Here is a 230686-nt window from a genome sequence, read left to right as displayed (position 1 = left end):
GCTGCAGGCTCTACGTTTCAACGATCCAGACCTTCCAGGAGATTTACAACCAGAAAGACAGAAACGGTAGGTACAGGATTTCTCCAGGTTCTTTTGACCTTATCTTTTCGGACGAAGCCCACAGGTCGATTTACTCGAAGTGGAAAGGGATTTTTACCTACCTTGACGCAATCCAGATCGGGCTTACGGCTACGCCTGCCGATATGGTGGACAGGGACACCTTCAGGTTCTTCGAGTGCCATGACGATATTCCGACTGCCCTTTATTCTTACGAAGACGCGGTGAGGGACGGCGTGCTCTGCGATTTTCGGAAGAACATTTCGGGGGCAAGGACATATTTCCAGGTAGAGGGTATCAAGCCGGCTGACCTGACCGAAGGCGAACGGGAAGAACTGATAAAGAAAGGCATTGACCCTGATGAAATCGACTTTGAAGGCACGGAGCTTGAGAAGAAAGTCGCAGTCAAGGGCACGTCCGAGGCGATTGTCCGGGAGTTCATGGAAAACTGCATTACGGACCGGTCCGGGACACTCCCTGCAAAGACGATCTTTTTTGCGATCTCAAAACTGCACGCAAGGAGGCTCTGGGAGGCTTTCGAGAAGCTCTATCCCGAATATAAGGGGACGCTTGCAAGGATTATTGTCTCGGAGGACTCAAGAGCCCAGCATTTAATAGACGACTTCAAGGAAAAGCCCTTCCCGAGGGTTGCAATATCGGTTGACATGATGGACACCGGGATAGATGTCCCCGAGGTCTGCAACCTGGTCTTTGCAAAACCGGTATTTTCAAAAATCAAATTCTGGCAGATGCTTGGCAGGGGCACGCGGGCTGATGGCGCCTGCGAACACAGGGACTGGCTGCCGGACGGGAAAAAGGAATACTTCAAGGTCTTTGATTTCTGGAACAATTTCGAGTACTGGGACATGAACCCCGAAGGTGTGAAAAACGAGTCCCCGGATGCCATCACAAGCCGGATTTTCCTGACCCGGCTCAAGCAGCTTGACGAACTGATGCAGCGCGGGGACCCCGAATCGAAACGCACTGCCGAAGAGGTAAAGGAAAAGATCCTCGGGGACATCAGGGCTCTTCCCATGGATTCGGTAAGCGTCCGGGAACAGCTCCAGGACGTTGAAAAAGCCCTTTCCCCGAAACTCTGGGACAACATCGCAGTTGACCCGATCGATTTCCTGCAAAAGAAAATCACGCCCCTGATGAAGTACAGGCCCGGCGTGGATCTAAAGGAGGCAACCTTCACCCTGCGCTGCGAAAGGCTGGCTTATGCCCTCCTCCAGAACGACCGAAACGAAATCGAGCGCCTGAAAAAGCCAATTGCCGAAATGGTTGACCGCCTCCCCCGCACCCTCGACAAAGTCAGGGAAAAAGAAGCCCTGCTGGACCGCGTCCTTTCCCGCTCCTTCTGGGAAACCGTGAGTTTTGAGGATGTCCAGGCCCTCCTTTCCGAAATCGCCCCCCTGATGCCATACATGGCAAAAGAGCCCCGGGAAACGATCGTAATCGACATGGGAGACCACATTGCCGAACGCAAAGAATGGGAAATCTTCGAAGGAAAAGAACCCGAATACGTGGAATCCTACAAAGAAGAAGTCGAAGCCTGGATCCAAAACCTTGCCGAAACCCACCCCGTCGTCCAAAGAATCATAAACGACGAAACCCTGACCGAATCCGACCTCCAGCTCCTCGAAGAAACCCTCCAGAACTCCGCCCTCTCCCTCAACGAGTCAAAACTGAACCAGCTCTACCGGCACCGGGAAACCCCCCTGGTCGAATTCATCCGCCTGATCCTCAACCTCTACTCCTCCCCCTCCCCCGAAGAAAAAATAAAAGACGCCTTCCAGACCTACATAATTGAAAGCAACAAACAATACTCCGCCGACCAGCTAAACTTCATCCGCACCCTCCAGACCGTCTTCCTCCAGAAAAAGCACATCGATTTCCACACTCTCTGGAACCCACCTTTCACCAACTTCGGCATAAACGCCCCAATGCCCATGTTCAGTCAGGAAGAAATAAATGCCTTCATCGACATCTGCAACGGAGTCGAAAAAGAGATCTTTGCATGAAGGGTTGAAAAATGGAAAAAGAACTGCCGGATGGATGGAAGATAACGAATCTTGAATATATTTGTAATCTTGTCACCGATGGGACACATGATAAAACACCACTTGTAGATAAAAAAATAGGTGTTCCTTTAATTACTTCTAAAGATCTCACTGAAGATGGGATTTCTTTTGAAAATGTAATTTATATAACAAAAGAACAACACCAACAAATAATAAGAAGATCCAAACCGGAAAAGGGAGACATATTATACTCAAAAATAGGAACAATTGGTAAGCCGACCATTGTTGACGTAGACATCGAATTTAGCATAAAAAATGTAGCCTTATTCAAATTAAAGGAAGACATTATCTTCAGTAAATATCTTAGATATTATCTGAAATGGGAACATGTACATAACTCTTTGCTAAAAAGAGCAGACGGTGGGAACCAGAAATTTATACCAATTAATGCACTCAAAAAAATTGAAATAATTTTACCTCCCCTCGAAACCCAACAAAAAATAGTCGCCGTCCTCGAAAAGGCTGAAGAGACGAAAAAGCTCCGGGCACAGGCGGATGAGTTGACACAGCAGCTTCTTCAGAGTGTGTTTTTGGAGATGTTTGACGGCTCACATGCTAATGACTGGCCGGTTACAATTGTAGAAGAAGTAGTGCATCCAAATAAAGGATCAATGCGTACAGGTCCTTTTGGAAGTCAACTTTTGCATAGTGAATTTGTTGAAGAGGGAATTGCAGTACTTGGAATAGATAATGCCGTTAAAAACAATTTTGAATGGGGTAAAAGACGGTTTATTAGCGAATCTAAATATGAAGAACTAAAAAGATATACAGTTTATCCAGGTGATGTTGTTATTACTATTATGGGTACATGTGGTCGTTGTGCCATAGTACCTGATGATATCCCATTATCTATTAACACTAAGCATCTCTGCTGCATTACTCTCAATCAAGAAAAGTGTCTACCAATTTATTTGCATGGTTACTTCTTGCAGCACCCAATTTCAAGGCAGTATCTCTTGTCGAAAGCAAACGGAGCCATCATGGATGGCCTAAACATGAAAATAATTAAAGATATGCCAATAATCATACCACCTATAGAGCTTCAAAAAAAATATGGTGCAATTGTTCAGAAAATTAAAGAAACAAAACAAGCCCAACAACAATCTTCCCTTGAAATAAATACTCTTTTCGACGCCCTCATGCAGAAAGCCTTTAATGGAAATTTATATTCATTTTAATGCAATAATTCAAAAAGTATTTACAGGATATTCCCATACATTCAGTAATAAAATTATAAAGGGGATATTATTGGCAATACCTGAAAATCAATTGGAAGTTTGGGCAAATCCAGCATCACAAGCTAAGTTTAAAGATGCTCATGAATCAATTAGAGAAACCTTGAAAAAATATAATTGGCCTTCTGGAAAACCGACTTATGATGTTTACCTCCAAGGCTCATACAAAAATTCGACCACCACTCGTAAAAACAGTGATGTCGATTTGGTTGTACAGTTAAATTCTTCTTTTGACCGAGATTTAAGTAGCTTATCAGAATATGAAAAAATTTTGTATTTGATGAATCATTCCAAAGCAACGTATCTATGGGAAGATTTTAGATCTGATATACTAAAAGCTCTTAACCAAAAGTATAGTAAGGTCGAAACTGGGAATAATTCTATAAAAGTTGAAACTCCTTATCTAAGTGCTGATGTTGTTGTTTGTATGCAATACAGATTATACAAGAGTTACAGAAGTCCTCAAAATGAATCTTACATAGAAGGAATGACTTTTAAGTCACAGGAAAATGGATGGGTTGTCAATTATCCAAAGCTGCATGTTGAGAATGGAGAACAGAAAAGTGAAAAGACTAATGGTTGGTATAAGAAAACAGTAAGAATGTTTAAGAATGCAAGATTGTACCTTGTTGAACATGGCTTAATTTCTAAGGATTTGGCATCCTCTTATTTTGTCGAATGTTTGCTCTATAATGTTCCTAATTCAAAATTTGGAACCAATCATTATACTACATTCTATAATGTACTGGATTATCTGAACAGTGCAGAAATTGGGGCTTTCAAGTGTCAAAATGGAATTATTGATATTTTTGGAAATTCTCCTGAACAATGGTCAACAAGAAACGCGAGGAACTTTATTGATAAAACCGTGGATCTCTGGAACAACTGGGGAAGATAATGCATTCTTATTCAACAGATGTGAGCAGGTTAAAAATCATAAGCAAAATTGGAACTGCTTCCTTTTTGGCATCCATACTGCTCATAAATTTTTTTGATACAATAATTCAAAAAATAATAATGTGGATTCCGTATCTGGATAAAACTCCCTATATTTCATCCCTGGCAATTTTTGGGTGTATATTTGCACTTTTTTATTTCCTTTTTGATAAAGTTTTGTGGAACGTTACCGTAAAAGGAATAAGCGTATCTAAAACTCCAGATTTAACTGGAGAATGGAAAGGGTATGTCGTTTCTAAATGTGAAGGTAAAACAACAAAAACAGATGTAACTGTCGAAATAGAACAGACCTGGACTTCAATATCCATAACACTCAAAACTACCGCCTCGAGATCAAGAAGTGCAGCTGCTTCAATATTTACTTCTGAATCTCAACTTGTGTATTATTACTTCAATGTACCTCGTTCAACCACCGTAGAAAGCATGCATAAACACTACGGTGTAACTACGCTAAATATAATAGGTAATAGTAAACTTGAAGGAGAATACTTCAACTGTCCCGACAGAGGGACGTATGGTGACATCTTCATTGAAAAAGTGCAGAAAGTTCACTAAAAGGCAACTCCAAAACAATTAAAAACAATTGGTATTTTTAAGTGATCTTATGAGACTCCCACCCGAAAAAAAGTCGAAAATAGACGCCCTCTGGGACCGGTTCTGGAGCGGCGGGCTTTCCAACCCTTTGCAGTCCATTGAACAGATGTCCTACCTTATTTTCATGAAGAGGCTTGAGGACATGGACGTGCTGGAACAGAGACGGGCGAACGCCATGGGGAAGGAATACACGTCCGTCTTCGAAGGGCATGAGGACTGCAGGTGGTCGGCGTGGAAGCATAAGACTGCAGAGGATATGCTCAAGCACGTCCGGGATGTTGTGTTTCCGTTTATCAAGAATATTCATGATGGGGAGAAGACGCTTTTTTCCCAGCATATGAAAGATGCCATGTTCATTATCCCGAAACCTTCTCTTGTACAGGAAGCTGTAGGGATCATTGACGAACTCGACATTTCGGGGCAGACTTCAGATGTGCAGGGAGACATTTACGAGTACCTCTTAAACCAGCTTGCTACTGCAGGGAAGAATGGACAGTTCAGGACACCGAGACATATAATCAGGATGATAGTAGAGCTTGTAGACCCTGATGTTAATGACAGGATCTGCGACCCTGCTTGTGGGACGGCAGGTTTCCTGTTTACGGCTTACAGGTACATCCTCAAAAAGTACACAAGCCCCGATATGGTGACGAAAGACGAGGAAGGGGACTGGCACGGCCTTATAGGAGACCACATAACCGAGCAGAACGCATGGGATAAGCTGCATCAGGACACTTTCTACGGCTTTGATTTTGAATCCACGATGGTCAGGATCGCGCTCATGAACATGGTCTTGCACGGGATCAAAGCCCCTCATATCGAATATACTGACACGCTCTCAAACCAGTACAGCGGAGAAGAAGAGTTCACAGTCATCCTTGCAAACCCTCCCTTCAAGGGGAGCATCGACAAAAACGACATAAACGACAAACTGACCCTCGGCACAACAAAGACTGAACTCCTCTTCGTGGAAAAAATGATCCGCCTGCTGGAAATCGGCGGAAAGTGCGGCGTAATCGTACCTGATGGAGTCCTCTTCGGAAGCTCGACTGCCCACAAAAACCTGCGGAAAATTCTGCTTGAGACCTGCCAGCTCGAAGGAATCGTCTCAATGCCTTCCGGGGTCTTCAAGCCCTATGCGGGAGTTTCCACGGCGGTCCTGGTCTTCACCAGAGGCGGGAGCACGGAAAAGGTCTGGTTCTACGACATGGAAGCCGATGGGTATTCCCTGGACGATAAGCGGACTCCGACAGACATGAAAGGGGATATTCCGGATATAATCGAGAGGTTCCGGAAGAGGAGAGAAGAGAATCCCGGGGACAGGAAGGGGAAGTGTTTCTATGTGCCTGCGGAGGAGATAAAGGCGAATAATTACGATCTATCAATCTCCAGATACAAAGAGATCGAGTATGAGGAAGTGGAGTATGAGAAGCCGGAAGTGATTATTCGGAAGATCGAGGAGATTGAAGGGCGGATTCTGGAGAATGTTGGGGAGTTGAAGGGGATGTTAGGGAAGGGGATGTGATGGATTGCTTATTCATCATTCTCCCCAATCACATCCTGAACTGCCAGCCTGTAGGGTTCGGGGTTTTTGAAATAGCCTTTTGCACGGTCAACGACCTTCTTGAATAAAATAAGGTCCTCTTTTGAAAGGTCCTCAACAGAAAGATACTCCCGAATGAAATTTTCCGAAAATTTCCCGTATAACTGTCCGATAGCTGCGTTAAGGAAGGCAGCGGTAAGGTCAGTTACTTCTGAGAATGAGAGTTTCACTTTTTTATTTATGTGGAAAGCTCCAACAATCGCCTCGTGTATTCTTTGTCCGTCCCCGGAAGCAACACAAAAACCACTTCCTACAGAATCTGCTACACGGATTTTCACGGTATCAATCATGATATTTCCCTTGAAAAGCTAACCTGCATTAGAGTTATTCTGGTTTTTGAGAGATAATTATACCATCTTCATAATAAAACCATATACCCTTCTTTGTATCTGTTCTGGAATAAAAAAGGAGATAGGGTTTCTGATAGCTTTGAAGTATAACTCCGGCAATTCCGGGAAAGTGCACGCGGTGGGCCGTCACAGCCAAAAAATAAAAAATAAGATTTTAAAATCAGACGCCGAACTATTAGAAAAATCACCGGAGTCTAATCGTAGAATTAAAGGTATCAAGGCCAGGTATTTTGATCCGCTTTTATCGAGTACCGGAGTACTCACCGGCCGAAGGCCGGCCTTTCCCTGACTGAAATTAAAAAGAAGTTGAAATAGAAAGCACATGTAAGTTTTTTGAATTGAGAGCTGACACATAAAGATGTAATCATGTACAGTGATATTTTCTTCATTAATTTACGCTGGCGTTTTTTACTTTGCATTCTATTTTTCAATTTATTCTTGGAAAAGCCGGCCGCCTTCGGCGCCCGGTGAGAGTCCCGGTACCCACCAGTCATTCATGAAAACCCAGTTTCGGATTTTCAAAAAACGCCCCATTGAAAGGAAGAAGGCTTATTTCGATTTATTCTAGAAATTAAGGTTGTTTAGGGAAAGTTCATTCAGCTGCCCCAGCACTGGCAAAAAATAAAAAATAAGATTTAAAACTTTGTTTTCAGTCCGCTTGAGCGCAGCGAAACAGACTCCGTGCTCCCGAAGAGGAACTCGGGTAATAAAAAGCAAAACTTAAAAATGTGGTATCAACGCTTTTCTTCAGTACCTTATTCAATATCCTCTTCAGTCATCGCTGCCCCTTTCTCCCAGTTTCCTGAATATTTCCTCCGATTTTGCAGTAAACTCCTCTGCTTCTTTATCCCGGCCCAGGTCTGAGAGAGTTTTTGCATACTCCATGGAGATCCCGGCAACTTCTTCCACATAACCGGAGTCTTCCAGCTCCTCTTCACCTTCTCCAAGGAAAACATAAGCCAGCTCTCTGGATTCTTTTTCAATTTCTTCCAGTTCTTCTTTGTCTACACCTTCAATGAAATCAAGGGCCAGGTCCATGGATTCTTTTGCACTTCCGTATTTCTTTGAAAGGAGGAGGTCCTTTCCACGTTCCATGATTTCGTCAGCCAGTATCATTTTATCAGAAAGGGACCAGAGTTCATCATCGAAAATCATCCCGTAGTACTCAAGGGCTTCCGAATACTGCTCCTCTGCAAGCTCCTCTTTTCCGATTTTCGAATAGAGGAAACCCAGTTTATCATAGGCATTTCCTTTGGCCTTTAATTCTTTCCAGTTTGCCAGGTCATCAATCATTTCTTCAAAGGCTTCAACAACACGCTCTTGCAGCTGAATTGCAGTCTCATAATCCTGCTGCGATAAATAGAGGTCCGTAAGCTTTCCAAGGACCCTGACAAGCTTGCTTCTGTAGAGATCACTTTCATCAAGCAGCTCAAATGCTTTTTCCCTCAGGTCCAGGACTTTTTCGTAATACCGCCTTTCAGTTTCTGGGTCCATATCCTCTGGTCCAGAACCCTCATAGAGATCCCCGATGGAATCGAAAGTTTTGGCAATATCGATTTTGGGGTCCTCATCATCAGGATATTTCTTCAGAAGAATCTCATGGACCTTTATTTCGTTCAGGTAACACTTTTCTGCATTTTCGACACTGCCTGCCTTTTTAAAATGTCTTGCAAGCTCCTGGAAGGTATTTGAAAGGGTGAATTGAAGAACCGAATTCTCATGCTCATCTAAATCGGAAGTCCTGAAAATCTCCAGGGCTTTATCATACAGTACCTGGCCCTCATCCGGTTTATCCATGGAAACCATGGCTGCTCCCCTTTGCAGCAGGACACGGCACACTAGATCCAGTCTCTTTGCTTTTTCCGCAAGTTTTTCGGCTTTATCAAGTTTTTCAAGGGCTTTTTTGTACTTCTTTTTTTCAATGAGGGAAAAGGCATCCTTTAAATTCCTATTTAGCAAATCTTCGGCTTGTCTGGACATAAAGGGAATTTAGACCTCGAGATATTAGAATTAACCGCCTCTTTCGGAAGTTTCCCACAAAAAAACAGCAAACATCACAACCTTCCAGCTAAAGTAACTGAATGTAAGTTGATATCTATCGACCATCTTCTGTTAAGCGATATTTTTGCATACTGCTGCGTGGCTTCTCGGGAATAGTCATCTCTATTAGATTGGCTTCCATGAGTGGATTAAGAATCATCTCACGGAATTTAGGCAGGTTGGTCCTTTCCACCTATTCCGTCAGGTCTGTAATAGAATGAGTGTCTTCAAAGTTCACCAATAGCTTCATCTGATCCACACTTAGTCCCAACTTGGTCCCAACTTGGTCCCTAATAAGTTAACTTGCGGAGTAACTCGCAGAGCTATGATTCCGGCCAGAACCTTACTTGAACCTTCCTGTTACAATTCTTCCTTTAGGAGACGATTTCAGTTATACAGGGAAAGTTCACGCAGCTGTCCCAGCACTGTAAAAATATAAAAAATGAGATATTAAACTCTGCATTTATTTCAGGCAAATACTTGCCATCTACATCGGTAACTTTGCCCCAATACTTACCATCTATATCGGTAATTTTGCCCCAATACTTTCCACCCATATCGGTAACTTTTGAGATTCATAACGAACCCAGCATATCGCTGCTAAGCACAACCGACCTGAACCACCTTACGGCTTCCCCGTAAATTTCCGATATTTTTTGATAGTCACCGATATATCTCTGTGTTTTTCTTTTTCAAGCCGTTTCAGGCCGATTTCGGACTTTTTTGATTGGAATACGAGTTCTTCGGTTAGCCTGTGGTAGCTTTCCAGCCGCTCCTCTGAAATGAGCCCTTCCTCTACCGCCTGCAGGACAGCACAGCCCGGTTCGTCACGGTGGGTGCAGTCTTTGAACCGGCAGTTTTGGGCTGCGTTAATGATATCTGAAAAGGCTTTTTCAAGGCCTTCGGAAGAGTCCCCGAGCTGGATTTCCCTGATTCCGGGGTTGTCTATGACAATTGCGCCGTTGGGGAGCAGGAAGAGCTGGCGGACTGTGGTTGTGTGCCTTCCTTTCTCATCGTCTTTTCGGACGTCTGAGGTTTTCTGGACGGTTTCGTCAAAAAAGGAGTTGATGAGCGTGGATTTCCCGACACCTGAGGAACCGATAAGGGCCACTGTTTCCCCGGGCTTGAGATAAGGGCTGAGGGCATCGAGCCCGGTTTTTGAAAGGGCGCTCAGGAGGATGACCGGCACTGCCCCTGCAATGGACCGTATTTTTTCGACCAGGCGGGCAGAGTCTTCCGCAAGGTCGGACTTGTTCAGTAGAATCACCGGGTTTGCCCCGGAGGAATACACAACGGTAAGGTAGCGTTCGAGCCTTCGCAGGTTGAGGTCTTTTCCTGCTGCAGTTACAATAAAGATGGTATCGATATTTGCAGCAAGCACCTGCTCCCCGCCCCCTTCTCCCGGAGCCCCTCTTGAAAGGCAGGTCCTTCTGGGCAGGATATTTACGACCAGGCGTGAGCCCGTTTCCGGCTGGTCCAGCAAAACGACGAAATCCCCCACCACCGGCTGCTTGCCGATCCGCAGGAGTGCTCCGGAAATTCCCGCCTGCACGGAAGCTCCGGGAATAAGAATGTCGCAGACCGTTTTATGCCGGGACATGACTCTTCCGGCAAGGTAGGGGCCTTCGTAGGCAGAAAAAGCCGATTCAAGTTCTTCATTCCACCCGGGAACGGCCTTCATTCGGTCATGCCCCGGACTTTCCGCTTCAGAATGGTCATTCATTGATTAGAAACTATCAATTTTAAATGGATAAGTCTTTTGATTCATTATTTATCATCAGCCCGATTACACAGCTCACCGGGACTATAAAAATATAAAAAATAAGATTTGGAAAATCCTCACCCAGATAGGCATCCAACCAGATAGGCATCCAACCAGATAGGCATCCAACCAGATAGGCATCTCAACTCGACAGTCACTCCGCTTCAAACTCTATTTATACTAAAGTGGCAAATTCAGAATGATGGATAATACGGCTTTTCCTCAGATTGTTATAATTTTAATTGTCGCTGCTATAACTCTTTCTCTCATTTTCTACCACCAGGGAAAAAAGGTCAATAAGACCGGCAAGTACACAATAAGCTTCGGGGAAGAGAACAGGAAAGAGGATGCAATGGGAACCGGGCTTGCCATTGGCATGTCACTGGGTTTGCTAATTGGCCTCATGACAGATAACATTGCTCTTGGAGTTGCTCTCGGGCCTGCCCTGGGACTGGCAATTGGATCGGCGTTAGGGGCAGACGACAAGGAAAATAAAAAATAGTGTTTGAGGGTGACCGTCTACTGTTAAGCCTGTTTCTAAGAATCAAGGATGGGGTTTGAGAGCCGTTAAAAAATACAATGGATTGTGTATATTTGAAGATATGAAAAGATTTTAACATAATGAAATGTTCAAGATCATACAATCATTCAAGTATTTTGAAAAAATGACTGAATTCATTATATATAGAATTCAAGCTTACAAATCATTGCATTTAATGGAAGTGTGAGCAAGTATAAAACAGAGAAAGTGCCAGAAATATTAAAGGATTATTTAAGTGGGGATTATTTAAGCGGGTATTCTTAAAGAGGGGATTATTTAAGTGGGGAGAGATTAAATGGATCAGGAAACAACCCGTAACCAGAACAGGGGAGAGGAAGAAAATTACACTGGTGAGTATCTGGACCTTCCGGATATTCCCCATCCAGACACTGACAACGTGTTGTATTCAATTTTAAGCTCATTAAATCAGAATATAGCAGACTTTTATACATATTTAAAATTCAAGAACTACCTGTCTGAAGATCAATTAAATTTTGAACTGCTAAAAAGAAGTATGTCCATTCACAGAGATTTTGCAGCTCTATTTCTACACACTAAAGAAGAATTAGTATTAATTTATCCGGAGTTTATAGAGGTAACGGAAAAGCTGTTATTCAAAGGAGAGGTGGGCAAAGATTGCATCAAGTTCACACACAAAATATGTAAAGCAATAAATGACTACAAAATAGCCTTACATAGAGAAGGGTATTTACCGGATTTTAAGAGGCAGCTACCACTAACTGAGATATGATCATTCAGCAGCTTTCTGCAAATTCCGAAGATATAAGGGAGAAAAGTGAACAAACAGACAGCCACTAGTCCCGGGTTTTGCTTCGACCCCTGGTACGGCACTGGGAATGGTATTGTCCTGAAAAATATCGGGTAAAAAAATATCGGTAAAAAAATATCGGTAAAAAAGTTATTGAATAAAAAAATATTGGGTAAAAGTTATTGAGTAATCCTTCTGGCCTCAACATAATATCTTTTTTCGTTTTCTTCTCCGAGTGAAAAGGACTTCTTTGGAAGGACGCCTTTCTTTTCTATAAGAGAGAAGAATTCGCTCTTTTTAAAGGAAGGAAGGAAGAAACCAATAGTATCCGGCTCTTTTCCGAGTTTTTCTACAATTTCGGGGTCGTGTTCATACTCAACCGGATAATCATCAATGATCTCGTCCAGGGTTTCAACCTCCAGGTCATGCCCGGGTTTGTCAAAGACAAGGGTACCACGCCTGTCTTTTGTAATGAATCCGATTGAATGAACGGATGGGGATTCCGCAACTGAAGGTTCCGAAACCGGAGATTCCGAAACCGGAGACTCCACGATCCTTGCGTTGAATCTTTTGAGTAATTTCCCGGGGTCAACGCCTTTTACGACCCTGTGGATCGGTTCAAAGGTCAGGCCGGGGTCATGGATGTTTACGAGTTCGACCATTGCGTACCTTGCAGGATGCTTGTCCGGAACGCTTCCTTTGATGCTTTCCCAGAAACTCTTTGCTGCAGCAAGACTGTGGTTTCCGTCCCCGACAAGAAAGCCCCCGAGGGCCTGGATTTTATCGGAAATTTCTTTAATTGCATTTTCATCATTGACCCTGTACCCGGTGATGTGCCCGCCGTCTTCCATCAGATCGAAATCATAAACAGGATCGGCTGTAATTTTGGGGAGAACGGAAAAGTCCGGGTCCTCATATAAGACCAGGACATGGGAAAGTTCCAGTTCCGCATCCTCTCTTATCTTGACCCTTGTGGGAAGTCTTTCTTTGATTGTCTTTTCAGTTGGCCTGATAAAAGAATAGGACCCATCGAATTCATAGTCATCCAGGTCGACCGCGACAACCAGCCCGGTTCTTTCCTTACCTGAAACCGAGCGCTTTACAAGAATGAAACAGGGACCGTGATCAACAAGAATCTCTTTATAATCACGCATGGCCTGATGAATGTCTTGTACCCTTTTTTCATTTAATGGGAGATATATTTCCGGATAAATAAGCCTAAGAGCAGAAGGGGTATTTCCAACAAAGGCTTCAACCCTTTCCCAGTATTCGATATCCTGGGTGTGCTGGTCACAAGCGATTACTGCCCACTCTTCCCAATTACCCTTCGGAAGAAGAATGTGAGGAACATGCAGCGTCATAGTTAATGAAAAAAGAAGATATGATATAAAGATTTCTAAGATCATTATTTAAGAATAAATATAAAAAGTAAGGAATGAGGGATACACATCTCAGCTACCGCTTCTCAGCTACCGCTTCTCAACTATCACTTCTCAAATGCTTAATTCTCAGCTGTCACTATTCAAATGCCTAACTCTTAACTGCTACCAGATTCTCCTCCACATGATAAGTCCCGGCAAAATATTATTTTCTATGGCACCCATCCACTTAAAAATAGTTATATACTAATGAAGAAAATTCAAAATAATGATCACTCCGGCAGTTGCATTAACAGTTACAATTGTTTTAATCGTCACCACAATAGTTGTTTTCCTGGTCTACAAAAGGATGGAAAAAACGGCTAAGGAGACTGGCAAATACACGAAAGATTTCGCGAAGAAGAACCGAATGGGACTCGGGCTTGCCCTGGGAATGCAGCTGGGTATGCTAATTGGAATTATTATGGGCAACATCGGCCCGGGAATTGCTCTTGGAACTTTCTTTGGAATGGCGATAGGGGGAGCATTCAGTAAAGAGGATGAGGAATAATACGAAAAACTACCTTCCCCTAATGAGGAACACTCGCAAGAACCCACTCGTTTTCCTTAACGGTCTCAAAAGATGATAGGTTTTTCAGGAAAAGTAATGCAAAAAGAGGGTAAAATGTGGAATTAAGGGGTGATTCCACATCGTTAAGTCAATTCCATTAGTCAATTCCATTAGTCACTTTTTTGAAGAAGATTTATCAGGGACATATATAGGCACACATGAAGCTACGGCTCTCCAATCTCCATTATCGGCCCAGCCCGTTATAAGAAAGCTGTATACACCTGTTTCAAGGGGAGCTGCATCCCCGATATCACAGAGAACCACATAGCAGTCATTGATTCCATCATTTTTTTTGCCATTGTCAAAGAAATCGCCTCCTAAATAGAGCACGTCTTGATTAAAATATTGCTTTGCAGTTATGTTTTCCCAGTTCCCCCAATCTCCCCGGGATTCTCCGATATAAGGATAGACGATATCCGGCTCTCCCCTCTTTAAACAGACGGCATCTAAAGTGTCAATACCGTGTAAAAAGCCAAAATGCGGGACGCATATGGAAACAATTTTTTTGTTTGCGGGAATTATATACGCTCCCTGATCCGTTCTTTTGACACCCTCGAAGGAAAGCCCATGTACAACGGGAGCTTCTATCCACCACTTATTTGTTGCACAACTCGTTCTTGTAAGTTCAAGCGGTTTTCCATCCGCTGTCATTCCGAATTGAATCACCGAGTCAGCAGTTGCTGTCCCGGCACTCAGTAAAAGCAAAGCCATTACCAGACAAAATACCGTACACTCTTTTAGTTTCATATTTCCCCCATACCAAAAATCCATTAAAAATAATATATGGACTTCTTTATTCATGTGGGATATATTTTTTGAAACTGCGTTTAGAACAAATCATCCTGATATATTTCCCGTAGATTTCTTTGTGAACATAGAATTGTTGTCATTTTTACTCGCACAGATCCGGAACCACTCAATCCAGTTGCTTCAGGCATGTATTGATATCTAAGAAGCGAGGAATTGACTTAACGACCAGAAAATTTTCCACTTTACAAAAAAACAGATGATCAGAAAACAAAATATATAACTAGAGATATATATGAGTGTTTACTATATACATTATGTCACAGTGTACGCCCGAAAACCCTAATTAAAACGACTTTTAAAGATGATCAAAATTGCACTCCTCCGATAAGCCCAAAATCCTCATCGTTGATGACGAACCGGATCAGGTAGAATTACTGTGTTTGCAGCTTGAAGATGACTACCTCCCAATCCCTGCTAATAGTGGAAAGGAAGCCCTTGATCTCGTGAAAAACCTGAACCCGGACCTAATTTTACTGGACCTGATGCTGCCCGGAGTCGATGGGTTTGAAGTTTGCAGGAGAATCAAAAGCGATCCGGTTTCCAGGTTTATACCTGTGATTATCATTTCCGGATTTTTTGAAAAATCAAATAAGATAAAGGCAGTCGAATACGGGGCTGATGACTTTATCAGCAAGCCTATTGACAGGTTTGAGCTTAAAACAAGGATAAAGTCTCTGATCAGGATAAAAAAGAATTATGAAGCCCTTCAGGAAAGCGAAAACAGGTATAAGCATTTTTTCAATAACAGTCCTGCAGTAACGCTTCTGGTGGAACCTGGGAGAGGCCTCATTGTTGACGCTAATGATCCTGCATGTTCCTATTACGGGTATACGCGGGAAGAACTGACCGCAAAAAGTATTTTTGATATTCATCTAATGTCCGGCGAAAAAGTAGAGGACCTTCAGCAGCTAATCTTCCTTGAAAGAAAAGGCCACTTTCATTCCTCTCACAAACTTGCCAGCGGAGAAATCAGGGACGTAGAAGTGTATACTAACTTTATTAATGTAAAAGACAAGGAACTGCTTTTCACCAACGTTTACGACATCACTGCCAGCAAACAGACCGAAAAAGACCTGCTGGAATCCGAAGAAAAATTCAAAAATCTCGTAGAGATGGCAATTGACGGGATTTTTGTAGAAACCGACCGGGGAGAGATTCTCGACTGCAACAGTTCAGCCTGCAGGATGTTCGGGTATACCAAAGAAGAAATGCTCGGACTGACCATCGCAGACCTTGTCCCCGATGAATTTGCAAAAACCCTGCCCGAGAGAATAACAGCTGAAGAAACCACCGGGGATGTGGCGATCGAGAGGGTAAATAAAAAGAAAGATGGGACGCTATTTCCGACCGAAATCAGCACCAGACTCTTCAAATTGGCCGGGGAAGAGAGGCTGATCGCATATGTAAGAGACATCACGGAGCACAAAAAATCCGAAGAGGCTTTAAAAGCAAGTGAAGAGAAGTTCCGCGCCCTTTTTGAGCATACACCTGACGGCATATTGATCCTTGATTTCGAAGGCAATATCCTGTCCGCAAATGCAGCCGTCGGAAAAATGGTGGATGCTCCGCTGAACGAGGTAATCGGCTCAAACATCTATAAATTCCTGATTCCTGAATCAGGGGCAACCGCCCTGGAAGACCAGATAAACGTCTACAATGGCCGAGGCGGCTATTTGAGGACCTATAAAATTCGGTCCTCAAATGGGGAAACCCTCTGGATAGAGGGCCTGGGCACCCGAATAATGTACCGGAACATGCCGGCAAATATTGTGGTCGTAAGGGACGTAACCGTAAGAAAACAGGCTGAAAAGACCTTAATCGATGCAAAAATGGCTGCCGAAGAAGCAAACCGCACGAAAAGTGAGTTTCTGGCAAATATGAGCCACGAACTCAGGACACCCCTGAACTCGATTATCGGTTTTTCGGACCTGATTGCCGAGGGGACAGCCGGCCCCCTGACAGAAAAGCAGTCCAGGTACATTGGATTTATTTCCGTAAGCGGGAAAAACCTTCTCCGCATCATCAACGACATCCTTGACCTGTCAAAAGCAGAATCAGGAAAAATGGAACTCGAAAGGGAAGAGTTCTGCGTCGGCAAATCCGTTGATAAGGTAATTTCAACCATGCTTCCTCAAACAAAAGAAAAAAACATTATTCTAAGCCACAAACCCGGAACTCAGGCTTTAACCGTCTATGCGGATCTGAGCAAATTCGAGCAGATCATGTACAACCTTTTAAGCAATGCTACAAAGTTCACCCCCGAAGGAGGTTCGATTGATGTTTTCTCAAAGAGGGACGGGGAAATGATCCGGGTAGTTGTCAAGGACACAGGTATCGGTATCTCCGAAGAAGACCTAGACAAAATATTTAACCCTTTTATCCAGATTGACTCTTCTATGAAGCGCTCTTTTGAAGGTACCGGGCTCGGACTTGCCCTGGTAAAGAAGTTTGTCGAAATGCACGGTGGAAAAATCCGGGTGGAAAGCAAATTAGGCGAAGGAACGGCTTTTACCTTTGAATTACCGGCTTCTCCGTCGTCAGGAATGTGATGCAAAGCCAGGCAAAACCAGGCAAAACCAGGCAAAACCAGGCAAAACCAGGCAAAACCAGGCAAGCCTGCCCTTCAGCAGTATTCGACTTTAAGCAATATTCAATTTTCAGCAATATTCGACTTTAAGCAATATTCGACTTTAAGCAATATTCGACTTTAAGCAATATTCGACTTTAAGCAATATTCAATTTTCAGCAATATTCAATTTTCAGCAATATTCAATTTTCAGCAATATTCAATTTTCATCAGTATTCAATTTTATTCTCACATAGTTTCCAGGCTTTGAAAGCCTCAAGGGCTTCTTCCCGGAGAAGCTGGCGAGACTCAATGCTTCGATTCAGTAGAGGGAGTGAAATTTCCCCGTAAATAAAGGAATCATCAAATCCTACGGATCCGGCATCAGACCTGCTCCCGCCAAAAAAGATTTTGTCAAGCCTGGCCCAGTAGATAGCCCCCAAGCACATCGGACAGGGTTCACAGGAAGCGTATATCTCGCAGCCGCTCAGGTCAAAAGTGTTCAGTTTCCGGGCTGCGTCCCTGATGGCATTGACCTCGGCGTGGGCGGTGGGGTCGTTAAGCAAGGTGACCTGGTTATGGCTTTCCGCAATAATTTTCCCATTTCTGGTAATCACGGCGCCGAAAGGCCCTCCTCCTTTTTTCACACTTTCACGGGAAAGTTCGATAGCCCGTCTCATAAACAAAAAAGCATCGTTATCTGACATGTTTTTCTCTCATTTTTGCGTTTTCAAAAGGCCTTCTAAAATATAAAAAAAGTTTTCTGTTTCCTGTTTGAGTTTACATGTAAATAAATGTAATTTATTTTCATAGTAAGCGATCAGAGAATTAGAAACCAGAGAATTTCAATTTATATATCCAAACATCTCCACTATTTTATCAGGCAAATAATCCCGATTTCCCTCATCAACCGTCAAAACCTCAAACTCTTCCCGCACCTTCTGCGCCAGAGGATGTTTGCTGGACCTGTGCAGCACAGCCAGCACCTGCCTTTCCGACTCCAGAATATCTTCCACGGCCGAAATAAACTCTTCGGATTTAAGTTCCATCGGTCCGATTTCATCGATTACAACAAGGTCGCAGTCCAGAGCAGCCATGAGTGCACCCGCAGCTATCCCGGCAAGGTCTTCCAGGTTCACGTGATACTTTCCAACCCTCGGACCACTACCCTTGACATGACCCAGGATACCGGTCTTTCCGGTTGCCAGGTCTTCGATTGAAAAACCTTCCCTTTTCCCTTCCTTCCGGATTTCAGCAGTCCGGATGCCACCGATTTTGAGCCCCTGTTTCTCGGCCAGCTTCCCGGCTGCCTTTGCAACGACTGTTGATTTCCCTACACCCGGCTTCCCTGTTACTGCAATTCTCCGCATGAAAACACACCCTCTATCTGTCCTGCGTCAAAAAACGTTAACTAACTTGTTGTTTACCAGACAGCATTTATCAAATTGTTGTTTACCTGAGTTATAAATGACAAAAACAAGTATCTTCACGACGCTGCCTATAAAAACATTGATTTACATATAATTTACATATAGTATACTACAACTGAATTACTTTAAAATTTACCAAATACAACTGCATTCATGCAGATTAAACCCGGGGGAAATAATTTTGGCTACAGATCAGGAAATTCTGGCAAGAATTGAGGGAATAGAGAACCGGCTGGAAAAAATGGAAGCGACTCTTGAAAGCATAAACAAGACCCTGAAAAGGGTTGAAGATATCACAAACTTCGGATGTACGGTGGAAGGCGGGCAGTACGACTGAAAAACGTTAACTCTTCTCTTTTATTTTTGGTTTATATTGAACCAGTTTACGTTTAGGTGGTTTTTGGACATCAAATTCAGTTCAGGTTTGCTGCTACTTTTCATGCTCTATTTAATATTAACCTTTTAACGGTACGTTTTGAGATTTTACTACCAATATAAAGGTAAATATATCAGGCATTTTACTACCAATATAAAGGTAAATATATCAGGCATTTTACTACCAATATAAAGGTAGTATTCAGATTTTCATATTATATTTCAAGGAAAAGCCGGCCGCCTTCGGCGCCCGGTGAGAGCCCCGGGACATTGAAAGCAAGAAAAAAAGCGGATTCTGGGATTTTTAATGAAAGCAGAGGGTAACGAAAATAACGAAAAAGCCCTCTTCTAACTTATTCCCGTTCTTCGAACTTATTCTCGTTCTTTTAGTTTATTCTCGTTCTTCTAACTTATTCCCGGTTATGAATAATCTCGTAAGTGACCCTTCTTTTGTCGATACAATCCCTCACAAGCTTCTCCCTCCGGGAAAGGACAGCGGTCTTTCCGGACTTCACCTCTACGAAAACAACTTTGTTCATATCTCCCTCGGAAAGGCCGTCAAAAACTATGAAATCCACAGGTGTGCCCAGGAACCGTGCGTCCTTCGGGTTATATTCGAAGTCCGGGAAATAGGGGATAAGGTGTTCCGTGACTTTGCCACGGATGACGGCTTCACTTTTCTTTACGGCATCCTGGCGGATCTTTTTTTCTTCGTCTATTTTCCAGGACCTGAACATGTTGTCAGCTCTTTCGGAGACCTGCTTTTCCATCTCGCGGGTCTGCCAGGTCTCGAAGAGGTCGCGGGCCCGGGACTCCACCCGGCCTTTCATCTGGATGTATTTGAACAGGATATAAACTGCAAAGAGAGCAAGAAAGATGATCAGGGTTGGAATGAGCCAGTCGTTCATAACAAATTCTCCGATAAGGGTTGAATTTTTTAGATCTGTAAGGGTAAGTGACGCAAAGAGTACAGGATTTCCGCAAATGGTCATTGAATTAAAAATAATTGGTACAGCTATTTAAACATTCCAGTACAATTTCGGTGTTTACTGGCGCATTCTGCTGAGAAGGGAGGGGCATTGATTCATAATTTTTCGGACAAATTTGGCAAAACATAAATACGATAAATATAATTTCTGGTTTTCATTTCACCAAAAAACAATGAAAAGAGTTATCGAAGAAAGGAAAAAGGAAGAAAAGAAAAAGAGGCAACAAACAGAAGGGACAGGAGATGAGTGAACAGCATAAAAACCTTTTCATGAGCGCCTTAAAAACCACAATTCCCGTGTTTCTCGGCTACATCCCCCTGGGAATGGCTTTCGGGTTCCTGCTCGACGGGGCAGGTTATCACTGGGTCTATGCCCTTATAATGGCAATTTTCATCTATGCAGGCTCGGGGCAGTTCCTGGCAGTAGCCCTGCTGGCGGCAGGAGCCGGGATTACGGAATTTGTGATTGCCACGCTGCTCCTGAACCTCAGGCACTCCTTTTACGGCCTTTCCCTCCTTGACAGGTTCTCCGACGTCGGGAAGGTCAAGCCCTACCTGATCTTTGCGCTCACGGACGAGACCTATGCGCTCCTTACTTCAACAGAAGTCCCCGCCGGCGGCTCGAAGGCAAAGTTTTACCTCTACATAGCCGCCCTTGACCACCTCTACTGGATAGCAGGCTGCGTCCTCGGGGCAGTGCTCGGCTCCCTGCTCGACCTCAACCTGGAGGGCATGGCTTTCGTGCTGACAGCCCTTTTCGTAGTGCTTACCATCGAGCAGTATTTCAACTCAAGCTCGCGCTTCCCCTTCATGGCAGCCCTCGGGGCAGGGGTTGTCTCTCTGCTGCTTTTCAGCCCGGAAAATATGCTTCTGCTCTCGATCATCCTGGGGACTCTTGTCCTGATCGCACACGAGAAATTCGTGGGAGAGAAAACCGGGAATGTCCCGCAGCCTCCTGCACAGGTGGCTGAAAGCAAAGTGAAGGAGGAAAGCTCATGACGGAAACGCTGGGAACAATGCAAATGCTTGTGATCATCACAGCCACTGCCCTTGCGACCTTTGCCACAAGGGCGCTCCCCTTCATCTGTTTCAGCTGCAGGGCTCCCCCGGAAGGGCTCTCAGCGATCGAAAAGAACCTGCCTCCAATGATCCTGCTGCTCCTGGTCATCTATTGCCTGAAAGACGTTCAATGGTTTGCCGCACCCTACGGGTTTCCTGAACTCTTCACAATCGGGATGGTGGCAGGTCTGCACCTCTGGAAACGAAACGCCATGCTCAGCATCTTCGCAGGGACAGGGCTTTACATGCTGCTCGTGCAGTGCGACGTGTTTTCATTCCTTTAATACGTGAAGAATCCGCTAATGCACGGTGAAAGCACTGAAGCACAGTAAAAGCGATGATGAATGATGAAAACCTGATGCGTGATGCACAAACTAGTTCTGGATGCACGCACTGATGCAAGAGCCCTGCACAAGTTTTATATAGGTCACCCTCGATACATCCCGCTGAAGTGACCTTCATGAATGAAAAAAAAGTTGATTTACCTTCACTCAAAAGCAAAGGCTTCCTGCCCCAGAAGCAGGAAAACACTTTTTCCATGCGCCTGCACAGCACAGGCGGCCGCATCGAGACAGCACAGCTCCGGGCTATTGCCGACGCCGCCGAGAAATACGGAGACGGGCACATCCACATCACTTCAAGACAGGGAATCGAAATCCCCTTTGTCAAACTGGAAAACACGGACATCATCATCGAAGCAATGGAAAACGCCGACCTTTTCGGGGGAGCCTCCGGCAAAAAGGTCAGGGGAGTTGTGGCCTGCCAGGGAAACACCGTTTGCAACCACGGGCTGATCAACTGCCCGGAAATCGCAGAAAAAATCGACGCCATGTACTTCGGGACCTACGCTCCCAAGAAGTTCAAGATCGCAGTCACAGGCTGCCCCGCCGCCTGCATGAAACCCCAGGAAAACGACTTCGGGATAATGGGCATGGTCCTCCCGACCTGGGTGGAAGAAAACTGCGTGGACTGCGGACGCTGTGTAAAGACCTGCAAGGCAGGTGCCCTCAGCATCGAAGATGGAAAACTACAGATCGACAGGGAAAAGTGCATCCTCTGCGGGGAATGCATTGCAGCCTGCAGAAAAGGCGCACTTCGGGCAGAAAAAACCGGCTATACTATTTTTGTGGGCGGGAAAGTGGGCCGCTTCCCGAGAGCCTGCACGAAACTCCTCGAAATGGCAGATGAGGAACAGCTCTTCTCAGTCCTCGAAAAAACCCTGGAATATTACAGGGAACACGGGATGGAAGGAGAGAGATTCGGGGACCTGCTGGACAGGCTCGGGTTTGAGAAATACAGGGAAACAATTTTTTGATAAGCTAAAGAAGGGTCACAGGAATCTAAACTTGTGGATCCATTCCTAGATTTATTTCAGTCGAATACCCCGTAGCTTGCTGCGGGGATGGATACTTCCCCAGTAACCGTTAGTGACAATGCTAATGCTCAATTCCACTTTTTGTTTGTTAAGTTCTGCTCGAACTAAACCGTATTATGTCTAATGTCTTCTTTTACGGAATTTTCAGCGGTGGCGCGAACATACCCCGTTGCTTGCAGCGGGGTGCGCCAGCGCAACTTTGATTTTCAAGAGGAGAATTGTAGTCTCCATTCGGGAGAGCTTTTTTCCTCCCCTTGCTTACTTTTTTTGATTTTCACTTTAGGAAACTAATGTCATATCCAGGCTTTTTGAAGTTGAAATGTTCAGGAATTGTAAGGACTTCTGTTCAGGAAACATGATCTATACATATATAAATAAGATTAATTATATAAAAATATGAAATCTTAAAATTAAGCCGCTGGTGTACCATGGATTCTAAATATGCTAAGGATTAGTATATCATAGGTCTTTATTTTTTTAATATTGGAAAATATGAAGACGCGAGAGATAACTTTACAAAATCTCTGATAAAAAATAGAAATGATGACAATGCATGGTACTACAAGGGCCTAGTTGACCTCAAACTCGGAAAATATCAAAATGCTGCAGATGATTTCCAACAGGTCTTAAACCTTAAACCCCAGAATGATAAAGCTCGGTATAACAAAGTCTTTGCTCTCCGTAAACTTGGAAAGTTTTCTGAAGCAAAAAGTGCTTTTAATAAGGCTCTAGAAACTAACCCTTTTAACCCCGACACATGGTACCATAAAGGATTTGCCCATCGCGAAATTGGAGAACATGAAGAAGCTGAAAAAGCTTTTAAAGAAGCGCTGAAATTATATGAAAAATATATATCAGTGTTTTCTCAAGATATTAATGCCAATGCATTGTATAAAAAAGGACTTGTCCTGTATAATCTCAAAAAACATGAAGAAGCACTGGAAACATTTGAGAAAGTTATAAAAAATGCTCCTGAACACAAAAAAGCACATTACAAAAAAGGCATTGTTCTATATGAGCTTGGAAAATATGCTAAGGCTATAAAGGCTTTTGAAGAGGCTGTTGATTCGGATGACGCGGATACATGGAACCTTAAAGGTCTTGCTTATCGTGAACTTGGAGCATATACCAAAGCTAAAAAGGTTTTTGAAAACGCTTTGAGTTTATATGAAAAATCAAATGAATTTGATTCATTGTACAAGAAAGGCCTTGTTCTTTGTTCCCTTAACCAATACGATGAAGCTATAGCAGCTTTTGACAAAACCACAGAAATCAATCCCAAAGAAGTATGTGCCTGGATGCATAAAGGTTTTGCATATTTTGATCAACACAAATATGATGGAGCAAGGCTGGCATTTGAAAAAGCTGTAGAAATCAACCCCAAAGACTGCTGTGCATTGAATTATGTTGGGCTTACCTATTTTCATTTGGAAAAATACTATAAAGCCCTGGAAGCTTTTGATAAAGCCATAAAAATCGATAAAAATTCCTACGAATCCTGGTTCGGCAGAGGACTTATACACTTCCGTATTAAAAAATATGGGGAAGCAACCGGAGCCTTTAGAGAAGTTATTGATATTCTGGACAAGATTATTTCAGAAAATCCCCGTGATACCGTTGCCTTGTACAATAGAGGCCTTGCTCAATATTACCTTAAAAGCTACAAAGAAGCCAATGAATCACTTCATAAATTCATATTGATCAGACCGAAATCAAATAATGCCTGGTATATCAAAGGTCTTGTTCTTAACAAACTTGGAAAATACGAGGAAGCAATTGAAGCATTTAACAAATGTATAGCCCTCGATCCAAAGAACGCTTATGCATGGAGTAACATGGGTGTAGCTTATCGCTCTCTTAGTAAACATTTTCCTGACTATTACAAAAAAGCAATAGATTGTTTCAATGAAGCAATTAACATTAAATCTTGTAAAAGTGTCAAGGCAGAAGCGTTTAGCAACTAGGGCCTTACCCTTCGCGAGCAGAAAGAAAATAGCGGTTCACAAGATGCTCTTGAAAAGGCGGTAGAAATAAATGAAAAGGTTGCACTTGATACATTAAATAATAAAGCACTAAATTATTATGATGATGAAAAATACGAGGAAGCCCTGAAAGCCTTTGATGAAGCTATACATTTATATCCCAAAAACTACCAGGCATGGTATTGGAAAGGACTTATTTATCATTATCAGAATTGTCACAAAAAAGCAAGAAGGGCGTTTGAAAATGCAATAAATATAAAAAAAGACTACTATCAGGCATATTTCTTAAAAGGTCTTTCCATATATTATGAGACTGAGAATTACAAAAAGGCAAAGGAAGCTTTTGAAAAAACGATAGAATACAATCCAAACCACGCCGATGCCTGGAATAATTTGGGGATCGTGTTTTATGATCTTGAAAAGTATGAAGACGCAAAAAGGTCATTTGAAGAATCGATTGAATACTGCCCTACCAATGCCCTTTCATATATTTATCTGGGAAAAGTTCTTTTAAACTTTGGAGACAGGATGGGGGCTGCTGAAAAAGTAAAGGAAGCTTTTTCACAGAACACAAAAAATAAATTTGTACAGAGCCAGGCATGGTGCCTGGATGGGCTTGTAAAAATTAAAAAACTCGATTATGAAGGAGCCATAGATTCTTTCGAAAAAGCGATTTCTTTAGATCCGACTGAATGTAAATTCGGTGTTTGGAAAGCCTACGCTAAATACCTGAAAAGTGAATCTGTGTTTAAAAGTTCCGAAAAAACTAATTTTGAGTATCAAAAGCAAATTCAAGAAATTATAAGGGATTTAGAAGCCGCGTCCCAGTTGTATGAAAAATGTCATGATGGTAATTTAGAAAAACACAAGGAAATCCGGGCATATATTCTCTACTTTTTAGGGTGCTGTTATTATAAGATCAATGAATTCCATAGCGCTGTAGAAAAATTTAAAGCATGTAGAAAATTAATGCCTAAAACCCCCTTAAATGAATCTGCGAAGAATTTGCTTAAGGATATATGGTATTACCGGATCACCCCCCCTTCATGGGAGTGGTGGCTTTCATCTCCTATTCACAAATATTATAATTGGCTAATATTATTATTTTTGTTTATTCTTATTGTTGGGATTCTTCAACCCCTATTTCTCTTTAGTGAGAAAAATTACGATATCCCACATGTTAATTTTACAATCATCTGGAGAACATACGCTATACAGTATTCAATGATTATACTTCTTATAATATTCATACTGCTATTTCCAAACCTCAAACAAGTTTCCGGAAAGGGGTTTGAAGTCCATTTACGCCATCCTATCCCGATTATCGAGTTCAACCCACCGATTCCACCTTTCAGATTTGATAGGTCAGCAGATATCTCCGTAATTAGAAAGTGCTCGAGAATGCTTGTGGACCCGATGAGAAGAACAACTGATCGATGGCATGACCTGTATCCGGATATAGATCAAGACATGTGAACAGTACATCTCTTCGAAAGAAATATTAGAGAAGAGATATGCCTCTCAAATATCCAGATAATTTTCATACCTTTATTCTTTCTTTTTTCTCTTCAGGAAGCACTCAATATAATTATACGGTAGAACCCTCTATGTGAGATTAGAGCGAATGTTTTCCCTTTTCTTATATTCGGCAGATCGACATAATAATTTAGACATTTTTCCTGATGCCGTTTTTGAAATAACAATCTCTAACTGAAATCATTTGATAACGTTTACATATACTTGGAATCTTGGTCCATATATAAGTAAGAGCATGTGTATGGAATTTACAGATATTGAATGTAATTTCTGAGATAAGGCGAAAAACGGCATCGGAAAAAATTATTCAGAATATGAACGCCACCTGCCGAAAGCAAGCTTTTTATGGTTTTCCAAATTTACTGTAATCTTCAAACCAGATCCCTATAGCCCCGAACCCTATGAGCAGCACCACAAAGTGGACAAGCTCTCCAAGGTAGGGAATTTCGTAAACAATCGCAAAAATGACTGCGCCTATAAGGTAATACACCCACTCCTCATCTTCATTTTCAAAGACCAAGTTGTAGATGACTTTTCCTGCCACCAGTTTCACCGGAACAGTGGCAACCAGGAGGGCCAAGGCTGTTAGAAGAGCAAGCAGCATTAAGAGGCTCCACCCGAGAATCGTTATGAAGAGGCCAAGAGATAGGATGGAGATAAAGATAAGCATCCCCAGGCCCCAGAATCCAGCTTTCAGTTTGAATTTCCATACGGTTTTCTCAAGCTCGACCACGAAGTCTTGGAAGAGGAAGATAAGGACCAAGCCGAGGGCCAGCGAGGACAAGAGCCCGAGAATGAAGCCGAAAAAACCGATGCCTTCGGACGCTTTTTCTAATATCACATCAGTTATTTCCCATTCAGTAACGTTAGGAGAGCCGTCTACATTTTCTTTTAGGTCATGTGGGGTGTTTGTGGCATTGAGTTCAAGATCACCTTTAAGCTTGAAGTTCTTTCCAGTACGTAGCGTATAAGCGGAAATCGAGCTGTCCCCATTGATCACCCCTTCTAGGGCAACCATGCCTCCTGTCAGGAAGGCATCTCCTTCCACCGTGCTGTCCTCGGAGAGGAAGACCTCGCCTCCGACTGCCATCAGGTCTCCTCCGACGTTGCCTTTCACCCGGACTCTTGCTCCGGAGGCAAGTACGTTGCCCGAAACGTTACCGTTTACATAAATCAAACCACCGCCAGCTATTAAATCGTCCCCGATATTACTGTTTACCTCAAGTAGGGACCCACCCAGCACAAGGTCTCCCTCAATGTCCTCGTCGATTATCAGGATATCCTCACGACCGAAAGCGTTTCCTGAACTTGTAAACCTGAGGTAGGAGTCTTCGTTTGCAACCCCTGCCGAGAGAGCCAGCAGGGAAAAAAGAATGATAAACAAACCCAGACCAAATTCCAACTTACGCTTCATAAGCACTCCTCTTATCAGCTACCCCTGAATTGATCAAAATCCATGATTCGATAAATTCGTTAACATAAATTATTCCCCGATTGCATAATAAATATTACATAAAATAAATAAACAGGAAGAAAAAAAGCAGAAAAGAATAGATATCTACAAAGCCAAAATGTTAGAATTTATTATAAAAGTAATATATTTCACCCAGACTTTCCACATAATTCATCGGGTTTGAAAGGAATCTTAAAAGATTAGAGAATGCAAGGCTTCTCCTTTACGCCCAAATTTAAGATATTAAGAGTAAGCCACGCAATTTCTTCATTCACCTTAACCGAGGAAATCTTTTAGTCAACTAAGATTCCAATGGATAAGCCAGTCTATTAATTCCATTCAACTCCCAGAGTAAACGCGCATATAACCAGCAGCTACTGTGTCTCCTTTCACTTCACTATCCTCTATCACTTCAAAATGAAACTTTTCTGGATCTTCCAGCCTCCGCAAACCAGACCCCTATCGCCCCGAACCCCAGGAGCAGTGCCACAAATTGGACAAGTCCGCCAATGTAGGGAATTTCGTAAACAATTGCGAAAACAACTGCCCCTATGAGATAATACATCAGCTCCCCTGCTTCCTTTTTAAACACCCTCTCGTAGATAAGTTCTCCTGCCAGCAGTTTCACCGGGACCGTGGCAACCAAGAGGGCAAGGGTTGTTAGAAGAGTGAGCAGTATTGAGAGGCTCCACCCGAAAATCGTTATGAGGAGGACAATGGACAGGACAGGGATAAAGATGAGCATCACAAGCCCCAGAACCCCGGCTTTCAGTGCGGATTCCCGGACTGTTTCCGCAAGCTCGACCACGAAGTCCCTGAAGAGGTAGATCAGGACAAGGCCGAGGGCAAGCGAGGACAGGAGCCCGACGATGAAACCGAAAAACCCGAAACCTTCGGATGCGTCTGCTACAAACTCATCGGTTTCCGCCCTTTCGACAACCGTAAGAGAGCCTCCCACATTTTCTTCAAGGTCAGGCGGGACGTTTTCGGCATTGAGTTCAAGGTCCCCTTTAAGCTCGAAGTTCTCTCCGGTGCGAAGCGTGCCGGTGGAGATCGAACCGTCCCCGTTGATAACTCCGTCAAGGCTAACCTCGCCTCCGGTCAGGAGGGCGTCTCCTTCTACCGTGCTGCTCTCGGAAAGGGAGATATCGCCCCCGGCTGCCACGAGATCTCCTCCTACGTTGCCGTTCACCCTGATACTGCCGCCGAAAGCAAGGATATTGCCCGAAACGTCCCCGTTTACGATAATCATGCCCCCTGCTCCTGTAAAGTCGTCCCCTATATCTCCTTTTACATCCAGCCGGGAGCCGGCAAGCACAAGGTCCCCTTCGATATCCTCGTCGATTACCAGGTCATCCCCGCCACCAAAAGCGTTCCCCGAACTCGTAACCCTGAGATAGGACTCTTCGTTTTGAGCCCCTGCCGGAAGAGCCAGCAGAGAAAAAAGAATGATAAGCAAACCCAGACAGCATTCCATCTTCCTTTTCATGAGTATCCCTCTTTTAAGCTACCTCTAAATTGATCAAAACCCCTGAATCAATAAATTCGATAACATAAATTGTTCCCGGATTGCATAATAAATCTTACTTACAATAAATCAGCAGGAAGAAAAAGAAGAAAAGAGATGAAAAAAGAAGAGAAGGGTAAAATCATCGGGACTATTTTTTATCAACGAAGATATTTTTTGGGCACTGAAACACTATTTTTACTCATTTAAATGTCATTTATGGAAAAGCCGGTCGTCTTTGACGACCGGTGAGAGCGCCGGTACCTAAAAAGCAAATCAAAAAAAGGTTATCAGAAATAACTGAAAAGGGAAATTACAAATACCCTTTCCGGGTTGATTTAGATTGTTATCTACAAAGCCTAAAAATGTATAAAAAAGAATAGAAAAGTCGGACAGCAGAATTGGAAAATGGGAAGAAATAGAAAGGTAAGAGAAAACCCTTACCAGGTGTTTGAATGGATCCTCGAAGCGTCAAACCTCTCTTTGCTTTCTTTTTCTTCAGCAGGATGGCCGACAGATATGATTGAAAACGGGATAATGTTCGGTGGGATGTTCAGGAGTTCCCGGATTTCCCTGACCATCTTTTCGGCAGGGAAAACTCCGAGCCAGACGGCGCCTAGCCCCAGGGCATGGGCTGCAAGGAGCATATTTTCACTGGCTGCCGAACAGTCCTGAACCCAGAAATCCTTGAACTTCTGCATGTTCTCGTCCCCACATACGATTATAGCAGCCGGCGCATTTTTCAGCATCTTTGCATACGGATGGATGTCTGCGATCTTATCGAGTATGGGACGCCTGTCGACCGTGATAAAATGCCATGGCTGCTCGTTTCCGGCTGACGGCGCGTTCATGGCAGCTTTCAAAAGCTCCTCGATCTGGTCCCCTGAAACGGGTTTATCGGTATATCTTCGAATACTCCTTCTGGACAAAATAGCTTTCATGGTTTCCATAAATATTCCCCCTATTCACTAATGCCGTTTTATAACGGATAAAAGTATTGTCAGGATAAAAATAAATTAGGAAGTAAAAAATGTAAAGGGGGATTTTACATGAAACGCTCAAACCTTTCCTTTTTCGCCTTGCAGATAGGACAGACGGCAGCAGGCTCGTCCATAGCACAGAGATAGCCGCAGACCGGACACCTCCAGACCGGTTTGGAAAGTTTTCCCGTAAAAGTAAAACCTTCACTTTCCCTGGCTTTTGCGGCCTTGCGGGCTTCGGGGGAAGGGCGCCTTTCGGGAATGGATCCCAGTTCCTTTTCCCCTTTCAGGACCTCTTCGGAAACATAGAGGGCGCAGTAGCAGGCCCCGTACTCGCCCAGGTCCGGGCTCCTGTAGTTGCAGGGGCAGATGATGTCCAAGTCCTCTTCCTTTTCCCCGGAAGCCAGCCTGCAGGGACAGGCCCAGTACCCGTAGCGCTTTTCGTTTACCAGGATCCCGAGGACCAGTTCTTTCGTAAACTCGACATCAGGGTTCAGGTGATAACCGGCACGTTTGGCTTCCCTGTCCAGCCGGGCATGGAGTTTGTCCACGTCTTCCTCGGTTATCCCGTATCCCTCCGAAATATCTTCTCCCATCTTACTCCCCCTTCTGGAAACCAAGAGCTTCACGAATCTGTTTTTCCTTGAACCCTACAATTGCCTTTTCATCATTGAAAATCGTAGTCGGGAAAGAAAGCACCTCATTAAAGCGCCTTACTTCTTCAATGGCTTTACTTTCCTCATCTCCCTCAAGCCGGTCAACGTAGACATAGTCAAACTCCACCCCCAGCTCGGTAAGCAGTTTCTTCGTTCTCTTGCACCAGACACAGGTGCTGAGCCCGTACATTACAATCTTTCCCCTGTCAATTCCCTCTACATGCTTTCCCTTCTCTTTCTTCCAGCCAAAAAGGTCCATGATGCCCCCTCTTTAATTACATTAATTTTGCCTTAATCGTATGAGTACTTTTCTTGAAAAACAAATCATCCTTAATCGCAATCCTCGAAATCCCGGATATTCCTTAATCCCAAGCCTCAAAACCGTCCCCTACAAATTACCACAAATATTTATACAAGTTATTCCCATCATATCGCGTCCCTGAAATAACAATCAAGGTATGGAAAAACCAGCAAATAATACGAAAGATTCATCAGATCAACAGACACACAAGGTCAAGTTAGAATATCAAGTTAGAATATCAAGTTAGAATATCAAGTTAGAAAATCGAACTATAAGATCAAATTATAATAACCTAAAATATAATATATAAATCAGGTACAACAAACCTGAGCTTACAAAAACTAAGAAATTCGGGGTTACAGGCTTCAATGCACGTCATTTTTACCTGGATATTGATTGCACTCTGTCTTGTCCAGTCCGGGATATTTTCCGGACTGACGATAGGGCTTTTCGGATTGGGGCGGCTAAGGCTTGAAATCGAAGCCGAGGCAAACAACAAAGAAGCCCTGAAGATCCTGAAAATCAGGCGGGACTCTAACTTTTTGCTCACAACCCTGCTCTGGGGAAACGTCGGGGTTAACGTTCTCCTGACCCTGCTCACGGACTCGGTGATGGCAGGGACAGCAGCCTTCTTCTTCTCCACATTCGGGATTACCTGTTTCGGGGAGATCGCACCTCAGGCCTACTTTTCGAGAAACGCCCTGAAGCTCGGGTCCAGGCTGGTTCCCCTGGTCTACTTTTACCAGCTGCTCCTCTATCCCGTGGCAAAACCCTCGGCCCTGCTTCTGGACTGGTGGCTGGGCAGGGAAAAGCTGGAGCTTTTCAGGGAGCAAGCCATGAGGATTATGCTTGAAAAGCACATAAAATCTGCAAAATCCGATATAGGGATGTTTGAAGGTATAGGAGCCCTGAACTTCCTCTCAATCGACGATGTCTCCATCTCCGACGAAGGCTCGATAATAGACCCTCGCAGCATCGTAGCCCTTGAGGTCAAAAACAACCGGCCCATATTCCCTCCCTTCAACAGGGAACCTTCGGACCCATTCCTGCAAAAAATCGAAGCTTCGGGAAAAAAATGGGTTATAATCACCAACCCCGGAGGAGAACCCGTGATGGTGCTTGATGCCGACGGATTCCTCAGGGACGTAGTCTACAAGAAGGGGCCCTTCCTCCCCCTCTCATACTGCCACTTCCCGGTCGTTGTCAGGTCCCCTAAGACCCGGCTTGAAAAAGTCATCCGCCAGTTCAAGGTCTACCCCCAGCACCCGGAAGACGACGTGATAGACCAGGACCTGATCCTCTACTGGGGTGAAGAAAAGCGGATCGTGACCGGATCGGACATCCTGGGGCGTCTGCTCCGGGGAATCGTAGTGGAATGCGGAACAGGAAAGGAAGAAGCACGCCCAATTCACGCATCCACCCGGAAAAGGAGATACTGAAAGGGGACCTAACCTTACGTTTTTGACACACATTCAGATTATTTACCTCTATCATCCGGGTATGCGGGAAGGGACGAGACCCCTTTTTCAGGGAGGGGAACTCCCACCGCAAAGTGGTAGAGGTCCTGGTATTCGTGTCCTTCAAGCCCTAAGGTTTCGTGTAAGGGATTGTCAAAGAAGCAACCTATCCCGCAGCCCCTGAATCCCCGGGCTTCGGCTTCCAGGTAAAGCAGCTGCCCGAGGATTCCGCATTCCCAGAAGAGGTAGGGGTAGATCCAGGAGCCAAACTTTCTGAGGGGGGCTTCGAATTCCGAAATCATACAAACGGTAAAACAGGCATCTGCCGCCTTTCTCTGGGCACAGGAAAGCTGGGCGGCAAAATAGTAGAGAGACTCTTCCACAAGCATATAGAATTCAAGATCAGGAGGACAATTTTCCGGGCGCTCCCAGAGGAAGTCCCCGCGCATGGTAGCTTTAAGCTTTCCCTGTTCCCCGGGTTTTCGGAGGAAAATGTAGAGCCCTGGAAGCAAACCTTTAACCCGGTTCACAAAAATGAGCAGGTGGGCAAAGGGTCCGAAAGCCAGGGTATTGAACGGGGGAACCTTCGGGTCCCTAAGCGTTCTCCTGAGCATGCCGTAAAAGGTTTCTTTTTCCATATAGGCACTGTTGTTCATTTCCAGGGCGCTTCTTCTGGAACGGATAACCCTGCGCAGGGAAACTTCATCAGTCTCCTTTTCCATTTTTTTTTCCTTTTCAGCTTCTTTTTTCCCATACTTTTCAGCTTCTTCTCCAGTCCTGTTTTTTTCCCCGGATTCCGGTTCCAGCCCTTTCCCTCTTTCCCCGGATTCCGGTTCAGGTCCAAATTCCCATAGAAAATCAGTTTCCTCTTTCCGGCTTGCCAATGCGGCTCTTTCGATTTCCACCCATTTGACATGTTTCGGGCTCAGACGGCTAGGGTAGCCTTTCCAGGAAAGCTTTTCAAAGGCAGGGAGCGCTGCAGAATTAATTTTGCTTCTCCCCGGGCTTTTTCCGGAGGGAAAGATTGCGAGCAGGCATGCAGGTTCTTCTTTTTCCGGCCCCGTACTTCCGGAAATTCCCAGGAGGGAAGCGATCTCCTCCGAACCCATGTCTTCAAGGAGCTTTGCCTCCCAACCGAGCCCTGCAGCAGCAAAACCGAGGGTTCCCACAGCATGCCCTATATCATGATTGGAATACCTGAATGCCCGGATGCCGTATTTCCAGGCCACCCGCCAGTGAATGGAACTCAAACCTGCAAAAACAGTACCTTCCGGAAAGCCGGAACTCAGGAGTTCCCAGGTTTCGGGGGAGAATTCCGCCCTGAGCTCAAGGGCATGTTCCAGAGGAGAATAATGACAGACAGCCGGCTTTTTCAAAAGCCCCTCAACAGGGCCTGAGATCAGGTAGCCTTCAGTCGGGTGCAGGTTCCCGCTGGAAGGGTTGACCCGGAGCGGCCACTTTGCAAAGCCTGTCTTTTTCCAGACCGAAATCGCGAGGCTGTCGAAAAACAGCCTGGATATACCCTTCCTGTCCAGGGGTTCGGGCGGAATTTCCCCGGGAATGAAGACCTGTTCGTAAGCCGGGAAGCTTTCTTTTACTGCGCCCGCACTCCCCATATCCAGCTTCAGACGCGGAGATCCCACGTAGCGGAGAAAAAGGTCTGGCTTTGTCTCCATGTCCAGGCGGCGCGGACCCGGGGAATAGGCCCCGAAGTTGTGCTTGCTTGCCTCATGATAGGCCAGGATGGCTTCAAGTTCCTTTGACATATTGCACCAGTTTTCCACGCGGATATTTTTCGCATGATTTATCGATTTTACGGGTACGGGGAGTTTTGAGATATACTGTGAATTTTGAAAGGTACGGGAAGTTTTGAAGATATGGCGAATTTTGAAAGATACGGTGAATTTTGAAGGATATGGCGAATTTTGAAAGATACGGTGAATTTTGAAGGATTAAGGCAGGTTTTGAAGAGTTTCAGACCTGTTTAAGGGCTCCGAGCACGGCTTTTCCGAAAGCTTCCGCACTATTCGGGTCCCTGCCCGTTATTACCTTCCCCGAAACGATAACTTCCCTGTCCTCGTGAAGGGCACCGTGCTTCTTCAGTTCATGCAGGGTCTCAGAGCTCTTGAAAACCGTGCTTTTCTTACCTTCGAGGATGCCAGCCCTTGCCAGGACCACAGGCGAGATGCAAATTGCAGAAACCACTTTGCCTTTAGCATACGCAGCCTTAACCAGCTGTTGCAGTTTTTTGTTGTCCCAGAGGTAGGCCCTGGAACCCGGCCCCCCGGTAATTACGATTGCGTCATAGTCGTCCATGCTTGCCCCGGAGATCCTGATGTCGGGTTTAATCGTTCCCCCTAGCATTCCTTTCGCAGTTTCGATAAACTCGGCTGCAACCGTAACTTCTACCCCCGCAGCCTCAAAAAGCTGCTTCGGGACAAAACATTCCTCATCCCTGAACTGTTCCTGGGCGATCACAAGCAGGATTTTTTTCCCTTTATACTCGGATTCTGTCACCGGGTCACCTTCCTAGCTTTACTGGCTTTAGAGAATGTCTGTGCTCTGGAAAATGCGGGGGTTTCGAGTTCAGATAACTCTTTTGAACTCAGAGAACTGACCAATTACTTCATTTCCGACTACTCCTGATGCCATAGGCAAACTCAGAACCATCGGCAAAGCAAACTAGGGTAAGAAGTATTGCAAGAATAATTACCGCAGTAACCCACTAATGTCCCCAGCATAGTAACATTACCCCACATAGTACATTATTCTGCAGCTATAAATTAATACTTGCCCGAAAATGAGTGTACTCCGGAAAAATTCCAATTATGCAAGCCGGAAAGTAAAAAGAGTAAAAACCGCTATTAAAAACCTGAAACCAGCAGATAAACCCCGCCGGAAATCCCTGCCCCGGCAAAGGTCGCCAGGAAGTTGACCCCGCTGTTTGAAAGTTTACCCCATTTCTGAAAGGTAGCCCCGAGCAAGCTGTCAACGTTAGTTCCGAAAAAGCCCCCTGCCGTCGTTACCAGGACAGAAAGCAGGAGGTTATCCGAGACCCCGAGCAGGTATGCCAGCAGCCCTATTACCGCTGAGCCCAGGAGAGCAGCAAGTTCCCCGAGTCCCGAAACTGCCCCGTCTTCTCCGGGATTTGCGAGTTTGAGGGTGGTTATCATCCTGGGCCTTCCTTTTGCCGTTGTCCCGATTTCACTTGCCAGGGTATCCCCGGTTGCCGTGGCAACGGTTCCAAGGTAAGCATAAAGAATGGGCAGGCTGAGTTCCGGGAAGACCCCATGGGCTACGGCAAGGGCAAGGGCAGCCGTACTGTTCGAAAAAACGTTTTCATAACTCCGGATCCCGTCCTTGGCCTGGGCAATCCCGATGGACTCCTTGTACGCATACTTGTACCTTGTAAACCCGCCTCCCAGGATGAAAAACGCCAGAAGAAGGATGTACCAGGAAAGCCCGCTGAAAACTATGATCAGGACTCCGAGAAGTGCCGCACTCAGGAGGGCAGAAACATCGGCAATCTTTGCCCTATAAGCCAGGCAGCCCAGGAGAAGGGAAAAAGCAAGGGCTATGAGCATCCTTTCCGGGGGTACCCAGTACCTGAATTCTTCGAAAATCCACATTGTCATTCCCGCCCCCAGGGGCACGGAAATGTTGCTGTCGATCCTCGAGGGGATGGACTCAAAGAGCGAGCCGGTCACAGCTCCTATTACTGCTATGAAAAAGACCAGACTGGGAGACACAGGGAAACCCTGCCAGTAAATTACCCAGTACCCCGCAAGGAACGCCGCAAGGATCCTCAGCCCAAGGAAAACGGAACTCCAGAGCAGGGAAAAACCCTTCCGTTTCACCCGACCCCCCCCGGAACCGAAACCGCTGTTTTTACCTGATTCCGGAGAATACCAGTTATGGCTTCCTACCGCCGAAATTGCAAAAGCTCCAAGGACGATGTAAAGGGGAAGATGATAGGAGAAACTTTCGAAAACTGCCGAGACAAGGAACATAAGAGACATTGAAAAAGCAAGGCTGATCTCGCCTCTGTTATCAGATGTGGCCCTTCCAGAAAACCTCAGCCAGAAAAAAACTCCCAGGGAAAGAAGAAGCAGGACATGCACCCCTGCAAAAGGGGCAATCAGAATAAGTAAGAGATATGCAGCATGCATCACCGTAATCCCCGGACCTGAATTTCTTTTTTCAATATTGAGGCTGTTTCCATTCATAGTCCTGCATCTTCTGTTTTTTCTGGATCCTTTAAAGAAGTTACATAGAATAGGATTTCATTTATAAATAGCTAGTTGTTTTCCGTAGATAAAAAAGTTCACGTTCCTTTTTTAACCCGGAAAAGGCAGACCGCTTTTCTGCTTTACATCTCCCTCAAGAGCTTATAAATTACCACATAAACGATAAAACCGGCAACCATGAAGATAATGACAGTAGGAATATGGTCAGCGAGATATAAAAGTTGTTGTGGAACCTTTCCCTGAAGAAAACGCCCTTATGCTTTCGATTTTTCAATATAAAATATAGAGTAGATAATAGAATTTTGTTAAAGAGACAGACGATTGACCTGTAGTGAACTACCCCTGGGCTAAAAATTCCGGGATTTCCTGCTTAGGAATTATGAATTGGGGATTCATATAAAAAATTTTCCAATCAATAGGTATAACCGCCAATATACCCAATATTATTCAGGAAATACGTACGATACTATTTCGGGAACATACTCAATATTATTTAGGAATATGCCCGGTGTTATTCCGGTTATTCCGGTGAACTTTGTTGTGAGGGGGAAGAATGAAAAATTACGACCTGATTGTGATAGGTACCGGTTCTGCAATGAATTATATCGGCGCGCTAATCGAATCGAAACCCGAAATGAAAATAGCGGTCATCGACAAGGACGACCCTGGGGGGATCTGCCTGACCAGGGGATGCATTCCTTCAAAGCTCCTGCTCTACCCTGCCGAACTTTTAAGGGAACTTGAAACCGCACCGCTCTTCGGAATCGACCTGGAAATCAAAAACATTGACTTCCTCATGGTAATGGAGCGGATGAGGGGTAAAATCAGGGAAGACATCGAGATGATTAGGGAGGGGTTAACGGAGAGCCCGAACCTGGACTACTATCCCGATACCGCAGAGTTTACGGGTCCGTATACCCTGCAGGTGAGCGGGGAAACAATCTATTCCGAGCTGATCTTCCTCTGCACGGGTTCGAAACCGGCAATCCCGCCCGTGAAGGGGCTTTCGGAAGCAGGATACCTCACCAGTGATTCGGTACTTGAACTCAACGAATGCCCGAAGAGCCTTGCAATTCTCGGCGGAAGCTACATCGGTGCCGAATACGGACACTTTTTCTCGGCTATGGGGGCAGAGGTCACGATTATAGGGAGAAACCCGCAGTTTTTGCCGGAAGAAGAGCCCGAAGTTTCGGAACTTGCCAGGATAAAAATGTCGGAATACCTGGACCTCCTCACAAACCATGAAGCCGTTGAAGTGGTCAAAGAAGAAAACGGGCAAAAAACCGTTATTGCAAGAGAAAGGAGTTCAGGCACGGAAGTGGAAATTACCGCTGACGAGGTCCTTGTTGCGACAGGCAGAGCCCCGAACAGCGACATCCTCCATCCGGAAAAGGCAGGAATCAAAACGGACAAAAAAGGCTGGATCTCCGTAAGCCGGCACCTGGAAACTTCCCTGCCGAACGTCTGGGCTTTCGGGGACGCAACCGGGCAGTACCTGCTAAAACACGTGGGGAACTATGAATCCGGGATCGTTTACCGGAACGCTATCCTTAAAGAAAAAGTAGAAGTCGACTACCATGCAGTCCCACACGCAGTATTTTCTTACCCCGAAGTCGCAAGTGTGGGCATGAAAGAAGCCCGGGCGATCGAAGATTACGGGAGAGACAACGTGCTCATCGGCTACCACCGTTTTGAGGACACAGCAAAAGGCACGGCAATGGAAGCCGAAGACTATTTCGTAAAAGTCATCCTGGAAGGAAAAAGTGAAAAAATCCTGGGAGCCCACATAATCGGCCCCCATGCGTCCATCCTGATCCACCAGATAATCCCGCTCATGTACACGGAAACGGGAAGTGCAGCCCCCATAATGGACGGCATGGACATCCACCCTTCACTGAGCGAAGTCGTAAGCAGGGCATTTTATTCCAGAATGCCTCCGGAATATTATCACCATGTCCTGAAACACCTTGGGCTCGAGGTGTAAAAGGGGATTTCAGAAACCCTTTTCCTTTTATTGCTACCGTGATAATTGCCCCGATTAGTTCCCGGATTAGTTCCATGATTATTTCTGATTATTTCTGATTATTTCTGATTATCCCTGATTATCCCTGATTGATTTCTCGCATTATTTTTTGACAAGGTCGAATGCCCACCTGCTAATCCCGGGGGCTACATTTCCGCTGCGCCTGTAAAATTCGACCTTGAGCCCCATTTTTTCGTATTCTTCTATCAAACCGGGGAGCTGGTCTTCGGCTTTAAAGGTATAGAAATGAATTGAACCTCCTGTCTTTACCAGCCTTACGACTTCTCCGAGGGCTCGGTCCATGCCGTAGGGGGTCGGGACAATAGCCCTGTCGAATCCCTGTTCAGGCATGGAAATGCCAGGTTCAAGCTGTCGGAAGACTTCTTCGGCGTCTCCCTGGACAACGGTTATTTTCTCATCCAGCCTGTTCAGCCGGATATTTTCCCGCAGGCAGGCGCAAGCATCCGGGTTCAGTTCGATTGCAAGCACCTCTGCACCTTTTCCCGCAGCCGGGAGGACGAAAGGGCCAACCCCGCAAAAAGGGATCAGCACATTTTCGGAGGGGATAACTTTTGCCACCACCCTTCCTCTTTCCCAGTAGAGGCGGGGGTTAAAGAAAACCTTCCTTACATCCAGCCTGTAGGCATAGCCGTTTTCTCGATGGACGGTTTCCGTGGAGTCGCCCAGGAGGAGCTCGAATCCGGCTACCCTGTGCTCCCCTTCCAGCCTGCCCACCTTGTTGAGCACGGCCCGGGTATTGCCTCGCATCGAAACGAGTTTTTCGGCAATATCCCTCCTGTAAGCCTCAAGTTCGGGAGGAATCGAGATTACCGCCACATCCCCGATGTAATCAAAACGCTTTGGCACCCGGTCCAGCAAAGAGTCCTCCACTATACCTTTAAGCCCATCCTGCAAACTCATTCGACCGTACCTCTGCCCTGCTAATTATAAAGCCTTTCCACTTTTTACAGTAGCTCTACTTTTTCGGCAATTTCACTTTTCTCGGCAATTCCATCTTTTTATGGCAACTTTACTTTTTATGGCAACTCCCGTTCTGCGTTTCCCTACCTTATTTTAAGTTTTCGCTTATCATGCAGGAAAAATTAGTGAATAAGAGATAAGGATACATTGGGAAAAATTTAATTAATGTCAATAAATAGCCATGGCAGTATATATCGGGAGTGTGCCGGATAAAAAAGTCCAATGGAGCACTTGATTAGAAAAAAAAGCTTTTTTATGTCCGTAATCTTAAAAAAGCAAATCATAAATCTAAAGTACGACGCGTACAATAGAATATTCACATTTGTTAATTAAAATAAATGAACCTTATAAAAAATTATTTTTAAAAAAATGATTTTTACTCATAATATATTGAAAAACTAAAAAGGTAATTTTATGGACGCACAAACAACGTACGGGGCTCTTGCTCTGCTGCCTCCCCTGGTCGCCATCGTACTTTCGATCTGGAAGCGGCAGGTCATTGTGGCCCTCGTCTTAGGTATCTGGATTGGTGCAACGGTCATCAATGGATATAACCCCTTTATCGGGCTTCTACAAACCTTTTCACACTATATTGTGGAAAGCGCCATTGCCGATGCCTGGAACGCCGGGCTGCTCGTCTTCTGTCTTGCTATCGGTGGGATGATCGGGATCATGTCCAAGATGGGAGGCACAAAAGCCATCGCAAGCTCCCTTGTAAAGAAAGCAAAGGACAGCAGGTCCACCCAGCTTGCAGCTGCTTTCATGGGGATTGCAATCTTCTTCGATGACTACGCCAATTCCATGGTCGTAGGCAACACCATGAGGCCCATTACGGACGCACAGAAGATCTCGAGAGAAAAACTATCATACATCGTGGACGCAACTGCAGCATCCGTCTCTTCCATGGCCCCGGTTTCGACCTGGATTGCAATGGAACTCGGACTAATTGCAGGTACCCTCGGAACCCTCAACATCGAAGCCAACGCGATCATTGTCTTCTTCCAGTCCCTGCCATTCCGTTTCTACTCAATTTTCACCCTTGTCCTTATGTTCACCCTCATTATCCAGAAAAGGGACTTTGGCAAGATGCTTGACGCCGAAATCCGCGCCCGCAAGACCGGACAGGTCTATGCCGAAGGTTCGACCCCCCTCTTTGTGGAAGACAAGAACCTCATGCCCCCTGAAGGTGTAAAGGGTTCGGTCTGGGACGCCGCCATCCCGATCATCACTTTTGTCATCGTTGCAACCGTCGGGCTCTGGTACAGCGGATACGAACCCGGGATCAGCATCAGGGACGCATTCGGGAATGCCGACGCCTCCGTTGCCCTTACCTGGGCCGCCTTCCTCAGCTCCATAGTCGGGCTTTCAATGGGTCTTGCAAAGAAGAGCTTCACCCTGGACGAAGGGGTTACCGCCTGGGTCGACGGGCTCAAGTCCATGGTAATCGCGGTTATCATCCTTGCCCTGGCCTTTGCCCTGAAGTCCGTGATCTCCGAAATGCAGCTTGCAGAGTGGCTTGTAGCAGTTACCCAGGGTGTCCTTTCAAGTTCGGTCCTCCCTACCCTGACCTTCATAATTGCGATGTTCATTGCCTTTGCCACCGGGACTTCCTGGGGTACGAACTCCATCGTAATCCCAATTGTTGTCCCCATCGCAGCTGCAATTTCCGGGGCAACCGACGTTGTCACCCCCCTCATGGTAACAACCATCGGGGCAGTCCTTACCGGGGCCGTGCTTGGAGACCACTGTTCCCCTATCTCGGACACCACGATCCTCTCCTCCATGGCCTCAGGTTCGGACCACGTGGACCACGTAAATACCCAGCTCCCCTATGCAGTCGCAGCCGGAGCTTTCGCCGTGATCTTTGGCTTCATCCCTGCCGGGCTGGGAATCTCCCCCTGGATTTCCCTTATCGTGGGAAGCGTGGCCATTGTAGTCTTTGTGAAGTTCGTGGGCAAACGCATTGATGACAACGGAAACATCCTCAGCTGAGAAACAGAACTTCAACTGAAACAAAAAAAGAAAAAAAAGAAAAAAAAGAAAAAAAAGAAAAAAAAGTTCCGAGAAGCAGAAACTTTCTGCTTCCGGCTCTTACTATTTTTTTACTGTTTCGCTATTTTTGTAATTTTGTGATTTTACGATCTATTCCCCTTCCACAAAATTAAAGTTACTTTATGCACTATTTCTGCCAACCCGTTATGGCAGGACCCATTTTCATGAAAATCGTTATAGAAACCCCAAAATACAGCTTTTTCAAATACAATAAAACCGAAAAAGGGTACGAAATAGCCTTCTTTTCCCCTCTTCCCACCATTTTCAACTACGGCTTCATTGAGGGCACAAAAAGCCCTGACGGCATGGAAGAAGATGCAGTCGTGCTGGGCCCTCGACTACTTCAGGGAAGCATCCTTGAAAGGGAAAAATTTGACGGGGTGGTAAAATTCCTGGATGACTCCGTCCGGGACGATAAGAAAATAGTGTATATCAACGGTTTCCGTTCACCTTTCCTGCTTTCCCTTTACTTCAGGCTCTATGCGCTGTTCAAAGTCTTTCTCTACGCCTTCAAAAAAAGAAAAATAGCTAAGTGTAAATTCGAAGGAATAATATTTGAATAACGGATCAATTAAAAGAATCAGGTCACAGCTTCTGCTTCCTCTTCATGCTCTTCTTCAATTTCGACAATCCTGGCAATCGGGGCATTCGTCTTCACGGATTCAATCCCTTTCATGCAACCTTCTTTACTTTTGTACCCCTGGCTTACTGCGATGATCTGCCCGTTCCTGGCCCGAAGCCGGAAGCGGTATTCTCCAATCCTGTCCAGATACACTTCAAATTTTGGCATAATATTCCCCCACTTAATCAGAACTACCAATTCTAAACTACCAATTCTAAACTACCAATTCTAAACTACCAATTCTAAACTACCAATTCTAAACTACAAATCCAAGATGATATGGAAATCCAGGATTCCGGGTCTTCCCAAAAAAGGTAATTTCCCCATCCCTGTAACATAATTGATCCCATTCGTTAAAATAAATATCTATTTAAAATATATAAAAAAATAAACACAGCGGAGATACATGAAAATATCCGGAACCTGAACACCATGCCTGACTTGAGATTCAAGCCCTGTAGTTGATAATATCCGCGTGAAATATCGTAAAATTGCCATTATCATGGATGAGAAGTATATTGTGCAGAAGGTAAAAAGCACCGTAAAACACTTTGATTTGATGTTCACGCCGTTAAAAGCGGCTATTCGGCAGTAGCAATTTTTAGAAAACTATTAATAGTTTGGGCAGACTCAAATTTAGGGGTGCTTAAAAATGCCTTTCCATATAATGATAATTCCCACTTTAGGCTGTCCTGCGAACTGTAGTTATTGCTGGAGTTCCGAGGAAGGGTCTCCGAGAATGAGCATTGAGACCGTCAAAGAAATTGCCGAATGGCTTAAGGATTTCCGGAACGATTCGGTTACCTTTACCTTCCACGGTGGGGAGCCGCTCCTGGCAGGTGCGGATTTTTACAGGGAGGCTTTACCAATCCTTGTTGAGGGAGTAAGTCCCAGGAACGTGGCTTTTGCCATACAGACCAACCTCTGGAAGATGACAGATGAAATAGCCGAAATTTTTGCGGAGTATAACATTCCTGTCGGTTCCAGCCTGGACGGCCCGAAGGAGCTTAATGACTTCCAGAGAGGAGAGGGATACTTCGATAAGACCATACAGGGCTATAAGATAGCTAAAGAGCACGGGCTTAACGTGAGGTTCATCACCACTTTCACCTCCCATTCCGTAAATTACAAGGATGATATTTTCAACTTTTACCTGGAAAACGGCTGGACCCTTAAGTTCCACCCCGCACTTCCCTCTTTACGCGGCGACGAACCCGAGAAATGGGCCCTTGACCCGGAAGAGTACGGAAGGCTCTTAATTTACCTTCTGGACAAGTACCTGGAAAACATTGGCCAGATCGACGTCATGAACATCGACCACCTCTGTAAAGGCGTTTTCGGAGGTAGAGGAGCCGTCTGCACCTTTGTGGACTGCATGGGAGATACCTTTGCCGTAGGCCCTGACGGAGGCATATACCCCTGCTACCGCTTTGTAGGCATGCCAAAATACGTCATGGGCAACGTTTATGACCACCCCAGCATGGAAGACCTCGCAAAATCCGACGCCTGGAAGCTCATGTTCGCTTACAAAGAATATGTGGATAAGGAATGCAAAGACTGTCCCCATATCAATTACTGCAGAGGCGGTTGCCCCTACAATGCCATAACCCCAACCGACGGGGAAATAAAGGGAGTTGACCCCCACTGTATTTCCTATCAGATGATATTCAATGAAATAACCGAGAGGGTCAATAATGAGATGTTCGGGGGCTCTGGCATGGAAATGGGCCTCTTCCAGGACCCTATGACATCATCAAAGCCAGGAATAATGTCCTTAATGCTTAAGAAAATATGAATGGAATTGGAAAAGAAAAGAAAAGAAAAGAAAAGAAAAGAGGGTAGGAAGTCCTTTCTCATCCTCCCTTTTTAATTTTCCCATTCGATTCCCTTATTCAACACTTCTATTAGTTCTCTCATTCGAGATTCCCATTCAATTCTCTTTTTTAAGAAACAAATTCAAAATCAGAAAAAACTTATATAATTTCCTTTACAGATTCCTTTTGTTTCTGGAGATATTTTATATACATCCAATTTCAAAACCTAATCTTATGGAAGAGGGCAAGATCAAGAACACGATCACAAGAAGTTTCGAGCTCAAGGACTACAGTATAGAAGGTACCGAACTTTCCGGCTTCTGGGCGGATTTACTCAGCAAAGAAGAACTTACAGTTGACGTCAACTACAAGCCAGAAGACAAAAATGTTTTTACCCCCGAAAAAGTGAGAAAAATAAGCAAAGATATCTGCCGGAAATGTGACTGGTTTGAAGCCGAACTTCCGGAAAACATAAAGTGCGAAGTCACTTTCAAGGATTTTGAAGAAAATATTTACAACACTGAACAGCCAGACATTGAAATCGACCCCAGGGAACTGGAAGAAATCAAAGTAATGTACCGTTTCTTTGTGGCATACTACGTTTGATCCCTGAACCTGACTCGCGAGGCAGATCCCTGGGTCAGATTCGGAATAATGATGCGCGGAAAATGAAAAAAAAGGTAAATGAAAGAGCGCGGAACAAAAAACGAAGGAAATAAATCCCGATAAGGAAGTTTTGAAAAAAAAATATCCTTCATTTCAGAAGAAAAGTATAAAAAAGTCAAAATTAGTCCTTTTATTCTTTTCTCCTCCTCTCCGAAATAAGTACTATCCCTATTATCGCTGCAATAGGTAGGACTACTGAAGGAAATTCGGGTATTTCTGTACCGCATGCAAGATAAGTGCTACCTAAAAAACCTACATTCACTCCTGTTTCATTTATTTCATATATTTTGGAACCGTTAGCATAGTAAGCCTCGTCGAAAGCGAGATGAAGTGCAACCGATTTATACTGAGAATTCACTGGAATTTCTAATGGAAGTGAAGAGGCACTCAAACTAACTACAACTTTATCTGGTCGTACTTTTTTGTCACTTAAACGATATACTCGATCAAAAGTTCCAAATCCATCCATCCGACTATTAGTGTCCTTATTCCATGTTGTTCCTGTTAATGGAATTCCATTTTTAAAATCGGAAATAGCTCCATCGATAGAAAGATTATATCCAACCTCATCAATCCTGGGATCCCCTATGTAAGGTCTGGTCCCCCCATTAGAATCATGAGGGCTTTCATCCACATAGGTTATAATACCATTTATTTCATCATATGTTATTTTTATTTTTAATATCCCCTCAGGTAGAACAGGAGGAAAACCATTATTTAGAGCATCCCTATTTATATTTGTGTCATCCTCTGTTAAAATATATTCCTCTAATGCACTCGCAGAGCTTACAGTAAGTAGTAAAAATATAAGTATCCCGATAAAGTATATAGCTCTCATTTATCTGAACTCCATCATCAAATAAAATAACTGCATTATTTATAGAAGTGTAAGATGATAAACTTATTTAATTTGTATATATTTACAGTTTTAAAAAAACCAATTTATCGATTTCCGATCCTGTTTTTGTCAAATCAAATTATGTAGACAAGTGTGAGATACTTAACTTTACTGTTCCTGACCAACAGATCACATCCCCCATAATTTTTCACTGCAAAACAGGCAAATATAACCTCTAACTAACTACTCTATGGGAGGATTTATATGAGCGTTGCACCTGAAATTCCATACAGCGCCTACGAACCAATGCTGAACCTGATACTTATTTTCCTGTTTGCATCACTGGTAATCGTATTTTTTATTTTCACTCATGCGAGACACACTGCAAAAAAGAGGCTAAAAGAAGCTGAAGAGAAGAAAATTGAAAGAATGAAAGAAATGGAAGCAAAGGAAGAAATAAAGGGCGAAGAAGAAAACGAAGAAGAAAGCGAAGAAGAAAACGAAGATGAGGAAAACGGAGATGAGGAAAACGGAGATGAGGAAAGAGAAGAAGAAAAAGAAAATTAAGGAGAAAATTGAGGAGAATGTATTCACACTTGAATCCTGAAAAGCCTGCATAAAATAATACAAAATTCTAAATATGTATGAATCAAATATTACCCCGGTTATAATTCCCGTATGAAATTCCGAGGTAATGAAATGCAACTGAAACCCAGCAAAAGAGAACAGATTTTCCCTCTCCCGATCGCCCTGATTTCCACAATTTCAAAAGATGGAATCAGGAATGCAGCTCCCTGGTCCAATATAACCCCTATCCTCCGCCCCCTGGAAGAAGTCGTACTCGCTTCCTGGCTCAAGCGCAATACCCTAGCAAACATCCGGGAAACCGGGGAGTTCGTAATAAATATCCCACCTGTCAACATGATGGAAGCTGTCATGATCTGCTCCAGGAACTATCCACCTGAAGTAGACGAATTTGAAATGGCAGGGCTGAAGACCCACCCCTCTGGGAAAATCAAGGCACCAGGAATTGAAGGCTGCCTTGCCTGGGCAGAATGTACCCTTGTGGAAGAGATACTCAGGGAAAAGTTCTCCCTTATCATAGGGAAAGTCGTAAACCTGGAAGTGGATGAGCGTTTCTTTGATGAAGAAGGAAAAATGGATTTCGAAAAGGCAAAACCCCTAACATGCATCCTCGGGCCTAAAGGACTGACCTTCACATATCCGGCAAATGCCGGAAAATCAACAAGTTATGCCGAAATGTTCCTGGCAGGAAAAGACCCTATGAAATAAACCCTGAATTATTTCTTTTATTTCTTTTGAACAGGTCCTTTCAAGCAAACTGATAGGGTCTAATAACACCTTGATCGTAAAACGATTTCATTATCAATGCAAGTCATTTTTGAAAAAAAGAAAACACAAAATTAACACAGCAGAAGAATTAGAAAAAAGAGATCGCAGGAAAAGAAAATAACTCCTGAAAAAAAATATTTGAGAAAAGGAGGGAAATATCCTTTTTCTGTAAGAAAAACACCTGATACGAAAAGTCGAAAAAATTAAATATTCACTCCTTTTTTCTTCTCCCGATAATAAACATTATTCCCATAATTACGGCAACCGGCAGAGCAAGTGTAGGGAATTCAGGTATTTGCAAACCAGTGGTTAGCCAGCTGCTGCCTATATTCTCTCCTTCTGTAACTTCAATCTCTCCAGTACCGAATTGAAGATGGACAACCATGCTATTGTTTAATTCATTATTCGGAAGCTGGGCAAAATAACTATTTAACTCAATTATTATAGGTCCCCGAGTCTTCTGGTTCTTCTCTTTTTTATCATGTTGACACACCGTCACGAAATCTCCAAATTCGGATGTACTGGCCGCTGAATCGTAGCTGTGCGTCCACTGACTAGTCAAACCGCTGGCATCACTTACTGATTTGATATCGTCATCCTCAATACAAACCTTAATAGCCTGTAAATTTACATCGGATTCTCCTTCGAGGCGGGTGCTGACGTCTTCAACGCTTATATGCGTCCCGTTAAATTCCACTTTTACACATATACCTAGAATACTTTGACCATCAATTTTTTCGCTTGTGTTAGTTAAATAAAATGTTTCTGCACTCGCCGCACCAACCGTGAAAACCAGGAGTACAAGGATTCCAACTAAAACTGCAGACTTTGTCTTCAAAACACAACCCTCCTAAAATTAGTGTATATACCTTTTACAAAATTATTGTTTAAATATCTAATTATTTAAACCTTTAATATTATTTTAAAATTGGCGGACCCTAGGAAAATTTTGAGGCTCTATAACGTGTTTTTGAGGTTTTAGCTCATGCATGACCTTTATTTTGGAAAAGAAGAAGGTTGAAGTCAGAAAAATTTTTGGTATCAGGTCTTCAGGGATAGGAATCAAGCATATTTACGAAATCGATGGAAGCTTGATCTAAAAAACAGCAAGAGGATAAATACAGGCAATTTGTAGAAAAAAATGTATGAAGAATATGTAAAAAAGTGATAAAAGAATCGGACCCGGCAAAAAATGCAAAATTCCTCCCATATATAAAGCTTTCTAAAATATTTCAAGGAAAAATTCGTAAACAATTACTTCCTTAAAATCAAAAAATAGACCTTAAATGGCCAACACACCTGGTGTCCTTCTGAAAAAACAAGGGGACAACCCGAAGCCCAGGAGCACTGGCAGAGATTCAAAGAAATGTCGGGAAGGGCCGCTTGCTTATGCAAGAGTGGGGTCTCCTGTAACCTATAAAAAAGAGGAAACTCCCGAAATTGGAATCAGAATTAAACCTTATCATAAAAGCCAGAGCCGTTTCAAGTAACATACGGGATTTCTACAGAGCAAATATTCAAGCCACTTTTATCTCTTTTTCCAGCTTCTTGACCATGTCCCTTAGCCGGATCGCTTCTTCAAAGTCCAGCCTGTCCGCCGCTTCCCTCATCTCTGTTTCCAGCTCGATGATCACGTTCGGGATGTCGGACTTCGGGATATGCTTCGTAGCGGTGATGTCCACGACCTTTTCCTTGATGGGTTTCCTTATGGTTTTCGGGACTATGCCGTGCTTCTGGTTGTAGGCGATCTGCATGGCCCGGCGGCGCTCGGTCTCGCCCAAAGCTCTTTTGATGGAATCGGTCATGTTGTCGGCGTAGAGGACCACTGTCGAGCTGGCATTTCTTGCAGCCCTGCCGATGATCTGGATCAGGCTCTTTGTATCCCTGAGAAAGCCTTCCTTATCCGCGTCCAGGATGCCGATGAAGCCCACTTCGGGGATGTCGAGCCCTTCCCGCAACAGGTTGATCCCGACCAGGACGTCGAACTTGCCCAGACGGAGTTCCCGGATGATCTCGGTCCGCTCGATGGTCTTGATGTCCGAGTGGAGGTAGCGGGCTTTGATTTCGTTCCTGGCAAGGTAGTCAGTCAGCTCTTCGGCAAGCTTCTTGGTCAGGGTGGTAACCAGGGCGCGGTCGCCCCGTTCCACGATCTTCCTGATCTCTTCCATAACGTCTTTGACCTGGCCTTCCAGAGGACGGACTTCAACTTCGGGATCCACAAGACCCGTGGGACGGATGATCTGTTCCACGACCTGAGCCGAGCGTTCCCTTTCGTATTCCCCGGGAGTTGCCGAGACGAAGATCACGTTTTTCATGTACAGCTCGGTTTCCTCGAAGCGGAGCGGCCGGTTATCGAAAGCACTGGGGAGCCTGAACCCGTAATCTACAAGGCTCTTTTTCCGGGAGTAGTCCCCTTTGTACATCCCGTGAAGCTGGGGGAGGGTCTGGTGGCTCTCGTCGACAACCAGGAGAAAGTCGTCGGGGAAATAGTCCAGAAGACAAAAGGGTTTTTCCCCGGGTTTCCGGTGGTCGAAGTGCCGGGAATAGTTTTCAATGCCCTTGCAGCTCCCGGTCTCCTCGATCATCTCGATGTCATAAAGGGTACGCTGTTTCAGACGGTGGGACTCAAGGAGGTCCAGGGTAGGAAGGTGCTCTTCCAGCTCTTTGAGGATGTCTTTAATGGCGCTTTTCTGATCCTCTTCGGGAATGACGTAGTGCCGGGCGGGATAGATAAAGAAATATTCCATGTCTTCCTTTCGCTGGCCGGTCTGCTTGTCGATTTCGGAAATCCGGTCTACCTCGTCCCCGAAAAGTTCGATCCTTATGATGTTGTCAAAGTACCCGGGGATAATGTCAATGGTGTCTCCCTTTACCCGGAAGCGCCCGGGCATGAGTTCAAGGTCGTTTCGTTCGTACAGGATATCGACGAGCTTGCCCAGGACCTCTTTTCTCGAAACCCTGTCCCCTACCTTCAGCTCAAACCCCATTTTCTGAAAGTTTTCCGGGTTCCCGAGACCGTATATGCAGGACACGGAAGCAACCACAATCACGTCGGGCCGGGACATAAGGGAAGCTGTGGCTGCAAGCCTCATCTGCTCGATCTTGGGGTTGATGCTGGCGTCTTTTTCAATGTACTGGTCCTTTGCAGGCAGGTAGGACTCGGGCTGGTAGTAGTCGTAGTAGGAGACGAAATACTCCACCCGGTTTTCCGGGAAAAACTCCCTGAATTCGTTATAGAGCTGAGCCGCCAGCGTCTTGTTGTGGGCTACTACAAGGGTCGGTTTCCGGACCTGATTTATGACATTTGCCACGGTGTAAGTCTTACCTGAACCGGTAACCCCGAGAAGGGTCTGGAACCGGTCTCCTTTATTCAGCCCTTCAACAAGCTTTTCGATAGCCTCCGGCTGGGAGCCCTTTGGACTGAACTCGGATGTAAGCTTGAACTGCGGTTCGGGAGAGACTTTTGCGAGCTGGCTGGACGATGTCATTGTATCAGCGACCTGTCATGGAAATTAGAATCTGTATAACAACTTATTACGATATCAGTGCCTTCTGCCTGAGCAGGCGGTTATAGGTAATTGCAAACCTGTGAGCTTCGTCCCGGATTTCCTGGACAAAGAGGGAGGCTTTTTCGTCTTTTTTGATCGGGAGGGGAGACTTGAGCCCCGGCACGTAGATTTCCTCTTCCCTTTTGGCGATGGAAATAATGGGAACCCTGACCCTGAGTTTCCTGAGTTCCTGGAAAGCTGAGGAAAGCTGCCCTTTCCCCCCGTCGATAATGATCAGGTCGGGAAGCTCGTGTTTGTCCTCAAGCAGGCGGGTGTAGCGGCGACGCACGACCTCTGCAATTGAGGCGAAGTCGTCGATCCCCTCCACACTCTGGATCTTGAAACGGCGGTAGTTGTGCTTGTCAGGCCTGCCCCCCCGGAACTGCACCATGGAACCCACGGTCGAGGTGCCCGCAAGGTGGGAGATGTCAAAACACTCGATAACATTGGGAGCTTTCGGGAGGGAAAGTTTTTGCTGGAGGGCTTCGAGCTTTTTTCGGTCCCCGAAGAACCCGATCTCAACGTTTTTCCCGGCAAGGTCCAGGAGTTCCTTCTTCTCCCCCTGCTTCGGGACCGTGACCTTTACCTTTTTCCCCCTCACATGGGCCAGGAAGTCCGCCAGGGACTCGTCAAGGAGCTCGGGAACGATCAGTTCTCCCGGAGGTTCGTTTTCCGAGTAGTACTGCACAAGGAACTCCTCGAGGAAGGCTTCCCCATAGGCAAAGATGTAGTCCTGTTTGTCTTCCAGGGTGCCTTTGTAGACTTTGAAGAGCATGAGATAAACGGTGTTGTCCTTAACAAGATAGTTCAGGATATCCTCATCGTGCTTTTTCTGCCTTTCGACGTTTTGTTTTTCCTGGAGGAATTCAAGGGCTGCAATCTCGTCCCGCAGTTCCATTGCCAGTTCGAACTGCTGCTTTGCCGCAAGTTCCTTCATCTCGGTTTCCAGGGACTCCATGAGCTCCCTGATATTACCTTTCAAGACCGAAGCCGCCCTCTTCACTTTTTCCCTGTAATCCTCCTCCGGGATATTCCCTATACAGGGCCCGCTGCACACTCCCATATGATAGCGGAGGCAGGCACGTTTCGGCATCCTTTTACAGGTCCTGAGCTGGAAAGTCTTCCTGACGACCTCGTATATATAGTCCCTTTCCTTTGCCGAGACAAAGGGCCCAAAATAGTCCCCGCCCCCTACCTTTTTCCTGGCAAGCCTTATGCGCGGGAATTTCTCGTCCGTGAGGTGGATGCAGGCATAGCGCTTCGAGTCCTTGAGGGCAATGTTGTACCGCGGCCAGTGTTTCTTGATCAGGGTGTTCTCCAGCAGGAGAGCCTCTACTTCGGTATTCGTGACAATGAAATCCAGGCCCTTTGCCGCTCTGACCAGGTTTTCCGTCTTCGGGTCATGGTCCCGTTTCTGGAAATAGCTGCTCACACGCTTTCTGAGGTCCTTTGCCTTGCCCACATAGAGCACACACCCTTCCTCATCCTTGAAAAGATAGCATCCGGGCAGGTGGGGAAGGGCCTCCAGGTCGATCATGTTTTGCAAACCTCGGTTTTTTGAGTTATTTCAACATCTTACCCTATATCCTATTTCACTCAGGGTTTTAGAATAATTCCAGGGTTTTATCCCTAATTATTATTCAGAATCCTCTTCAAAAGCCTCTTCTTCGAAGACCGCCTCCACCATTTGCCCCCCGGCTGCATTGATGTAAGAAATCCCTTCTCCGAGAACTTTTGGGGCAAGGAATGTCCCTGTATAGCTTTCCGGTACCCTGGCAATCTCCTCGGGTGTGCCTGCAGCCACGATCTCCCCGCCTGCGTTCCCACCTTCGGGGCCCAGGTCGATGATATGGTCCGCAGACTTGATAACGTCCAGGTTGTGCTCAATCACGACCACGGTGTTGCCTTTTGCCACCAGGTCGTTCAGGACAGAGATCAGCTTATTCACGTCGTGGAAGTGCAGCCCGGTGGTGGGCTCGTCCAGGAGGTAGATGGTCTTTCCCGTGCCTTTCTTGGAAAGCTCCCGGGTCAGTTTGATCCGCTGGGCTTCCCCTCCGGAAAGGGTGGTTGAACTCTGCCCGAGTTTGATATAGCCCAGGCCCACCCTTGAGAGAGTGTCGAGCTTGTTCCTTATGGCGGGGATGTTTTCAAAGTGATCACGCGCCTCTTCAACGGTCATGTCCAGGACTTCGGAGATAGACTTGCCCTTATACTTGACATCCAGGGTCTCCCGGTTGTAACGGGTGCCCTTGCATTCTTCACACTCGATATAGACGTCAGGCAGGAAGTTCATCTCGATCTTGATCAGCCCGTCGCCCTGGCAGGCTTCACAGCGTCCGCCTTTCACGTTAAAGGAGAAACGCCCTGCCTTGTAGCCCCGGATTTTGGCTTCCTTTGTTTCGGCAAACGCCTGCCTGATGGCGTCAAAGACTTTCGTGTAGGTGGCAGGGTTCGAACGCGGAGTCCTGCCAATGGGGCTCTGGTCGATGACAATTACCTTGTCGATCTCGGAATCGAAAGTAAGCCTGTCGTAGTCCCCGGGACTCACGCTCGACTTATGAAGCGTTTTCATCAGGGCCTTGTAGAGGGTATCATAAATAAGCGTGGATTTCCCGGAACCCGAAACCCCTGTTATAAGGGTGAAAACCCCGATCGGGATTTTCACTTCAATGTCCTTAAGGTTGTTTTCCCGGCAGCCCTTCAGCCTTATGAAGGACTCGCTCCTTCTCCGGAAAGCCGGGGTATTGATGTGCTTCTCGCCTGAAAGGTACTGGCCTGTCAGGGACTCGGGGTTCATCTCTATCTCCAGGGGAGTGCCTTCGGCAACCACGTAGCCCCCGTGGATCCCGGCCCCGGGACCTATGTCCAGGACGTAATCCGCAGCCCGGATTGTGTCCTCGTCGTGTTCCACCACAAGCAGGGTGTTCCCCAGGTCCCGGAGGGTCTGAAGAGTCTTGATCAGGCGTTCATTGTCCCGCTGGTGCAGCCCTATGGAAGGCTCGTCAAGGACATAGAGCACGCCCATAAGGTTAGATCCAATCTGGGTGGCCAGGCGGATGCGCTGGGCTTCCCCTCCCGAGAGGGTACCTGCACCACGGGAGAGAGTCAGGTAGCCGAGCCCAACGTGTTCCAGGAAACCCAGGCGGGAACGGATTTCTTTTAGGACCTGTTTTGCGATTTCCTGTTCCTTTTCGGAGAACTCCAGGGTCTCGAAAAATTCGATACATTCGGTGATGGAAAGGTCCGTCACGTCCACGATGGACCTTTCCCCTATCTTCACAGCCAGTACTTTCCCTTTCAGGCGCTTTCCGTCACACTTCGGGCAGTGCCTTACCTGCATGAATTTCTCGAGTTCCTTTCTCCGGTATTCGGACTTTGTCTGGTGGTAGAGCCTTTCGGACTGCGGGAGAAGCCCTTCCCAGGAGCCTTTGTGGGACCAGTGGGCGTCCCCGTTCTTCATGCTCATGCTGAACTGGATGCGTTCGTCTGAACCGTGCATCAGGGCATCATACTGCTCTTTGCTCAGTTCCTCAATCGGGGTGAAGATGTCAAACCCGAAATGTTTTGCCACGGCTGCCAGGTGCTGGCTCCTGTACCCGTCCAGGAAGTTCCGGTAAAGCGCAACCGCCCCGTCTGCGATGCACAGGCTCTTATCCGGGATTACCAGCTCAGGATCGAACTCCATCTTGATCCCAAGCCCGTTGCAGGCCTCACAGGCCCCGAAGGGACTGTTGAAGGAAAACATCCGGGGCTGTAGTTCCTCAAAAGCTATGCCGCAGACCGGACAGGCCATGTTCGAAGAATAGAGCTGTTCCTTGCCTTCGGAGTCCACGGCGATCAGGAGCCCCTCAGCCTTTTTCAGGGCATTTTCGCAGGCCTCCACAAGCCTTGAACGGTCCTCGGCAGGGTCCAGGCGGTCGATAACCACTTCGATGTCGTGCTTCTTGTAACGGTCCAGGGTGATTTCGTCGTCCGTGCGGTGGATCTCCCCGTTGACCCGGACCCTGGCGAAACCTTCGCTGTCCAGGTCCCTGAAAAGCTGCTGGTAAGTCCCCTTTTTCTGCCGGATAATAGGGGCAAGGATAGTGGCCATCCCCTCGAATTCCGAGCTTATGCTGTCCGCAATCCTTTCCGGGGACTGGGACTCGATTTTGATGCCGTGCACCGGGCAGTAAGGCGTTCCTACCCGGGCAAAGAGCAGCCTCAGGTAGTCATAGATTTCCGTGACAGTCCCCACGGTACTCCGGGGGTTTTTCGAGGTGGTCTTCTGCTCGATGGAAATTGCCGGGGAGAGCCCCTCGATGCTATCCACGTCCGGCTTGTTCATAAGCCCCAGGAACTGCCGCGCATAGGCGGAGAGGGACTCCACGTAACGGCGCTGCCCTTCGGCATATACCGTGTCAAAAGCCAGGGTGGACTTCCCTGAACCTGAGACACCGGTAATAACAATAAATTTGTCCCGGGGAAGCTCAACGGTAATGTCCTTAAGGTTGTGTTCCCGAGCCCCTTTGATAATGATATTTTTCATTTTTTTACTCTCGGATTTTGTCTTGTCTCGTATTTGCCTGTCTCTGCTTGAAACAATTAAGGAGATGATAGGAATGATGATTTGAAAGATGATTTGAAAGATGATCGGAATGATAATCCAGGAGATGGTTTGAAGTAAGGAAAATAAACCACCCTGATAATATTTAAGGAAAATTTATAAATTGTGTGTTATAAATGTGGAATAACAGGATCCTGATCAGACAGCCCATATAACAAAACGTGAACCTTTTATTAATAAAGTTAGATAGCGGAGTGAAAGTATTAATCAAAAACCTTCACTTTCTTTTTAATTATTTTCTTAGTTCCTTTTTCTTTTCTTAGTTCCTTTTTCTTTTCTTAATTCCTTTTTCTTTTCTTAGTTCCTTTTTCTTTTCTTAATTCCTTTCAAACGATTTCCTGCTTTTCAAGCTTTCTTCTGCTTTTCAGGGGTTTTTTAATCCCCAGCAGCCTCTACCTTCCGCTCACTGGTCAGACAAACATATTAAAAAAATACATAATCATGAAGGTGGTTGATAAGCCGCCGGAAAAAATACAGATTTGTCAGTTTCAACCTGTTAACAGGAGTTAAATTATATTGATATTATATATAATTATTCACTTCGCAATATTTTATTACATATATTAGAAATACGGAAAAAAGTGACGAACGGAACGGATGAAAAAAACAGGATTTCGCCACTTCCTGCGAAGCTAAAGGGATAGAAAAAGAACTTAAAGGGATAGAAAAAGCCTGATGGGAAAAATCCGGAAGGGCAAAGCCCCAATTCCTCCAGATTTTTCCCGGTTACCCAACCTTTTGTTTTCTTGCAAAACCTGTTTTAGGTTTCACCCCATTTCATTCCAACGGATTCCCGCTAAGTTCGGGTTTCCCGCTTTTATCGTCATGTAAAGAATCTCTGGACCAGTGTCCTGCCAGGAAAGCCCCGGAAAGGTTGTGCCAGATGCTGAAGATTGCCCCGGGCAGTGCCGCAGCGGCTGTGAAGTGTTTGATCGCAAGGGCAACACTCAGGCCGGAGTTCTGCATCCCTACCTCGATTGCTATGGTCCTTGCCTCCGTTTCGCTGAGTTTAAGGGCTTTTGCGACCCCGTACCCTCCTGCGAGGCCAAGCCCATTGTGCAGGACCACGGCAAGCAGGACCAGCGGGCCCATGCTTTCAAGGCTGCCCCTGTTTACCCCTATGATCACCGCAATGATGATCACGATTGCCAGGGCCGAGATTGCGGGGAAAATGTCCCTGATCTTGCTGATCTTCTCTTCGAAGAAATAGTTGATTGAAAGCCCGAAGACCACCGGCACGAGCACGATCTTCACGACACTCACGAGCATGCCCATTACGTCCACATTCACGGTCTGCCCGATGTAGAGCCAGGTCAGGAAGGGAGTTGCGAGGAAGGCTATCATGGTGGACACGGAGGTGAGCACGATCGAGAGGGCAACGTCCCCTTTTGCGAGGTAGCAGATCACATTTGAAGCCGTACCTCCTGGACAGCAGCCCAGCAGGACAACTCCGGCCATGAGCTCAGTCGGAAGATTCAACATTATACAGATAATCCAGGCAAAAAAGGGCATCAGGGTATACTGCATAACGGTGCCCAGAACAACCACGGAGGGTTTTTTTAACACTGCCAGGAAGTCGTCCACGGAGAGGGTAACTCCCATCCCCAGCATGATCAGGCTCAAAAAGGGCACTATCAGCCCTTTATGGGGTGCAAAGTACTCCGGGTAAAAATATGCCACTACAGAGAGCAAAACAGCCCAGAGGGGAAATAATGAAGTGAACTTTTTAAGCATCTTGACACACCTTTCATCGAGTTTCCAGAACCGAAACTTACCAGTACTGAACTTTAAAGAATAAACTACTGCTTAAACAGCTATAATAGTGAAACATTATTGGAACATTATTGGAACATTGTTGGAGCTCGTTTAGCTGTATTAAACAGAGCCATTTAAATTAGCAAAGTTAAATATAAACTTTAAAGAGTTGAATCGGCCTGTAAACTACATCTACCACCTGTAATTACCCTAGCAGACCTTAAAATGATAAATAAATGATCGGCTAGCTTATCGAAACTAGGAAATGGCACTTTAAAAATATATCCATTTATTATCGATAAATTATATAGCTTTGAGTAAATTTCGAAATACTATATAAATCTCACTATTTTATTTTAATTAAAAAAATACTATAATGTTAATATTTTCCTGCCCAGGGCTCGTCCCCACTTGCTACCTATATATAGAGGCTCTGCCGATACTTCTGCCCTATGAGACTTGACGCATACCTTGTTGATATGGGCTACTTCAAATCCAGGGGGCGCGCCAAAACTGCCGTCCTTGCGGGCAGTGTAAAGGTAAACGGTGCCGTTGTAAAGAAAGTATCCAGGGATGTGGCCTCCGACGACGAAATCGAAGTTGCCGAAGGCCTGGACCAACCCCAGGGTTACTTTAAGCTCAAACGTATCCAGGAAGAAAGCGGGATTATCAAGCCCGGCGACAGGGTTCTGGACCTGGGTTCAAGTGCCGGCGGGTTCATCCTCTTTGCTTCGGAGATCGCAGGCCACATAAAGGGAATCGAGTTCAGCCGGGACTTCAGGAGTGAACTTGGGAAAATAGCCTTTGAGCAGAAAAATGTGGAAGTCATGTTCGGAGATGTTTTTACTGTGCCTCTGAACACCCTCTCGGAAGAACCGGTGGACGTGATCCTCTCGGATATGACCCTTGAGCCCAAGGACTCAATCAAAGCCCTTTCCCGGGTCCTGCCCCTCCTGAAGGAAAATGGAAAGCTCCTCCAGGTAATAAAGATGCCTAAAAAGAAAAACCCGAAGCCCTTCCTCAGTAAAATCGAAGACCTCGGGCTTGAAATCCTCCAGGCAATCAGTTCGGAAAAGCAGGAAATCTACGTGATAGCAAGAAAACCCGGAAGTGGAGAAAAAGAACCTGGAAGTGAGGAAAAAGAAGCTGAAAGTAGGGAAAAAGAACCAGAAAATCGGGGAAAAGAAGCTGAAGGTTTGGAAGTAGATCAAAACTAGTGGGAAGCGGATCAAAATTAATGGGAAGCAAATGAAAGCGGATGAAAAAAGAGAGGCCTTTTCCGACGGGAACCCGCCTGCAGCCATCCCTGCTAAAGTCGGGATAAGGATCTACGGCAGCGGAAGACCGGTACGCCTCTTAGTCGCGGGCCTGCATGGAGAGGAATGGAAGGACACGACCGGGATCCTGGAGAAACTCAAACCCCCGGAAACAGGCACATTAGCACTCATCCCCCTTGTAAGCAGGGAAAAATATGTCTCGACCCTAGATCCACGCTACTATCCGGGGATGGGAAAACCGATCATTGAAACCGTAGAAAAGCTTGAGCCTGAAATCTACATCGAGCTTCATTCATACGGCAGGGAAAACTTCGAAAAACTCGCAGGAAAAGACAGGATTGACAGAGCAGGAGTCCCAGCTTACAGCATCCTGAAAGCAGGGGTTCTTCTGGGCTCGGTTTCCCCGCACATCAGGAGAAAATACTTTCCAAAAGAAGCTCTCTGCCTCTCTTTCGAAATCGAAAAAGGTAACCTCGCATCCAGGGAGTTTGCTTCCTTGATGGTTGAAAAAATAAAGGAAATAGGTTCAAGGGACGAGTTTATCACATGTTTGCGAAAGGAATTCCCGGAGCAAGCGAAAAAAGCAGTAGAGGATTACAGGCGCTTTTATGGGGAGATCTGAGCCTGTAATCCAGCGGCCTAATCAGATGTGGCTTTAATCAGAAATTGACACCGAAGTTTTGAAACCAGCGTTTAATTCTTTTTTGTATTCCCTTTTAACTTCTAAGGTGGGAAGTCCCCTTCCTCGGCTCCGAAGGAGACAGGGAGAGGTAGTTCACCCATATTCCAGCAGGGCTTTCAGTTTGGCATCCGTTTGCAGGAAGACTTTTTCTTTTTCATGAAGGATATTTTCAGCGACTTCCACCCCGCTTTTCATAGCCTGCTGATCGAAATAACTTGCATTGTTGTATGTTTCTACAAGTCCATTATAGTACAGCCGCTGGTTCTCATAATCCAGGGACTGTACTTTCCAGTCAGCATAAAGATCAATAAAATTCCTATAGTTCCTCGGATTGCTAAACGTAAGTCCGCCGTAGTAGTTTTCGTTTTCGTCACTGTAAACAACGTAGCCCCCGGTACATTCGATGGCTAACCAGGAACCAGGAGATACTTCAGCCAGAACCCAGGCGTGGTTGAAGCTATCAATTACCCCGGAGTTCAGTAAGCCGGAATCCCCTGATACGGAATCACGTGTCTCGAACTCCCCTGGACTTTCAGAATCAAGATTTTCGCCTATAGGCCTACCGTCCCCTATCCTGCCGTTATCTTCAAAATCAAAATTACCAACTGCAATCCTTGCATTGATACCTTTTGCCTTCAACATGTTCCAGACGTCCTGGGCCATGTTGTCGCAGTCATAAACGTCATCTTCAGTATATGTATGGCTCTCGTAATAGTCGGCTGCAATCTGTTCACAGACCTGGACGTTTCTTTCCGCTTCATCTGTTCCGGGACCGGTAAGGTCCGGAAGATATGCATCGGAATCAAGGGCAAGGGTTGAGTACGCAGTTAAAAAGAACCCGGCCATGCAAACCAGAGTTATGACCCATATGCACTTCAAAAGAGACTTACAGATTGTTTTTTTATATTTACTAGTGACACAACTACCGGTTTTCAGGTTTCTTATTTCATCAGGGGCATGGCTATTTGATTCAATTTTTTCGGTTTCGAGTTTACCTCTTCTTTCCCTTCCGCAACTAGAGCAAAAACGATCCTTCGGATCCATTTTCGATCCACAATTACCACAGTACATTTTCCGCCACCGTTAAATTACAATGCCTGAATCCTGAAGATGCCTGAAATTCCGGGGAAAAACTTCAAAACATTCTAATTTAAAGCAAAGATTTGTTTATTTATATATATAATTGCTCTGAATTAATTATAGTCAAATCGTAAAAATCCTATCTAATCTTAAAACTTATAGTCTAATAATAGATTAATAACCCAATGATATAATTTGTAATCATGTCATAAAAATACCTGACATTGGCCAAGGTAAAAAACATAGCCAATAGATGACATATAAAATTTTGCACATCTAATTATAGAGATGTAAAGTTACAAAACAACAAAATTATTTGCGTATAAATGTTCTAAAAAAACGTTTTTAAAAAACCATTTGCGAAAAAGAAGACAAAGACATTAATTCAATGATATAAAAAAAAATCATTGAACTTATGAATATTGAGATGAAAAACGAAGAAAGAAAGCTGCATAAGGAAAAATAAAGAACAAAAACGAAGAAAACGAAGAAAAAGAAGAAAACGAAGAAGGAAAAACAAAGAAGGAAAAACAAAGAAGGAAAAACAAAGAAGGAAAAACAAAGAAGGAAAAACAAAGAAGGAAAAACAAAGAAGGAAAAACAAAGAAGGAAAAACAAAGAAGGAAAAACAAAGAAGGAAAAACAAAGAAGGAAAAACAAAGAAGGAAAAACGAAGAAGGAAAAACGAAGAAGGAAAAACAAAGAAGGAAAAACGAAGAAAGAAAGCTGCAGAACATAGCCTGCAACTTTTGCCTTTTTCATTTAGTTTGATTATCGTTTTTCCGTCTTAAGATCCTATCCTATCCGGACAGGCACGGTTCAGGCTTTTACCTGCGCATGTTCATTTGCGGGGCAGACATGCCTTCGTAAGTGGCTGCCATGTGTTCGGGCCTGACGTCCTGGATTTCGGAGCGCTGGGCGCGGAGGATATTGTCCACACGGAGGACCATTTCTGCGGCTTCGGAGCCGGCCTTGATGAAGTTTAGCTTGACCCTGAGGGGATCCACAACACCTTTTTCGAACATGTCCTCGATCTCACCGGAGAAAACGTTTATCCCGGCGTTTTTGTCCTCGGCATGTTTTGCCCGCAGGTTCAGGATGGTATCGATGGTATCCATACCCGCGTTCCGGGCAATTGTCCTCGGGATTTCCTCAAGGGCATCGGCAAAGGCCATAATAGCCATCTGTTCGCGGCCACCTATGCTTGAGGCGTAAGAGCGCAGACCAAGGGCGACCTCGACTTCGGGAGCTCCGCCTCCGGCCACAATCCTACCGTCTTCGACCACACATTTGACAACCCGCAGGCCATCGTCAATTGCACGTTCTACGTTGTCCACAACGTGTTCGGTCCCGCCGCGGATGACAATGGAGACGGTCTTTGCACCTTTGCAGTCCCTGAGATAGGTCTTGCCCTGATCGCCTTCACGGTCCTGTTCGAGCAGTCCGGCATGTCCAAGCTCGTTTTTGGTCAGTTCCTTGATGTTCCGGATAGCCCGGCCGCCGGTAGCTTCGGCGATGTGCTGAAGGTCCTCGTTTTTCACCCTACGGGTGGCGTAGATTCCGTGGCCCTGAAGGTAAGCGGATATCTTTTCGTCCATGCCCTTGGAACAGAAAACGGCATTGGCACCTGCCCTGATAATATAATCAGCCATTCCGAAAAGGGTAGCTTCCTCTTCTTTCACGAACTTTTCGAGGTCCTCTACGCTGGAGATCTGTAATTTTGCCTTGTTTGAGGTTTTTTCGATTTCCATCGGGGTATCGATGAGCGCAAGATTTGCATTTTCAATCCTGAGAGGAGCATTTCTGTCCATAGCCACCTTTTCGATCACAAGCCCTTCCACAAACTCGGAATCTTCAGTGAGACCCCCAATTTCTTTTAACATGGCAACGTGCTTCAGGTCCACCTTATCCCTATCGTAAACGGCAAGTACCGCATCCACAGCGATCTTTGCAAGCAGGGTGTTGTATGTTTCAGTAGCTTTGCCCGTAGCTGAAGTCCTGGCAACCCTGGCAAGAACCTCCCTGTCCCCAGAGCCCACGGGAACCGCGAGACCCTCAAGGATCTCTACAGCCTTTTCGGCCGCAAGCCTGAATCCCTTGACAACGAGAGTGGGATGCACCCCATTCTCAATAAGCTCATCGGCCTTTTCAAGCAGAGTGCCCGTAAACACAACTGAGCTGGTGGTCCCGTCCCCTGCTGAACTCTCGAGGGACTGGGCGACCTCCACAACCATCTTGGCTGCAGGATGTTCGATGGACATGTCGTGCAGGATGGTAGCACCGTCGTTAGTAATAGTAACGTCTCCCAGGACATTGACGAGCATTTTGTCCATGCCCCTCGGCCCGAGTGTACTCTTAACAATGCTTGCCACTGCTTTTGCAGCTGCAATGTTCATGCTGAGGGCTTCTTTACCCTTTGTCTGCTCTTTATTCGGATCTATTATGAAAATTGGCTGGCCACCGCTTGCCATCTGAACTTAAACCTCCTGAAAATATTTGATTATCGTGACATTTAAATTTGTAAACTTCAGATACCTGAATCCTTAAATACCCGATAACTTAAAGTATTTTTCCCGGCGATTAATCCTGTCTACCTGATTCCGGATAAATTGAGGTAGTTTTTCCAGTCAGAGCCTCTCTAGTATCTGGAAAGATATCTCATACCAGAGAAGATTTCTCCCAACAGAGAATATCTCTCAGCTCAGGGTATCTCTCATATGTATATCTCACATAAGAGTAACTCTCACAGATTATCCTGTTACTTCCACCTGCAAATAATTTAAGCGCATCGAAGAAGGATTTGATCACAAAAGTACTGATAATACTTCTATAAAAATATGCCGGTCTTCGGAAATGTAAATTCCATTCAACAACCCGGATAGCAGAAGAACAAAACGAGCATATACACCCGTTCCGTTTCCTTTTTTCAGGGATGCAAAACAGAAATTTTGTCCGGATTTAAATCCGGCCTTATTTCCGCAGCACTTTTCTATTTAATTGCCAGTGATCGTAATTCTAAATGACTTCTAAATGATCTTACTTATCAATAATTGTACATACCAATAACATCTATATTTAATTATCAATGATCGTACATCTCAATGACTTCTTAATGATCTTATTTTTTAATGATTTCCACGGACCCGTCCGTTTTCCCGATGTAGACCTCGTCAACATTGGAAAAAATCCCGTGCTCGACAACACCGGGAATTGCAGACAGCTGGAGGGAGAGGGCTGCGGGGTCTTCTATCACGCCAAAAGCCACATCGAGAACGAAATTCCCGTTGTCCGTAATCACGGGGCCGTCTTTCCGGGACGCCATTCTGAGTTCGGGTTTCCCCCCGAGTTCCCGGATTTTTTTCACGACGAGCTCCTTTGCAAAGGGCAGGACTTCCACGGGCACTTCCCGGTCAAGTTCCTCGCTCATTTTAGAGTCATCAGCAACCACAACAAAGCGTTTTGCAGAAACAGAGACGATCTTTTCCCGGGTGTGAGCGGCTCCCCCTCCCTTGATAGCATACATTTTTGCGTCTACCTGGTCTGCCCCGTCAATGGCAAGGTCGAGTTCCTGGTGTTGGGCAAGGGTGGTCAGGGGGATTCCGGATTCGATAGCGAGCATCTCGGACTGGTATGAGGTAACGACTCCCAGGATGTTAAGTCCCTCTTCCCGGACCTGCCTTCCGAGTTCTTTAATCGTGTATGCAACCGTTGAGCCGGTCCCGAGCCCTACAACCGTGCCGGAGCTGACAAGCCGGGCTGCGGCAATCCCTGCTGACCGTTTCTCCGGTTTTTCAGCGGATACGTTTCTGTCTGTCATACTATGACCAACCTTCCGTTCAAAGTTGAAAAAATAATCGCTTGAAATTCTGAAAATCAAAGAAGAACTTCAAAGAAGAACTTCAAAGAAGAACTTCAAAGAAGAACTTCAAAGAAGAACTTCAAAGAAGAAAATATTGAAAAATAAAGAAAATTGAGGGAAATCAGGGAGAAAGTCTTCTCCTGTCCCTGGGGAAGAGCACGGTATCTCTGATGTTATCGGTGCCGAGCATTGTCATGACAAAACGTTCGCAGCCCATACCCCAGCCTGCATGCGGGGGCATCCCGTAATCGAAGGCTTTCAGGTAGAACTCAAAACCGTCGGGGTTCAGGCCCTGGGACTCGATCCGGCTCTTGAGCAGGTCCGGGATGTGGATCCGCTGGGCTCCGGAGGAGAGTTCCATGGTGCGGTGCATCATGTCAAAGGACTTGGAGAATTCCGGCCTGTCCTCGTAGGGCATGGCATAGAAGGGCTTGATTTCCGTAGGCCAGTCGGTGATGAAGTAGTGGGACTCGCCGGTGGTTTCATATACATACTGGCCCACAGCATGTTCGCCCTGGGTGCCGAGGTCGTCTCCCCACTGTATTTTCTCTTCCGAGTGGGCATTTATGATCTCGATGACTTCGTCGTAGGTAAGCTTCTTGAAGGGGAGCTTCGGGACCTTCAGTTCGACCCCGAGAGTTTCAAGGGCATTGCCGCAGTTTTCAAGGACCTTTGTGTAGACGTAAGCCACCAGGTTTTCCAGGATTTCCATTACGTCAAAGTGGTCGGCAAAGCTGACCTCGACATCAATGGAGGTTGCTTCGTTCAGGTGCCTGCGGGTGTCGTGCTCCTCTGCCCTGAAGATGGGCCCGATTTCAAAGACCCTGTCAAAACCGCCGCTCATAAGGATCTGCTTGAAAAGCTGGGGGCTCTGGTTGAGGAATGCCTCCCTATCGAAGTAGGTGATCGGGAAAAGTGAGGTCCCGCCTTCCGTAGCCGTAGCCACGACCTTAGGGGTTGCGGTCTCAAGAAAACCGTTTTCCACAAAGAATTCCCGGACTGCCTGGAGCACCTGGTGTCTGACCTTGAAAACAGCCGTTGATTCGGCCCGTCTCAGATCGATAAAGCGGGAGTCCAGCCTTGTGTCCAGTTCAGCTTCCACTTTCCCGGTGGTGTCCATGGGCAGCGGAGAGTTTGCCTCGTTCAGGACAACGATTTCCTCGGGGATAAGTTCGTACCCGTTGGGAGCTTTTTCTTCGAGTTTAACAGAGCCTGTTACCGAGATCACGGACTCGCGCACAAGCTTCCTTGCGGCGTTGAAAAGGTCCCTGTCGATTTTCTTCTTAACAAGCGTGACCTGAGCCCTTCCTTCCCGGTCCCGGAGCACAACAAAACAGATCCCTCCGAGGTCCCTGACCTCGTGGACCCAGCCAGCAAGGGTTACCTTCTGACCGTCTTCAATTTTTTCAGGGTTTACGTCGGTTGTATAATGCGTTCTGAGATTTGCTAAAGACATAAATTCACACCTTGATTGAGGGTAAATATAATTTTTAATGTAAATGTGACATGCCGATTCAATATGGTAATATAATGTTTGAACGGCGCTGTAATGCAAATGAATTCTGAAATCTGAGTACATGCTGAAACGTACATGCATGCTAAAACGTAAATGCACGCTGAAACGTAGGTGAATAGTCATTTCCCTTTTATTAAAGTATTTGTCTTAGCCGGGTTTGTGATAGCCAGGTTGATTCGGCTGGATTGGGTCAGCCTAGCTGCGACAGCCGAGTTGTGGCTCGGCATCAGAAAAATCTTTGATTTTTCTTTTAGTTGCGATGAAATCGCAACAGTATGCGGTCTGTTTCGCTCGCTCCGCTCGCTCAAGCGGACTTATGAAAGGAGTTGAGTTACTAGTTGAGTTAATAATTAGTCGCTAATTGAGTTACTGGTTGAGTTACTATTGTTCCATTTTTGGACATGTTATGAACATTATAGAATGTCAATTAAATATTTTTAAATAAATAATATAAGTACTGAACTCAGTTTCACATACTGGTTTTAGGATTGAAAGTGAAAATTATGTCAAGGGCAAAAAAGTAAATGATTATAATGAGCGGGGAAATGAAAAGATGGAGAGTAGAATGAAAAAGGCAATAATAATTTTCCTGACGATTATCGGAATACTTCTCGCTGCAGGCTGTGCAGGTTACGGGGATTCGGAAGAAGCTGCTCCTGCAGCACAGGGGGAAGATGAAGCAGAAGAGGTTGAACCTGCAGATGAAGCGGGAAACGATGAAGAAACCGAGATGGAAGAAGAGGAAACCGAAACCGGAGCAGAAGTTGAAGAAGGAACTGGAGTAGAAACGGAAGCTCAGGAACCCGCCGAAAAAGCAGGGGAAGAAATAATCGATGTTGAGATCCGGGACTTCACGTACATACCCGACACCCTTACAGTTGAGGTAGGGCAGACCGTCAGGTGGACTAATTATGATACTGCTGTCCACAATGTGGTGGGTGAAGGAATTGAATCGGATACCCTGAATGAGGGCGATACCTTTACGTTCACCTTTGAAGAGGAAGGCACTTACGATTACATCTGCACGTTCCATCCCTGGATGGAAGGTATGGTGATCGTTGAAGCCTGAAAAGCACCATAAAAAGTCTGGAAAAAACAGGAAGGGCTGAGAAGGGTTATTTGATCATAGAAAATACGTGGGATACTTTTTTAATTTTTATTCTTTTGTTTTTCCTTGTGGACATGAGGGGAATTATTTTTCGTGGGGCACTTCTTCTTTTAAAGTATATTCCTACATCCTGGTATAGATGCGAAAGACAACTCCAAAAACTAAAACCCGGTGTCTAAACCTTTTATTATAAGTAGTTCAATCCCATCTTAAAAACAGCTATAAAATGAAAAAGTGAGAAAAATGATTGAAGCATCACAGTTGATATATTTTATCGCAGCATCTGCCGCGCTAACGTTCCTGCCTGGCCCGGATATTATATTTGTGCTCACCCAGAGCATTTCCCAGGGAAAAATAGCAGGGATTGCCACCGCATCGGGTCTGTGTACCGGAGTGCTGGTCCATACTACCGCAGCGGCCCTAGGGATTTCTGCTATCGTGTATCAGTCCGCCCTGGCTTTTACGGTTTTAAAATATCTGGGAGCAGCTTACTTACTCTATCTCGCATGGCAGGCCCTCAGAGAAGGCGACAGAGTCTTATCCTCCGGCCCGGCCCAGATAACGGACTTCCGGGCTCTATATAAGAAGGGAATTTTCATGAACGTTCTGAACCCTAAAGTCGCACTCTTCTTCCTGGCCTTCCTGCCCCAGTTTGTAAATCTGGAGGCTGGCGACGTGTCCACACAAATGATATTGCTGGGAATAATATTCATGGTCCAGGCCTTGCTAATCTTTTCAGTAATTTCCGTCTTTGCCGGAACAATCGGTAACAAAATCCTGGAAAGGCCAGGAATCGGGAAATATATTAACTGGGGAAAAGCAGGAATTTTTACTGCAATCGGGATCCAGCTGGCAGTATCTCATAAGTGACTGAATACCAATCATTCAATTCATTGAATAACCGTTCACTTTATTGAATGATCTTCTTTTTACTGACCTTCTTTTGCTGATCTTCTTTTTGCTGATGATATTATCATATCTTAGCTCACACAACCTCAAACTCTCCAGGTCCCCGCGCACCTGGCAACTATTTCTGAAAAAAAGAATAAAAAGAACCTGATTCCCCAAATCCGGCTCAAAACAGCTATTTTGTCATGAATTAAAATTTAGGATATGATGATCCATTCCATTATATCTGACGATACAAGTATGTATTTTTAATGATTTATAATTAGATTAAGACAAATGTTGAGCCATACAGGATAAATATATATAACATGGAAGGATTCAACCCCTCGAATAAAAGCAATATTATAATTTTATTAAAGAAGGAATGAGAAATTATACAAATCGTACATCTTTCAGACATACACTTTTCAGAAACGTACTTTGTGCCGAAAATTGCGGATTCAATGATTGAGAGCATAAACGGGCTTTCCCCTGATATCGTGGTGATCACGGGAGACCTGACGGAAAACGGGTTTTCCGCCGAATACGACGGGGTAAAACAGTTTATTGACAGGATAAAATGCAAAAATAAGGTCCTTGTCCCCGGAAACCACGACTCGAAAAATGCAGGATACCTCCATTTCGAGGACCTCTTTGACGACCGGTTCTCCACCCACAGGCTCGGGAACGTTACCATTGTAGGAGCTGACTCATCCCAGCCGGACCTTGATGAAGGGCATGTGGGAAGAGAAAATTACGGCTGGATCAAGGAAGCTTTTTCCGGAGACGAATTCAAGGTCTTTGCCCTGCACCACCACCTGGTCCCGATCCCCCTTGCGGGCAGGGAGAACACCGTCCTGGTGGACGCAGGAGACGTCCTCAACCTCTTAAACGGCTGTAAGGTGAACCTCGTCCTCTGCGGGCATTGCCACATCCCCTGGGTCTGGAACCTCAATAACATGCTCGTAGTAAACGCAGGTACCATCTGCTCCTCCAAAACCAGAGGCAAAACCTCCCAGTGCTACAACCTTATCCAGGCCGAAAGCAGCAGAAATGAAGACCTGGGAGAGAAAGATGGAAAAATGGAAAACGGAAACTGGAATGTCCGTGTCTCCAGGATCTTCCCGGAAGGAAACCAGGAGTTGGTTGCTGAAACAGTGATGTGAGGGGTTTTTAGAACCCTATTTTCCTCTCTCACTAATTTCCTCCATTTTTATTTTCCTCTTATTAATTTCCTCCATTTTTATTTTCCCCCCATTAATTTCCTCCTTTTTATTTTCCTCTTATTAATTTCCTCCATTTTTATTTTCCTCCCATTAATTACCTCCTTTTTCATTTTCCCACCCTCACAAACAAAATGAAAAATGGAAATAAAAAAAGCGTTTAGAAAATGAGAAGAGAAAATAATCAAAGAAAATTAAGAGTACGGTCATATTTGACCAAATTTTAACAGTACTTCCATATAATCAACTATATAATCATTATTTCCCCAGCCTTATATAATTTGCAATCGTTCTATTAATTGGGCATCTGAGAAATACTCTTTTCTGATTCAAAATCCCCAATCTCCTACCCCCTTCAACCACCCAACACACCCCAAAATCAGATGCCTCATCTCCATTTCATTTCCCTTCTCTTCGTTCCTGTTCATTTCGTTCCATTTTGATTTCCATATCTCATTTTGAAAGTTAATTATATCATCAATTCAGGAGAAATAACCTTATCAGTGAGGTACCTGAAATGAGTCTGATTTCTTTTGATCTGGAAAAGTGCACAGCCTGCGGAACATGTTCCGAGATCTGTCCTGTGCACATTATTATGCCCGGCGAGGATGGTTATCCGTCCCTCCCCGCTGAAAATGAGCCCTTTTGCTCCCGCTGCGGACACTGCGAAACCGCCTGCCCGGCAGATGCTATCCGGGGAAATTACGAGACCTTCCCTCCGGAAAACGATATATCGGACACCACGCAGCTAAGTCATGAAGTCTTTACGAAATATGTCCAGAGCAGGCGCTCAACAAGGGTTTTCAAGGACAAGCCGGTCGAAAAAGAAAAGATCGCCGGAATCCTGGAAGCGGTCCGCTTTGCCCCCTCGGGCATGAACGCCCAGCCCGTGAAGTGGCTTGTGATAAGCGACCCCGAAGAGGTCAGGAAGCTTGCAGGACTTACGATCGACTGGATGCGCATGATGGCAGAAAACGAAGACGCTGTGCACCCACTAAAGCCGGTCTTCCCTGCCCTTATCGGCCTCTGGGACGCAGGTCTCGACCCCATCTGCCGCAGTTCCCCCTGCCTGGTATACGCCTACGCCGAAAACACGCTTGCATATACCGACAGCATCATCGCCCTGAGCACCCTTGACCTGATGGCTCCTTCTTTTGGGCTTGGCACCTGCTGGGCCGGGCTCTTGCAGATCGGAGCGATGGAGTATCAGCCTTTGAAAGATGAACTGGGGATTCCCAAAGAGTATGTCCCGCAATACGCACTGATGGTAGGGTATCCGAAGTATAAATTCAAAAAGATTCCGGGAAGAAAGCAGGCGGACGTCATCTGGAGATGATTACTCTATCTGAATATGAATTCTCCGGATTACTCAAATTTACTTATGAACTGAATTTACTTTTTTTACCTTCTAATTTTTTTACCTTCGGAACTCATTCAAAAAATCTCCTGGCATCGTGCAGTTTACGGGGTTTCCCTAGCAGGATGCAGACATCATTTGCCTGAATAGGAGTACAGCCGTCGGGAGTGTGTATCATATCGGAGTCTCGCCGGATTGAAAGGACTGTAACTCCGTGTTTTTTTCTGAGTTCCATGTCTGTGAGGGTTTTTCCGGCAATTTCGGAACCCTCATGTACTCTGATTACAGTAACTTCCAGCCCGGGGAGGTCTTTTCTGATGTTGAATTTGACGGGTTTTCCGTCGGAGAGCTTTCGCAACATCCCATAGCCGTCAGCCCGAATTTCTCTGACTAATTTCTCAATGTCTTCTCCGGGAACAAGGTACTTTTCAAGGAGGCGGACAAAAACCTCAACTGAAGTCTCGTATTCTTCGGGAATGATTTCCTCCGCGCCCAGGGCATGCAGAGGTTCCATTTCGCGCAGGTAGCGGGTCCTTGCAATGATATGGATTTTAGGGTTCAGGTGTTTTACCATTTTCACGGCCTTCCGGGTAGCAGCAGGGTCTGAAATCCCAATAACAAGAATGCGTGCATCCCTTATTCCGGCATGTTCCATTACAGCTTCGTAAGTGGCGTCCCCATAGTAGATCCGTTCCCCTCTGGCTTTTTCCCGACGGACTATTTCAGGGTTTATTTCTATAATTATATAGGGAATACCCGCGGTTTTTGCTGCTTTTGAAACTGTCCTGCCGTTAAAACCATACCCGACAATTATAAGGTGGTCGTTAAGCTTGAGCTCTTCACCAACCTCAATTTTCCCGGGACCAGGGTGCGATTTATCGGAATGTGGCTTGTCAGGGTGCAACTTGCCGAAACACCGTTTGTCAGAGCGCAGTCTATTGGAATAGAGCCCATGCACCAGTTTCGTGTCGGAAACCTTCCTGAGGAAGAAGTCCACAACTCCGGGAGACCCGTTTATAACAAAGGGGGTGATGCCCATCGTGAGTATGGAAACGGCAAGGAAAGTCTGGTAAGTGTTTTGGTTCAGAAGATTGAATTCCAGGCCGAACTTCGAAAGGACGAAGGAGAACTCCCCTACCTGGGATAAGGCAAGCCCCGTGAGCAGGGTGGTGCGTAGAGGATAGCCGAGTAAAAAAGTTGCAATGGCTCCGGAAAATGCTTTCAGGAAGACGACGGCAAAAGCCATCAGGATGAAGACATGGGGATTTTGAAGGAAATACTGCACATCCAGCAGCATGCCAATGGACACGAAAAAAAAGCTCATGAAGACATCTTTAAAAGGAGTAATGTACCCTGCAGTCTGCTGGCTGTATTCGGACTCGGAAATGACCAGCCCGGCCAGGAAAGCCCCCAGGGCAAGGGACAGCCCGGCACTTGAAGTCAGGAGAGCCGTTGAAAGGCAGATGAAAATAACGCTCAGAAGGAACAATTCCCTGCTGCGGGTCGTGGCAACGTAATAGAGGAGCCTGGGAACAATATAGCGGGCACTCAGAATAACTAACAGGATGATCCCTACCCCTTTAAAGAGGAGGATTAAAAGCAAACCCGTAACTCCTTCCGAGCCCCCTGCCAGCAGAGGTGTGACAAGGATCATGGGCACGATAATGATGTCCTGGAAGATCAGAACTGCAAGCGAGGTTCGCCCGTGGGGGCTGTAGACCTCGGACTTTTCCTGAAGGATTTTGAGCACTATTGCAGTACTGCTCAGGGAAATGAGAAAACCTATGAACACCGAAGTTGCCCTGCTGAAGCCCAGTTGCGTGCATAGCAGGAAAACCAGTAAAATTGTCAGCAGGACTTGAAGGGTACCTCCTGCAAGCACTGTCTTCTTTATCTCCCAGAGTTCCTTAAGGGAAAGTTCAACCCCAATAATAAATAGCAGGAAGATGACCCCAAACTCCGCAAGGATTTCCACTCCCTGAGTCTCTCCAATCAGTCCCAGTCCATAAGGCCCCAAAAGCATGCCGGTTACAAGGAAACCCAGCACCGAAGGAACCGCAAATTTGTGGAATATGGAAAGAAGAAGAATAGAGACCCCAAGTATGATGTCGATGTTTCCTAACAATGATTCCATAATTGTTCTCCGGCGAAGCAGTGTAATTGAATCGCTTGATCAAACATTTTTTATTTATCTACTTCTATCAGGGATAAGCGAGAAAGTGATAAAGATAGGCTGACAGGTAATAAAAATCAGCACTAAAGAGATAAAAACGAAATATAAGCAGATGTCTGCATATTATGCTATATTAGCATATTAAAAGATTTTAAACATTGCGGAAAGTTTTCTTTATATCGAAATCCCTGAAAACCCATGGTGACACTTCTGACCCCGGCAAAAACCAGAGATAGATACGAAGACCGAACGAGAAGTGACCATAGAGTGACGCAAAACAAGAACTCTCTCATGGAAAACAAAATCATGGGGCTGGAAAATTGAAATTTATAGAGCTGAATATCATTGTAAGTTTTTGAAGATACCTATATATAAGAGACAATTCAACATTTAAGCATGGGAACGCCGGAGTTCGAGAAAAAGGTCATTGAAGAACTTAACTTCATCAAAAAACAGCTCTGGGAAATAAGGGAACATATGGTTGATGTAGATACCATACTTACCTGGGAAGAAAGTGACCTCTTAAAAGCAAGTTTTCAAAATGAATCGGAAGGGAAACTGAAAACTCTGAAAAAAATGGAAGAAGAAATGGGCTTAAAGAAAGACCATGAGTCCGACATATTTGAAATTTTTCTTGATGAAGACTCCCAATCTTTCCTGGAAAAATCCAACCTGTATACGGATTACCGGACAATGGAAATCATCAAAAAGCTAACAACCGACCCTATGCCCCCCGGAGCAAAGAGAATTATCGAGAGCAGGGAAGAACTCATCAGGTTGAGAGCCGGACACTACAGGTTCCTGTACAGGATAAATTTCGGGAAAAGTCAAATAATCGTTTTGAAGATCGAACACTTAAAATGTACCTACTGCTAATGAAATACACATATTTAAGAAAAATGACCGTAAAGTCCTGAAATGTTATCCTTTTTTGTCACTTACAAGTTATCTAGCTAAAACCCGCCACCCCGGCTTCTTTCCCTCAACCCTCTCAAATTCTCCTCCTTCAACCTTCTCAAGCTCTCCCCTCTCAACCAGGTCAGCCAGAATATCAAGAAGCTCTTCTTCCCCGATTTCTATCTCATACCTTTCCTTAAACCCGGCTACGATCCCGGAAAGGTCCCGGGTCCTGTCCCCAATGACTTTTACAGTAAATCCTGCCAGGTCTTCATAGAGGGCCCAGGGATAGATGATCCAGCGCCATTTGACGATTTTTTGCGAGTAAAAATCCGGGGTAAAGGCGGAACAGGTCTTGTGCTGGAGCACGGCAGTCCTGACCTCTGCGGGGTTCAGGCTCTGCACATAGTCCACAGCAAGGCAAAGGGTCTCCCCGGTGTCGGTCACATCGTCCACGATAAGCACTTTTTTTCCGCTTATATCCACGGAAATTGGAAATTTGATCCGGGCTTCTTCCTGCATGTCCGCAGCCCGGGTGTAGTGTTCGATCTTCATGGAGCAAAGGTCATTGAAAAGGAGAAAATCCGCGACCATCCTCGCCGGCACATAGCCGCCCCTCCCAATGGCTACGATCAGGTCAGGCTGGAAGCCGGAAGCCTTGATTTTCCGGGTGAGTAACCTGGAAAGCCTGCAGGCTTCCCTGAAACTGATCAGTTCGCACCTGAATGAGTCCTGCTCTACCGGAGAGCGCCGGAACTGCTTGCTCTTCTCCTGCATCTTGATAAATTTGCCGTTCACAGATTTGCCATATGCCGATCAACCACCAATCGATCAACCAATCAATCAATCAATCAATCAATCAATCAATCAATACCCGGAAGACCCTGAAGCCTCGCTTACCGAAATCTCGTACTCAGGGGAGAAGACTTCGGCATCATCAACCACAGCATATGCTCTGAAATAGATGTCACCGGAAAGTGGAGCCCTCAACCTGAACTCGAATTCTTTAGGAGTGGTGCCGCCCTGAGGAGAACTTTTTGTCGGATAGTCAGCCAGGCTTTCATTCCCACTTTCGGACCCGCTTATAAGTACAGTTTCACTTATTTCTCCGGGGGTTCCGCCCGTAACTTCCCAGCGGATGGTAAAGTATTCCCCGCCCTCAACGCTCGTGGGATAGTCAAGCACCTCGATCCCCTGAGATCCGCCTGAAGCTCCTTCGGATTCGTTTTCAATCTCCGGTTCAATTTCTGTCTCTGGTTCAAGCCCGGGTTCAAGCACTTCTATGATTTGTTCGTCAGACCAGTAACTGCTTTCGTCAACAATTGCATGGGCTCTGAAATACACTGTACCTGCCTCTTCAAGCACCAGCGTTTCTTCGAATTCGGCAGGAATCGTCCCGTTTTCCGGGACGGTCAGAAAGGGGTAGCTCTCCAGGGTCAATTCCCCACTCACAGGTTCGGGGCCGTAGTGGACTGCTGTATGCGGGATTTCCGTTTCAACTGTGCTATTTAAGTGCCAGCGGATCAGGAAACTCTGCCCCACTTCCACGGATTCGGGGGCTTCGAGCACCTCAACACTGATTTCTCCACCTTCAACACCTTCGGCACCTTCGACACTTTCGGCATCTTCAACACCTTCGACATCTTCAACACCTTCGACACCTTCTACGGATTCCTCAGCATTTTCAGCTCCCGGAGCCGGGATTTCTTCAGGAAGCGGAATGTCTTCAGGAACCGGCTCTATTCCTTCATCCCCTTCATCTTCTTCTTCCGCACAGCCTGATGCAAACAAAAGGACAGCAATGCAAATCAAGACATACAAAGTATGAACCACTCGCTTCATAGACACAAACCCTCCATTCAACTTACCTAACTCACTCAAATTACCTCACTCAAATTACCTCACTCAAATTACCTCACTCAGCCTCATACAGTTCGGTTTCGGGGTGGAACGCGTACCAGGCAAACCAGAAGTCTCTCTCCTTTACGATTTCATCTCCGGTTTCCAGGTTCGTGACGGTAACGATGCCTGCCTCGCCCCTTTCGACCTTAATCGGGACGCCGTTCACGGTGTCCTCAATAACCCCCTCTTCAATCAGGTCGGACTCACGGTAGGCCTTGAAAACCCCGTCAACTTCGATCCCGAAGATCACGGTTTTTGGGTGAACACTACTGTCGTCCTCATTTTCCACCGGGAAGAAGAGGAAACTGTCCTCATAGTAGTTCCCGTAGGGGTCCCGCCCGTAAGGCCGGTCAAAGCCCGTGTCCTGGCTCAGGACTTCGGAATCCGGGTGGGCTGCTTTCCAGTCCCTCCAGACCACTGTGTCAACAGAGATCGGCTTCAGCCTAGTGCCAGTCATTTCCCCGACAATCGCAAGCCCGTCGATCTGAGTCCAGTAAGAGTCGGTCTTCCGGTCGTACATGACCAGGTTTGAATTGTAGAGTTTTCCCGAGACTCCGAACTCAACGTCCTCTCCGTCCAACGTGCGCTCATAAGCAATTCCCGAGCCGCAGAGAGGGCAGTATGTGATCAGGATCGGATCTCCCGCAATTTTGTCATTTACGATCTCGTGCCAAACCATGATCTGAAGCGGATAAACCCTTTTTACATCCCTGTAGATGAGCGCAAGCACGAGTTCGTCATCCCGGATCCAGGCATCAGCCTCCTCCACGCCCACGTACTTCGGGGAATCAATTGACGGGATCCCGTCTTTCGGAGGCCCCCCGGAAACCAGCTTATCCGGTTCTATAATGAACTTCTCCCCGTCCGAACCAACCCTGATTTCCAGCCCCTCCGGAGTCGTACCGACCACTTCCTCCTCCCCGTTTTCGATACAGCAACTGCTCAGGATGCCTGCAAGGATAAGCACAAACATCAAGAACATCCCAAGCCGCCTGTCCCTTTGCATAAGCATTCATAATCCCCCCATCAATGAAAATAATTAATAATACAATGGATTTCCCGGACCTCTATTTTCTTTATACTACTTTGCCTGAGCCCACTTTGCCTGAGTCCACTTTGCCTGAGTCCTCTTCCCATGTCTCATTATGCCTGTCCAACCTTTCCTGAAAACACCTCACCCGAATATCCTGAACACGAAAACCAGATAGTAAACGGAAACCACCAGCATGACAACCCCGGTAACCAGGTTGATATTTCTCCTGTTTTTGACCAGGAACCCGATTATCTGCCTGCTCGACCGGGTGGAAACAGCCGAGAACAGCAGGAGGGGAAAGCCGATTCCCAGGCCGAAAAAGAGAAAGCGAAGCATATTTATACCAAAAGCCGGGCTGGAGACCGCAATTGCAAACAGGGTTGCGATAAATGCCGGCTGGCATGGGACCACTATCGCCCCGAAAAAGAAGCCGTAAAGAAAAGCAGTAACATAGGGATTCCCGACCCTGGGAGCCCGGCCCCTCGGAACGTACCTTGCCACGTCCACGTCGAAGATCAGGATGAGGCTGATAAAGATCAGGATTCCGAATGCGATAGGGGACACAACGCCGATGACTTTTGTAAGGGAAACCTGCAAAACCGTTGTGAACACGAATCCCAGGATGAGCATGAAGGTAATGATTCCTGCCGTGATGATCAGCCCGAATAAAACCAGCATTTTTCGGCTTCGTTCTTCTGCTTCCCCTCCGGGCCTCTTGCCCAGCTGGTTCGAAAGGTATGCTAAAAATCCCGGGTAGAGAGGGATAACGCAGACCGCTGTCAAAGGAGTTAGCAGCCCGAGCAAAAAAGCCCTGGATATCTCCAGCAAATAATTTATCGTTTAGTGCTCCCCCCTTCAACACAGGAAATTCTCCAACTTGCCTGGCAATACTCCCTTTTTGAAACTCTCCGGGCAATCCGAAGTTTACCGGTTATCTGGTTTTACAGCCCAGAAAACTTCAACATTTAATTTTCGAGCAATCAACGTCTACCGCAACCAAAATTATTGGCACTAAGACTTACAAGCAATCAAACCTGTCAGCAATCAAACCTGTCAGCAATCAAACCTGTCAGCAATCAAACCTGTCAGCAATCAAACCTGTCAGCAATCAAACCTGTCAGCAATCAAACCTGTCAGCAATCAAACCTGTCAGCAATCAAACCTGTCAGCAATCAAACCTGTCAGCAATCAAACCTGTCAGCAGCTAAACCCGTCAGCAGCCCTTCTCAATTTCTTCTTCCAGAAGGGCTACCGGTTTTACTCCCCTTTGCTCAAGCAAGCGGGCGGACTGGTCTTCGCAGACAAGTATCACAGGAGCCGCAGGAGCATTTACAACCGTTATCCCAAACTCATCTATGAGCTCCTGGGTCATTTCCGGGGGAGCCACTGCCGAATACCATTTAAAGCCGTTGCTTTCCATATGGTTCCTTACGATTTCCTCATCCTCATTAGGGTCCACATCCAGGGATATATGTATAACCCCGTTACCTAAGTTACCCACCATCTTCTTGACTTCCTGCTGCTGTTTCAGGCAGGTAGGGCACCAGACGGAAAAGGTTTCGAGCAGAACGGGCTTCCCCTTGAAATCGCTTACCCTGAATGTCTCCCCGGTCCGGGTATCCACAAGTTCGTAGTCCTTCCAGTCGGCAGGAAGAGAACTTTCCCCGGCTTCACCAACTTCACCTGTTTCCTCTCCTTCTTCAGCACCCTCTTCCACACACCCCGCAGCGAATAGAAGAAGTCCGATCAATATCAGGGAAATAAAACGTATACTCAAGAGATCTCTAGCTATGATTAATCCCCCATGGATTATCATGCTGGAATATATATAAAATTTCTTTTAGAAAATAAGTGATTAAGTAACTTTCCGGCTGATAAAGCTTCGTTCCTTTGGCCTCACTCCCTGAAAAATAACGTAAGAATTTAGCCCTTAAATGAAACCAAACATGAGAATTGCAGATCCTCTAAAAAACCCGGAAAAGGAAGCAATAGCGGCACAAAAACGGAATTTATATATACCTGCTCCTCACTACTATTTTTCACCTTACAAAACGGATTTTTCTTGATAGTTTCAAAAGGAGGATCACAATTATGGACTTCAAGGCAATCCTTGCGTTACTGGTATTCTGTATGCTTTACTATATCTACCACATTTCCGCCGGCGCCATAGCCTGAGAAACACTCCAGAAAAAAGGAGGATCACAATTATGGACTTCAAAGCAGTACTTGCAGTACTTGTGTTTGCAATTCTATATTACATATATCACTTTTCAGCCGGCGCCATAGCCTGAGAAAACTTCAGGAAAAGCCCGATAAGAGTAAACAGAAAAGAAGCCGTCCTGAAGGGATCAGGGTAAGTTCACTGCAGTTATTCGAATAACCCCTGTAATCCCTGTAGCTATTATTTATACCCGGATAGCTGGAGATGTCTGCACAGAGTTTCCCTTCACAGACTGCCTCCGTTACTACAGCCCCCTAACACGAAAATCCATATGCAAAAGTCTCACTAAGTAGAGCAGCCCGTTGCAAACTCGGCAAAACAGCTCGGTACAACGGCTTAGCTCGAAGGGTAGATTAAAGGTTCGAAAAGGGTGCTTTGCACCAGCATATTTGTTATTTTATGCTCCCGGGCACTTGAAAAATATATTAACATTATAATGTACCGGGAATTACTCCTGCAAAGGATTTTCCACCGGGAATACTTTTTCTCAGAATACTTTTTCTCAGAATACTTTTTCTCAGAATACTTTTTCTCAGAATGTTTTTTCCAGAATATTCCTGCCCGAAAATACATAACCTGAAAATATTTGAACAAAGGATGCCATAAAGTTATTAAGGGACATCTGGATAGTGCAAAATAGAGGAATATAACAGAATAGAGTAATATAACAGAAAATGCGGGGGGATTTGATAATTATGGATTTTTTGAAGAAAATAGATTTCAAAGCAGTGCTTACAATTCTTGTTTTCCTGATTCTTTATTATATATATCATTTCTCAGAAGGCCGCCTTGTAGATTGAGATTTGTAAATTGAGCCTTGTTGATATAGAAAGAACTGAAAACTGAAAAGAGAACAGAATTAGAAGACAATCGAAATAAAAAAGTGAAAGAAAATTAGGCATAACAGGTGCAAATCGAACGGGAAACCTGCTTTAATAAAAATAATTGGTGGTTGTAAAGGGGTTACAGGTCATGCTTTCAAAGGAAGAAAACAAGATGGTAGAGTTGGGGCTGGCTTCCGTCGAAGAGAATTTTGACGAAGGGGTGCGCCAGGCCCTCGATTTTTTGAGTGAAATCGGGACGGCTTATCTAAATGATAGGAAAGAGTATGAGGCAGAAAATGCGGTAGTTTCAATAAAGGCGATTGGAAAAGCCGCCACCATGCAGGGAATGGAAAATGCCGCTGTAAATTCCATCAGGGCTCTTGAAAGGATCTTACAGCGTTCCGTGGAACAGAAAACCGAAAGCACAACTATCAGTATCCTGCTCTCTTTCGGGACCATCGGAAAAGCTGCTGCGGAGCAGCAGATGGAAATGGTTGCCAAACTTGCCGCTTCGGTGCTTGGAAAAAGCGGAAATTCGGCGGCTCTCAGAAACGAGGAAAGGGAAACAGTTGCAGTTGCAGTCGGGCTTGGGGAAATAGGGAAATCAGTTGCCAGGCTGAGGTTTCCGGACTTTTCGGAAAACACCGCAAACTGCATTTCCTGTCTGGGAGATACGGGAAAGCTCGCAGCCCAGCAAAAACTTGAAGATGCCGCGGTTGGAATAGAGCTCATGCTGGAAGAGATGGCAGTTGCAGCAATGGCAGAGAACATGCAAAGTGCGGCAGGAAGCATTGCCGATTCCCTTGAGGAAATAGGAAAGAGTGCAAAGGAAGAAGAAATGGAAAACGCCGTTTTCCAGGCTACGTCCTCCCTCCAGACCATAATGGCCCATGCTGAAAACAGATACCTTAACGACGCCTCGATCGCAGCAAAGGTGGCCCTGGAATCTTTCAACGAACTTGACATAATCAACGATGAAGAAAACGTAAGGAAGATAGAAGAAATCAGGGAAACGATGAGGGAACTCTGGATAGGCTCCGCAGGCCTGAAAATTGAAGAGAGAAAATTGAAGAGAAAAAATTGAAGAGAAAAAATTGAAGAGAAAAAATGAAATACAAAGACCTTAAAACCTGCCTATAAACCGGTTTATAGCCTCATCCCCCACGATCCCGAGGAGCCTTCCCTCCCCGTCTACTACCGGCAGAGCCGAAATCCTGTGGGAATCCATTTTCCTGGCCGCAGTTTCAACAGGCTCCTCGGGGTTTGCTGTTATAACTTCTTTTGTCATAATCTCGTCGAGGGTCCGGCATTTTAACGCAAAGGCCCTGGTAATGTCCCAGGCAGTTACGATCCCCACAAGTTTTTCATCTTCTGGTTTTCCTGGTTTTTCCGAAACCACAGGCAAATGGGTAATCCCTTCCCTGAACATTGTGCAAGCAGCGTCTTCAATACTGCTTCCTTCCCCAATGGTAATTACATTTTCTGCCATGACTTCGGAAATGCAGAGCCGGGAGAGGAAATTGTGGAGAAGGTAATTCAGCTGCCCGGCTTCCAGCAAAAAGGCATCATGCCCGTAATGGGACTCGATTTCCCGGTAAGTAACCTCCACGTTAGCGGCACTCAGGGCAGAGACTATCGCCCTTGACTGGTAGGGGGGATAGAGCCAGTCCGAACTTACGGAAATCACCAGGAAAGCCGCCTTCACGCCCCCGAAGCCTTCGATCAGGGAACCGTTTCTAGAAAGGTCGAAGTAATCCACTGCCTTTGTGATGTAGAGATAGGAGTTTGCGTCAAAACGCTCGGTAAAGGAACTGCCCTGATGGTGCAGGTAGCTCTGCACCGCAAAGTCCCGGGAAAAATCAAAAGCATATTCCTCCTTGTCCTGCAGTTCCCTGCCAAACTTCCGGTGCATGGACTCGTCACTCAGGTAAGTAATATGCCCGATCATCCGGGCAATGGCCAGCCCGTGACCCGGAGGGGTTCCTGCCGGGTAGTTCCCGCCTTTCCAGTCCGGATCGGAGAGAATTGCAAGCCTTCCGACCTCGTTAAAGGCGATCTGCTGGGCAGAAGAGGAGGCAGTGGTCGCAATTGCAACGGCCTTTTCCACCATATCCGGATACGAAACCGACCACTGTAAAACCTGCATCCCTCCCATGGAACCTCCCACAACCGCAAAAAGCCGGGAGACCCCCAGGTGTTCGACCAGTTTTTTCTGGGCATGCACCATATCTCCGATGGTGATCACGGGAAAATCCATGCCGTAAGTCGTTCCTGTCTCCGGGTTGATTGAAGCCGGTCCAGTGGAACCTTTGCAGCCCCCGAGGACGTTGGAACAGACAATGAAATACTTCTCCGTATCCAAGGCTTTCCCGGGCCCGATGATGCTGTCCCACCACCCGGGCTTCTTATCCCCTTCATGCCAGCCCGCGGCATGGGCGTCCCCGGTCAGGGCGTGGCAGACCAGGATAGCATTGCTTTTCTCCCGGTTCAGGGCCCCGTAAGTTTCGTAGGCTAACGTTAGATCTTTGAGTCTGCCCCCGCCTTCAAGCAGCAACTCACCCTCAAACCGGCAACACCGGGTCTCAACGGTGCCCACAGATTCTCTTTTCACATTCGAACCTCCGTTTTACTTCATCCCTGAGCATCTTTTCCGAGCATCACGTACAAGCATAAAGTCCAAACATTAAGTCCAGTTCTTATGCCCGGTTTTTTCTGCTGCATCCTGCTGTTTTATTTCTCCTGAGACTTTGCCAGCGCCTGTTCAATATCCCGGATAATGTCCTCAACATCCTCAAGCCCCACGGACATCCGGATGAAATCGTCAGTTACCCCGGTGGCTGCCCTCTCTTCAGGAGTAAGCTGCTGATGGGTCGTGGAAGCAGGGTGGACAACAAGGCTCTTTGCGTCCCCGATGTTTGCGACATGGGAGAGCAGCTCCACATTCTCAATAAACTTCCTGCCGGCGTTCAGTCCACCCTTTATCCCGAAACCGAGCAGAGCCCCGTAGCCTCCTTTGAGATACCTGGAAGCCAGGGAATGGCTCGGATGCTCCGGAAGCCCCGGATAATTGACCCAGGAAACCGCAGGGTGCCCTTTGAGAAACTGCGCAACCTTCAGGGTGTTTTCACTGTGCCTGCTAACCCTTAAGGAGAGGGTCTCAAGCCCCTGCAGGAAGAGGAAGGCGTTAAAGGGGCTCAGGGCAGGTCCGAGGTCCCTCAGGAGTTCGACCCGGGCCTTTACAATAAAAGCAATGTTCCCGAGCTCCGGCACGTTCCCGAAAGCTTCCCAGTACTTCAGCCCGTGGTAGCTCGGGTCCGGTTCCGTGAAGCCCGGGAACTTTCCCGAATCCCAGCTAAACTTCCCCGAATCCACAATAACCCCTCCCAGGGAAGTCCCGTGCCCGCCAAGGAACTTGGTCGCGGACATGACAACGACATCCGCCCCGAAATCAAAGGGCCTGATAAGCCCGATTCCTGTCGTGTTGTCCACAATCAGGGGGATGCCAGCCTCATGGGCAATTTTCGCAATGGCTTCAAGGTCAGGCACATCAAGCTTGGGGTTGCCTATTGTCTCGGCATATATCACCTTTGTTTTTTCAGTGATCACTTTTTTGAACTCTTCAGGCTTTGTGGAATCAACAAAATTCACATTCCTCCCAAGTTTCGGGAGGGTGTGGTTGAAGAGCTGGTATGTCCCCCCATAGAGGTTGTCCGCCGCTACAATCTCATCCCCGAGTTCCGTTATGGTGAGCAGCGCAAGGGAGATTGCCGCCATCCCTGACGAAACGGCCAGAGCCCCTGTCCCGCCTTCAAAAGCTGCAACCCGCTTTTCCAGGACATCGGTGGTAGGGTTGGTCAGGCGGGTATAGATGTTGCCGAATTCCTTGAGCCCGAAAAGGTTCGAAGCGTGTTCGGTGTCCTCGAAGCGATAAGCTACTGTTTGATAGATCGGTACGGCATGAGCTCCTGTTGCAGGGTCAGACGTAAACCCCGCATGCAGGGCAAGTGTATCAGGTCCGTATGTTTTTCCTTCCATGATTCAGCCTCGTTAAATTGAATTGGTATTAAAGCCCGAATAAGTTCGGTGCTAGCAGAGAGAATTATTATTTCTTTCAGCCGATTATACATTAAAAAACATAATTCAAACCATTTAATATGCAAATTAAGCATATTTGTCCAAATATATATAGATTTCGCAATAAGAAAAAAACCAAATATAACTGAAATGCATAATTTCCGTATTTTACCGCTTCAATCCGCCAGGCACCTGCCATTCAGATGTCGGATGAGGTGAACCGCCTGGATGCCATCGGTTCCCCTTTACCATGATAAATACACACATTATTTGAAATAATATATAATTATATCCAAATAAATTTTTGGTGGGTTTTCCTGCAAAAAACCCGTTTGGCTGGCGATCTCACTGATGCTCAGGTTGATGCTAAGGTTTCGTGTAATTATTTATAAAAAGAATACAATAATTAACTGTTATTTTTTGGGGGATATAATGAAGAGTTCAGTACGGTTATTGCTTAATTAGTCCACCTTATAAACGGCAACGACGACTTTGTACAGCCTGGTAACCTCTACCGTAACGTCATGACCGAAGAGGCCCGGGAACACCTGGTAGGCAACATCGTAGCCCACCTTTCAGGCGCCCAGAAACGCATCCATCTCAGGCAGACTGCCCTCTTTTTCAAAGCTGACCCCGACTACGGGAGCAGGGTAGCGAAGGGCCTCGGACTTGACATAAAGGAAGTTGAGCGCCTTGCTAAGATGACAAAGGAGGAGCGTGCAAAGGCGACTGAAAAATAAAGACTGAAAAATAAAAATACCGAAATACAGAGATACAAAAAGTCAAAAAATCAAAAAATCAAAGATACAAAAAATCAAAAAATCAAAGATACAAAAAGTCAAAATGCCAAAAGTCAAAAAATCAAAATGTCAAAAATAAAAATGTTAAAAATAAAAATGCTAAAAGTAAAAATAGGGGAACTGTAAACATCTTTTCATTTCCCCTATCTATTTTCGAAATCGAATTTCAGTTCGTAAGCGACTGGATCGGAGCCGGGATCCTGCCGCCCCTTTTCACGAAGGTCTCGGAACTGAACTTGCTCACAGGCATGACGGGAGCCATACCCAGGAGCCCTCCGAATTCCACGGAATCCCCGACTTTTTTGCCAGGAGCGGGGATGATACGGACGGCTGTCGTCTTTTTGTTAATCATTCCGATTGCCATTTCGTCAGCGATGATCGCGGAGAGGGTGCAGGCAGGCGTGTCCCCTGGGACAGCGATCATGTCCAGGCCGACGGAACAGACGCAGGTCATGGCTTCAAGCTTTTCAAGGCTCAGGGCTCCGACGTTTACGGCCTCGATCATGCCTGCGTCCTCGCTGACAGGGATGAAAGCCCCGCTCAGGCCGCCTACGGATGAGGAAGCCATTGCTCCGCCTTTTTTTACGGCATCGTTCAGGAGGGCAAGGGCTGCGGTTGTCCCGTGGGTCCCGCAGCGTTCCAGGCCCATGGCTTCCAGGATGGCTGCAACACTATCCCCTATTTCGGGAGTGGGGGCAAGGGAGAGGTCAAGGATGCCGAATTCCACGCCCAGTCTCCTGGAAACTTCCCTGCCCACCATCTCGCCCATGCGGGTGATCTTGAAGGCGGTTTTCTTGATCGTTTCCGAGATATCCGTAAGGTTTGGGTTTTCAAGCTCCCTTAAGGCAGCATTGACAACACCGGGGCCGCTAACCCCGACGTTGATCACGCATTCGGGCTCGCCTATGCCGTGGAAAGCCCCTGCCATAAAGGGGTTGTCCTCGGGGGCGTTGGCAAAGACCACAAGTTTTGCGCAGCCGATTCCGTCCCGGTCCGCTGTCAGCCGGGCGGTCTTTTTGATGATATTTCCCATCATGCCGACTGCGTCCATATTGATTCCCGCCCTGGTGGTTGCCACGTTTACGGAAGAGCAGACCTTTTCCGTAGAAGCGAGAGCTTCGGGAATCGAATTGATTAATTTCAGGTCACCCTTCGTGACTCCTTTATGGACAAGAGCACTGAAACCCCCTATGAAGTCCACCCCGGCTTCCTTTGCGGCTTTATCCAGGGTCTTGGCAACGGAGACAAAATCAGGAGTTTCACAGCTTTCGGCTGCGATGGCTATGGGAGTTACGGAGATCCGCTTGTTAATGATGGGAATCCCATAAAGGTTCTGAATTTCTTCCGTTGTCCGGACCAGGTTCTTCGCATTGGCCGTGATCTTTTCGTAGATATTTTCATTGAATATATCGATGTCCGGGTGGCTGCAGTCCCGGAGGCTGATTCCCATGGTTACGGTCCGGATGTCCAGGTGCTCCATTTTCACCATCCGGATGGTTTCCAGAATTTCATTCGGGTTGATTAGCATGATATCCCTCCTTCCCATCCATACGATCAGATCCTGTGCATGAAGCGGAAAACGTCTTCTTGCTGCACCTTAACCTCGACTCCGAGCTCTTTCCCTTCGCTGCCCATAGTTTTCTGGAAAGCCGCAAGGTCGAAGTTCTCCTCCGGAGCTTCTGCCAGCATGATCATGGTAAAGATCCCATCCATGATGGTCTGGCTTATATCCACAATGTTTACGTTGAAATTCGCCATTACGGTGGTGATCCGGGCAACAATCCCTACCCGGTCACTCCCTATAACCGTGATTATGAAACGACTTGATGTCATGATATATCTCCTCTCTGCTTCAAAAACCCGGGCCGCAAAACCCGGAAAGTTCTGGAAAAGAATATTGGAAAGTATCTGCAGGAAATTTCTATCCAGCAAGAGGGCGGAGCCAATTATAAGCTTTCCCACAGGTTCCTGTCTTTAGCCCTGATTTTTTCATCCGGAGTTATTCTTCCGGAGTTATTCTTCCGGAGTTCCTCTACTTAGACTCGGTAGATATCAGCTTTTCGCACAATTCTAAATAGTTATCGATAGCCAGGCAAAATAATTTGATATAATCTCAAAATTTTATTATTAGTTATATGTATCAGTTATATGTAATACCTTAGAAGAGAGATTGAAGAAATTTTGGATTAGGAGAGAACGTGAATAGATTTTGGATTAGGAGAGAACATTAACAGATTTTGATTAGAAGAGAACATTAACAGATTTTGATTAGAAAAGAACATTAATAGATTTTGGATTAGAAAAGAACATTAATAGATTTTGGATTAGAAAAGAACATTAATAGATTTTGGATTAGAAAAGAACGTTAATAGATTTTGGTTCCTAAGGATTTTTGAAACCTTCAGCACCGGGAATCGGGCAAGCTCTCAAGCCCTTCAAGAATTTTTTCCACAACAACGGGAACGCGTTCGTGGCCCTTCACCTTTACTGTCATGTCAGCATATTTCCTGTACAGGACAAGCCTCTCCTCGAAAAGTTCCCTGAGGCTTCTTTCCTTGAAGCCGACAAGCCCCCTCTTAGCCGGGTTTCGGATCCTCCGCACTATATTTCTGAAGGAAGTGTCCAGGAAGATGATTGTTGATTTCTCTTTCAGGAAATTCATTGCTTTTTCGGAGTAAACTACGCTCCCTCCCGGAGAAATGATAGAGTCGCCCCTTAAATCAAGGCTGAGCACGGCTTCCTCCTCCAGCCTGACAAGAGCGGAATCCCCGCGCGTGTCAATAAGGGCCTGCAGAGACATACAGGTTTTTTCCTTAATTAACGAGTCAACGTCAATAAAAGTGCAGCTCAGGCGTTTTGCAAGCGCCTTTCCAATCGTGCTTTTTCCGACACCTGCCATACCTATCAAGGTTATATTCATGCGACTTTACCCCAAAACTTCCGGAAAACAGGGACCAAAGCTTCCAGCCCTGATAAACTCCCCGCCTATAAATTCTCCCTCAATGTATAAATTTTTGCCTGTGTAAATATATAAACTCTTGATATATAAATCCTTCAACATTATATTTTATCTCAAAGAGATTGAATTTTTCACCTGGAACCCTACAGAGTTTGCAAGGATCGTTCAGGGGCTTGATACAGAATCTCAAATTAAAAGAAAAAAGGGAAGGAGAAAGGGAAGGAGAAAGGGAAGGAGAAAAGAGCAAAAAGGATAGGAAAATCCGCAGGAAGCGGAAATGGAAATGGAATACAATGCACATATTTATACACAAATAACGCCAATATGAAAAATAAGGGAACAGGATTATGAAATAAGGGGTGGTCAAATACTTGATAAAACCATCAAGAAATACGGAAACATGAGCCCGGAAGAAATCGAGACTACCAGGAAGGAGGTCCAGGAACTCTGCATCTGCAGGGAATGCCCTACCTGGGACGAATGTGCAAAAGAAATCGGTTTTTGTTTTCCCGGGGTCGGGAAAAACAGGTGCATCAGGAAAGATCTGGGATGCATCTGCGGGAAGTGCCCGGTAAGCGAAAAGTTCGAGTTGAACCAGGAGTACTACTGCATAATCGGGCCGCAGAAAGAAAAGTGGGGATTGTAAAAACATTTTTAATTTTAGGAGTTATAAAAAGGCAAAAATTGCTACACATTACAAACATTTTACTCCATGCATTTACGCCTTATACGGGGTTTCATATTTATAAGAGACATTTTCATAAATCTCGATTCATATTTAATTAATATAATATGTATTTATATATGATTGGCACGATTTTTTAATTGGGATATTGCATACCGCTTCATACAAGCGGAAGGTCGTTTAAATTATCTTGCTTTTGGGATGCGACGAACTCAGGTTATCCTCTGGAATTTTGAGAGAGGAAACGAGAAAAATGATACTTCGGATGGAGGGAGAGGACTATCCGGGGAATCGGAGAAAATACCTGATTCCGGCGATAGCCGGAGACATTCGAGTCTGGTTACCTATGGCAGTGCCAGGCTGGAACCGGTTAACACAGGAAACAGGTGTTTGAACATCTTTGGAAATATACCTGAAAAATCCAAAGGAGAGCGCGAAGCAGTAAAAACGATAAAATGGAAAATCCCCGGAGCATGAATCCTTTAAGTGCATAGCGGCAGAAAAGGGACAAAAACTCCGGGGAAAAATCAAAGGAAGTGGGAAAATCATACGAGCCTGAAGTGGAACTTAACCTTCGCTGGCAGTTGAGGCTTCATTTCAGGCTCTTTACACTAAATCTAATTTACAAGTAAACTTACTTGCGAGAATTTGACTTCCGGAGGTCTTACTTCCTGAGACTTTAGTTCCGAAACGTTGCATCCGGAAACTTTAGTTCCAGAGACGTTACTTTCGGGGATGATTCTCTTTTCTCTTCGTGTGAGGAGTGAGAGGGTTAAGTTCCCCTATACATTTTTCAATCTCTTCGGAAGAATTGCCAAATGCTGACAGGCACTCCGAAAATACGACCCTGGTGCCTGATACATAATGCTTCAAGAAACCCTTTGTTGTCAGCTTATCCACATGTTCCAGGGAAACAATTGCGAGGTACATGAGAAGCCTTATGAAAAAAACGAGATGCAGCACGAGCATCTTGACCCAGGGGCTGTCCGAGCTTAGCGCCATTCCGCAAACCCAGTTGCAGAGTTTCAGGGAATGGGAAAGTAACCTGATCTTGTAAAAGTGGAAGAATACAAACGATAAAATAAGGAAAAAGGCACAACCTGCTGCCAAATGTATATCTTGCGACGCTAAATCCATATGATTCATAGACCCTTACTTTTCGCTATTATTTTAATGTATGCTTTTTTAGGATCTGGACTCTGATCAATTAAAGTTCCATTAAAGTTCCATTAAAGTTCCATTAAAGTTCCATTAAAGTTCCCGATACAGACAGAGTCCGGGGGCCGGACAGAGATTCAGGTTCGATTCCGGCTTAAGGTTCATTTTCAATTAGCTCCGGTTTAAACCCGGTACCCCTTTAAATTTGCTACTTTTGGGTTTTTACCGCCCGTTCACTTTCCTGCCCCCGGCCAGGATCGCAGCTGCCCTTGCCGCGCTTTCCGGAGTGACGAAGACCGGCAGGCCTTTTCTTTCGAACTCCCCGGACATCTTCCGGGTGAAATTCCCGCCCGGAGAGCAGATAAGTACCGGCTTGTCGTATTCATCTGCAACGGCTTTCAGCTTATCGACAATCCCTTCGCTCAGCAGGGGAGGTCCCCAGAGCACGGCCACTATGGCGATGTCGTATTCGGTCCCGAACCCTTCTTTAAGGGCATCGGCATAATGGTCGTCCCAGCCGTTTCCGGTAATGTCGATGGGGTTTCCCACGGCTGCAAAGGAAGGGAGTTTCGATTTCAGGTGATTTGTTCTTTCTCCGGAAAACTGAGGCACGGAAAGGCCCAGGCTTTCACAGGCATCGGCAATCCCGATCCCGATCCCGCCTCCGTTTGTGATGATAAGGATCCGCTTCCCACGGCCCGGACTGTAGGAGTTCAGAACCCTGCAGGCGTCTTTGAGTCCCTCATAGCCGTCCACCTCGATGATGCCGGCTTTCCGGAAGGCAGCTTCATAAGCCTCATACCTGCTTGCTGCAGCCCCGGTATGGGAAGCCGTGGCCTTGAGCCCTGTATCCCTCTTCCCCACCTTGACCGCAACTACTGGCTTCGTTTTAGTGCAGTGGGAAGCAACATCAAGGAAGCGTGCACCGTCTTCCACGGATTCCACGTAGAGCACCACATACTTCGTGGCCTCGTCTTCGGAGAGGAAAGCCAGGCAGTCGGTCTCGTCCACGTCCACCTTGTTCCCGTAGCTTACGATCCTTGCGATTCCTATACCTTCCGAAGCGATCTCGTCCACGATCATGGAAGCAAAAGAGCCGCTCTGGGTAAGGATGGAAAGCCCACCCCTGTCCGGGCGCTTAACCCGTTCCCGCGTTATGAAAAAAGTGTCCAGTTTTGAAATGGTGTCGTAGATGCCCAGGCAGTTCGGGCCTATAACCCTGATTCCTTTAGCCTCTGCCAGCCTTTTCAGTTCGGCTTCAAGCTTTTCCCCTTCTCCTTTGATTTCCTTGAAACCGGAACTAACCACTACAGCCCCCCTGACGTTTTCGAAATCTTCATTCATAACCTCGATTATGCCCGGAGCCGGGACCGAAAGGACGGCAATGTCAATTATGTCATCAATTTCCCCGAGGGATGCATAGCACCTGAGCCCTCCGATTTCTTCGTACTTGGGGTTTATCGGATAGATTTTTCCATCAAACCCGATTTTATCAAGGCTCTCGAGTATGGTATAGGAAAGGCTACTGGGTTTAGGGGAAGCCCCTACCAGAGCAATAGACCGGGGATTAAAAAAGAAGTCAATATCATTTGAACTCATGCTCTCTCCTGAAGGTCTGCTCATTTCACACTGCCGGAAAAGGATGTGGGAAATAAAAAGTTTGTTATTCTTACGACTGTAGGATTTCCCCCAAATTTAATAAGTATTTCTTTTTGTACTGATGCACGGAAAAGTCCCCTTAAGTCCGGAAAAAATATTGTAGTAGATATAAAATCGGGTCGAAACCAGATAAAAATGAATAGAAAACAGATGAAACGAGTCGAAAATAGGTAAAAAACAAGAAAGACCACATAAAAAATGGACCTATAAAAAAATAGAAAACCTTCAGGGGAATTGAAGGAGATGTCCGGGAAAACAGAGGTTTGAAAAGGAAACTTTCCTGACCCCTGCAACCTGGATTCCAGCTCATCTCCCCAGCCCGAAACCATTCCCGGTCCCCGCTTGCTTGCCCTGGCGAGCAGGAATGAAAACGGGAAAAATTCGGCTCTGTAGTTAATTTTGGAGGAATCTATCTGCCCCTGTAGACACTTTACAGTATGTCAAACATATATTTAACACTTTTCTTTTAATATGTAATAATAAATCCCATCAAAATTAAAGAATTTATTACCCTTGCCGAAAATTTCCTGCAGAAACAAATCGAAGACAAACACAAAATATACCCTGAAGGAAAACCGGTTTTCAGTAACAGGTTTTCAGTAACAGGTTTTCAGTAACAGGTCTTCAGTAACAGGTTTTCAGTCCCTGACGTTTTCAATTACCTTTTTACCGCATTCCATAGGTATGATGGTCAACTCCGCATCGGAGAATTCCTTTTCGAGCGGGTCCTCTTCCGCAATCCTGTCCAGGGTCAGGGCCAGGGCTGTTACCTCGGAATGGGGTTGGCTTCCCACTGCCACGTTCCAGTCAGCGAGCTGGTAGATCTCAGGAGGGACCTTTTCCGCGCCCACGACCAGCATCAGTTTCTCACACTGTTTAAGTTCGGCAGTGACGTCCGGGAGGTTGACCCCGTACATGGAGAGGTGGCAGACTTTCCCGCCTTCTTCTTTCCATTTCCGGATTTCCTGTTTGAAGTTCACATCATTTTTAACATAAAAATTCCCGCCCCAGCGCTCGACAACGCCATCAAGGCTTTTCACAATCCCCGGGTCATTTGAGGCCAGAAGCATCCCTTCGGCCCCCAGCAACCGGGCTGTGAGCCCTACGTGAGTGGTTATTCTTTTGTCCCTTTCAGGTCGATGTCCCAGGCGGAGCAGTACTATCCGTTTCATATCCGTGCTAAAACCCCTACAAGGTATTAAAATTTCACTGTAAGAAAGGAAAAAGAATTGAGATTAGAAAGGAAAAGAAAAAGAAAAAGAAAAAAGAAAAAGGAAAAGAAAAAATTTAGATTCGAAAGAAAAAAGAAAAGAAAAAAAGAAAGGAAAAAAGAAAGGAAAAAAGAAAGGAAAAAAGTAATTTCACCCGCCAAACCCAAAGGTTCCTCCGGGAACTCTCCTGAGCAGCATGCCCTCGACTACTATCGGGTTCGAGCGCTGGGCAGTGACCAGTGCAGTGTCGAGCTTGAATTCCTTTTCCGCATAGACGGTGAGGATAGGGTCACCTTTCTTTACGGCTTCCCCGAGTTTCTTGTGGATCCTGACGCCTGCACCCTTGTCGTTCGGGGCTCCGGCAAGCCTTGCAATCTCGACAATCCACTTGTTGTCAAACTCGATCACATAGCCGTCAGTGCTGGCACAGATGTCAGCGGTATACTCCCCGACAGGGATGTTATCAGGGTTGATGTTCGGGTCCCCGCCCTGGGCTTCGATGATTTCCTTCATCTTCTCAAAGGCTTTGCCGTTCCTGAGAGTCTCCATTGCAAGTTCCTTGCCATGGTCTCTCGGGGCAGCTCCTCCCATCTCGAGCAGGATGCCCGCAAGCGCCGCACTCTTTTCGATCAGGCTGTTCGGGCCTTCAAAGTTTTGGAGTGCTTTCAGAGCCTCAATGACCTCCAGCGCCGGGCCTACCGTCCTGCCTATGGGAGACGAGCCGTAGGTGATGGCACATTCCACGTTCATCCCGAGCCTGTGGCCGAGGTTTATCAGGTCCCTTGCGAACTTCTGTCCTTCCTGCACATTTGGGACCTTGGTCCCGGGCCCCGTGGGGATGTCTATTACCAGATTTTCCGCTCCAATTGCCCCTTTCTTTGCCATGATGGAAGCGAGCATCTGGCAGTAGGGGTCAATGGAAAGCGGGTATTCCGCCCTGATGAGCTTATCGTCCGCAGGGGCGATGTTCGTGGCTCCTCCCCAGACGAGGGCACCTCCTACCTTCTCGGAAATTTCCTTGACCTCCTGGGAAGTAAACGCGACCTCGGAGAGCACTTCCATAAGATCCGCGGTCCCTCCTGCCCCGGTAATAGCCCTGGAGCTTGTCTTGGGGATAAGGAGCCCGTTTGCGGCTACTATCGGGACTACAAGGAGGGAAATCTTGTTCCCGGGCACGCCTCCGATGGAGTGTTTGTCCATCACCGGGTGGGTATCAAACTCGATCGTATCCCCGGTATCGATCATAGCCCTTGTCAGCCATTCGATCTCGTCGTCACTCATACCGTGGATGTAAGAAGCAGTCATGAAGGCCGAAAGCTCGATATCGCTGAGGTTTTCCTCCACAACATCGTTTACGACCATGTAGATCTCCTCCCGGGTCAGGCGCTTCTTGTCCATCATCTTCTTGATCACCGCGCCCGACTTAGAGCGAAGCGCCGGGAAAACCTCCACCGGTTTATCCCAGCCAGGTTCCATGTGCTCATAGACCTCGGTGAAAACCCCGAGGGTACCCGGCTCCACCATATCTTCCGTGGTGTCCACGATGGCCGTGATGCTCTCATGACTCCTGAGACGCACCCTGTCTCCGGGATTTACCCCCAGTTCCTTTGCGTCGGCAGTATTGAACATCACTTTATGCTGCCCGATTTTTATGTCAAAATGCTGTAGTTTCAATTGCATGAGTAACCACTTTTTCAGTCCATTTTCTCCATTTCAATTAAATCAATATGATAACTCTATGAAACTTCAACCTCATAAAACTTCCAGCCGTGTTCCCCACATCTCGTATCCCCTGGTTCGGGATCTACTAGCCAGGCATCTGCAAGTTAAGCGCCTGTCAACCCGGTATATGCCAACCCAGTATATGCGAACTCAGTGCCTGTATCCGACCAAACCTGGTCTGTATATAAAAGAACAAACGGGCGATTAAAAAAACACAAGTTCTTTTTATACATCCTGTTAATTTTAATAATTTCCTGTCGGGCAAAAAATAAACGGTTCAAATACACGGAAACAGGTTTTTCTAGAAAAAACCTATTCAAATTATTTAAATATTTAAATATTTATTTTCTTTCCTGGATCAGCACCACAGCCACAAGCACGAGCAGGACCCCTGCAAGTTGCCAGGAGGAAAGCATTTCCCCGAAAAAAAAGACCCCTACCAGAGTCCCGACTACCGGTTCCACCGTAGCCACAATGGATGCCCGGCTGGACTCGACCTCCTCAAGGCCTTTTGTGTAAAGGATATAGGCAAAGACTGTGGGAAAGAGCCCCAGCCCCAGAAGGTAGAGCCAGAAACTGGCGGTTGAAAAGGCCCAGCCCATATTACCAAGGCCGCTCACCGGAAGCAGGGCCAGGCTTGCGAAAACAAATGTGTAGGTTGCAATGGTCATGGTATGGTACTTTTCAAGGGCGGCTTTCCCGAAGATGCTGTAAAGGGCATATCCCAGACCCGACCCTATGCCGGTAAGGAGTCCGAGCCCGGACAGGGAAAAAGAAGAGGAAGCCCCAAAGGAAGGAAAATACCCGGTAACGAAAGCACAGCCTGCAAAGGTCAGCCCCAGGGAAAAGACCTTTTTTGCTCCCAGCTTTTCCCCGAAAAAGATGCGGGAAAGGACCGCTACGAAAGCCGGGGCAGTGTAGAGCAAAATAACGGCAACTGCGATTGAAGTTTCCTTCATGGTGCTAAAGTAGCAGAAATTAAAAAACGCAAGACTGAAGATGCCTGTCCCCACAAAATAAAGCGAGTCCCGGAACCTGATCTTCAAGAGTTCGGGACGGGTGAAAAAAAGGTACACGATCATGATCAAGGCTGCGGCAAAGACCCGGAGAGACACCACCTGCAGGGGACTGAAACCAAAACCATAAAGCCCCCTGACAAAGAACCCTATAATTCCCCAGAGGGTTGCCCCTGCAATAATCAAAAGATAAGCCCTTTTTTCCATTTTTGATCGACCATCCCGAGAACCGTAAAGTTCCAGTAAAATATTTTCCCGGCACATGTTCTTCCAGGCAAAGCCCTTTTCGGTTTAACTGGAAAAAAGCCTGAATACGTATTGAATAATGTGATGAATACCTGTGGTGAACACTGTGATGAATAATGTAATACCAAAGCAAGAAACAAGCTCAGCCTCCACCTGCATGCAGACAAGATACATAAGTATTTCCCAGAAGTGAACCGAAAAAAAACTGAAAAGACTTCAAGGAAAAGTTTCCGGGCCAGGTCAGGCAGAAAAAATAATTGTAAAAGGGGAGAGGAAGTGGAGAGAAGGAGAGGAAGTGGAGAAAATGAAAGAGGAAAATAGGAAGAAAATAGGAAGAAAAGAAGAAGAAGAAGAAAATAGGAAGAAAAGAAGAGGGAGAAAAGAAGAAGAAGAAGAAAATAGGAAGAAAAGAAGAGGGAGAAAAGAAGAGGGAAAGAAGAGGAAGAAGTGGAAAAGGGAGAAAGTATTAGATTAACTGTCAGAGCCAAATGTTAAGAACAGGATAAGCCGGAATTTTCCATATTATATATTCAGAGGAACTCAAGGCAGAGGCAGACGTAATATTCCCTTGCTATCCTTCTGGTCCAGTCGGGCAGCAGGCAGTACCTGTCCACTACAAGCTCGTTCATGTAATACAGGGCTTCCTCAGTCCCGCATTTGCTGAGCCTCCTTATAGCTCTTCTCCTGCCAAAGAGGGAATTGTTATTGTCCAGGGCTGCAAGGTAAAATTCGTATTCTTTACTGTTGCCCATCACAGCATAAATATATGTAAACGAATATAAATATTTGTATTGAATGTAAATAAATAAGATATGTTAACAAAAATAATAAGTTCCCTCTATGATCTTCAAACAACACCAAAAGCCTGGCCTGAAGAAGAAAACAGGGAAGTGAAAAACCGACAAAAATGCTTCCGCAAACAAAATTCAAACAGAAAGAAAAAATGAGAATTCCCAATAGGTGATCAGCCGCAGGGAATCCCCCACTCAAAGTTCGCGCTATGCAACAAAGTAGCATGCCAATTTATCATAGGATACTATTTATAGTTTCCGAAATTCTTTTGAAATGACTGAAATATTTTTTAAAGCCAGGTTGACCCGGTTAAATAAAAACAAAATCAGGAAAATGATAAGGAACAAATATCCTTATGTTAACGCATTAGAATAGAGATATGAGAAATTCTCATCAGTGGTCAGTTGATGAGAATTCCTGCACAAGGTCCTTTTTGTTCGCTATGCTATAGGAAGTATGTGAACAAGGGTAAGAAAAAGATATATAATTACCGGGGATAAATTTTCAACCCGGTTGACTTATTTATCCACGTGGAACATTACAACGCCGGTAATATATTAAAAGTAGTTGAATTTTTTAAGGCGGTTTATTTTTTTAAGGAAAGATAAAAAGAAACCGGAGTTGGGGGGCCAAAACCCGATGTTCCGACAGAAGAGCACATTTCTGACAGAAGATCGCCTTTCCGGCAGAAGCTCACCTCGAACTGATAGCCTTCACAGGATCCAGTTTTGCAGCTTGCTGTGCAGGATAGATACCTGCAATAAGGTTCAAAAGAAAGACCGCGATAATGATTAAGATGATGTCCTCAGGGCGGATGACTACCGGGATAGAGCTGATACCCCCGAACTGTTCGGCGAACTCTACGCCTTCTGGATATTCGTATTCTCCGATCCAGAGAGAGATGACGATGCCGATAAGAGTCCCGAAGAAGGCCCCCAGGAAGCCCAGAATACCGCTCTGGAGAAGGAAAATCATTCTTATACTTGAGACAGAGGCACCCATGGCGCGGAGCATGCCTATCTGGCGGGTTGCGCCTATTACGGAGAGGTTCAGGGTGCTGACCACGCCAAAGGAAGCTATGATCACGATAAGGCCGAGGGTGATGCTGTTTGAGGTCCCCTCTATAGCAAGGGTGCGCAGGATCTCGGGGTTTGTCTCGGTCCAGCCTTTGGCTTCATAGCCAGTCTGTTCGATTTTGGCAGCGAGTTCCCTGTCTTTATTGAAGTCTTCGATCTGGACGGAGATCCCGCTTACCACGTCCGATACGTCGTAAAAGTTCCGGGCAGTCTCGAGAGAGCAGTAGGCAAGGGACTCGTCCAGAGGAGACCCTGTGTGGAAGATCCCGACAACCCTGAGGGACAGAGGATTTGCATCAGGGAAGGAAACGTCCACAAAATCCCCCAGTTTGACTTCGAGCCTGTCCGCGAGTTTCGAGCCAAGGACCACGGTGTTCCGCGAAAACTCGAGTTCCCGGAAGTCGCCCTCCACCATGTCGCTTTCTATTTCACTGATTTCGTTCTCCCGGGAGGGGATCACGCCCCTCAGTTCGACGTTCCGGGAATTTTCCTTGAAATTTAAGGAAGCCTTGCCTGTCAGAAAAGGTGAAACCGCTGTGACGCCTTCGATTGAATTTATTTCCTCCATCAGAGTCCTGTAAAGGTAGATGTATTCCTCGTCTTCTGTCGGGGAGACCGAGACATGAGGGAGTTTGTCCACCGTGGTGTCATAAAGTTCATCGGTAAACCCTACCATGAACGCCTGGGAAATGGTGAGTACCATCACAGCCAGGGCTATCGCTCCTACGGAAAGAAGGGTCTGGAATTTCCTGGCCCGGATCTGCCGGAGGGCGATAAACAGTTCGTAGCGCATGGGAATTCACGGTTTCCTTATTGATTATTCGTTTACTGATTTTTGTTTGACCTGCAAACTTAAATTATCAGTTTAACCTGCAAAATTGACCTGCAAACTTAAGCTGCTGAAATTAGGTATTTGGGCCGGCATTACATTTAGCTTCGTTTCCTGAAAAGAACCGCAGAAACACCAAGTACTGCCAGTACCGCAGCGGCAGAAAAGCCCGGGATACCTCCCGCACCGTCTTCTTCCGCAGCTCCGTCTCCCGTACCTGCAGAGTCTGAATCGCTTCCATCAGCTCCGTTCACATAGGAGTAGGACGACAGGTCAGACTCGATAATTGTCTCCCTGCGCTCTATCACGTCCCCGTCTTTGCCTGTAAGTTCTATCTCGAGCCTGTAAACACCCCTGGGAAGCCTCTCCTTCCAGGCGACTTCAACGGTCTCATCGTCGTCTGTCAACAGCACGGGCACCCTTTCCCGGGCTGAATCAAAAGGCCTGGCTGTTTCGGAAGCGGCATTCTCGCCCAGTTCGTAGACAGTAAATATCAGGTTCCCTTCGAAAGGCACCTGGGACCTGCCAAAGACAGTTGCACTTGCCCCGGTCTCGTCTTCGTAAATATCAGTAATTTCTGCGTCATCCTTCGCTGTGAAACTTTCCGTAGCTGCGATAAACTCCCGCCTCGGGGAATAAACCTGGATCTTCACCCTTCCCAGGTATTCCCTGTTGTTTTCAAGCAGGGTGCCCCAGGCTGCGGAGAAAGCTTCAGGGGAACCTGTCAGGGCAACTTTCTCGGACCTGGTCGTGTACACAACGTCCGAACCGTCAACAAGCATGTACTCGATATCGAAGAGCACCGGTTCATTGGGAGAGATTACCACACTGATCCCTTCGGAATTAGGGACCAGGTCATTGACCCTGACCCTGGGAATGGAACGGCGCCCGTAGACAAATTTGTACTCAGCCTCGGAAAGTAGCTCCTTATCCCGGAGCAGGCGAGCTTTAAGGAGGTATGAACCGTCTTCAGCTCCCTTTACATCCCAGAACCCCACCTTTATAACCCTGGTGTTTGCGGGGACTTCCTCAACAGAAAAAACTTTCTTTACGAGCACCTCCTCGGTGTTACTCTCAGTCCTGACAAGAGAGGTTTCAAGGGTCAGGTCTTCATTCGGCACCTCCGAATAAACAGTCACATCAAAAGATTCGAGGTCACTGTAGAGCTCGGATATGCGGGGCATGCCCGCGTCCCCTGCCTGAAGGGTTTCGGCTGCAAAGGCTGGCTGTACCGGCATGATAAGAAGCAAAATGAATAGGAAAAATACGGCTTTCATGGTCTTTTTTCCCCGGATTCGATACCAGAAAGATTGCTTTGATCTTATTTAAAAGAAGTGCAATCCCAATTGGCAACCCTGAATTGGCAACCCTGAATTGGCAACCCTGAATTGGCAACCCTGAATAAACTCAAGCACATCCAGGAAAGAGTGAGGAAGGGATTGGGTTCAGAAGAAATTGAGATCCGAAAAAACAGAAGGCTTTAAGGAAGCAAATCCCGAAAGAAACAAAGATTGAGAAAGGAAAAAATAATGTGTAAAAAGACGGCTTTTTTAAGGAGATCAAAAAACCTGCCAGGCGTCAGAAACTATATATCCTTGGGCAGAAGTATAAGAATGCAATTATTTAATTTAAACAAGTTTTCTTGATTTAATACCCACAGTACCCAAACATTTTATTATAACTGCGAGATCATAATAATATTCATTGATGTTATTTCGGGAATAATATTCACTAACAATACCCACAATCAGTGTTCGAGAAGACGGATATGGTAAAAATGGATACGAAAAGCGTCTTAATCCTGGGAACCGCTTCACATGTTGGGAAGAGTTCAGTTGTGACCGCCATTTGCAGGATCCTGTCCAGAAAGTACAGTGTTGCCCCCTTCAAGGCCCAGAACATGAGCCTGAATTCCTGGATTACAAAGGACGGGAAGGAAATCGGGATTGCACAGGCGATTCAGGCGAAAGCTGCCGGCACCGAACCCACTGCCGACATGAACCCGGTCCTCTTGAAACCGAAAGGTGACTGCGTTTCCCAGATTATTCTGCTTGGGGAACCTTACGCAGACAGGAGCGCAGGCCAGTACTACGATTCTATCGAGGAGATGAACGGAGTCCTGGAAGGGGCCCTGGAAAGGCTCGGGAACGAACACGACATCATTGTTATGGAAGGAGCAGGCGGGGCTGCTGAAATCAACCTCTATGAAAGGGACATCGTAAATGTAGGCACTGCAAGGCTTACCCAGGCCCCGATTATCCTTGTAGGAGACATCGAAAGAGGTGGCGTTTTTGCAAGCCTCTACGGGACCATAGCCCTCCTGCCCGAAGACGTGCGGAAAAACGTCAAAGGTTTCATCATCAATAAGTTCAGAGGCGACCTGGAAATCCTGAAGCCGGGCTTAAAGGAACTTGAGGAAAAAACCGGAATCCCGGTACTCGGCGTACTCCCATATTTCAAACTCCACATCCCCTCCGAAGACTCGGTCTCCCTGGGGGACAAGGAAAACTCGAAAGCGGAAAAGAAAATCGAAATTGCAGTCATCCGCCTGCCCAGAATCTCGAACTTCACGGACTTCGAACCCCTGGAAAGCCACGCCAACATCCGCTATGTGGACCTTGACGAAGAACTTGGAAACCCCGACGCAATCGCCATTCCTGGCACAAAGAACACCATCAACGACCTGCTTGACCTCAGGGAAAGCGGCATGGCCAAAAAAATCGCGGCGTTCAAAGGGAAAATCCCCATCTTCGGGATCTGCGGCGGCTACCAGATGCTAGGAAAGACCATCTTTGACTCAGGTATCGAAAACGGGGTCGAAGCTGAGTTCGAGGGCCTCGGGCTCCTGGACATCAGGACAAAGTTCGGAGAATACGAAAAACGGACCATCCAGGTCACAAAAACCGTCAATGCCCACGGCCCGATCCTTGCCCCCATAGACGGAGAAGAAGTAAAAGGCTACGAGATCCACATGGGCGCAACTGACTCGAAGCGACATGTTTTCGGGGACGACGGCTCCATTGATGAGGAAGGCCTTGTTATAGGCACCTACCTCCACGGGCTTTTCGAAAACGGAAACATCAGGAACGCTCTGATGAAGTACCTCTACGAGAAAAAAGGCCTCGAATACGAACTCGAAGAAGTCATGACCGAAGACGGTGCCTACGAAGAACTTGCAAGAGTGGTGGAACAGCACATTGATATGGATAAGCTCTACGAAATCGTCGGGGCCTGAATAAATTTAAAGAAACGTCAAAAAGAAACATTAAAAAGAAACATTAAAACATTTAAGTAAACTCGGCATTAAAAGGAAAGTGGACAGGTACTGCGTAGCCGTGCAGTACCCATACCTGTTTTTAAAATGAGGGTATTGAGCAGGTTTTCAGGGAGAGTATATGGGAGTATTTTGGGACAAAAATTTTTCATTATACCATTGGGGCAAGGTACAACTATTTTTGGGGGGTAATGTATAAATCTCCAAAACAGTTAACCGCTAAACAATTACCCGGTTTGTTTTCAAGTATTTATGGATTATGAATTTTACTTCCTTAACAAAAATCAGGTTAACCTTCAACTTAAAGCCGCCCTCAAAAAAATCCCGGATATAATATATAAAAAATTGAAATATAATGGACCATCCGGCTCATTCCAGGTCCGAGTCCTCAAAGATAAACAACTCCTCAATTGTCGTTTCCAGAACCCTTGCAAGCTTGTAAGCAAGCTTTAAAGAGGGGTTATACTTTCCTTTTTCAAGAAAAACGATGGTTTCCCTTCTTACCCCGACCATCTTTGCCAGAGCTTCCTGGGTCAGGTCATACCGGGCCCTGAATTCCTTTATCCTTGTTTTCACGAAGTGACCTCCGGGGCCTTATTATTCAACATCACCCTTACGCATGAAATACCACCTGAAAATATTTGCGGAAATAATCATGAAGAAGAGCAGTATTCCCAGCACTCCCTTTGCTGTAAGTTCAAGCAGTTTGAAGTAGTCCACCCAGATCAGGACCGTAATTAGCACCAGGGTCAGAAACCAGGAATAGGTAATCCCGTAAGCAGCCAGCTTCTTTGTCCTCTCATCCTTGTCAGGAAGATCCCCGCTCTTGAAAAGCTTGAACACCGTAGCAAGAAAAACGATCAGGCCTGTGTTGATAAGGACAATAGGAATCAGAATGTCAACTTCAAGAAAAGCTGCAACCAGCATCCCGGCAAGCAATATACCCAGGCCCATGAGCAGTTTGTACTTATATTTTTTTTCAATGTATTCCACTTTAAACGCCTCTCAAACCGATCCGCATGTTTGTTGACTATTTATAACCACATATTGCATATTTCCAACATAATGTTATGTATTTGCAACATTGAGTTAGAGATAGATAACTCTTCATGATATTTAAAGGTTTCCGGATGGCAGAAAAAAATAGTTAGTAATTTACAACATATTGTTGGAGAAATCAAACATAATGTTGTAAATACATAACATAAAACCGAATATAAAACTTTGCCTGCATTCTGTGGAGGATGAGTAAGGGAAACAAAAAAGGAAGCAGAGAAAGGGAAACAAAAAAAGGAAGCAGAAAAGATAAACGGAAAAGAAAATCAAAAAAGGCTTTAAAAAGCCTTTCAGAACATCCTGACTTCCCTACCAAAGCCCTTCACAACAGCTCTTTCATAGACAAGGTTTGCAGTTGCGACGTCCTGGATTGCAAGGCCTGTTGAATCGAAGATCGTTATCTCCTCATCGCTGGTCCTGCCGGGCTTCAGGCCTGTGATAACTTCCCCTAGCTCGGCGTGGATGTCGTTTTCGGAGATGTAGTGCTTGGAAAGCGGGACATTGACTTCCCCCGAGTGAACGGCCTGTACCATGTCGTCTACAATGATTTTGGAGCGCATCAGGAGTTCGGGGTCAAGTTCTTCTTTCCCGACAGCATCGGCGCCGATTGCGTTTATGTGAGTACCTCCCCTGACCCATTCGGCTTTTACGACGGGTTTTCGAACCGGGGTGGTCGTGAAGAGTATGTCGCAGTCACAAACCTTTTCAACGTTTTCCTCAATGCTGATTTCACAGCAGGCCAGGTCTTCCATTTCTTGTTTGAACTTTTCACTGCTCTTCCGGGTCCTGGAGGTGATCTTTACCATTTCGGGTTCAAAGACTTCACAGAGGGCTTCAAGCTGGCTCCTTGCCTGGTTCCCGGTCCCTATCATGCCGATAATTCCGGAGTCTTTCCGGGCAAGATATTTTGCGGCGATTCCGCCTGCTGCTCCTGTCCGGATGTCGGTCAGGTAGGTCCCGTCCATGATTGCGACGGGAGCCCCGGTTTCCGGGGAGATCAGGACAATAAGCGCCATCACGGTGGGGAGGCCTTTCATCGGGTTTCCCGGGTGGACATTTACGATCTTCACGCCCGTAACGTCCTCCTCCTCAAGGTAGGCAGGCATGGTCCTGAGGTCCCCGTTGTATTCGGCATAGTATAGATAGGACTTGGGCGGCATCTGCACCTTGCCAAGGCCGTGCTGCCTGAAAGCACTTTCCACCACTTCCATATCAGAACGCATATCAATGACACTTTTAACTTCTTCCTGATCCAGCCACAACACTTCCATAATAGTAACCCTCCAGCCTGAACTCCAAACGGCCCGCAGCCCAAACCGGGCTGAAACTTAGAAAAGCCAGGGGATAAACCGGTAGACGCACAGGCAAATTGACCACTGACTCAACAAAGATCATAATTAATTGTGTAAATATGTATATATAACATATAGCCTCACTCACTTAAAGAACCTCCTTTCGGAAAGGGGACCGGCCATGCAGGAGCAGTCAACCGTTTTTTTAATAGAAAAATTACTTAAACCCGCAAACGACGTCCGGAGTATCCTCCGCTGGGGCTACCCGAAGTTCGCAACCATCCGTTTTGTAGCCGACCACTCCCGGCTCAGCGCCGAAGAGCGGCACATCCTTACCAGGGTCATCATGCCCCCGGACAGGACCGTTTCCAGGGCAAAGAAAAAGATAGGGTGTAAAGAAACAGGAAACAGGGACATTCTCCTCGACGGATACAACGTCCTGCTCACCGTGGACAGCCTGCTGAAAAAAGAGCCAATGTGGTTTTGCGACGACAGCTACATCCGGGACACACGTTTCTATTTCAGCAAAGCAAAGCACGCCCAGGACATAGAGGAAGCCCTCGAAACCGTCCTGGATTTTCTCTCCGAAACCGGACCTAATACCTCAACCTTCCTCCTCGACGCCCAGATCAGCCGGAGCGGGGAACTTGCCGGCTTAATCCGCCGCAGAATGCAGGAAAAAGGTATTCCCGGCGATGCCCGGACCTCAAAACACGTCGATTTCGACCTGAAAAAAGAAGGCGGGAAACCCGAAAGTGACTTTGTGGTCGCAAGTTCGGACGGGATCATAATCGATTCGGTCCTGCAGGTTCTCGACATCCCCGCCTGCCTCATGGAAAAAAGAGGAATTGAGCCTTTGAGACTGTATTGAACTTTTAAGGCTGTATTGAACTTTTAAGGCTGTATTGATTCTGTTTTTCATTTGTCGAATTTCAAACCGGATTTACCGAATTTTTATTCATCCCGGTTCACTCTTCCCGGCTGCATGTCTGAGCCTGCCGATACAACTCTTCGGCTTCGGAATACTGCCCTTTTTCCCGAAGGAGGTCTCCGTATCCGCAGAGGGTATCCATGTGCCTCGGGTCAAGTTCCAGGGCTTTCCTGTACTGGACCTCGGCCTCGTGCCGGTGACCGAACCTTGCAAGGAGCCGGGCATACTCACAGCAGGTTTCCACGTCATGGGGGTCCAGTTTGAGAGCATGCTTGAAATGCTGCCTGGCCCCATGGACTATGCCGTACCTGGAAAGCAACCTGGCATAAGCTCGGTGGATCTCCGGGTTTTCCGGGGCTGCCTTCAGAGCCGCTATGTAATGGATTTCCGCCTCCAGAGCATCCCCTTCCCGTTCCAGGAGGAGGGCATAGCGGAAGTTCGATTCTACATGGTCCGGATCGAATTCGAGGACCCGCCCATAATGATAAATTGCTTCTATCCTCTGCCCGAGTTCGGAAAGCAGGACCCCGTACCAGCAATGGGTCTCCACATGCCTGGGTTTCAGGATCAGGGCCTTTTTGTAAGCGGCTTCGGCATCTTTTATTCTCCCGAGCCTGTGAAGGAGCAGACCGTAATTGCAAAGCGTGTCCACATGGTAGGGGTTAAATTCCAGGACCTTCTCGAACAGTTCCCGGGCCCTTTCCAGTTCCCCAAATTCCGCAAAAACTGCCCCATTCCTGCTTAGAGCCTCAACATTGTCCGGGCTTGACTTTAGCAGTTCCTCGTATACCCCCGCAGCCAGCTCCTTTTCCCCGAGAGCCGACGCGGTATTTCCTGCGCTGAGAAGGCCTTCTTCGCGAAGCTTTCCCCCTGCAAGCTCGGCGCAGGCCCTGGAAAACACATATTTTTCCTTATACATTTTATCAGCATCAAAGACGGCTGAAAGCTTCAGCAGGGTTTCCGGAGAAACCGAATGTTTGCCTGAAAAATCGACTACAAATTCAACAGCACTTTTGAGATCCTTTTTATTCGATGCAACCCGTTCGATTACATCAGAAACAAGAGTATCGACAGCATCTATCTCCATGCCGAAAAAACCTCCAGGGGATAAAACTCCCGGGAAAAACCTCAGGAAATTTCCCTTTAAAGTAAGTTTATTCGACTCTCTATAAATAATTAGCCTTATTAAATTACACCGAATAAAATTCAAGCCATTTTAATCAGTTCCTTTTAACACAGCTTCGGGCAGTTAACACAGATTCAGGCAGCTAGTGTCGCGTCAATCCTTAAGGATTGAACAATTCTGGATAGTTGTGACTTATTTCATACGACATTTTACTGTTGACGCGACACTAGCCGCAGTCAATCCCTTTTAACATGCAAACTGTATCTGGTTTCAACATCATACATGCCCTTAAGCTCACTTTCTTCCAGAAAGCCTTTTTCGAGAAGTTCACTCAGCACCTTTCGGTCGACAGATTCCACCATATCCCAGAGACCCTTTTTCTCAAGATAGGGCTTCAAACTCGTGATATGCCAGAGTTTCCACTCCGCCGCCTGCCGCCTGAGCTCCACATTCCCTATCCTCAACAAATCAATGGCTTTTTCCCTGCAGATGTCCAGAATATGTTTCCTGAGTTTTTCCCGCCGGGCTTCCAGCCTGGCTATCGCGGAAACCAGGCCTTCATACTCAAGCACCACATCGGCAAGGTCCATCTTTTCAGGGTCCTGCCTGTTGATTTCAAGTTCCACTTTCCCCACTCCAAAAAGTCTTATTTTTAAATTCGAACTTAAATCTTAGTTAAAGTTCTGTTCAGGTTTTATTTGCGGAAATTTATCATTTTCCGGTATTTCCTGCTCTTTCATATATGCAGGGTTCGGGTTTATACCTTCTACCAGAAAAGGGACAGCATTTTCAAAAAAATGGTAGAAACCTGCAAAGGCTTACTGAAAAAAGCGGGAAGAAACGTTTATCGATGCAAAAATTAAATTACTGTGCGCTTCAAAACATAATTAACCATACTTCAAAACTTAATTAACCGTAAAAAAAGAGGATTTAAGACCACTTTTCTTCAGGGGTGATCCAGTGCTTTCAGGAGAATTTCCCAATAAAGATGTCATCGATAAAGCTGCCGCAAAAGAAGCCCTTCGTGCCCTTCTACCGGAAGCTAACCGCATTTTCAATTCAGAACCCAGCGTGCTCCGGATTGAGGAAGAACCTGTCATGCTCGTGGGGGACATCCACGGCAACCTGGAAGCTCTTGAATTCATTTTGAAGATGAGAGAAGAAATGGACTGCAAAACTCTCCTGTTCCTGGGGGATTACGTGGACAGGGGACCGCAGGGTGTGGAAGTGCTGGTAAGGCTTTTCCGGTTAAAACTTGAAGACCCTGAAAACATTTTCCTGCTGCGCGGGAACCACGAAACGGTGGAGATGAACGTCTACTACGGTTTTTTTGAGGAAATAGGCTTCGACCCGCTGTTCCTGGCCGGGATCAGCCGGACATACAAGGAAATGCCAGTGGGAGCCGTGCTTTCGGGACATACCTTCTGCGTACATGGAGGCATCACCGGAGTAGAGGAGATCGAGAAGATCACGAAAGAAAACGCTTTTCCCTACCTCTGGAACGACCCCTCGGAAAAACCCGGACTCAGCGCCTCAAGAAGAGGAGACACGGTAAAAGAATACGGACCTGACCTGGTAGACGGCTTTCTGGAGCTTAACGGTTTAAAACGGGTCATCAGAGCCCACACCGCCATCAAGGACGGGTACGAATGGTGGTTCGGGGGAAAACTACTCTCCCTTTTCTCCTGCCCGGATTATGTGGGGTTCAGAAACTCTGGAGCCTTTGCGCTGTTCGGGGACGGAAAGGCCGGAGAAGTAAAAATAGAAAAAACAGGGGTCAAGAAGGAAGAAACTGGAGAAAGAGAGCCCGGAAAAAAAGAGCTTAAGCTCTTTGTATTCGGAAACACGAAGACCGAAACACGGAACGAAGAACAGGGGTATTCTCTGCTCAAATCCCTGTGAAAATTTTTATTAAACTTTTGATATCCCTGCCTTTAAATGAAGAACCTGGAAGGTGCCTGGAAGAATCTGGAAGGTGCCTGGAAGAATCTGGAAAGCATCCTGAAGAAGCTGCAAAGCATCTGAAAGCACATCTCAGGCAGAATATTTCAGTCATACCTTGCCATTCAAACCTTGCCATTCAAACCTCGCCGGTTAAACATTCTCAGTCGAGGATAATCCAGGGTTCCAGCATTTTGTCCATGATATCCGGGTCGAGCTGCATAGCTTTATTATACTGTTTTTTCGCTTCATCGAACTTACCCATTTTTCTGAGAAGCAAGCCGTAGCTGTAATGGAAGGGGGGGTAATAGGGGTTCAGGCCAAGGGCCTTAATGTACTCTTCTTCGGCCTCGACAAAGCGACTGATCTCGGTAAGGAGGTTCCCGTAGCTGTAGTGCCCTTCGGCACTTTCGGGATCCAGATCGAGGGCCTTTTTGTATTCCATTTCAGCCTCGTACCTCCGCCCGAAACGGGAAAGGAGGTTTGCGTAATTACAGTGGGTCTTTGCATCATTTTCATCCAGAGCAAGGGCTTCGATGTACTGTTCTTCGGCTTCGGACACCCTGCCTTCCCGGGCAAGGAGGTTGCCGTAATGAAACCGGCTCCTCCTGTGACTCGGGTTCAGGTCAATAGCCTTCCTGTACTCATCCTCCGCTTCGGAAGCGCGTCCCAGGAAAGAGAGTAGCGACCCGTAGTTGTGGTGCAGCACAGGGTTTTCGGGGTCCAGGTTGAGTGCGGCCCTGTATTCCTCTTCGGCTTCCCGGATACGCCCCAGCTCAAAGAGCAGGTTTGCATACCCTCCTCTTGCCGGGACATAGTCCGGACAGGAAGAAAGTGCCCGGGAATAGCACTCTTCGGCTTCACTTACCCGCCCCATTTGCGCTAAAAGACATGCATATCCTGAATTTGCCTTCACATGCCCTGAGTCAAATGAAAGCGCAGCCTGATACTCATTTTCAGCTTCGGCGATCCGCCAGAGTTCCATGAGCAGGTCCCCATATGCCGACCTGACGTCCGCATTTTCAGGGTTTTTTGTGAGAGCTTCCATATAGTTCGCTTCGGCCTCGCAGGGTAAACCCAGGAAGTGAGCCGCATTACCTACAGCAAAAGAGGCATCTTCCCGGAGCTTTCCGGAAGCCAGCCTCGAGCAGGCTTTTGCGAATACATATTCTTCAAGGGGCATCTTCTGCTTTTTGCAGGCATCTGCAAGGTCAAGCAAAATTTCAGGGGGGAAAGATTTTTTTTCAACAAATTCCAGGGCAAAATTAACCGCAAAGCAAAGGTTTCTATGGTCCGATCCGATCTTTTCAACAACGGAATATACAATTTCATCAATCGAGTTGAAGTCCATTATCCGACCTCAAGAAAGAGAATTTTGTTCAAGTTTGTGGGTTGGTAGGGTTGGTAGGGATGGAAGTTAAACATCCCGAATATATTTTAAATAGATTCGAATATATTAGTTAGTTATTGAATAGATTTTATAGTGTCAGATATAAGATTATAACCATAATATAACATCCTTTCCCTTTGTTCCTCAATATAAAACAGTTAACGAAATTGAAAAAACCAAGCTACTGATCTTGAAATTGTCGGAAAAAATATCAATGAAGAAAATACCCGAGAGTCAAAAGAGTATTCTTAGGGAAGGTGCTCCGATTGAAATAAAGAAAGCAAAATCCCAAAACCAGGCACTTTCCATCAATGAAAAAAATTATAATGATTAATAATGAACAATGGGATTAACGGAAGGGAAGAATAGAAGAGAAGAACAGAAGGGAAGAACAGAAGGGAAGAACAGAAGGGAAGAACAGAAGGATAAAAACGAAAGAAAAAACAAAAGGAAAAACAAAAGAAAAAACAAAAGAAAAAAAAGATTGAAATAAGCCATCCCGAACTCAATCGAAGAAAACCCACTGGCAGTCCTCACTCTCAAGAGAATAGTTCTCCTTCAGGGCCAGGACGTAGTGCTGTTTTGCTTCTTCCGTTCGCCCCAGTTTTTTCAGAAGGGAGCCATAGCTGTAATGGGTCCCGGTATGCTCGGGGTCCAGAACAAGAGCTTCCATATACTGGGCTTCGGCTTCTTCCACTCGCCCTTTCTTCGCGAGCAGGCGCCCGTAATTGTAGTGAGGGGGTGCCCTCATGGAATCCAGGGAGAGGGATTTTAGGAACTCTTTTTCAGCTTCGGTACTGCGCCCGCAGTCCAGCAGGAGCAGGGCATAGTTGCAGTGGAGGTCGGCATCTTCGGGAACCAGTTTAAGGGCTTTCCGGTACTGGGTCTCAGCTTCGGAAACCCTGCCCTGCCGCGAGAGGAGGTTCCCGTAGTTGCAGAGGGCATGGATGTGCCGGGGGTTCAGGGACAGCACTTCGCTGTACTGGACTTCGGCTTCCTCGAGCCTTCCGAGAGCAGAAAGGAAAATCCCGTAGTTGTAGCGGGTGCCCACATGCTCCGGGTCAAGTTCAAGGGTGGCAAGGTATTCTTTTTCCGCCTCATCGTTTCGGCCCAGGTCGGAGAGCAGGTTAGAGTAGTTGGAGCGGGCTCCCACATGCTCAGGATCGGAGGCAAGGGCAAGCAGGTATTGTTCTTCAGCTTCCTCGAGCCTTCCTATTTCGGCAAGGAGAAAAGCATAGTTGCAGCGGGAACTGGCGTGGCCGGGATCGTTTGCGAGCGCATTCCGGTACAAGCATTCCGCATCTTCAAAGCGTTCAAGGTCAGTCAGGAGGGACCCGTAATTACAGAGGGTAGCAGTATGCACCGGGTTTTCTTCCAGGACAAGCCGGTAGCAGTATTCGGCTTCCTCAAAGTAACCCATAAGATAGGCCATCACACCCGTGATAAAAAAGGCATTTTCCCGGGTTTTTCCGGACCCAAGCCTGGAACAGGCTTTTGCAAACACATACTCTTCCCGGTACATACCCTGCTGTTCGCAGACCGCAGCCAGCTCCAGCAACATTTGGGGATGTACAGCGTTCGTGGCAGCAAAATCGAGGGTAAAATCCAGAGCTGAATCAAGGGATTCACGGTCCGGCCCTATCTTTGCAATCACAGCAGATACGAGTTCATCAACTCTAGAATAGTCCATCGGTGATGCACCTCTCAAAAATAAGTTTCCCTGCCATCTATAAATAATTATTTATATAGTTCTGACAAATATCCAAATATTTTTAATATAAAGGGAAAAGTAGAAAAAAAATAGAAAAGAAGAGTTCTGCCGGATTAACCGGAAATTCCTGAATTAAAAAGAATTGACTGAATTAACCGAAAATTACCGGATTAACCAGAAATTACCGAATTAAACGAAACCTATCGGATTAGCCGGAATTAAAGCATAAAGGTTGGAAGTTCCGAAAGAAAATCCTTTGTGGAAACAGCCTTCAGATAGTGTTCCTTTGCTTCTTCAACCCTTTCGAGTTTGAAGAGGAGCATGCTGTAATTATAGCAGGTCTTAATGTCTTTGGGATCATGTTCCAGGGCTTCCCGGTATTTGTCTTCAGCTTTCCTGAGCATTCCGAGCCTTTTAAACAGGTTTCCGTAATTGCAGAGAGTGGGCACATGGAACGGGTCCGTTTCAAGGACTTCCCTGTACTGGAACTCAGCTTCCCTGTAGCGCCCAAACTCGAAAAGGAGCTGACCGTAGTTAGCGCGGGTATCCACATCCCCGGGGTCAAGCCTGAGCACCAGCCTGTACTGGGTTTCAGCCTCATCAAGCCTGCCGGATTCCGAAAGCAGGTTCCCGTAGTTGCAGAGGGCATTTAAATGACCCGGGCTTACTTTCAACACTTCCCTATAATGATATTCGGCTTCCCCGAACCTCCCTTCCTGCTTCAGGAAGTTGGCATAATTGTAGTTAGCTGCCACATGCTCAGGAACTTTTTCAAGCACATTTTCAAACTGGGCTTCTGCCTCCTCCTTTCTCCCGAGTTCTTCCAGAAGGTTTGCATAGTTGCAGCGGGCGTTTGCATGCCCGGGGTCCAGTTCGAGTACCTTTTCAAATTCGTATTCCGCTTTTTCCAGTTCCCCGAGTTCATAAAAAAGATTTCCGTAGTTGCAGTGGGTGCTGACATTCCCGGGATCAAGTTCCAGAGCCAGTTTGTACAGCTTTTCGGCTTCAACCCGGTTTCCGAAGTCTGCAAGGACGATTCCCTTATTGCAAAGGGCATTTACATGCTCCGGGTCAAGCCTGAGCACCTCCCTAAACTCCTCAAGAGCTTTTTCCTTGAACCCTATGAAGTAAGCGATCACCCCGGAAAGGAAATGAGCCTCAACCCGCACCTTCCCGGTTGCCAGGCCTGCACAGGCTTTCAGGAAAACATACTCTTCCCTGAACATGCCCCTGGAATCGCAGATCTTTGCAAGTTCCAGAAGGCAATCGGCTGAAATCGCATTTTCCCTTGAAAAGTCAAGAGCAAAATCAACCCCGAGGTCCAGCCCATTTTCATCCTTCCTGACAATCTCCACGACATCAAAGACAAGTTTGTTGAGTGCATCCAGGTCCATAAAAATCAAATCTCCCAAAAATCCGGAAAAGTTTCTATCGGAAAAAATAGCATTTCCAAAAACAATCCCGATAAAGTTCTATTCCCAAAACAGGTTCCTTCAAGGTTATATTTCCCAAAAAGGCTCCCGGAACAGTTTTGTCTTACCCACTAATCATTTACTGTTTGGATAATAAATACTTTTTTATAATACAAATACTCACAACACAAGTTAAAAAAGTTTAGAATTTGAGAAATTAGGGAAATTAAGAATGAGAATATGAGGAGCCATTCAAAAAATCAGGCAAACCCTCCAAAAGCTCACTCCAGAGCAAATTCAACCGCCGCAAGCGCATGAATTTTAGTCGTATCAAACACGGGAACTTCCGCGTCCTCCTGCCCGATAAGCAGCGGGATTTCGGTACACCCGAGGACGATGCCCTCTGCTCCTTTTGAAACAAGGTCTCCGATGATTCCCCTGAATTTTTTCCTGGAATCTTCCTTTATAACACCCAGACACAGTTCATTGAAAATCACGCTGTTCACGAATTCCCGATCCCCTGCCTCAGGAATAAGCACCTTAATTCCGAACTTCTCTTCGAGCCGCTCCCTGTAAAAAGCTTCCTCCATGGTAAACTTCGTACCCAGAAGCCCTACTTTTTCCAGCCCTGCCGCCTGGATCTCCCCGGCAGCCGCATCAGCAATGTGCAACAACGGGAGCCCGGCTTTTGCTTCCACCTTTTCCGCAAGTTTGTGCATGGTGTTCGTGCAGATCATTAGGAAATCCGCTCCCGCCTCTTTCAGTTCCAGGGCAGCCTCTCCCAGGCAGGCTTCAAGCCCTTCCCAGTCCCCGATGACCAGCATTTTTTCGATTTCCCCGAAATCAACCGAGTAGAGGACGCACTTTGCGGAATGCAGCCCGCCCATTCTCTCCTTTACCGCCTCATTAACAAGCCTATAATATTCGAGGGAAGATTCCCAGCTCATCCCGCCGATCATTCCTATCGTTTTCATGCAAAAACCTCAAATAAACCCTGTTTTCGATATATTCGATACAATAAAACACTTTTAATTAATTAAAGTATCATGTCTAACACGTTTCATGTCTAACACGTTTCATGTCTAACACGTTTCATGTCTAACACGTTTCGTGTCTAACACGTTTCATGTCTGACACGTTTCATATCTACACGTTTCATATCTACACTTTTCACATCCAGCACTTTTCACATACAAGACGTCTCAAAACTAAAACCTCTCAAATCCAAAACGCCTCAAAACTAAGACATCTCAAAGCTAACACGTTTGCAGAATAAAAAGATCCTACATATTCACAGGAGAAAACGATTACAATGCCTGACTGCCTGACCTACTCCTTTCTCTTTCCCGTAGCCGTCATTATTGCAATCCTTGCTATGTCCGCAGGCATTTCGGGCACGAATTTCTGGATTCCGGTCTACATCATATGGCTTGGATTTGATACGAAAACGGCTTTCTGGCTCGGGCTTTTGACCATGATCTTCGGGTTCGGTTCCGGTGTGCTCAGGAACCTGAAACAGGAAACCGTTAACTGGTACATAGTGAAAGAGTACCTGAAAATCACGATCCCGGCAGCTATTGTAGGAGCCCTGCTGGTTCCATTTGCCCCCGTTGGACTACTTCTGCTCCTCTTTGCAAGTTTCATCCTGGGATACGGGAGCTACCTCATATACCGCTACTGGCTTTACAGGAGGGGAAAAGTCCCGGAAGAATTCGTAACCCGTGATAATATATGCTGGAAACGCGCTGCTGTTGCCGGCTTTTTGAAAGGGCTCATCGCAACCGGGCTTGGAAAGCTGATAACCCCCTGCATCCTGGAGCATAAAGAAATCAGGTCTCCTGCGGAAGCTGTGGGTTCCACGGTCCCCATAATCTTTGTTGTGAACATTATTGCCCTCCTCTTCCGCTTGACCCCGGACTTTATTCCTGTCCTGATAGAACAGAAGGTACTTATCTTTGATACGATGCTCTGGGTAGCTCCGGGAGTGGTCCTGGGAGGGCAGATGGGCCCGGCTGTTGCAAGAAGGTTCTCGCCGCAGGGAATGAGGCTTTATGTGGGGGTTCTGCTAATCGGCGTCAGCATGCTGATATACCTGAGGGCTTTTGCCCTGATTTAAATAATCAAACGGCTTCGTAGAAAACCAATCTAAATCAACTCGAAATTAGGCTTTGTAGAAAACCGATCTAAATCAACCCGGACAGGGTAGCTGTAATTATCCTGTTCATCTATTCCAGACAACCTTTTTTCGATTTGTTTTGTAGGTACCGGCGTTCTCACCGGTCAGCTTGCTGACCGGCTTTTCCATAAAGGATATTTTTATGAGTATTTATGTGAGTAAAAATAGTGTGGAAGCGCCCAAAAATATGTTTGGACAACTATAGTCCCGGATGTAAATATTTACACTTATGTTATAACTACGGAAGACACGGAAAGCACGGAAGGGTTATTCCCCCATTTACTTTATTCAGTATTTTCCGCACTTTCTGTGATTAAATTTTGCCTTGAGATTAGCGAAAAAGGAAAGACTCAAAAAACGAAACACAAAAAGCAAAAAACTCCGGAAGGCAAAAACAAAAAACTCCAAAAAAACAATATAGGTGGAGTGGTTAATAAGTGTAAGACCCAGGTATCAGGCAAAAAACCGAAAAAACTTGTTTGATAACCATTAAACAACCCCAGAAAAGGATAAACATGTTTCTAAAACTCTTTTCCCTTTTCCTGATTATTCCCCTCGTGGAACTCTACCTCCTGCTCAAGATCGGAGGCATAATCGGCGCTTTCAACACAGTGCTGGTCATCTTCATAACCGCAACCATTGGCGCTTACCTTGCAAAAAGCCAGGGTTTCCTTGTACTCCGCAAGATCCAGGAAGCAAACAGCCAGGGCTACATGCCCGGCAACGAACTCCTGCACGGCCTCTTCGTCCTCATCGGCGGCTTTGCCCTCCTTACCCCCGGCTTCCTGACCGACGCCATCGGGTTTTCCATGCTCATCCCCCAGATCCGGGAAATCTACGTGGGCATTGCAAAAGAGACGCTCCGGAAAAAGATCGAAAGGGGAGATGTGCAGATGCAAATGTACACGAATTTCAGGCCCTGAAAAGGGAAAACGCCTGCTTTTTACCTTTTACTGTTCTTTTTTTCAGCCCGGTATCGGCATCGTTCTCCTGCCCTGTAAACCCGTATTTCTCCAGACCTCCTAACCTGACCTGGCCGTATGGGAAATAATCGATGCATTCGACCTCAAGCCCGCCTTCGTTACAAAGTATTCGGAACTTTAACAGCCATTTAACAGCCGAATTTTCCACAGGAACTCGGAACCCCGGGCTCTCACCGGGCGCGAGCGCAGCGAAGCGGCCGGCTTTTCCATAAAAATTCATAGAAAAAGACGCGAAATTTTATGGGCAAAACTTTTTTCCAATGTATTGATTAAGAATTAAGGCTCCAGATTTTTCCTGTATACTTCTAATCAGTCATCGGGATGCTCTTTTTGAGAATACATTGAAAATTTATGAAAATTCATAGAAAGTTATATTTCACCCCCCAAAAATACATACACGAAAACCTCGTGCAAACTAAAGGAATTTAAAGAATAAAATTTTGGCTTTGTAGAAGACCTCTGAATCTTGATTTTTCCTGTAATTGATTTAGATGTGATTTCCACAGCCGTTATTTTCGAAACAGCAAAATGAACAAATAAACCATCATGCCAATCACAGATAAGAATATCAACGCAGTACCGTCTCTGAACGGTCTTTTAAGATATTTAATGTAGTCTATTTTATTGTTGTGAATGATGTTATTGTTGCTGTCCTCTGAAAAATAAATATCCTCAAGCTGTCTCAAAACCATTTTGAATTCTACAATTGGGTAATATCCATTTCCATTTCAATTTTTATTCAAAAAAAGATCAGTTTTCATTGATCAACGTACCATACTTGCCTTTCTTGCAGTAATTCCCCCTTTATTCCTACATTCATTTCCTCTCCCGGTTATCATATTCAGTATTTCCTTCAGGCTTTTTCCTTCTCTTTTCATGAAATCTGCTATTTTCTTTATGTTGTGTACAGTACACATCATAAGAAACTCAATTTTTGTCTTCCTTTTCCCTCTCAAAAGAAATTCCCTGAATCCTCTATCCTGTTTCATCTGGCCAAACACAGGTTCTACAGTACACATTCTTTTCTGATACTGTTCCGTTCCTTCTTCTGTATTCAGTTTAGCCCTCATATTCTCCATGAGGTACTCCCTTGGATCTCTTGATATTGTCCTGTTTTCACTCTCAGTACATGCATTTTTTAACACACACAAAGAACAATACTTGCAGACATAATACCGTAAATCTGGCTCATCATTCCTTTTTTGGATTCTTGTAAATGGGATTTCAAAAGCAGCAGGGCAATAATAACAGTCCTTTTCCGGATCATATTTAAAGAGAGATTTTCTGAACTTCTTTGTTTTTCCCCTTTTCTCTACTTCATAAAAGTTATCAGGAATATAAGCATCAATTTCTTGATCGAGTAAAAATTTCACATTATCATATGAAAAATAACCTGCATCTGCCAGCACTATTGTCGGCTTGTATCCCAGTGTTTCCTTTACATTTTCTATCATTGGTACAACTTGATGCAAGTCATTTTCTTCATCGACAACGTCTGATGCAACGATTATTTGTTCCTTTTCATCAACAGCAACCTGACAATTATAGGAAGGTTTCTTGCTTCCATCTTTATGCTTCATAATTTTAGCATCGTTGTCTGTGATGTTTACTTTTTTTAACTTTTCTTCGTCAATTTTTTTCATAGCAGCTTTGATTTTCTCTACTCTTTTCTGCTTGTTAACCAGTTCTTCTGGCACCTGGTACGGTGTCGAATCACCATAAATTTCGTCTTCCTGTTTATCGATCTCAATGCTTTCTTTGAGTATCTTATCGATCTCTTTTTTGAGAGCGTCGGAACTTTTACTTTGTCTTGGTGAAGCGTTTGCCTTAACCTTTGTTCCATCGATCGAAATACTGGAACCAATCATATCCATTTCCTTACAAAACGTGACAACCTGTGAAAATATTTCTTTAATAGAGTCAAGATGAGTTGAACGGAATCGACAAATAGTGCGGAAATCAGGTTTTTGCATAGCTGCAAGGTACATAAAAGCAGTATCAGTTTGTGTCATTTGCTCTATCTTGCGTGAACTTCTAATGTTTATAAGGTACCCGTAGAGTAAGATTTTTAAAAGAAATCTTGGGTGATAGGCAGGACAACCTTCCTCAGAGTAAGTGGACTCAATATCACTGATATCAACGAGATCTATGAGGTCGTTTAACACTCTGGCAATATGGTTTTCAGGAACAAACTCTTCCAGGCTTAATGGAAGTAAAAATTGCTGCTTTTGATCGTACTTTTTGAACATGGTGAAACACTGGAATTAATTTTCTCAAATAGTGTACTTAGATGTAATACATATTTTTAAAAAGATAAATATTCCTAATATTTCTTACCCAAATGTACGATCAAGCATAGTTTTGAGACAGCCTGTCCTCATTATTTTTTAATATGTTCTCAGAAATTGTATTGTTGTTGCTATATGATTCCAGCTTAATCCCCACAAAGTTGTCAAATATGATATTATCAGTTAATTGATTGTAACTTGAATTTTTTTGTAAAGTTATGCCGTCACTAGATTTGGATATGGAATTTCGGCTAAGCATATTACCGTTGGATTCGATAAGAGCGATTCCCCTTCCTCTATTTATTGTATTATTAACTATTTTGTTAGCATCTGATTGACGCAATATTATAGAATCAAGCCGTAATAGATTATTATTATAAACTTCATTACCATCTGATTCTATCAAACTAATTCCATAGTTATTCAAATATATTTCATCAGAGGTCATATTGTTGTTTCTAACAATGTTGAAATCGCTGAAATTCCATACTGAAATTGCACCATCATTATTAATTGCAGTATTATTCTCTAAAAAATTATTACTTGATGAATTAAGCAAAATACCTCGATTGTTTTCCAAAAAAATATTGTTGCTGATAATATCGCCATTAGAATTATCAACATAAATTCCTGCCCAGTTTTTGGGTATGCCGACCCATAGCCCTTCAGAAAAATTGACAACTTCGTACTTGCCTGTTGTTTCATTGAAAGAACTTTCAGTCATGCCTGCATCTGGGAAATAACGTCTCTCGGGTTCTTCAAAAGCACCTGTTATGGTAAAACCCCGGATAACAGCATTGCCTGCAGTTAGATAAAATATATGATTGCCTGGATTTGCAGCTCTAATTATTGTATCATCGGGATTTCCGGATTTTGATATTATAGTGACTGATTTGTTAACGTCTATGTTCTCTGAATAGGTTCCAGGATACACAATAATTGTATCGCCATAATTAGCATTTTTGATAGCAGTCTGTATTGAATCCTCAGGATACACATGAATTTCATTAGCCGATACAATACCAGCGGTTGCAACCAGAAAAATGATGGATATGTTAATGCAAATTATTATGTTGTATTTAAATCTCATTCCGGTTCCCCATACTAACATTAACAAATAACTAAAATCTAAATGCAATTCACAATTATCTCTTTTAATATATGTTCGTTATCAATCAAAGTTGGAAATTATCAAGCAAAGTAGCTAAAAAATTAAAATTTCAAAATTAATTAATGAGTTTATCACAAAACCGATTTTTTTCATTAGCAACAAGTGTTTTTGTGACTATTTTTCACGATCCTAACCCAGATTACTTATCTGGAACAAGAGATTTTAATGAACAAATATTGAGCTTTAGGATATGCTCATTCAAATTTTCAGAAAAGGCCGGTCGTCTTCGACGACCGGTGAGAGCGTCGGTACCTGAAAGGCAATCCGAAAAAGGTTTTTGGAATAACTGAATGATCGGATCACGATCGCCTTTTCCGGATTAAAAGATAGAAGGCTTCAGAAAAGAAGCCCGAATACGTAAACCAGCAGCGGTGCAAGAAATACCGTAAGCAGACCCGCGATTCCGATTGCAAGCCCGCTCATCGCCCCTTCGGTTTCTCCGAGTTCTATGGCTTTGGTGGTCCCGAGGGCGTGGGAAGCAGTGCCGATGGCAACACCGACCGCAACTTTGTCTTTTATCCGGAAGCAGCGGCAGATAAACGGCCCCACGACGGCTCCAATGATTCCCGTGATCACGATGGCTGCAACGGTTACGGCGGGCAGGCCACCAAGCTGCCTTGAGATTTCCATGCCTATTGGGGTGGTAACGGACTTTGGGACAAGGGAAATGCTCAGGGCTTCATCGAGTCCGAAGAAGCGGGAAAGGACGAGGATACTTGACATTCCCGCAATGCTGCCTGCGCTTATGCCGGCCAGGATTGGAAGGGCGTCGCTTTTCAGGAGCTGGATCTTTTTATAGAGGGGGACGGCAAGGACAACGGTTGCAGGTCCCAGGAAGAAGGAGATGTAGTCCCCGCCCCGGTTAAATGTCTCGAAATCGACCCCGGTGTACATGAGGAGAAGAATTACGATAACGCAGCCCACGAGGAGAGGATTCAGGGCTGATACCCTGATCTTTTTGTACAGCACAATGCCTATCTGGTAAGCGACGAGGGAAAGCAGAATCCCAAAAAGGGGCGTGGAAATGAACTCTTCGGCAAGGTATACCTGCAGGTCCGGCATTTAGCTCACCTGCCCCTGCGCAGGCTCTGCTGTCCCTGTATTTACAACAGTTCCGGCTCTTGATTCTGCAGCAACTTTTTCAGCCGCAGCGGCGGGTTTTTCCGGGGAGCCGGATTCAGGCTGGCCTTTATCAAGGTATTTTTTCACGAGTTCCACGGTAAGCCCTGTCACGGCCAGGATTACAACGGTTGAAAGCACGGAGATTTCGAGAATCGCCGTCCACTTCCCTTCCAGCAGGGTAAAGCAGGTGATCAGGCTGACTCCTGCGGGCAGGAAGAAAAAAGCCAGGTTATCAAGCAAAAACCCGCTCATTTTGTCGATCATTTCAAGCTTGATCACGCCCGCAGACAGGCCGAAGAAGAGGAGAAGCATGCCTATGACGTTGCCAGGGACCGGAAGACCGAACGCTTTTTGCAGCAGCTCGCCCAGAAAATAAATGCTCAGGATAATTGAGAATTGTTTTAGCAAGGTTTGTTTTGCCTCCACCTGATTCAGGTGGGGTACAGGGAAAATTTCATTATATAAATTTGTTATGGGTCTGGAAAAGAGGTACGGGCCTTAAAGAGACGGGTCTAAGTGGACATGGGTCAAAAAAACAATACCTTCATATTACGAAAAGCCCCTATTTTCATTGGGGATTTTGATGGGAAAGAAACGTTTCGTTTACATGGACCATGCAGCCACCACCTTCAGCAAACCCGAGGTGGTTGAGGCTATGCGGTATTTTTTGAAAGAGCATTTCGGGAATCCTTCGTCCCTGTACTCCATAGGGAGGGAAGCCAGGGAAGTAGTGGAAACAGCCCGGGAACAGCTTGCAAAAAGCCTGGGAGCCGAGCCCGAAGAGATCTATTTTACATCCGGGGGGACGGAGTCCGACAACTGGGCTGTCAAGGGGACGGCTTTTGGCAGGCGAAAGGAAGGAAAACACATTATCACAACTCCAATCGAGCACCATGCCGTGCTTTACCCCTGTGAGTACCTGGAAACGAAGGGCTTTGACGTGACTTACCTGCCTGTGGACGGGGACGGGCTTGTTGACCCTGCGGACGTGGAAGCCGCGATCCGGGAAGACACTATCCTGATCTCGGTCATGTACGCCAACAACGAGATCGGGACCCTTGAGCCTGTGCCCGAGATAGGGAAAATAGCCTCCGAGAAGGGGATTCCATTCCATACCGATGCCGTGCAGGTGATAGGGAAAGTCCCGCTGGACATGAAGCGGGCTCATTCGGACGTGGACATGCTTTCCCTTTCCTCGCACAAGTTCTACGGGCCGAAAGGGGTGGGAGCCCTCTACATCCGGAAAGGGCTGGAAATCGATAATTACATGCACGGAGGCGCACAGGAACGGGGAAAGCGGGCCGGGACGGAAAATGTCGCCGGGATTGTCGGCATGGCAAAGGCAATCGAGCTTGCTACCGCAGACATCGAAACCCATAATAAAAAGATAATGAAGCTTCGGGACCGGCTCAGGGTAGGCGTCCTGGAAATTCCCCATACCCGGCTGAACGGGCACCCGGAAAAGCGCCTGCCTGGGAACCTGAACTTCAGCTTCGAGTTTATTGAGGGAGAGTCCCTGCTGCTCATGCTCGATCAGGCAGGGATCTGCGGGTCTACGGGAAGCGCCTGTTCCTCGGGTTCGGTCGGCCCTTCGCATGTGCTCACCGCAATCGGGCTCTCTCCGGAAATCGCTCAGGGGACCCTTCGCCTGACCCTGGGGGACGCCAACAGCGAAGAGGATATAGACTACGTGCTCGAGCTGCTGCCGGAAGTTGTCGAGAAGTTGAGAGCAATGTCCCCGTTCTATAAGCCGACAACCTGAGCCAATAGCCTGAAGCAAGCACGTGAGAAACAAATTCCAGGAGGAAATCGGGTGTATAATGAAAAGGTAATGGACCACTTCACAAACCCGCGAAACGTGGGAGAAATCGAAGACTCCGACGGAGTGGGGGAAGCCGGAAACCCTCACGGGGATTTCATGAAAATTTTCCTTAAGATAAAGGACAACCGCATCGAGGACGTGAAGTTCAAGACCTTCGGCTGCGCGGCGGCAATCGCATCGAGCAGCATGGCAACGGAACTGATCAAGGGAAAAACCCTGGAAGAAGCCTGGGACCTGACAAACGAAGCCGTTTCCGAAGCCCTTGGGGGCCTGCCTCCCGGAAAACTGGAGTGCTCGGTGGTCTCCAAGGAAGCCATCCACATGGCGATCAACGAATATAGGAAAAAGCAGGGACTTGAGCCCTGGGAAGAGAAACAGCAGTAAAAACCCGGCCCTTAGAGAAGAAAAGGATGAGAAAAAGGAGAAAGAGGAAGAGGAAAAGGAAATAGAAAGAAGAGAAGGAAAAAAGAGGAAGGGGAGAAAGAAAGAAAAAAGAGGAAGGGGAGAAAGAAAGAAAAAAGAGGAAGGGGAGAAAGAAAGGAGCAGAGGTAAGCCCGGAAAATTGAAGTCCCTAAAACTGAGATCCCGGAGAACTGAGGGCAGCCCCTAAAACCCTAAAAGAACCGCATGCGGAGAAGCTCAGAGAGAAGAGATTCTCAGTTAAGGTTTGAGGACTGTTTTCAAGCAAAGGCTGACTTGAGGCAGCGTAAAACCTCTGAAGGCAGCATGATACCTGGAAAGAACTTTGTTGAAGTCAGCCTTAGCTTTTTTTTGGAGGAAAATGCTCAAACTTGCAAATTCGGTGGGTTTACCTCCGCTCATGTTTGCTATGCAAGGTAGTAAAACAAGATCAAGTAACATAAAGCATATTATTTAGCTAACGAATTATATTCGAAAAGCTAACGATGGGCACCAGAACTAAAACTGAAACAGTTTCAGGAAAGTGCCAAAAAGTTATAAAAATAATTTGCCCTGTCAGAAATTTTAAACATCCTGCTCCTGTTTTATCGTAAACTTAATCAGGAAAAGCTCAGATTTTACCCTATGAAAAAAATAGGGATTGTAGTAACCGACCCTGAGGACTGGACGGCCCGGGCCCTGATCGAGGCAGCCCGGGAAGAAGGCTTTTTTCCTCTTATTCTTGACCTCAGGAGCGCAGAGGTCAGCATAAACTCACAAATTGATTTTAAAGTAGGGGAAACCCGCCTTAGCGACCTTGACGCCGTGGTCGTGCGGGACGTTGGAGCAGGCACCCTGGAAGGGGTTTCTTTCAGGTTCGACATCCTGAGGGAGCTTGAAGCGGAAGGAATCCCGGTCATCAATTCCCCCGAAGCAATCCAGAACGCCGCCAACAAATACCACGCTTCCTGGCTCCTGGCAAAAACCGGGCTTCCTGTGCCCGAAACCGAAGCCGTACAGAGCTCCAGCGCTGCCTTGAAGGTTGTCTCAGGGTTCGGGGACGCGGTCATAAAACCTGTTTTCGGGTACAAGGGAAAGGATATTGTAAGGGTAAGGGACGGAGAAGTCCTTTTTTCTGACCGGAAAAGCCAGCCTGTTCCCGTGGAAGAGGCCCTGGAAGCCCTGCTTGCAGAAAGGGGAATGCTCTACATTCAGGAGTTCATTGAAAACCCGGGCAGGGACATCAGGGCTTTTGTGGTCGGAGGCAAAACCGTCGGGGCCATTTACCGCAGGGCTCCTGCCGGTTCCTGGGTGAACAACCTCAGCCAGGGCGGAAGCGCGGACCGCTGCGTGCTGACCGAAGAGCAAAAAACCCTTGCAGAAAAAGCAGCTAAAGCAATCGGGGCTGTTTTTGCGGGTGTGGATATCATAGAGGGTACGGAAGAGGAGAGTGGAAACCAGAGTGGCCAGAAAATCCTGGAAGTTAACGGGACGCCTTCAGGAAAAGGCATCTTCGATTCCTGGGGGATAAATCCCGCCGTGGATATCCTGGGGTACATGAAAAATATTTTATGAAATTGATTACAAAGATACAATAAATATTGAAGGCCCTATGAAAAATAATATGAAAAATTAGATAGAACCCTCAAAAAAGTACAGGAAACGTTTAAAGTATAAGTTGACCTTGATTAGGCCCGAGGCAAAGGATGAGTGAATACAAACAGTGCATAGTTACCCGGAACGACCTGAAATTGTCCAAAGGGAAATTTGCGGTGCAGGTGGCCCATGCTGCGGTTTCGGCTTCGGAATGGGCAAGCAAGAGTGATCTTGAAAAATGGAAGGATGGAGGACAGAAAAAGGTTGTCCTCAAAGTTCCGACCCTGAAAGACCTTTACGAACTTAAAGAAAAGGCAAGACGGGAAGGACTGCCCACAGCTTTGATCCAGGACGCAGGGCTGACCGAAATCCCCCCGGGCACGGTCACAGTCCTCGGAATCGGGCCGGCAAAAGAAGAGCTTATAGATAAGGTCACAAAGGACCTGAAACTTTTGTGAACGCTTTTGAAAAAAAGCAAGAAAACCCGTATTGTGTAGAGTTAATAGGGTGGTTCTCAAGGTAAATAATTCACCGGATGAATTGATTCTCCGGAAATACGGGGAAATCGGAAAGTTCCTTTAGGACCGGATTTGGGAGTGAGTTCATGGAAAAACCCAGGTTGTCAGGAAAAGCCATAGCCTCGATACTTGCCGTTTTATGCATAGGCCTTGTGGTGGCCACGGCCGGAATTCTGCTTTCGGACTCAGTTCCCGGGTTCGGAGCCTTCAGGGACGGATTTGGAAATTTTTTTGATTCAAATTCGGGGGAAAACCAGGAAGAGGTTTTCAAACCTGATTCCAGCTTATTCACTGTTCCGCAGGTGCCGGCTTATTTCCCCCGGGAAAATGAGGTAACTCCGGTTCTCAGGACCCCCATGGACCCCGGGTTTTCCCTGAGCACAAGTTACCAGACTGCCGAATTTTACCAGGGTGCGGTGAGCTATATCAAGGTAAATGTCAAAAATGAGGGCAGAAACCCCATCTTTATCGACAGTTACGGGGTTTCGGTCGGCAATTCCGAAAGCCTGGTGTATTCCGAGGACTGCGGCACCCTGCTCGATCCGGAAGAGGAGCAGTGCCTGGGAGTGCTTTCGGTCAGGATGCCAGAAGGGGAAGCCAGGCCCACCCTGAACATTGTCCTCTGGCTACTTGCAAGTACTTCGGAAGGGAAATGGCACGAATACGAACCCCAGTTTCTGGAAGAGTTTAAGGTTGAAGCAAAGCCCATGCCCCCAAAACTCGACCCTCCCTACAAATACAACACCCTTCCCTATTTCGGAATCCTGAACGGGCTTGTGGAACCGGGAGACCTGTCCGTCAGGAAAGCTGCCGCAGAAAGCTCGGAGGAATATCCGGGAGCGTTCAACATCTATCAGGTCTGTGCCCTTTTTGACCGGGTAAGCGTGGATATCGGGTATATAAATGACCCGAGAGGAAACGACATCTGGGAACCCGCCAATGCGACCCTGAAAATAGGCGCAGGGGACTGTGAAGACCAGGCAATCCTCCTGGCTTCACTGATCGAAGCCGTGGGAGGCACAACGAGGCTCTACCTCACGGACAACCACGCTTTTGCCGCGGCCTACATAGGCAACGAAACCGAGACGACAAATGCCATAATCGAAGGGGTAAGGGCCTACTACGGCAACGTCGACGTCTACTACCTGACCGACGATTACGGCTCCTGGCTGATGCTCGACCCGAGTTCCAGCCTCTACGCAGGAGGCCTCCCGGGGACTACTGCCCCGGCAAAACTCGCAACCGGGGAAAACCCCAATACCCTTGTGGACAGCTGGACTTTTGTGAATACGAGCAGAGTACAGGTTATTGACATCAGCTCGGAAGCCATAGGATAATTCAACGTAAACGTAATAAACAACAACGCGATAAACCCGAAACGCAATAAGCTCATAAATTCATAAAGTACGGTATACCAAACCCGTGACACGATAACCTCATGAGGGAATTAATCAAACTCATGAGACCCTTTCTTTATTCATTTTTCCTTAATTTTTCCAATAACCGCTTAAGGAGTGTTTAAAGCTTATGGAAGTTCCCAATATCGAAAAACAGATTGGAATCAGCCTTTACTCCACAGACAGCGCAGGTCTCGGGGGACAGCTCCGGCAGGAAGTGGAGGACTTCATCGTAAAAGAGATCACGAACCGGGAGGAGGGGACTGAAGGCAAGCACCTGGTCCTTGAAGTCACCAAACGCGACTGGGACACCCACCATTTTACCCGGACCCTTGCAAAGATCCTGAAGATAAGCCAGAAGCGGATCACCGTTGCAGGTACGAAGGACAAGCGGGCGCTGACAACCCAGAAGATCAGCATCTTTGGTGTGGACGCAGAGGCTATCGAAAAGGTCCGCCTGAAAGACGTAGAAATGAAAGTCCTGGGTCGGTCTAAAAAATCCGTGGAACTCGGAGACCTCACCGGAAACGAGTTCATAATCACCATCCGGAATATCGACCTTCCCGTGGATGAGACCCGGACCATCCTTGGAAAAGCCACGGAAGAGATCCTGGCTGCCGGCGGCGTCCCCAACTTTTTCGGGATCCAGCGCTTTGGCTCGGTCCGCCCGGTCACTCATCTGGTAGGAAAAGCCATAGTTGAAGGCGACTTTGAAAAAGCAGCCATGACCTACATTGCCGAGCCCTTCCCCGACGAGCCAGAAGAGACAAAAGCCGCCCGACAGTACGTAAAGGAGACCAGGGACTTCAGGACCGGCCTTGATAAATACCCTCTCCGCATGGGGCACGAACGGGCAATGATGAACCACCTTATAGCAAACCCGGATGACTTTGCGGGATCTTTCCTGGTGCTCCCGAAAAACCTCTACCGCATGTTCGCCCACGCTTACCAGTCCTGCATATACAACACTATCCTCTGCCGCCGGATTGAAAAGGGTCTCCCCCTGAACCTTGCCGTGGAAGGGGATATCGTCTGCTTCAAAAACGAAGCCGGACTCCCGGACAGTTCCCGGACCGAGTCAGTCACCGCCGAAAAGGTAAACGCAATGAACCGCCTGCTCAAACGCGGCCGCGCCTTCATAACAGCCCCCCTCCCGGGCCATGCCACAGAATTCGCATCCGGGGTCCCGGGAGAGATCGAGCAGGAAGTCCTGAAAGAATTTGAAGTTCCTCTCGAAGGCTTCAACATCAAAGAAATCCCGGAAATGAGCTCGAAAGGCATCCGCCGGGAAGTCCTCCTGAATGTGGAACCCAAATTCGAGGTCTCGGAAGACGAACTGAACCCCGGAAAATCAAAGGCAGTGCTGGAGTTCATGCTCCCCAAGGGGAGTTATGCGACAACGGTGCTGCGAGAATATATGAAAGCTAACCCGCTGCAGATGAGCTGAGAAGCTGATAATTCGAAGCAAACCGGGTTGCAGGAAAATCAGGCTGCAGGAAAAAAGGGTTGCTCCATGTCACTGTCTACTATTTCCAGCCTGGCAGTCCCCTATTTCCTGACACCTGACTCCTTACCTCAACTCGCAATCATAAGATTCAAATCAGCGTCCAAATCAGCGCCTCTTTAGAATGCAAACCGAAACCAATACTCCTAACAAAGTAAACATTACCTTGAACCCAGGAATATCCCTGGATTCTTGCATATCTTCTGTTGACTGCATATCTTCACTTGACGCTTCTGTTGACGCTTCTGTTGACGCTTCTGTTGACGCTTCGGTTTCCTCTACCAGTTCCTCATCTTCCCGGATGGGGCCTTCATATTTGAACACGAGTGGCACTTCATCAATTCCAAGTTCTTTTCCCTCCCTGTCAAATATTCCGTAGATCTCGTCCAGAGTGGAATCGTTAACATCCGAACCTTCCAGAATTCCGACTTCGATTCGGTTTTCTATGCTCGTGCCATAACTTATAACAGGCCCACCCGGATAAAAGTATGATTTCATATCGTATCTTGCACCGGTGGTTATAGAATGGAGCTGATCGAGCCATTCTCTCCTCCGGTCCTCAATGTAGAACTCACGCTTTTCTCCGTAAGCGGCAATGACCACATTTTTATTCTGATTTTCAATTTTTTCAAGGCCCTTTTTTGCAAATATCCGGACTCTCTCAAAATCATCATCCAGGGCATCGGTAAGCGGCCCTATTGCGCGCTCGTCCCCGATTCTGCCAAGAGCCTCCGCCGCACGGACCCGAACATAGGGGTCTTCGTCCCCAAGGACCTGTATCAAAGGCTCAACAGCAGTTTCTCCCATTAAACCAAGGGAATACGCCAGATCTGCCCGAAGTTCAGGATCTCCGCTCTTCAGGGCCTGAATCATTGGTGGAATTGCTCTTTCATCCCCTATATCCCCAAGAACGTGAATTACTTTCGTCTGCAAGTAGACATTTTCGTTATCATTCTGTAAAACCTGGATAAGGGGTTCAACCGCAGGCTCCCCGATTGCAACAAGGGCATCATTTGCAGCTTTTTCAACTTCCCACTCTTCATCCGCCAGGAGCAGAATGAGAGGTTTTATGGCTTTTTCATCTCCTATCTTCCCGAGAGCGCAGGCTGCATTTTCCCGGGTATCCGGATCTTCGGATTCCAGGGCCAAGATTAAAGGTTCCACTGCTGGAGACCCTATTCCAACTAGGGCTTTTACGGCATTCTCTTTAACAGCCAGATCCGGGGAATTGAGGTCCCGGATTAATGCTTCTAATTCCGGAGAGCTTGGGTTCGAGACTTTTGAGTCCGAGACGTTTGAATCCGAAGAATTTAAGTTTGAAAAGTCTGAATCTGGAGCCTCTAACTCCTGATCGATAGAATCGGCACTGGCTATACCAGTTCCGACATATATGGCCGATTGAATGACTATCAGTGCGAAAATCGCCAGAACAATACTTAATTTTTCAACTTTCATTTGATCCCCAATTCGAAATTAATTCATTTTTACTCAATGACTTTGCCTGTGAGGACTTTCATAAATTGGAAACAGTATTGTAATTTTGAATCTGATACCTGTCTGATTTAAAAAAACACGAGTTTTCCTGCTTCCTGTGTGGGAATAAGATAGCCTTTGACCTCGTCAAGTTTGGGGTTTGCCGGGTCCACCCCGTATTTTTCAATATAGGCTGCCCTTGCCTCCTCCATTATTTTTGACATTTCCTGCTCGCTCAGCACAACATCATAATCCGCGCCTTCTTTCGAACCCTCCGGAGGCTCGCCTGTCTCGGAGACTATGATTCTTAAGTCGCTTTGAAAAACCGTGCCTTCCAGGTAGTGAGGAAGTTCCCCTCTCGCAAATTTGATATCATTCTCGGTGATGTTGTATTTTTCATACAGTTCTTGCATTTCGGCATCCGTATAGCTCACATCCGCATCAAGGGGGATGCCGCCTGCCATTTCGTCCGGGCTTGTGTAATTTAGTCCGAGGATTCCTATAATACACACAAAAACTGCGATTACTGCGATCCATATTTTATTCATGTCAGACTCTCCATAGGTCTCAAGATTGCGTATAAGAAATCAGTTGCAGGAAATCAACTCAGTTACAGGACATTAGTTGCATTACAAAATAAGAAAATTTAAACCATATAACTTTTCTGTGAAAAATCAAATGTCAATTTTGAATTGAATAGTTTAAGGAACAAAATTCAAATGTTTTCTTTGAATTTGATGGCATGGAGAGAAAAAGACAAATATATCTTATATTTAAAAATTAATGGAGTTGGGCGCCTGGAAAGGAGAAAAAGAAAAACTGAAGATAAGTAACAGGAGGGGAACAGGCAAAAATGTTACGAAAAATATCCACCCGGTCTTTAGCAACGGCCGCTTTAGGAACTTTAATACTTGTTACAATTTTGTATTACATAGCAGAGTCGTTTTTTCCGGGGCACGGTTCTTCTTTTATGCTCTTTAGCCAGTTCGTGGGCGGAGTGTTTTTTGTCCTGCTGATAGTGGCCGTAGGCGCTCTAAGCATATCAGCCTTCAAACTCGTTTTCAGGCATATTAAAGGAAATTAAACAAACTGTTAGATATTGTATAGAAATAAAAGCGGAATTTGAAAAAAGGGGTTGAGATAACTGAAAATAAAAAACTGCCTTGCACTGGAATTCTTTTTACTGGTATTCTTTTTAATAATAGTTTCTGCAGGTTCCGCTGAAGCAGCTATGAACATCAACGTGGATGGGAACGGAGGAGCAGACTATACCTCCATAAAGGAAGCTGTGAACAATTCTAAATCCGGGGATACAATTCGCGTTTTCAGCGGAACGTATACGGAAAATGTGGATGTGGACAAAGAACTAACCATAATCTCAAAGTCCGGAAACCCGGAGGATACGGTCGTCCAGGCAGCCGACCCTGGAGATCATGTGTTCCATGTGACGGCTAGTAACGTTACAATTAGCGGCTTTAAAGTTACAGGAGCAAACAGTACCAGGAAAAGCCGCGAACCCTGCGGGATATACCTTGACGGAAGATCCGAATTATTCAGAGCTCCGGAGGGAGATTCGGATGATGGAGATAATGGAGAAATCGATGGAGGAATCGATAAAGGAGGCGATGAAGAAGTTCACGCCTGCACCATCACCAACAATATAATTTCCAACAACAGCTTGGGCATTTTCCTTGAAGAATCCGATAACAACACCCTGAGCAATAATACCGCCTCGGAGAACTATATCGCAATCTTTCTGGCTGCAGCCGACAGCAACGAACTGAAGGGAAACTCCGCGTCGGACAATAAGGGCGGAGTCTTTATGTTCGGAGGCGCAAACAACACATTTAACGAAAACAGGATTTTGAGCAGTGGGACCGGTTTCCTGCTGGAGTATTACAGCAGTAATAATATTTTTAGCAACAACGCCGCCCTGGACAATGAAAACGGCTTCTATATCCGGGGCGCCGAAAATATCACGCTGATAAACAACAACGCAAGCTCGAACAATGAAACCGGGATCTGCCTGGACTCCTCCTCAAATAACACCCTGAAAGGCAACAGGGCAGACCTGAACAGGAAATACGGCATCCACCTCAACCATTTTTCCTGGAACAACGTGCTTAGAAACAATACCGCTTCAAAGAACGAAGACGGGATCATGCTGTATTATTACAGCGAAAACACCTCCCTGAAAGGAAACACTGCAAACCTTAACAGCAAAAACGGGATTTACCTGAACGAAACCGCCGGCAACACCCTGGAAGCAAACACTGCAAACTCGAACGGCGGGCACGGGATCTATCTCAAGTCATCAACTTTCAACATGCTCAATAACAACACAGTAAACTCAAACGGGCTTTACGGCATCTATCTCGACCCATCGAATAATAAAAGAGTGAACCCCGACATCATAACCGCGGATTTCAAGTACTGCAGGTTCCTTGAGGATTCCAGCAACAACAATACGGTAAGCGGGAATTACCTGAGCAGCAATAGTGAAGCAATCGTGGCAAATTATTCCGAAAACAACATTTACGACAACCACTTCGACGGTAAAACAACTCCTGAAGCGCCTTTCGCCTCAAGGATAACGGCAGTTATTGACAGGATAAGGGATTTTTTAACGGCCCCTTGAATTCCGAGAGGTCGGAAATCAGAAAGCCAAGGAGTTCAGGGTCGTCTTCTTCCTGCAGGAGCTGTCTGAAAAACCTGACAGTGGAATCCCATATTTCAGGGTGCTTGTGAGCAATGGTAGAAAGGGCTCCACTTGCAGCAGACCGTTGATATAAGCCAGTTGTCCTGTCAGAGATAAACTTCTTCAAATCCTCAACCGCGTCCAGCCCTAAATTTGCCAGGATTGTTGGAAAATCTTCCGTAATCCAATCCCCGAGTTCCTCATCCCTTCCCCGAAGGAGCCAGAAAACTGCATTCCGGGCTGCAGGGGTTTTTATTGCCCCTAGTAAAAAACTCGCATGTATGGGCGCCCAACCGTCTCCCGGACTCCCTTCCATAAAAGAGGCATCGTCTTCAATAATGCGTACCAGATGGGGAACGGCATCCGGCATCCGGGAAATTTCCCAGGCAAGTCCGGGGTCAACTACAAGTTCCGAATTTACCAGTTTCCGGATAAGTTCTTCCGTAGAACAATCTTCGTAGCTTTCCATGTCCTAAGATATCGGCTCCTTTCGATAAATAAAAAGCGCTGGTGAAGGGGACTATTTACTTATCCGGACCCAGTGAAAAGAAAGAGAAAATAGTCCGAAAATGAAATGTTAAATGTTGAGAAAATGGTAAAATAGCCCTAAATGAAGGAATCCCTCAAAAAGATCAATTTTCAAAAAGCCCTTCAGACCACAACATTATACTGGGAAAAAGGTACTTGGGGCCGGGTTATTGATAACCCCACCCGACCTGCTCATGACCATCATGGACAGGGAAAGACCAAAAAATCCTTATTTCTTCTTCTTTTCTTTTGCCAGTTTCTTCTTGGCATCCTTACTTCCGGAAGCAGCCATCTTTTCAAGCTGTTCCATTTTATCTCTCTGAGCCTTCTGCTTTCTTTCCTTATCTCTTTTAGACATTGCCATAACAAAATACCTTCATATGGACTGCCATAATGCAGTCTCCTTAATATGCTGCTGCAGCGCAAGCTCTCAAAGGGCACTGATGCAATCTATTACCCTCTGTATTAAAAGTACTTATCAGTTTCCGGCGGGATGTGAAATTTTTTGTTGAGATGAAAAATTGCCGGGCAGCAGGAAATTCGGAGCCAAAAGCAGGAAATCAACGCAAACGTTCAACACATATATAACAGTATGACATCTGTTAGGGTAATACCTTCATTTATAGTCCCGGAGGTAAATATTTACACTTACATTATAACCACGGAAGACACAGAAAGCACGGAAGGATTGTGCCCCTATTTCCTTTATTCCGTGTTTTCCGGGCTTTCTGTGGTTAAACTTTCACTTGAGATTGGTGAAGGCATCTGGGTACTTGACTATAGTTATGCCATTTCAAGTTCAATTTTGATCCTGTCAAAACCATCAAAAACACCATTAAAATCTATCTTTAAGCCTTGCTGTGGACGTTAACCTGGTTCTGTCTAACCCTTTCTGGCCCTTTCTGGCTCTGTTCCAGAATTAAAAAACTCCGGATGAAAGGAAAAAAGACAAAAGCTAAAGGAACAAGAGGCTCCGGCTGAACAAAAATAAGGCCCTGGCTAAACAGAAAAAGAGATCCGAGCTAAACAGAAAAAAGCCCTAGCTGAATAGAAAAGAGGGCAAAGCTGAATAGAAAATAAATCAAGCACCGGAGAGTATCATTTATGGCTTCTGAAGAAAATAATGAGATTGTTGAAGAAGAACTTTCATTGTCCGAATACCTGAAACCCGACACCCCGGAAATACTGGAAATAAAAAGCCTGTACAATATGGAATATGAGTACAGTGAGTATCTGGGCACGATTGAATATGCAATTGCCGACTATTATTATAACACTTACAGGGAATTAAAGGACAAGGATGTCATCTCGGCATTAAAGAATATCAAGCAAAACTACGAAAAAGATATTTCTTTCTTCAAAAGTGACCTTGAAATGCTGATCATTGAAGACCTGCTTGAAACCCTTGAAGAGTTCCCGCTCAGCCACCATGAGTTCAAGCTGCTCTTTGACTACATCCTGTGGGTCATTGACAACAGGTCCTGGGTGGAGGATGAGCAGGCCTACGTAAAGTGGACCGCATACGTCCTGGGCCTGTTTTCAAAAGAAGAAGAGGAAGACTACGAAAAGCAGTTCAAAAAGATTACCAGCGAAATGGGCCTGACCGATGCCCAGGCTGATATGCTCCTTTTGAAAAAGGACGCAGATGAATTCTTCGAAGAAGGCGGCTTATTTGAAGGCAGGGAAGAAAGCGAAGTTTTGGCCAGAGAAACCGTAGCAGATGACCTTGAAACAGGTTTCTTTTTGATGACCGACGACGAAAAATTCGATTTCCTGCTCGAAAACGGCCCGGATTACATCGATCTAGTACAGTCCTATATCTCCGACCTTGCGGAAAAAGAAGATTTTGAAAAGCTTCAGGCCTTCTACAAAAAGCTCAGTGAAAAAGAGAAAAACTTCTTCCCCCTTCACCTGATGATGGGCACAATCTATCTTGGAAAAGACCCCGCCTTTGCAAAATCCTGTTTCCAGGAAACCCTGAGAATTGTCGACACCTTAGAAGAAATCCCCAAAGAAACGAAAGAGGACCTGAGAGAAAGCATCTCCCTTCTGGGAAAACTCATTGAAAAATCGGAAAAGTAAAAGAAAAACACCGAAGTAGGCAGTAATCGGGTAATGAAACAGGTCCCGAAAGGAAAGATAATTCTTGAGCCGGGGACTGGCTAGTTCATTAATGAGTATTTTGGAGGCAAAGGCAACCGGAATAGGTGTATTTTGTGGTGTCTTGTCACGCTCGCCGAGGGCGAGCGGCCTTTCCCACCCGAGTTCCGCTTCGGGAGAACGGTGTCCTTTTCGCTCCGCTCAAGAGGACTTAAAGCCAATTTATTATAACTATTTTATTATATTTCGCTTAGCGATTTCCCCAGCAACCTTTGAACCACCGCTCCCACTAACTACCAATTTTACTCTTGCTGATTTCTTTAGCTTTGATCCGAAAAAGTAGTTATCAGGCATCAGGAAATCCGGAACCGGAAACAGGAAATCAACACATTTATAACAGTATAATATTATTCAAGACACATTCAAGATAACGTTGATCACCCATGGCGAAAAAAACAACAGGCTCAAACGGCGCAAATCTCGGCTTTGAAGAGAAACTCTGGCAGACAGCGGATAAGCTCCGGAACAACATGGACGCAGCAGAGTACAAGCATGTGGTACTCGGCCTGATTTTCCTGAAATACATCTCGGATGCTTTCGAAGAAATGCACACACAGCTGACCTCAGAAATCGAGGAGGGCGCAGACCCGGAAGACCCGGATGAATACCTTGCGGAAAACATCTTCTGGGTACCTTCCGAAGCCCGCTGGAACCACCTGAAAAAGAGCGCAAAACAGCCCACCATAGGAAAACTTGTTGACGACGCCATGACCGCAATCGAGCGGGAAAACCCCTCCCTGAAAGGCGTGCTCCCAAAGAACTACGCCAGGGAAGGCCTTGACAAACAACGCCTGGGCGAGCTGATCGACCTTGTGGGCACAATCGGGCTTGGGGATAAGGAGAGCCGGAGCAAGGACGTGCTCGGCAGGGTCTACGAATACTTCCTCGGCATGTTCGCAAATGCGGAAGGCAAACGCGGTGGCCAGTTCTACACCCCGAGAAGCATAGTCCGGGTCCTTGTAGAGATGATCGAGCCCTACACCGGCAGAGTCTACGACCCCTGCTGCGGCTCGGGCGGAATGTTCGTCCAGAGCGAGAAATTCATCGAAGCCCACGGCGGCCGCCTTGAAAACATCTCCATTTCCGGCCAGGAATCCAACCAGACAACCTGGCGCCTCTGCAAAATGAACCTCGCCATCCGGGGAATCGACAACGACGGCATAAAATGGGGCGATACCTTCCACAACGACCTGCACAAAGACCTCAAAGCCGACTTCATCCTCTCAAACCCCCCCTTCAACGACTCCGACTGGAAAGGCGAACTCCTGCCCGAAGACACCCGCTGGAAATACGGCATCCCCCCAAAAGGTAACGCCAACTTCGCCTGGGTCCAGCACTACATCCACCACCTATCTCCCACGGGAATCGCAGGCTTCGTCCTCGCCAACGGCTCCATGTCCTCAAACTCCTCCGGCGAAGGCGAAATCCGCAAAAACATCATCGAAGCCGACCTTGTGGACTGCATGATCGCCCTTCCAGGCCAGCTATTTTACAACACCGCAATCCCCGCCTGCCTCTGGTTCTTCGCCCGAAACAAGCAGAACAGCGGTTTCCGCGACCGCCGCGGAGAAGTCCTCTTCATCGATGCCCGGAACATGGGAGTTTTACGGGACCGCACCCACCGCGAACTAACCGAAGAGGAAGTCCGGAAAATTGCCGACACCTACCATGCCTGGCGCGGGGAAACCGTTGAAAGCGGAGAATATGAAGACGTGCCGGGCTTCTGCAAGTCCGCAACTCTCGAAGAGATCAAAAAGCACGATCATATCTTGACCCCCGGGCGCTACGTAGGCTTTGTCGAAGAAGAGGAAGACGACGAGGTATTTGAAGAGAAGATGGACAGGTTGACGTCGGAACTTTCAGAGCAGTTCAGGAAGTCCGAGGAACTGGAGAAGAAGATTAAGGAGAATCTGGCAGGGCTTGGGTATGAAGTTTGAAAGCCAGAGGAATTAAACATTATACGGTAACTAAGATGCGTAAGATGTGAATACAAGCAGGCAAGTATGTGTTGATAATGGAACGAGATCGGCTTGAACAGATTCTACAGGAAGGAGAAGGCGCTCTTATAGAGTTCAAGAAATCTTTTTCTCCGTCGATTGTAAAAGAAATTGTTGCATTTGCCAATACAGCAGGTGGAACCATATTTGTTGGGATAGATGATTCCAATAAAGTAGTTGGCACGCAACTTAACAATGAGATGAAATCCCGAATTCAGGATATTGCCAACAACTGCAAACCAAGAATTCCAATTAAGATAGAATCTGGCAATTACGACGGTAAGGAAGTCATACTGATCAAAGTTCCGGAAAGCAGAGACAAACCGGTCCAGTGCTCTGAAGGCTTTTTTTACCGGGAAGGAGCAAACTCCCAGAAAATGCAGCGGGAAGAAATCTTCCAGTATGCCCAGAAGACCGGAAGGATCCGTTTCGAAAGCCAGCACAGGTCAGATTTCAAATATCCGGCTGATTTTGACGAAAAGAAATTTGATGACCTGATGCGTAAAATGGGCCTTACTCTAACTGTTTCAAGAGAAGGTATGCTTGAGACACTCGGGATGGGAGAAAAAAATGCCCACTTTTTGATAAACAATGCCGGAATCCTGTTTTTTGGCAAAAAAAGACAGACTTACCTGCGCCAGGCATACGTGACCTGCGTCCTCTATAAAGGAATTGACAGGTACAAAATCCTCGACAGAAAAGATTTCAGAGAAGAGCCTGTTACTGATTACGAGAATTCATTCATTTTCCTCCAGCAGCACCTGAACCTCGAATACGTGATCAAAGGAGGAGGCCCCCGCCTCGAAATTCCTGAAATCCCTTACGAAGCCCTGAGGGAAGCTTTGATGAACGCGATCATCCACCGTGACTACTTTGAGGAAGGTGCAAGGGTGATGGTAGAAATTTTCGATAACAGGGTAGAGATTTCAAACCCCGGTGAACTCCTCTTCGACAAAGAAGACCTGGGCCGCAGAAGCGTTGCCAGAAACCCCGTTATTTTTGATATTTTCCACAGGCTTGGCTTGATTGAGAAGGTAGGGTCCGGCATTGGAAGAATTCTAAACCAGACCCGCGAAAGAGGCGTAGAAATAGAATTCGACCTGAACCGTTTTTTCACAATAATCTTCAAGAGGCCGGTTCGAAGCAAAGAATACAGCTTAGAAAACGATGAAACAAAGCGCAAAAAAAAGAAAGCAAAAACCGATGAATCTCATACCATAGAGGAGCAAATAAATCTGAGTGATAATGAGATTAAAATTCTTACAATCTGTGCTGAGAGACCACATTCTTCAAATGAAATATTGGAAAAATTGGGATATAAAGAAAGGCCAGGTTCTTATAAAAAATCATTAAAAAAATTATTGGATTTAAACATATTAGTTCGGACACTGCCCAATAAACCAAGAAGCCCCAATCAAAAGTACAAAACAAAAGATGAGATTGTAAAAATAATAAAAAACACATATGAACCCCTAACTGATGAATAAATGAGGCCCAAGCTGAAAAGAAAAGAGGCCCAAGCTGAAAAGAAAAGAGGCCCAAGCTGAACAAAAAAAAGGCCCAAGCTAAACAGAAAAAGAGGCCCTAGCTGGACAAAAAAGAGGCCCAAGCTGAACAAAAAAAAGGCCCAAGCTAAACAGAAAAAGAGGCCCTAGCTGGACAAAAAAGAGGCCCAAGCTAAACAGAAAAAGAGGCCAAAGCTGAACAAAAAAGAGGCCAAAGCTGAGCAGAAAAAGAGGCCAGATGAAATAGATTCAGCAGATCGAGAAAAAGGGCAGCCGGAGAAAGAAGATACATTAAATAGAAAACGAGGCAACCGGAATAGCCGTATTTAACCTGTCTTGTCACGCTCGACGAAGGAGAGCAGCCTTTTCAGAAATGCTGTAAAGAGAAGTCCTCAGAAAAAGAGAGTGTGTTAGATGGTTAATATAAGCGAATTGGGTAATTATGCCAATATAATTATAGCCTTTGGTAACCTGATTTTGGTAGCCTTTGTTTTTCTCCAAATAAGGGATTCAAGAAAACCCATTATTTCAATAAATGTTCTTTCAAGAGATAAGGAACAAACTGATAGGCAATTTGTTTTAGAATCCGGCGACCTTTATGCAATCATTTCAAACTATTCAAAAAATACTGCACGCTCTTTGGACATAGACTGCCAGTTTAAATTCAAAGATCAATTCACAACAGAAAACGATCAGAATAAAAAACTTGATTACCTGAATCCCGGAGAAGCAACAAGATTTTTTATTCAAACTTCAGATTTTATGGAGAAGCACACAGAATATTTTGAAGAGATAGAAGAGGGAAACACGACCATAATAACTCCTAAAGAAACGCTAAGAATTGACGTATCAATCAAAGTTCGCTACAATCCTATTTTTGCAAATCATGGAAAATACGAGACCACTGATGATTACTATATAGAATGGGGACACGCCATAAAAACTCAAGACGCGAACTATGTTACCAGATTTCATTGCTGGAACAAACGTAATAAAAATTTCTACATATACAAGATAAATAAAACAGTACAAGAAGTAAAAATAATCGAAAATCCGAATGAAGGTGGATCAAATGGTGGGATGTTTTGAATTCAAAAACGAAATTTAAAGAAACTGAGATCGGGTCGATTCCTGAAGATTGGCAAGTCAAAGAATTAGGTGAAATTGCAGAATTTAGACAAGGGCTACAAATAGCTAAGTCTCAACGTAGAGGTGAGCCCGTAGAGAACAGTTATCCACTATTAAAAATTACGGATATGGGCACAAATAACTTTTCAGAGTATATTGTTGATCCCCAAAAAAAATACGTAACATCTAAAGATGATATAATTTTTACCAGAACTGGGCAAGTTGGTCTGGTATATACAAACCTAATTGGTGTCTTACATAATAATTGTTTTAAGATAATAACAGACCCAAGAGAAATAGACCGAAATTTTCTTTTTTATTACCTAAAAAGCAAGTATGTCCAAAATTTCATAAAAGGATGTTTAGCAAGTAGCGTTCAATCCGATTTAACTCATAGACAGTTTAAAAGATGCCACATAATAATACCACCATTAGAGGAACAGCAGAATATTGGAAATAGTCTTTTTCTTTTAGATCAAAAAATCGAACTCAACCGCCAAATGAACTCCACCCTCGAACAAATCGCCCAGGCCCTTTTCAAACGCTGGTTCATCGATTTCGAGTTCCCGGATGAAAATGGGAACCCTTACAGGTCAAGCGGCGGCAGGATGGTCGATTCAGAATTGGGGGAGATTCCAGAGGGGTGGAAACCTTCGTCTGTAGGTGCAGAGTACGATATAATAATGGGACAGTCTCCTCCAGGGAATACATATAATGAAAATGGAGAAGGTGAACCATTCTTCCAAGGTAGAAGAGATTTCGGTTGGCGTTATCCAGAGAATCGCGTTTATTGCACCCAACCAAACCGAATGGCTAAAAAAGGCGATACTTTACTAAGTGTAAGAGCGCCAGTTGGTGATATTAACAAAGCAACCTCAGATTGTTGTATTGGTCGTGGTTTAGCAGCACTTCGCCATAAATCTGGGTGTGAAGCCTATACTTATTATTCCCTGATGGACTTAAGTCGAAACTTTAAGAGCTTTGACTCAGAAGGGACTGTGTTTGGTTCGATAAATCAAAAAGACTTGAAAGCACTAAAAGTATTGAAGCCATCAAGTAGTATTGTTGAAGTATTTACACATGCTGCGGGGGTTATAGATCAGCAGATTTTTAATTTTGAGATTCAGATTCGAATATTATCCCAACTCCGCGATTCTCTTCTTCCAAAACTCATGTCAGGAAAAATAAGGGTTGGCTGTTAAAATGTCAAAAATTGCTTTGATATCTTGTGTAAATAAAAAATTACCTTGTAAATCAAAGGCAAAGAATCTGTACGTTAGTCCTCTTTTCAAATACAACTTTAAATATGCGAAATCTTTGAACCCTGACAAAGTTTTCATTCTTTCTGCAAAATATGGTATGGTAGATATAGAAAGGGAAATTGAGCCTTATGATAAAACATTGAACAATATGCCATCTAAAGAAATCAGGGAATGGGCAGATGGTGTAATAGTTCAACTCAAAAAAGAAGCTGACCTAGAGAAGGATGAATTCATTTTCCTTGCGGGTGCAAAATACAGAAAATATTTGATACCTCACATTTCAAATTACCAGATTCCTCTTGAAGGATTAAAAATAGGGGAGCAGATCCACTATCTTAAGGAAAGGGTTTCAAATGAGTGAAAAATGCGAACAACTACATCAATGGCTTAACGGTATGGAAAGGATGAGCTTTCCCTTTGATGATAGAAAAATACCTCACAATGGAATATACATCTTATTTGAAGCAGGGGAGACTGCCCTCGGTAAGGACAGAATCGTTCGCATAGGGACTCATAGGGGTAAAGATCAGTTAAGATCACGGCTTGAGCAACATTTTATCCATGAAAATAAGGATAGAAGCATTTTTAGAAAGAACGTTGGAAGAGCTTTACTGAACAGGGATAAAGATCCATTTCTTGAGCAGTGGGAAATAGATTTGACCAGCAGGAAGGCAAAAAAAGAAAATGCTGGTTTGATTGACTCTGAGAAGCAGGAAGAAACAGAAAAGAGAGTAAGCCAGTATATCCAGAAAAACTTCAGCTTCGTTGTAATTGAAGTAGAAGATCAGGAAAAAAGGCTTGAGTTAGAAGCCAAAATCATCTCTACAGTTTCCTTGTGCGATAAATGTAGACCTTCATCAGACTGGACGGGCTTGTATTCCCCAAAAGAAAAAATAAGGACAAGCGGACTATGGTTGGTAAATCAGTTGTACAAAGAACCGTTGTCTGATGAGGATATGCAGCTAATAAAGTCAATAATTGATAGGGATCAAGGTATGAACTCTTCAGACCATTCCAGAACTTTTCTTATCATTGCCCAGCAAGATCTCAAAGCTTCGAGGTGCCTCTATGAAAACGGGTGCTACATGCAAGCCGTATTTTACCTGCAACAGGCAGTGGAAAAAAGTGCCAAATTTTTTGGACTCAATCAGAGGTTCATAAGTGAGAAGCAATTAAAAGGAGGAGATAAGGGTGTTGGGCATAAAAGTTCAGAAGTATTTAAAAAGCCCCTAAATAGATCTGCCATTCAATTATCTCAACTCAAAAAGGATGCAGGGACACATCAAAGAATCAACGAGATAATGAAAATAATATCCTGCGAAGAACCGAAAAGCTTGGATGATGTTGAAAAAGGATTTAAGGGACATCTGAACTTTTTGAATGAAATCTCCGGAAACTTCAGCAATCCGTTTTTGATGTTTGAGATTATCGAGAAATTGAAAGTAGAGACTCAGGAGTATGAGATCTCAAAAAAAGAGATTAAGGAAATTTCTTTTACAAATGAGGAAATAGAAGAGTGGAAACGAAATTCATCAAAAATGATACATGAAATCAGGAATTTCAATGAACTCCGGGATTCTCCCTTTATAGAAGATACTGAACTGGAGAGGATGGAAAGGGAATTGGAAAAACCTATTCCTGATTTTATGGAAAAAGATACTATAATCCCCTTTTTGCTCTACATTTTAGATCTATACCACATATTTACCTGCTTACCTTCTCTTTCTATTTTAACTGAAAATCATGCCATGAACGCCAGGTACCCTGATAAAGACCAGGATTTTGATCCTCTGGACTTTTATCTTCCAGGACTTCCTCTCATTGAAGAATTTCCTTTCCTCCTCGATGTGGCAAATAAAATACTGAATAAGTTGGAAGATATTTATTATGCTGAAAAGGCTGATGCATGGCTGGATAAAGGAATCATTCTTGGAAATTTGGGGCAGCATAAAAAAGCCCTGAGAGCTGTTGAAAAAGCGCTGGAAATAGACGAGAATTATGCTGAAGCCTGGAGTCATAAAGGTGTAATTCTGTCAGAACTCCGAAGATACAAAAAAGCGAAAAAAGCAGCTGAAAAATCACTTGAAATTTACCCTGAAAATATAGAAGCTTGGTATAATCTGGGAATTATTTATGATGAATTTGGTCAATATGATGAGAGCCTTGCTGTATTTAAGAAAGCTCTCAACATAGCTATCGATCCAAATGATGAAAATTCCTGGTTTATCAAAAGCATGATTTATTCATGGCTTGAAAGTTATGAGGAAGCCTTGAAAGCATTGGATAAAGTTTTGGAAATTAATCAGGAAAATATAGATGCCTTGTACAAAAAGATTGATGTCCTTTATAATCTTGGGAGAGAAAAGGAAGCTGAGAAAGTTTATAAGAGGACATTGTGAACATCAAAAATGGGCTCTGTAGAAATCCTCTGAAATAAAGAATATCCATTAATTTGAACTGAATGGATTGATATGATTTCACGTATTTATTTTCAGCCTCTTGCAACTGATTAATACAGGTTTTCTACAGAGCCTGAAAAAGTATAATTGAAAACAGGGTAAAATTGCATAGAGGAAAATAAGAATGTAAGATGCAATGAAGAATTACTTAATTTTTTAACTAAGCGGGAAGATTTATGATGTATGATAAAGAGGGATGTTCTGGCAAAATAATGTACGAAGTCGCACAACAAATGGGATTAGTTGAAGATATCAAAAAGTTATGCGAAATTACATGGGAAGAAGGTTTGCAAAAAAGGCTTCATGGTCCCAATTCGTGGACTTACGCCGGGATGCTAGGATATCTTGGCAAAGAAATGATTGGTAAGAACGCAGGTAAAGCCGGACCATTAATGTATAAAAATGCACAAAGTATGGATTTAATAGAGAGAATTAAAGACTTGCATAAAAATGCATGGGAAATAGGATTGAAACGTGGATGCCATCAACAATATAATTGGACATTAAATGGCATGTTGGAATACTTTGGAAGAAAAATTGCGATTGAAGAGGGCAAAAAAATTCCTTCAAAAAAATAGTCATTTATCTTCAAATAATATGTTTTCTTTTTTATAGCAAATGAAGAATTTGCGGATAAAGTCTAGATTTTGCAGGCTGCCAACATAAGAAATATATTTAAAAATATATACGCCTTTTGTCTGTGCTACTATTCAGTTATGGATTTTCGGAAAAAGCCGCTCTCCTTCGTCGAGCGTGACAAGACACCGTGAATACACCTAATACGGATGTCTCGTTCTTCGAGAAAAAAGATCCTCAATAAAGGCTTCCGCAGTTTTCGAGAAAAACTTCTCCAAAAACGGCTGTCGGCTTTTCATTCAGATCGTTTTCTCGAACAGCCCCGGTCCGTTTGTACTTTTTTTAGGGTGGTTGGTGGGGAGCCGCCGACTCAAAAAATATATTAAAAAAGCTATGCCTAGTTTTCGTTCGTGGCACCCGATTCTAAAAATGGAGGAAACGTAAACCAGTTAGCTCAGTATTCGTTTCCTAAGTTCGATGCTAATGGGATCAAGTTTCCCATTCATGGCTTCGAGAATTTCTTTTCTTATAAAAAGAGTTCTGTTTTCAGCATCAAGGGTTTCTTGTTCGGCTTTAAGAGTTCTATTTTCGGCTTCAAGCTTCTCTTTTTTGGCTTTAAGTTTCATTTTTTTGGCTTCAAGCTCCTCAATTAAGGAAACAGCAGCCTCCGGGTTAGTCCGGATAAGATTGAGAATTTCTTCATCGTTCATAAACAGCTCCCCTTAATTCTGTTATTTTTATAATACTCGATGTGAGGAAGGTGATAATTGAACTTACATGAAATATATGTTAGAAATAGGTAATGGTGAAAACGAACAATAGCCATACCGGAAGCTCGATCAAAGAAACATCAAACAAGTAACATTAGACTTTCACGTCATCTGTACTAATCACGATTAGTACTATTTTTGATTAGTATTTTGAGATGCAAAAGCCATGGGAGATCCCCGGTGTATCTCAAGAAGTTCGAAGTTCGATATTCAAAGTTCGATATTCAAAGCTCCCCGGAAAAGCGGGGGTATGCGAGGCCTGCAAGCAGGAGCTGCCAGGTTTCACCTGTTTTTCCTACAGCTAGATAGACGGTCCAGCCGACTTTTGCTTTTGAGCTGATTTCCCGGGAAACGATAACAGGGCCTACAGTCTGTCCCAATGTATAGTACTCATAAAGCCATAGTTTGCCGGGTTCGATTTTTTCAATCTCGAAGTAGCCAGAGAGCCTGCGTGTGTATTTTTTAGCAGGATGGGAGTCAACATAGTTCAGGAGTAGGAGGGCGAGTTCTTTGGCTGCGGGGACGTCAGGTGTGAGTTCCCTGACATCCTTTTCGGTTTCCTCATAAATCTCATCAGCCATGTAACCCCTAGCGTGCGTCCATTCAATGAGGTCGTAGATGACTTTTACAGCAGCCTTCAGGGAATCAATATCTAAAAGCACATTCCTGACCAGGTCATAGCTGAGGAATGCTTCCACTTCGGAATCTCCGATGTACCCGGGCCCGAAGATTTCACAGTACTCCTTGCCTTCTTCCCTGTGCAGGGCTTTGAAATTCGCTTCGTCTCTTACACTCAGGAAAAGATAAGCACGGCTGTTAAGAAACTCTGTGAAAAGATCAATCACATCTTCATAATCGCCATAAGGATCAGGGTTCAGGCACTGGCGATATTCATCAAGAAACTCTTTGAATACTGTGTCTATAGTCTTCATAGCTTCCTCAAAGTATGGTTCAATACTCACTATTGCTATTCTTTTTTGAATAATCTGTGTTTTATGTCTTTGGTGTTAACCTTAGAAAGTTTGGTGGGGGGCCGCCGACACAAGAAATATATTAAAAAAACTATGCCGTTTTTAACCGATTCTCTTCTTCAATTATTAATTTTTGGGAAAAGCCGCTCTCCTTCGTCGAGCGTGACAAGACACCGTGAAGACACCCAATAAGGCTGCCCTGCTTTTAGACTAACACCTGCACACACCGGCTGATGAGTTCCATCCAAACAGCTATGTTTAAATAAATTTAAAGGGATACACAATTATAATATTTACACTCAGGTTTTAATGGCCAAAGTGCACTCTTTAGCGAAAGCCTGCTTTTAGAAATGCAAAAAAGGACAAAACCTGGCAAAAACCTGACAAACCAGAAAAGGAGAAATTAACATCCCGGCAATCATCCCCGAATCCGAAGTAGAAGAAGCGGCCCTTGAAATCCTCTCCGAGCTTGGCTACGGGTACCTTTACGGTCCTGACATTGCTCCTGATACGCCGGATGCCGAAAGGGAAAACTTCGGGACCGTCATTCTGCCCCACAGGCTCCGGGCTGCCGTAGAGAAATTGAACGAGGGGATCCCGAAAGAAGCGAGGGAAGAAGCAATAAAAAAGGTGCTTCGGGAAGAGAGCCAGGACCTCATACACAACAACCGGGCTTTTCACGAGATGCTGGTAAACGGGGTTGATGTGGAATATCAGGGGAAAGACGGGGAAACGGTTTATGATAAGGTCTGGCTTTTTGACTTTGCGGAGCCTGAGGAAAACGAGTTTCTGGCGGTCAACCAGTTTACCGTTATAGAGGACGGAAACGAAAGGCGCCCTGATATCGTGCTTTTTGTGAACGGGCTACCCCTTGTTGTGGTTGAGTTAAAGCGTCCCGATGAGGAAAACGGGTATGAGGACGAGGAGATTGTCTGGGATGCCTATAAGCAGTTCCAGACTTACAAAAAAGAGATTCCGACGCTCTTTCGCTACAACGCTTTCCTGATTATCAGTGACGGGCAGGAAGCGATGGCAGGGACGCTTACTTCGAACCGGGAATGGTTCGTGCCCTGGAAGACGGTTGACGGGGAAAAGCTTGCGGAGTTTAAGGTGCCGCCCATGGAGGTGCTCTTCCGGGGGATGTGCAGGCCTGAGATTCTGATAGACCTGGTCAGGCACTTTATTGTTTTTGAGGACGACCGGGGGAAGCTTATCAAGAAACTTGCGCGGTACCACCAGTACCACGCCGTGAACAGGGCTGTGGAGAAGACGAAGCTTGCTTCCATGCCCGAAGGGGACCGGAAGTGCGGGGTCATCTGGCATACGCAGGGGTCGGGAAAGAGCCTTTCCATGGTCTTTTATGCGGGAAAGCTGGTGCTCGGGCTTGACAACCCGACCATTGTCGTGATCACGGACCGGAATGACCTGGACGGGCAGCTTTTCGATAATTTTGCCCGCTGCAGCGAGATCCTGCGCCAGCAGCCTGTGCAGGCTGAGACAAGGGCACAGCTCCGGGAACTCCTTGCAGTGGCTTCGGGAGGGATTGTGTTTACAACGATCCAGAAGTTCTCACCCGAAAATGAAGAGGACCGGTTCCCGACCCTTTCCGGACGGCGGAATATCATTGTTATCGCCGACGAAGCCCACAGGAGCCAGTACGGGTTTGATGCGAAGTTCCGGGAAAAAGAAGTCGAAGAGGAAAAGGTTGCGGAAATCTCCTACGGCTTTGCAAAGCACATGCGAGATGCCCTTCCCAGCGCCTCCTTTATCGGCTTTACAGGGACTCCCATTGAGTTTGATGACCGGAGCACCCCTGCGGTCTTCGGGGACTACATCGACATCTACGACATCGAGCAGGCCGTAAATGACGGGGTCACGGTCCCTATCTTCTACGAAAGCCGGCTTTCAAAGCTGGACCTGGTAAAGGAAGCAAGGGAAACCCTGGACTCGGAATTTTCCATGATAACGGAAGGCAGGGAACTCTACGAGGCAGAAAAGCTCAAGTCAAAGTGGTCCAGGCTCGAAGCCGTGGTCGGAACTGAAGATAACCTGAAAAAACTTGCAGCCGACATAGTCTTCCACTTCGAGAAAAGGCTTGAAGACGGAATGGACGGAAAAGGCATGATAGTCTGTATGAGCAGACGGATCTGTGCTGACCTCTACAACGAAATAATAGCCCTTCGCCCGGAATGGCATGACGGGGACGACCTGAAAGGCAGGATAAAAGTGATCATCACCGGCAGCGCGGCGGATGACGAGCTTTTACAGCCGCACATAAGGAACAAAAGCCGCAGGACAAAGATCCGGGACAGGATGCAGGACCCAGAAGACCCCCTGAAGCTCGTAATCGTCTGCGATATGTGGCTGACCGGTTTTGACGCCCCCTGCCTGCATACCATGTACTTCATGAAATGGCTCCAGGGGCACAACCTTATGCAGGCTATTGCCCGCGTAAACCGGGTCTTCATGGACAAGCCTGGGGGCCTTATCGTTGACTACGTGGGCCTCCTCTACGACCTCAAGTACGCCATGGCAAACTACACGAAAAGCGGTGGCCGGGGCAGCCCTGCGGACTACAAGGACGAAGCCGTCGAGCTCATGCTCGAAAAGTACGAAATCGTCCGGGACCTTTTCTACGGCTTTGACTACATGCGGATCTTTTCTGCTTCCCCGAAAGAAAAACTCGGAATCGTCAGGGAAGGGGCGGATTTCATCCTTTCGAAGGGGAGGTCCGAAGCCCAGAGGACCCAGGAAAAAAAGCGCCTCATCCAGCACGTAACCGAGCTTTCGAAAGCCTTTGCCCTTTCCGTCCCGCATTCCGAGGCAGACAGGATCAGGGATGAAGTGGCATATTTCCAGGCTGTAAGAGCCATCCTTGTAAAGGTGGACAGGAAGCCTGCAAAATCAAAGTACGAAGTGAATTCGGCAATAAAAGAACTTGTTTCAAAATCGATTGCCAACAAAGAGATCATCGATTTCTTTGACCTTGTCGGAATAAAAAGACCCGACATCTCAATTCTCTCCGAAGACTTCCTTGCCGAAGTGCGGGACCTGCCCCAGAAGAACCTTGCCTATGAAGTCCTGAAAAAACTGCTCTACGACGAGATCAAAACCCGTTCCCGCAAGAACTTTATCCAGGGAAAGTCCTTTGCCGAAATGCTTGAGCGGGCAATCAACGAATACAAAAACCGGGGCATTGATACCGTTCAGGTCATCGAAGAACTCCTCGACCTGGCAAAGAAAATCAGCGAAGCCGACAAAAGGGGCGAGGAACTGGGCCTCAGCGAAGAAGAAATCGCCTTTTACGATGCCCTTGCCGACAATGAAAGTGCCGTGGAAGTCCTTGGCAATGAGACCTTAAGGCTCATGGCGGCGGAACTCGTCGGCATCATAAGGAAGAACGCAGGCATCGACTGGACCCTCCGGAAAAATATCCAGGCAAAAATGAGGATCAGCGTAAAGCGGCTGCTGAAAAAATACGGATATCCCCCCGACAAGCGGAAACTTGCGACCGAGAGCATCCTTAAACAGGCGGAACTGCTGTGCAGGGACGTCTCCTTTGAAGCATGTATGGCATAAAAATTTCCTTCATTTCTAATTTCTCATTTTTTATGAGTTGAAGACATCCCACAATTAAAGATCATACTTCAAAAAATCACTTCACAGACCCTTTCCATCACACCGCATACCTCACGACATCCTCAATAGTATCAACAAACTCGACGTCGATCCCCACATTTTCCTCGATGAACTCCTCGGTATCAATGAATTCGGGTTTTCTTTCAACGATTGTGAAGGGGCCTGCATCTCTCTGGACATAGGTGTAGCTGACAAGCTGGTCGTTTTCCCTGGGAAGGAGGATCAGGGTCTTGCCTCCGGCTTTTGCGGCTTCGGATTTTTCGATCACGCCACTGATGGGGCCGACGTTGCCTTCGCTGTCGATGGTGCCGGTGAGGGTTACGGAGTCGTTAAGTTCGGTGTCGTTGTCAAGAGCGGCGATGGTGAGGAGGGTCATGAGGGCACCGGCGCTTGGCCCGTCTACGGCAGGGATCGGCTCTTCAGCCGTGATGCTGAAGATCGTGTCGGTACCGGTGAGGCTCATATTGGCCTGGTCCTGGGCAACAAAGACCGCGGTGTTGGCGGCGTCCTGGAAGACCACACCCATCAGGGGGGTCGTCTGGACGAGTACGCGGCCTTTCCCTGGCCTGACCTCAACCGAGACATCGATAAGGGCACCTTCCTCAATAACCGTTTCCGAGACAAAGGGCCCATTTTCTCCTTCCTCGATTCTCTGGACCACAGCCGGAGCCTGCAGGGTTGCAAAGCCTTCCTGGCCCACAGGGCAGGCCTGGAACGTCGTTTCGAGCTCGACAACCCGGTTCCGGTAGAACTCGATCTGGGAAGCGTAGGACTGCAGGGACTGGTTATTGAGGAGGACCTGCACTTTCAGGGCCTCGTTCTCCTCTTCAAGGGAATTGATCCGGGCCTGCATCTCCCGAATCTGCTCCGCACTCTCCCCGGCTCCGAGAGGCTGCGGCTGGGCGAACCAGACGAAGTAAGCGTTTAGGACCAGGGATAAAATCAGAAGGAATGTCAGAATTTTCTTTACCATACCACTCATATATTATCGCCGATGTGATTTATTTCTTGCCTGAAAATGGAGCAAAAAGCAAGTTACCGCCTTTTTAAGGTCTTCAAGATTAACGGCAAGACACTACCTTCTCAAGGTCTTCAAGGTCAAAGACCAGATAACCTTTCTCCCTGAGCCCTCCTTTCCCATCGATTTTCCTTGCGACAATCCCGTAAATTTCATTCCGGGAACTGTCCCTCCATCTTACGAGAGGGGATTTTCTTTTAAGGGCTTCGAGGGATTTTTCTGCTGATTTTTTGTTCAAGGTTCGCCATTTGCACTCGATAAAAGTGATCGCATTCTCGGCCTCGTTTACGGCAAGAACGTCGATTTCCTCATTCCTGTGCCACCACCTGCCAGTGCGAAGAGCCGACGGAATAAGAAGAGGAACGAATTCTTTCTCCACAAAAGTCTCGAATTTCCTGGCAAAATACATTCTAAGGGCTTCAGGGTCAGCCCTGAATTCCAGACTGTCCCTTTCGATAACCTCCTTGTTTGCGGAAACGAAATTGAACCAGAAGTCGAAGACCTGGTCTTTTATAAGGTAGATGCCCATTCTGGAACTTCCGAAAAGTGAAACCCTGCGCTCCAGAAAACCGAGGCGGATCAGGTTTTCGAGATATGGGTAGATCTTCCTGGCCTCCATGCCCACGAAATTGGCAATTTCACCCGGCTTCGTGTTTCCGGAAGCAACAGCGTCCAGAATGGAAAAATAAGTCTTGAGTTCCCGGAATTCCTGCGAGATAATGAAGTAAGGTTCCCGATAAAAGTACCCGTACCTGTCAAAGAACTCATTTTCGATGAATTCGTCCAGGGAACCATATTCCGAAGCCTTGAGCAGGTACTCGGGAACCCCTCCGAGGGTCATATACGTCTTCAGGGTATCTTCAAAAGGCATATTCAGAAACTTACAGGCATCTGCAAACGGAAGCCCTTCAAGGAGGATATCCCGGGTTCGCCTCCCGTAAAGCGGAGATGCATGGGAAAGCACCATCTCACTCATGAGCCCGAGCATGGACCCGGAAAGCACGATGCAGACGTTTGACCCCGAAAGGACAGAGTCCCAGTACTTTTGAAGGGTGCTGAGAATGCTACGGTCGTTTTTTATAAGGTAGGAAAATTCATCGATGCAGAGGTAGAAACGCTCCTCCGGCAAATTTTTCGTGAAATAAGCAAAAAGCTGGTCCCAGTCCCTGAAGTCCAGGCTTCCAAGAAGTTCGTCCTCCAAGAACTCGGCAAGTTTCTCCCTGAAACGCATGATCTGGATGTGGGGAGATACATCTTCGCCGACATAGAAAACTCCCGGTTTGTCCCTGATAAACTCGGTCAGCAGGCGGGTCTTTCCAATCCGGCGGCGGCCGTAAAGCACAATAAGGCTTCCTCGCTTTTTCTTCCATTCCTTTTCGAGGAGGGAGAGTTCTTTCTCGCGGCCGACAAAAGTACTAATCATGATTAGTACTAATTTGGATTAGTACTTTAAAGTATCGGGTTCTAAAGGAAAAAAATAATTTACCAAATTTCAACCTATAAATCAAAGTTACGCTGGCGCACCCCACTGCAAGCTACGGGGTATTCGACTGAAATAAAAAGAGTAAGCCCTCATATAGAGGGTTAAAGTCCATCAACATAATAAGTATATTCGTAATCTATATTTCTTTCCCCATCAAGAACAAGGGTTATTTGCTTGGTTTCGCCTGGTTCTAAATTTACAATTTGAGTTTCTGAATCTCGCACTTCCCCAGTGTTTTCTACTAACAGTTCCGCCGTTACTTTTGAACTTTTTGAAACGCTTCCTTCATTCTGTACCCACAAATCAACGTGATAGACAATTCCTTTAGATAAATCAAAAGAAGACTCACATCTATCCTGTACAACAACAATTCCTGCTTCATCAATACAACCAACAAATGAACATGCCAAAAGAACTAAAACTAAGACTAAAATAGAAATATGCCTCATAATTAGGAAAACACCACATACATATATAAATATTTATAAATGTCCAGACTCGCAAATAAATTATACACGTGCAGAAATTTAACGAAGGGCAAATATTGAGGGCTGAACCAGATAATAAACCCTATAATTCAACATTCAATTCAAAAACTGTAAAGTTTAAATTTAATAAGAAGTCTATTGGCCAAATGTAGCAGCTATTCAAAGTCTTGTTTTCCATATTCAGTCTAATTGAAAAGCCGTTCACTTCGTGAACGGGACTGCTGCCGGGTCCTGGATACGAAATGGGAACCCCTGCACCCGGATACCCGCACCAAATTTCAACCAAAGCCGGAAATCAGCACAAAAAATAGCTAAAAAAGGGGTTTGGTTTCCAGCAAGCAACTGATGAAAAGACACTGCAAAAAAAGTAGAGAGAAAGAGCCGGATGGCCCTTTGCTTCACTTTGCTTCACTTCGCTTTACTGTCCTTCCCTTGCCTTCCTGTAGTCCCTCATTGCGGAAGCAAAGGCCTTGAACGGTGGGGACGGCCTGCCGGGCCGGGACCTGAATTCGGGGTGGAACTGGGAAGCGAAGAAGAAACGCTTGTCGGGGATTTCGGAAATCTCCATCCTGTTCTTGTTCTTACCGGAGAAGACTATGCCAAAGGACTCCAGGCGCTCAACGAATTCGGGGTTGACTTCGTACCTGTGGCGGTGGCGTTCTATGATGTAGTTGCTGCCATAGATCTTTTCGGCCATTGAGCCTTCTTTGAGGATGGCTTCGTAGTCGCCAAGACGCATCGTGCCGCCAAGGTCGGCAACTCCGGTCTGTTCGGGGAGGATATCGATTACGGGGTAGGGGGTGTCCTCATCGAACTCGGTGGAGTTTGCACCTTCGAGGCCCGCGACGTTTCTTGAAAACTCGATTACTGCAAGCTGCATGCCCATGCAGAGGCCAAGGAAAGGAATGTCGTTTTCGCGGGCAAACCTGATTGCCATGATCTTGCCTTCGGTCCCGCGTTCGCCAAAGCCGCCGGGGATCAGGAGCCCGTCATACTGGCGGAGCTTTTCGAGTTCTTTGGGGTCGTTTTCAAAGTCCTCGGCATCGACCATTTCGATGTCGGCTTTGCAGCCGCACTCGATTGCCCCGTGCTTAACGGCTTCGAAGATGCTAAGGTAGGAGTCCTCAAGATGGGTGTATTTCCCGACAATTGCCAGTTTTACCTCATCTTTCATGTTCCTCATCCTGGAAACCATTTCCTTCCAGGCAGGATCCTCAAAGTCGGATTCCAGTTTGAGGCGCTGCATGAGTTTGGTGGTCAGGCCCTGCTCTTCGATTACCAGGGGGACTTCGTAGATATCGTTCGCGTCGTGGGCGCTGATGACCAGTTCCTGGGGGACGTCACAGAAAAGGGCGATCTTTTCCTTTGCAGCCTCATGCAGGGGGGTCTTTGACCGGGTAACGATTACATCCGGACTCAGCCCGAGGGTCCTCAGGTCCTTTACCGAGTGCTGAGAGGGTTTGGTCTTCTGCTCGCCCTGGAGGTCTTCCATAACCAGGGTCACGTGGATGAAAACGATGTTTTCGGCCGGCTCTTCCCTGTGCATCTGGCGGACAGCTTCCAGGAAAGGCATGCTCTCGATATCTCCCACGGTCCCGCCGATTTCCACCAGGCAAATGTCAGCCCCGCTCCGGGCCGCAACTTTCCGGATCCTGTTCTTGATCTCGTTTGTGATATGGGGAATGATTTGGACAGTCTTTCCCAGGTAGTCACCTTTCCGCTCCTTTGCGATAACCGCCTGGTAGATCTTTCCCGTGGTGAAGTTATGGTCCCGGGTCAATTCCGTATCAAGGAACCGTTCGTAGTTCCCGAGGTCCAGGTCCACCTCGCCCCCGTCCTTCAGCACGAATACTTCCCCGTGCTGGTAGGGGCTCATTGTGCCTGCGTCAATGTTGATGTAGGGGTCGATCTTGATAGCCGTAACTTTATAGCCTTTGTTTTTCAGGTTCCTACCAATGGACGCGATGGTGATGCCTTTTCCAAGCCCGCTCATCACACCACCGGTAACTACAATATACTTCATGGGTCAGCTTCCTCGACAATTTAATAGGGATTAATAGGAATTAATAAGTTAATGGGAGTATTAAAAGGATAACACTGATTCAAAGAATAATATGATATTGAAATTGAAACCAGTGTTGTGGGTAACATTGCGGGCAACATCCGCATAATTTTCAATATTGTGCCTGCATAAGAACACAATACCAATAGGCTCATAATATAAAAAAATAGTCTTTAGTCCTTTTCCTTATTCATATATTTCAGCCTTTGCCTAACCATTTCAGCCTTTAACCAAATATTTCAGCCATTGGTAAGCCATTAAAGGAATTAATAAGTCATTTAAGAGTTTTTCAGCCATTTAAAAAAAATATTAAGCCATTAATAAGCCATTAAAAGAATTAATCAGCCATTAAAGAAATTAATCAGCCTATTAAGAACTTTTTAAACCTTTTAAAATCTTTTTTAGGCATTAAAGGAAGTTAATAGCAGTTAAAGGCATTATTCAGCCTTAATAATCAGTTCAGGAATTTTAATTCACACCCCACCCCTCAGCTCTTCCGGGACTTTCGATTTGTCTCCAAAACAGTCTGATTTTCAGGGAAGGGTCAGCCATCCTCCATTATTTTCAGCAGGAGATAGGTTATGCAGGTGACAAAAAGGATCGAAAACACCAGGGCATGGGCGAAACTGACTCTGAACCCCATTCCCTCAGGCAAAACGAAGTAGAGAGAAAAAAGGGAGACAAGCAGCAGGAAACCTCCAAGAGCCAGGGTCAAAGGCAACTTATCGGCCTCATTAACTGGTTTCCGGGTTTTGTTCCCGGATTTCCAGGTTTGTGAACCCTCACTTCCGAAGAGCTTTTTCAGGAATGAAACGGAAAAGCTACCAGCTCCGCTTCCGCTTCCCCTGGGGTTTGAAACCTTCTTTTTATGGGCATCCCCTCCCGGCCTGTAAGGCCTGAGCTCATCGTTATCTTCCCAAACCTGGATTTCATCTTCGGGCTCTTTTAGCTTTTCGTCCTTTTTTCCGAGCTGGACGGGAAATCCGTTCTTTTTCGAACCGTAACCGGCGGTAATGAAAATCTTCCCTTCGGTGAGCACCTTTCCGTCCCGCGGGATCCTCGCAACCGCAGAAACGTATTCCTTGTGCAGGACGTAGGGGTTATCCCTCAAAAAAGTAATATTTCCTTTCAAATCCTCGCTAACCGAAAAATGAATGTGGGTTGGAGAACCCTGGTTTGTGACCAGGATTTCAAAGGTCTGCTCTTCCCCGGGAGCCAGGGGGATTTCAATATCCTCCGTCTCAAACTCTATAGAGTTAAGTTCCTGCCGGTTAATTATAACATTCTGCACTATCTGCTGCAAGTTCAAAACCCCTCAAATCAATTTCGGAGATCAGGAGGAAGCAGGTTAGGAATCCCCTCATCTATAGGGTAATGCTCACCGCAAGCAGGGCAGTAGAGGGTCCCGGATATGATCTCTTCTTCATTTTCTTCCACCACATTCAAAACCAGGTCGCCTTTGCAGACCGGGCAGGCCAAAATCTCCATCAGATCTTTTTTCACTCTATTTTCACCATCAAAGTCAGTTGTGAGGATAGCAGGAAAGGGATTTCCCTTTAGATTAAAGTATCTATTTTTCCATTTATTAAAATCAACTTATTCTCAGAGCATTAGGAATAAACTTATTCTTCAGCATAAAATCAACTTATTCTTCAAAATATTAAAATCATCTTTGTATTTTACTGATCTGTATAACTTCCAAATTATTTACGATTTGGGGTTTTGGCCATTTTAGCTTAAAAGCAGGAGAGAATAAAGAGAACTTTCGTGAAAACAAATTTTGTTGCTTTTGAAGCTCAAAAAATATTCAGACAAGTTAACAATGTTACCCCCCGGGTTACAATTTAAAAAAACGATCCAGTGACAACTATATACAAGAACAGTAAGACGTTGTAAATATATTAACATAGGGTAACATTTCAGAATGTTTAAATAGCGAAACTGCCTTTGGAAATTTAAGAAATTGAAAAACATAAAGGAGTTGGCAGGGAGGGAACTGTGAAAGAATAGTTGTTACTTTAAAGGTAACAACCCTTCAAAACATAAAAATAAACAATGAAGTGATAAGATGGCATCAAAAGCACAGGACAGAAGCATCGACCCAGCTTCCCTGATCATGCTCAAACAGGCTGAAAAGGAAGGTATAGAAACCGCCTGGGACCGCTACGAGAAACAGCAGCCTCAGTGCAGCTTCGGACAGTTAGGAATTTGCTGCAGGAACTGCAACATGGGCCCCTGCAGAATAGACCCCTTCGGGGAAGGCGCGGATAAAGGAGTTTGCGGAGCTACGGCAGACATCATTGTAGCAAGAAACCTCCTCAGGATGATCGCAGCAGGCGCAGCCGCCCATTCTGACCATGCCAGGGACGCCGTGCTGACCTTCAAGAAAATGACCGAAGGCGAAGCCGGAAGCTACGGCCTGAAAGACGAAGCGAAACTAAAAGCTCTTGCAGCCGAGTACGGCATCTCTGTCGAAGAGAGGAGCAAGGAAGAAATAGCAGCCGAACTTGCCGATGCCCTGGTTGCCGAATTCGGAAAACAGGAAGGTCCGATACAGTTTACCCGCCGGGCTCCCGTAGAAAGGGTTAAGCTCTGGACGAAACTCGGAATTGACCCGAGAGGTGTGGACAGGGAAATAGTGGAGTGCATGCACAGGACCCATATCGGTGTGGACAACGACCCGGTCCATATCCTCCTGCACGGGCTCAGGACCAGTCTTTCGGACGGCTGGGGCGGGTCCATGATCGCGACGGACGTCCAGGACGTGCTCTTCGGGACCCCGACTCCGATCAAATCCACCGTAAACCTCGGGGTGCTTGCCGAAGACAAGGTTAACCTTGTAATGCACGGGCACGAATCCATCCTCTCGGAAATGATTCTGGAAGCTTCCGATGACCCCGAAATCCTGAAGCTTGCAAAGGAAAAAGGAGCAAAAGGAATTAACATTACAGGCATGTGCTGCACCGGAAACGAGACCCTCATGCGCCACGGGATCCCTACCGCGGGAAACTTCCTCCAGCAGGAACTTGCCGTCATAACCGGGGCTGTGGAAGCCATGGTCGTGGACGTGCAGTGTATCATGCCGGCCCTCGGGGCACTTACTAGCTGCTACCACACGAAATTCATCTCCACCTCCCCGAAAGCCGACTTTCCGGGAACCGTGAGAATGGAGTTCCACGAAGAAACCGCCTATGAGACTGCAAAAGAGATCGTAAGGACCGCGGTCGAAAACTACCCGAACAGGAACCCTGCAAGAGTCAACATCCCTGCCGAGAAACAGGAATGCATGGTCGGTTTCAGCGCTGAAGCCATCCTCGCCGCCCTTGGAGGCAGCCCTGCCCCCCTCATAGACGCGATTACCGGTGGAGACGTAAAGGGTATCGGGGCAGTTGTGGGCTGCAACAATGTCAAGGTCAAGCACAACTACGGGCACGTCAACCTTGTAAAGGAACTGATTAAGAACAACGTTCTGGTAGTCACCACCGGCTGCAACGCAATTGCCTGTGCCGAAGAAGGCCTGCTCAAACCCGAAGCTGCTGACCAGGCAGGAGAAGGGTTAAAAGGCGTCTGCAAAGCCCTGGGAATCCCCCCTGTCCTGCACATGGGTTCCTGTGTAGACATTAGCCGGATTCTGGTGCTCGCCGCAGTTGTGGCAAAGGCCCTTGGCGTGGACATCAGCGACCTTCCGGCAGCAGGGGCAGCCCCCGAATGGATGAGCGAAAAAGCCGTCAGCATCGGGACATACGTGGTCTCTTCGGGCGTTTATACCGTACTCGGGACAGTGCCCCCGGTCCTCGGAAGCGGGGCAGTCACAGGGCTCCTGACAGAAGGACTCGATGAGGTAGTCGGAGCAAGCTTTGCCGTGGAACCGGACCCCTTCAAGGCTGCTGACCTGATGATCGAGCACATAGAAGATAAAAGAAAAGCCCTGGGCCTCGAGCCCTGAAGAGGTGGACCTGATGAAGGAAGTCATGATCCGCCCGGAGCGCTGCATGGGCTGCCGGTCCTGTGAGATTGCCTGTGCCGTGGAACACTCCGAAAGCAAGGACCTCTTCACGGCCATAGGGGAAAGCCCGGTACCCCGCAAGCGAATTTATGTTGAGTATATCCCGGACTTTGCCGTTGCGGTCCCCATAACCTGCCGGCACTGTGAAGATGCTCCCTGCACCACCGTCTGCCCCACAAACGCCCTTTCCCGAGACGAGGTTAGCAGGAGAGTTACCCACAACCCGGACCTCTGCATTGGTTGCTGGACCTGTTCCATGGTCTGCAATTACGGGGTAATCGGGAGGCAAAAAGAAGCACGCGTTGCCGTGAAATGTGACCTCTGCCCGGACAGGGAAGTCCCTGCCTGTGTGGAAGCCTGTCCAACCGGCGCCCTGGTCTTCGCCGAAGTTAAGGATTTCTCGGGGATCAAACGCAGCCAGGCCGCCCTGAAACTGGCAAAAGGAGTACAGACCGGAATCGTTCCCTGATCAAACCCTATACGGAAACACCAGAAAAAATCCGGTGAATGGAAGTGAAACCCACGCAAGAAAAACCCCCTCTCCCGACAGTCTCCCACCCTACAATCTGCCCCTACTGCAGCCTTGGATGCGGATTTTATCTGGAGCTTGAAGAAGGTAAAGCCGCAGGCATCCGCTATATGCCCGAACACCCGGTAAACGAAGGAAGCCTCTGCCCGAAAGGCAACACTGTCCTGGAAGTCCTGAACCACCCCGACCGCCTTAAATACCCCATGAAAAAGACCGAAAACGGCTGGGAAAGGATCGAATGGGAAGCAGCCCTGGAGCTTGCGGCGGCAAAACTGAAAGGGTCGCTGGAAAAATCCGGGCCAGCCTCCCTGGCTTTTCTGGGCTCTGCCAAGTGCAGTAACGAAGAAAACTACATATTCCAGAAAATTGCCAGGCTACTCGGGACGAATAATGTGGACAACTGCGCAAGGCTCTGCCATGCTTCCACCTTGACCGGCCTTGGAAAAACCCTGGGTACGGGAGCTATGACAAACCCCATTTCAGACCTTGCCTCCTCGGAGTGCATTTTCGTGATTGGGTCAAACTTCGCAGAAAACCACCCTCCCGTTTCCCGACAGGTCCTCAGGGCAAAGGAAAAAGGGGCCCTTGTGATTGTAGCCGACCCTCGCATAACCCCTACAAGCTGGCTTGCGGACCTTGCACTGCGGCTTGAACCGGGAACCGACATTGCCCTCCTGAACGGGATGATGCACGTAATCGTCTCCGAAGGGCTCTGGGACAGGGAATTTGTCCGGGAAAGGACCAGGGGCTTTTCCGAACTGGAACAGAACCTTCAAAGGTATGACCCCGAAACTGTCTCCAACATTACAGGCATCCCTTCGGCAGACATAATAAAAGCTGCAAGGGCTTATGCGCGCGCAGGGACTGCAGCCATCGTCTACTCCATGGGGATTACCCAGCACGTTTCGGGCACGGACAACGTAACAGCCTGTGCAGACCTTGCCCTTATCTGCGGGCACATAGGGAAAAAAGGGACCGGAATCCTCCCCCTTAGAGGCCAGAACAACGTGCAGGGAGCCTGTGACATGGGAGCCCTGGCCGAATTCTACCCGGGGTACGGGAAAGTGGGGGACCCCGACGCAGCCGGACGCATGCAGAGCCTCTGGGGGGCAAAAAAGCTTCCCGAAAGTCCGGGCCTTACGGCGACGGAAATGCTTGAAGCCGCAGGGGAAGGAAAAATCAAAGCCCTCTACGTGATGGGAGAAGACCCGGTCAACTCGAACCCGGACTCCTCACAGGTGAAAAAAGCCCTGGAGAAACTGGACTTCCTGGTGGTACAGGACATTTTCATGACCGACACTGCCGAACATGCCGACCTGGTTCTCCCCGCGGCTTCCTTTGCCGAAAAAGAAGGCAGCTTCACCTCCACGGAAAGGCGGGTCCAGTGGGTGGAACCTGCCCTTCTGCCGCCCGGCGAAGCCAGGGCTGACCTGGAGATCCTGTTCAGGCTTGCGAAAAACCTCGGGCTGGATTTCCCCTGCAGAGATGCAGGAGAGGTCCTGGAAGAAATTACCGCTGCTGTCCCGGCTTACGGGGGTATGACAAAAGAGAGGCTGAAAAAGGACTTCGGACTTATCTGGCCCTGTCCCTACCCCGGCCACCCCGGAACCCCTGTCCTGCACACGAACAGTTTCAGGACCCTGGACGGGCTTGCCAGGATCGTCCCCGTGGAACACAGGAGCCCTGCGGAAACCCCGGGTCCCGAGTATCCATTCTTGCTCACCACCGGGAGAACAGTGCTCCACTATAATGCAGGCTCCATGAGCAGGCGGAGCAAATCCCTGCTTAAAAAAGAACCCGAACTCTACGTGGAGATCAACCCCGCAGATGCCAGGACAATGGAAATCAGGGAAGGGAACAAACTTTTGCTGGAAACCCGGCGGGGGAAAACGGAAGTAATAGCCCGGCTGACCGAAAGAGTGGGGCAAGGGGTGCTCTTCCTGCCCTTCCATTTCCCGGGGACAAATGCCCTGACCGCAGGTTCCCTTGACAGGGAAGCCAAAATCCCCGAATTCAAGGTTTCGGCCTGCAGGATCAGGAGGGATTGAAAAATGCCGGAAGCCGTCTATGCTGACCTGTCCCGCTGTATCGCCTGCCACGCCTGCGAACTTGCCTGCGAGAGGGAAAACGAAAGCGCAAGGATTTCCGTACAGGTCGTAAGGGGCCTTGCTGCCGTTCCCGTTTCCTGCCGCCAGTGCGAAACCCCCCTCTGCGCTGCCGTCTGTCCCGGAGAAGCCCTGAACTACGGGGACAGCGGGCTTGAGTACGATGCCGAAAAATGTATCGGATGCCGGCTCTGCGTCCTTGCCTGTCCCTTCGGGACTGCGGAATTAAGGGCTGGTGTTGTGGAGCGCTGTGACCTCTGCCAGGGAAAAGAAATTCCTGCCTGTGTGGCGACCTGCCCTGCAGGAGCTCTCTTCCGTGCCGAAGCCGAAAGCCTCGGAGGAAATACCAGGACCAGAAGGGCAGAAAGGATTAAAAAAGCCCTTGGAACCCCGGAGCCTGCCGGCAGGAGGGAAAACAGATGAAAGAAAGCACAAGGATGCTCGTACCTGATGAAGAAAAGTGCATCGGGTGCAGGGCCTGCACCACAGTCTGCCCCGAGAAGCTCATCGCCTTTTCCGAAGAGGGAAACATGCGACGTATAAGCTTCCCTGCAAACTGCAGCCCGGACTGCGAGCTCTGCGCCCTTGCCTGCCCTGAAAAGGCAATAAGCTTCATTTTCCCTGTAGAGTTGGAAAAAAGCCGGGTCCCACTCGAAAGCCAGACCCTTGACTTCGAGCTTGTGCCCTGCCAGAAATGCGGGACTGCCTTTGCAACCAGAAGGGAACTCGAGAAGATAAGGACAGCTATTTCGGAAAAAATCCCCCTTCCTCCAACAGGAGGCTTCTGGGTGGAACTCTGCCCCGGCTGTCGTCAGGCAGCGTTCAGAGAAAAGCAAGCAGAAACAATTATTCAGGCAAGAAAGTTTTAAAAAATCGAAAAAGCCCGGCAGTATCAATTATAGTCAATGCCCCGAATTCCTTCCCCAATCTCAAGTGAAAGTTTAACCACAGAAAGCCCGGAAAACACGGAATAAAGGAAATAGGGGCACAATCCTTCCGTGCTTTCCGTGTCTTCCGTGGTTGTAAAGTAAGTATAAATATGTACGTTCGGGACTACAGACCAGTTGATTAGACCAGTTGATTAGACCAGTTAATTCTGTCCGGGCTTCATCCACACTTTTTCAGGATTTTTATTTTTTGTCTCTATTAATCCATATTTTTCCTACGTTCCGATTAGCAACACTTTCAACAGGAGTTTACGACCATCTTTTAAGAGATAATTCCATAATGGATAAATCGGATAACAATTAATATAGAGTAGTATTATAATATACTCAACATATAATTAATTTAAGCCGGGATGCGCGTAGATTAATGCACGCATGCACTTGAAAGAAAAAGCCGACTGTGCCAGGATAAAGTTTCTTGAAGCGGGAATCCCGGGCATAGGACTGAAGGCGAACTTAAAAGGGGAGTTTGGTATGGAAACCGGAACATATAATAGGGTAATGATTGCAAGCGACGGTTCGGAACTGGGCAGGAAAGCTGTCCACAATGGAATTGAAATTGCAAGACTGAGCGGGGCAAAAGTCTATGCTGTTTATGTGGTAAGTTCGGGAGGGCGTTCCGCAATACCCAGGGATGCTGGCTGGGAAAAAGCAATGAAAGAACACCTCAGGACCGAAGGGGAAAATGCTACAAACTTCATTGAAGAAAAAGGCAAAGCTGCCGGTGTCGAGGTGAAATCCGTAATCCTCGAAGGAAACCCCGGGGACGAGCTTGTTAAATTTGCGGACAAGAACGACATCGACCTGGTCGTGATGGGGACGCAGGGGAAATCCGGAGTCCAGCGCTTCCTCCTTGGAAGTGTGGCTGAAAACGTGGTCAGGCACTCAAAGAACGCGGTGCTCGTCGTGAGGGGAGAGAAAGCCGAAGAAAGCTGAAAATAGCAAAGCAGAAAGCAAAGCATGAAGCACAGTTGAAAATAGCAAAGTCGAAAACAAAAACTAAAAAATGTAAAAGTTTTCGGGCAGCTTATCCGGAATTCTCGGGATAAATTGATGTACCTGTCCGACTCTAATAACTGCCGATGATAGGACTTTTCCTTCAGGTACTGGACTTTGCCATTCCCATACTTTTCATGATTTTTATAGGGCTTGTCGGAACTGCCGTGCTTGTGGAACTGGGCCTCATGCAGAAGTTTTCCAGGCTTACGAGCCCTATTTTTGCCCATACGAACCTGCCTGAGACCTGTTCATCGGCCTTTTTAGTGTCCATAGGGTCTACTGTGGCCGCAAACAGTATGCTCCTGCAGGAAAAGGAAAACGGCTGCCTGGATGACAGGGAGGTCACCCTCTGTGCCATAATGAACAGCACCCCCGCCTATGTCAGGGAACTCTTCACCTACCAGGTCCCTATCGTACTTCCGGCTCTGGGACTCGTCGTGGGAGGTTTTTATGCCTTCGTATTCATATTCACTGCAATATTCAAGGTCCTGGCAGTAGCTGTCGCAAGCAAACTCCTTCTAAAAGGCAATTCCTGCAAGCCGCCGGAGAGCAAATTCAACGGGAAAGTATCCCTGAAAACGGCGGTTGAAAGAGCCGTTAGGAAAGAGTTTAAAGTCTTTTTGAAAATTGCCAGAGTCTACCTGATCGCCACGACCATCGTATTCTTCCTCAGGGAACAGGGAGCTTTTGAAATTTTCACCGTGCTCCCCCTTGCCGAACTATTCAAAATCCCCCCCGAAGCCATTGTCCCCCTGACAAGTTACGTGGCAAGCCCGATCCTGGGAATTTCTCTGCTCGGCCCCATGATCCATGCCGGAGAGATCACACAGCTCCAGGCAATGATCGTGCTTATGCTGGGCAGCATGTTCATGCTCCCTATCTTTGCCCTCCGCAGCCAGATCCCCAAGAAAGTGGCAATCTTCGGCCCCCGCCTGGGTTTCCGGATCGTTGCCTGCTCCACTGGGATGAGCATCCTGATAAGGTTCGTAATCCTCATGGGACTGCTCAGCATCTCCCCTTAAGCGAAAATAAGGAATAAAGGTAAAATAACGGGAACTGAGAAAGGAAGAAAAAAATGGAACGGGAAGGAAAAACGGAAAAGAAAGAAAGAAAGGAAAAAGACAAAATCAAGTTTACTTGAGTATACAGGAGAAATATATTAAAAACAAAGGAGTGAACGGGGGTTTTTGGGGGAGGTTAAAATATGTTGGATTTGGTCTTTGTAAAGTGTATTTTATGTTGAGCGATACCCGTTCACATTCCAAAGTGAAGATAAAGCCATATATAAACATTGCGATAACCCTAAAGCTACTGCCCTTTTGTGCTAAAAATTGATAAAGAATTCCATATTTTCAGAAATTTTTTTCCGCATACAACTAACCAAAGTTCCTACGATTTAAAAAAAATATTTCAGCTCCGAACCTGCTTCTTCAAGAGATATTTACAGCTGAGTTCACCTTCCTGGCCTTACTCAAGTTACTACATAAGTTATTCCTGCATCAGCTATTTTCGGGAACATAGCCCTCGGAAATGAAAAGTAATCCTGTCTGCTATTATTTTATGAAAAAGCCATATATATAATAATTAATATAGTAGAATAAGGAGCAGGCATGCACCATATAGAGCAAATATGCACCTGACTGCATGCACGCACCGATAAGAAAGGGTGGGCCTGTGCCGGGAGATGCTTCAGAAAGCTGAAGTTGAACACAGGGCCGATGAGGAAATAGATTTGAGGGATTTAATATGAGAGAGGGAACTTACAAAAAAATAATGGTTGCAACCGACGGTTCGCAACTCTGCAAAAAAGCGGTTGAAACAGGAATCGATATTTCAAAGATGAGCGGAGCTAAACTCTACGCCGTATATGTGATCGTCCCCACGACCCATTCTGCCAGGGACTTTGGCTGGGAAAAGGCTGCCATGGAGCACTTCAGGACTGAAGGTGAGAAAGCCACAGGCTTTGTGGAAGATGCCGCCAGGGCTGCCGGGGTCGAGGAGGAATCCTTACTCCTGGAAGGACATCCCGCAGACAAAATTGTAGAGTTTGCAGAAGAGAATGACATCGATATGATCGTGATAGGAACACTCGGCAAATCCGGACTCGATAGGTTCCTGCTCGGAAGCGTTGCCGAAAACGTGGTAAGGCATTCAAAGGTACCGGTGCTTGTGGTAAGAGGTTAAACCCCAAAATGAAGCTAACCTGAAAATAAAAGGAAACTGAAGCTGAAAATAAGAGAAAGCGTAATTTGAAAACAAGAAAAAAGTTGAATGCGGAAAACGGCTCTGTAGAAATCCCTAAAAAATGGCACACCTTAGTTGAACCGGTACCCAGAGTCCCGGATTCAAGCATCCGACTCAAACCGGACAAAGTTTGAATTCACAGGATTTCTATAAAGCCCTGAAACTTAAGCTGAAAACAAAAAATAAGAATTATTCAGTACCCTGTTCCCGAACTTCTTCAGCATTTAGATACCCGCCCGGCTTAATAAGTACCGGTGATAGAACACCGGGATTGGACTTATCTTCCGGATACCGGATTTTGTTCCTCCGGAATTATACTTTTTTTGAAAAATATTTTTACCAGAACACCTGTAAAAATTTCAGGCAGGTTTAAGAAGAAAAAAGATGCAGGTTTTAGCCGATCCATCTTAACCGACCAAAACCACAACTTTCACTCTTTATAGGTCAACTTAAAAAGTCAACTTAAAAAGCCAACTTAAAAAGCCAACTTAAAAAGCCAACTTAAAAAGCCAACTCAAAAAGCTAACTTAAAAAACCACGCTCTTAGCCAATCACGCTCATGTCCGAGACCCGGATCGACGGCGAAATGAAGCCGCCTACTTTCCGGACATCGGTGCCTGCACCTGTGATATTTTTCAGAAGGTCGAAGGCGTTACCCGAGATCATGAGGGACTTGATAGGCTTATCGAGAGCCCCATCTTTGATGGTGAAGGCGTTCCTGGCCTCTACGGAGAAATCCCCGGAAATCGAGTTTGCGGTATGAGCCCCGATCACCGTGTTTACGAAAACTCCGGAATCGGTATCGGCAATAAGGTCCGTTTGCGGATAATCGATTATGAAGTTCCGGAGTCCCACAGCAGGTGGGCTCGTGTAGGAGCCACGCGCAGCGTTGCCGGTGCTCTTTGTCCCCTCTTTTCCGGCAGTGTAACTGTCGTAGAGGTAGCTATTGAGGACTCCTTTTTCAAGCACGGTAGTGCGCTGGGAAGGGACACCTTCGTCGTCCGAAGCCGAGGTCTCGATTCCCGCTTCGACCAGCCCGTCGTCATAGATGGAAAGTTCCGGGGCTGCAAGTTCCTCCCCGAGCTTGCCTATCAAGCCGGACCTGCCCTTCTGCACGTTATCAGCGTCGAGAGACGGGGCAAAAGCGGCTTCCAGGATGTCCGAAAAAGCAAAGGGATGGAAAACGACATTTGTTTTCTGTGCTTCGATAGTTATCCCGTTGCCCGAGCTGAGGGCTAGTTCCGAGGCGTGCTTTCCGAGTGCCCGGAAATCAATACCAAGAGAGCGGGATACGTCAAAGTCATATGCGGTGGAAGTTTCCCCGTTTACGGTGATCACGTCCACGAAACCGGAAACTGCTGTGGATTCTTCTTCGATTTCCACACCGTTCGTGTTCAGGATAAGCTGCCTGCTCTTTCCCCGGGTAAAAGATCCGGAAGTGGGCAGGGTCCCTGGAACTTCCTTTGTGCCTTCGACAAGTTCCATGGCATACCCGATGCACTCCTCGAGTTTCATAGCTTCGATTCTCTTATCGAAAATCCCGGCCACCGTTGGATATTTTCCATTTGAGGGGAGAGCCACCCAGTCAGGGTCATTTTCCCGGACCCGGGCTTCGGCAACTGCGATCTTGATCGTATTTTCGAGGTCTTTTGCCGAATTCGTGCTGGCAAAACCCACTGCCCCGTTTACGATTGCCCGGACCCCGATCCCTTCCGAGAAGCGGTCCTTGGCACTTTCCAGGGCATCCTTTTTGAAGTTCACGCTGGTGGAATGATTTGAAATGTAATAGATTTCGGCTTCTTCTGCCCCGGCTTTTTCGGCAATATCCAGGGCTTTTTTTGCAAGTTCGTACATCTTCAGGCACCTCCCACCAGAGCCCGGGAAATGGCAAGATGGGGAGAACCGTCGGAAACGGGCGCAAGCTGCCCGCCTTTCCCGCACCTACCGGCAGTCATTTTCAGGTCGTTCCCAACCCCGGTCACGTGGTTCAGGATCTCAAGGGTCTTTCCCGAAAGGGACACGTCCCTGACAAGTTCAGTAAGTTCCCCGTTCTTGATCAGGTAACCCTTTTCGGCGTTGAACTGGAAAATCCCTTCCCCGGTGTTTACCTGTCCGCCCCGGGACCCTATAAGGTACATCCCGTCCCGGACAGATTCGAGCATCTCCTCAAACTTTGAGTCCCCATTATCGATGAAAGTGTTGCTCATCCGGACAATGGGCATGGAATAGCCCTGAGCCCTCGAATTACCGGGATTCCCGGTCTCTTCCCCGAGCTTCCCTGCGGTTTCCCGGGAATGGAGGTAAGAATTAAGGACCCCGCCTCTGATGATTTCAGTCCGGCTGGACTCAACCCCTTCGGCATCGAAAGGATAGTACCCGAACTCATGCAGGGTCGGGTCATCGATGATCGTGACAAGCGGAGAAGCAATCTGTTCCCCGATCCGGTTTGCAAGAATGGAGTCCCCTTCGAGCACCAGGTCCGCTTCCGAGGCATGCCCCACGGCTTCATGGGCAAAGACGCCTGCAAGTTCCTGGTCAAGGAGCACGGGCATTGTCCCTCCCTTGGGGGTCTTTGCGCCCAGAAGTTCGACTGCGGTTTTTCCTGCCTTTTCCGCAAGCCCGGGGGCATCCACATTATCAAAAACTTCATAGCCGTAGCCGAAACGGCTTTCCCGGCCTGCCTGGTAGACCCCGTTTTCGGTCGCAACCGCAGAAACAGCAAAACCCGTGTTCAAAAGCTCGTACTCGCATTCCACACCTTCGGAATTCCGGTACATGATCTTGAATTCAGATTCGGAGAACATCACTTTCGTGCTGTGGACGCCCTCTACCCTGGCCCGGGACTCGATGTTTTTCAAAAGCTCTACTTTTTCCTCGATTGGGACATCCCTGGGATCGATCTTTATCCGGGGGAGATTCTTTACCACAGGAGGGGCCACGGCTGCAAGTTCGACTTCTTCTTTCGGGGTGTTTTCGTCCATGGCAAAAGCAAGTTTTGCAGCGTCCCGAACTCCCCTTTCAAGGTCCAGTTCCCCTTCCACGGCCGTGTAACCCCAGGAACCTCCGCAAAGGGCCCTTATGCCTGCTCCCCTCATGAAGTTCCTGGAAATTTCCTCGATCTTCCCGTTGTCCAGGATGACCGAACTTGAACTGCCCTCAATCACCCTGCAGTCAAAAAATTTGATGTTCTGCATAATTTCGTTCATAAAACCTCAGCAGGAAACCCCCGAGTCTTTAGCTCAGGGGAGGAATGCGTAAACTCCACTCCTGATATTTTGAATAAGGTTTAATTGGGGGTTCAAACCCCATAGCGAAAGCCAATAATAAGCTTCCCTCCTGCCGGAGCAGGATAATTTGTATCCGGGTTTGTGGACTTCCGCTTTGTGAAGTGGAAGTGTTGCAGCGAAGCCGCAAAAGAGCCAATCCCGGAATCCGTCTTTCTCTCGATCAGATATGGAAAGGTTTTGTACGATGCAAGCACCGTCCCTATCTCTCAGGACTGTTTAACCGGCCATCCTTAGAGCCTGAAAATGAGGCAACATTTTAGGTAACTATGTATTATTTCCGATCTTACCGATTATCGATCTTACCGATTATCGATCTTACCGATTATCGATCTTACCGATTATCGATCTTACCGATTATCGATCTTACCGATTATCGATCTTACCGATTATCGATCTTACCGATTATCGATCTTATCGACTATTGATCTTACCGGCCCTACGGATTTTCCAAAGTTCCGAATCGGTGATCGGTCAACCAGGGCTTGTAAGACAAACCCCTGAGTCTTTAACTCAGGGGTAGTTGGACGATCAGTTCCCGTACCCTAAACAGTTCCTGGCCTGTACGGACGCAGCCTGGGCAACGTCCGGCACATCAAAACTCAGTTTCGTGATGTTCTTGAGTTTCTCTACAATGCTGTTCTTCTTCGGGCCCACAAGGCTGTGTTCCAGGACTTCCGCAATCGAAGAGACCGGGATGATCTGGATCTTGTCCCTATACCTCTTTTCGATCAGGACATCCGCCTCATTGGCTTTCGGAATGATGACTTTTTTGATGCCTGCCTGGGCCGCAGCTTCGATCTTGTAGGTGACCCCGCCCACAGGCAGGACATCCCCCCTTACCGAAAGAGACCCGGTCATCGCCACGCTCTGGTCAATAGGAATCTTCTCCAGGGCAGAGATGACGGCAGTAGCAATGGAAACCGACGCGCTGTCCCCTTCCACGCCTTCATAAGTCCCGATAAACTGGATATGGACGTCGTGGGTTGCTATGTCGGCACCGGTCATGTTTTTGATAACCGCGGAAACGTTAAGTACCGCTTCTTTTGCAATGGCTTTGAGCCTACCGGTTGCAATAATACGCCCTTCGCCCCCTGACATTGAGGGGGTTACTTCGGATACGATGGGAAGCACGATCCCGGAGTCTCCGCCCATGACAGCAAGCCCGTTGACCCTGCCAACGGCTGCGCCGCTTCTCAGGAAAGACGAGTAGTCCTGCTTCTGTTCCAGGTAGCGGTCGGCAAGCTGCTGCTCGATGGATCTGGCTATCCGCTTTGCGGCAAGCACGTGCTCGGTTTTCGTCAGTGGAGCGTCTTCGGAGCGGGCGATATCTCCTGCCACGCGGACAAGCCCGCCGAGGTCACGGAGTTTCAGGGTAAGGTGACCTTTCCGGCCTGCCCTTCTCCGGGCTTCCCGGATAATTTCCTTTACGGCACCCTCGTCAAAGTGAGGGATATGCCCGTCCCGGACAACTTCCTGGGCTACGAAGCGGACCAGTTTCTTCCGGTTCTCAGCGGTGTCTTCCATGGACTCCCGCATGTAGATCTCGTACCCATAACCTTTTATCCTGGACCGGAGAGCAGGGTGCATTTTCTGGACCGCATCAAGGTTTCCTGCAGAGATCATGATGAAGTCACAGGGTACGGGTTCGGTCTTAACAAGTGCTCCGGAACTCCGCTCGGACTGCCCGGTAATCGGGTACTCCTTTTCCTGCAGCGCGGTCAGCAGGCTCTGCTGGGATTCAAGCCTGAGGGTGTTGATTTCGTCGATGAAAAGCACCCCTTTGTGGCCTTTGTGGATGTCGCCGGCTTCCACACGGTCGTGGGCCGGGGTCTCAAGCCCTCCGGACTGGAAGGGGTCGTGCCTGACATCGCCGAGGAGAGCCCCTGCGTGGGCGCCGGTTGAGTCAATGTAAGGTGCGTGTTCCTTGTCATAGTTGGAAACCGCCAGTTTCGGGATCATCATTTCCTCTTTTGGCAGGAACTGGCGGGTCAGCATGAGAATCATAATACCGGCAATGATTCCCCAGAGTAATTGTCCGACAAAATAAGAGTAAATAATAATGCCCACCACGAAGAGCATCATGAGCATGTTCCGGGCCTGGGCTTTCTTTCTTGCTTCCATTTTGTGAGCCATGACAATTTCTCTGCCCTTCCCGGCCGGAACTTCCCTGATCTTAGGGTTGTTCAGGTCTTCCATGTTCGGGTACACAAGGATATCCTTGAGTTCCTCTTTAGGAAGGAGCTCCGCCATCGCTTTTGCAAGAAGAGACTTCCCCGTACCCGGGGTCCCGATCATCATGATATGCCGCCTCTGGCTGGCTGCTTTTTTCACGACTTCAACCGCGTGCTCCTGCCCGAGCACCTGGTCAATCAGGAGTTTTGGGACATCGATATTCGAAGTTTCCTCAAAGTGGAAATCGATATCAACATCCTCGTCTTGAGGGTCGGATTCCTCTAAAAGCATAGCCTCAGGCTTATCCGTGTTCTGGTCAGACTCGCCCACCTTCTGGTTTGCTTCCGGCTCATTCACCTCCGGCTCATTCACTTTCCGGTTGGCTTCAGACTCGTCCAGTTTAGGGCTAACGTCGTCTCGCTCGTCCATTTTATGAAGAGACTCGTCCACCCTCTCTTTAGACTCGTCCATGTTCTGATTAACATTATTCTCCATGGTTAGCTCACATATTATAACGTTATTAAATAGACGTTTCCATTTTAATATATACCTGACGCTTTCTAAAAAATAATAAACTCTGTGACAAAATGATGATCAAAAAGCTGGATGTTACGGTAACCGGATCTCAAAGAGTTACTGTAATCCCAATTGTACTCCGAGCGATTATATTTACATATGGTATATATAATTAACCTGCGCTTGTATATACAGTATATACCCATCATTTATTATATACTATTTGATAATTGCGTTCCAACCCGGAAAAAATGCCCGGAAGGATAATATTACGGGATTTCGGGTACCAGCTTTCCTCAAAGATGATATCGACAGTTATTTAAAAAAATAAAGGGGAACTCCCTCTATGGCCAGAAGTAAAGTAAAAAACCTCCTCCTCCTCAAGCAGATTCACAAAGCCGTGGCCCAGATCAAGAAAGGCAACCTGGAAAAAGCCCTTGAGACTCTTGACCGGGCAGAAAAATCCGCCCGCTCAGCAAACTCCACGGATGCCCTTTACTACATCCTCTTCACCCGCGGCGGAATCCTCTACTCCGCAAAGAAGTACGACGAAGCCCTCGAAACCTACGAAAAAACCCTCGAAGTCGGCGGCACCCTCCTCGAAAAAGACCCCGAAAACTCCGACTACCAGCACTATATGGGCACAACCCTGAGCAGCATGGGAAACCTCCTGAAAAGCAAAGGAGACACCCCCCGAGCCGCCGAATCCTACGCCCTCTCCCGCGAAATCTACGCCAAACTCCTCACCAGGGACCCCGAAAACTCCGTATTCCGCTCCTCTGCCGGTGAAATCCTCAACAACTACGGCGCCCTCCTCACCGAAACCGCCTCCTACAATGAAGCCGAAGAAGCCCTGAACGCCGCAGTCGAAATCTACTCCAAATTCCTCGAAGAAAAACCCGACAACCCCGGCTACCAGGCAGAACTCTCCACCACCCTCAGCCAGCTTGGAAACTGTCTTAAACAGATGGACCCCGAAAAGGCTGAAGAAGCCAGAGAAAAACTCGAAAAAGCCCTCGAAATACAGGAAACCCTCCTGAAAGACCAGCCGGACAACGAAAAAATCAAAGAAGCCATCGATTTAACCCGGGAACGCCTGGAAGGCCTCTGAGCTCCGGACCAACCCTTCTTTTTTCGACCATTTATATTCATTAAAAACCCCAAGCAACCGCCGAGTGCCAGCACCCGTGCCAGCCGAATTGCGCCTCGGCAGTACGCTGTCCGTTTCGCTCGCTACGCTCACTCAAGCGGACTAAATTATTTTAGAACCCCAAGCAACCGCCGAGTGCCAGCACCCATGCCCACCCCCGTTCGCCGAAGGCGAAAGGCTTTTCCCTGAAAATGAAGTAAAAGAAGAAGTGTAGTTTCAACCAACTTCGCGACTTTTAACTTTCAGCGATCAAACCCTAAAAACCCGAAAAATCAACGCGAAAACTAATACATTTAAACCGAACCCTGAACTTCTCCTTTCTCAGCGATTGAACGCTCTCACCGCCCCCTTGCCTCAAAGCCCGGCAAAACCTTTTTTCCACTTATTTCCATTCCGGCACCCGGACGAAGATCAGCACCTTAACCACCGACGCCCCTGCTTCAGAGATTATCTCCAGAAAAGAGCAGCATGTGCATGTAGAGCAGGATCATCAGCCCGCCAACAATCCCCCAGATGAACTGGTAAGTGAAATAAGAATAGATGACCAGCCCTAGCACGAACAACGTGAGCAGTATATTTGCCAGCCTGACCTTCCGCTTCATTTTGGGGTCATGTGGAGTCCCTGCTTCGTCTTCGTTAAGGTCGTACTCCCGGAAATAGCGCTTTTCCTGTCTCATGAGGAAGAACAGCCTCAGGATGAGAATGTCAGTGATTATGCCCCAGAGGAGCTGGCCTATGTAGAAGGTGTAGAGGAGAATGGCTCCGAGGAAGATAGCCAAAAGTAAGTGGTACGGTTTTTCGTATCTGCTTTTTCCGGAGGGTACTTTCCTGCCCTTTTCCGGAATGTCTCCCCCTCTTTTAATTTCTGCTTCGATTTCCCTATCCCGTTCTACTTCCCGCTTCACGCTGGATTTCCCTCTCCCCGGATATTTTCCCCAGATTATAGATTGAAGTGGCAATTTCAAGAAACACAGGTTAAAAGAAAGATATGGAACTCTGCACATCTATAATTTAGCTTTTAGTAATATAAAAAGGAGTTGGGAGAGGAAGGGAGAAGTGAAGTAGATGAAAACACAACCTATAAAACAGTACAAACCTATTTTTTTGGCATGTCCGAGAGCCCCGAGAAATTGAGAGAAGAAGCAGTAAAAAACTTCAATGAAACCCTGGACCTGATACAGAAAGGAAAAAACGAAGAAGCCCTTGAATCCCTCCGGAAAGCCGAAAAAACCGCACAGGATGCAAAAGATGTAGCCATTTTGTTCCTCACCTTAAAAACGAGAGGACAACTGCTGCAGTCCCTGGGCAGGCTTGAAGAAGCCCTGGAAACCTACATTTTTTCTTTAATAACCTGCGAAAAATTCCATGAAACAGACCCGGAAAACAAACTTTACCTTGATACCCTCCACATGAACCTTAACAACATCGGAAACCTCGGCAATATCTTCCTGAGAGCAGACAACTTCCCATTCGCCCAGCAGTGCTATGAAATTGGCATAGAAGCCTCCCGGAAACAACTCGAGTTTCATCCCGAAAACAAGTTCTACCAGATGTACGTCGGAAACACACTCAACAACCTCGGAGAACTGCTCTCAAAAATGGACCAAAACGAAGAAGCAAAAGAAAAATACGAAGAAGCCCTCAAAACCTACTCCCCCCTCCTCAAAAATCACCCAGAAAACTCAGAATACCTCTCAGATACAGCAATGACCCTCAACAACCTCGGAATCCTGTTTTCAGAAAAAGGGCAAAAAGCAGAGGCAAAAGAAAACTTCGAAAAAGCGCTTGAGGTCCTGAAAAACCTGAGTGAAAAAGAGCCTGAAAATGAAAAGCTCAAGGAAGAAATCAGCCTCACCCTGGAAAGGCTCGAAGCGCTCTGAAATATGACCCGATCATCACACAGAAAAACCAGGCTGAAAAAAACACTTAATAAGCTGAAACGCCAGGTCATTAAAATCTGCTACTTCTTCCATTCCATTTCCCTGCTCAGGCCGCTCTCCTTCGTCGAGCGTGAAAAAACCCACTCGATACACCTATTCCCCCAGCCCGGGCTAATAGCAATCGAAATCGCGCTGGATCACCCCGTTGCAAGCGGGGGGTATTCGGCTGAAATAAAAGAAAATTTGGAATTTCACCCGATCCTGCGACTTCTAACTTTCATTGACGGAGATTCAAAACCTGAATAATTCCAGCGGCAAAAACGAAGAACTGAAATTCGCACGACCCACAAGATCCAGCTCTTAACAAAAGAAGCTGTATGAAAGGAAAAAAAGGGAGAGAAAGGCAAAGAAAAACACAAGCTATAAAACAGTATAAACCTATTTTTTAGCATGCCCGAGAGTCCCGAGAAGTTGAGAGAAGAAGCAGGAAATTATTTTCAGGAAACTCTGAACCTGATGCGAAGCGGGAAGCCTGAAGAAGCCCTCGAATCCCTCCAGAAAGCTGAAGAAGCCGCACAGCAGGCGAAAGCAGACGACATCCTCCTCCATGTCATGAACATAAGAGGACAGCTGATGCTGTCCATCGGCGCTCTCGATGAAGCGTTGGAGATCTGTGGTCATGCCTCAAACCTTTTTGCAGAAATCTTAACACAAAATCCTGAAAACGATTTTGTCCTGCAATGCCTTCAGATGAACCTTAATAACGTAGGAATAGCCGGGAACCATTTTGAAAGTATGGGGCATTTCCCCCAGGCTAAAGATGCCTATGAAACAGGGTTGTCAGTCTCTCAAAAAATGCTGGATTTACTTCCTCAAGATGATTTTTGTATAATTTACACAGCAAACACCCTCAACAATTTAGGTTCCTTGCTTTTTGATATGGGCAGCGTCGAAGAGGCGAAGGAGAAATACGAAAAAGCTCTCGGAATTTATGAAGAACTTCTGAAAACGGACCCTGAAAACGTAGCATACCAATCAGATGTCGCAATGACCCTCAACAATTTAGGGACCTTGCTTTCTGATACTGGTAACCTTGAAGAGGCGAAGGACCGCTACGAAACGTCCCTCGAAATTTATGAAGCACTTCTGAAAACGGACCCTGAAAATGTAGGGTACCAATCATTCGTGGAAACCACACTCAACAATTTAGGAAATTTGCTTTCTGATATGGGCAGCACCGAAGAGGCGAAAGCGAAATACGAAAAAGCGCTTGATATCCTGAAAATCCTGAGTGAAAAAGAGCCCGAGAACGAAAAACTGAAAGAAGAAATCAGACTCACCCAAAAAGAGCTCGAAGCACTTTGAAAGTACTTTGAAATATGACCCAGTCATCACACAGAAAAACCGGGCTGAAAAAAAACTTAATAAGCGGAAACGCCAGGTCATTAAAATCTGCTACTTCTTCTTCTTCTATTTCATTTTCATGCTCAGGCCGCTCTCCTGCGTCGAGCGTGAAAAAACCCACGGGATACACCTATTCACCCAGCCCGGGCTAATAGCAATCAAACAGATTGAAAAAAGGATAGCCGGAAAGTTTCTGCGGAAACTCCCAGCGCTGCCACGGCTAACACTGCCACGGCTAACTCTGCCACGGCTTTACGTGAAAAGGTCGAAAATGTTCCCCAGCATGCTGCTATCGGCCTGGTAGAATTCGGTATATTTGCAGCGTTTGCAGGATACGTGGGTGAATTTCTTGTTCTGGACGTCGAGGAGTTTGCTGATGCTGCCGCCGGTTGTGCGGATTTCGCCGGTATCGTATGAGGTGTTGCCGCATTTGGGGCAGATGTAGTTAATTTTTTTGCTCATTCTGGATCTCCTTATCGGGTTTGGGATGAATTATGAAATTGCTTATAAAGGGTTGTGAGATACACCTAGCTCTATCCTGGCTGTATTTAATATTATTGGAAGTGAGCGGGATAAAATCAAAACGTATATAAAAAAATAAAATGGACGTTTATTTTATGTCGAGACAGAAAATTGACCGGGCGGAGAGATTACTTGAGAAGAGCATGGGACTGGTCAAGAAAGGCAGATTCAATGAGGCACTGAAGACTTTTTCGGAAGCTGAAAAATTTGCGGTAGAGTCGGGAAACCCGTACATCCTTTACAATGTACTCTATGCCAGAGGGAGCTTCATGCAGGCTTTGAGGCTGCACAGGGACGCTCTTGGGCTTTACGAAAGGGCTTCTGAGGCTGCGGAAGGAATGATTGCCGTAGATCCGGGGAATGTAGACGCTCAGACCTGCGTTGCTGCGGTCAACAATAACCTGGGGACGCTGAAGAAGGAGCTGAAGCAGCCGGAAGAGGCTGGAAAGCACTTTGAACGGGCGCTGAAAATGCTTGAGAAACTGCTTGAAAAGGACAGCGGAAACAGCACCTACCTGACCCACCTCGGCATGGCCTCAAACAACCTGGGGAACCTGTACTCGGAGCTGGGAGAAACTGAAAACAGCGAGAAGCAATTCAGGCGGGCACTGGAAACTTACGGGGAACTCCTTGCAAAAGAGCCGGAAAATAACCTCTACCAGTCTTACCTGGGAACCGCATACATGAACTTCGGAGTTATGCAGGGTAAAAACGGCTTCAAAGAAGAAGCCGAGCAAAACATGGTAAAAGCCCTGGAAATCCGCGGCAAACTCCTTGCAAGCGACCAGGAAAACCAGGGATACAAAGCAGACTATGACACTACCCTGGAAAAGCTCAGGGAACTCAGGGAAAAAGGGAAGCTGGAAGATAAGGCAGAAGAAAAGAAAGCCGAAGAGAAATCTGAAGAGAAAACGGAAGAGAAAAACGAAAGGTAAAACGGAAGAGAAAAACGGAAGAATAAACCGCATGGATAAAACGGTTTATTGCTTCCAATATCTTCAGGATCTCAGAATATCCAGTAAAATCAGAATCTCAGAATATCCAGTAAAATCAGAATCTTTAGAATATCCGGCATCTCAGAATCTTCAATATTGCTGGAATCAGCCGGTCTTTTCCGGCATTTCTTTCGCAGGAAAGAAATATTAACAAAGAGAATGATTATCCAACAGGAGTCATGAAAGCCACAGCCATAATTACAATTGCTCTGATCATCTCAGCGTCCCTCATGGCGTTCAAGGTATCTCCCGGGATTGATATGGAGGAGTTCAGGGAAGGAAAGTACATCCACCTTGACCAGGTCACTATCGAATTTGATAAGACCGATGCCGAGGTTATTATTGAATATCGTCTTACACCCTTTGCTCAGGCTTACATGTTTTTATTCGGGAGCAGTCATCTGGAACCGAAAATTAAGGAAATCTTTTCTGATTTCAATGAGGTTACAATCCAGGAAATCGGGAGGACCCATGCAAAAGTCCTTGTAAAAGACATTTCCAGGCAAAGCAACGATTACTACCTCCATGACACCCGGCAACTGGGGATGGAGCCCGACATGCTTACTCTTGTGTTCCCGGACGGGTCCCGGCGAAATGCCGAAAACGCAAGAGAAACCCCGAACACATTTTATGGCTGAGACCGGCAAGGGCATATCCGACATATCTGTTCATATCCGGCATGTCCTGCCATATCCGGCGTATCTGCCCATATCCGATCATATTCAGGCGCTTTCCGGAATATTCCCCTTTATTTCAAAAGATTGCACATAAAGGACATTTCTCATTCTTTTTAGGAACATATATTTAACAGGAAATGCCCAATTTTTCTTTTGATAGCAATGGGAAGATTCACGTTAAAATGTCTGAAATGCGGAACCGAATACGGAGAGCAGTACAGGCTCAGCTGCGAGAACGATAACTCTCTTTTACGGGCGGATTACCACGAAAAGAAACTGGAACTGAGGGAACAACCGGGAATAGGGAGGTTCCACTCCTGGCTTCCTGTCCGGGAGGAACTTACGACCGAAGCCGGACCCATCACCTATAAAAGCGAGGCCCTTGCCAGGGAACTGGGGCTCTCGAACCTCTATATTGGCTTTAGCGGGTACTGGCCGGAGAAGGAAGCTTTTATCAAGACCTGCAGTTTCAAGGAACTCGAAGCCCACCCTACCATGCAGTTCCTGAAAGAAACGGGCGGAAAAGCCATTGTCCTGGCTTCTGCCGGAAACACAGGGAGGGCTTTTGCCCACGTCTCAGCCCTGACAGGGACGGACGTCTATATCGTGGTCCCGGAGTCCGGGATCCCGAAACTCTGGCTGCCCGAGGAGCCCACCGATTCCGTTCACCTGATCCGGATGGCGCCCGGAAACGACTACACTGACGCCATCAACCTGGCGGGCAGGCTTGCAAAACTCCCGGGCATGGTCTCTGAGGGAGGAGCCAGGAACGTCGCCCGCAGGGACGGCATGGGCACGGTAATGGTAGACGCCGCCGTGACCATAGGGAAAATGCCGGACCACTACTTCCAGGCAATTGGAAGCGGCACGGGAGGGATTTCGGTCTGGGAAGCTGCCCTGCGCCTTCAGGCTGACGGGCGTTTCGGAGTCAAACTGCCCAAACTCCAGCTCGCCCAGAACCTGCCCTTTGCGCCGATATACAGGGCCTGGGAAGCCGGGAGAAGGGAAATCATCCCCGAAATCGACATGCCGGACGCAAAGCAGCAGATAGCGGAGACCTACGCCTCGGTCCTGACCAACCGCGCCCCTCCTTATGCGGTCAACGGAGGGCTCTACGATGCGCTCAGCGACACGGACGGGATTATGTACGGGATCACCAGAGAAGAAGCCCTGGAGGCAAAGAAGCTCTTCGAAGCCCTGGAAGGAATCGACATCCTACCCCCCTCCGCAGTCGGAGCTGCCTCTCTCCTGAAAGCCGCAGACGCCGGAAACGTCGCAGAAGACGACGTGATCCTCCTGAACATCGCAGGCGGCGGGTTCGAAAGACTCAAGGAAGACCTTACCCCTATCCCCATCCCTCCTGTAGCTACAGCCGAAAACCCGGATGTGCCTCTTGAAGACCTGATCAGCTGAAAAAAGAATCGATCAGCTGAAAAAGGAACAAGGGAACTAAAAGGATAAGAGAACTAAAAACGAAAAGGAAAAACAGAACAGGAGCCATATTTATGGAAATGCAGACACCGGAAGAAGAAGTTATATCCATAATGAAAAAAGAGGGCATCGACCTTACAGCAACCCTTCCCTGTGACAGGATCAAGAACTTGCTGCCCCTGGTTTCGGAAAATTTCCGGGAAATCAAGCTAACCAGGGAAGAAAACGGAATCGGGATCTGTGCCGGGGCGTACATGGCAGGGGGAAAGCCCATGATGCTGATCCAGAGCACGGGGCTCGGGAACATGATAAATGCCCTGGAATCCCTGAACATCGTCTGCGGAATCCCTCTCCCCATCCTTAGCAGCTGGAGGGGAGTCTATAAGGAAGGCATCGAAGCCCAGATCCCGCTGGGTGCCCACCTTCCCGGGATTCTCGAAGGGGCAGGGATCAAATATACAATCATAGACAGCCCGGAAAAAATAGGGCTCCTTGAGGATGTTATACGGGACGCATACGAAAACCTCCGCCCCCACGTTGCCCTGGTTTCCCCAAAGACCTGGGAAGGGTCGACCTGCTGTACCTGGGAAGCCCTGGAAACCCCGGAAGTACCGAAAAAAGAAAAGGTCTGCAAATTCCGCCTGACCCAGAAAGTCCTCGAACCCCTTATGGTCCGGAACGACGCGATCTCAGCCGTGGCAGCCGAAATGGACGGGGAAGTTACGGTAACGAACATCGGCGTCCCCTGCAAGGAGCTTTACGCTGCCAGGGACCGGGACCTTAACTTTTACATGTTTGGGTCCATGGGACTCGTCTCCTCAATCGGGCTCGGCCTTGCGCTTTGCACGGACCGGCAGGTGGCGGTATTCGACGGGGACGGAAGTATCCTCATGAACCCCAACGCCCTCCTGGAAATAGGCAGGGAAGCCCCGGCAAACCTGACCATCATCGCCCTTGACAACGGGGCTTACGGCTCCACAGGTTCCCAGGAAACCTGTGCTCTGCGCTACATAGACCTGGAGATCCTGGCAAACGCCTGCGGGATCCCGAACACTCATAAGGTCAACACGGAAGAGGAACTTGCATACCTGTACAAGGATTCCCTGAGTGCCAGGCAGACCTCCTTCCTCCATGTGATCCTCAAGCCCGGGAACACAAAAGCCCAGAACATCCCCTTCAGTCCGGAGGAGATCACGAAGCGTTTCATGGAAGCCCTGAGAAACGAAAGTTGAAAAATTTAAGCTGAAAAGCCAGGCTGAAAAGCCAAGCTGAGAAAAGCCAGGAAAACAACAAAAAATAAAAAAATGGAAAAAAATATAAAAACCGGGAAAAGGAGTCACCTCTGAGATCAGGGGAACCTTATTTTTTCCACCGGTGCCGTTATCCTGAACTTTCCTGAAAGGACCTCTTTTTTGAGTTCTTCTGCAGCTTTCACGGCCCTTGCGCGGTCGGACTGGCGCAGAGTCACCTTGATTTCGCGCATGCAGCCCCCTGTTGTACAGCGGACAGAGCCAAGCTTTGCCACGAAGGCTCCCCCTTTGCACCTGGAGACACAGAGCCCACAGTTAAAGCAGAGACCGCGGTTATGCTTGATTTTGCCTTCTGGAGTCCTTTTGATTGCCTCCATGGGACAGACCCCGTCCACGTCACAGCTTTCGCATTCCAGGCAGTCTTCCGGCTTATAGCGGACTTTCAGATCGGCTCCGTCCCAGACATCCCCGTAGCTGATCTCGCAAAGAGGCAGCCTTCCGGCAACGTCGACTAGCTGGAGGGGGATTTCCCGGTCCACCTTGAGGATGTTATCCAGTATGCCCGGGTGCATCACGGGGATCGGGACAGCCCAGGTGTTGATTATTTCGGGCCCACCGGAGGTAATAAAGCCGCCCATGTACCCGGGTTTCATGCCGTGAAGGTCAGCGAAACCGGCTAGGTTAGGGTTTTTCGGAGAGCTTCGGGTGCCCGAGCCTGTCACAAAACCTTCTGCACCGTTGAGAAGGACCCTTGTCCCGATGCCGATGGTTTCAAGCCCGGGATCATTTTCAATCGGGTTTAACTCCCCACAGCCGCAGAAAGTTAGTTCCCTGAATTCGCCTTCAAAAGGAAGGGCGTGGAAAATAGTATTTAAAGAATCTTTTCCGGGATTTACGAAAGCTTTGTAGTTCCTGAAAGCATGCCTTGTGGCATAGAGCCTTGCAAAAGGCATTTCAGCAAGCGAAGTTTCGGCTGTGAAAGTTTCCCCGTCACTGGTCGTAACATCAACACGGACACTTTTTCCTTCAACCAGCTCTCTGAAGAGGTGTCCTCCCCCATAACGGGGATCGGTCTCGCTGTGCGCCGTCCCGAGCACGACAAGGTCCAGGATTCCCAGCCTTTCGTTGGGGCAGGGTCCGGGGACTGCCGGGACCCCGTTTAAGAGGACCTCTGAAGCCCTGACAAAGGAATCAGGTTCCGAAACCTTGAAAGAAAGGACCGCATAAGTCCCGCTCATGATCCCGCGAGTGGCAGTGGTTACCACGTCCACATCTTCAAAGCGGACCTCTTCTCCTGCCCGGACTTTTTCGCTGATTTCCGCTGCTGTAAGAACTAAAGCTTCTCCAGAGTCAATTTTTGCCTGAATTTCCGGAACGGTCCGGCTTTTCCCTGAGAATTCGGATGCATCGCTCATGTTACCCTCAGCCGGAATATTGTTTTAATCCTATTTTAGAGGCGAGGTCGGAAAGTACCCGTCAGGAATCCCCTACTTACAATATCCGAATTACACACCCTAATACACCATTCGAATTACACCATCTAAATTACACCATCTAAATTACACCATCTAAATTACATCACATGACTTTTACACCACCTGACTTACGCCACCTGACTTACGCCACATTACACTGAAAAACGGCTCAAAATCCGGGCAAGACCCCGGAAGTTTCAAAAATTCTAAAGGAAAAAATAAAAATTCTGAATTGCATGCACCCGGTTTGGGGTCAAAGGCGCAGATTTCCAAAGAAGTGTGAAAAATTATTAATTAATTCGCTCAAATTTTTAAGTATGATATACAAATATTCGGGTGGGAAAACCCCAACTCACCCAAAACTTATATAAATGATAATGCATTCTATGGTGTTGTACTACGGTGCGACACAGAAGTAAAACACAAAAGGGCTCGTGGTCTAGTCGGTTATGACGTCGCCTTGACATGGCGGAGGTCCTGAGTTCGAATCTCAGCGGGCCCACATTAAGATCTTTCCGGAGTTTTTTCAGGAAAGGTGAAATAAAGAAAATCACTACTATGCCGTTTTATAAAAGCAGTTTTTCTAGTAGTGAACTATCTCACATGCCCAGGTAGCTCAGTGGGAGAGCGCTGCCCTGAAGAGGCAGTTGTCCCCGGTTCGAATCCGGGTCTGGGCACCATAGAACATCAGTAGTGTAGCGGTTATCACCGGGCGTTGCCAACGCTCGAACCCGGGTTCGAATCCCGGCTGGTGTATTAAAATATTCAAATACTAAACATGAAGATGTTAAGAAGATACTAAATATTCAAATATTACATACAACTTTTTTCCAGTTACGGTTTTGAGGAAAGGAATAAAACACACAAGAGGGCTCGTGGTCTAGTCGGTTATGACGTCGCCTTGACATGGCGGAGGTCCTGAGTTCGAATCTCAGCGGGCCCACATCAAAACCTTTCCGGAGTTTTTTTCGGAAAGATAAAAACAAATTAAATCATTAAATCACTACCTTATCGTTTTTATCAAAGCTGATTTCCAGGTAGTGGACGACCTCACATGCCCAGGTAGCTCAGTGGGAGAGCGCTGCCCTGAAGAGGCAGTTGTCCCCGGTTCGAATCCGGGTCTGGGCACCATAGAACATCAGTAGTGTAGCGGTTATCACCGGGCGTTGCCAACGCTCGAACCCGGGTTCGAATCCCGGCTGGTGTATTTCCGTATAAATATCTTTTTTCACTCAAATTTTACAAGGCAATATAGTTTTCCGTTCAAATCCTATGATGACATTATTTTCTTTTCAATGCAAAATTAATTCAAGGTTTTTCCACACAACATATCTTTTAGACCTTGTTGTGAGCAAAATGAATATTTTTCAGCCCCGGGCTCAAACGATATCAGGCTCAATGTTAACTTCGCAAAACATAAAGAAAATGAAACAGATACCCCGATAAACATCGAAAAGGGTTTCTGTCAACCTGCGAATGGTCAACCAAAACATTAATTAAAACAAAAAATCATTATAAATATTGGATATAAATCTCGAAAAGACAAGAGAGTCTGCTTGGAGATCTATACCCACCCTATTAGCAAACCTGAAAAATCGTAAAAGGAGACCTTAAAATGTCAGCAAAGTTCCAGAAGAGAAATGCAGAGCGCAAAGGTGACAAGAAACAGAATGAACTGGAGCAGAAGTTAATCAAGGAAGTCGTTCACGAAATTCAGGTAAGCGGTGGTGGATCTACAGAGTGAGCAAAAAAGTACACATAACCATTCAAGCCGGAGAAATTTCCGAGCAGACCGTAGAAGTAGCAGATGACGCTAGCTACGAAGACCTGCTTGATACATTAGACATTAATCAGGAAACAGTTCTTGTATTAAATGAAGGGAATGCTGTCCCCCTGGATGGGACCGTCCTTTCCGACAAGCTTACAATCCTGAGAGTAGTAACAGGGGGTTGACCTGTCCGGAAGGAGAACCCCCTTCCTTTATTATATTTTCTTTTTTCTTGAATCCAGGATTTTTCTATTTTCAGAACTCAAAGTTTTGAAATATATGAAGTTTCGGCCCAAAAACTACGAATTCTCAAAGTGCCGAATCCCCAGGCCCCAACTTCTCAAAATACCGGACTCTCAAAGGGCTGAATCCCCTAAGCGCTGATTCATCTAAGCGCCGAATCATCAAAATTCTGGAATTCTTAAAACCCCGAATCCTCAAAGATCAGGAATTCAGAAAGTTCTTATTTTATAGAGTTTTTTGCAGATACATTGGTGCATTTAGTTCATTATATCCGATGTGCCAGGAAAGAAGATACCTCTCAAAATGACCATTCGTTTAAGATGACCATTCACTTGAAAAAAGAATATCGTTAAGAGCTGGAATTAACTTAAGGAATCATCAGCCATATTCAGATTACAAATCTAAGAGAAAACAGAATTTGGCAACAGAAAATCAGGATAGAATAAGGGGACAGGATAAAACTAACAGAGTTGATATGTAAGCAAATAAGAAAATAAGAAGAAACAAGAAAACCGGAAAAACTAGGGAAAAACAGAACAATAATACACAAGTCAGGAAAGATAGAACAGAAAAGTACATGCATGGATTTTACTTCCATAATGGGCAAATTCCTGAGGGCAATTCCCCGAGGGACTTACAGCCATTATGGGAGCGAAACCTTATTTTGATCCAGTGCCTCAAATACCCTCATTTTGGAAGGTTAATGGGCACCTTTTTGCTCATAACTTTCAGTTTCTTGATTGCGGAAATGGTGGCCTGGGACTCTTTGTAGATTTTGTCCTCATAGTAACTGATAATCTCATCAACCGGAGCCGCGAGAGAGTATATCTTGATAGGGCGTCCCTTGCCCGGCTTCTTTTCCGAACGCACGTTGACCCAGGACTGGTTTCTCATCAACCGCATTGCAAGGCTGACTTCCGGCTGCCTCAGTCCGGTACTGATTTCGATTTCACGGGATGAAGCCTCGTCCACATTCATAAGATATGCCATCGTTGTGGCAACGTTTCTTGACATCCCGAGGTTCCTTAACGTTTCAATAAATATGTGGTCATTTTCGTCCAGTACTTTCACTTCGAAATCTTTCATGATAACCCCTTCATACTCTGTACTTCGACAACATGGCGTTAGCTAAAGAATATCCTGGTAATTATTATTAGACCATTAAATAACGGATTCCTGATCAGCCATTAAAAGCCAACAACACTTACCAAATTATAATACTGTAGATATTAATTCAGTAACTAACTATGTTTTGCCATTTTAAAGCAATCAAAAATCGTTTTTACAATCCAGCGGATTGTTCCCCGTTTTTAGTCCAACTAGCCGGTTATCAAAACAATTAAATTATATTTTATACAACCAGCCTTAAAGCCCCGTTTTATAGATTCATTGGACGAAACGTATAGGCTTAACAATTAAACCTGTATACGTATATAATTAGAAGGTTATTCATCTCCAACAACTAATAATGAACTCATACTATTTAAAGTTGTATATATTAAAAGGGAATTTAAAAACTTCTTTCCTTCCAGAACACATATTATTATTAAAAAAATGCCTGAAATTATTATGCATTATCATGCATAAGTTTGAATAAAAAAGTGGGGGAGTTCTTAATAAAAAAATTTTGAGCACAAGTAGTTAAGAATATGCAAGAAGACGGCAAGAATATATAGAGTATTTATATTAGCCCTCATATGCGTAAAAGATTAAGAATACTTCGTTTTTTGTCGAGTAAAATATCAATCCTGGAATTAAAATATCGGCATTTCCCTTAAACATCTGCCTTAACCTCAAGAGCATAAATCAAAAAGTCAGACCAAATATAAAAAATGAAAAAATATATAGACGACAAATACATTATTTAAATGTATATTTAAATGAACCCAAATAAAGAGATTAAGCGGAGAATGTCTCAAAAAGAGCCAGAAAAGGAAAGGAGATAGTTTCCTGCACTTCACCGAGTTCCCATTTTATCTCTTACCAATTATTCCCTTACCAATTATTCTCTTACCAATTATTCTCTTACCAATTATTCTCTTACCAATTATTCTCTTACCAATTATTCTCTTACCAATTATTCTCTTACCAATTATTCTCTTACCAATTATTCTCTTACCAATTATTCTCTTACCAATTATCACCTTAACATTTGCACTTCACCGATTTGTTCATTCCTCGCCGAAATATTTCCTGGCCAGAAGGCCTGTACTTGAAGCGATGAGTACCAGGAGGAAAAGGGCGATTACCATTCCTTCGGAGGTAAAATCCTGCCAGGAATGCACCGAGGTCCAGAGTCCGCTTCTCGTTACGAAGGTCGAGAAGATGACCAGGATAAAGGAAAGCACTGCGAGCAGAGGGAGCAAAAAGCCATATTCCCCGTGGCGGAACCGCAGGTTTGCATGCAGGTAGGCGGTTGCAGTCAGCCAGGGGATCAAAGAGGAAGTTTCCACGGGGTCCCAGCTCCAGTACCAGGCACCCCAGCCGAGCACCTCGTATGCCCAGAAACCCCCGAAACCGATCCCGAGGGTCAGGAAAAGCCAGGCAGCCCGCATCCAGGTAGAGGCAAGCTCCGGCCACCTTTTGTCACCCAGGATGAGCCCTGCAAACGCAGCCGAAAAAGGCAGGGTAAAAGCGGCATATCCCAGGAAAAGGACAGGGGGATGAATTGCCATCCAGGGGTTCCGGAGCAGAGGGTTCATTCCCTGCCCGTAGGAGACAAGGAAAGGCTCCGCAAAGGGGTTCCAGTTAGCAATTTCCGGCATTCCGGTAGCGGAAAATTGGTACATCGAAAAAGGGTTTTTCAAAACGAGGAGGACCAGGAAGACCGAGGCTACAAAAAGTGCTGTGGATCTTGTGAGAGTGTGAAGTTTCGTATCCCGGAGAGCTTTTCCACTTTCGGAGTAACGGGTAGCCGCTAGCATTATGAAAATGAAACCTGTCCAGAGCAGGAACGAACCTTCCTGCCCTGCCCAGAGTGCCGAGAACCTGTAGTACCAGACAAGGTCCGAACTGGAATGCTGGAAAACATAGCTGTATTCCGTTTTTACGTTAAGCAGGTAAGAGGTAAGCAGCAGGAGAGAGGCAACAATTCCCGCCCCGCCTGCCAGCTCAAGCTTTTCGGAAAGCATTTTGACCTTCCCGTCCTCCCTCAGGTAATACAGGAGAGAAGTCAGGAAAGCCAGTAGCCCGCAAGCACCTGCAACCCAGATAAGAATCATTCCGAAATTCATAAGAAATCACCATCAAATGCCTGCGTTTATTTCCGCCTCATTTCAGACTTTGCTTTGTTCTGATTTTTTGTCATTTTTGTCATTTTTGCCTGCCCCTCGTTTCCGGACACGCGATTTCCGGAAGACAGGGAACCCGAAACAAAAACCAGCACGATTCCAAGGACCATTATGTAAAACCCGCCCCAGAGAAAAGTCATGAAAGGCACTTTCCGGACATAGAGGTCCACGGTTTGAGTTTTTGAATCCACGGATTTAGGGGCGATGAAGAGCTCCTCAAGAAGCCCTCTGTGGATATAAGTTTCAGTATAAGACTGGCCCCATTTGAAGTCTCTTATGTATTTGACCTGCCCGTGCTCAAAGAACCTGCCCCATTTGTACACATCAAAATCTATCGTGCTCACGTAAGCAGAGCCGGCATACCCGCCATAAGGTTCCCCTTCCATGCCGGAAGAGAAGTCCGTAATACGGATGCTGTAGCCCATTGACTCAAAAGTGCTCACTTCGTCCAGGGAGATTATCGCGGAATCTTCCAGGTTCAGGTTTGTGCTGAACACGATCCCGACCAGGAGTAAAATCGCTCCGAGGTGGATGATGTGGGACCCGGTTCTCCGGAGTTTTTCCGAAAAATTGCTGCCACGGGAAGAAAGCAACTTATATACAACCGCAAAAAGAGCAGCTGAAAGGATCGGAAAAGCGACGTTAATCGGCATACTGGAGAAGGGAGAGAGCACAGCCGAAACTATCGACCCCAGCACTCCGAGCCCTACAACTACCAGTCCCTCTTTCCGGCCAGCGCTCCCAAGCATGAGACAGAAAGCCAGCACCAGCACAAGGGCAAGGGTAGGCAGAGCTGTCCGAGCATTAAAATAAGCAGCTTCCAGCAGAATTCCTTCTCCTGAAGTAACCTTCACGAGAAAAGGGGTCAAAAGCCCCATCGTGACTATGGCTGCAAGCAACACCAGAACCGAGATGGCCGCAAACATGGTGCTGCGAACTGTGAGAATTTCATCGATTTTTTTCATGGAAAAGCCTGAAAAAAGCGGATTAAAATAACAATTCAATAAAATAAAGACTATTAAACGAATAATACTTACTCAAACCAATTATTTAAACGTACCTGAAAAAGTTGAAAGCATTTTCCACATTGGGAAAGCCTGTAAATTGAAAAGTATTTCCCGCCCGGTTCCTGATACACACAAAAAAATAAAAAGGATAAAGGTATGGAAGGAAGGGAAACTCCCCTCCTCCGAAAGGGAAATGGAAGGGAACTAAGAATAGCTTATAGTATAATACCTGGTATTTAACATCAGGAACATTAAAATCCGGAAAATTGCCATCAGGAACATTAAAATCCGGTAAATTAGCACCCGGAAAACTAACAATTAGAATAAACAGCGAGTTGATACTTACGATCGAGCTGATAATCACGGCATTCTGGCTAATGATACCCGCCTACCTCCCTAACCCCTTCGCAGCCGTTTTCGGGGGTGGAAAACCTATTGACGGTGGCAGGACGTATAAGGACGGGAAAAGGATTTTAGGGGATGGGAAGACCTGGAGAGGACTCTTTTCAGGCATATTTTGCGGTTTTCTTGCAGGATGCATTGAGATCTGGCTGAGTTCGAGAGGTTTTGAGATTATGGGAATTGAAATGCCCACCTTTGGCCTTGACTACGCAAGCGCACTCACAGTCGTCCTTGCCCTTGCCTCCGGCGCCCTTTTCGGAGATATGTTCAAGAGCTTTTTCAAGCGCAGGATGGGCATGAAAAGGGGCGCGTCCCTGCCTCTTGTGGACCAGCTGGATTTTGTCGTCGGGGCCTGGGTTTTCACATACCTGGTTGATCCCGAATGGTTCGTAAGCAATTTCACCCTGGGCATAATAATAACAGTCCTTGTAATGACCCCTCTGCTCCACCTGACGACAAACATTATTGGATACATGATTGGAGTTAAGAAAGAGCCCTGGTGAAATCCGGGAAAGCACCGGGTAACACCGGAAAAAGACCTGAAAAGTCTGAAAAAATGCCTGAAAAACCCGGAAAAAATATCAGAAAAGCCCGGAAAAAACATTCACTGAAAAAAAGGATAACCCATTGCCGAAATAAAACATATTGAGATAAGGCTGCAAATATCGGTGAGACAATGAGTGAATCAAAAGCAGAAACAGGAACTGAACTTAAAGTGCAAAAAGGAGAGCTTATCGAAGCCCTCAACGCCTGCGGAGCTGTCCGCTACGGAGATTTTACGCTTGCCTCGGGAAAGAAGAGCAAGTATTATATAGACATCAAAAAGGCAAGTACGGACCCGAAAACCCTGAAGCTCATCGCAGAGCAGGCAGCCGTCCTGATAAAGGATATGGAAATCGACAGCGTTGCAGGGGTGGAACTGGGAGGTGTGCCCCTGGCAACCGCGGTTTCCCTTGAAACAGAACTTCCCCTGCTCCTGGTAAGGAAAACTACAAAGGACTACGGGACAAAGGGCAGGTTTGTAGGAGAACTCAAAGCCGGAGACAGGCTCGTCCTGCTCGAGGACGTGACAACCAGCGGAGGCTCGGTCAAAGACGCCATAAAGGTGGTCCTGGAAGCCGAAGCCCTTGTAAAATATGTGATCACGGTCGTGGACAGGGAAGAAGGAGCAAAAGAAAACCTCGCAGAACTTGGCGTGGAACTCGTCCCTCTGGTAACTGCAAGTGACCTGCTCTGAACCGATTTTCAGAATCGTTTTTTATTTCGAATTTATTCGAGGGAACGGATTGATATTCAAGGTTCCAAATTCCTTCCCCAATTTTAAGTGAAGTTTAACCACAGAAAGCACGGAAAACACGGAATAAAGGAAATAGGAGTACAATCCTTCCGTGCTTTCCGCGTCTTCCGTGGTTATAAAATAAGTGTAAATCTTCCTATCTTTTCCGTGGATGTTTTAGGAACCAGCTCTTTTTTGGTTAACGAAACCTCTTAAAACCGTCTGTATTTTTATAAAAAGAGGTTCTCAAATTAGAATTTTGACTTAAAAAACTATTCCTTTTTTCACTAACGCTGGCAGTTATCTGTTTTTTTCGATAGCGGTAGCTTTAAATAGTATAAAATTGGCCGCTCTCATGGCAAAGAAAAGTATGGTGTATAAGGGAGTCCTCTACGAGGACTCCTTCGAAAACTATCTGAGCAGAGAAAGCACATCTATTTGCCAATTTCTATACTTCCTCTGCATTGATGATATTGCAAAGCACGTCGAACGTACTTTTTATACCAACAAAAGTTGGCACTTTAAGTACAGTGTTTCTTCCATGATAAAACTCTTTGTTGTGAAATGTTTCAGGAAACTTTCGTATGATAAAACCATTTCTTCCTTAACAGAGGAAGAAGCTATCTTGCTATCATTTTTTGATGAAAATGGCCAGATAAAACTCCCTTCAGGTGGAACCCTTCATCATTTTGTGAAGTACAGACTTGGAGAAGAAGGAATCAATGAGGTGATGATGTTGCTCGGTGAAAAAATCCTCAAACTCTCCTCGGAAAAGGAAGCTAAGATCGATTCCACTCCACTTGAAGCTTCAAGATACGATAAATACGCCGATTACAATCCTCATTATGAATGCAAAATGGATAAGGCCCACATCACAATGATTGGAACCTACCCTGTTTTTATGACTCATACAAAAGGAGTTGCTGGTGATTCTCCAGAACTTATCAAGCATATTGAAACTCTAAAGAAGATGAATGCTGATGTTGAATCATATTCTGCAGATGGAGGCTATGATTCATTCCTTAATCATTCTGACATATGGTATCACCTGAATGCAAAACCAATTATTTCCTACGCATCCAATGCTGTAATTAATCAGGAAGGGGAAGAGGAACGAATCGATCATTGGGTAAACAAGATGTGGAAAATTGGCGGAGATGTCCATACACCAATGGCTATCAAGCTCAAATTCCTATATGAAAATGGAAGGGAAGAACAGGTTGGAATGTACCTGAGAAACCAAAACATTAGCGATGAATCTTTTGATGAACAGTACAAAAAGAGAGCTGAATGTGAAAAGATACATGGCCATATAAAGGATGTAGTAAAATTCGATATCCGAAGAATAAGAAATGAAAGCAAGAAGCTATATTCTCTCTTGAACCTCATAGCATATCAGCTACTTGTACTCACAGAACTCCAAAATAAAGTTAAGAGCAAAAATTCTTTTGGAAGGTACTTCTAACTTCCACAAAAGAGAGAAAATCTATTTCAGGGTAGCGGAAGCTGTGAATAAATCATGGATTTTTTGTTTAACATTTGATATTTTTGTTGTTCAAGCAACAAAAAGTGCTTGAAATGTGGTCTTTTTTGGATTAAAAAATGAAATTTTTGATATGGTTATCTTATTTTTGAGAAGTGAATCTCAAATTAGAACATCGATTTTCAGAGCTAATTTGAGATCCTTAAAAAATAAGGTCCCGACAATGAGAAGATATTTATTAGAAGAAATAGAGAATTAGGACTTCCTTAGTATACATATAATTGGAAACCATTGTTCGTTGAAATATTATTGGTAGCTTTTGTTTGGAAAAGCTCCAAAAGAAATAAAAGATCATACAGGGAAACAATTAACGATCATAAACCCCAACAATTGCAAAGCAATAATCAAAAAGCAACAATCAATAGCCCATCAAACTTAAAATCAACCGATTTACAATCAACCAATCGTTTTTCCATATTATTCACCTTTTAGACCTCACATATCATATTAGAAACAAATTTCAGACGAATCGAATAAATTTTTTTCAAATCCAGGAGAATAGAGATGAATATTTTGCTTATCGGTGGCGGTGGAAGAGAACACGCAATTGCCGAAGGAATTAAAAAAAGCAAGCGTGACCCTGCCCTTTATGCTATAATGGCAAAGAAAAACCCGGGAATTGCCGCCCTCTGTGAAGATTTCCTGCTGGAAAAGGAAACAGAGGTCGAAAAGCTCGTGGAATACGCAAGAGCCAAAAAAATAGAAATGGCATTTGTGGGCCCTGAAGCCCCTCTCGCTGCAGGCGCAGCAGATGCCCTGTGGGAAGCCGGGATTCCCGTTGTCGGACCCAGAAAAGCCTGTGCAATTATCGAGTTTGACAAAGCCTGGGCCCGGAACTTCATGAAAAAATACGGAATAGAGGGCTGCCCTGCTTACGAGGTCTTTACGGAAGCGGAAGCAGAAGCTGCCAGGGCTTTCATTGAAGAGCTCGGAGACGTTGCGGTCAAGCCGTCCGGGCTCACCGGAGGCAAAGGCGTCAAAGTAATGGGAGACCAGCTCCCGGACCTGGAAGCTGCAAAAGCCTATACCGTCGAACTCCTTGAAAAAGGGCCCGTGGTAATCGAAGAGCGCTTCATAGGAGAAGAGTTCACCCTGCAGGCCTTCGTTGACGGAAAAAACCTGGCCTTCTTCCCGGCGGTGCAGGACCACAAGCGGATTTATGAAGGCGACCTCGGCCCCAATACCGGCGGCATGGGTTCCTATACGGAAGCAGGGGAAATCCTGCCCTTCATGCTCCCGGAAGACCTTGAAAATGCAAAACAGATCATGGAAGCCACCGTAAAGGCGATTTCCGAGGAAACGGGCGCAGGGTACCAGGGTGTCCTCTACGGGCAGTTCATCCTCACGAAAAACGGGCCCAAGGTCGTAGAGTTCAATGCAAGGTTCGGAGACCCCGAAGCCATGAACGTAATCCCCCTGATCGAAACCGACTTCGTGGACATAATGTCTGCTGTGGTAAACGGCACCCTCTCCGAACTTCCCGTGGAATTCAGCAGGAAAGCCACGGTCTGCAAGTACGCAGTTCCTGCAGGCTACCCCGAAAACCCGGAAAAAGACAGTGAAGTGGTCGTCGGGAACGTGGGGGAAGCATCCGTCTACTACGCCAGCGTCTACGAAAAGGAAGGAAAGGTTTACACCACCGGTTCCCGCTCAATCGCGGTTGTAGGACGCGCGGACACTATTGAAGAAGCCGAAAAAATCGCCCAGAACGCACTTGAAAACATCCAGGGCAAACTCTTCTTCCGGAAAGACATCGGCACAGCCGCACTTATCCAGAAGAGGATCGAACACATGAAAGAGCTGAGAGGCGCATAAGCCGCCCCAATGAAACTAACCTGTAAAGAAAAGTGAGTTGATAACGATGAAGGATTTTCTTTCCATAGCTGACCTGTCCCGTGGAGAAATTCTAGAGCTCATTGAGATTGGCATAGATCTCAAGGAAAAGCGCAAAGCCGGCAAGGTAACGGAGCTTTTGAAAAACAAGAGCCTTGCCATGATCTTCGAAAAATCCTCTACAAGGACCAGGGTCTCTTTCGAGGTAGGGATGACAGACCTCGGGGGCCACGCCCTTTACCTGAACCCCAGGGATATCCAGATAGGAAGAGGCGAGACAATTGAAGACACCGCCCTCACCCTTTCACGCTACGTGCACGGGATCATTGCCCGGGTCTACAGCCACGAAACCGTGGCAAGGCTCGCAGCCTCCGCAAGCGTGCCCGTGATCAATGCCCTTTCGGACCGCGAACACCCCTGCCAGATAATCGCGGACTTCATGACCATCCAGGAATACAAGGGCAAACTCGATGGCCTGAAATTCGCCTGGATCGGGGACGGCAATAACGTCTGCAACTCCGCCATGATGGGCTGTGCCCTTGTGGGAATGGAGTTTGCCGCAGCCTGCCCGGAAGGCTTTGAACCGGACGCCGAATTCATTGAAAAAGCAAAAGCCTTCGGCGGCAAGATCACAATCACCAGAGACCCGGAAGAAGCCGCAAAAGACGCCGATGTAATCTACACCGATGTCTGGGTCTCCATGGGAGACGAAGAAGAAAAGGAAAAGCGCTTCAAAGCCTTTGAAGGCTACCAGGTCAATAACGAACTACTGGCCCTTGCAAAACCCGACGTGATGGTCGAACACTGCCTGCCCGCCCACAGAGGAGAAGAAATCTCCGCGGAAGTCATGGACGGCCCCCACTCCGCAGTCTTTGACGAAGCAGAAAACCGGTTACACGCCCACAAGGCAATCGTCCTTAAACTGATGGGCCTGGCCTGAAATTGATGAAATGAAAATTTCATCAATTTTTCAATTTCTTCAATTTTCATATACTTCCACAGGTATTCTTCCAGCCTCAAACCCTATATCCCAGGCCACAGTCAAATATTATTATCCGAAAAGCAAAAAAAATCAATGCAGGTCTCAAGCTTTCGGTACTCCGGAAGGGAATTCAAGGATAAAGTATAAGAATGATGAATCCCTCTATGGGGAGGCAACAACACTTACATTGTGCGAGGGTTGCCCAGCCAGGTCAAAGGCGCTAGGTTCAGGGCCTAGTCTTGTAGGAGTTCGTGGGTTCGAATCCCACCCCTCGCACTAAACTTTTTTTAATAGATTGATTTTCGTTTAGTTACTTTTTTCTCAATTATTCTGGTTCATTTGCTTTTTATTGAGTTCGCAAGATTCTCTCTGATGCAAAGGACTCAAGATCTGGTATTTAGGGATTTCGTGGGTTCGAATCATACCCCCCGCATTAAATTTTGGGGTAATAGGTAAGTCAAAAAAACGAACTCTTTTAATACTTAAGCAGTAGGCATGTTAAATATACAAAACTTTTTTATATGTTGCATGTATTATTAAACTCTGCAAATATGTTTGATAGTATATCCAACTTAAATGAAAAAATATTAGATATCTATATTTCTATAGAATTTTACTCTTCTAAAATACTATCATATCTTTTTGAGAATTTATCACTCATTTTACTTGTTTTAACACTCATAAGTATATATATGATATACGTTAAGAAAAAATATACAATTAAGTATGAACTCGAAGAAAATCCAGAAATAGACTTATCACCAAGATCTGTTAATAACATTATAGAGAACCTTAATTCATCGTTTAAGTTTTTTAAGTACTTTTTTTCAATATCTTGTATTATGGCTTTTTTTTACTTCATCATTATAGGCATCGCATTCTATCTTTTTGAGTACAATGGACTAAAAATAAGCGCATCCATATTGTTCACACTTCATATAATATTGTTTTTTAAAATATATTTGAGATTTTACCAGATCCAAATCAAAGAAGGACTTCAGAATAATGGATATATAACTTTGAATATTATACTAACTTCTGTAATTAAATTGATATCTCAAATTTCAAGTTTTAAGGCTTTTCCAAAAAAAACTAGAATGCTAAAAACGAGGGGGTATTTGGAAAGGTTTCCAGAAAAGAAACAAATAAAACAAGTAATCCAAATAGTTGAATTTATCCTAAATATCCCTCAATTCTTAATAATCTCTATTTTCGATTTATTTAGGACAGTTGTATTCATTTTTTTGTATATAATTATTCCAAGTTTTTTAGCAGTAAATAGTTTAACTGGTCTTTTATTGTATGAATCTATAATCATTTTGTACTATGGTACTAAATTCATATCATTGCATAGAGTTATTGTTTCAATGATGGAAAAACCGAAATTTGTAACTTTACATGCCCTAGACGGAACTATAACTGAAAATTTAATATTATATAAAACAACTTCAGTCGATTACAGATTTAAGAATTACGTGGAGGGTGACGAGGTAATTTTTCCATTCAGTTCTGTGAAAAAAATATCTCAGTGCTATATCTTTGAATTAAAGGAACTAGATAAAGTTATCAACGAAGAATTTTTGCCACTGTGCGATACAATAAATAATCAACATGGAAAAATAATTGTAGCTTCATTGCTTTTCACTAATGTTAGGAATAATTTATACCATTTATGGTACAGAAAAGCAAAAATATACATGAAGATGGGTGAACAAGACAAAACAAAAATAGCCTTAACAAATGCTGTTAAAGCCAGTAAAAATTCAACATTTCGTAGTAGAAAGAATGAAAACGTACACTCAGCATTTATTGATACTTTAATGCATGACGACGAACTGATAAATATTCGAAAAGAAAACTGGTTTACTGATCTTTTAAAGTAAACCATACTTAACAAATTAAGAACTATTTAACTGTAATATTATTCAAATTGACCTTTTTCTCTCCCCTGTATCCTCTTCTTGATACCCTGAAAAGTACTCCTAACAACCCAAAAATCTCTGTTTCTTTCTATGGATTTTAAGTACCTTCCTCATGACCTCTTCCTCATTAACAAATACTTGTACCTGCCTAACATCCAAGGGTTGATTCTCAATATTATTGGCTTCTTTCCCTATGTAGACCAAACAATCAACCTGAATATGCCTTTTCTCTAAAACCCCTATTTCCCCATCAAACTTATTTTCTAGATGTTCAACATACTGCAAAACGATTCTGCTTAGTGGTTTAAAATAATGAGATCTTCCTTAACTTCTCCAGATTCACAATCAATGTTCCGTCCAGAATACCCTGAGAGCCATTTCTTGCGGCATTGAGATTGCAAAACTTAGCGGAGCCACTGTGTCTACGCCCTCTACGTAGTAAATACACCATCTACAATTTCTGAAACATAGACTATTAGCAAAGAAATGATCTACGAAGTTTTGAGTTCGGTCGTGGAGGTCAGTCATTGAAAACCGGCTTCAGAAAAACTTTCTCCAGATATGTATTTACCAAGCTGAATATGTCTGTTTTCTCAATCATGATCAATGACTCACGGACACGGCTGCGCCATTGCCAAAAACACCATAATTAAAATCAGCGCCGTTTAGCCAACACAGAAACGGCATAATGTGATCCGACCATAGCGTTAATTTCTATCGTTTTTAGTTCCTGTATGGCAAAGACTGTCCTGGTAGTGCTTAAAAAACGCAACCATTATCAGGATACCACAACAGATTTAAGCAATTGTCTCTGTGAGGGTTTTATGGTAGATTCACCAATTTTTGAGATATTTGATGGATTGCCCAGACAGGGTCCGGGTAATAACAAGTGCACTGAAAAAGCCTTTAATTTGCTTTCTTCCCTTCCTGCAGGCAGTAAGATCCTTGACATTGGTTGCGGTGTGGGTATGCAGACAATACATCTTGCGAAGATCTGCAACGACTGTCACATCACTGCAACTGACATTTACCAGCCTTTTCTGGATAAACTGATGGAAAATGCAGTTAAAGAAGGATTTGATGACAGGATTACCACGGTTTGTGCTTCCATGGATGACCTGCCTTTTGAAGCAGGAGAATTCGACATAATCTGGGCAGAAGGCTCTATCTTTATCATTGGTTTTGAAAAAGGACTTAGCTACTGGAAACAGTTTCTGAAAGAAGGAGGTTATATGGCACTGACAGAAAGCACATGGTTCACGGATGAACCTTCTTCGGAAGTGCTTCAATTCTGGCAGGGCTGTTATCCTGATATCAAGAGCATACCTGACACTGAAAAAGTTATCATGGCAGTAGGATATGATCTCATTGACCGCTTTAAACTGCCAGCTTCTACCTGGTACGATTTTTACTCCCATCTGGAAAAAAGAGTTGATGAGATCAGTGATAACTATAAAGGAAACACCGATGCAGAAGAGATACTTAGTTTTAACAGAAAAGAGATAAAGATCTTCAGAGAATATCCGGATGAATATGGTTATACGTTCTTCATTTTACAGAAGAACACAAATAAATGACCTGTTACTGATGAACAATTAAAATCAGCGCCGTTTAGCCAGCACAGAAACGGCATAATGTGATCCGACCATAGCGTTAATTTCTATCGTTTTTAGTTCCTGTATGACAAAATACGGTGAGATAAGACCCCTTATTTCGGATTCCGAAGAGAAATACAGTGTTGTCCCAAGCTTCGTTTTTCGGAATTTACCTCCTTCGCCAAATTGTGGGTCCTTTTCAGAAAAACAAACTGAAAAGTACAGTGCTCCCGGTTTCAGAACATTATACACAGTTTTTATATGAAACTTTAATCAAAAATGAAAAGAGTCCAGAAGTTCTGAAAAGATTCTAATCCCCTGATCATTCGCCTCGAATGCAAATAAAAACAATCAGTTTTTTTCTGCTGATCTACCCTAAACCCTTAAAGAAATTAACTTCAATGTACAGCTACATACATTAGAAAAATATAACATCGACGTCATCCGGATCATTTTCGAAAAATTTATATGTCGCCGACATTTATATATACTGTTGTAATAATTAGATCGGCGGAAAATGTCAAAAACATCTCCCGATAAATGCTCTATTTTGAAAACAAAATCAGAATAGGGCTTTTTGAAACCCTATTGCAAAACAGCCCCCGGCAAAAAAAGGATTGAAACAATAAAAACGAAGGAGGAAATTATATAAAACGAGATGAATACGATTGGGATAAGGGACTTAAGCCAGACATGAAATACTATCGAGGCTGGCATTTGATAGTTCTGGTCACTCTTATACTTGTCAACGTATATATGGAAATTAAATGGCTTTTCTTTAGCTAAAAGTCGCAAAACAGCTCCCACGCAGTATATTACCAGGGTAAACTGGCACGGCCGCGCCAATTCACCATTAACAAAATAATCGAAGGAAGAGAATATAATCTCAAGGCACTGGTTGATTGGTCAGTACCAATTTATCCCTGTAGTTCAATTTTCTGACGAACTTTCATAGCTTTCATGGTTTCCATAACTTCCTGTGCTGTTTTCTCACGGTTGTAAAACAGGCAAATACAAGTTCACGACCTTCCTGAAGAACAGATATCCATTTTGATAGGGGATGCATTGAGTAGCGCTGCAAGAGTCCGGATTCTAAAAGCATTGCACGATGAAGGCAAATCATTTGCACTTTCAAAACTCACAAAACTTCGTGGTGGAAATCTCCTTTTCCATCCGGATAAATTGCAAAGCAAGGGATTGATACGCCAACGTGAAGAGCGGGGTGAATATCAAATCAGTTTGCAGGGTCATAATCTCCTCAATTCTCTACTAGAGGTTGTGAAGGTATTGGAAATTGAGAATAGTAAGCAGGATTGAAAGTCAAAATTAATCAAAGGGCAATTTAAAAAGATTTAAAAAAAGAAAACAGGAATATTTGGTCACTGGACCTTTGCCTGAATTTCCTTTGCAAATTCCTTTGCTTTCTGAACACGGGATTCATCAGGCTGTCCTTTTGTGGAAGGACCCATCTCAGCAAATGCTTTCATCTGAGGATCATCGGATTTTTCGAGCATATCAATAATAGATTGTGCAAGTTCACCCTGACATTCAAATGTACCAAGATAATTACCACTAGCTGCGATATCCTTGCAGGAACCGGTCCATGAATGTATGGCTTCAAATCCTTCAGGAACAGCATGGGTCATGAAGAATGCTATGTTCTTGCCAGCTACATTCTCTTTCACGAATTTTGAAACATTCTCAGGAATGTTGAATTGCATTACAGGGAAACCCACGAACACAAGGTCATAACCTTCAAAATTGCTTACATCTTTGATGTCTTTGATGTCCTTTTCGCCAGCAACTTCACTATAAATAGCTTCTGCGATCTTCTTTGTGTTTCCTGTCTGTGTCATATATGTTACTAATGTTTTCATGAACTCCCACCTTATAATTGATATCATAGGTAAGTTGTATACATTTATAAAGACAGGGGTTGGTTAATGTGCAGACATTAAGTTATAGTCCCGGACGTAAATATTTACACTTACTTTATAACCACGGAAGACACGGAAAGCACGGAAGGATTTCACCCTTGCTCCCTTTATTCCGTGTTTTTCCGTGCTTTCTGTGGTTAAACTTTCACTTGAGATTTGTGAAGGAATGTGGGTCCTTGACTATAGTACAGAAAAAAGGTAGAAAAAAGGTAGAAAAAAGGTAGAAAAAAGTAGAAATCAAGCATAGGCGGGCTTTGACTTAGTCCGATGTGAACTACCTCTCCCTAAAACCTTCCCACCCCCTGAAATCGGTCGCGTGAGAGTGCTGTAATTTCAGAGAGAGCCAAATGCGATTCCGGGCATAAAATCAAAGCATTCCGGATTTCCCTATGTCGAATTATGCTTCCGGGTTTGCAGCATTCCAGGCTTTGTCGATCTCTTCCATGTCCAGGTCCAAATCGAGCGTCATTAGTTCCTCAAGGTCTGCATTATGCTTCTGATACATTGATATGTAACTGTCCTCATCTTTACGGTGCATTTTGTATAATTCAGGCATCATCTCTTCGTCCTTTTTCCGAAAAATACGCATCAATCGGTGTGCTTCATAAGGATCGGTCCCGAGAAGTTGCAGGGCATCCTGACCAAGTGCCAGAGCACTGCCGAAGGTTTCCCTTCGTATCCGGGTAATTCCCAGGTCCATGAGTTCGTAGGCAGAGGAACGGTCGGAAGCACTGACTGCTATTTTGAGGTGTGGGTAGTGTTTACCTGCTAATTCAACCAGCTTTCTTGATTGGTCTATATCACCTATGGCAATTATTAAGAGTTCGGCTTCGGCAGCTCCGGCAGCTTCAAGCAGGTCGAGTCGTGTGATGTCTCCGTAATACACCTTAAATCCAAATTTTCTTAGAACATCCACATTGGCCGCATCATGATCGATAATGACCGGTTTGATACCCGCAGAAATGAGGAAACGGCCAAGGTCAGTCCCGAGACGGCCAAATCCGGCAAGAATGACCCTGTGTCCGCTACGGTCAATAGTATCCGAATCACGCCTGGCTTCTTCATCTCCCTGACCATTTGTACCGAATTTTTCATGTGCCAGGAAAAGGAGGGGAGTAAGGAACATGGAGATTGCAACTGCGGAAATAAGGGGTTCTATGGTTTGAGCTGGCAATACGCCGTTGGTCCTGGAAAACTGGAAAAGGACAAATGCGAATTCACCTCCCTGGGCAAGGGCAATAGCAAAGAGTGAACGTTCTTTTTTCGCCATTTTAAAGACGAAACCAGTACCCTCGAGGACCAGCCATTTGAAAGCCATCAGACCTGCCGCAAGTCCTGCGATCAGCGGGATATTCTCTCCGATCAGTGTAAAGTTGAGGCTGGCACCAATGGAGATGAAGAATACCCCCAGCAACAGGCCCTTAAACGGCTCTATATCACTTTCGAGTTCATGGCGGTATTCGCTGTCTGCCAGGACAACCCCGGCAAGAAAGGTTCCAAGGGCAGGAGAAAGCCCAACTGAAGTCATGAGTAATGATATGCCAACTACAAGAGCCAGGGCGGCAGCAACAAAGATCTCTCTGATTCGTGTAGCTGCAATGGTCCTGAACACTGGCCTGCTTGCAAATTTACCAATAAAGAAAATGGATAGAATTGCAAGTAGCGTAATAATAATTTGCATGTATTCCGGCAGGGAGCTGATATCAAAAAGAGCTGACTCAAGATGCCCGTCGTCATGCACGGCGATTGTTGCCAGGAAAGGTAGGACAGCAAGTATAGGAATGACTGCCAGGTCCTGGAAAAGGAGAACTGAAAAGATAGATCTTCCGGAAGAGGTATTCATCAGTCCCTTTTCCCGCAAGGTTTGCAAAACTATGGCTGTAGAGGAGAGGGAAAGAGTAAGACCGATGGCTATTGCCTGCTGCCAGGGCAGAAAGATGAGGGATATACCGGCAATGATAATACTCGACAGAACAACCTGTACTCCTCCCATTCCCAGTATAGGGGTGCGCATCTGCCAGAGCAGTGACGGTTTGAGTTCGAGGCCGACCAGGAAAAGCATCATCACTACGCCAAACTCCGTGAAATGCATGACTTCTTCAATGTCAGCAATGAGAGAGAGGCCGAAAGGTCCGATGATGATACCTGCTATAAGGTATCCGAGTACTGAGCCGAGCCCGAATTTTTTGGCAATAGGAACGGCAATGGCTGCTGCAGCCAGGAAAATAAAGAGCTGAAACAGGAAATTTTCCACTTTTACGGCCTCCTGATAATTGAGTTCAGGTCGCTGTTGAGATATTGCTCATGCCTCGCTTTCTCAAGATCCAGAGTGCCGTCCCGCAGGGCAATGATGACACGGCGATAGTCTTCTGCATAAACCTTAACTGTCTCCTCAGACAAGCCCCGGTGAATACCAAGAACGGTGAATGGAGGAAGCCAGTTCATGTTGCATAGCTTTGCCATAGCACAATAGGGTGAGGTAAGTTCTCTAATTGTAAAAGCGGTAAAACCATCTTTCTGGTAGACACTGTCATCACCGCCTGCCGTGATAGCCTGCAGGAAAATCTTTCCTTCAAGCGCCCTGCCCTGCGAACCATAGGCCCAGCCGTGTTCAAGTACCAGATCAAGCCATTCATTTATAATTGACGGAGTTGAGTACCAGTAGAACGGGTGCTGAAAAATAATGACATCGTGATCTTCACAGAGCCTTTGCTCTCTTTTGACATCGATCAGAAAATCCGGATAGTTTGCATAGAGATCATTGATGGTTACATTTTCAAGACCTTCAACAGCAGCACGAAGAGCATTATTAATCTTTGAACGTGCTCTTGCCGGATGGGCAAAATTAATGAGAATTTTTTTCATAATTTCCTCTTCCGGGTGGGTGATATTTTAGCGACCGGGACCTATTCCGAAGCTGCAAGATATGGTTTTGATTTATTCTGGCAATGAGAAAGTGGCCTGAAAAGCAGGGCCGCATCAGTTCTACCATGCAATTATCCGGAGTACATCCATCTGGAGTACATCCTGGTTCGTAACCGGATTGGTCAATTGCATCCATTTTTTATCCTTTTTTATTGAAATATTTTTATTGAAATATTTTGCCTGGATTGAGAACCCGGTGGCGGCCCCATACCGCCATTGAGCTCTCTATTAGTTAAATCCATCCAGTACATTCTTGCAGATTAAACTACGGTCCTCTTATTATTTATCTTGCACCGGATACCACGCTTCAAACAGAGGAGTTACATCCATACCCGGTTCAAAGTGGCCTATAGGATAAGCAAGGCCGGTCTCTTTCAGCGCTTTCAGTCCTTTTACCGTGCGTTCCAGCCTGTCAGCCGGCATGGCAAGCACCATTTCATCATCGTTCACCTGTCCAAAGCCTCTTTCACCCAAACAGGGCAGGCAAAGTGACAGCTTTCCGGTGGCAACACAGCGGGGCAGCGCATCCGTACAGGAGCCTTCTCCGGAAAAACTGGTTCAACAACCTCATATTTATAATATTGCAAGCCATTCATCAAAAGAGTCATCTGCCCGCCATTGGCATAGATCAAAAAGTAGTCCGGTTCAAATTATTCCTCATCCAGAGGGCTCAGTACAAGCGCTTCAATGGGGGAAGGCTCCGGATATGACTGCACTGCTTCTTTTGCTGATTCATAATCGCCAAACCAGAAGCCGTTAAAACCCCTGGCTTCACTCTCGATCTGCTCCTCATCTGCGGGCGCCAGGCCCTGAATTCTGAGACAGCGATATCAGTATAACTGAATTAATTTTTTCTGTCATCCGGTACATTATATGTAAGCAAATGGAGAACGTCATATGAAAAGTGAGCTACACCGAAACATATTGATTGCAACAGACGGGTCCGATAATACCCTGAAAGCTATTTCTTGCGGAATTGAGCTTGCAAAACTTAGCGGAGCCACTGTCTACGCCCTCTATGTAGTAGATACACCATCCACAATTTCTGAAACATGGACTCTTGGCAAAAAAATGATCTACGAAGTTATGAGAAAAGATGGAGAGAAAGCAGTATCTAAAATAAAAAAGCTTGGAGAAGCTTCAAGGGTGGAGGTAAAAGAAGTTATTTTAGACGGCTACCCGAGCAGTGAAATTATCGATTTTGCGGAAAATAACAATATTGACCTGATAGTAATGGGCACCCTTGGAAAAACCGGACTCGAGAAATTTCTGATCGGAAGCGTTGCAGAGAAAGTGTTAAGAGGATCAAAAGTTCCGGTCATGGTAGTCAGAGGTGGTGGGCAAAGCTAAAACTTTCTATCAAAAGGAAACTAACTAATTTTGCAGAAAATAATAATATAGCATATACATTCTCCGAAAATATAGAAGATACATTCTCTGAAAAAACGGAGCCCATATCATGCAATTTTACGAAAAAGACAGTACCCTCATCATAGAAGGTGATTTCGAAGCCGTGAGCACTGGCTTAAACGGCGGCCGCGCCCGGGTAAAAGACCTCTTCAACAAACAGGTCCCAAGGACCTTCAACCCCCCCGACCCGGGCAAATTCGTAGAAGAAGCCGCCCTTGAACTGGGAATCCGTGAACCTTATTTCGGCCTCCTGACCGCCGTAAACATGGAATACCTCCAGGTCATCGAAGACGATTACCTCACTGTCTTCGTAACCGCCGGCGTCAGCAACGGCTCCGAATTCAGGATAGAAAAGGTGGAAAAGGTGGAAAAGGTAGAAAAGATAGGGACTATCAACATCATTCTCATTTCCAAAGAAAAACTCTCAGAGACTGGCCTCCTTGGAGCCATCATAACGGCCACGGAAGCAAAAGGACTTGCCCTCCTGGAAAAAGGTTACACATTTTTGGGCACGAACACGGATGCCGTGATTGTTGCCTATGAAAAAGATTCGGAGAAGAATTCGGAATGTGAAGAAGGGCTGGAAATCCCCTACGCCGGTTCCAGCACGGATTTCGGGAAAAAGATAACGAAAGCGGTCATGAAAGGAGTAAAGGCGGGGCTTGAGTTGAGAGGGGAATGAACCCGGATCCAGATGAGTTCTCGGAAGAAAAAAGATAAAAATACCCACAGATTTCAATCAACTTCTAACTCAACGTATTAATTCAAATACACCTATCATGTGATCCCGATTTTCTTTTTTATTCATTCAAATATACTTTATGGAAAAAGCCGGCTGCTTCGCAGCCGGTGAGAGCGTTGGTACCCGAAAAGAGTGTCAAAAAAGGTTTTCAGGAACAACTGAAAGATAGATTACTACCTGTTTTGCCTGGATTAAATCAGTTATAAGCAGGATTGAAATTTCAATATATTTTGTAATAATGATAGGAAACAACTTACTTAGAAGTGAAGATAAAAATAATTTAAATGAAAATCGAAAATAACTTCCATAAAAGTAAAGATAAGTAACAGGGAAGATATGGCAGCGTGCCAGAGTTCCCGAAGGCTCGCGCACTTCAGTACCATAGGGAACGCGGGCAGGCTTATCTTCTCCGAGTTGCGACACGGAAGTACGCTGTCCGTTTCACTCGCTGCGCTTGCTCAAGCGGACAAAAAATTGAGAATAGGATAAATGATAAAGTAAAGAAAAGTCAAAAAACATAGTAAAAACTCTTAAAAACAAAATTTGTTAGAAAAAGGGAGTAGATTAAGGTGAATATGGCAGCGTGCCAGAGTTCCCGAAGGCTCGCGCACTTCAGTACAGTGTGGAACGCAGGCAGGCTTATCTTCTGTGTTCGGAAAGGGTACAGGAGTTGCCCTGCCGCTATGGCCGCCATACTCAACCTGTAAAATGGATTGGAAAATGTGAATGAATAGTCATGTATAACAGTGCTGCATACTGGATTTCGCCTGGATCTGGAAAATGGTAAACCGGAACGGATGGTTAGTGAACGCGGACTGAACACCTCGTTGCCTTGGTGCTTACATCCCGTTTCTATTAAACCGGTCTTGTACCGGGAACCTTAACGAAGTCTCTTATTTAGGCGGGATTTCGAGCTTAGATGCATTCAGCTCTTATTCCGTAGCGCGTAGCTGCCCGGCGCATGCCCTGTCGGACAACCGGTACACCAGTGGCGCCGCTGCTCTGTTCCTCTCGTACTAAAAGCAGCTTACCCTCAGACTTCAAACACCTCTAGTAGATAGTAACCGACCTGTCTCACGACGGTCTAAACCCAGCTCACGATCTCCTTTAATAGGCGAACAACCTCACCCTTGGCTGCTGCTGCACAGCCAGGATGGAAAGAACCGACATCGAGGTAGCAAGCTGCCGGGTCGATATGTACTCTTGCCGGCAACGACACAATTATCCCCAGGGTAACTTTTCTGTCATTTTTGGCCCGCACCAAGCAGGCTCAAAAGTTCGCTAGAACCGACTTTCGTCTCGTCAACCACTGCTGTGCTGATTAACGTCAGGCTGACTTATGCTCTTGCACTCTTCAGTGAGTTTCCGACCCACTTGAGTCAACCATTGCGCGCCCTTGATATCTTTTCAAGGGCGTCCCGCCCCAGGCAAACTGCCCACCTATCGGGGTCCTCCTCGCGGAGTTAGGGTCATAGTCTCAGAAGGGTAGTGTCCCAATGACGACTCCACGGATGCTGGCGCACCCGCTTCGATGTCTCCTACCTACACTGTACATCCAAAACCACAACACAACGACAGGCTGCAGTAAAGCTCCATGGGGTCTTCACTTCCCCCTAGAGGTCTCTAGACTTTGCACTAGAATGTAAGCTTCACCGGACTCCAGTTAGGGACAGTAGGGCTCTCATTGATCCATTCATGCAAGTCGCCAATTAAGCGACAAGGTACTACGCTACCTTAAGAGGGTCATAGTTACCCCCGCTGTTTACAGGCCCTTCTTCCCGTTGAACCGGGGTTTCAGGTACCTGCACTGAGCAGGATTCAGAGATCGTACTAGCCCTTACGGGTTTGCGATCTCCTATGTTGGTATTAGACAGTTAGAGCCCCCTGGTCACTGCGACCTGCTGTCTACACAGCAGGCACTCCTTCTCCCGAAGTTACGGAGCTAATTTGCCGAATTCCCTTAACTGAATTGATCCGACACGCCTTAGCCTTTTCAGCTAGGGGCACCTGTGTCAGTTCTCGGTACGGACATTTAACTGCCCTTTTCACGGGTTCCGGGGTGAAGCTGACTTGCGCCATAACACATTCGCCCGCTTCTCGCCATTACGGCTCTCCACGGGGTTAGGTGCTTAGACGGCGCGACGACGCCGCTCAACCTGCCCCAAAACGTCAGGCTTTAGTGTTAAATGGTACAGGAATATTAACCTGTTTCCCTTTCGGCGTACTCGAATTACGGTACGTCTTAGGACCGACTAACCCTCGGCTGACGAACATTGCCGAGGAAACCTGGCCCCTTCGGCGGCAAGGATTCTCACCTTGCTATGCTGCTACTATTACCAGGATTTTCGTTTGTGAACGGTCCACTGGACTTCACAGCCCAGCTTCCGCCCGAACACAACGCCTTCCTACGAGATTACCTTTCGGTACTCCGTGGTATCGGTGGTCGACTTGAGCCCCGTCAATTTTCGGGGCCCCAAACCTCGACTGGTGAGCTGTTACGCACTCTTTAAAGGGTAGCTGCTTCTGAGCTAACCTTCCAGCTGTCTGGGGCTTAGGACGCCCTTTAGCGTTAACACTTAGTCGACACTTGGGGACCTTAACCACGGGCTGGGTTGTCTCCCTTACGGACTACAAGCTTACCCCAGCAGTCCGGACTCCGATCGTCTACGATGACGGTGGGTTTGGAGTTTGACAAGCGGTTGAGGGATTTCTCCCCCGGGACCACCAATCAGTGCTCTACTCCACCGACGATCTCAGATCAGGTCATGCTACGACATGTTTCGGAAGGAACCAGCTGATGCCGGGCTAGATTAGCATTTCACTCCGAGACGCAGGTCACACGAATGATTTGCAGATCAATACCGCTTGCGGTCCTCCACGTAGCTTTCGCCACGCTTCAACCTGCCCACGCCTAGATCGCCCGGCTTCGGGTCGTAACCCGGTGACTCCACGCACTTGTATACGCCGTGCCTCACTCAGAAGAGTTGCGCACATGTTGCTTTCGCTTCGGCTGCCCAGATAAAAAGGTTAGCCATTGCCACCGAGATACACTCCCTGGCCCGTTCTTCAAAACGTAAGATACGACACCGGCAGTGATGCTCGTACTGCAGCCTCACGGCTGTTTCCTTCGCATCAGAGATCCTTGCGTGCCGTATCGTACTATCGCCACCAGGTTTCAGGCACTTTGCACCTCCCTTCTCGGGGTACTTTTCAGCTTTCGGTCACCCTACTATTTCGCTATCGGTCTCAAGGAGTATTTAGTTTTGGAGGTTGGTGCCCCCCAAATTCCCGCACGATATCCAACGCACGGTACTCAGGGACAGGTCCAAGTTCAGTGAGGGTACGTCTACGTGACTATCACACTCTATGGTCTGCCGTTTCAGACAAGTTTGACTTAATCACTGAACCGTGAGAACCGCCCTATAACACCACATGTCCCCGAAGGGATTCGGTTTGAACTGTGCCGGTTTCACTCGCCGTTACTTACGGCATCTCAATTGATTTCTTTTCCCGCCCCTACTAAGATGTTTCAATTCGGGGCGTTCCCGATCATTACTGATCACTAGGAGAGGTCTCATTCGGAAATCCCGGGTTCATAGGCTCCATGCGCCTAGCCCAGGCTTATCGCAGCTTGGCACGTCCTTCATCAGCTCTTGAGCCGAGCCATCCACCTGGCGGCATAACTCCAGTTATACCTAACCAGATCCAGTAAGCGTCCAGTATACAGCACCTATACATGACTTCACACGCCGGCTTCCAGCTACGGAAGCAGACAATCCATCCTTCCCCGGCGATATCATTCGACGGGTGCATTGTGTATAATATGAATAGGGTTGAGGATCTGTCGGTTTTTCGGCCTCTGGCCGGTGGCAGTTTCTTTAGCTTAGGAGGTGATCCAGCCGCAGATTCCCCTACGGCTACCTTGTTACGACTTAACCCCCCTTGCGAAATTCAGGTTCGAACACGGCACGATGTCCGTGCCCTCACCCATACCTCACTCGGGTGGTTTGACGGGCGGTGTGTGCAAGGAGCAGGGACGTATTCACCGCGCTATATTGAAACGCGATTACTACGGATTCCAGCTTCACGAGGGCGAGTTACAGCCCTCGATCCGAACTAGGAACGGGTTTGTGAGATTGCCAACCCCTTTCGGGGAAGGGACCCATTGTCCCGACCATTGTAGCCCGCGTGTAGCCCGGGAGATTCGGGGCATACTGACCTACCGTAGCCCGCACCTTCCTCTGATTTGACATCAGCGGTCCCCACAGTGTACCCATCGTTCCGGAGAACATGCTGGTAACAGTGGGCACGGGTCTCGCTCGTTGCCTGACTTAACAGGATGCTTCACAGTACGAACTGGCGACGGCCATGCACCTCCTCTCAGCGATTCAGGCAAAGTCTTTAGCTTGGCCCACATATTGCTGTCGCCCCCGGTGAGTTTTCCGGCGTTGAGTCCAATTAAACCGCAGGCTCCACCCGTTGTTGTGCTCCCCCGCCAATTCCTTTAAGTTTCAGCCTTGCGGCCGTACTTCCCAGGTGGCTCGCTTCACGGCTTCCCTACGGCACCATACACGGTCGCACCATGCATGACACCTAGCGAGCATCGTTTACGGCTGGGACTACCCGGGTATCTAATCCGGTTCGTGCCCCCAGCTTTCGTCCCTCACCGTCGAACCCGTTCTGGTAAGACGCCTTCGCCACAGGTGGTCCCACAGGGATTACAAGATTTCACTCCTACCCCTGTAGTACCTCTTACCTCTCCCGGTTCCAAGTCTAGCAGTATCCCCCGATAGCCTATCAGTTAAGCTGACAGATTTCCCGGAAGACTGACCAAACCGGCTACGGACCCTTTAGACCCAATAATAACGATCACCACTCGGGCCGCCGGTGTTACCGCGGCGGCTGGCACCGGTCTTGCCCGGCCCTTGCTAACACGTGCATTTTACGCACGTGGACAGCCAGCAAATGTTGCTGGCACTCGGTGTCCCCTTATCACGGTTTCCCGCATTGTAAAGTTTTCGCGCCTGCTGCGCCCCGTAGGGCCTGGATTCATGTCTCAGAATCCATCTCCGGGCTCTTGCTCTCACAACCCGTACCCGTCGTCGGCTAGCAGGTACATTACACCCGCTACTACCTGATAGGCCGCAGACCCATCCTCAGGCGGAGGACCTTTGACGCATAAAGCATTCCAGCACATATGCGTTATCCGGAATTATCCCCAGTTTCCCGGGGTTATGCCAGACCTGAGGGCAGGTTATCCACGTGTTACTGAGCAGTACGCCATGTTCACGAAGAACATTTGACTCGCATGGCTAAGGCAAACACCGATAGCAGTAACCTCTGGCAGGATCAACCAGAATTAATGTATCGCACACTTGTTCTAAAGAAATTGGTCGTTGAAACTGCACAAAAAGCCAATTCAGCTATTTCCAGAGTCTCGATAGTTTGTAAAAACCACCGACCAGAATTAACCGAACCGACAAATCCTCGTCAGACTGAAAAAAGCTTCAGTCTCCATTAAAAGATGATAGAGATATTGTATTCCACCACACATCAGATGTGTGAGGGATTCCTTACATATCCTTTTTGATATATAAAGGTTTTCATTGAACAATTTTCAACGCATAGATTTCAGACAAAAAGAATCTTTTTGTCAACATCCATGGGTTTATTGCTCACCCGATTCAGTTGAATCAGGGAATACCAGAATATCAGTTGTGATATATAAAGGTTTTGATCGAACAATTTTCAACGCATCGATTTCAGACAAAAAGAATTTTTTTGTCAGCACCTATGAGTTTATTGCCCGCCTGATTCATTTGAATCAGGGAATACCAGAATATCAGTTGTGATATATAAAGGTTTTGATCGAACAATTTTCAACATATAGAACTCAAACAAAATAAAGATATTTTGCCTGGATCTATTGATTACTGCTCGCCTGATCCTTTGTGACCAGGGAATTCTCTAAACGCACGACCCATATAAATAGTTGTTGCTGTATCGCCATAACATGTCACATATTTAACTTAAGTAACCAGCCCTCAGCACCACAAATGTACATATCTAGCCACTGAGCCCCAACCAGGGCAAATATCAAATCAAATTCGGATACGGAGGAACCTAATCCAGCCCATGAATTGTACAAATGCATACACCAACCATAAGAAAAAACATGAGAAATGTAGTAATTATAGAAACAAGATCCAACTAATTATATAGATTTGGGCATAAATATATGTTAATAGAGATGTGTAATATTAATAGAGATGTGTTAGCCCTCGTACCGAAGGAGAGTTTACTATTTAAGAGACACATGACCATAAAAACCCGGAAATGTTATATTCAGGACAAATATTTTCAGGACATTATACAACAAGCCTTTAATCAGCCTCAAGTCAAATCCAGGTTTTCAAACGTCCAATCCAATTCCGTATTTTAATCTTAATAATCAGACCTCCCTTAGCAAACCGAAATTAAAGCAGGAAACTCCGAGTATTCGCCGAATTCCGGAAAACAATCCACCCAGGATTACAAGATTACCAGTAAAAACGGTGATAATTGCCTTGCTTCCGGTTAACATTTAGGTGCTTGCGTGGGATTTATATATTGCATGTCCTAATTTATTAAAGGGGAATTAAAAGTCCCTTAAAGAGTTTGGGAAGAGTATGGATTTTAAAATCTAATTCAGGTTTTCAATAGATGCATCTTTCTAAAACGGGGAAATTAGAGATTCGCATCTGATATTGATCCTTATTAGATATGTTTGACTTTTAAGCCATGTTTTGGCATCCATAGCACCCACAATAGAATCAGGGATTCAATTCTCCTCAATTGTTAAAATGGAGGTTAGATATTTGATAGACATAGATCCCGGAGCTATTCTGGTACGTTACAACGTAAAAATGGAAAAGGAAATGACACCCGAAGAGGCAGCAGCCGAGCTTTATCCAAAAGATGAATTCATCCGTTCGATTGCAGAGGCCATCTTTGAAGGTGAAGAAGACGACGTTGTAGAAGGTCTTAAAAAGGCAGTTGCCTCAGGCAAGGATCCGATCTCGCTCATCAATGGAGCCCTGATGCCCGGCATGGCGGTCGTCTCAAGGCTTTACGACGAGGGGGTCATCTTTCTGCCAAACGTCATGATGTCCGCTGACGCAATGCTGGAAGGTATCGAATACTGCAAGGAAACGGCAGGAACAGCCCCGGAGGTCAAGGGCAAGATCATCTGCCATGTCGCAGAAGGGGATGTGCATGACATTGGGAAGAACATTGTCGTCGCCCTCCTGAGAGCAAACGGGTATGATGTGGTAGACCTCGGAAGGGATGTGCCTGTCGATGAAGTCATCGATGCAGTGGACAAAGAGAGCCCCCTAATGCTTACAGGAACCGCTCTCATGACCACAACCATGTATGCCTTCAAGGAAATCAACGACAAACTCCTTGAGAAAGGATACCGGGTACCCTTCGCATGCGGCGGTGGTGCCGTGAACCAGGACTTCGTAGCCCAGTACGAACTCGGAGTCTATGGTGAAGAAGCATCCGATGCCCCGAAGATGGCAGACTTCATCAAGGAAAATGGGGACAACATCGTGAAGCTTAGGGAGAAATTCCATAAACACTGAGGAGGTGAAGTAGATGGCAGTAAACAGATACACTAAAATGGCATATGCAAGCGCAGATGACATGATCTTCGGAAAAGCCGTCAAGCCCGTAAAAGCTGGTTTGGGCCTGGAGATCGGTGCCGGATACACAACTCCTGAAGTCAACTATGCACCAAGACCGGAAGCAGGGGCATCCAGGGAGAAGCTAATCAAGGAATATGAAAAGATCACAACAGACACTATGGCAAGGATGGTCCAGATTGGAGCACCTGCCGTTGTCCTTGAAACCGAACACGTCCAGCAGATGACAAACAACCCGGAGTGGGGAGGCGCTGTGGCCCACGCCCAGAAAGCCATCATGGAAGACTACCACGACGAGTACGGGATCAAATGTGCCCTGAGACACACCCCGGGAGACGTCCGTGAAGAACGTGATTTCCTGAAACTCAAGGACAAATACTCGGTCCTTATGGAATCCTTCGAGCAGTGCGCTGAGAACGGGGCAGACCTGCTTTCCGTCGAAAGTATGGGCGGAAAGGAAGTCTTCGACTACGCCATCCTGAGGAACGACATGGCTGGTGTCCTCTACGGTATTGGCTGCCTGGGTGCCATGGACATGGAATACGTCTGGCAGGGTGTTGCGGACATCGCCAAGAAGACCGGCACCGTTGCAGCAGGGGACACGGACTGTGCCCAGGCAAACACCGCAATGTTCATTGCAGGCGGACTTCTGGACAAGAACCTGGCCCACACCCTGGCAATCATCGCAAGGGCAATTTCCGCATCTAGAACCCTTGTTGCATACGAATGCGGCGCAACAGGCCCGGGGAAGGACTGCGGTTACGAGAACACAATCGTAAAAGCCATTTCAGGTGTCCCGATTGCCCAGGAAGGTAAGACCTCTACCTGTGCACACTCTGACGTCATGGGGAACCTTGTAATGCAGTGCTGTGACCTCTGGTCCAACGAATCCGTGGAATACCATGGGGAATTCGGCGGTACTACCGTGCAGTGCTGGGGAGAATCCCTTGCATACGACTGTTCTCTCATGAACGTGGCCCTTGACTCAGGCAACGAAAAGACCCTCAGGGACATGTTCGTTGCTTCTGACATGTACAGAGACCCGCAGGGCTTTGTGCTGGCCTATCCACACGCCTACAGAGTCGGGCAGGCAATCGCAAAGGACGGAAAAGACATCTATCTCCGTGCCAAGAACGCCGCCATGGAATGTATCAACATCGTCGAAGAAGGCGCAAGAGGCAAACTTGAACTCTCCAGGTTCGAAGCCAAAGCCCTTGCAGACGCAAAGGAAGCCTTTGAAGGAATGACCGATGACAAGGACAAGTTCATGAGCGACTGCCTGGATAAGTATAAGAAGGAAGTCAAGGTTTTCCTGCCTGAGAACTACGACCTCTGAATGAGGAAAGTTCTCTTCCTTCTCTATTTTTTTGATTTAGCCTAAAGTGATTTTTTTCTTTTACCTGCACCATGCCTGCAATCATTTTAGTTCAACAGTCCTTTTTCACAATGAAGCATCTGCTGAACGCTACCGCATAACACTGAGAAAAATTTGGGAAAAAAATTAAAAAACTTGAAGGAAAAAAAGAAAAAAAAGGCCCGTTTTTCAGGAAACTGTTTTTAAAAAGAAATTCAGGCGTAATACTCGTCCCTGGCAGCCACAAGAGCCTTGATGTTCTCCAGCGGGGTCATCGGGGCGATCCCGCAGCCCGGGGCAAGCACGTCGATACCGTCATCCATGGCCTGCCTGGATTCGGTCTTGATTTTATCAGCCGGCCCCGGCAGAAGGGTGAAAGGACTCGAGATGTTTCCGACAAGTCTTGCCCGGGTCCCGATTACTTCTTTTGCTTTCTTTACGCTGCCGATCTTTTCTTCTACGCTCAGGCCTTCAAAGCCGCAGTCAGCCATGTAGTCAAGGACAGGGTTCACGTTTCCGCAGATATGCAGGATGGTTGTGGAGTTGACAGCTCCGGAAAATTTCTGCAGCCTGGGCATAAGGAAGTCCTTGAAAGAGTCAGGGCTCATCAGGTCAGGAGAAGCAACGGGGTCTGCAACGGAGATGACGTCTGCGCCTGCTTCAACCATTTCATTTGCATAGATTATTGCGGCTTCGGTTGCAAGATCAAGGACCTGCTCGAAGAGATCAGGTTTCTTGATAGACCATTTCATGAAGGACTTTACACTTGCCAGGTCGGATGCAATGGTGATAGGGCCTTCCATACCGCCGATGATCGGGACATCGGGACCGACCTTATCCCTGATAATTTTGATGGCTTCGAGCACTGCCGGAATCCTTCCTCTCTGCAGGAGGTCTTCGGGAATTGCTGCATCGTCCAGACTCTTGGGGTAGGGGTGCCCGGTGACAGAAGGCTGTCTGTTCTTCGTACCCATGTTGATCTCACAGCCCATGGCTTCCACAAGCACGGTCAGGCAGTAAGGGACCCTCACAGCCTCGAGCCCGCTTAGTTCATGGTTTGCAATCGCCAGCTTTGCCATCAGCTCGGCGTCAGAGTGGGATTCCGGCCAGGGCGCCCCTACCTCATCCATAAGTTCCACGATCCCGGTCTGGGTAACGGAACAAACAGGTACTTTGTCAACCTCTTTACCTTCAAGGACGTTTAACAGCCTCTCTTTAAGTGTCAGGTCACTCATTCTTTATCCTCCCCATAATTTTGATTCCCTGGTTCGGGAATACGGGCTTTCTCCAATACGGGATTTCTCCACAGCCCACTTAACACAAATTTTACACCCAATGTATTATTTATTTACGATCTGTAATTTACCAGGCTCCTGCCTTGATTTTCAGATCAGACTTTTCTTCCTGCCCTGCCTCGAAATCCCCCGGAGGCAGGCCGGTTTTTAAGCTATCCGTGCAGGCAATATCGCCAGCAGGAAACTGAAATTTTTCAGGCCAGGATTGGCTAATATAATCTCTATTTTATGCTATATCATTGTTTGGTATATCGATATTAGGGGCACCGTTGTGCGAGGCATCATTATTCGGAATACCGTTGTATGGGACACTATTGTGCAGGGCACCGATGTTTGGGATACGAGAATAGTCGGAAAAACAGGAACTGATACACAAAACTTTTAAAAGATTAGGGAGAAAGAGAGCCGGAACATGCTTCCGATATCAGAAAGAATCGAAGTAATTGAAGGCGACATAGTAAAACTGGGCGTAGACGCCATCGTAAACGCAGCCAATCCCACCCTCCTCGGAGGCGGGGGAGTGGACGGGGCAATCCACAAAGCTGCAGGCCTGGAACTTCTTGAAGAGTGCAGGACCCTGAAAGGCTGCCCTACAGGGGAAGCAAAGCTTACTAAAGGATACCGGCTTTCCGCAAAATGGGTCATCCATACTGTGGGCCCGGTCTGGCACGGCGGCGGGAGGGGCGAGGACGAACTACTGGCATCCTGCTACCGGAAAAGCCTGAAACTGGCAAAGGAAGCTTCCGTAAAGACCATCGCCTTCCCGGCCATAAGCACGGGAGCATACGGTTTTCCTGCTGACAGAGCTGCAAGGGTCGCGGTTTCCGAGATCATGCGCTTCCTTCGGGAAAACGAGCTGCCCGAAAAAGTAAGCCTGGTCTGCTTTAACAGGGAAGCCTGCCGGAACCTCCGAAGAGCCCTTGAAATGGAGCTTTGAAAAAATAATTTATATTCCTTATTATCTTTTTATATTTTATTTTATAAGGTATGGAGCTTGCAAAGATAAAGTTCCGGCCCTCCACAGGCGAGAAACTGAGAGAAAAACAGGAGAAGGAGAAAGAATTTCTCGGAAACAGTCTGGAGGATTATTTATATAGTATGTTAGAAGAATAGTCCCAAATAAAAGTTAATAGTAACAATAATTTGTGGGCAGAACAGTCAAACACGGAATAAAGGAAATAGGGTACAATTCTTCCGTGCTTTCCGTGTCTTCCGTGGTTATAATGTAAGTGTAAATATTTACGTTCGGGACTATAATCCACAAAATTACAGCTATAATCCACAAAATTACAATTACAAACTTGCAAAGAAACGATAAATTGCCGCACTTATAAGCTGCAATAAAAAGTAAGTTGCAATAAAAAGTAAGTTGCAATAAAAAGTAAGTTGCAATAAAAAGTAAGTTGCAATAAAAAGTAAGTTGCAATACAGGACGGCGGAGAAGGAAAGCTCCGCATCCCGAAAAGAGGGAAAGAAGAGATTTACTTAAGTCTTGAATTTGTGCTTTGCTTTTGAGTCTGCAGGAAATAAAAAATAAAAAAGGGATCGGAGGAATTATTATCAGTCAGGAGGAAGCCTTTCGAAAAGGTCTTGACCTTTTTAAACACAGAAGGTACGAAAAAGCTATCAACGTCTTCAACAAAATTTTGAACAAAGAGCCGCAGCACCCCGGGGCTCTTTTCAACAGGGGGCTCGCATTGCTGGAATCCGGAAAAACCGGAGAAGCCCTGAACTCCTTTGACGAAGTCCTGCAGCTTGATCCCGGAAATCCCGAAGCCTGGCAGCAGAAAGGGCTTGCTTTCGCCGGCCTTAAAGAGTTTGATGCTGCCCTGGAAGCCTACGAGCATGCCTTTGAAATCAAGCCGGAAAACCCGGAAGTCCTCTACCTGAAAGGGCTTGCCCTGGCAGAACTCAACCGGACCGGAAAAGCCCTGCTCTGTTTTGAGGAAGCCCTGGAAGCGGAACCTGAATACGTCGATGCATGGTACGCCAGGGGCACGGTATCCGGACAGGCGGGACAATATGAAGCCGCCCTGGAAAGTTTTGCCCGCGTGCTCTCAATCAACCCCAGGCACAGCGAAGCCCTGTATTCCAGGGGACTGATTTTTGCACAACTTGAAGAATACGAAAAAGCGCTGGAAGCTTTCGATTCCCTTATCCGGGCAAACCCGAAGTATATGGATGCCAGGGAACAGAAATGCCTGGTTCTCGGGAAACTCGAGAGAAACGAAGAAGCCCTGGAATGCCTTGAATCCCTCCTGAAAAAGGCCCCGAACCACGAACCGGCCCTTTACAGCAAAGGAGTCCTCCTGAGTGAACTTTCCCGCTACGAAGAAGCCGAAAAAAGTTTCTCGAAATTACTGAAAATCAACCCCGAGCACAAAGACGCCTGGTTCAGGCAGGGGACGCTCATGCTCCAGCTCCTCCGGTTCAACGAAGCCATTAATGCCTTTGGGGAAGCCATCAAGCTTGACCCCGGCTATTTCGAGGCCTGGAACCACAAGTGCTTTGCCCTCATGAAACTGGAGGTCTACGACGAAGCTCTCGAAGCCTTTGACTCCCTTCTGGAAATCTACCCGGAACTGGAGGAAATCTGGTACAACCGGGCTCTTGCCCTCGTGAAACTGCAGCGTCTCGAACCCGCCGCCGAATCCTTTGCCGAAGTAACCCGGCTGAACCCCGGATATAAGGACGCCTGGTTCCAGCAAGGGAGGCTGTTCGCAAAGACCGGGAAATATAAAGAGGCCCTGGAAGCCTTTGACAGGGTGCTCAAACTCGACCCGGAACATACCGAGGCCCGGAAGTTCAGGGGCACTGTGCTTGTGGCGCTCGGCAACCTCGAGGAAGCCCAGGATTCCCTTTCGGAAAGCCTTGAAGAGGAACCTGAAAACTTCAACCTCTGGTTCCAGAAAGGCCTCCTCGGCCTTGACTCCGGAGAATTCGAAAAAGCCCTCGAAGCTTTTGAGAAAACCATTGAACTAAAACCGGAATCCGAAAGCTCCTGGCTGAACAAAGGTTTTGCTCTCTATTCCCTGAAACGTTATGAAGAAGCCCTGGAAGCTTTTGAAGAAGGGCTGCGGCAGAACCCATATCTTGAGAAAGGCTGGAACAAGAAAGGAATTGTCCTCGGAAAGCTCGGGGAAGAGGAAAAAGCCCTCGAAGCTTTTGACGAGGCCCTGAAACTCAGGCCCGATTATGAAGACGCCTGGAAAAACAAAGCCCTCATTTTGCTTTCGGCTGAAGAGTATGATAAGGCCGAAGCAGCCTTTTCCGAAGTCCTGAAGAGCAACCCTGAAGACACTTCTTCCCTTTACAACCGGGGAAAAGCCCTCCTCAAGCTCGAGAGAAAAGAAGCTGCTCTGGAATGTTTTGAAAAAGTCCTTGCCCTTGACCCCGATTACCCCGAACTTCAGTACAACCTTGCCCTTGCTCAAATGGAACTGGGCAAGCATGAAAAAGCCCTGGAAACCTTTGAAAAGCTAGCTGCAAAGAATTCCCTTGACCCCGAGATCCAGTTTAAGAAAGGCATGATCTCAATGGAACTCGGAAAATTTGAAGAAGCCCTGGAAGCTTTCGAGCAGGTCCTTTCCCGGGAACCCGAGTCCATAGACGCCTGGTACAGGAAAGGGCTGGTGCTTCTGGAACTCGAACGTTTCGAAGAAGCTATAAAAGCCTTTGACAGGGTGATTATCAGGGATTCCGATTATGAGGACATCTGGACCTGCAAGGGGTTTGCCCAGATGAAACTGGGGAAATATACCCCTGCCCTTGAAACCTTCGAAAGCGTGCTCCGGGAAAAAACTGACTCGGAAAAAACCTGGCACTACAAGGGCCTGACCCTCCGCAGGCTGCACAGGCCCAGGGAAGCCGCCTCTGCCTTTGAAGCCGCACTCCTCCTGAACCCGGAGAATCCGGAAGCCAAGGAGCACAGGGCATTTTGCCTCTTCGAAATCAAGCAGTACGAGGAAGCCCAGGAAGCCTTCGAGACATACCTTGAAAAGAACCCTGAAAACCTTTCCGCCCTCTACCACAGGGCGCTTTCCCTTCTCCGCCTGGGGAAGCATGAAAAAGCTTCCGCGGCTTTTGCCGAACTCCTCAAACTTGACCCTGAAAACGAGGAGGCAAAGTTTAACCTGGGAGTCTCCCACTTCCAGCTGGGCCAGTACGAAGAAGCCCTCTCTATTCTTGACAAAATAAAGGATGGGTCCCAGAAAGCCTCTTCTGCCCTCTACTGGAAAGGCCTTGTGTTTATCCGGCAGGAAGCTTACGATGCGGCCCTGGAAACTTTCTCCGAACTTATTGAACAGAACCCCTGGCTTGCGGAAGCCTGGTACTTCAGAGGCCTTGCCCTCAGCAGCCTGGGACGGCCCGAGGAAGCCGTAGGAGACTTCAACAGGGCCCTGGAAATAGACCCTGCCTGCCACGATACCCCATACCAGCTCGGGCTTGCCTGCTTTGCCCTGGAACGCTATACAGCTGCAGCCGAAGCTTTCGGGGAAGCCCTGGAAGCAGCTCCTGAAAATATCGATGCCCTTCACAAGAAGAGCCTTGCCCTTCTCAAACTCGGAAAATATGAGGAAGCAGCCGCAGGTTTCAGGGAAGTCCTGGCCGCCAACCCAACCAGCAAGGATATTCTTTCTTCGCTTGGTTCGGCCTGCCTCAAAATAGGGGAATATGAAGAGGCCCTGGAAGCTTTTGACCGTTACCTCCAGCAGTACCCCGAAAGCGAAAAAGCCTGGTTCGAGAAAGGGCTTGCCCTGAAGGAACTCGGGAAACCGGAGGAGGCTGCAGCTGCCTTTGATTCGGCCCTGGAGCTTGTCCCGGGATACCTGTCTGCCCTTGAACAGAAAGGGTACATCCACTTCGAACTGGGAGAATACGGGGAAGCGGCCGAGACCTTTACCACAGCACTGAAATCGGACCCGAAAAACGAAGACCTGGAATACGCCCGGGCCCTTGCCCTCTTCAGGCAGAGAAACTACAAAGCAGCCCTTCCTGCATTTAAAAGGCTCCGGGAAACCGGTACCACACCCAGGCCCGAACTCCCGTATTACCTCGGACTTATTTCCTTCGAACTCAAGGAATATGAAAAAGCCCTGGAAGCTTTTGACGCCGTCCTTAAAGCCGGAGCCCACGAACCCGGGGTCCTGCAAAAGAAAGCCCTTGCCCTTTTCGAACTCGGCAGGACAGGAGAAGCTGTCTCGACTGTCAATGCCCTGCTCGCCCTTGCTCCCGAGAGATTCAAGGAAGCCGGAACCGGGGAAGAGGCAGCTTACACGGAAATCCTGGAAAAGTTTGCCTCAGCCCTGGTAGAGCTCAGGCAGTATGAAAAAGCCCTGCTTGCCCTGGAAAAACTCATTGCCGCAAAACCTGACGCAACGGATGCAATTTACAGGAAGGGCTTCGTGCTTATGGAGCTTGGGAGAACTGAAGAGGCCCTGGAAACTTATTCCTGTCTCCTTGCGGCTAACCCCGGACTTGCAAAGGCCTGGTACAGGAAAGGGCTCGCTCTCTTCACCCTGGAACGTTACGGAGAAGCTGTGGAAGCTTTCGAGCAGGCGGTGTCCGAAACTGCGGAAGGCAGCCAGGACGTAAGCGACCGGGACCTGGAAGATGCCTGGACCAGGATAGGGCTTACCCAGCTCAAGCTGGAACACTATGAAGCCGCCCTGGAGACCTTCGGAGGGCTCCTTGCCAAAAACCCGAAAAATGCGGACATCTGGTACAGCAAGGGGCTTGCCCTTAGGGGGCTTGACAGGGAAGAGAAAGCTGTGGAAGCTTTCGTAAGAGCAACTGAACTCAAATCAGGGCTGGAAGCCGCCTGGCAGCAAAAAGGGCTTACCCTGCTCGGGCTCAACAGGTACGAAGAAGCCCGCCAGGCTTTCAATTCCGCCCTGGTCCTGGACCAGGAAAACCCGGACGCCCTATACAGCCGGGCTGTTGCCAATTTCAAACTCCTGCACTTCAAGGAAGCTGCCAGGGACCTGGAACTTGTGCTCCTTTTTGCCCCGGAATTCTCCGAGTTCACGGAAGCCTGCTACAGGCTCGGAATTGCCAGGATCGAGATCGAGGAATACGAAAAAGCCCTGCAGGCTTTCAACATGGCCCTCCAGCACGACCCCGCCCACAAAGAAGCCCTCTACCACAGGGCACTGGTGCTTTTCAACCTTGAGAAGTACGAAGAGGCGGCCGAAACTCTTGAGACCCTCCTGAAACTTTCCCCGGACGACCCGGAAGCCCTGAACTACCTGGGGCTCTGCTGGCTCGAGCTTGAAGAGTTCGAGGCTGCCCTGGAAACTTTTAAAAGGGTCACGGCAATCGACCCCCAGGACGAGGAAGCCCTCTATAACACAGCCACCACCCTGATCAAGCTCAACAGGGCAAAAGAAGCCCTGGGATACTTCGACCGCATCCTGGACATCTCCCCCGACAACCCGGACGCCCTGAACTACAGGGGAATTGCTTTTTGCAGGCTCGAGCGCTACAAGGAAGCCCTGAAATCCTTTGACCAGGTGCTCGAAAAGGACCCCGAAAACATCAAGGCACTCTACAACGTGGGCGTCGTCTGCTTCAAACTAAACATCTTCGAAACCGCAGCCAGGGCCTTCAGGGAAGCCCTTTCGATCAACCCCTGGCATGAACAGTCCCTGAAATACCTGGGGATCTCCCTTGCAAAGATGGAAGACTACGAAGAGGCCCTGAGAGCCTTTGACAAGCTGCTTAAAATAAACCCCCGCGACGTCCGGGCCATGAACTACCGGGGAGTAATCCTCGGGAAAATGGGAAAATACGAGGAAGCCATCAGGACCTTCAATGAAATCCTCCGCCTCTACCCCGACTTCGCCGATGCCCGGGAAAGGCTCGAGATCCTGAAAAGCCTCGAAAGGGACGAAGCTGGCTACTGAAAACGAGAGTTTTAACTACTGAAAAGAACTTTTTACTGACAGTTCCTGTCAAAAAGCAGGAAACTGTCCCCTAACTTTTTTGTTCTACTGGCTGGTTTTTTCCCGGACTCATTTTTGACCTCTAAACCGTTTTGATCCCGAACTCTTTTCAGAAACATTCTTTCCCAAAAGTATATTCCCCTTTGAAGAAAAACAATACTTGACTGCATTAAATATATAAACAGTATTAAATTGAGAATCGGGATATTGAATCGGAATCGGGATGACGAATTGGGAATTGGGATCTGAAATCAGAATTCGTATTTCAATGTGGGGGATAAGACAAATGATATTCATGGATATTGTTTCCTGGGAACCGGAAGACAACGCAAGAGTGGGAGATATTTTCTCAACGTACGAATACCCGGAAGGCATGAAAGTTATCGACGAGTGGATGGACCTTTCAGGCTGCCGCTCGTTCATTATCTACGAAACAGACGACCCGGAAGCCTACATAGCTTCGATTCAGCCTTTCATGGACATTTGCTGGTTTGAAACCTTTCCTGTCCTGAGGTCGGGAGAGTACATGCAAAAATTCCAGGCCATTGCTGAAAAATTGGGGGAAAGAAGAGCCTCTGTCCCGGAATACGAAGAAGTCCTCGAAGAAGAAAATGAAGAAATCATGGAACAAATCGAAGGGCTTGAAAAAAGGGTTCAGCGCCTGGAACACCACTCCTTTATCCAGCAGGAAGACACTACCTGACGGCACAAGCCGATCAGCCGGTTCAAAAAGAAGAAAGTGGGGAAAAAGACCTCACTTCATAATTCATTTTTCAAGCGCAGATGTAAACTTGTCTTCGCCCATGCGGTAGATGTGCCAGCCTTCCACAGGCCCCGCCCCGAAGTATTCGTAGAATTCCCTTGCAGGGTTCCAGTCAAGCACGACCCATTCCACCCTGCCGCAATTCCTTTCCTTTGCCAGTTTGATGCAGTTGAGGAACATGGCTTTTCCAAGCCCTTTCCCACGGAATTCGGGTTTTACGTAAATGTCCTCGATATAGAGCCCCTGCTTTCCTACAAAAGTAGAAAAGTTGTGGAAGAAGACCGTAAAGCCGGCAGGCACCCCGTCAAGCTCTGCAAAAAAGACCTCGGCATAGGGCCGTTCCCCGAACATGGACTCCATGAGGGTCTCTTCGGTAGCCTCAACGAGGTGGGAAAGTTTCTCGAACTCGGCTATGCCTTTGATGAACTCTAAAATGAGGGGGACGTCTTTTTTTTCGGCGATACGGATGTTCAGGTTGGAATTATTTTCTGTGCCAGTCATTTTTATTCCTTTTTTCCTTTGTTTTGAAATCGTGATGAAAGATTGATCGAATGAAGCGAATTAATTGAATTAGTGAATCGAAAAGTCGAACGATCAAATAAAGCGAACATTCTAACGAATCGAACTTATGCAATAGGGTATCGGCTCATTTTTTAATAAGTTTTTTATTCGGAGTGACAACTACAGCAGGAAAAAAGAGAAGTAAATGAAACCGGCATCCTGAATTATAAGCCGAAACTCAAAACCCGGGCAACCACCGAGTGCCAGTACCCGTACCCACCCACGTTCACCGAAGGCGAACGGCTTTTGCTGCATTAAAATGAAGAAAAAAATGCAGAGAAAGAAACTTTATAAGCGTCTGTCTCGAGAAAAATGTAAGTATAATTACCGTGGATAATTAAAAAATAAGTACAAAAAAGGAAAAGAAGAATAAGGACAAGAAGAGGCTGAAGAGCGTATTTCAGGAAGAAATTAAAATTCCAATTCCAGCCTGAACCTCCAGCCCGACCATTCACCTACTTTTACTCTTCTTTCTTTTTCTCAAAAGCTTCTTTTACGATTTTTACGGCGCAGAGTTCTCCGCACATGGAGCAGGCTTCGCTTTCGGTCTTCCGGGCATCCCGGATTTTACGGGCACGGTCCCCGTCAAGGGCTAGTTCGAACTGCTTTTCCCAGTCCAGGTCCCGACGAGCGTAGGCCATGGCTGTGTCCTGTTTCCAGGCGCGTTCGCGCTGGCCTTCTTTTATAAGGTCGATGGTGTGGGCTGCGAGTTTTGTGACGAGAGTGCCTTCCCTGATGTCGTCCAGGGTGGGGAGGGCGAGGTGTTCGGAGGGGGTTACCATGCAGAGGAAGTCGGTCCCGTGCATCCCGGCAACTGCACCCCCGATTGCGCAGGCTATGTGGTCGAAGCCGGGGGTGATGTCGGTTACCAGGGGGCCGAGCAGGTAAAGAGGGGCTCCGTCGCAAAGCTCTTTCATGCCCCGGACACTGAGCTCGATCTCGTCAAGGGGAACGTGCCCCGGACCTTCCACAAAAGTCTGGACGTCGGCTGCACGGGAACGCTTCACGAGCTCACCGAGAGTGATGAACTCCATGAACTTCGGGCGGTCGGAAGCATCGGCAATGCAACCGGGACGCATGCCGTCCCCCAGGCTCAGGGTCATATCATATTCCTTTGCAATTTCCACAAGATAGTCGAATTCGGCGTAGAAGGGGTTGTCTTCCCCATTGTGGAGCATCCAGGCCAGGGTGAAAGACCCGCCCCTGCTGACCACGTTCATGATCCGGTCGCTCTGGCGCAAGCGCTCAAGAGAGTTTAAGTTGACCCCGGCATGCACGGTAACGAAGTCCACACCCTGTTCGGCATGTTTCCGGACGGCGTTGAACATGTCGTCGGAAGTCATCTCGACCACGGTCTTCTGGGAGGCTGCGGCCTGATAGATCGGGACGGTCCCGACCGGGATTTCCACGGCTTCAAGGATGCGCCTGCGAATCTCGTTCAGGTCCCCGCCGGTGGAAAGGTCCATGACGGCATTTGCGCCGTAAGCTTCGGCAGCTTTTGCTTTCTCGACTTCGGCTTCGATGTCAACGTAGTCTCTTGAAGTCCCCACATTGGCGTTGATCTTCGTGCTCATGAACTTGCCAATCCCCACAGGCAGGGTATCCCGCCTGTTGTTCCGGGGAATAGCGATGAGGCCCTTCGCCACGCATGAGCGGACAGTCTCAGGGTCGATTCCTTCGGATTTTGCCACGGCTTCAATGGCAGGGGTTATGATTCCCTTTTTCGCGTCTTCCATCAGTGTCATTTTTACTCCATGGGATGAGGTGAATGCGGATAATAATAAGAGCGGACCTGCCGGATAAAACGGGCCGGTGCAAACCAGCTGAACAGGCCAACCGGACAAACCAGTATGCAGACCGGCAAAGCAAAAAGGCCCAATTGGCATGAATAATCTGTACGTTCCCTGGTTGCAAAGTAGAACAAACAATATACTGATATATAGCTTTTCATCTTGCAGGGGCTTCTCAATAAACTATAAACAAAGAAATATATAAATACTGTGCCGGCCACTATAGGAATATATAATGTGTGCACATAATAGATAAACGAACATAAGCACAAAATTTGTATTGCTTGCACATGCTGCTTGAAAAGCGGAAAAAATCCGGTTAATGGCAACTAATATATAAAGGCTCGGGGTTTTTACTGCTAAGATTTCAGAACCGGAGCCGGGAATTACTCGAAAAATTGCCCGGGAATCAATCAAAGAGTTATTCGAAAAATTGCTCGGAGAATCAATCGAAAAATTCTCTCTTATTTTACTATCCGAACCGTAATATCCGAACCGTAATATCCTGATCAAAAATATCCTGATCAAAAATATCCTAATCAAAAATATCCTAATCAAAAATATCTTAATCAAAAATATCTTAATCACAATATTCAGGTTTTTTATCATGACAGTCGTCGCATTTGCAGAAAAGAACAAAGCAGCAGCCCAGATCGCAAAAATCCTCGGGGAAGGGCAGGTGGACAAGATTTCCATCGAAGGGCTGCCTGCATACGAATTCAAGTGGAAAGGAGAGGAGTGGTACGTGATGGGGCTTTCGGGACACATCATGAACTACGACTTCCCGGAGCAGTACAACAAATGGCGCGACGTGGACCCCAGAGTGCTCCTGGGGGTGGACCCGGAAAAGTTCGTGACCAGAAAAGAATATGCTGCAGCCGTAAAGAAGCTCGCCAAGCGGGCCAGCAAAATAATCCTGGCATGCGACTATGACCGGGAGGGGGAAAACATAGGCTTCGAGGCAAAGACCCTTGCCGAGGAAGTGACTAATGTGCCCGTTTTCAGAGCTCGTTTTTCAGCCCTCTCCCCAAAAGAGGTCCTGAAGGCTTTCGGGAGCCCCATGGAACCGGACTACAACATGGCAATGGCAGCGGAAGCCCGGCAGATCCTGGACCTGAAGATGGGGGCAGCCTTTACCCGCTTCGTGACCCTTTCCGTGAGGGAACGGGCAAGGACAAAAGACGTGCTTTCAATCGGGCCCTGCCAGACACCGACCTGCGGTTTCGTGTACGAGCGGGAAAAGGCGATCAGGGCTTTCAAGGCAAAGGACTTCTGGAAGATCACGGCTCTCTTTGCAGCTAACGGGGGGGAGTTCGAGGGCACCCACAGGGCAGGGAACATCCACGATAAGGAAAAAGCCGCAGAGATCTTCAAGCGCCTGAAAGGAACAAAAACCGCGCTTGTCTCGAAAAAGACAGTGAAGGAAACAAAGACCACACCCCCTAACCCGCTTAACACAACAGAATACCTGAAGCGGGCTTCCAAGTTCCTGGGAATCAGCCCGGAAGTTGCCCTTGAGGTTGCGGAACAGCTCTACCTTGCAGGATTTACCAGTTATCCCAGGACCGAGACCAACAAGTACGCCGACGACTTCGATTTCAAGACCATTGTTTCGGATTTTGCGGGGAAAAAGGAGTATCAACCCTTTGCCGAGTCGATCCTTTCAGGGAAAATCGTCCCGAAAAACGGGACGAAAGACGGGCACGACCACCCTCCGATCCATCCTATCCGGGCTGCGGCCAGGGGCGAGGTCAGCTCAGCCGTTGCCATCCCCCATGCACCCGAGGTCTACGACCTGATTTCCCGGCACTTCCTGGCAAACCTGATGCCTGCCGCAGTCTTTGAAAAGACCCACCTGCACCTGCTCTTACAGGAGGACCCTTTCGACTCCTCGGGAACGGTGCTGAAAGACGCAGGCTGGCTGGAAGCTTACCCCTTCGAAAACAAGAAGGACAAGCTCCTCCCGTATGTGGAGGAAGGGCAGACCGTGAATGTAAAAAAGCTCAGCAACACAAAGTCCAAAACAAGCCCCCCGAAAAAGCTTACCGAAGCCGAACTCCTCACGCTCATGGACAAGAACGGGATCGGGACAAAGGCGACTGCCCCCTCCCATATCGAGACAAACAAGAAGCGCGGCTACTTCGAGAACAAAGGAAAGACGATCTCAATCCTGGATACCGGCTTCACCCTTATGGACGGGCTCTCCCTTTCAGTCCCGATCCTCATCAAGCCCGAGATCAGGGCAAGGATTGAAGCCCTGATCCAGGAAATTGAAGACGGGAAAAAGGAATTCGATGCCTCCCTTGACGAGGGCACGGCTCTTATCAGGGAGATGTACTCCCAGCTCGAAGCAAAGAAAAAGGAACTTACCTCCAGCATCGCAGGCACGATCAAGGATGAAGCCGCTCTGGAAGACAAAAAGAACCTTATAGGAACCTGTCCCGAATGCGGGCATGTGCTGCATATCGTGCAGACGGATTCCGGACGCTTCGTGGGCTGTACCGGATACCCGGACTGCAGGAATTCATACCCCCTCCCGAAAACCGGAGCCCTGAACATCCTGCGCTCGAAAGAATGCAAAAAGGAAGGGGGGGTCACGGTTATGAAAGTAGGGAACAAGTACCACTGGGCCGTAGGCATCGGGCCCTGTTTCACCTGCGAACTCGAAAAGGAGTGCTTCCCCCCCGAAATAGTCGGCCCCTGCCCGAAATGCGATGGGAGCATGTTCCTGATCACCCTGAAAGATTCCCGCTTCCTGGGCTGCACGAAACGCTGCGGATACACCCAGTCGGTCCCGAAGACAGGTCGGCTTACCCTGCTCGAAGAGACCTGCAAGAGTTGCGGCTGGCGGCTGATCAGGGTAAAAGAACAGGGAGAGGAAGCGAAGGAGTTCTGTGTGAACCGGCGCTGCGAGGAAGGACGAAAGTTCTGGAAGAAGAATCCCCCCGGCCCTGGAGGAGCTCCGACAAAGGGAAGCTCTTCGAAGGGAGTTCTGGCTTCGAAAGGAACAACATCAAAGGGGACAACAATAAAAGAAGCGACAACAAAAGGATCAGCTTCAAGAGCTTCCCCGGCCGGGACAAAAACTACAGGGACAAGAACTACAGGGACAAGAACTACAGGGACAAAAGTTGCCGGAAAAGAGAAGAAGTAAAAGCCTCTGGCTACCTGCCTGTATCTGTGAAAACAGTTTGTGAACAAAGAGTAAAGTGGTCAGAGTGCTTTGCCCGTCTGCAAACACCCTGGATAGAATAGGTTGAAAAGAAAATCCTTGCGGATTTTCCTTTTTTATTTAGAGATAAGACCTGAAAGAAGCTTATTCTTCCACTTCTTCCGGAGCAACTTCGGATTCAGCTTCGGATTCAACTTCAGGTTCAACTTCGGATTCAACTTCAGGTTCAACTTCGGATTCAACTTCAGGTTCAACTTCGGGCTCAGGTACAGGCTCGGGCACTGGCACTGCTTTAGGTGCGGAAGCGGATTTGGGAGCTGTAGTGACTTCGGTCTTCCTGATCTCGACCCTGCGGAGAGGGTAGATGAACTTGGCCTGCCTGTAGATGCCTGCGGAGAGCCTGCCGAGGATTGCTTCCTGCATGAAGGTCTCGAAATCGGATTCTGCTGCACGCCTCTTGACGATATTGATCATCAGTTCCCTGATAGCCTTCATCTGGCTTGAGCGAGCCCTCTTGATGGTAAAGCAGGTAGGCTTTACACGGATGATGTAGCCGTCTTTTGTCCTTACATCTACGTTGGCATCGATCCTGGAAGTCTGCCTTTTTACGATGGACCTGATGTAGTCGGTGGTGAGTTCGTGCCCTATAAGGGTGGTGTGTGCAGTGTCCCCGACAACATTGTTGACCCTGAGCAGGACCTTGGTATTGTTCTTGGTCATGTCGTTTGTAAGTTCCCCGACAGTGGTCTCAATCTTCCTGCCTATGAGCAGGCTCGGGTCACTTGCCATGGTAAGCCCAATCTGAGCCCTGTTCAAATAAGAAGGTGCTTCAATGTTGTACCATTCCTTTGACTTCCAGCTGTCAAGTTTTCTCTGTACTTTCTTTCTTGCCAAGTAATTCCTCCGAATTTGATATTGAATTTAATTTGTGTTTATTTCACTTTGTTTGAATTCTGCTGCAATTTATTAGATTTACATTGCCAAAAGGCAATGCTCCATATTCCGAATATGGCCCGATAGAGTCGATTCATTCCCTTAACAATGAGCGTGAACGATATAGCAGGCGAATCCAGCGGCCGGGCAGCTCAGTCCCGAAACCATACGGTCTGCAGGTTCCGGCGGCTTTACGCGCCTGTTCCTTTTGCGAAATCCCAATCCCTGAGTTCAGGGCACCCAGCATGGCCGATCGGCAAGGTCCCCGAAGCCCGAAAAGACGATCTGAACGGATCAGAAGTATTCTCAGAAATTTGCGGATTCTAGTTTCTGGCTCCACTATACTTATCATTTCAATATATAAACGAATCGGTCATAAAGCCAGTCCACCACCCTTCACCACAGCGGAAAGTGAACAAAAAAAGAAAAAAATGGTTTTGAAAATAAAAAGAAAGGGTATGAGGAAGGAAGAAAAGGTAGGAAGAAAAGGTAGGAAGAAATGGCGTGGAGAAATAGAATGGGAAAAAATAGGAAGAAAAAATAGAATGGGAAAAAGTAGGAAGAAAAAGTAGGAAGAAAAAGTAGGGGGAAAAGAGAAAGGGCTTAAAGGAAGCGGATGCCCTCTGGCATTTCGCCCACTCTCTTCCTGAACTCTTCAGGCCAGTTCTCCGGGTCAAGCCCTTTCTGGGCAAGGAAGACAGCAGCCCACCTCTCGAGCCCGACGCCCGAGCAGCCGGACCAGAGATCTTCCCCTGACTGCAACTTCACGTTGAAGCCGGAGGGGTACTTGTCCCCGTTGATGCTCACGTTCTGGAACTCGAGCCATTCCCCGTCCTCGCCCCTGTAGGGGAGGCAGGCCTCATAGTCGGTGGTCCCGACAACGTTTCCTTCGGCAAGTCCCAGCAACCCTTCCTGAGCCATGAACCAGGGAGTAACCTTGGCTTTCCTCCATTCGATGTCCAGGATATCGTTGAAGATGTGCATGTAGCGGTCGTGCAGGTCTTCAGCAACCTTGATGGTCTGCTCCTTTGTGCCAAGCCAGAGGATCTCGATCCTGTGGAACTCGTCCACCCTTTCGATTCCGTGGATCCCGCCACTTTCGTACCTGTGAGAGGTCCCGGAGCGGTCGAAGACCCTGATAGGGACTTCATCGTTGGGGAGGGTTTCCCCTGACACGTAGACCCAGAACGGCGGGCACTGGGCATAGCACATACCACCAATGGGCTCCCCGATCTTTTCCTTGATGAGTTTTGTCGGCACCTCGTGAGTCACCTTATAATAGTCAGCAACCTCTTCCCAGTACTCGGGGTCCCTGGTCGCAGGCGGGGAAACGTAGTAGATTTCGGGATAGACACCCTTGGCATGCCCGGACTTCATCCAGACCTCCCAGGGAACGAGCTTGGGGAAAATCATTTCCCTGTACCCGAGAGGTTTCAGGAGCTCCTCGTAGACAATCTGTTCAAAAGCGCGGAAAATCCGGGTGGACTGCGGCCCGTGGATCCACTGTCCGCGGCTTGCCCCCCGCTTGAGCCAGCCTTCTTTCATCATAGCCTGGGTGGGGTCTTCCTTGAAGGGGTGCTCCATGGGTTCCCGCTGCCAGAGCAGGTTCCAGTGCTCGGCTTTTGCCCCGTACCGGGCAGCCTCGATCTTGTCCTCGAGCAGGGTAAGGATCCTGTCCGGGACCCTGTTCTTCATCTCGGCCTCCCCAACTTCGAGCTGGAGCATAATCCCGCCTTCCACGTTCTCCATCTTCGTGACGTACGGGACCTTGGTCTCCTTGAGTTCCTGTTCGGAAGGCACAAAGATGAAGAAAGAATCGACCTCAGTCCCTCTGATGCCGATCTTGAACTCTTTCCCGAGGATGCCGGCAAGCTGCTTCTTCAGCCGGAGAGCAGCGTCGTGCACCCGCACGTACCTGCCGGATTTCAGGGAAAAATTGATCCTGTCTTCCCCGAGATCCCATCCGGTAACCAATGCTCCCTGCCCTTCAGGTGCTCCTTTCGTAAGTATGGTTTTGTTCGCCTCATTAAAAAACGCAAGAATAGCTTCCATTGCAGGAGCCGGGTCTGCGCTTGTCCTGTAATAAGCCTTAAGGTTGAACTCTAATTCCAAGTTTTGGGCCTCTTTTACTATGAATTATGTTAGAATGAATCTGTCTGATTAATATATTAGTGTAGTAATGAGGGATGAAGTTTATAGTTTGCTATTTTTCGCGGATTCGTGTTTTGATGGAGTTGGAGGTTTAAAAAGGTTTGCGTAATAGGAGAAAGAGGGGATAGAAAAAGGAATTATAAAGAGTGGAAAAAATGAGGAATTATAAAGAGTGGAAAAAAAGAGGAGATATAAAGAGGAGATATAAAATTCAAATCAAGGATTCAGGGAAGGCTCGACTCGAATAAATTGCTCGGCAAATCCAACCAAATTTTATATCCACATCCCTTTTGATATTCGAGCAAGCCGCACCTTGAGAGGAGGCAAACATGCTAATTCGGATTGGCATAAGCTCACAGGCAGCTTCCCCTTCACCCCAGCATCCTCTCGTTTGCGGTCAGAATTTCAATTTCAAGGTCCCTGAAATCCCGGTCATGGGTTACGAAAATCAGGTCTTTTGCGCGGCAAACCTCTGCAAAAAGCAGGTCGTTAAAGTCATATCTGCCCTCTTCGAAGGTGTCCATGATTTCCGGGAGCTTTACGGCTGCGAGTTCAGGGTCACAGGTAAGGGTATTTTTCAGGATTTTTTTCACGTTGTTCGAGATATCTTCGGCGACAGGCCGGAAGGAAGGAGAGTTTCGAAACTCCTTGTACTTCGCGAATTCCGACTGCTGCTTGAACTCGATCCTGGCAAAGGCGTTGACAAACTCCGAAATAATCATGCAGTTTATGTAGATACTGCCTTCTGAGACCCGGATCTCTTTCAGAGCCCTGGAATAAACATCAGAACGCCAGTCAGGGAAACTTATGGGCCCGTAGATGTAGAGCCAGATATTCGTATCAAAGAAAAATTGTCGGCCTTCCGAAAAATCATATTTCTCTACGGAATGGACCTTTGCCGAACGGATTTTTGCCAAAGAAAGTTCTTCAGAATGGGTTTTTAAAGATTGGACCTCTGTGGAGTGGGTTCCTGAAGAATAAGCTTCCGAAGCCTGAACTCCCAGGGGACGGACCTTTGTA

187 protein-coding genes, 7 tRNA genes, 3 rRNA genes and 2 pseudogenes (2 of these 199 running past the window's edge) are annotated in these 230686 nt (G+C 46.5%); 100 read left to right on the top strand and 99 right to left on the bottom strand.

All coding sequences use genetic code 11. The features are described from left to right. The 5 genes in view from MSMTP_RS07140 to MSMTP_RS07120 are tightly spaced (at most 49 nt apart) and all read left to right on the top strand, a layout consistent with a single transcriptional unit that may run on beyond the window. Positions 1–2081, top strand: the 3' portion of a protein-coding gene (locus tag MSMTP_RS07140) for a DEAD/DEAH box helicase family protein (protein ID WP_048178423.1). The gene continues 763 nt to the left of window position 1, outside the view; only the last 2081 of its 2844 coding nucleotides appear in the window; its start codon lies beyond the left edge, outside the window; the stop codon is at positions 2079–2081. 11 nt (positions 2082–2092) lie between these two features. After that, complete coding sequence (locus MSMTP_RS07135) at positions 2093–3319, top strand: restriction endonuclease subunit S (protein WP_082090536.1); 1227 nt, start codon at positions 2093–2095, stop codon at positions 3317–3319. Continuing rightward, complete coding sequence (locus MSMTP_RS07130) at positions 3297–4274, top strand: nucleotidyltransferase (protein ID WP_197076162.1); 978 nt, start codon at positions 3297–3299, stop codon at positions 4272–4274. The genes MSMTP_RS07135 and MSMTP_RS07130 overlap by 23 nt, the downstream gene beginning before the upstream one ends. Next, positions 4274–4888, top strand: a complete 615-nt coding sequence (locus MSMTP_RS07125; RefSeq protein ID WP_048178422.1) for a hypothetical protein — start codon at positions 4274–4276, stop codon at positions 4886–4888. The genes MSMTP_RS07130 and MSMTP_RS07125 overlap by 1 nt, the downstream gene beginning before the upstream one ends. A gap of 49 nt (positions 4889–4937) precedes the next feature. Next, positions 4938–6452, top strand: a complete 1515-nt coding sequence (locus tag MSMTP_RS07120) for a class I SAM-dependent DNA methyltransferase (RefSeq protein ID WP_048178421.1) — start codon at positions 4938–4940, stop codon at positions 6450–6452. A gap of 8 nt (positions 6453–6460) precedes the next feature. Here the strand turns inward: MSMTP_RS07120 and MSMTP_RS07115 are convergent, their stop codons facing one another. From MSMTP_RS07115 to rsgA, 4 genes are all read right to left on the bottom strand, one after another. Further along, positions 6461–6820 (bottom strand): STAS-like domain-containing protein, encoded by a 360-nt coding sequence (locus MSMTP_RS07115; protein ID WP_048178420.1) that lies wholly within the window; start codon positions 6818–6820, stop codon positions 6461–6463. 831 nt (positions 6821–7651) lie between these two features. Continuing rightward, positions 7652–8860: a lipopolysaccharide assembly protein LapB gene (locus MSMTP_RS07110; RefSeq protein WP_048178419.1), complete on the bottom strand. Its 1209-nt coding sequence runs from the start codon at positions 8858–8860 to the stop codon at positions 7652–7654. Between the two features lie 115 nt (positions 8861–8975). Further along, positions 8976–9113, bottom strand: coding sequence for a Fic family protein (locus tag MSMTP_RS20350; RefSeq protein WP_369799619.1), 138 nt, complete (start codon positions 9111–9113; stop codon positions 8976–8978). A gap of 432 nt (positions 9114–9545) precedes the next feature. Beyond that, a complete protein-coding gene (rsgA, locus tag MSMTP_RS07100) occupies positions 9546–10601 on the bottom strand; it encodes a ribosome small subunit-dependent GTPase A (RefSeq protein WP_231582952.1) in 1056 nt (351 codons plus the stop codon). Positions 10602–10881: 280 nt separating this feature from the next. On the opposite strand from rsgA, the gene MSMTP_RS07095 reads away from it, so the two are divergent. Then, positions 10882–11184 carry a hypothetical protein gene (locus MSMTP_RS07095; protein ID WP_048178416.1) on the top strand — a complete coding sequence of 101 codons (303 nt, stop codon included), beginning with the start codon at positions 10882–10884 and terminating at the stop codon, positions 11182–11184. A 334-nt stretch (positions 11185–11518) separates the two neighbouring features. Further along, positions 11519–11974 carry a hypothetical protein gene (locus tag MSMTP_RS07090; protein ID WP_048178415.1) on the top strand — a complete coding sequence of 152 codons (456 nt, stop codon included), beginning with the start codon at positions 11519–11521 and terminating at the stop codon, positions 11972–11974. Between the two features lie 197 nt (positions 11975–12171). On the opposite strand, the gene MSMTP_RS07085 is transcribed toward MSMTP_RS07090, so the two are convergent. Then, positions 12172–13353: a DUF1015 domain-containing protein gene (locus tag MSMTP_RS07085; RefSeq protein WP_048178414.1), complete on the bottom strand. Its 1182-nt coding sequence runs from the start codon at positions 13351–13353 to the stop codon at positions 12172–12174. A gap of 286 nt (positions 13354–13639) precedes the next feature. Here MSMTP_RS07085 and MSMTP_RS07080 point away from each other — a divergent pair, with 286 nt between their 5' ends. Further along, positions 13640–13921 carry a hypothetical protein gene (locus tag MSMTP_RS07080; RefSeq protein WP_197076161.1) on the top strand — a complete coding sequence of 94 codons (282 nt, stop codon included), beginning with the start codon at positions 13640–13642 and terminating at the stop codon, positions 13919–13921. A gap of 174 nt (positions 13922–14095) precedes the next feature. Here MSMTP_RS07080 and MSMTP_RS07075 read toward each other — a convergent pair whose 3' ends face one another. Continuing rightward, positions 14096–14782: a hypothetical protein gene (locus MSMTP_RS07075; protein WP_156153718.1), complete on the bottom strand. Its 687-nt coding sequence runs from the start codon at positions 14780–14782 to the stop codon at positions 14096–14098. Positions 14783–15102: 320 nt separating this feature from the next. On the opposite strand from MSMTP_RS07075, the gene MSMTP_RS07070 reads away from it, so the two are divergent. Continuing rightward, complete coding sequence (locus tag MSMTP_RS07070) at positions 15103–17340, top strand: PAS domain S-box protein (RefSeq protein ID WP_082090535.1); 2238 nt, start codon at positions 15103–15105, stop codon at positions 17338–17340. A gap of 247 nt (positions 17341–17587) precedes the next feature. On the opposite strand, the gene MSMTP_RS07065 is transcribed toward MSMTP_RS07070, so the two are convergent. After that, a complete protein-coding gene (locus tag MSMTP_RS07065; protein ID WP_048178412.1) occupies positions 17588–18064 on the bottom strand; it encodes a nucleoside deaminase in 477 nt (158 codons plus the stop codon). A 138-nt stretch (positions 18065–18202) separates the two neighbouring features. Next, a complete protein-coding gene (locus MSMTP_RS07060; protein WP_048178411.1) occupies positions 18203–18727 on the bottom strand; it encodes an NTPase in 525 nt (174 codons plus the stop codon). Positions 18728–18968: 241 nt separating this feature from the next. Here MSMTP_RS07060 and MSMTP_RS19065 point away from each other — a divergent pair, with 241 nt between their 5' ends. Then, positions 18969–19124, top strand: coding sequence for a hypothetical protein (locus MSMTP_RS19065; protein ID WP_156153717.1), 156 nt, complete (start codon positions 18969–18971; stop codon positions 19122–19124). A 448-nt stretch (positions 19125–19572) separates the two neighbouring features. Here the strand turns inward: MSMTP_RS19065 and MSMTP_RS07055 are convergent, their stop codons facing one another. After that, positions 19573–20070 carry a Holliday junction resolvase-like protein gene (locus tag MSMTP_RS07055; RefSeq protein WP_048182945.1) on the bottom strand — a complete coding sequence of 166 codons (498 nt, stop codon included), beginning with the start codon at positions 20068–20070 and terminating at the stop codon, positions 19573–19575. Between the two features lie 196 nt (positions 20071–20266). Here MSMTP_RS07055 and MSMTP_RS20170 point away from each other — a divergent pair, with 196 nt between their 5' ends. From MSMTP_RS20170 to MSMTP_RS07030, 6 genes are all read left to right on the top strand, one after another. Further along, positions 20267–20401: a hypothetical protein gene (locus MSMTP_RS20170; RefSeq protein WP_255351022.1), complete on the top strand. Its 135-nt coding sequence runs from the start codon at positions 20267–20269 to the stop codon at positions 20399–20401. After that, on the top strand, positions 20394–21149 hold the full coding sequence (locus tag MSMTP_RS07050) for an AzlC family ABC transporter permease (RefSeq protein WP_048178410.1): 756 nt from the start codon (positions 20394–20396) through the stop codon (positions 21147–21149). The genes MSMTP_RS20170 and MSMTP_RS07050 overlap by 8 nt, the downstream gene beginning before the upstream one ends. Beyond that, positions 21146–21493 carry a branched-chain amino acid transporter permease gene (locus MSMTP_RS07045; RefSeq protein WP_048178409.1) on the top strand — a complete coding sequence of 116 codons (348 nt, stop codon included), beginning with the start codon at positions 21146–21148 and terminating at the stop codon, positions 21491–21493. Before MSMTP_RS07050 ends, MSMTP_RS07045 begins: the two co-directional genes overlap by 4 nt. Before the next feature lie 176 nt (positions 21494–21669). Further along, on the top strand, positions 21670–22524 hold the full coding sequence (locus tag MSMTP_RS07040) for a 4Fe-4S binding protein (RefSeq protein WP_048178408.1): 855 nt from the start codon (positions 21670–21672) through the stop codon (positions 22522–22524). A 518-nt stretch (positions 22525–23042) separates the two neighbouring features. Then, positions 23043–24548: a tetratricopeptide repeat protein gene (locus tag MSMTP_RS07035; protein ID WP_369799631.1), complete on the top strand. Its 1506-nt coding sequence runs from the start codon at positions 23043–23045 to the stop codon at positions 24546–24548. A gap of 66 nt (positions 24549–24614) precedes the next feature. Continuing rightward, positions 24615–26042: a tetratricopeptide repeat protein gene (locus tag MSMTP_RS07030; protein ID WP_369799630.1), complete on the top strand. Its 1428-nt coding sequence runs from the start codon at positions 24615–24617 to the stop codon at positions 26040–26042. Between the two features lie 403 nt (positions 26043–26445). Here the strand turns inward: MSMTP_RS07030 and MSMTP_RS07025 are convergent, their stop codons facing one another. From MSMTP_RS07025 to MSMTP_RS07005, 5 genes are all read right to left on the bottom strand, one after another. Next, on the bottom strand, positions 26446–27516 hold the full coding sequence (locus tag MSMTP_RS07025) for a hypothetical protein (protein ID WP_048178405.1): 1071 nt from the start codon (positions 27514–27516) through the stop codon (positions 26446–26448). 451 nt (positions 27517–27967) lie between these two features. Then, positions 27968–29044 (bottom strand): polymer-forming cytoskeletal protein, encoded by a 1077-nt coding sequence (locus MSMTP_RS07020; RefSeq protein WP_048178404.1) that lies wholly within the window; start codon positions 29042–29044, stop codon positions 27968–27970. Between the two features lie 458 nt (positions 29045–29502). Then, positions 29503–30012, bottom strand: a complete 510-nt coding sequence (locus MSMTP_RS07015; RefSeq protein WP_156153715.1) for a nitroreductase family protein — start codon at positions 30010–30012, stop codon at positions 29503–29505. 95 nt (positions 30013–30107) lie between these two features. Continuing rightward, positions 30108–30638 (bottom strand): ferredoxin-thioredoxin reductase catalytic domain-containing protein, encoded by a 531-nt coding sequence (locus MSMTP_RS07010; protein ID WP_048178402.1) that lies wholly within the window; start codon positions 30636–30638, stop codon positions 30108–30110. Between the two features lies 1 nt (position 30639). Beyond that, on the bottom strand, positions 30640–30957 hold the full coding sequence (locus tag MSMTP_RS07005) for a glutaredoxin family protein (protein ID WP_048178401.1): 318 nt from the start codon (positions 30955–30957) through the stop codon (positions 30640–30642). Between the two features lie 410 nt (positions 30958–31367). Between MSMTP_RS07005 and MSMTP_RS07000 the strand changes: the two genes are divergently transcribed. Continuing rightward, complete coding sequence (locus MSMTP_RS07000) at positions 31368–32438, top strand: DUF21 domain-containing protein (protein ID WP_048178400.1); 1071 nt, start codon at positions 31368–31370, stop codon at positions 32436–32438. Between the two features lie 38 nt (positions 32439–32476). Here the strand turns inward: MSMTP_RS07000 and MSMTP_RS06995 are convergent, their stop codons facing one another. From MSMTP_RS06995 to MSMTP_RS06985, 3 genes are all read right to left on the bottom strand, one after another. Next, entirely contained in the window at positions 32477–34222 is a 1746-nt protein-coding gene (locus tag MSMTP_RS06995; protein ID WP_048178399.1) for a SagB/ThcOx family dehydrogenase, read from the bottom strand. Positions 34223–34430: 208 nt separating this feature from the next. Then, a complete protein-coding gene (locus MSMTP_RS06990) occupies positions 34431–34973 on the bottom strand; it encodes a DJ-1/PfpI family protein (RefSeq protein ID WP_048178398.1) in 543 nt (180 codons plus the stop codon). A 347-nt stretch (positions 34974–35320) separates the two neighbouring features. Continuing rightward, positions 35321–36682, bottom strand: a complete 1362-nt coding sequence (locus MSMTP_RS06985) for a TIGR00297 family protein (protein ID WP_048178397.1) — start codon at positions 36680–36682, stop codon at positions 35321–35323. Positions 36683–37256: 574 nt separating this feature from the next. On the opposite strand from MSMTP_RS06985, the gene MSMTP_RS06980 reads away from it, so the two are divergent. Then, positions 37257–38687: a dihydrolipoyl dehydrogenase gene (locus MSMTP_RS06980; protein ID WP_048178396.1), complete on the top strand. Its 1431-nt coding sequence runs from the start codon at positions 37257–37259 to the stop codon at positions 38685–38687. 141 nt (positions 38688–38828) lie between these two features. Here MSMTP_RS06980 and MSMTP_RS06975 read toward each other — a convergent pair whose 3' ends face one another. Continuing rightward, positions 38829–39647, bottom strand: coding sequence for a class I SAM-dependent methyltransferase family protein (locus MSMTP_RS06975; protein WP_048178395.1), 819 nt, complete (start codon positions 39645–39647; stop codon positions 38829–38831). 474 nt (positions 39648–40121) lie between these two features. Between MSMTP_RS06975 and MSMTP_RS06970 the strand changes: the two genes are divergently transcribed. Next, on the top strand, positions 40122–41699 hold the full coding sequence (locus MSMTP_RS06970) for a Na+/H+ antiporter NhaC family protein (protein ID WP_048178394.1): 1578 nt from the start codon (positions 40122–40124) through the stop codon (positions 41697–41699). 224 nt (positions 41700–41923) lie between these two features. Beyond that, entirely contained in the window at positions 41924–42322 is a 399-nt protein-coding gene (locus tag MSMTP_RS06965) for an inorganic diphosphatase (RefSeq protein ID WP_048178393.1), read from the top strand. A 17-nt stretch (positions 42323–42339) separates the two neighbouring features. On the opposite strand, the gene MSMTP_RS06960 is transcribed toward MSMTP_RS06965, so the two are convergent. After that, positions 42340–42549 (bottom strand): YegP family protein, encoded by a 210-nt coding sequence (locus tag MSMTP_RS06960; RefSeq protein WP_048178392.1) that lies wholly within the window; start codon positions 42547–42549, stop codon positions 42340–42342. Between the two features lie 484 nt (positions 42550–43033). Here MSMTP_RS06960 and MSMTP_RS06955 point away from each other — a divergent pair, with 484 nt between their 5' ends. Both MSMTP_RS06955 and MSMTP_RS06950 read left to right on the top strand, forming a co-directional pair. Continuing rightward, positions 43034–44176 (top strand): TIGR04083 family peptide-modifying radical SAM enzyme, encoded by a 1143-nt coding sequence (locus MSMTP_RS06955; RefSeq protein ID WP_048178391.1) that lies wholly within the window; start codon positions 43034–43036, stop codon positions 44174–44176. Positions 44177–44429: 253 nt separating this feature from the next. Next, positions 44430–44801 (top strand): hypothetical protein, encoded by a 372-nt coding sequence (locus MSMTP_RS06950; RefSeq protein WP_048178390.1) that lies wholly within the window; start codon positions 44430–44432, stop codon positions 44799–44801. Positions 44802–44991: 190 nt separating this feature from the next. On the opposite strand, the gene MSMTP_RS06945 is transcribed toward MSMTP_RS06950, so the two are convergent. Continuing rightward, on the bottom strand, positions 44992–45699 hold the full coding sequence (locus MSMTP_RS06945; protein WP_048178389.1) for a PEF-CTERM sorting domain-containing protein: 708 nt from the start codon (positions 45697–45699) through the stop codon (positions 44992–44994). 264 nt (positions 45700–45963) lie between these two features. Between MSMTP_RS06945 and MSMTP_RS19055 the strand changes: the two genes are divergently transcribed. Together MSMTP_RS19055 and MSMTP_RS06935 are read left to right on the top strand one after the other, a co-directional pair. Further along, positions 45964–46266 (top strand): hypothetical protein, encoded by a 303-nt coding sequence (locus MSMTP_RS19055; protein WP_052718304.1) that lies wholly within the window; start codon positions 45964–45966, stop codon positions 46264–46266. A gap of 132 nt (positions 46267–46398) precedes the next feature. Then, positions 46399–46992, top strand: coding sequence for a flavin reductase family protein (locus MSMTP_RS06935; RefSeq protein WP_048178388.1), 594 nt, complete (start codon positions 46399–46401; stop codon positions 46990–46992). Between the two features lie 271 nt (positions 46993–47263). Here the strand turns inward: MSMTP_RS06935 and MSMTP_RS19925 are convergent, their stop codons facing one another. The 5 genes from MSMTP_RS19925 to MSMTP_RS06905 all read right to left on the bottom strand — a co-directional run bounded on the left by MSMTP_RS19925 (position 47264) and on the right by MSMTP_RS06905 (position 56940). Further along, the gene (locus MSMTP_RS19925) at positions 47264–47890 is read right to left on the bottom strand and encodes a PEF-CTERM sorting domain-containing protein (RefSeq protein ID WP_048178387.1); all 627 of its coding nucleotides are present in this window, start codon (positions 47888–47890) and stop codon (positions 47264–47266) included. Positions 47891–48569: 679 nt separating this feature from the next. Then, the gene (uvrB, locus tag MSMTP_RS06920) at positions 48570–50540 is read right to left on the bottom strand and encodes an excinuclease ABC subunit UvrB (RefSeq protein ID WP_048178385.1); all 1971 of its coding nucleotides are present in this window, start codon (positions 50538–50540) and stop codon (positions 48570–48572) included. A gap of 46 nt (positions 50541–50586) precedes the next feature. Continuing rightward, positions 50587–52137 (bottom strand): excinuclease ABC subunit UvrC, encoded by a 1551-nt coding sequence (gene uvrC / locus MSMTP_RS06915; RefSeq protein WP_048178384.1) that lies wholly within the window; start codon positions 52135–52137, stop codon positions 50587–50589. A 99-nt stretch (positions 52138–52236) separates the two neighbouring features. Beyond that, the gene (uvrA, locus tag MSMTP_RS06910) at positions 52237–55128 is read right to left on the bottom strand and encodes an excinuclease ABC subunit UvrA (RefSeq protein ID WP_048178383.1); all 2892 of its coding nucleotides are present in this window, start codon (positions 55126–55128) and stop codon (positions 52237–52239) included. A gap of 855 nt (positions 55129–55983) precedes the next feature. Continuing rightward, a complete protein-coding gene (locus MSMTP_RS06905) occupies positions 55984–56940 on the bottom strand; it encodes a bile acid:sodium symporter family protein (protein ID WP_048178382.1) in 957 nt (318 codons plus the stop codon). Between the two features lie 473 nt (positions 56941–57413). On the opposite strand from MSMTP_RS06905, the gene MSMTP_RS06900 reads away from it, so the two are divergent. Next, a complete protein-coding gene (locus MSMTP_RS06900; protein WP_082090533.1) occupies positions 57414–58178 on the top strand; it encodes an SAM-dependent methyltransferase in 765 nt (254 codons plus the stop codon). Between the two features lie 31 nt (positions 58179–58209). Continuing rightward, positions 58210–58860 (top strand): DUF2119 domain-containing protein, encoded by a 651-nt coding sequence (locus MSMTP_RS06895; protein WP_082090532.1) that lies wholly within the window; start codon positions 58210–58212, stop codon positions 58858–58860. Positions 58861–59013: 153 nt separating this feature from the next. On the opposite strand, the gene MSMTP_RS06890 is transcribed toward MSMTP_RS06895, so the two are convergent. The 4 genes from MSMTP_RS06890 to aspS all read right to left on the bottom strand — a co-directional run bounded on the left by MSMTP_RS06890 (position 59014) and on the right by aspS (position 65315). Beyond that, on the bottom strand, positions 59014–59799 hold the full coding sequence (locus MSMTP_RS06890) for a hypothetical protein (protein WP_156153714.1): 786 nt from the start codon (positions 59797–59799) through the stop codon (positions 59014–59016). Between the two features lie 1028 nt (positions 59800–60827). Continuing rightward, positions 60828–62471: a thermosome subunit alpha gene (thsA, locus tag MSMTP_RS06880; RefSeq protein WP_048178379.1), complete on the bottom strand. Its 1644-nt coding sequence runs from the start codon at positions 62469–62471 to the stop codon at positions 60828–60830. A gap of 647 nt (positions 62472–63118) precedes the next feature. Then, a complete protein-coding gene (gene rpiA / locus MSMTP_RS06875; RefSeq protein WP_048178378.1) occupies positions 63119–63817 on the bottom strand; it encodes a ribose 5-phosphate isomerase A in 699 nt (232 codons plus the stop codon). 163 nt (positions 63818–63980) lie between these two features. Further along, positions 63981–65315 carry an aspartate--tRNA(Asn) ligase gene (aspS, locus tag MSMTP_RS06870; RefSeq protein WP_048178377.1) on the bottom strand — a complete coding sequence of 445 codons (1335 nt, stop codon included), beginning with the start codon at positions 65313–65315 and terminating at the stop codon, positions 63981–63983. Between the two features lie 625 nt (positions 65316–65940). Here aspS and MSMTP_RS06865 point away from each other — a divergent pair. The 4 genes from MSMTP_RS06865 (at position 65941) to MSMTP_RS06850 (ending at position 69930) form a co-directional block, all read left to right on the top strand. Beyond that, complete coding sequence (locus tag MSMTP_RS06865) at positions 65941–66444, top strand: cupredoxin family copper-binding protein (RefSeq protein ID WP_048178376.1); 504 nt, start codon at positions 65941–65943, stop codon at positions 66442–66444. 282 nt (positions 66445–66726) lie between these two features. Then, entirely contained in the window at positions 66727–67353 is a 627-nt protein-coding gene (locus tag MSMTP_RS06860) for a LysE family translocator (protein ID WP_231582951.1), read from the top strand. A 461-nt stretch (positions 67354–67814) separates the two neighbouring features. Then, positions 67815–68537: a metallophosphoesterase gene (locus tag MSMTP_RS06855; RefSeq protein ID WP_231582950.1), complete on the top strand. Its 723-nt coding sequence runs from the start codon at positions 67815–67817 to the stop codon at positions 68535–68537. A gap of 574 nt (positions 68538–69111) precedes the next feature. After that, the gene (locus MSMTP_RS06850; protein ID WP_048178374.1) at positions 69112–69930 is read left to right on the top strand and encodes a nitroreductase family protein; all 819 of its coding nucleotides are present in this window, start codon (positions 69112–69114) and stop codon (positions 69928–69930) included. Positions 69931–70024: 94 nt separating this feature from the next. Here MSMTP_RS06850 and MSMTP_RS06845 read toward each other — a convergent pair whose 3' ends face one another. Further along, on the bottom strand, positions 70025–72085 hold the full coding sequence (locus MSMTP_RS06845) for a cation:proton antiporter (RefSeq protein ID WP_048178373.1): 2061 nt from the start codon (positions 72083–72085) through the stop codon (positions 70025–70027). A 435-nt stretch (positions 72086–72520) separates the two neighbouring features. Between MSMTP_RS06845 and MSMTP_RS06840 the strand changes: the two genes are divergently transcribed. Next, entirely contained in the window at positions 72521–73000 is a 480-nt protein-coding gene (locus tag MSMTP_RS06840) for a type II toxin-antitoxin system RelE/ParE family toxin (protein ID WP_048178372.1), read from the top strand. A 69-nt stretch (positions 73001–73069) separates the two neighbouring features. On the opposite strand, the gene MSMTP_RS06835 is transcribed toward MSMTP_RS06840, so the two are convergent. From MSMTP_RS06835 to MSMTP_RS06815, 5 genes are all read right to left on the bottom strand, one after another. Beyond that, on the bottom strand, positions 73070–73819 hold the full coding sequence (locus MSMTP_RS06835) for a phosphoribosyltransferase (RefSeq protein ID WP_231582949.1): 750 nt from the start codon (positions 73817–73819) through the stop codon (positions 73070–73072). Between the two features lie 69 nt (positions 73820–73888). Next, a complete protein-coding gene (locus tag MSMTP_RS06830; protein WP_156153713.1) occupies positions 73889–74863 on the bottom strand; it encodes a hypothetical protein in 975 nt (324 codons plus the stop codon). A 73-nt stretch (positions 74864–74936) separates the two neighbouring features. After that, complete coding sequence (locus MSMTP_RS06825; protein WP_052718302.1) at positions 74937–75935, bottom strand: DUF3179 domain-containing protein; 999 nt, start codon at positions 75933–75935, stop codon at positions 74937–74939. Between the two features lie 162 nt (positions 75936–76097). After that, positions 76098–76784 carry a cytochrome c biogenesis CcdA family protein gene (locus tag MSMTP_RS06820; RefSeq protein WP_197076160.1) on the bottom strand — a complete coding sequence of 229 codons (687 nt, stop codon included), beginning with the start codon at positions 76782–76784 and terminating at the stop codon, positions 76098–76100. Between the two features lie 385 nt (positions 76785–77169). Beyond that, positions 77170–77673 carry a redoxin family protein gene (locus MSMTP_RS06815; RefSeq protein ID WP_052718301.1) on the bottom strand — a complete coding sequence of 168 codons (504 nt, stop codon included), beginning with the start codon at positions 77671–77673 and terminating at the stop codon, positions 77170–77172. Between the two features lie 1476 nt (positions 77674–79149). On the opposite strand from MSMTP_RS06815, the gene MSMTP_RS06805 reads away from it, so the two are divergent. Next, positions 79150–80085: a hypothetical protein gene (locus tag MSMTP_RS06805; RefSeq protein ID WP_048178368.1), complete on the top strand. Its 936-nt coding sequence runs from the start codon at positions 79150–79152 to the stop codon at positions 80083–80085. Between the two features lie 39 nt (positions 80086–80124). Here the strand turns inward: MSMTP_RS06805 and MSMTP_RS06800 are convergent, their stop codons facing one another. Together MSMTP_RS06800 and MSMTP_RS06795 are read right to left on the bottom strand one after the other, a co-directional pair. Continuing rightward, entirely contained in the window at positions 80125–81612 is a 1488-nt protein-coding gene (locus tag MSMTP_RS06800; protein ID WP_048178367.1) for a homoserine O-acetyltransferase, read from the bottom strand. A 119-nt stretch (positions 81613–81731) separates the two neighbouring features. Beyond that, positions 81732–83036, bottom strand: a complete 1305-nt coding sequence (locus MSMTP_RS06795) for an O-acetylhomoserine aminocarboxypropyltransferase/cysteine synthase family protein (protein ID WP_048178366.1) — start codon at positions 83034–83036, stop codon at positions 81732–81734. Positions 83037–83548: 512 nt separating this feature from the next. Between MSMTP_RS06795 and MSMTP_RS06790 the strand changes: the two genes are divergently transcribed. Next, complete coding sequence (locus MSMTP_RS06790) at positions 83549–83815, top strand: catalase-related domain-containing protein (protein WP_255351037.1); 267 nt, start codon at positions 83549–83551, stop codon at positions 83813–83815. A gap of 226 nt (positions 83816–84041) precedes the next feature. On the opposite strand, the gene MSMTP_RS06785 is transcribed toward MSMTP_RS06790, so the two are convergent. From MSMTP_RS06785 to MSMTP_RS06775, 3 genes are all read right to left on the bottom strand, one after another. Then, positions 84042–85403 carry a PFL family protein gene (locus MSMTP_RS06785; RefSeq protein WP_048182928.1) on the bottom strand — a complete coding sequence of 454 codons (1362 nt, stop codon included), beginning with the start codon at positions 85401–85403 and terminating at the stop codon, positions 84042–84044. A 26-nt stretch (positions 85404–85429) separates the two neighbouring features. After that, complete coding sequence (locus MSMTP_RS06780) at positions 85430–85708, bottom strand: ACT domain-containing protein (RefSeq protein WP_048182924.1); 279 nt, start codon at positions 85706–85708, stop codon at positions 85430–85432. 568 nt (positions 85709–86276) lie between these two features. Beyond that, positions 86277–86795, bottom strand: coding sequence for a shikimate kinase (locus MSMTP_RS06775; RefSeq protein WP_048178364.1), 519 nt, complete (start codon positions 86793–86795; stop codon positions 86277–86279). 439 nt (positions 86796–87234) lie between these two features. On the opposite strand from MSMTP_RS06775, the gene MSMTP_RS06770 reads away from it, so the two are divergent. Further along, complete coding sequence (locus tag MSMTP_RS06770) at positions 87235–87480, top strand: DUF2769 domain-containing protein (RefSeq protein ID WP_048178363.1); 246 nt, start codon at positions 87235–87237, stop codon at positions 87478–87480. A 240-nt stretch (positions 87481–87720) separates the two neighbouring features. Beyond that, positions 87721–87996, top strand: coding sequence for a hypothetical protein (locus MSMTP_RS06765; protein ID WP_048178362.1), 276 nt, complete (start codon positions 87721–87723; stop codon positions 87994–87996). 246 nt (positions 87997–88242) lie between these two features. Here MSMTP_RS06765 and MSMTP_RS06760 read toward each other — a convergent pair whose 3' ends face one another. The 5 genes from MSMTP_RS06760 to MSMTP_RS06730 all read right to left on the bottom strand — a co-directional run bounded on the left by MSMTP_RS06760 (position 88243) and on the right by MSMTP_RS06730 (position 94492). Next, a complete protein-coding gene (locus tag MSMTP_RS06760) occupies positions 88243–88521 on the bottom strand; it encodes a hypothetical protein (protein WP_231582948.1) in 279 nt (92 codons plus the stop codon). A 378-nt stretch (positions 88522–88899) separates the two neighbouring features. After that, a complete protein-coding gene (locus tag MSMTP_RS06755) occupies positions 88900–90276 on the bottom strand; it encodes an acetate--CoA ligase family protein (RefSeq protein WP_048178360.1) in 1377 nt (458 codons plus the stop codon). A gap of 698 nt (positions 90277–90974) precedes the next feature. Further along, positions 90975–91508 (bottom strand): tRNA (cytidine(56)-2'-O)-methyltransferase, encoded by a 534-nt coding sequence (locus MSMTP_RS06745; protein WP_048178358.1) that lies wholly within the window; start codon positions 91506–91508, stop codon positions 90975–90977. Positions 91509–91697: 189 nt separating this feature from the next. Beyond that, on the bottom strand, positions 91698–93227 hold the full coding sequence (locus MSMTP_RS06740) for an AMP phosphorylase (RefSeq protein WP_048178357.1): 1530 nt from the start codon (positions 93225–93227) through the stop codon (positions 91698–91700). A gap of 383 nt (positions 93228–93610) precedes the next feature. Then, a complete protein-coding gene (locus tag MSMTP_RS06730; RefSeq protein WP_048178355.1) occupies positions 93611–94492 on the bottom strand; it encodes a DMT family transporter in 882 nt (293 codons plus the stop codon). 334 nt (positions 94493–94826) lie between these two features. On the opposite strand from MSMTP_RS06730, the gene MSMTP_RS06725 reads away from it, so the two are divergent. Then, positions 94827–95006 (top strand): hypothetical protein, encoded by a 180-nt coding sequence (locus MSMTP_RS06725; RefSeq protein ID WP_048178354.1) that lies wholly within the window; start codon positions 94827–94829, stop codon positions 95004–95006. Positions 95007–95061: 55 nt separating this feature from the next. On the opposite strand, the gene MSMTP_RS06720 is transcribed toward MSMTP_RS06725, so the two are convergent. The 3 genes from MSMTP_RS06720 to MSMTP_RS06710 form a co-directional block, all read right to left on the bottom strand. Further along, positions 95062–95283, bottom strand: coding sequence for a hypothetical protein (locus MSMTP_RS06720; protein ID WP_048178353.1), 222 nt, complete (start codon positions 95281–95283; stop codon positions 95062–95064). A gap of 733 nt (positions 95284–96016) precedes the next feature. Beyond that, complete coding sequence (locus tag MSMTP_RS06715; RefSeq protein WP_048178352.1) at positions 96017–97192, bottom strand: ABC transporter permease; 1176 nt, start codon at positions 97190–97192, stop codon at positions 96017–96019. A 137-nt stretch (positions 97193–97329) separates the two neighbouring features. Beyond that, positions 97330–98505 (bottom strand): Loki-CTERM sorting domain-containing protein, encoded by a 1176-nt coding sequence (locus MSMTP_RS06710; protein ID WP_048178351.1) that lies wholly within the window; start codon positions 98503–98505, stop codon positions 97330–97332. A 500-nt stretch (positions 98506–99005) separates the two neighbouring features. Between MSMTP_RS06710 and MSMTP_RS06705 the strand changes: the two genes are divergently transcribed. Further along, positions 99006–100463 carry a cobyric acid synthase gene (locus MSMTP_RS06705; RefSeq protein ID WP_048182921.1) on the top strand — a complete coding sequence of 486 codons (1458 nt, stop codon included), beginning with the start codon at positions 99006–99008 and terminating at the stop codon, positions 100461–100463. A 408-nt stretch (positions 100464–100871) separates the two neighbouring features. On the opposite strand, the gene MSMTP_RS06700 is transcribed toward MSMTP_RS06705, so the two are convergent. The 3 genes from MSMTP_RS06700 to ala all read right to left on the bottom strand — a co-directional run bounded on the left by MSMTP_RS06700 (position 100872) and on the right by ala (position 102829). Continuing rightward, a complete protein-coding gene (locus tag MSMTP_RS06700) occupies positions 100872–101078 on the bottom strand; it encodes a helix-turn-helix transcriptional regulator (protein ID WP_048178350.1) in 207 nt (68 codons plus the stop codon). Between the two features lie 21 nt (positions 101079–101099). Next, positions 101100–101495, bottom strand: coding sequence for a hypothetical protein (locus MSMTP_RS06695; RefSeq protein WP_052718299.1), 396 nt, complete (start codon positions 101493–101495; stop codon positions 101100–101102). A gap of 353 nt (positions 101496–101848) precedes the next feature. Then, positions 101849–102829 (bottom strand): alanine dehydrogenase, encoded by a 981-nt coding sequence (gene ala / locus MSMTP_RS06690; RefSeq protein WP_048178349.1) that lies wholly within the window; start codon positions 102827–102829, stop codon positions 101849–101851. A 202-nt stretch (positions 102830–103031) separates the two neighbouring features. On the opposite strand from ala, the gene MSMTP_RS06685 reads away from it, so the two are divergent. After that, the gene (locus MSMTP_RS06685) at positions 103032–103721 is read left to right on the top strand and encodes a DUF434 domain-containing protein (RefSeq protein WP_048178348.1); all 690 of its coding nucleotides are present in this window, start codon (positions 103032–103034) and stop codon (positions 103719–103721) included. 97 nt (positions 103722–103818) lie between these two features. On the opposite strand, the gene MSMTP_RS06680 is transcribed toward MSMTP_RS06685, so the two are convergent. Next, positions 103819–104868 (bottom strand): lipopolysaccharide assembly protein LapB, encoded by a 1050-nt coding sequence (locus MSMTP_RS06680; protein ID WP_048178347.1) that lies wholly within the window; start codon positions 104866–104868, stop codon positions 103819–103821. A gap of 275 nt (positions 104869–105143) precedes the next feature. Further along, a complete protein-coding gene (locus MSMTP_RS06675; RefSeq protein WP_231582947.1) occupies positions 105144–105533 on the bottom strand; it encodes a hypothetical protein in 390 nt (129 codons plus the stop codon). Between the two features lie 334 nt (positions 105534–105867). Here MSMTP_RS06675 and MSMTP_RS06670 point away from each other — a divergent pair, with 334 nt between their 5' ends. Further along, positions 105868–106809: a metallophosphoesterase gene (locus tag MSMTP_RS06670; protein WP_082090528.1), complete on the top strand. Its 942-nt coding sequence runs from the start codon at positions 105868–105870 to the stop codon at positions 106807–106809. On the opposite strand, the gene MSMTP_RS19045 is transcribed toward MSMTP_RS06670, so the two are convergent. Together MSMTP_RS19045 and MSMTP_RS06665 are read right to left on the bottom strand one after the other, a co-directional pair. Further along, positions 106796–106987 carry a hypothetical protein gene (locus MSMTP_RS19045; RefSeq protein ID WP_156153711.1) on the bottom strand — a complete coding sequence of 64 codons (192 nt, stop codon included), beginning with the start codon at positions 106985–106987 and terminating at the stop codon, positions 106796–106798. The two genes, MSMTP_RS06670 and MSMTP_RS19045, sit on opposite strands and share 14 nt — an antisense overlap. 24 nt (positions 106988–107011) lie before the next feature. Beyond that, positions 107012–108199 (bottom strand): tetratricopeptide repeat protein, encoded by a 1188-nt coding sequence (locus MSMTP_RS06665; protein WP_048178346.1) that lies wholly within the window; start codon positions 108197–108199, stop codon positions 107012–107014. A 382-nt stretch (positions 108200–108581) separates the two neighbouring features. On the opposite strand from MSMTP_RS06665, the gene MSMTP_RS19040 reads away from it, so the two are divergent. After that, the gene (locus tag MSMTP_RS19040) at positions 108582–108731 is read left to right on the top strand and encodes a hypothetical protein (RefSeq protein WP_156153710.1); all 150 of its coding nucleotides are present in this window, start codon (positions 108582–108584) and stop codon (positions 108729–108731) included. Positions 108732–108743: 12 nt separating this feature from the next. On the opposite strand, the gene MSMTP_RS06660 is transcribed toward MSMTP_RS19040, so the two are convergent. The 3 genes from MSMTP_RS06660 to MSMTP_RS06650 form a co-directional block, all read right to left on the bottom strand. Beyond that, positions 108744–109928, bottom strand: a complete 1185-nt coding sequence (locus MSMTP_RS06660) for a tetratricopeptide repeat protein (protein ID WP_048178345.1) — start codon at positions 109926–109928, stop codon at positions 108744–108746. Between the two features lie 239 nt (positions 109929–110167). After that, positions 110168–111343 carry a tetratricopeptide repeat protein gene (locus tag MSMTP_RS06655; RefSeq protein ID WP_048178344.1) on the bottom strand — a complete coding sequence of 392 codons (1176 nt, stop codon included), beginning with the start codon at positions 111341–111343 and terminating at the stop codon, positions 110168–110170. A 299-nt stretch (positions 111344–111642) separates the two neighbouring features. Next, positions 111643–112335 (bottom strand): aspartate/glutamate racemase family protein, encoded by a 693-nt coding sequence (locus tag MSMTP_RS06650; RefSeq protein WP_048178343.1) that lies wholly within the window; start codon positions 112333–112335, stop codon positions 111643–111645. 338 nt (positions 112336–112673) lie between these two features. On the opposite strand from MSMTP_RS06650, the gene MSMTP_RS06645 reads away from it, so the two are divergent. Together MSMTP_RS06645 and MSMTP_RS06640 are read left to right on the top strand one after the other, a co-directional pair. Continuing rightward, positions 112674–113477 (top strand): sulfite exporter TauE/SafE family protein, encoded by an 804-nt coding sequence (locus tag MSMTP_RS06645; protein ID WP_048178342.1) that lies wholly within the window; start codon positions 112674–112676, stop codon positions 113475–113477. A 575-nt stretch (positions 113478–114052) separates the two neighbouring features. Beyond that, on the top strand, positions 114053–114460 hold the full coding sequence (locus MSMTP_RS06640) for an FxsA family protein (RefSeq protein ID WP_048182909.1): 408 nt from the start codon (positions 114053–114055) through the stop codon (positions 114458–114460). On the opposite strand, the gene MSMTP_RS06635 is transcribed toward MSMTP_RS06640, so the two are convergent. From MSMTP_RS06635 to MSMTP_RS06610, 5 genes are all read right to left on the bottom strand, one after another. Continuing rightward, positions 114450–114668 carry a hypothetical protein gene (locus MSMTP_RS06635; RefSeq protein ID WP_048178341.1) on the bottom strand — a complete coding sequence of 73 codons (219 nt, stop codon included), beginning with the start codon at positions 114666–114668 and terminating at the stop codon, positions 114450–114452. The genes MSMTP_RS06640 and MSMTP_RS06635 overlap by 11 nt on opposite strands. A 616-nt stretch (positions 114669–115284) precedes the next feature. Then, positions 115285–116769 (bottom strand): IS1182 family transposase, encoded by a 1485-nt coding sequence (locus MSMTP_RS06625; protein WP_048177463.1) that lies wholly within the window; start codon positions 116767–116769, stop codon positions 115285–115287. A 100-nt stretch (positions 116770–116869) separates the two neighbouring features. Beyond that, entirely contained in the window at positions 116870–117898 is a 1029-nt protein-coding gene (locus tag MSMTP_RS06620) for a nitrous oxide reductase family maturation protein NosD (protein ID WP_048178339.1), read from the bottom strand. A gap of 417 nt (positions 117899–118315) precedes the next feature. Continuing rightward, positions 118316–119041, bottom strand: coding sequence for an LrgB family protein (locus tag MSMTP_RS06615; RefSeq protein ID WP_048178338.1), 726 nt, complete (start codon positions 119039–119041; stop codon positions 118316–118318). Continuing rightward, complete coding sequence (locus MSMTP_RS06610) at positions 119042–119509, bottom strand: CidA/LrgA family protein (RefSeq protein ID WP_082090526.1); 468 nt, start codon at positions 119507–119509, stop codon at positions 119042–119044. It lies immediately after the preceding gene. 175 nt (positions 119510–119684) lie between these two features. On the opposite strand from MSMTP_RS06610, the gene nifS reads away from it, so the two are divergent. The 6 genes from nifS (at position 119685) to truD (ending at position 126280) form a co-directional block, all read left to right on the top strand. Next, positions 119685–120863, top strand: a complete 1179-nt coding sequence (gene nifS, locus MSMTP_RS06605) for a cysteine desulfurase NifS (protein WP_048178337.1) — start codon at positions 119685–119687, stop codon at positions 120861–120863. 51 nt (positions 120864–120914) lie between these two features. Further along, positions 120915–121307 (top strand): Fe-S cluster assembly scaffold protein NifU, encoded by a 393-nt coding sequence (gene nifU / locus MSMTP_RS06600; protein ID WP_197076159.1) that lies wholly within the window; start codon positions 120915–120917, stop codon positions 121305–121307. A gap of 660 nt (positions 121308–121967) precedes the next feature. Further along, positions 121968–122897, top strand: coding sequence for a tetrahydromethanopterin:alpha-L-glutamate ligase (mptN, locus tag MSMTP_RS06590; protein ID WP_048178335.1), 930 nt, complete (start codon positions 121968–121970; stop codon positions 122895–122897). A 131-nt stretch (positions 122898–123028) separates the two neighbouring features. Then, a complete protein-coding gene (pth2, locus tag MSMTP_RS06585) occupies positions 123029–123376 on the top strand; it encodes a peptidyl-tRNA hydrolase Pth2 (RefSeq protein ID WP_048178334.1) in 348 nt (115 codons plus the stop codon). 146 nt (positions 123377–123522) lie between these two features. After that, entirely contained in the window at positions 123523–124773 is a 1251-nt protein-coding gene (locus MSMTP_RS06580) for a transglutaminase family protein (protein WP_048178333.1), read from the top strand. Positions 124774–124963: 190 nt separating this feature from the next. After that, positions 124964–126280 carry a tRNA pseudouridine(13) synthase TruD gene (gene truD, locus MSMTP_RS06575; RefSeq protein WP_048178332.1) on the top strand — a complete coding sequence of 439 codons (1317 nt, stop codon included), beginning with the start codon at positions 124964–124966 and terminating at the stop codon, positions 126278–126280. 165 nt (positions 126281–126445) lie between these two features. On the opposite strand, the gene MSMTP_RS06570 is transcribed toward truD, so the two are convergent. Both MSMTP_RS06570 and MSMTP_RS06565 read right to left on the bottom strand, forming a co-directional pair. Beyond that, positions 126446–127792 carry a HEAT repeat domain-containing protein gene (locus tag MSMTP_RS06570; protein ID WP_048178331.1) on the bottom strand — a complete coding sequence of 449 codons (1347 nt, stop codon included), beginning with the start codon at positions 127790–127792 and terminating at the stop codon, positions 126446–126448. Positions 127793–127899: 107 nt separating this feature from the next. Continuing rightward, positions 127900–128358 carry a hypothetical protein gene (locus tag MSMTP_RS06565; RefSeq protein WP_048178330.1) on the bottom strand — a complete coding sequence of 153 codons (459 nt, stop codon included), beginning with the start codon at positions 128356–128358 and terminating at the stop codon, positions 127900–127902. 683 nt (positions 128359–129041) lie between these two features. Between MSMTP_RS06565 and MSMTP_RS06555 the strand changes: the two genes are divergently transcribed. Continuing rightward, positions 129042–130448 carry a nitrous oxide reductase family maturation protein NosD gene (locus tag MSMTP_RS06555; protein WP_048178328.1) on the top strand — a complete coding sequence of 469 codons (1407 nt, stop codon included), beginning with the start codon at positions 129042–129044 and terminating at the stop codon, positions 130446–130448. Here the strand turns inward: MSMTP_RS06555 and MSMTP_RS06550 are convergent. Together MSMTP_RS06550 and MSMTP_RS20165 are read right to left on the bottom strand one after the other, a co-directional pair. Further along, positions 130411–130977 carry a DUF1186 domain-containing protein gene (locus tag MSMTP_RS06550; protein ID WP_048178327.1) on the bottom strand — a complete coding sequence of 189 codons (567 nt, stop codon included), beginning with the start codon at positions 130975–130977 and terminating at the stop codon, positions 130411–130413. The genes MSMTP_RS06555 and MSMTP_RS06550 overlap by 38 nt on opposite strands. A 288-nt stretch (positions 130978–131265) precedes the next feature. Continuing rightward, positions 131266–131400: a hypothetical protein gene (locus MSMTP_RS20165; RefSeq protein WP_255351019.1), complete on the bottom strand. Its 135-nt coding sequence runs from the start codon at positions 131398–131400 to the stop codon at positions 131266–131268. 740 nt (positions 131401–132140) lie between these two features. On the opposite strand from MSMTP_RS20165, the gene MSMTP_RS06545 reads away from it, so the two are divergent. The 8 genes from MSMTP_RS06545 to MSMTP_RS06505 all read left to right on the top strand — a co-directional run bounded on the left by MSMTP_RS06545 (position 132141) and on the right by MSMTP_RS06505 (position 142125). Then, positions 132141–133118, top strand: coding sequence for a hypothetical protein (locus MSMTP_RS06545; RefSeq protein WP_048178326.1), 978 nt, complete (start codon positions 132141–132143; stop codon positions 133116–133118). Positions 133119–133579: 461 nt separating this feature from the next. Then, positions 133580–135133, top strand: coding sequence for a class I SAM-dependent DNA methyltransferase (locus MSMTP_RS06540; RefSeq protein ID WP_048178325.1), 1554 nt, complete (start codon positions 133580–133582; stop codon positions 135131–135133). A gap of 77 nt (positions 135134–135210) precedes the next feature. Beyond that, positions 135211–136680: an RNA-binding domain-containing protein gene (locus tag MSMTP_RS06535; RefSeq protein WP_048178324.1), complete on the top strand. Its 1470-nt coding sequence runs from the start codon at positions 135211–135213 to the stop codon at positions 136678–136680. A 432-nt stretch (positions 136681–137112) separates the two neighbouring features. After that, complete coding sequence (locus tag MSMTP_RS06530; RefSeq protein WP_048178323.1) at positions 137113–137787, top strand: hypothetical protein; 675 nt, start codon at positions 137113–137115, stop codon at positions 137785–137787. After that, on the top strand, positions 137784–139028 hold the full coding sequence (locus MSMTP_RS17895; RefSeq protein WP_052718298.1) for a restriction endonuclease subunit S: 1245 nt from the start codon (positions 137784–137786) through the stop codon (positions 139026–139028). Before MSMTP_RS06530 ends, MSMTP_RS17895 begins: the two co-directional genes overlap by 4 nt. 1 nt (position 139029) lies before the next feature. Further along, on the top strand, positions 139030–139449 hold the full coding sequence (locus MSMTP_RS06520) for a DUF6884 domain-containing protein (RefSeq protein ID WP_048182898.1): 420 nt from the start codon (positions 139030–139032) through the stop codon (positions 139447–139449). Then, positions 139442–141487, top strand: a complete 2046-nt coding sequence (locus MSMTP_RS18425) for a tetratricopeptide repeat protein (protein WP_082090524.1) — start codon at positions 139442–139444, stop codon at positions 141485–141487. Before MSMTP_RS06520 ends, MSMTP_RS18425 begins: the two co-directional genes overlap by 8 nt. A gap of 236 nt (positions 141488–141723) precedes the next feature. After that, complete coding sequence (locus MSMTP_RS06505) at positions 141724–142125, top strand: hypothetical protein (RefSeq protein ID WP_048178322.1); 402 nt, start codon at positions 141724–141726, stop codon at positions 142123–142125. Between the two features lie 447 nt (positions 142126–142572). Here the strand turns inward: MSMTP_RS06505 and MSMTP_RS06500 are convergent, their stop codons facing one another. Together MSMTP_RS06500 and MSMTP_RS06495 are read right to left on the bottom strand one after the other, a co-directional pair. Further along, positions 142573–142833: a hypothetical protein gene (locus MSMTP_RS06500; RefSeq protein ID WP_048178321.1), complete on the bottom strand. Its 261-nt coding sequence runs from the start codon at positions 142831–142833 to the stop codon at positions 142573–142575. A gap of 284 nt (positions 142834–143117) precedes the next feature. Continuing rightward, positions 143118–143825, bottom strand: coding sequence for a hypothetical protein (locus MSMTP_RS06495; protein WP_048178320.1), 708 nt, complete (start codon positions 143823–143825; stop codon positions 143118–143120). Positions 143826–144284: 459 nt separating this feature from the next. On the opposite strand from MSMTP_RS06495, the gene MSMTP_RS06490 reads away from it, so the two are divergent. Further along, positions 144285–147443, top strand: a complete 3159-nt coding sequence (locus tag MSMTP_RS06490) for a type I restriction endonuclease subunit R (protein WP_082090523.1) — start codon at positions 144285–144287, stop codon at positions 147441–147443. Positions 147444–147540: 97 nt separating this feature from the next. Here MSMTP_RS06490 and MSMTP_RS06485 read toward each other — a convergent pair whose 3' ends face one another. The 6 genes from MSMTP_RS06485 to MSMTP_RS06455 all read right to left on the bottom strand — a co-directional run bounded on the left by MSMTP_RS06485 (position 147541) and on the right by MSMTP_RS06455 (position 154057). Beyond that, entirely contained in the window at positions 147541–148476 is a 936-nt protein-coding gene (locus tag MSMTP_RS06485; RefSeq protein WP_048178318.1) for a S16 family serine protease, read from the bottom strand. A gap of 88 nt (positions 148477–148564) precedes the next feature. Continuing rightward, positions 148565–149944, bottom strand: coding sequence for an ATP-binding protein (locus tag MSMTP_RS06480; protein ID WP_048178317.1), 1380 nt, complete (start codon positions 149942–149944; stop codon positions 148565–148567). Positions 149945–150105: 161 nt separating this feature from the next. Next, positions 150106–150453 (bottom strand): hypothetical protein, encoded by a 348-nt coding sequence (locus tag MSMTP_RS06475; protein WP_048178316.1) that lies wholly within the window; start codon positions 150451–150453, stop codon positions 150106–150108. Between the two features lie 457 nt (positions 150454–150910). Beyond that, entirely contained in the window at positions 150911–152515 is a 1605-nt protein-coding gene (gene pyrG, locus MSMTP_RS06465; protein WP_048178314.1) for a glutamine hydrolyzing CTP synthase, read from the bottom strand. Between the two features lie 583 nt (positions 152516–153098). Next, on the bottom strand, positions 153099–153857 hold the full coding sequence (locus MSMTP_RS06460; protein ID WP_048178313.1) for a hypothetical protein: 759 nt from the start codon (positions 153855–153857) through the stop codon (positions 153099–153101). A 17-nt stretch (positions 153858–153874) separates the two neighbouring features. Next, on the bottom strand, positions 153875–154057 hold the full coding sequence (locus MSMTP_RS06455) for a methytransferase partner Trm112 (RefSeq protein WP_048178312.1): 183 nt from the start codon (positions 154055–154057) through the stop codon (positions 153875–153877). A 565-nt stretch (positions 154058–154622) separates the two neighbouring features. Here MSMTP_RS06455 and cooS point away from each other — a divergent pair. The 8 genes from cooS (at position 154623) to MSMTP_RS06410 (ending at position 163324) form a co-directional block, all read left to right on the top strand. Then, positions 154623–156500: an anaerobic carbon-monoxide dehydrogenase catalytic subunit gene (gene cooS, locus MSMTP_RS06450; protein ID WP_048178311.1), complete on the top strand. Its 1878-nt coding sequence runs from the start codon at positions 154623–154625 to the stop codon at positions 156498–156500. 13 nt (positions 156501–156513) lie between these two features. Continuing rightward, entirely contained in the window at positions 156514–157029 is a 516-nt protein-coding gene (locus MSMTP_RS06445) for a 4Fe-4S dicluster domain-containing protein (RefSeq protein WP_048178310.1), read from the top strand. 44 nt (positions 157030–157073) lie between these two features. Next, a complete protein-coding gene (gene fdhF, locus MSMTP_RS06440; RefSeq protein ID WP_231582946.1) occupies positions 157074–159137 on the top strand; it encodes a formate dehydrogenase subunit alpha in 2064 nt (687 codons plus the stop codon). 3 nt (positions 159138–159140) lie between these two features. Then, positions 159141–159617: a 4Fe-4S dicluster domain-containing protein gene (locus MSMTP_RS06435; protein ID WP_048178308.1), complete on the top strand. Its 477-nt coding sequence runs from the start codon at positions 159141–159143 to the stop codon at positions 159615–159617. Beyond that, positions 159614–160063: a ferredoxin family protein gene (locus MSMTP_RS06430; RefSeq protein ID WP_048178307.1), complete on the top strand. Its 450-nt coding sequence runs from the start codon at positions 159614–159616 to the stop codon at positions 160061–160063. The genes MSMTP_RS06435 and MSMTP_RS06430 overlap by 4 nt, the downstream gene beginning before the upstream one ends. Positions 160064–160516: 453 nt before the next feature. Next, the gene (locus MSMTP_RS06425) at positions 160517–161077 is read left to right on the top strand and encodes a universal stress protein (RefSeq protein ID WP_369799618.1); all 561 of its coding nucleotides are present in this window, start codon (positions 160517–160519) and stop codon (positions 161075–161077) included. 146 nt (positions 161078–161223) lie between these two features. Next, positions 161224–162162, top strand: a complete 939-nt coding sequence (locus MSMTP_RS06420) for a nucleoside recognition protein (protein WP_048178306.1) — start codon at positions 161224–161226, stop codon at positions 162160–162162. A 724-nt stretch (positions 162163–162886) separates the two neighbouring features. Beyond that, positions 162887–163324: a universal stress protein gene (locus MSMTP_RS06410; protein ID WP_048178304.1), complete on the top strand. Its 438-nt coding sequence runs from the start codon at positions 162887–162889 to the stop codon at positions 163322–163324. Positions 163325–163927: 603 nt separating this feature from the next. Here the strand turns inward: MSMTP_RS06410 and MSMTP_RS06405 are convergent. The 3 genes from MSMTP_RS06405 to lonB form a co-directional block, all read right to left on the bottom strand. Beyond that, the gene (locus tag MSMTP_RS06405) at positions 163928–165238 is read right to left on the bottom strand and encodes a TldD/PmbA family protein (protein ID WP_048178303.1); all 1311 of its coding nucleotides are present in this window, start codon (positions 165236–165238) and stop codon (positions 163928–163930) included. A gap of 2 nt (positions 165239–165240) precedes the next feature. After that, entirely contained in the window at positions 165241–166590 is a 1350-nt protein-coding gene (locus tag MSMTP_RS06400; RefSeq protein WP_048178302.1) for a TldD/PmbA family protein, read from the bottom strand. A 609-nt stretch (positions 166591–167199) separates the two neighbouring features. After that, a complete protein-coding gene (gene lonB, locus MSMTP_RS06390) occupies positions 167200–169338 on the bottom strand; it encodes an ATP-dependent protease LonB (RefSeq protein WP_048178300.1) in 2139 nt (712 codons plus the stop codon). 367 nt (positions 169339–169705) lie between these two features. Between lonB and MSMTP_RS06385 the strand changes: the two genes are divergently transcribed. Then, complete coding sequence (locus MSMTP_RS06385) at positions 169706–170470, top strand: hypothetical protein (protein WP_048178299.1); 765 nt, start codon at positions 169706–169708, stop codon at positions 170468–170470. A 479-nt stretch (positions 170471–170949) separates the two neighbouring features. On the opposite strand, the gene MSMTP_RS06380 is transcribed toward MSMTP_RS06385, so the two are convergent. Continuing rightward, positions 170950–171414 (bottom strand): hypothetical protein, encoded by a 465-nt coding sequence (locus MSMTP_RS06380; RefSeq protein ID WP_231582945.1) that lies wholly within the window; start codon positions 171412–171414, stop codon positions 170950–170952. 225 nt (positions 171415–171639) lie between these two features. On the opposite strand from MSMTP_RS06380, the gene MSMTP_RS06375 reads away from it, so the two are divergent. The 3 genes from MSMTP_RS06375 (at position 171640) to MSMTP_RS06365 (ending at position 173754) form a co-directional block, all read left to right on the top strand. Then, the gene (locus tag MSMTP_RS06375; protein ID WP_231582944.1) at positions 171640–172389 is read left to right on the top strand and encodes a tetratricopeptide repeat protein; all 750 of its coding nucleotides are present in this window, start codon (positions 171640–171642) and stop codon (positions 172387–172389) included. 3 nt (positions 172390–172392) lie between these two features. After that, on the top strand, positions 172393–172695 hold the full coding sequence (locus MSMTP_RS06370) for a hypothetical protein (RefSeq protein WP_048178298.1): 303 nt from the start codon (positions 172393–172395) through the stop codon (positions 172693–172695). A 165-nt stretch (positions 172696–172860) separates the two neighbouring features. Further along, positions 172861–173754 (top strand): tetratricopeptide repeat protein, encoded by an 894-nt coding sequence (locus MSMTP_RS06365; RefSeq protein WP_231582943.1) that lies wholly within the window; start codon positions 172861–172863, stop codon positions 173752–173754. 291 nt (positions 173755–174045) lie between these two features. On the opposite strand, the gene MSMTP_RS06355 is transcribed toward MSMTP_RS06365, so the two are convergent. Then, complete coding sequence (locus MSMTP_RS06355) at positions 174046–174255, bottom strand: zinc ribbon domain-containing protein (RefSeq protein WP_048178296.1); 210 nt, start codon at positions 174253–174255, stop codon at positions 174046–174048. A gap of 155 nt (positions 174256–174410) precedes the next feature. On the opposite strand from MSMTP_RS06355, the gene MSMTP_RS06350 reads away from it, so the two are divergent. From MSMTP_RS06350 to comE, 4 genes are all read left to right on the top strand, one after another. Beyond that, positions 174411–175250 carry a tetratricopeptide repeat protein gene (locus tag MSMTP_RS06350; protein WP_197076158.1) on the top strand — a complete coding sequence of 280 codons (840 nt, stop codon included), beginning with the start codon at positions 174411–174413 and terminating at the stop codon, positions 175248–175250. Positions 175251–175489: 239 nt separating this feature from the next. Next, on the top strand, positions 175490–175948 hold the full coding sequence (locus MSMTP_RS06345; RefSeq protein ID WP_048178294.1) for a hypothetical protein: 459 nt from the start codon (positions 175490–175492) through the stop codon (positions 175946–175948). Positions 175949–176149: 201 nt separating this feature from the next. Next, positions 176150–177400, top strand: a complete 1251-nt coding sequence (locus tag MSMTP_RS06340) for a cysteate synthase (RefSeq protein ID WP_048178293.1) — start codon at positions 176150–176152, stop codon at positions 177398–177400. A 92-nt stretch (positions 177401–177492) separates the two neighbouring features. Continuing rightward, positions 177493–178650, top strand: coding sequence for a sulfopyruvate decarboxylase subunit beta (gene comE, locus MSMTP_RS06335; protein ID WP_156153705.1), 1158 nt, complete (start codon positions 177493–177495; stop codon positions 178648–178650). 116 nt (positions 178651–178766) lie between these two features. Here comE and MSMTP_RS06330 read toward each other — a convergent pair whose 3' ends face one another. Continuing rightward, positions 178767–180083, bottom strand: coding sequence for a methanogenesis marker 16 metalloprotein (locus MSMTP_RS06330; protein WP_048178292.1), 1317 nt, complete (start codon positions 180081–180083; stop codon positions 178767–178769). Between the two features lie 488 nt (positions 180084–180571). On the opposite strand from MSMTP_RS06330, the gene MSMTP_RS06325 reads away from it, so the two are divergent. The 8 genes from MSMTP_RS06325 to MSMTP_RS06295 all read left to right on the top strand — a co-directional run bounded on the left by MSMTP_RS06325 (position 180572) and on the right by MSMTP_RS06295 (position 182096). Then, positions 180572–180645 (top strand) — tRNA-Val (locus MSMTP_RS06325). A gap of 103 nt (positions 180646–180748) precedes the next feature. Further along, positions 180749–180823: transfer RNA gene (locus MSMTP_RS06320), tRNA-Phe, on the top strand. Between the two features lie 4 nt (positions 180824–180827). Continuing rightward, positions 180828–180899: transfer RNA gene (locus MSMTP_RS06315), tRNA-Gly, on the top strand. A gap of 113 nt (positions 180900–181012) precedes the next feature. Beyond that, positions 181013–181086 (top strand) — tRNA-Val (locus MSMTP_RS06310). 113 nt (positions 181087–181199) lie between these two features. Further along, positions 181200–181274 (top strand) — tRNA-Phe (locus tag MSMTP_RS06305). A gap of 4 nt (positions 181275–181278) precedes the next feature. Beyond that, a tRNA-Gly gene (locus tag MSMTP_RS06300) sits at positions 181279–181350 on the top strand. A gap of 408 nt (positions 181351–181758) precedes the next feature. After that, a complete protein-coding gene (locus tag MSMTP_RS20160) occupies positions 181759–181887 on the top strand; it encodes a hypothetical protein (protein ID WP_255351018.1) in 129 nt (42 codons plus the stop codon). Beyond that, positions 181884–182096: a MoaD/ThiS family protein gene (locus MSMTP_RS06295; RefSeq protein ID WP_048178291.1), complete on the top strand. Its 213-nt coding sequence runs from the start codon at positions 181884–181886 to the stop codon at positions 182094–182096. Before MSMTP_RS20160 ends, MSMTP_RS06295 begins: the two co-directional genes overlap by 4 nt. 745 nt (positions 182097–182841) lie before the next feature. Here MSMTP_RS06295 and MSMTP_RS06290 read toward each other — a convergent pair. The 4 genes from MSMTP_RS06290 to MSMTP_RS06280 all read right to left on the bottom strand — a co-directional run bounded on the left by MSMTP_RS06290 (position 182842) and on the right by MSMTP_RS06280 (position 186409). Further along, on the bottom strand, positions 182842–183240 hold the full coding sequence (locus MSMTP_RS06290; protein ID WP_048178290.1) for a transcriptional regulator protein: 399 nt from the start codon (positions 183238–183240) through the stop codon (positions 182842–182844). Between the two features lie 887 nt (positions 183241–184127). Then, positions 184128–184298 (bottom strand): hypothetical protein, encoded by a 171-nt coding sequence (locus tag MSMTP_RS19030; RefSeq protein ID WP_156153704.1) that lies wholly within the window; start codon positions 184296–184298, stop codon positions 184128–184130. Between the two features lie 27 nt (positions 184299–184325). Then, a complete protein-coding gene (gene ccsA, locus MSMTP_RS06285) occupies positions 184326–185387 on the bottom strand; it encodes a cytochrome c biogenesis protein CcsA (protein ID WP_048178289.1) in 1062 nt (353 codons plus the stop codon). Between the two features lie 26 nt (positions 185388–185413). Beyond that, positions 185414–186409: a cytochrome c-type biogenesis CcmF C-terminal domain-containing protein gene (locus MSMTP_RS06280; RefSeq protein WP_048178288.1), complete on the bottom strand. Its 996-nt coding sequence runs from the start codon at positions 186407–186409 to the stop codon at positions 185414–185416. Between the two features lie 419 nt (positions 186410–186828). Between MSMTP_RS06280 and MSMTP_RS06275 the strand changes: the two genes are divergently transcribed. The 7 genes from MSMTP_RS06275 (at position 186829) to MSMTP_RS06245 (ending at position 194370) form a co-directional block, all read left to right on the top strand. After that, positions 186829–187356, top strand: coding sequence for a CDP-2,3-bis-(O-geranylgeranyl)-sn-glycerol synthase (locus tag MSMTP_RS06275; RefSeq protein WP_048182874.1), 528 nt, complete (start codon positions 186829–186831; stop codon positions 187354–187356). 173 nt (positions 187357–187529) lie between these two features. Continuing rightward, entirely contained in the window at positions 187530–188090 is a 561-nt protein-coding gene (gene pyrE / locus MSMTP_RS06270) for an orotate phosphoribosyltransferase (RefSeq protein ID WP_048178287.1), read from the top strand. 394 nt (positions 188091–188484) lie between these two features. Continuing rightward, positions 188485–189594 (top strand): transposase, encoded by a 1110-nt coding sequence (locus MSMTP_RS06265; protein WP_048178286.1) that lies wholly within the window; start codon positions 188485–188487, stop codon positions 189592–189594. A 582-nt stretch (positions 189595–190176) separates the two neighbouring features. Continuing rightward, complete coding sequence (purD, locus tag MSMTP_RS06260; RefSeq protein WP_048178285.1) at positions 190177–191487, top strand: phosphoribosylamine--glycine ligase; 1311 nt, start codon at positions 190177–190179, stop codon at positions 191485–191487. Positions 191488–191533: 46 nt separating this feature from the next. Beyond that, on the top strand, positions 191534–192445 hold the full coding sequence (argF, locus tag MSMTP_RS06255) for an ornithine carbamoyltransferase (protein ID WP_048178284.1): 912 nt from the start codon (positions 191534–191536) through the stop codon (positions 192443–192445). 233 nt (positions 192446–192678) lie between these two features. After that, positions 192679–192763, top strand: a tRNA-Leu gene (locus tag MSMTP_RS06250). Positions 192764–193179: 416 nt separating this feature from the next. After that, positions 193180–194370, top strand: coding sequence for a hypothetical protein (locus MSMTP_RS06245; protein WP_197076157.1), 1191 nt, complete (start codon positions 193180–193182; stop codon positions 194368–194370). Between the two features lie 99 nt (positions 194371–194469). On the opposite strand, the gene MSMTP_RS06240 is transcribed toward MSMTP_RS06245, so the two are convergent. Beyond that, entirely contained in the window at positions 194470–194694 is a 225-nt protein-coding gene (locus tag MSMTP_RS06240) for an opioid growth factor receptor-related protein (protein ID WP_048178282.1), read from the bottom strand. Between the two features lie 449 nt (positions 194695–195143). Between MSMTP_RS06240 and MSMTP_RS06235 the strand changes: the two genes are divergently transcribed. Further along, complete coding sequence (locus MSMTP_RS06235; protein WP_231582942.1) at positions 195144–195986, top strand: class I SAM-dependent methyltransferase; 843 nt, start codon at positions 195144–195146, stop codon at positions 195984–195986. Between the two features lie 1083 nt (positions 195987–197069). Beyond that, positions 197070–197321 carry a hypothetical protein gene (locus MSMTP_RS06225; protein ID WP_156153701.1) on the top strand — a complete coding sequence of 84 codons (252 nt, stop codon included), beginning with the start codon at positions 197070–197072 and terminating at the stop codon, positions 197319–197321. Between the two features lie 62 nt (positions 197322–197383). Here the strand turns inward: MSMTP_RS06225 and MSMTP_RS06220 are convergent, their stop codons facing one another. From MSMTP_RS06220 to MSMTP_RS06205, 4 genes and pseudogenes are all read right to left on the bottom strand, one after another. Then, entirely contained in the window at positions 197384–197881 is a 498-nt protein-coding gene (locus tag MSMTP_RS06220; protein ID WP_048178279.1) for a flavodoxin family protein, read from the bottom strand. A gap of 457 nt (positions 197882–198338) precedes the next feature. After that, on the bottom strand, positions 198339–200195 hold the full coding sequence (locus tag MSMTP_RS06215) for a monovalent cation:proton antiporter-2 (CPA2) family protein (protein ID WP_048178278.1): 1857 nt from the start codon (positions 200193–200195) through the stop codon (positions 198339–198341). A 2-nt stretch (positions 200196–200197) separates the two neighbouring features. Then, complete coding sequence (locus MSMTP_RS06210) at positions 200198–200806, bottom strand: NAD(P)H-dependent oxidoreductase (protein WP_048178277.1); 609 nt, start codon at positions 200804–200806, stop codon at positions 200198–200200. Positions 200807–201145: 339 nt separating this feature from the next. After that, positions 201146–201409, bottom strand: a pseudogene (locus tag MSMTP_RS06205) (DUF169 domain-containing protein); the annotation flags it as partial. A gap of 354 nt (positions 201410–201763) precedes the next feature. On the opposite strand from MSMTP_RS06205, the gene MSMTP_RS06195 reads away from it, so the two are divergent. Continuing rightward, a complete protein-coding gene (locus MSMTP_RS06195) occupies positions 201764–202216 on the top strand; it encodes a universal stress protein (protein WP_048178274.1) in 453 nt (150 codons plus the stop codon). Positions 202217–202325: 109 nt separating this feature from the next. Next, positions 202326–202958, top strand: coding sequence for an adenosylcobinamide amidohydrolase (locus MSMTP_RS06190; protein WP_048178273.1), 633 nt, complete (start codon positions 202326–202328; stop codon positions 202956–202958). A gap of 633 nt (positions 202959–203591) precedes the next feature. On the opposite strand, the gene rrf is transcribed toward MSMTP_RS06190, so the two are convergent. From rrf to MSMTP_RS06175, 3 genes are all read right to left on the bottom strand, one after another. Beyond that, positions 203592–203713 (bottom strand): 5S ribosomal RNA (gene rrf / locus MSMTP_RS06185). An 87-nt stretch (positions 203714–203800) separates the two neighbouring features. Beyond that, positions 203801–206713: ribosomal RNA gene (locus tag MSMTP_RS06180) — 23S ribosomal RNA — on the bottom strand. 190 nt (positions 206714–206903) lie between these two features. Then, a 16S ribosomal RNA gene (locus tag MSMTP_RS06175) occupies positions 206904–208378 on the bottom strand. Together the 16S, 23S and 5S rRNA genes form the textbook arrangement of a ribosomal RNA operon. Before the next feature lie 1482 nt (positions 208379–209860). Here MSMTP_RS06175 and mtaC point away from each other — a divergent pair. Further along, complete coding sequence (gene mtaC, locus MSMTP_RS06170; protein ID WP_082090519.1) at positions 209861–210643, top strand: methanol--corrinoid protein MtaC; 783 nt, start codon at positions 209861–209863, stop codon at positions 210641–210643. Positions 210644–210656: 13 nt separating this feature from the next. Beyond that, positions 210657–212039: a methanol--corrinoid protein co-methyltransferase MtaB gene (gene mtaB, locus MSMTP_RS06165; protein WP_048178271.1), complete on the top strand. Its 1383-nt coding sequence runs from the start codon at positions 210657–210659 to the stop codon at positions 212037–212039. 233 nt (positions 212040–212272) lie between these two features. Here the strand turns inward: mtaB and mtaA are convergent, their stop codons facing one another. Beyond that, positions 212273–213292: a methylcobamide:CoM methyltransferase MtaA gene (gene mtaA, locus MSMTP_RS06160; RefSeq protein WP_048178270.1), complete on the bottom strand. Its 1020-nt coding sequence runs from the start codon at positions 213290–213292 to the stop codon at positions 212273–212275. 472 nt (positions 213293–213764) lie between these two features. On the opposite strand from mtaA, the gene MSMTP_RS06155 reads away from it, so the two are divergent. The 3 genes from MSMTP_RS06155 to MSMTP_RS06140 all read left to right on the top strand — a co-directional run bounded on the left by MSMTP_RS06155 (position 213765) and on the right by MSMTP_RS06140 (position 220999). Beyond that, positions 213765–214289 (top strand): O-acetyl-ADP-ribose deacetylase, encoded by a 525-nt coding sequence (locus tag MSMTP_RS06155; protein WP_048178269.1) that lies wholly within the window; start codon positions 213765–213767, stop codon positions 214287–214289. A 574-nt stretch (positions 214290–214863) separates the two neighbouring features. Continuing rightward, positions 214864–220257, top strand: coding sequence for a tetratricopeptide repeat protein (locus tag MSMTP_RS06150; RefSeq protein ID WP_231582940.1), 5394 nt, complete (start codon positions 214864–214866; stop codon positions 220255–220257). Between the two features lie 325 nt (positions 220258–220582). Then, positions 220583–220999 carry a DUF3303 domain-containing protein gene (locus MSMTP_RS06140; RefSeq protein WP_048178267.1) on the top strand — a complete coding sequence of 139 codons (417 nt, stop codon included), beginning with the start codon at positions 220583–220585 and terminating at the stop codon, positions 220997–220999. Positions 221000–221062: 63 nt separating this feature from the next. Here the strand turns inward: MSMTP_RS06140 and MSMTP_RS06135 are convergent, their stop codons facing one another. Continuing rightward, on the bottom strand, positions 221063–221560 hold the full coding sequence (locus tag MSMTP_RS06135; protein ID WP_048178266.1) for a GNAT family N-acetyltransferase: 498 nt from the start codon (positions 221558–221560) through the stop codon (positions 221063–221065). A 521-nt stretch (positions 221561–222081) separates the two neighbouring features. Continuing rightward, entirely contained in the window at positions 222082–223365 is a 1284-nt protein-coding gene (gene thiC, locus MSMTP_RS06130; protein WP_048178265.1) for a phosphomethylpyrimidine synthase, read from the bottom strand. A gap of 652 nt (positions 223366–224017) precedes the next feature. Here thiC and MSMTP_RS06125 point away from each other — a divergent pair. Next, positions 224018–226564 carry a DNA topoisomerase gene (locus MSMTP_RS06125; RefSeq protein ID WP_048178264.1) on the top strand — a complete coding sequence of 849 codons (2547 nt, stop codon included), beginning with the start codon at positions 224018–224020 and terminating at the stop codon, positions 226562–226564. Between the two features lie 306 nt (positions 226565–226870). On the opposite strand, the pseudogene MSMTP_RS06120 reads toward MSMTP_RS06125, so the two are convergent. Beyond that, positions 226871–227476, bottom strand: a pseudogene (locus MSMTP_RS06120) (30S ribosomal protein S3ae); the annotation flags it as partial. Positions 227477–227760: 284 nt separating this feature from the next. On the opposite strand from MSMTP_RS06120, the gene MSMTP_RS19680 reads away from it, so the two are divergent. Beyond that, on the top strand, positions 227761–228087 hold the full coding sequence (locus tag MSMTP_RS19680) for a hypothetical protein (RefSeq protein WP_197076156.1): 327 nt from the start codon (positions 227761–227763) through the stop codon (positions 228085–228087). Between the two features lie 31 nt (positions 228088–228118). Here MSMTP_RS19680 and MSMTP_RS06105 read toward each other — a convergent pair whose 3' ends face one another. Together MSMTP_RS06105 and MSMTP_RS06100 are read right to left on the bottom strand one after the other, a co-directional pair. After that, on the bottom strand, positions 228119–229627 hold the full coding sequence (locus MSMTP_RS06105; RefSeq protein ID WP_048178261.1) for a serine--tRNA ligase: 1509 nt from the start codon (positions 229625–229627) through the stop codon (positions 228119–228121). Between the two features lie 410 nt (positions 229628–230037). Continuing rightward, on the bottom strand, positions 230038–230686 hold the 3' portion of the coding sequence (locus MSMTP_RS06100; protein ID WP_082090517.1) for a PIN domain-containing protein. Its footprint extends 20 nt past the window's final position; the window shows 649 of its 669 coding nt (coding positions 21–669); its start codon lies off the right edge, out of view — the gene reads right to left on this strand; the stop codon is at positions 230038–230040.

Source organism: Methanosarcina sp. MTP4, assembly GCF_000970045.1.
Classification (GTDB): domain Archaea; phylum Halobacteriota; class Methanosarcinia; order Methanosarcinales; family Methanosarcinaceae; genus MTP4.
This window is presented reverse-complemented; position numbering and strand designations above follow the sequence as displayed.

Excerpts from the sequence above, each read along its gene's own strand:
- MSMTP_RS06565 (WP_048178330.1), bottom strand. The coding sequence starts at position 128,358 with ATGAATAAAATATGGATCGCAGTAATCGCAGTTTTTGTGTGTATTATA.
- MSMTP_RS07130 (WP_197076162.1), top strand. The coding sequence starts at position 3,297 with ATGGAAATTTATATTCATTTTAATGCAATAATTCAAAAAGTATTTACA.
- MSMTP_RS07005 (WP_048178401.1), bottom strand. The coding sequence starts at position 30,957 with ATGGACCTTTTTGGCTGGAAGAAAGAGAAGGGAAAGCATGTAGAGGGA.
- purD (WP_048178285.1), top strand. The coding sequence starts at position 190,177 with ATGAATATTTTGCTTATCGGTGGCGGTGGAAGAGAACACGCAATTGCC.
- MSMTP_RS19680 (WP_197076156.1), top strand. The coding sequence starts at position 227,761 with ATGGCCGATCGGCAAGGTCCCCGAAGCCCGAAAAGACGATCTGAACGG.
- MSMTP_RS07120 (WP_048178421.1), top strand. The coding sequence starts at position 4,938 with ATGAGACTCCCACCCGAAAAAAAGTCGAAAATAGACGCCCTCTGGGAC.
- MSMTP_RS06655 (WP_048178344.1), bottom strand. The coding sequence starts at position 111,343 with ATGGACCTGGATGCACTCAACAAACTTGTCTTTGATGTCGTGGAGATT.
- MSMTP_RS06555 (WP_048178328.1), top strand. The coding sequence starts at position 129,042 with ATGAACATCAACGTGGATGGGAACGGAGGAGCAGACTATACCTCCATA.
- MSMTP_RS06235 (WP_231582942.1), top strand. The coding sequence starts at position 195,144 with ATGGCAAAGACTGTCCTGGTAGTGCTTAAAAAACGCAACCATTATCAG.
- MSMTP_RS06945 (WP_048178389.1), bottom strand. The coding sequence starts at position 45,699 with ATGAGAGCTATATACTTTATCGGGATACTTATATTTTTACTACTTACT.
- mtaC (WP_082090519.1), top strand. The coding sequence starts at position 209,861 with ATGGAGGTTAGATATTTGATAGACATAGATCCCGGAGCTATTCTGGTA.
- ala (WP_048178349.1), bottom strand. The coding sequence starts at position 102,829 with ATGGAAGTGTTGTGGCTGGATCAGGAAGAAGTTAAAAGTGTCATTGAT.
- MSMTP_RS06520 (WP_048182898.1), top strand. The coding sequence starts at position 139,030 with ATGTCAAAAATTGCTTTGATATCTTGTGTAAATAAAAAATTACCTTGT.
- MSMTP_RS06685 (WP_048178348.1), top strand. The coding sequence starts at position 103,032 with ATGCAGGAGCAGTCAACCGTTTTTTTAATAGAAAAATTACTTAAACCC.
- MSMTP_RS06710 (WP_048178351.1), bottom strand. The coding sequence starts at position 98,505 with ATGAAAGCCGTATTTTTCCTATTCATTTTGCTTCTTATCATGCCGGTA.
- MSMTP_RS06900 (WP_082090533.1), top strand. The coding sequence starts at position 57,414 with ATGAGACTTGACGCATACCTTGTTGATATGGGCTACTTCAAATCCAGG.
- MSMTP_RS06760 (WP_231582948.1), bottom strand. The coding sequence starts at position 88,521 with ATGGCGCTAAGCTCGGACAGCCCCTGGGTCAAGATGCTCGTGCTGCAT.
- MSMTP_RS06445 (WP_048178310.1), top strand. The coding sequence starts at position 156,514 with ATGAAGGAAGTCATGATCCGCCCGGAGCGCTGCATGGGCTGCCGGTCC.
- MSMTP_RS06895 (WP_082090532.1), top strand. The coding sequence starts at position 58,210 with ATGAAAGCGGATGAAAAAAGAGAGGCCTTTTCCGACGGGAACCCGCCT.
- MSMTP_RS07075 (WP_156153718.1), bottom strand. The coding sequence starts at position 14,782 with ATGAATAAAGAAGTCCATATATTATTTTTAATGGATTTTTGGTATGGG.
- thsA (WP_048178379.1), bottom strand. The coding sequence starts at position 62,471 with ATGGCAAGCGGTGGCCAGCCAATTTTCATAATAGATCCGAATAAAGAG.
- MSMTP_RS06275 (WP_048182874.1), top strand. The coding sequence starts at position 186,829 with ATGATACCCGCCTACCTCCCTAACCCCTTCGCAGCCGTTTTCGGGGGT.
- MSMTP_RS06975 (WP_048178395.1), bottom strand. The coding sequence starts at position 39,647 with ATGAGTTTGCAGGATGGGCTTAAAGGTATAGTGGAGGACTCTTTGCTG.
- MSMTP_RS06620 (WP_048178339.1), bottom strand. The coding sequence starts at position 117,898 with ATGAGATTTAAATACAACATAATAATTTGCATTAACATATCCATCATT.
- thiC (WP_048178265.1), bottom strand. The coding sequence starts at position 223,365 with ATGACACTGATGGAAGACGCGAAAAAGGGAATCATAACCCCTGCCATT.
- mptN (WP_048178335.1), top strand. The coding sequence starts at position 121,968 with ATGAAAAAAATAGGGATTGTAGTAACCGACCCTGAGGACTGGACGGCC.
- MSMTP_RS06545 (WP_048178326.1), top strand. The coding sequence starts at position 132,141 with ATGGCTTCTGAAGAAAATAATGAGATTGTTGAAGAAGAACTTTCATTG.
- rsgA (WP_231582952.1), bottom strand. The coding sequence starts at position 10,601 with ATGAAGGCCGTTCCCGGGTGGAATGAAGAACTTGAATCGGCTTTTTCT.
- MSMTP_RS06195 (WP_048178274.1), top strand. The coding sequence starts at position 201,764 with ATGAAAAGTGAGCTACACCGAAACATATTGATTGCAACAGACGGGTCC.
- MSMTP_RS06580 (WP_048178333.1), top strand. The coding sequence starts at position 123,523 with ATGGAAAAACCCAGGTTGTCAGGAAAAGCCATAGCCTCGATACTTGCC.
- MSMTP_RS06265 (WP_048178286.1), top strand. The coding sequence starts at position 188,485 with ATGGCAAAGAAAAGTATGGTGTATAAGGGAGTCCTCTACGAGGACTCC.
- cooS (WP_048178311.1), top strand. The coding sequence starts at position 154,623 with ATGGCATCAAAAGCACAGGACAGAAGCATCGACCCAGCTTCCCTGATC.
- MSMTP_RS06615 (WP_048178338.1), bottom strand. The coding sequence starts at position 119,041 with ATGCCGGACCTGCAGGTATACCTTGCCGAAGAGTTCATTTCCACGCCC.
- truD (WP_048178332.1), top strand. The coding sequence starts at position 124,964 with ATGGAAGTTCCCAATATCGAAAAACAGATTGGAATCAGCCTTTACTCC.
- MSMTP_RS06825 (WP_052718302.1), bottom strand. The coding sequence starts at position 75,935 with ATGCTTATGCAAAGGGACAGGCGGCTTGGGATGTTCTTGATGTTTGTG.
- rpiA (WP_048178378.1), bottom strand. The coding sequence starts at position 63,817 with ATGACAGACAGAAACGTATCCGCTGAAAAACCGGAGAAACGGTCAGCA.
- MSMTP_RS06970 (WP_048178394.1), top strand. The coding sequence starts at position 40,122 with ATGGACGCACAAACAACGTACGGGGCTCTTGCTCTGCTGCCTCCCCTG.
- MSMTP_RS07090 (WP_048178415.1), top strand. The coding sequence starts at position 11,519 with ATGGATCAGGAAACAACCCGTAACCAGAACAGGGGAGAGGAAGAAAAT.
- MSMTP_RS06530 (WP_048178323.1), top strand. The coding sequence starts at position 137,113 with ATGGTTAATATAAGCGAATTGGGTAATTATGCCAATATAATTATAGCC.
- pth2 (WP_048178334.1), top strand. The coding sequence starts at position 123,029 with ATGAGTGAATACAAACAGTGCATAGTTACCCGGAACGACCTGAAATTG.
- MSMTP_RS06425 (WP_369799618.1), top strand. The coding sequence starts at position 160,517 with ATGCACTTGAAAGAAAAAGCCGACTGTGCCAGGATAAAGTTTCTTGAA.
- MSMTP_RS06405 (WP_048178303.1), bottom strand. The coding sequence starts at position 165,238 with ATGTACGAACTTGCAAAAAAAGCCCTGGATATTGCCGAAAAAGCCGGG.
- MSMTP_RS06680 (WP_048178347.1), bottom strand. The coding sequence starts at position 104,868 with ATGGAGATAGATGCTGTCGATACTCTTGTTTCTGATGTAATCGAACGG.
- MSMTP_RS07000 (WP_048178400.1), top strand. The coding sequence starts at position 31,368 with ATGCACGTCATTTTTACCTGGATATTGATTGCACTCTGTCTTGTCCAG.
- MSMTP_RS06965 (WP_048178393.1), top strand. The coding sequence starts at position 41,924 with ATGAAAATCGTTATAGAAACCCCAAAATACAGCTTTTTCAAATACAAT.
- MSMTP_RS06935 (WP_048178388.1), top strand. The coding sequence starts at position 46,399 with ATGCAACTGAAACCCAGCAAAAGAGAACAGATTTTCCCTCTCCCGATC.
- uvrA (WP_048178383.1), bottom strand. The coding sequence starts at position 55,128 with ATGAAAAATATCATTATCAAAGGGGCTCGGGAACACAACCTTAAGGAC.
- uvrB (WP_048178385.1), bottom strand. The coding sequence starts at position 50,540 with ATGACATCGTCCAGCCAGCTCGCAAAAGTCTCTCCCGAACCGCAGTTC.
- MSMTP_RS06485 (WP_048178318.1), bottom strand. The coding sequence starts at position 148,476 with ATGGTAAAGAAAATTCTGACATTCCTTCTGATTTTATCCCTGGTCCTA.
- lonB (WP_048178300.1), bottom strand. The coding sequence starts at position 169,338 with ATGGAGAATAATGTTAATCAGAACATGGACGAGTCTAAAGAGAGGGTG.
- MSMTP_RS07045 (WP_048178409.1), top strand. The coding sequence starts at position 21,146 with ATGACGGAAACGCTGGGAACAATGCAAATGCTTGTGATCATCACAGCC.
- MSMTP_RS06665 (WP_048178346.1), bottom strand. The coding sequence starts at position 108,199 with ATGGACTTCAACTCGATTGATGAAATTGTATATTCCGTTGTTGAAAAG.
- MSMTP_RS06355 (WP_048178296.1), bottom strand. The coding sequence starts at position 174,255 with ATGAGCAAAAAAATTAACTACATCTGCCCCAAATGCGGCAACACCTCA.
- comE (WP_156153705.1), top strand. The coding sequence starts at position 177,493 with ATGGAAATGCAGACACCGGAAGAAGAAGTTATATCCATAATGAAAAAA.
- MSMTP_RS07040 (WP_048178408.1), top strand. The coding sequence starts at position 21,670 with ATGAATGAAAAAAAAGTTGATTTACCTTCACTCAAAAGCAAAGGCTTC.
- nifS (WP_048178337.1), top strand. The coding sequence starts at position 119,685 with ATGGGAAAGAAACGTTTCGTTTACATGGACCATGCAGCCACCACCTTC.
- MSMTP_RS06765 (WP_048178362.1), top strand. The coding sequence starts at position 87,721 with ATGCGACGAACTCAGGTTATCCTCTGGAATTTTGAGAGAGGAAACGAG.
- MSMTP_RS06845 (WP_048178373.1), bottom strand. The coding sequence starts at position 72,085 with ATGGAATCATTGTTAGGAAACATCGACATCATACTTGGGGTCTCTATT.
- MSMTP_RS07085 (WP_048178414.1), bottom strand. The coding sequence starts at position 13,353 with ATGACGCTGCATGTTCCTCACATTCTTCTTCCGAAGGGTAATTGGGAA.
- MSMTP_RS07110 (WP_048178419.1), bottom strand. The coding sequence starts at position 8,860 with ATGTCCAGACAAGCCGAAGATTTGCTAAATAGGAATTTAAAGGATGCC.
- ccsA (WP_048178289.1), bottom strand. The coding sequence starts at position 185,387 with ATGAATTTCGGAATGATTCTTATCTGGGTTGCAGGTGCTTGCGGGCTA.
- MSMTP_RS06135 (WP_048178266.1), bottom strand. The coding sequence starts at position 221,560 with ATGACTGGCACAGAAAATAATTCCAACCTGAACATCCGTATCGCCGAA.
- MSMTP_RS07080 (WP_197076161.1), top strand. The coding sequence starts at position 13,640 with ATGATCACTCCGGCAGTTGCATTAACAGTTACAATTGTTTTAATCGTC.
- MSMTP_RS06705 (WP_048182921.1), top strand. The coding sequence starts at position 99,006 with ATGGATACGAAAAGCGTCTTAATCCTGGGAACCGCTTCACATGTTGGG.
- MSMTP_RS06645 (WP_048178342.1), top strand. The coding sequence starts at position 112,674 with ATGCCTGACTGCCTGACCTACTCCTTTCTCTTTCCCGTAGCCGTCATT.
- MSMTP_RS20160 (WP_255351018.1), top strand. The coding sequence starts at position 181,759 with ATGTCAGCAAAGTTCCAGAAGAGAAATGCAGAGCGCAAAGGTGACAAG.
- MSMTP_RS07065 (WP_048178412.1), bottom strand. The coding sequence starts at position 18,064 with ATGTCAGATAACGATGCTTTTTTGTTTATGAGACGGGCTATCGAACTT.
- MSMTP_RS07050 (WP_048178410.1), top strand. The coding sequence starts at position 20,394 with ATGAGTGAACAGCATAAAAACCTTTTCATGAGCGCCTTAAAAACCACA.
- MSMTP_RS06775 (WP_048178364.1), bottom strand. The coding sequence starts at position 86,795 with ATGAATATAACCTTGATAGGTATGGCAGGTGTCGGAAAAAGCACGATT.
- MSMTP_RS06840 (WP_048178372.1), top strand. The coding sequence starts at position 72,521 with ATGGGAACGCCGGAGTTCGAGAAAAAGGTCATTGAAGAACTTAACTTC.
- MSMTP_RS06570 (WP_048178331.1), bottom strand. The coding sequence starts at position 127,792 with ATGAAAGTTGAAAAATTAAGTATTGTTCTGGCGATTTTCGCACTGATA.
- MSMTP_RS06755 (WP_048178360.1), bottom strand. The coding sequence starts at position 90,276 with ATGAGTTCAAATGATATTGACTTCTTTTTTAATCCCCGGTCTATTGCT.
- MSMTP_RS07060 (WP_048178411.1), bottom strand. The coding sequence starts at position 18,727 with ATGCGGAGAATTGCAGTAACAGGGAAGCCGGGTGTAGGGAAATCAACA.
- MSMTP_RS06535 (WP_048178324.1), top strand. The coding sequence starts at position 135,211 with ATGGAACGAGATCGGCTTGAACAGATTCTACAGGAAGGAGAAGGCGCT.
- MSMTP_RS06505 (WP_048178322.1), top strand. The coding sequence starts at position 141,724 with ATGATGTATGATAAAGAGGGATGTTCTGGCAAAATAATGTACGAAGTC.
- MSMTP_RS06995 (WP_048178399.1), bottom strand. The coding sequence starts at position 34,222 with ATGTCAAAGGAACTTGAAGCCATCCTGGCCTATCATGAGGCAAGCAAG.
- MSMTP_RS06745 (WP_048178358.1), bottom strand. The coding sequence starts at position 91,508 with ATGAAACGGATAGTACTGCTCCGCCTGGGACATCGACCTGAAAGGGAC.
- MSMTP_RS06850 (WP_048178374.1), top strand. The coding sequence starts at position 69,112 with ATGAGTCTGATTTCTTTTGATCTGGAAAAGTGCACAGCCTGCGGAACA.
- MSMTP_RS06345 (WP_048178294.1), top strand. The coding sequence starts at position 175,490 with ATGAAAGCCACAGCCATAATTACAATTGCTCTGATCATCTCAGCGTCC.
- MSMTP_RS06805 (WP_048178368.1), top strand. The coding sequence starts at position 79,150 with ATGCTTTCAAAGGAAGAAAACAAGATGGTAGAGTTGGGGCTGGCTTCC.
- MSMTP_RS07095 (WP_048178416.1), top strand. The coding sequence starts at position 10,882 with ATGATGGATAATACGGCTTTTCCTCAGATTGTTATAATTTTAATTGTC.
- MSMTP_RS07025 (WP_048178405.1), bottom strand. The coding sequence starts at position 27,516 with ATGAAGCGTAAGTTGGAATTTGGTCTGGGTTTGTTTATCATTCTTTTT.
- pyrE (WP_048178287.1), top strand. The coding sequence starts at position 187,530 with ATGAGTGAATCAAAAGCAGAAACAGGAACTGAACTTAAAGTGCAAAAA.
- MSMTP_RS06660 (WP_048178345.1), bottom strand. The coding sequence starts at position 109,928 with ATGGACTATTCTAGAGTTGATGAACTCGTATCTGCTGTGATTGCAAAG.
- MSMTP_RS06500 (WP_048178321.1), bottom strand. The coding sequence starts at position 142,833 with ATGAACGATGAAGAAATTCTCAATCTTATCCGGACTAACCCGGAGGCT.
- argF (WP_048178284.1), top strand. The coding sequence starts at position 191,534 with ATGAAGGATTTTCTTTCCATAGCTGACCTGTCCCGTGGAGAAATTCTA.
- MSMTP_RS06495 (WP_048178320.1), bottom strand. The coding sequence starts at position 143,825 with ATGAAGACTATAGACACAGTATTCAAAGAGTTTCTTGATGAATATCGC.
- MSMTP_RS06780 (WP_048182924.1), bottom strand. The coding sequence starts at position 85,708 with ATGACATCAAGTCGTTTCATAATCACGGTTATAGGGAGTGACCGGGTA.
- MSMTP_RS06385 (WP_048178299.1), top strand. The coding sequence starts at position 169,706 with ATGGCCAGAAGTAAAGTAAAAAACCTCCTCCTCCTCAAGCAGATTCAC.
- MSMTP_RS06410 (WP_048178304.1), top strand. The coding sequence starts at position 162,887 with ATGAGAGAGGGAACTTACAAAAAAATAATGGTTGCAACCGACGGTTCG.
- mtaB (WP_048178271.1), top strand. The coding sequence starts at position 210,657 with ATGGCAGTAAACAGATACACTAAAATGGCATATGCAAGCGCAGATGAC.
- pyrG (WP_048178314.1), bottom strand. The coding sequence starts at position 152,515 with ATGAAGTATATTGTAGTTACCGGTGGTGTGATGAGCGGGCTTGGAAAA.
- MSMTP_RS06350 (WP_197076158.1), top strand. The coding sequence starts at position 174,411 with ATGTCGAGACAGAAAATTGACCGGGCGGAGAGATTACTTGAGAAGAGC.
- MSMTP_RS06220 (WP_048178279.1), bottom strand. The coding sequence starts at position 197,881 with ATGAAAACATTAGTAACATATATGACACAGACAGGAAACACAAAGAAG.
- MSMTP_RS07115 (WP_048178420.1), bottom strand. The coding sequence starts at position 6,820 with ATGATTGATACCGTGAAAATCCGTGTAGCAGATTCTGTAGGAAGTGGT.
- MSMTP_RS06400 (WP_048178302.1), bottom strand. The coding sequence starts at position 166,590 with ATGAACGAAATTATGCAGAACATCAAATTTTTTGACTGCAGGGTGATT.
- MSMTP_RS06640 (WP_048182909.1), top strand. The coding sequence starts at position 114,053 with ATGTTTCTAAAACTCTTTTCCCTTTTCCTGATTATTCCCCTCGTGGAA.
- MSMTP_RS06955 (WP_048178391.1), top strand. The coding sequence starts at position 43,034 with ATGCCTTTCCATATAATGATAATTCCCACTTTAGGCTGTCCTGCGAAC.
- MSMTP_RS07135 (WP_082090536.1), top strand. The coding sequence starts at position 2,093 with ATGGAAAAAGAACTGCCGGATGGATGGAAGATAACGAATCTTGAATAT.
- MSMTP_RS06370 (WP_048178298.1), top strand. The coding sequence starts at position 172,393 with ATGACCCGATCATCACACAGAAAAACCAGGCTGAAAAAAACACTTAAT.
- MSMTP_RS06960 (WP_048178392.1), bottom strand. The coding sequence starts at position 42,549 with ATGCCAAAATTTGAAGTGTATCTGGACAGGATTGGAGAATACCGCTTC.
- MSMTP_RS06480 (WP_048178317.1), bottom strand. The coding sequence starts at position 149,944 with ATGATTAGTACTTTTGTCGGCCGCGAGAAAGAACTCTCCCTCCTCGAA.
- MSMTP_RS06125 (WP_048178264.1), top strand. The coding sequence starts at position 224,018 with ATGACAGTCGTCGCATTTGCAGAAAAGAACAAAGCAGCAGCCCAGATC.
- MSMTP_RS06330 (WP_048178292.1), bottom strand. The coding sequence starts at position 180,083 with ATGAGCGATGCATCCGAATTCTCAGGGAAAAGCCGGACCGTTCCGGAA.
- MSMTP_RS06770 (WP_048178363.1), top strand. The coding sequence starts at position 87,235 with ATGAGCCCGGAAGAAATCGAGACTACCAGGAAGGAGGTCCAGGAACTC.
- MSMTP_RS06950 (WP_048178390.1), top strand. The coding sequence starts at position 44,430 with ATGGAAGAGGGCAAGATCAAGAACACGATCACAAGAAGTTTCGAGCTC.
- MSMTP_RS06830 (WP_156153713.1), bottom strand. The coding sequence starts at position 74,863 with ATGAAGCGAGTGGTTCATACTTTGTATGTCTTGATTTGCATTGCTGTC.
- MSMTP_RS20165 (WP_255351019.1), bottom strand. The coding sequence starts at position 131,400 with ATGGCAATGTCTAAAAGAGATAAGGAAAGAAAGCAGAAGGCTCAGAGA.
- MSMTP_RS07055 (WP_048182945.1), bottom strand. The coding sequence starts at position 20,070 with ATGAACGACTGGCTCATTCCAACCCTGATCATCTTTCTTGCTCTCTTT.
- MSMTP_RS06245 (WP_197076157.1), top strand. The coding sequence starts at position 193,180 with ATGATATACGTTAAGAAAAAATATACAATTAAGTATGAACTCGAAGAA.
- MSMTP_RS07020 (WP_048178404.1), bottom strand. The coding sequence starts at position 29,044 with ATGAAAAGGAAGATGGAATGCTGTCTGGGTTTGCTTATCATTCTTTTT.
- MSMTP_RS06625 (WP_048177463.1), bottom strand. The coding sequence starts at position 116,769 with ATGTTCAAAAAGTACGATCAAAAGCAGCAATTTTTACTTCCATTAAGC.
- MSMTP_RS07015 (WP_156153715.1), bottom strand. The coding sequence starts at position 30,012 with ATGGAAACCATGAAAGCTATTTTGTCCAGAAGGAGTATTCGAAGATAT.
- MSMTP_RS18425 (WP_082090524.1), top strand. The coding sequence starts at position 139,442 with ATGAGTGAAAAATGCGAACAACTACATCAATGGCTTAACGGTATGGAA.
- MSMTP_RS06210 (WP_048178277.1), bottom strand. The coding sequence starts at position 200,806 with ATGAAAAAAATTCTCATTAATTTTGCCCATCCGGCAAGAGCACGTTCA.
- MSMTP_RS06280 (WP_048178288.1), bottom strand. The coding sequence starts at position 186,409 with ATGAAAAAAATCGATGAAATTCTCACAGTTCGCAGCACCATGTTTGCG.
- MSMTP_RS06430 (WP_048178307.1), top strand. The coding sequence starts at position 159,614 with ATGAAAGAAAGCACAAGGATGCTCGTACCTGATGAAGAAAAGTGCATC.
- mtaA (WP_048178270.1), bottom strand. The coding sequence starts at position 213,292 with ATGAGTGACCTGACACTTAAAGAGAGGCTGTTAAACGTCCTTGAAGGT.
- MSMTP_RS06435 (WP_048178308.1), top strand. The coding sequence starts at position 159,141 with ATGCCGGAAGCCGTCTATGCTGACCTGTCCCGCTGTATCGCCTGCCAC.
- MSMTP_RS06730 (WP_048178355.1), bottom strand. The coding sequence starts at position 94,492 with ATGGAAAAAAGGGCTTATCTTTTGATTATTGCAGGGGCAACCCTCTGG.
- MSMTP_RS06155 (WP_048178269.1), top strand. The coding sequence starts at position 213,765 with ATGCTTCCGATATCAGAAAGAATCGAAGTAATTGAAGGCGACATAGTA.
- MSMTP_RS19040 (WP_156153710.1), top strand. The coding sequence starts at position 108,582 with ATGGGATTAACGGAAGGGAAGAATAGAAGAGAAGAACAGAAGGGAAGA.
- MSMTP_RS06860 (WP_231582951.1), top strand. The coding sequence starts at position 66,727 with ATGATTGAAGCATCACAGTTGATATATTTTATCGCAGCATCTGCCGCG.
- MSMTP_RS06980 (WP_048178396.1), top strand. The coding sequence starts at position 37,257 with ATGAAAAATTACGACCTGATTGTGATAGGTACCGGTTCTGCAATGAAT.
- MSMTP_RS06140 (WP_048178267.1), top strand. The coding sequence starts at position 220,583 with ATGATATTCATGGATATTGTTTCCTGGGAACCGGAAGACAACGCAAGA.
- MSMTP_RS06340 (WP_048178293.1), top strand. The coding sequence starts at position 176,150 with ATGGGAAGATTCACGTTAAAATGTCTGAAATGCGGAACCGAATACGGA.
- MSMTP_RS06420 (WP_048178306.1), top strand. The coding sequence starts at position 161,224 with ATGATAGGACTTTTCCTTCAGGTACTGGACTTTGCCATTCCCATACTT.
- MSMTP_RS06190 (WP_048178273.1), top strand. The coding sequence starts at position 202,326 with ATGCAATTTTACGAAAAAGACAGTACCCTCATCATAGAAGGTGATTTC.
- MSMTP_RS06540 (WP_048178325.1), top strand. The coding sequence starts at position 133,580 with ATGGCGAAAAAAACAACAGGCTCAAACGGCGCAAATCTCGGCTTTGAA.
- MSMTP_RS06785 (WP_048182928.1), bottom strand. The coding sequence starts at position 85,403 with ATGCTAATCAACCCGAATGAAATTCTGGAAACCATCCGGATGGTGAAA.
- MSMTP_RS06715 (WP_048178352.1), bottom strand. The coding sequence starts at position 97,192 with ATGCGCTACGAACTGTTTATCGCCCTCCGGCAGATCCGGGCCAGGAAA.
- MSMTP_RS06740 (WP_048178357.1), bottom strand. The coding sequence starts at position 93,227 with ATGCAATTGAAACTACAGCATTTTGACATAAAAATCGGGCAGCATAAA.
- uvrC (WP_048178384.1), bottom strand. The coding sequence starts at position 52,137 with ATGATCGACCTGGAGGCCCTTCCCCACCTGCCCGGATGCTATCTTTTC.
- MSMTP_RS07010 (WP_048178402.1), bottom strand. The coding sequence starts at position 30,638 with ATGGGAGAAGATATTTCGGAGGGATACGGGATAACCGAGGAAGACGTG.
- MSMTP_RS06550 (WP_048178327.1), bottom strand. The coding sequence starts at position 130,977 with ATGGAAAGCTACGAAGATTGTTCTACGGAAGAACTTATCCGGAAACTG.
- MSMTP_RS07125 (WP_048178422.1), top strand. The coding sequence starts at position 4,274 with ATGCATTCTTATTCAACAGATGTGAGCAGGTTAAAAATCATAAGCAAA.
- MSMTP_RS19055 (WP_052718304.1), top strand. The coding sequence starts at position 45,964 with ATGAGCGTTGCACCTGAAATTCCATACAGCGCCTACGAACCAATGCTG.
- MSMTP_RS06905 (WP_048178382.1), bottom strand. The coding sequence starts at position 56,940 with ATGCTTAAAAAGTTCACTTCATTATTTCCCCTCTGGGCTGTTTTGCTC.
- MSMTP_RS06795 (WP_048178366.1), bottom strand. The coding sequence starts at position 83,036 with ATGGAAGGAAAAACATACGGACCTGATACACTTGCCCTGCATGCGGGG.
- MSMTP_RS06865 (WP_048178376.1), top strand. The coding sequence starts at position 65,941 with ATGAAAAAGGCAATAATAATTTTCCTGACGATTATCGGAATACTTCTC.
- MSMTP_RS06475 (WP_048178316.1), bottom strand. The coding sequence starts at position 150,453 with ATGAGGCATATTTCTATTTTAGTCTTAGTTTTAGTTCTTTTGGCATGT.
- MSMTP_RS06720 (WP_048178353.1), bottom strand. The coding sequence starts at position 95,283 with ATGGGCAACAGTAAAGAATACGAATTTTACCTTGCAGCCCTGGACAAT.
- MSMTP_RS06650 (WP_048178343.1), bottom strand. The coding sequence starts at position 112,335 with ATGAAAACGATAGGAATGATCGGCGGGATGAGCTGGGAATCTTCCCTC.
- MSMTP_RS19045 (WP_156153711.1), bottom strand. The coding sequence starts at position 106,987 with ATGGCAAGGTTTGAATGGCAAGGTATGACTGAAATATTCTGCCTGAGA.
- aspS (WP_048178377.1), bottom strand. The coding sequence starts at position 65,315 with ATGTCTTTAGCAAATCTCAGAACGCATTATACAACCGACGTAAACCCT.
- MSMTP_RS06985 (WP_048178397.1), bottom strand. The coding sequence starts at position 36,682 with ATGAATGGAAACAGCCTCAATATTGAAAAAAGAAATTCAGGTCCGGGG.
- MSMTP_RS06290 (WP_048178290.1), bottom strand. The coding sequence starts at position 183,240 with ATGAAAGATTTCGAAGTGAAAGTACTGGACGAAAATGACCACATATTT.